The organism is Telluribacter humicola (assembly GCF_017355935.1).
Taxonomy (GTDB): domain Bacteria; phylum Bacteroidota; class Bacteroidia; order Cytophagales; family Spirosomataceae; genus Telluribacter; species Telluribacter humicola.
This window is the reverse complement of the sequence record NZ_JAFIQT010000007.1, coordinates 56,652-287,337: the sequence shown is the minus strand read 5'-3', so window position 1 is coordinate 287,337 and position 230,686 is coordinate 56,652. Positions and strand designations below refer to the sequence as shown.

The following is a 230,686-nucleotide window of genomic DNA, read 5'->3' as shown; positions in this document are numbered from 1 at the left end:
ATTGAAGGCTTCTACTTCAAGCCGCACCTGGGCAGTAGCGGTGACTACGAAAACGGACTGCTCACAACCAACGACGAACCCATCTTTATCTATTAGTAGTAACAGCCACAGTGCCTTTTTCCTTTCCATCATTTATTAGCCATGAAAAATTTCAAATTTCTACATCTACTGCTGCTGTTTCTCCTGATAGCCGCAAGCGCCTGCAACGAGAATAACACACCCGAACCCATAGAAGACTCTACGGAAGTTACGCCTATCAAAACTGAGCACGGCGCTCTCATAGGGGCACCCGTTACAAAAACCATCGGGACCAATGGAGGCGAGCTACAGATGCCGGATGCGAGCATCCGCCTGTCGGTACCGGCTGGAGCCGTAAGTGCTCCTACAACTTTTAGCATTCAGCAGGTGGAAAACACCTTCCCGGGCAGCAAGGCTAAATCGTACCGGCTGTTACCCGAGGGCGTTAAATTCAGCAAGCCCGTTACTCTGACGCTGTCCTATGATGGAGTCGCCCTGGTAAACGGAAGTCCGGAGTTCCTGTACCTGACTTACCAGGATGCCGATGGCTTCTACCGGGTAGCAACGAATACCTTTCTGCATAAAGAAAACAAGACGCTGACCGTTGAAACCACGCATTTCAGCGACTGGACCTACTTTGAAACCATTATGCTGGTGGCCGATGACAGCTTCCTGAACAAGGGCGAGTCAACAAAGCTCAGGGTCATGGAATATATGAACTACTCCCTGACCGGAGACGGTGATCCCAAACTGGGCGTACTGGAAGAATACATCAACACCCGCGCTAAGTTTGAGTGGACGGTGAACTATGGGGGAGGCAAGGTAACTCCCGACAAGCCAGGCGTTGCTACCTTTCAGGCACCTGCCACCGTACCCGCGGTGAACCCGGTAGGGGTAGGGGTGCGGCTGAGCAACTTCAATGTAATTGTGAATAAAAACGACCCGGCCCGAAGCTATGCGGGCAAGGATGTTCTCCTGCTGCAGAAAGAGATCCAGATAGGCCATGAGCAGTTTCTGGAATATACCCTTAAAGGTACGAGGCTCTACAACACCGGCGATTTTGAGACCGGTAGCATTAGGGTAGATACCCGGGGTAAATTTAGTATCAGCTCCTATATTAACGGCAACCAGACCTTCGACCTTATGATTACCGGTCCGGAGGGGAAGGCGATCGGCGTGGGTACCTATGCCTTCGGTGATCAGGAAAAGGGACAGTTCGCCGCGATCAAGGTGAATACCGGCCATGCCAAAGGAAGTGAAAGATACAGCAGCAGCTATCAGATCTGTACCGACCGGGGCTGCGGACTCAACACCCAATACACCGGCGGTACCGTCACCATTACCAAGTGGGCTCCCATCGGTGGCTACATCGAAGGGGAGATTTCAGCCAACCTGTTTATTGTGGGTGAGTTCGACCCACCTGCCACGGAGTTCAAAGCCAAATTCAGGGTGAAGCGAGTGAATTAAGCTTCTACTGGTAAACCAGACTACCAAATGCAGCAGCCCGATCAGAAATGATTGGGCTGCTGCATAGTTAACCTTCTTTTGTCGGCCAGTGCTTGTACCAGTAGACTTCTTCTCTCTTACTACAGGCTAATTATTTCAGTTCAAGGTCAGCGGTATTGGCTTTATATTTTCCGCCTGCGATTTTTTGCATACCACGTTTCATTTCTTCGAGTTTGTCAGGGTGCTGTTGGGCCAGATTCTGCTTTTGACCCGGATCACGGGCTACATCAAATAGCTGGTACTGCGGGGATACGCCGGTTTCAATGTTTACTTCCTTAGACAGGGCATTCCCCTTGTAGGGCGGGATCAGAATATAGTTCTGGTTCCGGAAAGCCAACCGGCCGCTTGCTTCCAGTACCAAATGGTCCCTTCCTTTCTTTGACTCTCCCAGAAAGGCTGACAGTAGGTTCTGACTGTCCTGGGAAGAGTCCTTAACACCCACTAATTGGGCATGTGAGGCCATCAGATCAAGCTGGCACACCAGAGCATCCGATACTTGGGGCTTGATGCGCCCCTTCCAGTAGGTGATGAAGGGTACCTTGGTGCCCGCTTCGTAGAGACTGTACTTTCCACCCCGCAGCCTACCGGCAGGCTGGTGCCTGCCAATTTTTTCTACGGCGTCATCATAGTAGCCATCATTAAGAACAGGTCCGTTATCACTTGAAAATAGTACTAAGGTATTTTCAGTCAGTCCTTCGCTTTCCAGCTTTTTCATGATCTCGCCCACGCACCAGTCTGCCTCCATGATAGCGTCACCCCGAGGCCCCATACCGGATTTGCCCACAAACCGGGGGTGTGGCACGCGCGGTACATGTGGCTGCTGTAAAGCATAGTACAGAAAGAAGGGCCGGGCCGCGTTCGGTTGGGCCGCGTTCGGCCGGGCCGCGGTCAGCTTGCCGGTCTCTTTTGAATCCACATTATCAATAAAGGCTTTGGCTTTATCAAGAAATACATCCGCCATATCTTCGTCATGCCACAGAGCCGACTTGCCGCCTTTCTGGAAGCCGATGCGGGGGATGCCGTTATGCACCGACTGGTTATGCCCGTGGTGCCACTTCTGCTTCGTCATCAGTTCAGGATTAGAGATAGCGGTAGGCTCTCCCTCAAAGTTTTTCTCGTAGTTGACGTAGAGCGGGTCGCTGGCACTCAGGCCTACCACCCGGCGGTTTTCGATGTAGACAGTTGGCGTGCGATCGGTGGTGGCTGCCATGATGTAGGAGTAGTCAAACCCCACATCGTTTGGGTTTAGCTGGAGGTCCTGGTTCCAGTCTACACTGCCGTTACCGATACCCAGATGCCACTTGCCCACGATGCCGGTATGGTATCCTGCCTGACGGAGCATCTTAGGTAAGGTCATCAGCGTTGTGTCAATCAGCAGGGGAGCATCACCGGGCAGAATCCGCGCCTGATCATTGCGCCAAGGGTATATTCCGGTCAGCATTCCGTAGCGGCTGGGGGTACAGGTAGCAGAGGTAGCGTAGCCGTTGGTAAATCGTACACCACCCTTAGCAAGTTTGTCTATGTTAGGGGTTTTGAGGGTATTCTGACCGTAGGCGCTCACATCTCCATACCCCAGGTCATCCAGGTAGATGATCAGGATATTGGGTTTAGCTTGCTTTTGTATGGCGGGTACTTCGGCAGTGGGCTGGGGTTTGATAAAACTGCCAGCCAACCAGCTTACCAGACCAACCATGAAAGTCAGGAGTGCGTACTTCATGAATCCATTTGTGTTTATATAGCTGTAAAAGCGGAAGCAGGGACAAATCTATTTGGCTGAACCGCTGCTCGTCAGTGTAGAGAGAGGGCAAGGGAAAATAATTGATGCCAGTAATACGCTACAGCAGGCTTGCCTTTTCCGGTATTTCAAATCTGTACAAGCTACTGGTTTATGTTTTGATTATACCAACGGAAGCTAGCACTCCCATACAACTCATAAGTACGATCAAAGCTACTACTATGATAGATATTGCATTGAATATCTTTTTTGGAGTCCTATACCAGCCCCACATTAGCACAGTAAATAGAGTTAAGTATATAATGGTTTCGGGAAGCCCTAGCAGGTGATACTTAAGCGGGATGTTGATATATATGACTCCTTCGAATGAACCGGGGGCAGCAGAGAGTGTCAGCAAGTAACTAAGGCCAAATAATAGTAGCCAAAATTTGCCCCATCCATATTCAGTATCAAGAAAGATATTGCTAAACGGGAACAGAAAGAAGGATAGCAGTACTCCCCTTACCACCTGTAATCCCGGACCGGCTGCAACCCAGGAGGAATCAGTGGGGCGCATAAAGGACAGGGCACCAACCCCAAAGAATGCATCATAATCCAGTACTAGCAGGGCAAAAATTCCTGCTACGAAATAAGCAATGGTATGAGTTGCTGTAATTCTCCATACAAACCTAGCAAAAGTATTTTTCTCTCTGTTCATAGATAGGATGGAATAGCCAGGCCGGAAGGAAGATGATAGATACAAAAGCAGGAACAGGCATAAATCTATCCGCTATGGTAGTTGAAGATTGGACGGTACCTGGTATACGTTTAGTACAATTCCGGAGGGGAACTGCTTTTCTTGAAAATGCTGGAATAATCTTTTTAATGGAAGGAAGCTACTATCAGTACTTCTATTCAGGATATATCTAAAATACAAAGTCATATGAATAGCATAGATCGTCAGCAACCGGAAAAGAACCACGAAGACCTGCACGGTGCCGAAGCAGGTAAACGAATGAAAGAGTTGGCCGAAAAAAACAATACCTGCTTTTTCTGCACCTGTATCGGGACGGGCAATGCCCTGCAGGTACGACCTATGTCAATACAGAAAGTAGATGAATCGGGTACCTTTTGGTTTTTGAGTGCCAGTGACAGCCATAAAAATCAGGAAATCCAGAAGGATCAGGTAGTTCAGCTGCTGTTTCAGGGGTCAGCACATTCTGATTTTTTAAGTGTTAATGGGGTGGCTACCATTTCGACCGATAAAGCATTGATCAAAGAATTGTGGGATCCAATTCTGAAAACATGGTTTACGGAGGGAATAGATGATCCTCGAATTACGGTTATAAAAGTAGAAGCCAGAGAAGGGTACTACTGGGATAATAAACACGGAAATGCCATAGCCTTCATGAAGATGACCGTAGGAGCGATGCTGGGCAAAACCCTGGATGACTCCATAGAAGGCGAACTGAAGGTATAGGTATTAGAGAATCCAGAGCAACAGCGTAAGTACTTAGCCTTCTAAACAATAGGTCCGACCAGTACTGGTCGGACCTACTTACTACAACCTAATATAGCGCGGCGGACCGCCTAACACCTACCTACTGCTGAAACTCTATACTCGACAGCGTAATAATGTTGTCGTTGGGTTTATCGCGCTTTACTACCACAAAATACACATCATGCCGGCCGGAGGTAGGTTTCGTAATTTCGCCGGTAACAGTACCTGACTTGCCATTAGTCGGGGTGTAGGGCGTGCGGCTGATAACCGGTCCGGCCTGGGAGTCAATACGTACTTCGATTTCCCCCTGCTTGCCCGAGCTGTACTCGTACATGAACTTGCGGATGCCCGTCAGGTCAATGTTTTTCATTAGGATGTACGACTTGTGATTACCCCCACTCAGGCGGTTGCCCCAACGTGGGAAGCCCACGTGGGCGTCGGCGTATACCGTCTGTACCTTGGCGGAGCGCAGGCTAACTACCTCGGTGTTGGTCAGCGGACCTATGGTTTTACCTCCTTTGTCGGTGTAGGTAGCCATAAGGGTGTACTCGCCCCGGGGCTCGTCCTTTTTATGCTCAGTCAGTTTGATAGTACCCTGGGTAGGTAGGGTAGTCAGTTGCTTCTGGGGCTCGTTCAGGGACATGATGTACTTCACCATTTCGTTGGCGTCCTGCGGGGAGATTTGCGGGTGCGCGCTCATCACGTGCTCCTTGCCCCAGTTACCGCCGCCACCGTTGATAATCTTAGCCGAAAGTGAAGCCAGCGCGTTTGCCTGTCCTTTATACCGCTGCGCTACGGCCGTAAAGGATGGTCCTACCGACACCTTGTCTACCGTATGGCAGGCCCGGCAGTCGCTGTTGGCGATGAGGCTGCTACCCAGCGAGGCCGACACCAGCGGGGCCTCCGGCTGGTGCCCGATGGGCGCGGTACCCGGCGTAGTACTTGGCTGCGGATTATAACTGAAATAAACTTTTACTTTCTTAGGGTCAACTTTGCCATCTTCCTTATCTGATACTTTCACATCGTAGGTAAAAGGTTTGTTTTCCCAGAAGAACGATTTGTTATTAGGCGTTGTAATTGCTACCTCAGGACGGGCATTTCCTACTTTTACCACGATGGTATCGGTACCTACCTGACCGGCCTTGTCGGTTACCTTCAGGATGGCGTTGTAGGTACCTGGTTGGGTATAGGTGTAGGAGGCAGTAGGACGGGTGGAGCCCACGGTCTTGCCATCAAACAACCACTGGTAGGTGATCTCGTCATCATCGTCCAGATCGGCGGTACCGCGGCTGCCGAACATCACACGCAGCGGAGCCTCACCAACGGCCTCCTTCTGGGTAGAGACGTAGCGGTTTTCTGAGGTCAGGAATACACGCTTGGGCAGGCGGGCTGCTTCCACCGAATCCATCACAAAAGCTTTGGCGATTGGTGCCCGGTTGCCGGTGTTGTACTCAATCTTGACCAAACGGGCATCTTCGTTATCGGCACCGTATACCGAGCCGTATTCCAGCATGTACATCACGCCATCCTTACCAAATGCCTGGTCGATGGGTCGACGGAAATCACCGTTGACGGACATGAAAGGCTCGGCGCGCAGGAAGTTTTCGTTCTCATCAAAGCGGAAAGCCATCACCCAGTTGCGCATCCAGTCGAAGGCAAAGAGGGTACCGTCGTAGTAGGCTGGGAATTTGGTTTTGGAAGTGGAGTTTTTGTCGAAGGTATAAAACTCACCCACCATCGCGCTACGACCACCTAGCCCCAGTTCCGGAAATTCCTTCGAGGCGGCGTAGGGGTACCAGATCATGGGCGGTGTAGCCGGGGGCAGGTTCGTCAGACCGGTATTGTTCGGTGAATTGTTGACCGGCGCCCTGGGGTCAAAGAGCGGACCGGGCTTTTCGGTAGAAAAGTCCCATTTAGCATACGGATAGCTGTTGCCAATGAAGTAAGGCCAGCCAAAGTTACCCGCCTTTCTGGCCTGGTTAAACTCATCATAGCCACGTGGTCCCTGAATACTGTCCTTGCCGGCATCCGGGCCGATTTCGCCCCAATACAGAACCGAGGTCTTGGGGTTAACCGCAATACGGTACGGGTTCCGCAGGCCCATGGTATAAATCTCGGGGCGTGTCTTGGCCATTCCTTTCGGGAACAGATTGCCCTCGGGAATAGTATAAGTTCCATCAGACTGAGGTTTGATCCGCAGGATCTTTCCTTTCAGGTCGTTGGTATTGGCCGAGGAGCGCTGGGCATCCAGACTGACGTACTCCTTGCCGGGGCGCTCATCAACGGGCGCGTAGCCGTTGGATGGGAACGGACTGGAGCTATCACCGGTCGATAAGTACAGATTGCCCTCTTTGTCCCAGGCCAGGGAGCCGCCGTGGTGGGCACCACTATTCTCCTGTACCGGTACCTGCAGCAGTACTTTCTCCGACGCCAGGTCCAGTGTATTATCATCTTTTACTGTAAAACGCGACAGGTTGAATAGGATAGGCTCCTTATCGGTAGGAGGCGAGTAATAGAGGTAAATCCACTTGTTCCTGTTAAAGTTCGGATCCAGCGTTACGCCTATTAGTCCGGTCCCTCCTTTAGTAGCCACGTCAAAGCGGTGTACCAGGGAGTTTTTGTTGGTACGGGTATCGTATAGGTACAGGTTGGCCGTGCGCAGCTCGGTATAGAATACCCGGCCATCGTCGGATACCGCCAGCTCCATGGGTGTATCCAGGTCATTAACCAGGATCGTCTTCACAAAGCGGTTCTCTTCGGGTACCGTTACGGCGTACGACTTGCTATAGTCAAGCGGCTTGCCGTCGCCCATGGCGTACCGAATACCACCCAGAATATGCTGCAGGAACAGCGGTTCGTCGTAGCTGCTGTCCATGTGGCCACCGCCGGTATAGAAAGCACGACCACCGTCAAACTCGTGGTACCAGGCTATAGGGTGGTTGGCCCCGTTGGTACCGTTGTCATAGGTGTTTTCGTCGAGGTAGGCCAGTACGTTCAGGCCGGGGTAGAACGAGCGGTAGCTGTACCATTCGTCCTTACGCTCCCAGCGATCGGGCAGGTGCGCCGTGGAGGGATGTTTTTTGTCGGTCACATCAATGGCCGCCATGCGCTCACCGGGGTTGAGCGGGTGGTTGGCGAAGTGTGCGCCCATGAGCTTGCCGTACCAGGGCCACTCGTACTCGGTATCGGAGGCAGAGTGAATACCCATGTAGCCACCGCCCGCCTGAATATAGCGCTCAAACGCGGCCTGCTGTTCGGCATTCAGTACGTTGCCGGTGGTGCAGTTGAAGATAACCGCCGCGTAGTTGCGTAGGCTGTCGTCGGTGAAGTAGGCGGCGTTTTTGGTGGTATCAACTACAAATTTGTGCTCTTTACCTAATTTCTGAATGGCCGCTATGCCAAAAGGAATGGAAGAGTGTTTCCAGCCTTTAGTCTTGGAAAACACCAGCACCCGCTGAGGTGCGGCAGGCGTTCCTGCCGCAGGCGCTACGGCTGCTTGCACTTGGCTGACAGGCAGATTGCTACTACTGGTGCTAGCGCGCTGTTTGCTGTTTGTGCAGGAGTAAATTCCTGCGGATACTCCCAGTGCGCAGAAGGTATAAAGCCACCATCGGTGGGGAGAGGCGGACCGGGATTCGGATGAAAACAGGTTCAAATGCATTGTTCTGAAGGAATCTTTTCTGATGTATGGTATTAGAATACTATTTTTTCTAAAAACTACTATACTGCTCTCCAAAAAAGTGGAAGAAATCTTATTTGGAAAATAGGGCTTACATCCTGAAATTTGCGGAGCTTATTGTAAGAATCATACAAACTGAAAAGATCAGATCTATCTATGCAATTCCCCGAAGAACTAAAATATACCAAAGACCACGAGTGGATACGCCTGGACGGTGATATGGCTGTTGTGGGTATTACCGATCACGCCCAGAATGAGTTGGGAGATATTGTATATGTAGATGTTACTACCGTGGGTGAAAGCCTTTCGATGAACGATGTATTCGGTTCGGTAGAGGCGGTGAAGACGGTGTCCGATCTTTTCCTACCCGTGACAGGCGAAATCCTGGAACTTAATCCGGTACTGGACGGCGCTCCCGAAACGGTAAATAATGATCCTTATGGAGCCGGTTGGATGATCCGTATGCAGCTGTCTGACCCCAGTGAACTGGATGGTCTGATGTCGGCTGAGGAGTACAAACAATTTATAGGCGCCTGATCAGCTTCCCTTTAAGCTCCGCGAGGAGCTTTTTTTTTGAATATAACTTACAGGAGGTGGTGAAAAACCATATCGTTGTTTCTGATAAATGAAAGTACTACTACGTTCGGTTCGTATTATTGACAAGGCCTCTCCGCTGCACGGACAGGTAAAGGATCTGCTACTTGAGAATGGTATCCTGACTCAGATCGGGGATGGTCTCGCGGCCGACGGCGCCGAGGTAAGAGAAGGCAACGGCCTGTGCGTGTCGGCCGGCTGGATCGACATGCGCGTAGCCTCGCGTGACCCCGGCTATGAGCACAAGGAGAGTATAGAGTCGGTACAGGAAGCAGCCGCCCGCGGTGGCTTTACCGAAATCGTACTGTTACCTAACTCACGTCCGGTAGTAGACTCCAAGGATACCCTCAACTACGTCAGGAAGGGCAGTAACGGCGGACCCGTAGTACTGCACGCCGCCGCCGCCGTGACCAAAGGGACGGACGGTGTCGACTTCACCGATATGATAGACCTGCATACTTCGGGAGCGGTGGCCTTTACCGACGGAGAGCATCCCATCCAGAACGCGGATATCCTGCTGAAAGCACTCCTGTACCTGAGCCCCCTGAATGCCCTGTTGATGAACCGCGCCGAAGACAAGCAGTTGACCTTGTTTGGGCAGATGCACGAAGGTGTATCCAGTACCTTGCTGGGACTAAAAGGGATGCCGGCTCTGGCCGAAGAAATGATGCTGAGCCGCGACCTGAAGCTGCTTGAATATGCATTAGAAAAGAGTACTACCCCCGATACCGGCCTGCCGTTGCTCCACGTTTCGCTGGTGTCTACGGCCCGGGCTGTGGAGCTGATCCGCGAAGCCAAGGCTAAAGGGCTGCCGGTATCGTGCGACATGGCGGCTCACCAGCTGGCATTCGAGGACAAAGACTTGATGGACTTTGATACAAATCTAAAAGTTAATCCTCCTTTCCGTAGTGAGGCCGATGCCCAGGCGGTGCGACAGGCATTAGCTGACGGTACCATTGATGCTGTGGTGTCGGATCATAGTCCGCACGATGAGGAGAGTAAAAACCTGGAATTTGATCACGCTGACTTTGGTATTACCGGCTTAGAAACCGCCTTTGCGCTGACTCAGATGCACAGCGGCTTAGGACTGGAGGCGTTGATCGAAAAGCTGACCAGCCGTCCGCGGCAAATCCTGCGCCTGCCCCAGGTAACCCTTGAAGAGGGCAAACCGGCCAATCTGACTTTCTTCAGACCTGATGCGGAGTGGACCTTTGTGCGGACCTACTCGAAGTCAAAGAACACCCCTTTCCTGGGTAAGGTGCTGCGGGGACGGGTCTGTGGAGTAGTGAACCAGGGAGGTTTCCGCTGGTTTGAGTAGTTGGTCTTGTTGATTGTATTATGAATAGTATACTGAATTTTTTTAGGAAACCTTTGCTCAAGGTACCTCTTGCCTTTGGTGGCCTTACCGGAGTCCTGGCATTTGTGTTTTTTCTGGCACTGTATTTAATTGGCGTAGCGCCGCTGGGCAATAAGAAAGCCCTTGATTTTGGGATTCATGCGATCATGATGGTTGCGGCCTGCTGGTACTACCGCAAGAATGTTGGTAACGGGATGCTGCACCTGTGGGAGGCCCTATCTATCTGCTATATCGTCAATACCTTTGCCGCTCTGATCAACGGCTGGCTGATCTACTTCTTTATTACCTATGTAGATCCGGCGGTATTCACCAACTACCTGGCCGACATGCAGCAACTGCTGATCCAGGGCAAAGCCGAAATGGTCAAAAACATCGGTGAAGCTGAGTTTCAGAACATGCTCCGTAGCGTACAGGCTACCGAGCGGTCAGAGGTAATCGCGGATGAGCTGAGCAAGAAAACCATTATGGGTATACTGCCGATTATCCTTATATCTATGATCATGCGCCGTCAGAATTACAGCATCATGCGGGATCCCCGACAGCAGTAGTCTATATCCTGATACAGGCCGTTCATCCTGATCTGGTAGTGTGATAATGCAGGTTTTGCTATATTGGCATTATTATTCATAACCCCTTTAATCCTACCTGTATGCAAGAAAATGTATCTACTGCGCGTGTAGCCCTTAAGTATGGCGTCATTACAGCGGTTGTTGTCATTGTATATTCGACGATTATTAATGTAAGTGGTTTAGCCCAGAACCGGGCTCTGGCTTCGCTTGCCTTCTTTATCCTGATTGGGGGAATTGTATGGGCTATGAAAGACTTTCGGGATCAGAATGGCGGGTTTATGACCTACGGTGAAGGACTGGGGACGGGGTCACTGGTGGCGGCCATAGTGGGTATACTGGCGGCTACCTTTACCATGTTCTATATGGAGTTTATTGATACGACCATCATGCAGCAGTCGCTGGATCGGGCACGTGAAGAAATGGAAGGCCGTGGGCTGGACGATGCTCAGATTGATCAGGCCATGGCTATTTCGCAGAAGTTTATGTCGCCCGGTATCATGTTTTTTACCGGAGTGATAACCTACCTGATCATTGGTTTTATCATTTCATTGATTGTAGCGGCCGTAATGCGTAAAACCCGCCCGGTATTTGAATAAGAAGAAGGTTGCTGCGTACGTTACTGCTTGTGTTCATGTTATCCTAATAACCAAAAGGACCGTTTGTGTTTGCTATATTTCGTAAGGAAGTAAATAGTTTTTTTAACTCGCTGATCGCCTACATTGTCATGGCGGCTTTTCTGGTAGCAGTAGGGCTTATCGTGTGGGTTTTTCCGGATACCAGTGTACTTGACTACGGCTATGCCGACCTGAATACCTTCTTTACCCTTACCCCTTACGTACTGTTGTTCCTGATCCCGGCCATTACCATGCGTTCGGTGGCGGAGGAGATCCGCAACGGTACCATTGAACTACTGCTTACCAAGCCCCTGACCGACTGGTCGCTGGTAGTGGGCAAGTTCCTGGCCAACTGGCTGCTCGTAGCGCTTACCTTACTGCCTACCTTACTGTACTACCTCAGTGTTTACTGGCTGGGTAATCCGCCCGGTAATATTGATTCGGCGGCGGTGGTGGGGTCTTATATAGGTCTCCTGTTGCTGAGCGGGGTACTGGTGGCCATGGGGCTGTGGGCCTCCTCACTCAATGACAATCAGATCGTGGCCTTTGTACTGGGCGTCTTTCTGGGCTTTGTGTGGTATGTCGGTTTTGGCGCGCTGACACAGCTGCTGGGAAGTAGTGGGCTGGCCTCCGTATTTTCGTGGATAGCCCTGGACGAGCAGTACCAGGCCCTCGGACGGGGCCTGGTCGACTCGCGCAATGTCATATATCTGCTTAGCCTGACGGCCTTCTTTCTCTATCTGACGTACTGGCGGATAGGCCAGCTCAGAAGGTAAGGGATTACACCTTACCAATCATAATCTTCTTGCCGCCCTGACGGACCGACTCGTAGATCGCGTCAATTACCAGCATATCTTTTAGTCCTTCAACCCCGGTCATATTCGGGTCGGGCTTGTTGTTCAGGATACAGTCGGCCAGGCCATCCATCTGAGCGGTCTGGTGCGTTACTATGGGCTGGTTCATAGGCCCTTTATGGGTCACTCCCTTGATGGGACCATAGCCAAATGCCGGATCTAATTCGGCAAATCCGCTACTTCCAATCAGTCTCAGGCCTCCCAGACCATTGAAGTTGTAGGTAGTAGAGCAGTTGGCAATGGCTCCGCTCGGGAAGCCCAGCTGAAAGGTCATCGTTTCATCTACTTCTTTAAATTTGACCGGATCTGTCTTTACTTCCTGCGCTGTTACCCAGGTAGGTTCTTCACCCGTTCCATAGCGTGCTCCATTGATGCAGTAGATACCAACGTCCATCAGGGCGCCACCTCCCGCCAATTCCTGCTTGAGGCGCCACTGAGTAGGGTCACCGATTTTGAAACCTGAACCATTTTCCATAAACATCACTTTACCAAACTCACCGGCTTCGCGCATGCGAATCAGTTCACGGGTGTGGGGCTCAAAGTGGAGTCGGTACCCAACGTAGAACTTTACACCAGCTTTGTTGCAGGCAGCAATCATTTCGCGGGCCTGTTTGGCATTGTCGGCTACGGGCTTTTCGCAGATTACGTGTTTGCCGGCATTGGCTACCTGTATCACGTGCTTGTGGTGCAGCGAGTTAGGCGTGATCACGTACACTACGTCAATGTCTGAATTGTTTTTGATCTGGCTGACGGTATTGTAGTTGTAGATATTTTTGTCGGGGATGTTGTACTTCTTCTTCCAGGCTTCGGCCTTGGCCGGTGTGCCGGTGATAATACCTGTCAGCTCGGCTAGTTCACATTTTTCCATGGCCTCGGCCACACGGGTACCATAACTGCCCAAACCCATAATGGCTACGCGAAGCTTTTGGGCAGGCTTTGTATTAGAAAGGACAGGAGAGGCAGCAGCAGGTGAAATAAGACTTTGGGCTACGGCTGTGAAGCCTACACCCATAGTAAGGTTCTGTAAAAAGTCGCGACGGGTAAACATATAAAAGTATGTGTTGATTGGTTCAGAGATAATAAAGAATAGGCGATAGTAAAATTACTTTCTAACATAAGAAACTTTGCGGGAAGGTTGAGTGGCCGAATGTCCTCTGCTTATAAGAACAGATACAGGAGCAGGACCATTGTGATGCTAACCAGGCCCTGCAGGAAGGTCTGTACCGTAAAGCTACGGTAGGCATCGCGGCTGTTGAGGCCACTAAACTGCGATACGACCCAGAAGTACGAGTCATTGGCATGGGAAGCTACCATACCTCCGCTACCCACAGCGGCTACCAGCAAGGCCAGCTCTATACCGGTATCAAAGCCTGCCTGTACGGCAAACGGAGCCAGAAGGGAGGAGGTAATAACCAGCGATGAGGTGGTAGAGCCTTGGGCGGTTTTGAGAAAGGCCGCGGTACAGAACGCAAAGAGGAGTAGGCCCACTCCACTGAGAGCTTCACCACCCAACCAGCCGCTCACTACCTCTGCCAGTGAGGTAGCTTTCAGTACCGCGCCAAAGGCGCCACCGGCTCCCGTAAGTACCAGAATGGGACCCGCCTGAATAATTCCTTCCGAGATTGCTTGGAATAAAGTACTTTTTGTAGAATGGCGAAGGAGCGGAATGCAGAAAAATACTGCCAGCAGGAGAGCTACGAGCGGATTACCCAGAAAGTAAACTACCCTGGTTAATGACCCGGCCAGCCCTAACAGACTACCAAATGAAGCCACCGTAATGAGTAGCAGAGGAACCAGAATAGGAGTCATGGAGGTCGAAAGAGAGGGCAGATGGGGAGTGGTTTCGGCCGTATCTTTCTTCGGTAATGATGGAATCAGCGAGCTACCGGCGCGCCGGGCCCACCAGGTAATCAGCAGGATGTTGGGAATCGTAATGATAAGACCTAAACCAATTACTAAGCCCAGATAAGGCTCCGCGCCCAGATTGCCCGCGGCCGCAATAGGTCCGGGTGTAGGAGGTACCAGGGTATGCGTCGTGTACAGGCCGCCGGCTAGTCCCAGTGACGTGACCGCCGGACTTACTCCCGTACGCCGGGCCACGTGCTGGCTCAGCTTGGAGAGGATGATAAATCCCGAGTCACAGAATACGGGTATGCCCACTACGGCACCTATGGAGGCCATGGCCAGGGCCGGACGTTTCTCGCTGAACAGCCGGAGTACCGCGTCGGCAATGCGTTGCGCCGCGCCCGACTGCTCCAGTACTACCCCTACTACACTCCCAAGTACTACTACCAACCCAATGGCTCCCAGTAAGTCACCAAAGCCCCTGCCGATCGTTTTAATCAGTTCGGGAGCGGGGTGGCCGGTAGCCAGTCCCACACCCAGGGCCGCCAGTAGCAGCAGCAGTAGGGGATGCTGCTTGAACCGGGCGGTGCCCACTACAATAAACAGGATACTCAGTAGGACAACGATGATCAGGTACATGTAGGAAAATTGGATGGAAAGAGTTTATAGGTTTAATCAAAAGCGATACCTCAGTCCGGCCATTACACTGGTACCGTTGGCTCCTGCCTGTGTTTTGACCTGGTAAGTAGTGCCTTGCGCATCATCTACTAATTTACTATCTAAACGAAGCAAATTATCAGGGCCAAATAGACGCTTCACGGAGGCCGTCAAACCTAGTTTTCGGATAAAGTACCAGTTGAACTCCAAACCGGTTTCGCCCGAGAAAAAGCTTGATGAATGGGTGTGATTGTCGGTTGTAGTATAGTAGAGCATTGTACCGTTAGGCAGCCCTCTGCCGTTTCGGGACATGTTGGGGCCTATCATTTTAATTCCATTGTCTCCCTCCCAGCTGTAACCTGCCCCCAGCGTAGCCATAGCAGTCATGTTTTTCCTGAGTTGCCACAGAACTACTTTTAGGACCACCGGAATGTGCCAGTAAGTAACACGCAGCCTATACGACGTTCCGTCGCCCGGAGATGCACCCAATGATTTGTGTAAATCAAAGCTGTAGGTAGTATAGATACCCATTCGTTTGATACCTGATTCTATCTCCCACTTATTCCGGTAGTTAAAGCCGGAGATAAGCCCGCCTTTGAAGTTAAAGCCAAAAGGATAGGGAGAGTAAAACTCATCGCCGGAAAGGTGTGACCGGATCTGAGTAGTTGAGCCTTCTAACCGGACGTAATAGTGACTATGTACCCGCCCCAGTATCGAACTATGATTGGGCTTTGATTTGCCAGGCTGTGTACTGAAGTATTCATCCTGGGCCCATATGAGATGAGTCCAGCTCTGCATGAGGAGCAGGACTGTAAGGCTGGTCAAAATCCGAGCCATAGTAGAGGGTGTGGTTAATTAATAGTATGGGTACAAAAACCTAACTCAATGCTCACTACTCACAATGCTCATTAGTCACTCCTTATTGGTCACTGGTCACTGCTTATTGGTCATTGAAAGTCTCTTACACATCCTCTACATTAGCAGGCTGCATCTGCGGTACGATAAAATGAATAATCGCCAGCGCCACGATGTAGGTACCACTCGCAATGATGAACAGGGGCTGGTACCCGACGCGCCCGATAATGATACCCGTCACGGCCGCAAACAGGGCGCCACCAATGGCTCCGCACATACCGCCGATACCCGTCACAGAAGCTACCGCCTGCCGGGGGAACAGGTCTGAAGCGAAGGTGTACATATTGGCCGACCATCCCTGATGCGCCGACGTAGCCAATGAGATCAGGGCCACGGCTATGTATATGTTGTTAGTAGTAGAGGCGATAAATATCGGGAATACACAGATGGCGCAGATAAGCATGGTGGTCTTGCGGGCCCGGTTGATGGACCAGCCCATCTGGATAAACTTCGTCGACAGCCATCCAAAGAAGATACTACCCGCATCCGATACCAGATAGATGATCAGGAAGGGGATACCGATGCTTTTCAGGTCCAGCTTCTGATCCAGGGCTTCGTTGCTGTTAAAGAAGTCGGGCAGCCAGGTCAGGTAGAACCACCACACCGGGTCAGTCATGAACTTGCCCAGGGCGAAGGCCCAGGTCTGGCGGTAGGTCAGTAGCTTAGCCCAGGGAATACGCTTGAAGGGTACTGTTTCCTGATCGCTGTTGATGTAGTCAAGTTCGGCCTGGGTAACGTGGGGGTGCTTGGCGGGGCGACGGTAGGTAGTCCACCAGATGGCCAGCATCACAAAGCCCAGCAAACCAGTCACGATAAAGGACGTACGCCAGCCGTAGTTGAGCGTCATCCAGGGGACGGTGAGGGCCGTAACTATAATACCTACGTTGGTACCGGCATTGAATATCCCGTTGGCAAAGGAGCGTTCGCGCTTGGGAAACCATTCGGCTACGGTCTTGATGGCGGAGGGAAAGTTGCCCGATTCACCCAGTCCCAGCATAAAGCGGGTCATGCTCATCGTACGTACCGAACCAACAAAGGCATTGAGTATACCGGCGATACTCCAGATAAACATGGATATGGCATACCCACGGCGGGTACCTATACGGTCGATCAGCCAGCCGGCCAGTACGTAGCCGATGGCGTAAGCCCACTTAAAAGCCGAATCAACATACCCCATCCACTCCTTATAAAGTATGTTATCAGCGACCGTAATGGGTTGACCCGGTGCCAGTCCGATCATCTCCCGCTTGAAGTCGTCGTCTATCATGGTAAAGGATAGTACGTTACGATCAATGTAGTTGATGGTAGTGGCCGCAAAAAGAAGCATAACAATCCGCCAGCGGTAGTTGCCGATGCGTTCGGAAGTCATAAAGGGAGAGGGTTTAGAGAAATAGCCTTTGATGTGGCTAATTTAAGGAGTCTGGATGGCAGTATTGCAAGCTTTTCCTGCTATTGTATAAAAATACCCTGAGACGCCGGCGTCTCAGGGTAGTATTCAAAATGATAAATAGTAGTTACTGCTGCTTGTATACGGTACCGTCTTTCATGACGAAGGTGACGTTCTGCAGCGTTTTGATATCCTGTAACGGATTACCCTCAACGGCTATGATATCCGCCAGTTTGCCGGCCTCTATACTTCCTAGCGACTCGCTCATATCCAGCAGCATGGCATTGGTAACGGTAGCCGCTCTTATCGCCTCCATGGCCGTCATACCCCCTTCGAGCATGTACTCAAACTCCTTGGCGTTGTACCCGTGTGGATATACACCGGCATCAGTACCGAAGGCTATCTTCACCCCGGCTTTAACCGCCCTGGCAAAGGTAGCCTGTAGCTTGGGACCAATAGCCAGCGCTTTGGGAGTAACCAGCGGTGGGTAGTAGCCCATAATGCGGGCGGAGTCGGCCGTTGTACGTCCGGCTATGATGGTAGGTACATAGTAGGTACCGTGTTTCTTGAAAAGCTCAATGGCTTCATCGTCCATAAGAGTACCGTGCTCGATGGTCTGTACGCCGCCCCGGATGGCCCGTTTCATGCCCTCGGCGCCGTGGGCGTGAGCCGCTACATGAAAGCCGTAGTCGTGGGCGGTTTCTACAATTACCTTTACTTCTTCTTCCGTAAACTGCGGCCCCTGTCCGTCTTTGGCGTTGGAAAGTACTCCGCCCGTAGCAGTGATCTTAATCACATCCGCTCCGTCCTTGTAGCGCTGGCGTACGGCCTTACGGGCGTCGTCGGCACTATTTACTACGCCCTCGTTGGGTCCGGGATCACCCATCAGGTCTTTGCGGTAGCCGTTGGTCGGGTCGGCGTGGCCGCCGGTGGAGGCAATGGATTTGCCCGAGGTAAAGATTCGGGGACCTTCTACCAGGCCTTTATTGATGGCGTTGCGCAAGGCTATATTCACCCCACTACCACCCAGGTCACGCACCGTTGTAAAGCCGGCCAGTAAGGTAGTCTTGGCGTAGCGGGCCGCCTGAAAGGCTACATCGGGCGGATTCTGTACGAAGCGGTCGTAGGAGCCGCCCCGGCGGGTTTCGTTTTCGAGGTGTACGTGCATGTCTATCAGCCCAGGCAGTACGTACTTGTTTTTGAGGTCAATAACGTTATCATTGGCAGCAGCCCGGCTGTACCCGCGCTCGACGGCACTGATTTTGTTCTTGTCCAGTACGATGGTCATCTGGCGCTGTACTTCCCCCTTATTTACATCCAGCAGATTGCCGCAATGAATAAGGGTACGTTGAGCGTAGGCTGTAGAGGATAGTGCACCCAGAAGGGTAGCTGCAAAGAGGAAAAGTTTTTTCATCTGATGAGAAGACCTATAAAGAGGCAAATTACAAATAAAGCATTTTTAGCCACATGAGCGCTCCTCCCGGCTCCTGAAAAGTTGAGGCACAAAAAATATTCCGTAAAATCGGGTTGTGACTTAATCTGTAGTGACACAATGAGCGTAAGTATCATTACAAAGTAAACCAGATAAAAATTAGTATTAAAAAGTTAAAACGCTTGATTGTGCGCTGGCAGGATTAGTAATACAGGCACACGCTTAGTCTGGTACCTTCAAGGCCCGGATGGACGGAGATCGTAATGTGATCGTGGTAGATAAGAAAGAAAATAATGCTACTAGTGTAAACATCTGCGATGTGTATTAGTCCAACGGAGTCATCCACTCCATTGATACGGTACTGCTTTCCAGTTGAGTCTGGATATATCGGTAGGTAACTTCTTCACTAGACATAGAACGTAATTTTTTGACTGTTGGTTACATGGGTAAAGTCCAGAAGGAATGGGTGTTTGCTCGTACTATTTTATATTAATTTGGTAAGTAATTATAAAGCCTTGAACAAATTTTGTTTAGCTTGCCGAAAGGTAAAATTATAACAAAAAGCAACCTTGGCGACCCCAAAACAAAAATACAACGAAGACGAGCTGGTTGCTTCGCTGAAAAGAAATGAGCAGGCAGCTTTCGAGTATCTCTATGATCATTATTCTGGAGCCCTGTATAATGTAATCAGCAAAATTGTACGTGATGATGAAAAAGCCGAAGATGTTATGCAGGAGGCTTTTTTGAAAATATGGAGAAGTATCTCTTCGTACAATCCCGATAAGGGCAGGCTATTTACGTGGATGCTGAATATAGCTCGTAATACCAGTATAGATGCGGTAAGAGCAGAAGGCAGAAAGCCTGGATTTGATGATATACAGGATAATCTTGATCGAGCGGAGCAACATGCTAGTTATCAACCTTCTCCATCTACGATGGATCTGAAGTCCCTGGTAGAAAAACTGAAGCCGGAACGAAAGATACTGGTGGATCTGGTATACTTCCAGGGATACACCCAGGAAGAAGTATCTGAACAGCTACGTATACCATTAGGTACGGTAAAGTCACGAATCCGGACAGCGTTACAAGATCTTAAAAATTATTTTTCAGTATGAATATTCAGGCCTACATAGAGTCAGGCATTTTGGAAGAATACGTGCTCGGTACCGTTTCATCGCAGGAAAAGCAGGAAGTGGAGTGCTTGTCTAAAATATATCCCGAAGTAAAGAGCGAACTGTTGAAGCTGGAGCAGGCGATGGAAAGTTATGCGCTTGAACACCAGACTCCTCCACCAGCTCATCTGAAGGGAAAGATATTCGATCAAATGAAATTTGGTCCTGTACCTGAGCAGGTGGAACCAGTGGAGGATAACGGGAGTACCGTAGTACCTATCGGTACCGGCACCGCCACGACCCGCCCACTCTGGGGCACACTAGCCGTAGCGGCATCCGTGCTACTGGCGGTCTTGTTTGGCTGGGCCTTCTACCAGATGTCGGCGTACCGGGAGCAAAACGAGACGCTTGCCGCTGAGATAGAAGCCGTCAGAAACGAGTCGGCCTACCAACAAAATCTGGCCAGTCTGTACCGCAACCCTGACTACAAGGTGGTGAGGATGGCGGGCGTAGAGAAGTCGCCGGAGAGCAGTGTAGTAGCCTTCTGGAACCAGAGTACTAATGAAGTATTACTGGATGTACAGAATCTGCCCGCTCCACCCGCTAACCGGCAGTACCAACTGTGGAGTATTGTAAATGGTACCCCAGTGGATATGGGGGTGCTGGATCCGGAGTTTGGTGGTAAAATATTAAAAATGAAAGCTACACAGCCCGGTGCGGCAGCCTTTGCCATTACTCTCGAGAAGGAGGGAGGCAGTCCTAATCCTACTCTTGAGCAGATGTATGTGATGGGCAACGTGTAGGATAGCTTATATAAACGTATACAACAGAAAAGCGGAAGGGCGAACCCCTTCCGCTTTTCTGTTATCGGAGGTATCAGTGACAGGAATAATTGTAGCCAACTTTGGTTATTGAGTATACTTGCAGGTGCTTAATCTGTCAAAATAACACAATAAGCTGGGTATAGATGTATGAATCATGTACTACTTTCAACGTATATACCCCTGGGTTCATGAATGTAACCGGTTCAATAATGGATAAGCCAATGACCCCACTGGAGCGTGTCCGGACCGGGAAAGAGTGGCCCTGCTGACTGATCAACTCAGCTGCGAATTGCTCGGCCTCGTCGGTTCGCAGATAAACGGGGCCAACTGGAGCCGGATTCGGGAAAACGGTAAACAGGCGCGGAGCGTCACCCCGGAATATAGCCACCGCCGGAGAGTAGTAGACCTGTCCCGATTGGCTCTCGGTCTTGATCCGGTAGTACGCCGTCTGCTCGTCAGGATCAGGATCTACGAATGAATACAGCCTGGGGTTTTGATTATCCGGCTCCGTGTTCACCGGCCCTATATCGACGTAGGTTTCCCGGTCCAGGCTTTTCTGTACAGTCATGCTGCGGCGCTGAGTGTCAATGGCCACCAGCCAGTACAGTGTTACCTCCGTAGCGGTAGGGTAGGCCGTGAGGCGGCGGATATACTGCGGAGAGGCTAGTGTTCGGTCTACCAGCAGGGCCTCTGACAGGCTTCCCACCAGCCGGGGCTGCTGCACTACCACTCTGAGGTAGTACTTCCGGCTGGTAAGCGTATCAGGCAGGCTTATAGTGAGCGGACTGTTGCTGCCGTATCCAACCGTGGCTACGTACCTGCCATCTTCGGCTATAAGCTCGGCCTGTACCCGGCTATCAGTCGGTAGATTTCTCTCGATCCGGTAAGAGATCAAAAAGTTACTGCCGGGCGGGGCAGCCGCCGGCACTACTCCTGTGTGCACAAAGCCCCGTGGTAGTATAGGGGTAGTTTGCTGGAAATACTGATCCGTCAGGTTGTTGCTCCAGGCCTGTGCTACTTCGGTGAGTCCCTGTGTACCTCTATGGACATTTTCATAATGGCCGTGCTGGGGACGAGGTACCTGGATGAGGTCTGTATCCGGTCCGAGCCGTACGTTCAGACCGGGAGTCGCGGCCAACTGTTTCTGTGCGTTGACTACGGGCTCGTAGGGAGTGTTCAGGTTGTTGCTGATGGTAGCCTGGGCTATTACCCAGTTTACGTTAGCCCCAAAGTCCTCGCGTGATCTCCGGATCAGGTATCGCATGTTGTTATAGTACCTGTCCTGCGCTATTTTCAGGTGGGCGGCGTCATTTTCACCGTGCGACCACAGCACCGACCTGATTCCCAGCCAGGAGTGAAAGTAGTTGAGGGTATTGCGCAGGTTGGTGTAGGGTTGTTGGTTGGGCCAGTTTTTGCCTACATAGATATTCAGTGTATTCTTTCCTTCGGCGGCTTCGCGCCAGTTTTCCGAATTGGCAGCGGGCCAGGCTGCATTTGTGAATAAGACCGGTACCTGCAGCCGCTCCGACAACAGGCTACCCAGTTCGCCCCAGTACCAGGCCGACTCACCACCGGGATATATGCTGTCAGTAGCAGTCAGGGGAGTGAATACCGGATGCCGCATAGGCTGGTCCGGCGCTTTCAGTATAAAATCGGAGTAGTCGAGGTACTTATTGAGGGCGTTGAAGCTGAGCACCTGGTCAGAAGCACTCTTTGCTCCCAGGTTGGGCAGCCCCATCGCGTTGGAGTTGCCCGAAATCATAAACACTTCACCTACTCCTACCTGATTGACCCGCACGGTGTCTACCGGCTGGTCGTTCATAATTCCTCTTACTTCAAGACGATACCATCCGCCCTGAGCCGACAGGGAGCCGGTGAAGCTTCCCTGCTGGGGACGGGTAGCCAGTAAGGTCCAGCCTTCGCTTACCGGCAGGCTGCCCTCTATGGTAACCAGTCGTGCCTCTACGCGGTCGAAGGGCAGAAAAGCGAATCCTGACACTGGAATCTGAATATTCCGGTTAGGATCGCGCTGGAGTACAATACGCTCAGTGGGAAAGGTAATAACGAGCTGAGCCAGCAGATTGTGGCTTATAAGAATGCATAGTAAGAAAGAGCGTATAGGATAGGCCATAGAAGCAGGGAGGTGCTGTGGGTATTAACTACTATAACCTGCTGACTGTTATGTCGCTCGCTAAATGGCAGGCATAATGGCCTGTTTATTTTATTTTTCAAACAGTAATGTAAATTGTTTGAAAAATAGATTTATATTTGTGAACCTAAAAGTAAAGCCCGGTAATGCCAAGAAAAGCAGAAGATAAAGAGGAAAAGCGGAACGTCATCTTGAACGGAGCGCTGGAAGTATTTACCCGCTATGGGTATGATAAGACTACCCTGGATGATATTGGAAAAGTAGTAGGTCTTAATAAGGCATCGCTCTACTATTACTATAAAAATAAGGAGGAGATATTTCTGGCGACGGTGCTGCGCGAAAGCCAGCGGGAGATAGCCCTGCTTCAGGAAAAAGTAAAAGATATTGAGGATGTGTCGGAGAAGATCATCACGTACTTCATTGAGCGGCTTCAGTACTACCGCCAGGTGCTGGGTCTGATGAGTCTTTCGACCGAGAGTCTCCGAAGCTTACAGCCGGTATTTGATAACCTGTACCGCGAGATGCAGCAGAAGGAGGTGTCTTATATTGCCGGATGTCTGGCTACGCTGGTACAAGGAGATTCACACAAAGCCGCCGGGATGTTGTTTGCCATGGCCGATGCTCTTAAGCACAAAGCTGTACTTGAGTCGGGGGCGGTGTTGTCGGCAGGGGCGGATTTCTCGGAGGTAGAACAGCACCTGCGTTACCTGATCGGTCTGCACCTGAAAGGATTACAAGCCAACTAACCAATTAATCTATACTACCACTATGAAAACTGTATTGATCACAGGTACCTCGTCCGGGATTGGAAAGGCTGCCGTTAAGTACTTCTCTGACAAAGGCTGGAACGTAGCCGCGACTCTCCGCCGGCCCGAGCAGGAAAAGGAAATGCACATCTGGCCCCACGTGAAGCTATTCCGGCTGGATGTAACGGATCCGGTCAGTATCAAAGCAGCCATCGCCGATGCCATCGCCGCCTTTGGTGATATTGACGTTATTGTCAATAACGCTGGCTACGGGGGCGTGGGCGTATTCGAGGCCGCTACCGAGGAGCAGATCCGGCGGCAGTTCGATACCAATGTATTCGGCGTTATGAATGTCATTCGTGAAATCCTGCCGCACTTCCGGGCCCGGCGCGACGGTACTATTATCAACGTCACCTCCATGGGTGGACTTCTCACCTTCCCCATCTACTCGGTGTACCACGGTACCAAGTGGGCCGTAGAGGGCTTTGCCGAGGCACTGTCTTTTGAGCTGCGCCCGTTCAATATCCGGGTCAAGAACATTGAGCCGGGTGCTATTAAGACGGACTTCTACGACCGCTCCCAGGACTTGTTCCGGAAAGAAGGCCTCACCGACTACGACCATTACCAGGAGGTAACCCTTCGTAATACCCAGAAAGCCGGGGAGGATGCCCCGGGCCCGGAGGTAGTAGCCCGTAAGATCTACCAGGCAGCTACGGATGGTAGTTTTAAGCTACGTTACCCGGTAGGGTCCGAGTCGCCCGTGCTCCTGTTTGTCCGCCGCCTGATCCCCCTAAGCTGGTTTCATGGCGTAGTACGTTCGGTCGTAGAGAAAGGCTACTACAAAGAATCTACCCGTGTGCCTTCGGCTACTCCCCTGCAGACAAGTCGCTAAGGATGCCAGCCTTTCAAAACTAGTATAGCCAGAAAACCTACCACGTAAGCCACGGCCACAAACCAGCCTTTAGTAAACCACCGGCTGACCGACCGGGCCTCCGGGAATATGTTGGAAATAGCTACGCCCGCCGACGAGCCAAACCAGATCATGGACCCGCCAAAGCCCACCGCATAAGCCAGTATGGCCCAGTCGTAGCCGCCCTGGTCCAGCGCGAGTTTGGTGAGGGGAATATTGTCAAATACCGACGATACAAAGCCCAGTACAAAGGCTGACTGCCAGGAGGCAGGCGGTAGCTCGTTGATGGGCATCAGGGAAGCACAGGTTACCAGGGCCAGCAGGAATAGGGTACCCGGCAGGGCCTCCCGTATTTCGTGCCAGGGCGTCTGGCGGATCAGCGAACCAAGCAGAATCGCTACCCACACCCCCAGGGCCGGGAAGTCAAACAGCACATTGGTAGCGATCGTGAGCAGTAGGATGAGACCCACAATGCCCAGGCGTACGTAGTCAATGGTCAGCCCCTCCACCGGATCTTTCTGGATACGCTGGTACCGGTCCTGTACCCGGGAGGCTACGAAAGCAAACGTCAGAAAAGCCGTAACGGCCGCTATATAGGCCGGGAAAACATCCGTGGCCGGTACGCCCGCAATCCACATCATAGTCGTAGTGGTATCACCTACTACGCTACCCGAGCCTCCGGCGTTACTGGCGGCTACGATGGCTGCCAGGTAGCCTATATGTACTTTATTCTTGAACACAACCAGTGCCACGGTACCCCCGATCATGGCGGCGGCGATATTGTCCAGAAACGACGACATCACGAAGATCAGCGCCAGCAGGACGAAGCCGCCCTTCCAGTCGTCGGGCAGGTACCTGGGCAGGTAGTCGGGTACGCCTGATGTCTCAAAGTGCTTGGCCAGAATGGCGAAGCCCAGCAACAGGCCAAACAGGTTTAGCAGTATAGCCCACTCACCGCCCCGTAGGTGCTTGTCGAAGAGTTGCTCCACGAGCGGGCGGGTACCCAGGAAGTGCTCCTCCCAGTGGTAGGTCGGGTCAAATACCAGCTTGAAGATGATGATGCTAAGCAGGCCCAGCAGGGCTACCCTAAGAGTATGGTGGTGAAAGAGTGCAACGCATAGCAGCGTTAGTCCGAACAGAATAAATTCTATCCGAATGTGCAGGAAAGAAGGAGGGACCATGTGGTGTATGTGCGGTTGAAAAATGGCACTAAAAGTACAAAGCTTTTTATCTCATTTTCAATAGCTTTTCCACCTGTAAAAAAATAAAAATCGACAGGCTTTCCTGAGTACTCTATTCGTGCTCGGGAAAGCCTGTCGCAGTCGGTATATAAGTAGGTATTACCAGCGGTCCAAACCCAGCAGTTTCCGGCCCAGCGGGCTCAGTTCAGCGGTTGGGTACTTTGTTTTTTCCCAGCCGCGCGGATCACCGGGGAAGGCGTAGCCCTCGGGCGCTACGCGATCACGCCAGGAGGCTATACGCCACTGCCTTAGGGTCTCGTTGTCCTCCTGCGCCGGCATCATGGATATGTACTGGGCTATGCGTACCTTGTCCTTGCTGCGGTTGGGGCGAATGCCATGCGGCTCGGTGCTGTTGAAGATAAGCAGATCACCTGCTTCCAGGGGTACTTTCACAATCTCAAAGCCTGTTACATCCGGCTGGAAGTGGTTGCGGTCCTCGGGCTGGGTCAGCTTCCAGGTATCGTAGGTACGATACAACTCCGGCACGCACTGAAAGCCTCCCATGTCGGGGTCAGTCTGGTCAGCCAGGGCCAGTACGCCCTGTACGTTCTGTGGCTTGGTTTCAGGATCGTAGTCCCAGTGGATAAAGCCTTTGAACTCGTGGCCGGGGCGCATGGGCATATTCAGGTTGGCTCGGTCAATGGTCACCCACAGTTTCTCGGTACCCCATATATCCACAAAGGCGTCGTACACCCGCTGCATCTGCCGGTTGTCCCATAGGTACTGGTGGTTGTAGACCTCCACCATACCGCTGCCGGTCAGTTCCTTCATCTTCATTTCGGCGCGGGGCGGCGCGTACCAGGTTTCCGGGTCGTTCGGATCTTTCTCCTCAAACTCCCACAGGAAGCCAGCCAGCCGCTCGGCTTGTTCGCGGGGTACTGCATTCTTAATTACAATGTAGCCGTTATGTACCCAGAACTGCCAGTCTTCTTCCGAAAGTACTCTAAGGGGCTTACCGTTGGAGCGGTCGTTGAGTTTGATAGGGCTGCTGATCGCCGTGGAGGGATTGCCTGGTATATCCTTGTGGGCATTGTCAGGAACCATGGTGGGAGCCATACCGGTAGCCATGGTTGGAGTTTCTTCTGCTTTCATATTCGTCGCGTTAAGGATTGTTAGTAGTTAAGTCAAAGGTACCTGGTTACCCCGCCCGTCTCTACTCCAATACTTACCCGTTTTTGTTCTATATTGATATTTTTTATAATATAGCAGAGGTGATAGGTGCAGAATAGTGAAATTCTCGATTTTCGAATGCGGAATATCGATTTGCTATCCGCTGACTCCGATTTGCAATCGGGGCGGACTCAATTAGCGTTTAAAACGCTGTCAGATTTAACCCCGATTACAAATCGGGGTTAGCGAGGTGGGAAGGTCTCTATAATATCATTAGAACACTTATGAAAGTCCAGCTTGAAGAAGTACTGCCCGATCAGGACCGGTCGTTCCGACTCTTGCTGACGCCCCGGCTTAATGACCAGTTTTACTGGCACTTCCACCCGGAGTACGAGATCGTGTACGTCGAGGGGGCCAGCGGGACACGCCACATCGGTAGCCATATCTCGCGCTACGAGGGCAGCGATCTGGTATTTATGGGCCCCAATATCCCGCACCTCAACTTCGACTACGGCGTTCGTACCGACTGTGAGCAGGTGATCGTGCAGATGAAGGATAGTTTTCTGGGGAAGGATTTTCTGGCGGCTCCCGAATTAGCAGCGGTTCACCGGCTTTTTGAGCAGGCCCGGCACGGACTTTCATTTCATGGTACCACCAAGCAGCAGGCAGGAGAGCGTCTGAAAAGGCTCGTGACCCTGCCTCCCTTTGAGCAACTCATCGAACTGCTGCGGGTATTTCAACTGCTAGCCACGACCGAAGAAGTCACCTTGCTGAACACACAGCCCGTCGAATACAACTACAACCTCAAGGAACAGCAGCGGATGAAGCAGCTGTATGCTTTTATAGAAGAGAATTTTAAGCGTAAAATTGAAATCAGTGAAGTGGCCGGGCTGACCAACCTGAGCGAAGCAGCCTTTTGCCGGTACTTCAAAAAACTGACCCGCATGACCTTTACGGAGTTCCTGAACCAGTACCGTATCCACCAGGCCAAGCAGCTCCTGCTCCTTGACCACAACGTGACCGAGGCCTGCTATGAAAGCGGTTTCGAAAGCCTGTCGTACTTCAATAAGACCTTCAAGAAGATAGCCGGTGAAAATCCGCTGCAGTTCAAGAAGCGGCATCTGGTATAGGTACCTCTCTTACGCCAGTAGACTATGCACGATGCGCCCATGTACATCGGTGAGACGATAGCGGCGTCCCTGGCTCTTGTAGGTGAATTTTTCGTGGTCAATTCCCATCAGGTGCAGCAGCGTAGCCTGAAAGTCATGTACATGCACCGGATCTCTGACCACGTTATGCGCAAAATCATCGGTTTCCCCATAGACAAGTCCCGGTTTAGTACCTCCGCCTGCCATCCACATGGTAAAGGCTCCGGGATGGTGGTCGCGGCCGAAGGCTTCGGGCGTGAGCTTCCCCTGGCAAAAGCTCGTCCGGCCAAATTCTCCGCCCCATACGACCAGGGTATCGTCCAGCAGGCCCCGCTGCTTGAGGTCCTGCACCAGCGCCGCCGAGGGTTGGTCGGTCTGTTGGGTAGCGCGGCGGATGCCACTGGACAGGCTGCCATGATGGTCCCAGCCCAGGTGGTACAACTGAACGAACCGTACATCATTTTCGGCCAGCCGCCGCGCCAGCAGGCAGTTGTAGGCAAAGGTGCCGGGAGTTGTAACATCCGGCCCGTACATATCCAGGATGTGCTGTGGCTCGTTAGAAATATCCGTAACGCCCGGTATGGCTGTCTGCATCCGAAATGCCATTTCGTACTGGTTGAGGCGCGAGTCTACTTCCGGGTCGTGCCAGGTTTCATTCTGCAGTAGGTTCAGCTCCTTAATATAATCCAGAGCCCGGCGACGGTCTACCCGATCGACACCGGCCGAGGAGGACAGGTACAGCACCGGATCTTTGCCTGACATAAACTGTACTCCCTGGTGGTGCGAGGGCAGAAAGCCGTTGCTCCAGGCGGCAGAACTGATAGGCTGGTCGCCGCCACCTTTGGACAGCATCACGATAAATGAAGGCAGGTTTTCGTTGAGGCTACCCAGGCCGTAGCTCAGCCACGAGCCTATGCACGGACGCCCGCTCAACTGGTTTCCCGTCTGCATGAATACCATGGCCGGCTCGTGATTGATCTGCTCCGTGTACATGGATTTCACCAAACAAAGGTCGTCCACTACCTTGCCAGTGTAGGGAAGCAGGTCGCTGATGTAGGTACCATTAGAGCCTCGCCGGGTGAAGGTAGCAGCGGGCTGGGCCAGCGGAAAGCTGTACTGGTTGGTAACCATACCCGAAATACGATTGGTACCCATGACCGATGGAGGTATCTCCTGCCCGTGCATCTGGGTGAGTTTGGGCTTGTACTCAAATAGCTCCATCTGCGAGGGACCGCCACTCTGAAACAGGTAAATGACCCGCTTCGCCTTAGGCGCAAAGTGCGGATTCCCGAGGGGCTGGTTTTCTTCCGGAGTCTGGACAGCACCGGGGGGATCAACAGCTCCGGCTTTGTCATTCCTGCAGCCCATCAGGGAGCCAAGGGCGATACTACCGAGGCCTAGTACACTGCCCCGCAGGAAGTCGCGCCGTTGCTGGTTAAGCAGGTGTTGCTGTATCTCGTCCATAGCTATTTTCGGGTCATGTACTCGTCCGTATTCATAAGGGCAGCCGCTACTCGCGCCAGAGTAGCGGTTGTGGGCGTTGCGTATTCTTTGGGTATCCTTTCGTAGCCTACTTCTAGGTACTCACGTACTTTCTGTGGTTTTTTGTTCAATACCTGGTATTCCTCCTGATACATCCGCTTCAGCACATTCAACTCTTTGGTACTGGGCTTTCGGCCGGTCAGCAGGCGGTACCCATGTACCAGACGTTCATCCACATCCGGCCCTGCCTCCTGTTGCATCCGGAGCGCCACGAACCGGGCTGCCTCCACAAACTGTGGGTCATTCAGTAGTACCAGGGCCTGCAGGGGCGAGCTGGAACGCACGCGCTTGACGGTACAGAAGTTGCGGTCGGGGGCGTCAAAAATGAGCATGGAGGGTGGAGCTGACGTACGCTTCCGAATAGTATAGATACTGCGTCGGTACAAGCCTTCACCGGGCGCTTCAAAGTACTGATATCGCCAGGCTTTGTCACTTAGCTCGTCCCAAAGGCCGGCGGGCTGATAGGGATAAACGCTTTTGCCCCCAATCTTCGCTACCAGCAGTCCACTCGCGGCCAGCGCCTGGTCCCGGATCATCTCGGCGGGCATCCTGAATCGCGAAGCTCTGGACAGCCACTTGTTCTGCGGATCTTTAGTCAGGTGTTCGGGCGTAATGCGGGAGCTCTGCCGGTACGTGGCTGACATAAGGATCAGTTTCTGAAGAGCCTTTATGTCCCAGGCAGGGGAGGTACCTGACCCTTTCTGAAAACGGAGGGCCAGGTAATCCAGCAATTCAGGATGGGACGGAAGTTCACCCTGATTGCCGAAATCATCGGTCGTATTGACCAAGCCCCGGCCAAAGTAAAACTCCCAGAACCGGTTCACCGCTACGCGGGCCGTGAGCGGGTGCTCCGGCAGGAAGAGCCACTGCGCCAGCCCGAGTCGGTTTTGTGGGAGCCCTTTCGGGAAAGGCAGGAGGGGAACCGGGGTAGTAGGCTGCACGGGCTCACCATAGCTGTCGTACACGCCACGCTTGAGTACATGGGTAGGTTGTGGCTGAGGTAAGTCGCCCATGACCATTACCTCAGGAATAGAATCTAATTCGGTAGCCAGCTCTCTTCGTAGTACCAGCAGGGTAGTTTCGCGATTGGCCGCTAACTTCTTTCTATGCGCCGGTGGGAGTGGTTTTATCTTATTCTTAGCAAACAGGTACTTTACCTCCGGTGCCGACAGCTCCCCGTCAAAGAGCGTGAACTCATCCAATTCGCCACCCGGTAGGGAGCGGTCCAGCTCGCGGTAGCCCATGCGCAGGCCGTTGAACCGGCTCGATTTCTGGACGTGGGGCGTCTGACGGATATTCTTGATCAGGTGATCGTATTCGGTAGTTGTTTTTATTTTCTGTCCATTCAGGTACAGGCTCATACCCGCGGCCCGGCTCGATCCGTCGTAGCTGGCGGCTACGTGGTACCACTGGTCCGGTTGCAGGGCGGTCGTACTCACTACACTGATGGCATCGTGCGGGAAAGCGTGCATGAGCCGGAAGTTCAGTCGATTGTCTTTCAGGATCATGTCGTACCCCTGATTGCCATAGCGCCAGGTATCACAGTGGTAGAAGAGTGTGGCCTTGTCGTACTGCTGAGGTACCTTCACCCAGAATGAAACCGCGAAGGGTTCGTACCGCTCAAAGTACCCCACCTGGTAGGGGGGCAGGTTCAGGCGGGTTTCTGCGTTCAGCTTAAAGGATTTTCCTACTACTCCAGTTCCAGTTTCGATGGAGCTCGCTTCGGCCGGAGTGGTCGGATCGGCCCCATTGACAAACTGCTGTACTTCTCGGGACTTGCCATCTTTAGTGACCGTTTTCTTTACCAACTGGTCAAATGGGAGGTATGCCACCAGCTTCTGTGCCAGGCTTACGTCTGTCTTTTCGGCTACTGGGTTAAGAGTTGTGGGTAGTCTCTTTTCCTCCTTAGCGATCAGTGCTTTTAGCTGCGCTATTTTGCGGTCATTTTCCGGTTGGGTAAGCAGCAGGGTAGGGCCTGGTACTATATCCGGGCCACCGTAGTTGTGACTACCGCTCTCGAAAGTACTGTTAAAAAACGCAAACAGGGAGTAGTAGTCCTTCTGGCTGATGGGGTCATACTTATGGTCGTGGCAGCGGGCACATTCTACCGTCATACCCAGAAAGGCTTTGCCAAGGGTGTTGGTGCGGTCGGTTACGTACTCTACGCGGTACTCTTCCTCAATGATTCCCGCCTCCGCATTTTGTTTGTGATTGCGGTTAAAGCCCGTCGCGAGTACCTGTTCCTGCGTCGCATTGGGCAGCAGGTCGCCGGCTAGTTGCCAGGTGACGAATTTTTCAAAAGAGAGGTTGCGGTTGAAGGCCGAGATGACCCAGTCGCGCCAGGGCGACATATCCCGGTGCTTATCGTCGAGGTAGCCGTGGCTATCGGCAAAGCGGGCTACATCCAGCCAGTAAGCGGCCATGCGCTCGCCGTAGTGGGGGGAATGGAGGTAGCGGTCTACCATGTGCTCATAAGCATTGGAGGAGCGGTCCTGGATAAAAGCATCAATGTCTTTGATAGTAGGGGGTAGTCCGGTCAGGTCAAAGCTTACGCGGCGGATGAGCGTTTCGCGATCAGCTTCGGGCGAAGTGGCTAGTCCCTCTTTCTCCAATCGATCCAGTACAAAAAGATCAATATCATTCCTGGCCCAATCTGGATTTTTGACCTTCGGGAGCCTGGGTTGTTGCGGAGCTACAAACGCCCAGTGGGGCTTATACTCAGCGCCCTGTTCGATCCACCTGATCAGGGTAGCCTTTTCGGTGGGGGTAAGGGAGAGGTGTGACTCGGGCGAGGGCATCACCAGCTCCGGGTCGGTACTCAGGATGCGGTGTACCAGCTCACTGCGGTGGACTTTGCCCGGACTGATGGCCTTCCGACCTGTTTCAGACCTTTTCTCATAAGCAAAACCGGCTTCATCCAGGCGCAGGTCGCCTTTCTGCTTTTTCTGATCGGGCCCGTGGCAGGCAAAGCACTTGTCCGACAGGATCGGCTTGACGTGCAGATTGTAATCTACCTCTTCGGGTACACGGGTCATAGCTAGCTCTACCTCTTCCGGAAGTTCCAGGGTGGAGCAGGAAGCCATCCATACGGCTATACTAATACTAAATAAGGTACGTAACAGCATACGTTAGATATTAGTCATCCGGTACTACCTCTGAGGTCGCTCAGCCTGAGCCTTCTATAGTTGACTAGTAGCGTAGTATATCAAAGAAAAACATCTGGAGGGGTATATCTACTCGTATATGGTCTTGAACGCTAGGAGAAGTATTGGTGGCCCTTAGTTATGAGCATTAAATCTTTTTGTACGATTTAATAACCTTTTAATGCTCTTCTAAGGTTCCTCTAATACACAATGTTGAACTTTACAGTTACACTACCGTGTAGTAGTACCGGTGGCAATAAAATACCTTATTTAGTTAGCGTGAAGATGAAAAGTAGAATGGGAATAAGTAAGGTATATGGACTAGGTCTGTTGCTGTTTATTGTAGGGCTTATTGTACCGGTCAATGATGCCGGAGCGGTCTCTGATAATCTGGTGGGTGTGTGGTATTTTCCGTATAAGAAAGCTTACATTGAAATCAGTAAAAGCCCTTCGTCGCACTATACCGGTCGTATTATTGGTGTAACCGACAAGAGCTATATACCCTACCTCAATCAGGTAGTGATGGATGGCGTACAGTACCAGAAGGGGAATTGGGAGGGTACTTTTGTGCATCCTATCCAGCGGACCCGTTTTGATCTATCCATGAATATATCAAAGAGTGGTCAGATCGAGGCCCTGATCTACAAAGGACACCGCCTGATTGGCAGGACCTTCGACATGCAGCGCAGGGAGCTTCCCGGCGATGTCTATGTGATAAATCGCTAATACCCGTTTGCCAGACAGTTTTTAATACTTAGTATACCCTCCTCATATCTATATGCACCCCTGAACAGACTTGTTTTGGGGTGTTTTTTATAAAGCAGCTATGGCTGAATGAATAAACGTATAATCTGTCTGTTGCCGTTTCTGCTCTGGTTCATCGGTGAATTAGCGGCAGAAGTACCTGATTCAACCCTACGCTGGGTATCTTACCTGGATACCCGCAGTTCCTTTATTGATAAACGCCGCGTCAATGTACGGGGAGCCAACGCCGGTATGGCCTGGGGGAAGCAGCGGCACGAGCTGACCGTCGGCTACTACTGGGTGGGGTACCAGGCAACCCGACGGCTCATCGAACTGGACAAGGATCGCTCCATCCGCATCCATCCCGACTACTATACCAAGACTGACCTGCATTACTTAAGCCTGATGCTCTGGCACAACTTTGTCAATACCCGGCGCTGGCAGCTAAGCCTGCCCGTTGAGGTTGGACTGGGCCGGGCCCGGTCATTCCGGCAGTCGCTGACAGTAGTACCGGTAGAGGAGGCCAGTCGTCGCCACTTGTTTGTACCGGTGCAGGTGGGAGGCTACGCCGAATGGAAGGCCACCCGCTGGATAGGCCTGGGTCTGCAGGCGGGCTACCGGTGGGCCGTGTATGATAGCCATCTCAGAGAAAACTTCAACGGATCGTACTACTCCGTAGGTGCCGTATTTTACTCTACCTTTTTCTACGAAATGCGGGATTTTATTTTCAGAAAAAAGCCACTGCGCTCTCCTTTTCATACCAGAAGAGCTACTACTCCCTCAGAACCATCCCAGTACTAATAAATCAGCAGACGCAGTACCAGGCAAACATTTCCTGTTCCCTTCGGGTTAGATACGTCTACTAACCCGGAAAATGGCTCCCCTTACGTCTATACTTGTAAGCTTCCTGATAGTTGGTATCACTCAGGTACCGACTGACTCCCTCATAAAGGATTCTTCCGGTAGATGGGCCGCACACATAGATACCCGGTACTCACTGGTAGACAGGTACCTGCTTTCTTCGTGGGGGGGGAGCGTAGGCCGGATATGGGGGCCAAAGGAGAATGAAGTAACGCTGGGATACTACTTTTTCAGCCCCTGGGGAATCCGTCAGTTCAACTACGGGATCAGGGAGCAGGCCCTCCTGGCTGGCCAGGCCACCTATTCCTATACCTATCCCCGTTACATCATAGCCGGGTACTGGCATAGTCTTATCAACGTGCGGCAGTGGAAAGTGGGCATACCCATTGAGCTGGGAGTAGGGCAGGCCGTCACGCGGCAGTTTGCAATGGATGGCAAAACCTCCGTAACCCTAAAAGAGAAGCACACACTGATGCCGATGCAGCTGGGAGGCTATGTCGAATGGAAGACCACCCGCTGGGTAGGCTTTGGTTTGCAGACGGGCTACCATTGGGAGCTGAGGAAGCACCCGTCCGTACGCAATCTGAATGGCGTTTACTACCGTATCCGACTGATGACCTACCCGGCTCTGTACTACGAAGCCCGTGATTTTATCTTCAAGGGCAAGCGGCTACGCTCTCCATTCTGGCCTATGAAGTAGCCTCTCACCACTTGTTGTTGCACTTCGGAAAGACTTTCTGGTACAGGCTAAAGAACTTTAATCTTTTTGAAATTTTATTAGTCTATAAGTTTGGTAGAGTTTATAGAGTGTATACCTTTGTTGCACCAATAACAATTCACTTTTGATCACCTACCAAACCAGTACCTATATGACTCCGGATAGCCTGTTCATTCGACCTTACTGTTGCTGCTACTCTTCGATGCCATTCATGCAGCTCAGTATTACCGAAAAAGCTCTGATGTAAACAGAGGCTCTATCCAGTAATAAAAAGTCATATAACCTAATGCGAACACCGCTGACAATCACTCGTATGAAACTCGCCACAGCACTATCAATATTTTTTGGAACCCTCCTCTTTTCCATTTTTGTATCCGCGCAGGATGCCCCTACCATCAATGCCACAGTATCCGGAGTCGTAGTTGACTCCCGTACTCAGGAAGCACTCATCGGAGCTACCGTAGCCATCAAGGGTACTACCAACGGAGCCCTGACTGACGCGAACGGAGAGTTCTCGCTGGTAACTGGTCAAAAACTTCCCTTTACAGTAGTGGTATCTTACGTTGGCTATCAGAAGAAAGAGCTGGTGGTGAAAGATAGCAAGGTGGAGATCAAACTGGACGAAAATGCCAACGATCTGTCGGATGTAGTAATTACATCGCGTCGCCGTCAGGAGTCGTCGCAGGATGTACCCATACCTATCTCGGTGATACGCGGCTACGCTGCCGAAGATGCCGGGGCTTTCAATGTCAACCGTCTGAAAGAACTGGTACCTACGGTGCAGCTGTACTCTTCCAACCCACGCAATACGACCCTCAACATCCGCGGCTTAGGTTCCACCTTTGGTCTGACAAACGACGGTATCGATCCGGGAGTAGGTTTCTATGTAGATGGAGTGTACTACGCCCGTCCGGCCGCTACTACGCTTGACTTTGTGGATGTGGATCAGATCGAAGTCTTACGCGGCCCTCAGGGTACCCTCTTCGGAAAAAATACCACCGCGGGCGCCTTTAACATTACCACCCGTGCCCCAAGCTTTGAGCCGGGAGCTAATTTTGAACTAAGCTACGGCAACTATGGCTTTATCCAGGCGAAGGCTTCGGTAACCGGTCCCATCGTGAAGGACAAACTGGCTGCCCGGGTTTCCTTCTCCGGTACCCAGCGTGACGGATTACTTTACAACGTACGTACCCAAAGCTACGTAAACGACCTCAACAACTTGGGATTCCGGGGCCAGCTGTTATATACTCCAACCGAAAACATCAAAATTACCCTGGCCGGTGACGCCGCCAACCAGCGCCCCAACGGATACGCTCAGGTTGTGGCGGGAGTAGTAACGACCAAGCGGGCTCCTTACCGTCAGTTCAATAACATCATTGCTGACCTTGGGTACTCGCTGCCCAGCACCAACCCCTTTGACCGTGTAATTGACCACGATACGCCATGGCGCTCTAATAACGCTCTGGGTGGTATATCACTCAACGCTGAGTTTAAGTTGGGAGCAGGTACCCTGACCTCTACTTCGGCCTGGCGGTACTGGAACTGGGATCCTTCTAACGACCGTGACTTTACGGGCCTTCCGGTACTTGCCCTGTCACAGGCTACCTCACGGCACGAGCAGTGGACGCAGGAAATCCGCTACGCTGGTAACTTTACCTCACGCCTGAGCGGATTAGTAGGTGTGTTTGCGATTGGTCAGGACTTGAAAACCGATCCATATCACGTCGAGGAGTCAGGAGCGGCTCAGTGGAGATTCTCCCAAAGCTCAACCAGCCCACTCTGGAAAACTCCCGGCCTGCTGGATGGCTACGGTATCCGGACTACCTCACGACTGCAGTCATTCGGAGGCGCGGTATTTGGTCAGCTGGACTGGGCTATTACAGAGAAGCTGCACGTACTGCCCGGTATCCGGTTTAACTATGACAAGAAAGACGTAGACTATCGTCGCGAAACTTACGGAGGTCTACAGACTACCGATCCGGCCCTGCTGGCTATCAAGAATGCCGTGTATAGCAATCAGGCTTTTAATGTCAATGTAGACGAAAATAATTTCTCTGGACAGGTGACTCTGGCCTACAAGCCTACGAAGCAGATCAACGCCTTTACAACCTACTCCAACAGCTACAAGCCGGTAGGCGTAAACCTGGGTGGATTGCCAACGGCTAACGGACAGGTACTGACTGACCTGGCCCGTGTCAAGCCTGAGTACGTAACGCACTTTGAAGCAGGTATCAAGACTCGCCCCACGCCTCAGTCGACCCTGAACTTCGTAGTACACAACACCGACATTAAAGACTACCAGACGCAGGTGCAGACTGCCGAGGTAGGTGTTAACCGCGGGTACCTGGCCAATGCAGAGCGGGTACGGGTAATCGGAGCCGAGCTGGATGGAAACATCAGAGTTACTAACCAGCTTTCATTTACCGGAGCCCTGGCCTATACCGATGGCAAGTACGTTACCTTCACCAACGCTCCGGTACCTCTGGAAGAAGTAGGTGGTGAGCTAGCCTACAAAGATATCTCGGGTAGCGTACTGCCGGGTATCTCTAAGTGGTCGGGTTCACTGGGTGGGGAGATCAGCGAAAACGGCAAGCTGTTTGGTCTGAAAGGCAAGTACTTCCTGGCGCTGGATACCTACTACCGCTCTTCGTTCTCATCAAGCCCTTCGCCCTCCAAGTACCTGAATGTTGATGGCTATACCCTGCTCAATGGTCGCGTAGGTTTCCGGGCTTCCAATGGTATCTCAATACTGGTATGGGCTCGTAACCTCACCAACAAAGACTACTTTGAGCAGCTTCTGCCAGCGGCTGGTAGTGCCGGTCACTACGCCGCGGTACTGGGCGACCCCAAAACCTACGGGGTAACGCTACGCTACGGCTTCTAAGCGCCTTGTAGATAAAGATATGCAAACCGGGTGGCTGAGTGGCAAGGCGTAGGTTCGCAATACCTACCACGAGGGTTCGAATCCCTCCCCGGTATCCAATTTAGTAGATTTGTAAAGTAGAGAATAAGGACTGACAGAGTAACTAGTAAGGAGGATTAGAAAAGTAGGGCTGGTAGTAGTCAGGACTGTTTTCAAAGCTTTTGATATTGCCCTCTTTCACCCATGGGGCGGAAGAGGGCAACAACGATAAAGCCTACGTATGTTGAAAATCTTTAATCAGAACTAAGAGATACTATATCAAAATACTTCTCCGTACTATGACCAAACCTGTACTATCCACTCTCTTACTCCTACTTACACTCACCGCTGCTTTACAGGCGCAACCCGCCAAACAAGTCAAAGAGAGTACCCAACTCTGGACCGGGTACTTTGCGCAGACCCGCCTGTCGGATCAGTGGGGGCTATGGACCGACGTACACCTGCGTACCAAAGAAAACCTGCTGAGTGACTTGTCGCAGGGCATCGTGCGGGTTGGCCTCATGTACTACCTCAACGACCACACCAAGCTCACCGCGGGCTACGCCTACGTCAACCACTTTCCGGCCGAAGGCCATGCCGACATCTCCCAGCCCGAGCACCGCCCCTGGCAGCAGATCCAGTGGCATAACAATGGGCCCAAGAGCCGCCTGATGCAGTGGATACGGCTGGAAGAGCGCTACCGCCGCCGCATCCTCAACGACAGCGAACTAGCTGAGGGCTACAACTACGGCACCCGCATCCGCTACAACCTGATGGCGGCCTTTCCGCTTACTAAAAAGGGCTTTGCTCCCGGTGGGCTTTCGCTGATACTCAACGACGAGGTACACCTCAATCTGGGCCGCAAGGTCGTTTACAACCACTTCGATCAGAACCGCTTCTTCGTCGGGCTGGGGTACCAGCTGGGGCGGCACACGACGCTGCAGGGCGGCTACATGAACCTGTTCCAGCAGCTGGCCGCTGGCAACCAGTACCGCAACCTGCACACCGCACGCGTTTTCCTTTTCCAGACCTTCGACCTCCGCAAACCAAAAAGCTAATGCCGCTATGCCTCCCGTCTACACCCTTCAACAACTAATCGGGTACTTCCTCAGGCTGGGTACCCTGGGCTTTGGCGGACCGGCCGCGCTGGTCGGCTATATGCACCGCGACCTGGTGGAGCAGCGCCAGTGGATTTCGGAAGAGGACTACAAGGAGGGGCTGGCCCTGGCACAGCTGGCTCCGGGTCCGCTGGCTGCGCAGCTGGCTATCTACCTGGGCTACGTACACTTCCGCATTCTGGGTGCTACGCTGGTGGGGCTGGCCTTTGTACTACCTTCGTTTCTGATGGTACTGGCCCTGGGCTGGACCTACGTGCGCTATGGCGGTCTGCCATGGATACAGGGCGTGTTCTACGGGGTAGGGGCCGCCGTGATCGGTATTATAGCCGTCAGCGTCGTCAAGCTGACCCGCAAGTCGGTCGGGAAGGAGCGGCTGCTGCAGGGAATATTTATAGTTTCGGCCGTGGTAACGGTCGTGACTGAGTCGGAGCATATCCTGCTGTTCCTGGGGGCGGGCGTACTGGTATGGTGGGTGCGGGTACCACCCCGTTTCCTCCAGAAGCCCGCTACCGCGCTGCTGCCGCTGGGTACGATCCTGGCGCAGATTACTACTACTACCGGCCCCGGCAGCCGCCTGTGGGATATAGGTCTGTTCTTTGCCAAGGCGGGAGCCTTCGTATTCGGAAGTGGTCTCGCCATTGTACCTTTCCTGTATAGCGGCGTAGTCAAGGAGTACGGATGGCTCAACGAAAAACAGTTTGTCGATGCCGTAGCCGTAGCCATGATCACCCCCGGTCCGGTAGTGATCACCACGGGCTTCATCGGGTACCTGGTGGAGGGTACTTCGGGGGCCTCCGTGGCCGCCCTGGCTACCTTTCTGCCCTGCTACCTGCTCACGATCCTGCCCGCTCCCTACTTCAAAAAGTACGGCAAGCTCCCGGCCATCAAAGCCTTCGTGGATGGCGTTACCGCCGCGGCCATTGGGGCCATTGCGGGCGCGGTAGTGGTACTGGGTACCCGCTCCCTCACCGACGGCTTCACCGTAGCCCTGGCCGTACTGACGGGGCTGGTACTATGGAAGTACCAGAAGCTCCCCGAGCCGTACGTGATCCTGGTAGCCGCGCTGGTAGGGCTGGTGGTAAGGGAGGTTTTTGTGGGGTAGGTAACGGATTGCGACTCGGTGTAGTGGCAGAATTCCAGCACAAATGTTGATACAAACCACGTCCACCCGCCATTAAGCCAAACACCTGTGTATAACAGGCGTATACGTCTTACTGAAGTTATCTGCCATGGAGAGGTTGCGTGCCTGCAAAAAATAAAAAAGGAATGATGAGAAGAATTCAATTAAACGATTGACGAAACTCCAACGGACTTTTTTTTGTCTTTGCTTTGAACATTTTACTGAATGATTGCATATGCTCAAACCCCAGATTGTACGCAATCTCGCTAACGGTCAAATTTGTGGTAGATAATTTTTCTTTGGCTTTATCTATCAGTTTGTCGTGAATATGTTGTTGGGTGGATTGCCCCGTTAGTGTTTTAAGTAAATTACGTAAGTAGCCCGGAGAAACGTGGAGGCTATCTGAAATGTATTGGACCGAAGGTAGTCCTTTTGTTATTAAATCATCATCGTTGAAGTAGTCTGAAAGCAATTTTTCCAGCCGATCTAGAACTTGATGATTGGTTATTTTTCTGGTAATGAATTGTCGTTGATAAAACCGATCTGCATAGTTGAGCAATGTTTCGAGATGCGAAATGATAATATTCTGACTGAACTTATCAATATTGGTGTGATACTCGTTTTTGATGTTTGTTACGATTTCGTTGATGAGCTTTTCTTCTTTGTCGGAAAGAAACAGTGCTTCACTTACAGAATAGTCAAAGTATTCATAATTCTTAATTTTATTGGCTAATGATGTACCCCATAAAAAGTCAGGGTGAATGAATAGCATCCAGCCTTCAAGACGTGCAGGTACACTACTTTCTTCCCCACGCAAAATTTGTCCCGGAGCAAAAAAAGCCATCAAACCTTCGTCAAAGTCATACTTCTGTTGCCCATAATACAGTTTATCACAACCTCGTTTCAGCGAGATTACATAAAAATCAAATAGTACAGAAGTGATGTCTGTGTTATTAGCAAGTCCTTCGAGGTTTAAAATACTAATAAGCGGATGCTGAGGCTTGTCATATCCCGCAATACGGTGCAGCTCTGTGATCGTTTTAATTCTATGTGGTTCTGTTCCCATTTCGTAAACTCACTAATATTTTTCTGATGTATTTCGGCAGCCTCAGCTTGTGGCCTCAATCTAAAAGAAAGCTGTCCAACTATTGCATGTCTGGATGTACTCTTAGTTGCTTACTCTTAGCATATTCCTACTATGACCGAGACGAAATCCAGTTAATCTAAAATAACAGCCTCTCCTGGTTTTACTATTCTTATTTGGTGTTTTACCTTATTCCCCTCAGCCGCCTTACTTAAAATATCCTCTGGTTCTGATAGAGGTTCGTCTGCCATATCAAAAGTGCCGTAGTGAAAAGGAATCATCATAGTTGCCCGGATATCATTGAATGCCTGAACAGCCTGCTGGGGATCCTGATGATTGGGCAACATAAACCAACGAGGCGAATAGGCACCAACTCCTATCAGAGCTACATCTATACCGGGAAACAACTCGCCTGCCTCCCTGTAGTGACTTCCATAGCCGGAGTCACCTCCGTAATAAATTGTTTTCTTTTTACTTTTTAGTACAAAAGCCCCCCACAAGCGTTTGTTAGTATCGTTGATGAAGCGTCTTGAACTGTGCCTGGCGGGCAAAAAGTATATCTCCAGGCCATCATCCAGCTTATATTGCTGATACCAGCCTGCCTGCTGAACCTCGTTAGTCCCGACCCACTGACTTAGCAGATCCTTCATTCCTAATCCGGCAAGAAACACCGCATCAGGGTTCTGACTTTGAATAATCTTCAAACTTGCTTTGTCGCAATGATCGTAATGCGAATGCGAAATCAAAACATAGTCGATATTCACCAGTTTAGCCGTTTCGATCGGGAAATCTGTATAGCGGGTATGCATTGAGAGGTCTCCAAAAACAGGATCGATTACTAGTTGCTTTCCATCCAAACGAATAAAAAACGTTGAATGCCCCAACAACACTACCACATCCTCTTCTGTATGTAAGAAGTTGTCATCTTTTACCACTTGCATATGCCAGGTGTCGTTCTTCTTGGTTTGCTTCTGCGGATTTTTTTCAAACGTCCATTTCAAAGCGTTGCCAAAGGTTTGCGTTCCTGGAAATTCGTGATTCATGAAACGCCCGTGTTTATCCACAGGAGTACCTTGCCAGGACGACAGAATAGTTTTTAAGTCGGGGTTGTTCATCCGGGTTGCCACCTCCGGAACTTTCGCTGAAGACATCCCGGATATCTTACAGCATAGTATACACGTGGCCACTGCAGTAACTGCTAAAAATAACATTCTACGTCTCATGTGCTTAATTCTTGAACGGATATTTCAGCCAGATCAATAGAAGCGGAATTAATAAAAAAGGAATTTCTAGTAAGGCTATTCTACTATTTCCGGCGCGTAATGCCATAGCCATAATAAACACAACCGATAACGCATTGAGCAGGTTGCCGAAGAAGAATGTTCTGGGTATCAGCAATAGTATGCCCATTAGTACTGTTAAAACCCCCAATACAGGCATTGCCCATTCTACCAGGTTTAACTCGGACATCATTTTAATTGATTCGGGATTCTTCCTGTAATTAAAGGAGTCCCAGCCGTGTTTGAAACTTAGTCCTGCTGACGCCAGCAGCAAGAGTAATGAAATGAGGTTCTTTATCATAGTATTAAGTTTTTTATGTCTGAGTTTTACTGACTACTTCTTTGTTAAGTACTGCTTTCAGTATACTAACTTATGTCAGTTAAAGACACAGGTAGTAGTATATAGCCGCCTCGAAAATGATCTTTTACCATAAAACGGAGCTTTAAAACGCGCGAATTAAAATTCAACCCTGGCCAATTTTTTTGATATGTTCCATAGTTCTAATGAAACATGTACATCCTCTGCCTGTGCAGGTATCTTTGCTATTGCCGGAAATCCCCGTGTCTCACCTAATTTGTCTGGCCCATAATAGAAACCTCCTTTTGCTTCCGGAGAAGTGGCTGCATATAATGTTGGCAAAGCTCCCTGCGAAGGTGGCTGGAACAGAAACGGAAGAAAAGTTCTCATTATTCCCGGGCCGCTCCATCGCCCTGCCCCAGTAATAAGCAGATTGGTACGGGACACACCCGGATGGGCAGCCATACTCGTTATGCCCCATCCGTGTTTTTCGCTTTGCCGCTGCAGTTCAAGCGCAAACATAAGGTTCGCAAGTTTTGCCTGACTGTATGCTTTCATGGGCGAATAGGAAGTTTCTGACTGAAGGTCATTAAAATAGATTTTGCCTGCCCGGTTGGCGACACTTGAAACGGTAACTACACGCGCATCAGGCGCTTTGCGTAATAAGGGTAGTAGTTGGGCAGTCAGGGCAAAGTGCCCAATATGATTTGTGCCGAATTGTAACTCAAAGCGATCTGCTGTTTCGAGCTTTTTTGGAGGAGTCATTACGCCAGCGTTATTTATCAGAAGATCGATGGCTTGTCCTTTTGAAGTCATTCTTGAAGCAAAGGCTTTGATTGAAGACAGATCCGCAAGGTCTATTTTTTCAAAACTGACTTTTGCGTTTGGATTAATCTCACGAATCTTGGCAATTGCGTCCGACCCCTTTTGAGCGTTGCGCCCCATTATGATTACTGCCCATCCTGCCGATGATAACGCAAGTGCATCTTCGTATCCTATACCTTCTGTACTCCCTGTAATCACAGCTAAACCATCATTTCTTTGTGGGATATTTGCTGCTGTCCACTGGTTGGTTTTGTTTTTCATCGTATCTGTTTTTGTTTATGCAAAGTTGTAACGCTTTCAAAAAACAGATTTAGCCAAAACGCCTTTTGTTGTAGTCAAAAGTGAATCGTCAAAAAATCAATCAGATTATGTAGGGTGTTGAGTGGACTATTGTTGGTTTTCTTTCCTGTGCGGATGTCTGGCGGCAGTACTTTATGTATCTATGTAGTTGTACTATGCCTATAAATAGTTACATAAATTTTGGCATATAATAAAGAATAATATCCTAAGATGACTTTATTTTCGAACCCTTTCAAAGCAATCATACAACGAGTTTGAAAACCTGTTTTTGACTATTTTTTTCTACCTATACAGGTACCTCAACCAACCCCAGAACCTACCAACTAAATCCGCCGTAATGGGCCATGGGCTTGCCATAGTACCTTCCAGTATAGCAGTGTCGTCAAAGAGCACGGCTGGGCCCAACGAATAGCAGTTCGTTGGCACCGTAGCCGTAGCCATGATTACGCCCGGCCCGGTAGTGATCACTACGGGATTCATCGGGTACCTGGTAGAAGGTACCTCGGGGGCCAGTGTGGCAGCTTTGGCTACCTTTCTGCCCTGCTACCTGCTCACGATCCTACCCGCTCCCTACTTCAAAAAGTACGGCAAGCTCCCGGCCATCAAAGCCTTTGAGGATGGCGTGACCGCCGCCGCCATTGGTGCCATTGCGGGTGCGGTGGTAGTACTGGGTCTGGGTACCCGCTCGCTGACCGATGCCTTTACCATAGCCCTGGCCACGGTCATGGGGCTGGTACTCTGGAAGTACCAGAAGCTCCCCGAACCGTACGTGATCCTGGTCGCCGCGCTGGTAGGGCTCCTGGCCAGAGAAATTATAACCGTATAATAAGGTACCTACTTCAACTCAAGTACCCGCTCTATCCGGACCTGCTCCAGAAAAGAACGATCGTGCGATACCACCAGAAGGGTACCCTGGTACTCATTAATGGCGGCGGTCAGAATCTCGATGTTCTGGATATCCAGGTTGTTGGTAGGTTCGTCCAGGATGATCAGGTCGGGGGCCTGGCTGCTGATGGTGAGGCAGCACAGCATGAGCCGCATCCGCTCACCACCGCTCAGGGCACTGCAGAGCTTGTCCCACTCGTCTTTGCTGAACAGGAACCGGTTGAGCCGGATTTTGACCTCGTGTTCCTGCAGGGACAGGTAGTTAAACTGCTGCGCCTGCTCATACACGCTCAGCCCGTTGTGGATCAGTGAATAATCCTGATCAATGTATACCGCCTTGCTCTCCGCCCGCAGAATGGTACCTAGTGTGGGCTCTAAGCCTCCTAGAATAATGCGAATCAGGGTAGTCTTGCCCGAGCCATTCAGGCCTTTAAGGGCGATGCGCTCGCCGCTCATGATCTGAAAGCTCAACTCCTGCTGCCAGAGCGGCTGTTCACTGTACCGGTGGTTGATCCCTTCGGCCGTTACCAGTACCTTGCCCCGGTGCAGGGTAGAGTGGTCAAAGCCAAACCGCATCTTATCCACGTCCGGTAGTTCCTTGCGCAGTTCGTGCAGCTCTTGGGCTATGGTACCTACCTTTTCGGCATGTACGTTCTTGAGTCTGGAGGTACTTTTCTCGGCATTGTTCCGGAGGGTATTCATCATGATGGTAGGTACCCCCGCTTTTTCCTGCTTCTTTCGGCCCCGGGCGTCCAGCTTTTGCTGCCGCTCTGCGGTTTCGCGCGCTACTTCCCGGGCTTTGCGTAGGGCCTTTTCCCGGCTGTGTACATCCTCGTTCAGCGCCTGGCTCTCGATCCGTTTCTGTTCCTGAAAGAAGTCGTAGTTGCCGCCGTAGACCGTAACGCCCTGTTTGCTCAGCTCGAGTACCGTGTCCAACTCATTGAGCAGGGTACGGTCGTGGCTCACGACCAGCAGGGTACTGGTACTGTTCCGAACAGAGTCATACAATAGTTGCCGCCCGGCCACATCCAGGTGGTTGCTGGGCTCATCCAGCAGGACCAGCTCAGGCTGGTGGATGGATATTCCCGCCAGAAACACTTTGGTCTTTTGTCCGCCGCTGAGGAGTGCCATGGGCTGCGTCAGGTCTAGCTCATCCAGTTGCCAGTACTGCAGGGCTTCCTGGCATCGCTCCTCGATGGTCCAGTCGTCGTTGAGCAGGGTCAGGTTTTCTTCTGTCACATTACCGGCCAGGATTTCTTTCAGGGCCTGTAACGGCTCTTCAACTCTTAGCGCCTGGGCCACGGTCAGCCCGTTGTACTGCCCGAATAGCTGGGGTACGTAGTAAGGCGTGGCTTCCACTCTGGCTACGCCGCCCGAAGGGGGCAGTACACCTGCTATGATGCGCAGCAGGGTCGATTTGCCGGTTCCGTTATTACCAATAAGGGCCGCTTTGTCGTGGCGGTTGAGGGTCAGGTGTATGTTGTCAAACAGTACATCCTGATTGGGGTGTATATAGGTGAGGTTCTGTATATGGATCATGATTTCTTTCTGTTGGAAGTAAAACAATAGTGGTAGACCTCTCTTGGCGGAGGTACCGGCTGTCTTTACCGAAAGAAATTTGATCTCACATGGGGGAGCTATCTTGATTGTGGGTACAAAGGTAGGGAAAAGCTTGTAGTAGTAAAATACTACCTATCTCAACTATTTCTTCATGGGTTCCCCGTCCTATGGCCAATGCAAGGTTGGTGGTCCGTTGTTTACAATCTCTGTTTATGTGGTGTGGTTTGTTTGAAGTCTTCTAATTTGGTAAGGTACTCTATTCCTAAAATTAATAATGTTGAACTGATGAAGGAAACTTTCTGCATGATTGCCAATAACCCCCAATTGCCTGACCCGTACAGGAAAAGGGTATAGTAAAAAATCAACAGGCAAAGTATACAGCAGCATTTGAGTAAGTGAAGCCTGGTCTTAAATATGAATACCGTAACGTAAAACAACCCCATCATGGATAAAGTACTCGAAATGGTTACCATTAGGTCATGCAGGGGCGTTGTGATCAGGAAAACAAAGAGCATGTTCGCCATTCCTATGTATCTGAGGACATGGGCAGAGTGGCTGTGAGGTATCTTTTTGGAAGTGTTGATGAAAAAGGTACCGTAACCAACCGAATGGAAAGCCATTCCAACGAGTGCCCAAATTCTGGAAGGGTTTTCTAAACCATTTATCGCCCTTGCTGCAAACAAATTGCTTATAAAATTTTTTGACCAGTTAAACCCTGCGGAGTTTCTGTCAAGGATGGAACCGCCGGGATAAAGAGAAGTGGCAATTAACAACAAAACCACAGAAATTACCACGCATATTAGAACTAAGTACTTCCTAATCATATGGGTATGTTCAGGGTTAAAATCAGTGGCGTGTAGTGTGCAGGCTCGTTTGGATTGACTGCTAACTCGTTATAATTTACTTCCTTATGTCCCACATAGGCAATACCCCAATTAAGCAGAAAGTGACTATTCCTTCTGCTATTGGATTATAAACTACCTTCTACGGGTACTACCATCGGAACGTTGACTACTTTCCAGTCAGGACGTGGTAGTCACGGGGAATTTCTACCCCCCGAAACTGATTGGTTAATCCATAGAAGATGACTACCATCACCACAAAACCCACCGTCAGGATCGCCCTGGATTGAGCGGTAGGTGTCCAGCCTAAAAGGGACTGCTTCATCTTCTGATTGTGAATAGCGGCTACGTGCCCAAAAAATGAGAGGATAGCCAGGCCGTAGTACGGTACAAAAAACAGGTTGAGCGGGAAGGTATTCAGCCCGGCTACGCCGTAATAAAAGTTGGTGTCCAGGTGTAGCACCGTACGTCCTGTCAGCACGGAGCCTACATGAATGACAAAGAAGACAGCCAGGTAAAGGCCCGTCCACAGATGTAGTTGCTCAAAGAAGGTGACTGATGTCTTGCGCTTTTTCAGGAAGATCTTGACCCCTGAATAGATCTGAACCAGTACCGCCAGTAGTATCAGAGTCTCAGCCAGGGGATGGCGGTAAAAAAGTCGCAGACTGGTCATGACCTGCAGGTACTTGTCCACTCCGGCTACCCCACAGAGGTGATTGAACAGATGCAGCCCGATGAAGAGAGTAAGTACGATTCCTGATGCATAGTGGAGTTTCCGGGTAATCATGGCATATAGAGGGTTAAAGTGAGCTGGACTAACGCGTAGCAGTCTGTCCACCTACCTTAGCAACACCCCGATCGCACCGGATAGAACCGCCTGGCCCGCAAGATAATACCAGTAGCCATTTTTGTAAGCCGGAACCTGTACCAATTTCGTAACCTTTCCGTCGTTTCCCATCTCGGTGGGTATCTCCACATCCAACCTTTCTTTGTACCACTTCGTACCCGAAACGTAGTGAATGTCATAGGTACCATCAGGTACATTATGTATGGTGATGGTCTTTACCTTCTTACTATTCACAATCAGATGATCGTTAAGGGTAACGGAGGTTTTTTCGGTGGGCTTACTTGGTTTCAGGACTATCGTTCCGGTATGGGCCGATTCCAGTTGATAATTCACCTGAATGTTTCTGGCGCATGAGCTGAAGGTAATGGCTAGTACGACCAGGATTAAAGTGCTGAGCTTTTTCATGGGAGTTGAGTCTTAAGGTTTGATTAAACTGTTTTATTGATAGGTACTTTGGGAGAAGGGACTGGCCCAGTTAGTATTCCAGTGAAGGCTGTCTCTTTTGAATGCTTTGTGGATTAGTCCGGCTGACAGACAGGGCCTCAGGGTTAAAGCCTTTGATAAGCAACCAGACGGCTAGGGTCATTTCGTAGGCAAATACCGGGAGGGCCAGCAGCATCCCCCAGACGGAGAGCTGAACTATGAGGCCAAACATTTCCAGCAGGGAAGCGATAAAAATGAAAACGGCTCCTGCCAATCCCATCAGGGCTATTTTTCGGGGGATCAACCTGGATTGATAGAAGACAAGACTGTACAGAAAGGTATTGATGCCCAGCATAAAGTTAGGTCCGAGCATAAAGGTCCAGTCGTGAATGGCTTTCAGGATGGAGCCACTGGTTTCGTAGGCGGCGGCGTCAGGGGCAGCTGACTGGCTATACAACTGGCTGAGCGTAAGAAGGGCCAGGACACTCACCACCCCCACCAGGATTAGGATCGCTTCCAGCAGCCGGAAGCACAGATAGCCCAGGCCCATGCTTTCGTTGAACTGGCGCAGGTAGGGGTACAGCATAATGCCTGTTCCTGCCACCGTGGCTACGGTCAGTAACTCGAGTAGAGCCGCTAAGGTGATCTGGTGCGCATGTGTCGCGCTCTGTAAAAGATACTGCGGACTAAACAGGATAGGCTCGTATAATTTCAGCGCGGCTATAGACGTGATGGCTGCGGATAGAAATAGGAATCCGGTAACGAGGGCGTTGGTTTTGTCTGCTTTTAGGTCGGAATGGATCGTGTTCATGTGGCTCATAGCTTGATTCATGAGCAAACATACTGACCCTTATTCCGGCAAAAATTAACAAAAGATAATTAATGAGCGGCTCAGATCACAGCTGTGATCTGGCGCTCATTAATTAGTGCTTTACCGTGATTCTTTTGCGCATCCGGCTCAGCGAAACGGGCGTGATACCGAGGTAGGTAGCAATATGCTGAAGCGGAACCCGGTTAAACAGATCAGGTCTGGTCTCAAGTAATTTCAGGTAGCGCATCTCGGGGTTCAGGTTCTTGAAACTGTCAAACGAGACCTGATTTTGCACCAGCAACTGGCTGCTCATCTGCATGATCAGGGCTTCCAGTTTGGGGACTTTCTCAATCAGTACCCGGCTCCTTTCCGCGGAGCTTAACGCTACCTCACAATCCTCCTCACAGGCTAAATAGTACTCAGATGGTTGCCTGGTCAGGTAGCTGACCGGGTTGATGCCCTGATTCTCCGTGTAGAATTCGGTGGTTCTTTCTTCCCCATCGATCAGATAGTAGCTCCTCACGCAGCCTTTCAGGATAAAGTAGCACTCTTTGGCATACGCTCCCTCCGACAACAGCACAGTACCTTTCTTAAAGGACTTAATCTGATTTTGTTCATTGACAATATTGATTTCCTCGGGACTAAGCTTTATGTACGAAGAGATAAACTGTATGATCGGATTTTCCATGGCTTTTATCGGTAGAGTAGGTAGGTAACTACGTTGCAAGCTACGGCAAAAGACCTATTCCTGAAACGTATTTCGGAGATAATATAAGGCGGTCACCCTATATTCTGGATGTTGTTCAGCAGGGGAGAGGGGACTTGATAGAGAAAGTAGCACCAGCTTTTAACCTACGTCTGGCTGCAAATAGTGAGGGCTAACGCTCCTTTCAGCACGTTAGCCCTTTTACGCATCATCGCTTTCAATGTTAATGCTCGGATAGCGTCGGGTAGTCAATATAGCCGACGGCATCGGGCGTGTACAGCGCGCCGAAGTTCACCGCATTCAGGGGGGCTCCTTTTTCAATACGCTCCACAAAATCAGGATTGGCCAGGAAACTTCGGCCAAAGGCTACCAGGTCAGCCGAGCCTTCCAGTAGTTTGGCTTCGGCGGTTTCGGGCGTTAAGCCGTTGCAGTAGATTAGGGTATTGGCAAAGGCCGAACGTATGGCCTCATACGTCTTTTCCGGAATGCTGGGACTGGCCGAGATGTGGATGTAGGCAATAGCCAACTTGTTCAGTTCACTGGCCAGATACGCGTACGTTTGATGTACCTCTTCCGTATCATAGGGTAGTAAGTCGCCCAGCGTAGAAAATGGCGATATACGCACACCTACCTTTCCCGGGCCAATAGCATCGGCCACTCGTTTGGCTATTTCAAGCGTCAGGCGGCTGCGGTTTTCGATGCTCCCACCGTAGGCGTCGGTACGGTTGTTCACGTTGGGGTTCAGGAATTGCTCCGGCAGGTATCCATTGGCTCCGTGTAGCTCCACCCCGTCAAAACCTGCCTCCATGGCATTTTGGGCTGATCTTACATAGCCGTCTATTACCGAGGCTATACCATCAGTAGTAAGGGCAACAGGTGTCGAATGTTCCTGCATTCCCTTGTTATCCGTAAAGATCTCACCCGCGGCTTTGATTTCCGATGGCCCCACTACCTGTACACCCTCCGGCAGGTTATCCCTATGCCCGATCCGGCCGGTGTGCATCAGCTGTACAAATATCTTAGACCCCTTCTGATGAACGGCACTGGTTACTTTTTTCCACCCGCTAACCTGTTCCTGGGAATAAATACCCGGAATACGCGGATACCCCAGCCCCTCCGGTGCCGGGGCGGTACCTTCGGTCACGATGAGGCCCGCCGCCGAGCGCTGCGCGTAGTAGGTTACCATCAGGTCGTTGGGCAGGTTGCCGATTGCCCGGCTCCGGGTCATGGGGGCCATTACCAGATGGTTTTTCAATTGGAGTTTGCCCTTGCTGAAGAGCTCGAATAACTTTTCCATAGTGCTGTTCTTTATTTTGGTACAGCAAAGATGGCGGGTAATATGCAGGTAAAATATCTGTATTTGGCCGTAAAATAGCTCTATCCGGCGGAGTACTTCTTGGGCGTGATACCGTAATGCTTCTCAAACAAACTACTGAAATGGCTGAGATTGGTAAAGCCCAGTTCGTACCCAACCTCCGACACGGACCTTTTACCCTGTTTCAACAGGAAAGCGGCTTCTTCCATCCTGACCCTCTGGTAGTAGTTGTAGATGGTATCGCCGAAGGTCTGCTTGAATAGCTGCTTTAGCTTGGTCTCGCTCATGGCCGCCCTTTGTGCCAACTCGCTCAGTACGGGTGGCGTGCTCAGGTCGCTCAGGATTGCATTGCGTATGAGCAGTAGTGTTTCGGCATCGGCACTGTTGATACTCCGGTAGCTGGTGTTTTCGCGCCGGGAGAGCTTGCTGAAAAGCAGGTACAAGAGCTCCTGTACTTTTATCTGTACATAGAAATGGCTCAGCGGATCGAGCATATTGACGGTAGCGATATTTTTCAGGAGCAGCTGCATCTCTGCATCCATACTCTCAAAAAACAGGAATGAAGCGTTCTGAGTCGTGATGGTTTTGATCGTAGAGTTGGGCTGATCGATGGATAGGAGGGCTTTCAGTTTAGCAACCGTGATACCTACTACCATGTACTGGGTGTGGCTGTGGGCCGGAAAACGAATGGTAGAGCTTAGATCGATGGTGGTAACTTGTATGGCAGACTCATTCTTTTGCGAGAAGGGGATGCTGTTGTCGTTGTTGTACCTCAGTTCGATCGGCTGCTCGTTGGTATAAAAGAAGATACTAAGCAGGTCACTCGCTTCCACCGCCGGGTTCCGCTTGATCACCAGGTCTTCGGTGAGGGTATAGCGGTGGATCATCAGCCTGAAATCGTCCCCAAAAGCTACCTTCCGGATGTAGCCTTCGCCCAGCGTCTGGGGTATTTCCAGAAAATTATCCCGTACCGGTACCTTGATCAGCTCCGCAAACTGCCTGACAAAATCAAAATGGTGTGATGCTGTAAACTCGAGTAGCATTGGTCAACTTGGTGTAGGACATGGTACTTTGTGAGCTTGTATTTGACTATTTCATGTCCATTAATTAATTACTGAAACATATATAGCCACCTTTTGCTTGGTCTATATTGACTATTTGAATTGTTGGTGCAGCATCTGGAAATCTAAAATTAGGTATTATTCTTTGTGTGAAGTCTTGTCTAACAGCTGATTCAAAGCCGCTAGATTGGTCTTTTCCTTCGAGAATATATAATTCAAATTTGCTACTGTTAAATATGACGAACATGAGGTCAATATCTGTAATAGGCTTAACGCTCTCTGGATTCTGTAGCTTATAAAGCCTGTCGGGGTTTAATTCATATTTATCCAATTCAATAGGAAATAGGCAGTAGAATACATTGAAGTTGCGATCAATAGTAGTTACAGTTTCTACTATATGTTTGGCTAATCTATAATTATTCTTTATGTCGCTAGGTATTTCATTGATTTGTAAATATCTATTAAGTAAGCCTACGAAGGATGACTTAGTTTTAAGAAATCCTGTGGGGTGGAACTCAGTTATTGATTTTGATAGATTTGATATTAATTGATGGTTGTCAAATTTTATATAAGCGCTAAGGTCATGATCGTAATAGAATAAGATCTTGCAGAGTTGTAGGAAAACTTTCCTTGAATAATGTTTTAGTAAGAAAGGTGTAGCAAAAGACTTGAAACTCTGTAAGCTATAATTATATTTAAAGCTACTAATAAAATTCAAATGTACGTTAAAGTAATTCAATAGGAATTGGCTCTGCTCTTGCTTCGTGATTGAGTTGAAGTCAATAATTAGGTTGTTGAAGAATAAAGACTTTCTTCCGTCATGTATCAAAGATACTCTATTCTTCTTGGATGATAATTTTCTATTTAATAATGAGTTGAAATCGCTCTGTCTTTGGTAGTTGTTTAAGATTGCCTCTTCATAATTGAATAGCTCTTGCTTAATTCCACAGATCTCTATATCTTCTTTAGATAGATAGAACTGGTAGCACTTCAACCCATTAGGAGTTATTATTTCAAATTCCTTTCTATTAGTTAGGTTGATAAAGAAGTCATCGAACGTTAATTTATTATTGCCTTTTCTTTTAGACTCGTTCGAAAGGTACTCTATGAAATTCACTTTATTATATTCATAAAGTAAAGAAGCGTATGGAGAGATATATAATTTTTTTGTAAGTGTAGTTTCTGATGAGTCGTAAAATCCCTCAAAGTCAGATGAATTTGGGTTGAAGACAGATTTGTAGTTAAATGTATTTAAAAGGATTTTAGTGATGTCAATTAAAAATGGGAAGTCACTATTGAAACTATCTAAGTACATAAAGCTTATTTGCCTTACTTTATTGAATATCCATTTTAGCTTCCTGAGCTTAGGTTCGTCATTTGTAAGAGAGCTTTTGAAGAATGATAATACTATTCTCTCAATGAGAGGGTTTGTGTTGTGGTTCTTTAAAAAAATTTAATGCTATGATATACTTAATTTTGTAATAGTCTTTATTGTTTATAATATTATTTGTAAAATCCATCCAATCTTGACTGTCCGAGATATTACTTAGGAAGTCAGACTTTGCATAGTTGTTCCTTTCTAAAAAGTCGAGAAAGCCAACCTCAGATGATAAAGTGCCTTTTAAATGGCCTATGTTTGAAAAGAAAACTGCAATTTGTAAAATAACTAAGCCGGATACTTCATGTCTACCATCTATTCTATGTCCACTACTTAAACCTGTTCTAAAAACCTCGTCTTTAAGCTTGTGTAAGATATATAGTTGGAGCATTACATAATCCCACCTTTTATGATTATTCCCAGGGTGTGACTTTGATATAAAACCTAGATGATCAAGATTTTTTAAATAGTTTATTATGCCTTTTTCTTCTAATAAATCGTAGAAAATGGCTGATTCTTTATGGAGGGCTATGTCAACTTTACCAAACTTAGATAGTTCATGTGATATTATTTTGTTCATTATAGCTTTACTTAAATTGTGAAATATGAATTTCATTATTTATAATTAATTATAAATAATGTAACCATGGAGTAGGGCTCGGACTCAATTGGTTACTGCGTGCCTTCTAAAATAGTACCTATACGAACTGTTTTCCAACCTATTGTTTGAAAACTTATGTAACGGTATGTAGGTACTAGTCTCTAAATAGTTTCTATCCAGAAAATTAATCTTCAGTATCTTTGCAGTTAAACTGGCAAGTACGGAGCTAAACCGGCTTCAGGCTCTTCGAAGTAAAACAACCTCCGGCAGTACCTGCTTGAGCTATTGCCATTAAAGGCGCATACGCAACCCATAGTATTCCATGAAAGTACTTTTAGTTGAAGACGAAGAGCGGATGGTATCATTTATCCGCAAAGGGATATCGGCCGAGGGGTACGAAGTCGACGTGGCGTTCGATGGGCGTACCGGTCTGTCGCTGTTTCGGAAAGATCCCTACGACATTATCATACTGGATGTGAACTTGCCGCAGATCAATGGTTTTGAGCTGTGTAAGCTGATCCGTCAGGAAAATGAGACGGTACCTGTGCTGATGCTCACCGCGCTTGACAGCCTGGCCGACAAGGCCGATGGCTTCAACGCGGGGGCAGACGACTACCTCGCCAAACCATTCGAGTTTCAGGAGTTGCTGCTGCGCATCCGGGCTCTGACGCGCCGCAACAGCCCCAAGCAGAAGCAGGTACTCCGGCTGGCCGATCTGGAACTGAACCTGGATACCAAAACCGTAACCCGGGCCGGCCAGCGCATCGACCTTACGACCCGGGAGTACTCCCTGATGGAGTACATGATGCTCAACAAGGGCAAGATCATCTCGCGGGTGGACATCAGCGAGCGCGTCTGGAACCTGAACTTTGACAGCAATACCAACGTGATCGACGTGTATATCAGCTACCTGCGCAAGAAGATCGATAAGGACTTTTCGCCCAAGCTGCTACACACCATCGTGGGCATGGGGTACGTCCTTCGTGAGAGCTAAGCTTCACTATGGATACCTAAAATAATATTTCCTCCCAACCCCGGGCCTAACCACCTCCATGCTGATACGAAACCGACTGACGCTTATTTTTACGCTGCTGACCATGGCCATTCAGGTCACGCTGTCGCTGCTGGTGTGGTACTTCTATTCGCTGTACCGTCAGGAGGAGTTTTATAACATACTAGAGGGCAAGGCCCGCCTGACCGGACGTATTCTGATATCGCAGCGGCATCTGCACGATAACTTTTTTGAGAACATGGTACGCACCGACCTGCTCACCATCGTGGAGGAGCAGATCAGCATTTACGATAGTCAGCACAACCTGGTATTTACCAACCGCAATCTCAAAGAATCCGACTATTTCAAAGAGAAGATCCCGCAGCTGACCAGCGAGTCGCTGTTCGAGTTCAGGAGCGGTCACCTGGAGTCGATCGTACTGCCTTACCGGGACCGGGGGCAGTTGTTCTATATATTTGCCTCCGGCTACGACCGCATTGGCTTTGCCAAGCAGGGTACCCTGCAACAAATCCTGCTGCTGGCCAACCTGCTGGGGTTTTCGCTGACGGTACTGGCGGGCTGGTACTTCTCGGGGCGGGTACTTAAGCCCATCTCACAGATCGTGGATGAAGTGGAGCAGATTACGGCCGTGGACCTGCACAAGCGGGTCAACGAAGGCAACCGGCGGGATGAAATCGCCCAGCTGGCCATGACCTTTAACCGGATGCTCTTTCGGCTGGAGGACGCGTTTGTATCCCAGCGCAGCTTTGTTTCCCACGCATCGCACGAGTTGCGTACCCCGCTCACCAACACCCTGGGTACCCTGGAAACCTCCCTGCGGTACGACAAAGACCCCGCTGACTGGCGCGAAAGCATGGAAGTGGCCGTGGAAGAGCTGAAAAAGGTCATAGCCCTGACCAATGGTCTGCTGGGCTTAGCCAAGGTCACCGACGGAACGGTTAACCTCACCACCGTACAGGTGGATGATTGTCTGCTGACGGCCATCGAGCAGGTGCAGGCCAAGTACCCCGGCCGGAGCCTGCCGCTGCAATTCATGATGACGGAGGAAGACCTAGTCACGGTAAAAGGCAGCTCCACGTTGCTGACCACCGCCCTGCTGAATGTACTGGATAATGCCTGTAAGTACTCCAGCGACCCGGTAGCGGTACAGCTGCAGGCCACGGACGAACAAGTCACGGTAACAGTAACTGACCGCGGGCGGGGTATTGCCGAAGCCGACGCCGCGCACATACTGGACCCACTCTACAGGGGTACTAATGTGGAGGGAGTATCGGGCTATGGCATTGGCCTGGCTGTGACGCAGAAGATCATAGACCTGCACCAGGGGACCCTCCAGATCAACTCCAGCCTTAACCAGGGTACTACGGTAACCATACATTTGCCCCGACAGGACTGAGCTTCTAATAACTTCTAATTTCCTTCTCATACCGTTTTAATGTTACGGTGGTTGCTTTGTGTCATAATTTCAGACACAAGCTATGCAACGTCGTCATTCTTCCGCTTCTATTCTGCTCTACGGCTTTGGGCTGGCACTGGCTCTTTCGCTGGTGTTCAACGGGTACCTGCTTTACAACCTGATCCGTCAGCGGAGCCTCTATGACGCCGGATTACGGATCTCACACCAGCAGGTGGATAATAAGGCTTTTCAACAGCAACTATCAGATTGCAAATGGGCTATCGACCAGAAAGATAGCCTGATTCGTCACCTGGAGCAGGTCTCTAACGCCCCTCCCGTGCCCAGAAGTACTGCTCAGCGCGCCTCGGGTACTTCTCCCCATCCGGCAATTCATTAATAGGGCCAGGCCCACACTTACTAATCCTTAAAAGAAAATTCGTGTGAAAAATAAAATCAGTATGAAGCAACTACTCGTGTTCATGGGCTTGTGCGCCATGATGGGCTGTTCCACCTACGCCCACAAAGAAGAGGAAGAACCCAAGGAAGAAAAAACCAGCTTCCTGGTGACCAGTCCCTTACAGAAGGATACCACGGTTATCAAAGAGTACGTAGCTCAGGTTCGCTCCATACAACATATTGAGCTCAGGGCATTAGAAAAAGGCTACCTGCAGAAGATCTACGTGGACGAAGGGCAGTATGTACAGAAAGGGCAGCTGATGTTTCAGATCATGCCCATGCTGTACCAGGCTGAGCAGCAGAAAGCAGAGGCGGAGGTTAACTACGTAGAGCTTGAATACCAGAATACCAAGAAGCTGGCGGATGACAACGTCGTATCCAAAAATGAACTGGCGCTGGCCAAGGCTAAACTGGACAAGGCCAAAGCAGAACTGTCACTGGCACAGACCCATCTGCAGTTCACGCAGATCAGAGCGCCCTTCTCCGGCATCATGGATCATTTTCAGGTCAGGTTGGGTAGTCTTGTGGATGAGGGAGACCTGTTGACTACGCTTTCGGACAACAGCAAAATGTGGGTGTACTACAACGTACCCGAGGCGGAGTACCTGGATTATAAAGCGCAGGTTAAAAATGAAAGACAGACCAAAGTAAACCTGCTCCTGGCTAACAACAAGCTGTTCAACCAGGGAGGTGTTGTAGAAACCATCGAAGCGGACTTCAATAACGAGACCGGAAACATTGCCTTCCGGGCTACTTTCCCCAACCCCGATAAGCTACTGAGACATGGTGAAACCGGTAACGTACAGATGAAGGTACCGCTGAGCAACGCTCTGATCATCCCGCAGAAAGCCACCTTCGAGGTACTGGACAAGAAGTATGTATACGTGGTGGATAAAGACAATGTGATCAGGTCCAGAGAGATCACCGTAGCCGCTGAGTTACCCCACATCTTCGTGGTTGAGAAAGGGCTGAATAAGAATGATAAGATCCTGCTGGAGGGCTTGCGCCTGGTGCGGGAGAATGAAAAGATACACTCAAAATTCGTGGAGCCTGGTACTGTCCTGTCTCAGCTGGATTTGTACGCGGAATAATCAGGTATCCTAACTATCGTAAGACATGTTTAATAAGTTCATACGCAGACCCGTATTTGCTATTGTAATATCGGTCATGATTGTTTTCGTGGGTGTTCTGGCCATCAAGAAGCTGCCTATTTCGCAGTTCCCCGAGATTGCCCCCACTACCGTCAATATCTTCATTGCTTATCCCGGAGCCAGTGCCGATGTACTGGTGAAGTCAACCCTGATTACCCTCGAAAACGCCATCAACGGGGTGCAGGATATGCGCTATATCGCTACGGATGCCACCAGTGCCGGTGAGGCTACGCTAAGGGTAATCTTTGAACCGGGTACTGACCCCAATGATGCGGTGATCCGGGTAAAAACAAGGGTAGACCAGGTAATGCCCCTGCTACCCGAGCTGGTACAGCGCGAGGGGGTGGTGATTACGCCTATCCAGCCCAGTATGTTGATGTACGTCAATCTCTATTCGAAGGAAAGGAGCATGGACGAAAAATTTCTGTTCAACTACGCCACCGTAAAGATGATCCCGGAAATCCAGCGGATCAAAGGGGTAGCGCGGGCGCAGATATTGGGTAGCCGGCGTTACGCCATGCGTGTGTGGCTGAACCCTGACCGCATGCGGGCCTACAACATCTCGACCGAGGAAGTGATGAAGGCCTTGGGTGAGCAGAGTATCATCGGACGTCCGGGCCGGTTAGGCCAAAGCTCCGGTATAGCCGCCCAATCGCTGGAATACGTACTTACCTACAAGGGCCGGTACAATAAGCCCGAAGAGTACGAGAGTATTATTATCCGGGCCAATTCCGAAGGGGAGAGCATTCACCTGAAGGATATCGCTACGGTAGAACTGGGAAGTGAATTCTTTGACATCTACTCCAACCTGGATGGTCGTCCTTCGGCGGCTATTGTATTGAAGCAGAACTACGGTAGTAATGCCAGTGATGTAATTGCCGATGTAAAAGCCCAGCTCGAGGAAATGAAGCCTTTCTTCCCTCCGGGCATGGATTACAAGATCAGCTACGACGTCTCCAAGTTCCTGGATGCCTCTATTGAGCAGGTGATCCATACCTTGCGCGACGCGTTCATACTGGTAGCCCTGGTGGTATTCATATTCCTGGGCGACTGGCGCTCGACCCTCATCCCGATCCTGGCGGTGCCGGTATCGTTGATCGGAGCGTTCTTTGTGATCCAGTTCTTCGGACTTTCGATCAACCTGGTTACGCTGTTTGCGCTGGTACTGGCGATTGGTATTGTGGTGGATGACGCGATTGTGGTAGTGGAGGCCGTCCATGCCAAGATGGAAGAAGAGCCTCATCTAACGCCCTATGCCGCGGTCAAGAAAGTACTCGGTGAAATCAGCGGCGCGATCATTGCCATCACGGCGGTTATGGTGTCGGTGTTCCTGCCCATCTCATTTATGTCGGGTCCGGTCGGTACTTTCTATCGTCAGTTCTCCATTACCATGGCTAGCTCCATCGTGATCTCAGCCATCATCGCCCTTACGCTTACTCCGGTATTGTGCGCCATGCTGTTGAAGAGCCACCATGGAAATGGCCACCATGGGCACGCCAAGAAATCAAACATCCTTACCCGGTCACTCGACAGCTTTAACCGTGGATTTGATAAACTGACCGGCCGGTACGTACGCCTGTTAACCTCCATCGTTAGCCGCAGATGGCTTACGTTTGGAGTCCTGCTGGCCTTTGGCGCGGGTATATTCTACGAAAACCTGATCGTGCCTTCCGGATTTATTCCAAACGAAGACCAGAGTACGATCTACGCCATTATCCAGACGCCTCCGGGTTCGACGCTGGAAAAAACCAACCAGGTTTCGCAACGGCTTCAGAAGATTTGTGAAGAGATCGATGGAGTAGAATCAGTATCGTCTCTGGCCGGTTACGAGATCATGACCGAAGGTCGGGGTTCCAACGCCGGTACCTGTCTGATCAACCTTAAAGACTGGTCGGATCGCCATCATACCGTGAAGGAAATCATGGAAGAGCTGGAAGAGAAGTCCAAAGATCTTGGGGCGGTCGTTGAATTCTTTGAGCCACCGGCTATTCCGGGCTTTGGTACCTCGGGTGGTTTCTCAATGCGCTTATTGGATAAGAACAGCGACACCGACTACCACGAGTTTGACAAGATCAATCAGGAGTTCATGGATAACCTGGCTAAGCGCAATGAGCTTACGGGCTTGTTCACCTTCTTCGCGGCCAATTATCCGCAGTACGAACTGGAGATAGACAATAATCTGGCGATGCAGAAGGGCGTATCGATCGGAAAAGCAATGGATAACCTCAACATCATGATTGGTAGTACCTACGAGCAGGGCTTTACGAAGTTCAACCAGTTCTTTAAGGTATACGTGCAGTCTGATCCGAAGTTCAGAAGACTACCCTCCGATCTGCTGAACCTGTATGTGAAGAATGAGGCGGGAGAAATGGTACCGTACTCGGCCTTCATGAGACTGAAAAAGTCGCAGGGACCCAATGAAATTACCCGCTTCAACATGTACAACTCGGCCGCTATCCAGGGACTTCCGGCCAAGGGGTATACCACGGCTGATGCCATCAAGGCCATTCAGGAAGTAGCCGCCACAACCCTGCCCAAAGGGTACGATATCGCCTGGGAAGGTCTATCATATGACGAGTCTACCCGCGGTAACGAGTCGCTGTACGTATTCGCCATAGTACTGGCCTTTGTGTACTTTGTGTTGGCCGCCCAGTATGAGAGCTTTATCATTCCGTTGGCGGTGGTGTTCTCGCTGCCGGTGGGGGTATTTGGTTCGTTCCTGGTGCTGCAACTCATGGGACTGGAAAACAACATTTACGCCCAGATCGGTCTCATCATGCTCGTGGGTCTGTTGGGTAAGAACGCGGTACTGATCGTAGAGTTTGCGGTTCTGAAGCGTCACGAGGGAGCCACTATATTTGAGGCGGCCATTGAAGGAGCCAAGGTTCGTTTCCGCCCGATCCTGATGACCTCATTCGCCTTTATTGCGGGTCTGATTCCTTTGATCATCGCGACGGGTGCCGGGGCTATCGGTAACCGTACCATTGGTGCTTCGGCGCTGGGAGGTATGCTATTCGGAACCATTTTTGGGGTTATCATCATCCCCGGGCTGTACTACATATTTGCCCACCTGGCCGATGGCCGTAAGATGATCAAAGATGAAGAGGATGAATCGCTGACCGAAGGTCTGGTTCACCAGTTAGATGCATTTCCAGTAACCGAAGAAAGTAGCAATAATCATGTATAGAAAAATAGTATATAGATGCCTGGTAGTAGCTGGTTTGTCGTTCGCTTTTGCGGCTTGTAAAACCCCGGCTATCATTACCAAAACAGAGCACAGGATAGTACCTGCGAGCTTCAACGGCTCGCAGGACACCACCAACTCGGCTCGGATGCAGTGGAGGGAGTTTTATACTGATCCCTACCTGGTCTCTCTGATCGATACGGCGCTGTCCAACAACCAGGAGCTGAACATCACGAGACAGGAGATTGAGATTGCCCGCAATGAAATCCGGGCCAGACAGGGTGAGTACCTGCCCTCGGTAGGACTGCGTGGCGGAGCTGGGGTTGATAAGGTAGGTCGTTACACACTGCTGGGCGCTACGGAGGCTTCGTCTGAAATGAAGCCGGGAAAGGAAATACCGGAACCGCTACCCAACTTTGTAGGAGGAGCCGTTGCTACCTGGGAGGTGGATATCTGGCATAAGCTGCGTAACGCCAAAAAAGCAGCGGTACACCGCTACCTGGCCAGTGTGGAAGGAAGAAACTTCACAACTACCAACCTGGTCGCTGAAATTGCTACTTCGTACTATGAGCTACTGGCGCTGGATAATGAGCTGGAAATAGTACGGCAGAATATCGAGATTCAGACTAATGCGCTGAAAGTGGTGCGGCTACAGAAAGAGGCTACCCGCGTGACCGAACTGGCCGTACAGCGGTTTGAAGCTCAGGTACTTAATACCCAGAATCTGCAGTACGGTATCCAGCAGCAGATCATCGAAACCGAAAACCGGATCAACTTCCTGGTAGGTCGCTACCCGCAGCCGGTGGCCAGAAACTCGCAGAATTTCAATAATCTGGTACCTGTCACCATTCAGACCGGAATTCCGGCGCAGCTACTGGCCAACCGTCCGGATATCCGGCAGGCCGAGCAGGAGCTGGCAGCCGCCAAGCTGGATGTACAGGTAGCCAAAGCCCGGTTCTATCCTACGTTGGGTATTTCGGCAGGCCTAGGGTATCAGGCTTTTAATCCGGCTTACCTGCTGAAGACGCCCCAGTCGCTGATCTTCTCTCTGGCGGGTGATGTAGCGGCACCCCTGATCAACAAGAACGCGATCACCGCCGCCTACTTCAATGCCAATGCCAGCCAGATTCAGGCCGTTTATAACTATGAACGTACCATTCTGAACGCTTATATGGAGGTGGCCAATCAGCTGGCAAAGATCAGTAACCTGCAACAAAGCTATCAGGTCAAATCAAAGGAGGTAGAGGCACTTACCCGGTCAATTACTATCTCCAATAGCCTGTTCAACTCAGCGCGAGCCGACTACATGGAGGTACTGCTGACCCAGCGCGATGCGCAGGAGTCCCGATTCCAACTGGTTGAAACCAAAATGCAGCAGCTGAATGCCGTGGTGAATGTATACCGGGCCCTGGGTGGGGGATGGAGTAATCAATAAGTACTTGTTTTTCTAATACAGAAGCTTCTCCTCTTCCCGGCTGGGAGGGGAGAAGCTTTTTTGCTTTTCTGCTGTCTCCTTTTCTGCCTTTCTGCCTTTGCCGGTGTTCTCACTGGCAAATGAGGTACTTGTAGATTAATGAAAACACTTCATTGAATATGATTCATTGTTTCAGGTGTTTCATGATAATCTGTTCAATTTCGCTTCCTGTTTTAGATAAATAGCCGGAAACTGTATAGACAATTACTCCCTGCTTATCGATGATAAACAAAGCAGGTGCACCATGAACATTATAAAGCGGTTGTATCAAATTGCCCTTGTAAACGCCGGGCATGCTGATGAGTCTGTTTTTCAAAAACATCTCCAGGCGGTCCTTTTTCGGATCATCTATCGTGTTGACGCCAACAAAAGCCACCTCACTTGAAGGGAACTTTTCATGGAACGCCTGCAGTGAAATCATTTGCTGCTGGCAGGGGGCACAGGCTTTGAACCAAAAGTCCATTATGACAATTTTGCCTCTAAGGTCAGCCAGGGCCAGTGTATCGCCGCTGATCAGGGGCAACTTCCAATTGGGGGCAGGCGAACCGATTGGTAACAACTCATCTCTGGCGTATTTTTCCGAAGGGTCGTAATTCTTCTCGATGCGGTAGTTGGATAGTTTTTCCCGGCTGAATTGGTTGGCTTCAAGTGGCTCTTTGCTCATACCCGTGATCGAGTAATCAAAAATCTGCGTTTCTTTCACTTTCCCAACAATTGATGTTAGGGTCAAGACCGTTCTTATGGGAAGAAACGAATTGGCTGATATATAATAGCTAATTTTAGAAGTTCTCAGTGAATCTCCCGGATATTCAATTGTCAACTTATAGCATTTTTCGCCCAGGTAATAGTCCGGGAGCAGATTGCGGATGTACTGAGCAGAAGACGGCTGGTTGAAGTCTTGAAGAGCTCGATTGGTATTGATCAGATAAGTTGACTCTGCGTTCTCAAGCTGTTCTTTTATCCTACCGGAGTGAGTCTGCTTACCGGTTACTTCGAGAGTTTCGCCAATGACGGTGAAAAGATTGTTGCCATCATATATCTGCTGATGATAGCCATCTTCTCTAAACGAAGCTAACTGATACCCCATTACTGAGTCGCCAGGAGTGCTTTTGAAGAAGCATTTTATTGTATACTCTGTATAAGATGAGTCATCATCTGCGACGTGTTTGGTAATCCTATCGTGAAATGTAAACTGACCTTGGTCCAGTTTTAGGACGGCTTGGTTTACTTTATTCAAAACATCGGTGAGGCTGATGTCCTGAGCCTGGGTTGTCGTTGGAAAGACCAACCAGCCTGCTATTACCAATCCTAACAAAGTCTTCATCATGCGTTTCTGCGCATTTAAGTAAATTATGGATAAATAAAAATTACTGACACTTATTAGATTATAAACCCCTTGTACAGTTAAGCAAAACTAACAGGTTATTGTAAGAATAGGAGGTTGTTATTTTATAGGCCAAGTAATGCCAGTAATGATCACTAAGGTTAGCAGTGATAAAACATCACAAACCAATCAATCTGTCTAACTGCTACTCTTCAGAAAAGAATACTGATACCAAACTGCATGATGTATGTATTCTACAGGTACGGCTACAAAGATTAGTAATATGACCTGATTTGATGTAAATAAATAGGTTAAATAATGTTAACGTACTCTTACAGCGTTTGGGAAAATTTGCTTTACACGTCCTGGAAAATGTTGACTATAAAATGGTTACCTTATTGAATTAAGCATGCAACAGCACGAACCCACCATGTGCCAAATGGTGTCTGAAATTCACCAGGGTAAGCTCAATATTGCTCAAGCAGCTGCCAAATTTAAAGCCAATCGAAAAACGGTTTATGCCTTTGCCGGTGTTATCGCCGGCGAATGAGGTGCTTGTGAATAAGTTGCAGGTGAGAAACACCAGCAACGGCAAATGATGCGGCAGCTCAATGCGGTGGTGAACGTCTACCGGACCCTGGGTGGTGGATGCAGTAATTGATAATTAATTCTATTTCTACAGAAGCTTCTTTCTTCCTTACCGGGAAGAAAGAAGCTTCTGTACTTTTTCCTATCTTCGTCCTTCATAACCAGTACCCCATTCACCAGAAAATGAACACACCTTCTGCTCTCAGTATACCCTCCAAACTCCCTAACGTAGGTACTACCATCTTTACGGTCATGTCCAAACTGGCGGCGGATGTGGGGGCGCTGAATCTTTCGCAGGGCTTTCCGAGCTTTGACTGCTCGCCGGAGCTGGTGGAACTGGTGAACTCTTACATGAAAAAGGGCTTCAACCAGTACGCACCCATGAGCGGGGTTCCGGCGCTGCGGGAGTCGCTGGCGCAGAAAACCTTCGACCACTACGGCGTAGCCTACCACCCCGAGCAGGAGGTGACCATTGTATCGGGGGCGACGGAGGCGATCTATGCGGCGGTGACGGCGGTGGTGCGGCCGGGCGACGAAGTACTGGTATTTGAGCCGGCCTACGACAGCTACGTGCCGGCCATTGAGTTGAGCGGAGGCGTACCGGTGTACATTACTCTCACGCCCGCCAACGCCTACCAGATCGACTGGGAGGAGGTACGGCAGAAAGTAACCGACCGGACCCGGCTGATCATGATCAATACGCCCCACAACCCCATTGGTAAAGTACTGACACGCGAGGATCTGGACCAGTTGGCGGCCCTGGTGCGGGGAACGGATATCCTGCTGGTGAGCGATGAGGTGTATGAGCACATTGTGTTTGACGGGCAGCGGCACCAGTCGCTCCTATCGCATCCGGTACTGCAGGAGCGGACATTTATCTGTGGCTCCTTCGGTAAGACCTACCACGTAACGGGCTGGAAGATCGGGTACTGTCTGGCTCCGGCGGCGCTGTCGGCGGAGTTCCGTAAAGTACACCAGTTCGTGACATTCAGTACTATGACGCCTATGCAGTACGCCCTGGCTGATTTCATCAAAATACCTGAACACTACCTGGAGCTGTCGGACTTTTACCAGCGCAAGCGTGATCTTTTTCTGGAAGCCATCAAGGATTCCCGCTTCCGGTTTACGCCTTCGCAGGGTACCTTCTTCCAGACAGTATACTATGGTGATATGACGCAGGAACATGACTACGATCTGGCGGTGAGGTGGACGAAGGAAATAGGGGTGGCGTCCATACCAGTGTCGGTATTCTATAACCAGAAGAACGACTACAAGATAATTCGTTTCTGTTTTGCCAAGGACGATGAAACGCTAAAGCGGGCAGGGGAGTTATTGAGTAGGTTGTAAAGAGCTCTTAGGTGTTAGTTTTCCTTTACCGTAGGTCTATGTTCCTTACCGTGCCTCGTGGGGACATGAGCCTTTGCTAGTAAAGGGCTTGATGCCTGTATATCAGGGCCATAGATGGGCTTAATTAAGAGTAAGAGCAAAAGGGGAGTACTCCGCTTATGTAATTCTATAAGCTTCTGTGGTTATAATTTATTAACCTTATCAATGCGTTTACTTATAAAAATAGTGGCAGGCCTTTTGGGCACTGCTCTTGTACTCACACTAGTTGTCCTCCTTTTCATGCAGCAGAAACAATTCGGCAAAGTGCCTTCCGGCGCCCGCCTCGAGCGTATCCAGAAATCTCCCAACTACCGCGACGGTGCCTTCCAGAACCAGAGCCCCACGCCCGATCTGGCCGAAGGTATTACCTACTGGGACATTCTGAAAAGCTATACAAAGAAAGTAGAGGAGAAGGAGCCACTAGACTCGCTGCCTTCTGTTAGGACAGATCTAAAAAACCTAGAATCAGAGCAACCCGTGGTGGTGTGGCTGGGACACTCGTCCTACTTCATCCGGCTGGCCGGTAAGAATATCCTGGTAGATCCGGTACTGAGTGGCTACGCTTCGCCGGTTTCCTTTTTCGGCAAAAACTACCCCGGCAGCAATGTGTACTCGGTGGAGGATTTTCCGGAGATAGACCTGTTGCTCATTTCCCACGACCACTACGACCACCTCGACTACTCGACCATTGAGAAGCTACAACCGAAGGTAAAGCAGGTAGTGACGGGGCTGGGGGTAGGAGCGCACCTGGAGCATTGGGGCTACCCGGCTGAGAAAGTAACTGAGCTGGACTGGTACGAGGACGTACGGCTGGATAGTACCTTACACATCAGATCGGCTCCGGCGCGTCACTTTTCGGGTCGGAAGTTCAAGCGTAATCAGACCCTCTGGTCTTCCTTTATGTTGGAAGCTCCGCAACATAAAATATACGTAGGCGGTGACTCGGGCTATGACAAACACTTTAAGGAGATTGGGCAGAAGTACGGCCCCTTTGATCTGGCGATACTGGAAAACGGTCAGTACAATGCGTACTGGAAGTACATTCATATGATGCCCGAGGAAACGGTGCAGGCCGCACAGGATCTGGGGGCGAAGGTACTACTGCCGGTACACTGGGGGAAATTTACGCTGGCCCTGCATCCCTGGACGGAGCCGATTGAGCGGGTAACGAAGCGGGCCCATGAAGTAGGTCTCCCCATCGCGACTCCGCAGATTGGAGAGCCGGTGGTACTTGAGCAGCCCCTGCCGCACAAGACCTGGTGGAGAAAATAATGGAGCGCCGCTGGTACCAGCGGCGCTTCTGATTACTTTACGATCACACCGTCGGCCACGAAGGCCAGCTCGTGTTTGGGTTCGGTGATCTTGGCAATTTCTTCCTTGCTCTTACCGGCATCTTCGGCATAGTGGCGCAGTTCTGATACAGGCGTTATGTTCTTCTTAGCTTCTCCTTCAAATACGACCGTTTTACCGGCTATGTCTTTCGGAACAAAGAATCCGTAATCCTTAAAGGTCACGCGCATGGTTTCGCCGTTATCCATTTTGACCTTCATCCAGCAGCCCTTGGCCTGACATACCGACTCAACGGTACCCGTTACTTTGGTTTTCAGGGCTTCTTTGTTTCCCATCTTTTCGGGTAAGGCCGTAGCGGTTACGGCTCCTTTGTCGCTGATCTTCTTGCCAAAGTTGTCCTGTGCCTGGGCGTAGTCCGCCAGCGAGAGGCAAATAAGTAGGGTGAGCAGGTGTTTCATAGTTGTTAGGTGTTAGCCGTTAGTTAGTAGCTAGTAGGTTTTGATTAATAACGTTTTGTTGGATCGAAATGCCCACGTAGAGGCGCAAAATTTTGTGTTCCTAAGTCAAGTTATTCCAGTACCTGTACCCATCCCTTGCAGCGGCTGCCCTGCGGAGTAGTGATCTCGTAGAGGTAGGTGCCGTTGGTGATGTTGGTACCCCAGTCGTTTTTGTAGTCATCGGTACGTAGCATGCGTTTGCCCCAGCGGTTGTAGATTTCGAGGGCTGAGTTGGCTACGGGGACTACAAAGGTGTCATTCTTGCCGTCACCGTTGGGTGTAATGACGTTGGGCAGAATGAGTGGAGGTTCAGCGATCAGGTTCTGGGATACGGTTAGTGAGCAGCCTGCGCGGTTGTAGGCGGTCAGAGTCACTACGTATGATCCCGGTGGGTCATATACCATACCCTCTACGTTCTGGCTGGTAAATCCGGTACCTCTTCCCATGTTCCATTCGTAGCGCTCGGCGTTAGAAGTTCGGTTCAGGAACTGGTACGTTACGGCTTCGTTACAGGCGGCTCCAGAGCGGGCTATTTCGAAAGCCGGTTCGTAGGTACGGTCTACCTGTACGGTTACCCTCTTTTGAGGATGGCATCCGTCGGCATATTCCCCTTCGACGAGGTAGGTAGTAGTCTTGGTAGGATTGACGGTAATGGACGTACCCGTGGTAGGGGCGGAGGCATCCTCAATGAACCAGTTGTATTTGACGGCTTTGCCGGAGGCATTCAGTACCACCGCCTGTCCGGCACATACCATTGTATCGGGCGTTACCGCAAAGTCAGGCTTATCGTCGCTGACGGTGACGGTGATTTGTTTCTGGGGACGGCAGCCATCGGCATACGCGCCTTCTACGGTATAGGTCACGGTTTGGCCCGGTTTGGCGGTAACCTGATTGCCATTGGTACCACTGAGTGTAGTCGGCGGCGACCAGGTATAGCTTTGGGCGGACCCTTTTACATTTAGTACCACCGCCTGTCCGGCGCAGATAGTTGTATCCTGACTGGCCACGAAATCCGCCTTGCTGTCGTCTATGGTGACAGTCACGCTTTTGGTCACTACGCAGCCTGATTCATCCTTCACCTCCACGTCAAATTGAGTGGTTTCCGCTACGGTAGCGATTGGGGTGGTGCTGGTTGGATTGCTGAGGCCAATTATAGGGGTCCATTTGTATTGGGTACCGCCGGATACGCTGAGTTGTACGGGTTTATTTTTACAAACCGTCGTATCGCCGTCGATCAGTACATTTAGGCTGGTAACCTTTATCTTGCGCGTAGCAATATCCACCCGCTTGCAGGTAAGACGGTTGAAGGCCTGCAGGGTGACGGTATATTCACCCGCTCTTTCAAAGGTATAAGCCGCCTCCTTCGCTTCACGTGAGAAACCGTTGCCGTTGACCTGCCAGGTGTACTCTACCCCACCAACGCTGGTATTGACGAAGTTGAGCGCCAGCGGCGCGCAACCCTGTACCACGTCTTTCTTAGTACCTTCATATACGTCAAAGTCAGCTTTGAGCAGGTCAATGTCGATCTTGAAGGCGGCGTTGTTACAGTTGGCACTCTTGTTGGTCTGTGACCAGGCCTGGGGAGTAGTTGGGAAGCGCGTACCGCCGCAGGCACAGGTAGCATGATAGATCACACCATTTTTGTTAAAGCGGCTGGTGCCACCATCTACGTGGTCGCCCCGGTCCAGCTCAGGATTAGGATGGCTTACGCTCCCGAAGTAGGTACCATACAGCAGAGCCTTAGCGCCAGCTTCCAGAATAGCCACGTAGAAGTTACTGCCATTGGTAGTCTTCTGTAGGGCATCCTGCGTGACAGGCATGCCGTTGGTACTACTGGCGGTGTTATGGTTAGTAGTTACGTTGACCGCGCCACCCCATCCGGCTATGTAGATATTGCCACATTCGTTGACCAGGAAAGCGGTCGGTGAAATGTCAGGTATACCCCGGCCCGAACCAATCACCGTCGAGAATATGGTGTGCGACAGCGTAGGGTCCAGCGCATGGATAAACTGGCCACTGTTGGCCGTGCTATACACACCGGACGTAACAGGGTACTTGCCGCGGGTAAGGCCCAGTACGTGCACATTGCCACTGGGGTCCAGGTCCAGCAGGTAGGCTCCGTCGGCTTCGTCGGTACCCAGGTAGCTGACCTGTGCCAGTTTGCGGTCTTTGAAGTGAGCCACGAAGGCATCCTCAGTACCCCCCAGAGTACCTTTGTAGGTACCCGTGGCTACGGGCAGGTCCGGGCTTTTGGTAATACCGGTAATGTACAAGTCGCCGTTAGGGGTGGGCTTCAGCGAAAAAGCCGCATCAAAATTACTGCCTCCGAAGTAGGTACTCCATTGCAGCGCGCTCAGGTCGGGCGATAGCTGCATGACCACCGCATCCTGCTGCCCTTTGAGCTGGTCCTGTACGGGGTTCTGGAGGGGGAAGTTATCAGAGTTGGTAGAAGATACTACCAGTATATTGTCATCTTTATCCACTACAATTTCACCCCGGAAGCTATCACCGTAGTTACGGATCACGACGCTATTGACACTGCTGAGTCCGTCGTTGCCCCGGCCGCCTACGTAGGTAGAGGCCAGCATCTGCCGCCCGTCGCTACTCAGTTTCGTAACAAAAATATCGCTACCAGCGGTGAGCTCCAACCCACTGATGGGAACGATGCCCGCTCCGCCGCCAAACGACTTTTGAAAGGCGGAGGCCGAGGTAGGGAAGTTAAGCGAAGCCGTAGTACCGTAGATCAGTAGCTCGCCCTTGCTGTTCACGATCAGGCTATTGGGGATGTCGGTGCCACCGCCACCCAGGAAGGTGGCGTAAAGAAGTTGAGTACCATCCGGACTGAATTTCATAAGAGCTACATCCACCATGCCCTTGAACTGTACCTGATAGGCGCCCGTAGTCACGGGGAAGCTGCTTCCAAATACAGTACCGCCCGAGTACAGATGGCCGTCTTCGTCGTAGGTAGCGGTGTGTCCCCAGTTGTCGGATAGGGAACCTGAGTAGGAGGAGAAAATCAACTCAGGATCAATGGTCAGCGGCTGCGTGTGGTCGTAGTCTTTGGGCAGGGCAAAATGGAGCTTCTTTCCTTCCAGCACAAACTGGCTTTCTACCTCCTTCGTCCGTTGATTTACTTCCTGAAAGGAGTAAGGTTTGGCTTCTTTGAATTGCCCTACGGTGGTTTCTACCACTACCTGCCCGTGTTCATTGGTAGAGAGGTTGGTAGCCCCTTCGTACTGCATCCGGATACGTGACGCGTCCGCGCCGGGCTGTACAATGAATTCGTATTTGAGCGTAGACTGGTAGGCGAATACCCGCAGGTCAATGCCGGGGTACAGGTTTTTGTAGATGACCTCGCCGAAGGCAGATACGTCGCTGGCCCAGTGGGAGGGATCAGTACCCAGAAAATAGCTGTAACGGGAGGAGTGAGGATGGAGGTTGGTAAGGGTAACGGCAGGATTACTGCCTTCAAACCGGACCTCTACGCCGTGGGCCTGTATGGTAGCTGGTGTGGTACGGTCATTACCTTCCGGCATAGGGGTATTGGCGTGCCGGGCTGATACCTGACGGGCATCGTAGAGTACATATACGAGCGACTGCTTTTTCAGATATAAAAAGCCTCCGGGTAGCTCGGCCCGGTATTGTACATCAAGATCCCACTGTCCCCGATTCTGGATAAAACGCAGGCCTTCGGCTATCACTCCCCCTATTGTACACCAGATTATTAAGCCTATCAGACCAAAACGTAGTAAAGTTTTTTTCATAGAAAGTTGTTTGACTCAACCGTTTTGCCAATATACACATGTCAGACCTAAAAGGAGGGCGGAAGGTTGGAACTACTTCTGTTTGAACCCCGAAACCGAAATGATATTTTTACAGAACTCGTACTCCTGCGGCTGATTAGAGCCGATTATGACCATTTGCTGGTCAGTCAGGTTGGTAACGTTATCAAGGTACCATTGTATCCCCTGCGCATCGAGGTTAGAGGTAGGCTCATCCAGAAACACTACCGGAACATCCGACTGAAACGCCAGTCCCAGCCGTACCCGCTGCTTCATACCCGACGAGAAGTGGCGTATCACTTTGTGGCGGGTGTGCGAGAGCTGCACAAAATCTTCAAAGTCTGCTGCCGAAAGTCCGTTCTTAAAAGGTTTGAACTTCCGGTGAAACTCGACCAGCTCGCGCAGGGTAAATTCCTCAATGACTTCCAGGTAGGGCGCTGCCAGTACGATATGCTTGTACCAGTTGTCTACGTCCAGTTCTTTGCCATCTTCCATCCGGTAGGTAACGGTACCTTCCGTAACCGGTACACTACCCGTCAGGAGCTGAATCAGCGTGGACTTACCACTACCGTTGGGACCGACAAAGGTGTAGCTCTGGCCGGTATGCAGGTCGAGGTCTACTCGCCTGACGATCCACTCCGTTACGAATTTCTTGCCTGCTTCTTTTGCTATAATCTGCACTATGCTGAATGGAATAGAGACATTGTTGTGAAAATCCAGCCGTGAAGTTACGGAGATTCCTTATTTTAGACCGTTAAACCTGTATGAAGAAGCAGCTTAATCTACTTTATAGTACGTTTGACGAGTTGCTCCTGTGGCAAACTGAACGATAAATTTATTCGCAGCTATCATCGGGTAGTAGTTACTGCTTCTTTTTAAACACCTAAACTTACTATATACTACTTGTATGAAGATGAAGAGTACATGGCTCCTTGGAGCCGCCCTGGTAACCTCGCTATCGGTGTCAGCACAAGCCCCTACTGAATCAGTACTGAAAGAGCTGCGTCAGAAAGAAAAGCAGTACGGAGATGCGGCGCAGCAGATCTGGAAATTTGCCGAGGTAGGCTATATGGAGGAAAAAAGCTCCGCCCTGCTGCAGGATATGCTGCGGAAGGAAGGCTTTACGGTAGAGGCCGGTGTGGCCGGTATCCCTACGGCCTTTGTGGCTACCTACGGAAAGGGGCAGCCTGTCATTGGAATCCTGGCCGAGTACGATGCCCTGCCGGGGCTTTCGCAGGAAGCACAGCCTACCCGCAAGCCCATCAAAGAGGGAGAAGCCGGACATGCCTGCGGGCACCACCTGTTCGGGGTAGGTTCGGTGGCGTCGGCTATAGCTACCAAAAACTGGCTCGTTACCAGTAAGCGTCCCGGTACCGTGCGGGTATATGGTACACCGGCGGAAGAAGGCGGATCGGGTAAGGTGTATATGGTACGGGCTGGTTTGTTTGACGGAGTGGATGCTGTACTTCACTGGCACCCGAGTGCCGACAACAGCGCCAGTGCCAGTTCGTCATTGGCCAATATATCAGCCAAGTTTCGGTTTAGAGGGGTGTCAGCCCACGCGGCCGGTGCTCCCGAGCGGGGACGGTCGGCGCTGGATGGGGTAGAAGCCATGAACTTCATGGTGAATATGATGCGGGAGCACATACCGTCGGATACCCGTATCCACTACGTCATTACGAACGGAGGTAAGGCGCCCAACGTAGTACCAGACTTTGCCGAAGTGTACTACTACGTACGTCACCAAAACCGGGATGTAGTAAAGGATATCTGGGCGCGGATGGTAAAAGCCTCCGAAGGGGCGGCTATGGGTACGGGTACCAGCGTAGAACACGAGATTATCGGCGGGGTACATGAGCTATTACCGCTGGATGCCCTGGCCAAAGTCATGGATGCTAACCTTAGAAAGGTAGGTGGTGTGAAGTACGATGAATCCGAGCTGGCTTTTGCCCGGCAAATCCAGCAATCATTTGGAGCCAGTGCACCCGATATTAATTCGGCGGCTACCGTTCAGCCTTATGCCACGGAGCGTACGGGCATGGGCTCTACTGACGTAGGGGATGTAAGCTGGACGGTACCTACCGTAGGACTTCGTACCGCCACCTGGGTACCGGGTACAGCCGCGCACAGCTGGCAGGCCGTAGCAGCCGGAGGTACCAGCATAGGACGTAAAGGAATGATGGTAGCTGCACAAACCATGGCACTCACAGCCATTGAGCTGTTCCAGAGCCCGAAGGTACTCAACGAAGCCAAAGCCGAATTTGAGCAGAAGCGGGGCAAGAGTTTTAAGTACGAAGCCTTACTAGGCAATCGTCCCCCTGCCCTGGACTACCGGAAATAGTTATCAGTGACCAATGAGCAGTGTCCAGTGACCAATAAACGCAGCGGCGTACAGTCAGTAACCAATGTTGAATGGTAGCTGTTTGCTTGGGAAAATCTGGTGTATAAAAGAAGAATCCGCTAAGACTACCAATGTAGTACCTGGCGGATTCTTTTTCTTATATGTGCTAATCAGCAACTATTCAATGATTACTAATCTCCATTGGTAACTGATCACTGGCCACTGGTCACTCAGTTGCTTCGCTGGTGCTTACCTGGTGGGGGCCTTTCATGATGCCACGCTCAGAGGTACGGATGAAGTTGACGATTTCGTCGCGCTCATCGGAGGCTGGTAGTTCCAGTTCGATGAGGTTAAGCGCTTCGGCGTTGTTTAACCCCTTCATGTAGATGTAGCGATATACATTCTGAATATCGGTAATCCTCTCGTTGGTGTAGCCGCGGCGACGTAGCCCTACGGAGTTGATACCGGCGTAGGAGATAGGCTCACGGGCAGCCTTGGTAAACGGAGGAATATCCTTACGTACCAGTGAACCTCCCGAGATAAAGGCGTGCGTACCGATCTTGACAAACTGGTGGATGGCGCTGATCGCACTCACAATGGCCCAGTCGCCTACGTGGACGTGACCTGCCATCTGTACGTTATTACCGATGATACAATTGCTACCCACTACGCAGTCGTGGGCGATATGGGCATAAGCCATGATCAGGCAGTTGCTGCCGACTTCGGTTTTCCAGTGCTGCTCGGTACCCCGGCTGATGGTAGCGTACTCACGAATGGTAGTATTATCCCCTACAAATGTGAGCGTGTATTCGTCATTGTACTTAAGATCCTGAGGAATGGCCGAGACCACCGCACCCGGGAATATCCGGCAGTTTTTGCCGATTCGGGCACCCTCATTGATTACCGCGTGCGATCCTACCCAGGTACCTTCGTCTATTTCAACATCTTTGTGGATCATAGCGAAAGGCTCAACCACTACGTTGCGGGCGATTTTCGCTTCGGGATGAATGTATGCTAGGGGTTGTATCATTTTTTCTTTACAAGGCTTGCAATCATGTCTGCTTCACATACCAGCTGACCACTTACGTAGCCGCGTCCACTCATTTTGACAATGCCGCGCTTCATGGGGGAGGTAAACATGCACTTAAAAATAACTGTGTCACCGGGTACTACATTGCGACGGAAGCGACAATTTTCGATACCGATCAGGTAGGGCCAGTAGTTTTCGGGATCGGGTACGGTACTCAGCACCAGGATACCTCCAGTCTGGGCCATGGCTTCCAGCTGCAGTACACCTGGCATTACCGGATTGCCAGGGAAGTGACCAACGAAGAACTGTTCGTTCATGGTTACATTCTTGATACCTACTACGCTTGATTCGTCAAGGGCAATGATCTTGTCGATCAGCTGGAAGGGGTACCGATGAGCCAGGATCTGTGATATCTGGTTGATATCGAGTACAGGAGCCTTGTTCGGATTGTATTGAGGAATATCTTCTTTGCTAGCCTTGATGAGCTTCTTTATCTTTTTGGCGAGTTCCACATTGGCGGCGTGGCCGGAGCGGGCCGCCAGGATCTGCGCTTTCAGCGGACGCCCTACCAGCGCCAGGTCCCCGATCAGGTCCAGCAGCTTGTGACGGGCCATCTCGTTGGGGTAGTGCAGGTCTACGTTATTCAGGATACCCTTGCTTTCGTTGACGCTTACCTTGGGCTTATTTAGTAGCTTAGCCAGGTGGTCCAACTCGTCATCCTTTACCTCACGGTCCACGATGACAATGGCATTGTTCAGGTCTCCCCCTTTAATAAGGTTCTGGCTATGCAGCATTTCCAGCTCGTGCAGGAAACAGAAGGTGCGACAGCGGGCTATTTCCTGTTTGAATAAAGTAATATCATTCAGAGAAGCATGCTGGCTGCTGATCACCTTGGAGTTGTAGTCGACCATAACGGTCAGGCGGTAGTCGGATAGGGGCAGCGCCGCCATCTCGATACCTTTCTCCTCTTTCTTATAATGTACATACTCAGGTACTTCGAAGTAGTTGCGGTAGGCATTCTGCTCTTCAATACCGGCTTCTTCCAGTGCCTCTATAAACTGGTAAGAGCTACCATCCATGATTGGAGGCTCGGGACCATCCAACTGGATCAGTACGTTGTCAATCTGCAGACCTACCAGCGCCGCCAGCGTGTGCTCTACGGTATGGATGCGCGCTCCGTTTTGTTCAATGGTAGTACCACGCGAGGTATCTACTACATTATCAACGTCAGCATCTACGATGGGCTGACCGGGTAGGTCTACGCGCTGAAATTTATAACCGTGATTGGCTGCGGCGGGTACGAAAGTCATCGTGGCCGTAACTCCCGTATGCAGGCCTACGCCCGACACTGACACGGCTTTCTTGATGGTCTGTTGTTTTTCGTTCATTCGTGTTGTATAAAACTACAATCAATAACTACTATAGTAGAGGGGCTGGGCCCTATTTTTCTGAGTGCTGGTGTGAACGCTCTAGTTCCAGCAGGCGCTTCTCCATCTCAGGGAGGCGCTTGAGTGAAGCCAGTGATCGCAGGTGCAGGTTAAGGTCATAAGCAGGAGAGCCGCTCAGTGACAGGCCTTCGGCTTTGATCGATTTTCCCAGACCCGACTGAGCACCTATCTTGGTACGGTTGGCCAGGGTAAGGTGTCCGGCTATGCCTACCTGTCCGGCTATGACACACTGATCACCTATCTTGGTAGAACCCGATACACCCGTCTGCGCCGCAATTACGGTATTTTTTCCTACTTCTACGTTATGAGCTATCTGTACCAGGTTGTCGAGCTTAGCACCCTGTCGGATAATTGTAGACCCCATGGTAGCGCAGTCAATGGTAGCATTGGCTCCTATGCTTACGTCGTCCTCCAAAACGACATTACCCAGCTGAGGGATAGTCTTATAGGAGCCATCGGGCTGGGGAGCAAATCCAAAGCCATCACTCCCAATCACGGTATTGGCAAATATGGTGCAGTTACGACCGATTACGGTACGGGCGTAAATACGTACTCCCGGATGAATCACCGAATTATCACCTATGCTGACCTGGTCACCGATGTAGGTATTGGGGTAGATCTTAACGTTGTTGCCAATGGTACAGTGGCTGCCTATATAGGAGAATGCACCGCGGTACCCGTTATTGCCCATGGTGCTGCCCTCGCCAATATGGCTGGGTTGTTCAATGCCCCGCTTGCCCTGAGCGGTTAGTTTCTGGTACTCTTCAAGCAATACAGTAAATGACAGATAGGCATTATCTACATAAATAAGGGCAGAAGCTACTTCCTGTCGGGGTTCAAAGCTTTTGTCTACGATGACGGCTGTGGAGCGGGTGCTGTAGATATAAGGCTCGTACTTGGGATTGGCTAAAAAAGAGATACAACCGGGCTGCCCTTCTTCTATTTTGGCTGCTGAACGGATCAGGGCGGTATCATCACCTACGACCTTTCCATTAAGCATCTGGGCTATTTGCCTGACAGTAAATTCCATACTAAATCTTGCTGATTGTGGTGTTGCCGTTAAGATAAGACTGGTTCAAAGCGGAAGTGTCAACTTCAGTTGATCATCAAAAATCAGACGGCTAGCTATGGGCGCAAAGATACATTTTTAGCCCAACATACGTAATACTTACGCACAATCTTACTTAACGCTTTTATGGTAGGCAGGTCCGAAGCCTCCGTGATATTCACTACGTTACCCTTTTTTAACTTTATCTTTATTTGTTCCCCTTCTTCCACGTAAGCCGCATTGGTAGTCTGGCCTTCTACCAGAAAATACGATAACAGGCCTTCGGGTACGCCCTTCCTTAGGAGTTCATCGCGCAGAGGGGCTACAATGGCTTCTTCCGATGGATGCTCCAGAAACTGTACCTTAAACAACTGACGGTTGAGCAGCATTGTACTCAGGGAAGAAAGTACCAGATCGTCGTGCTGAGCCCACACCTTTATGGACGTCCAGATATCGTAGTCGTCGAGCCGCGTAAAGGCCGCCATGTACTCCGGCTGACTGACAAAGTCGTCAAAGGTTATTTTATTCTTGAGGAAGAGAGCCAGACTGGGCGTAGCGAACAGGTCCTGCCCCTGCTCCGTCAGCTCACGGGCCCGGCGGATAATCTGGAAGAGCATGGCCTCAGCACAGAGGGACGTTTTGTGCAGGTACACCTGCCAGTACATCAAGCGGCGCGAGTTCAGGAAGTTTTCGATACTGAGTAGTCCCTTTTCCTCCACCACCAGCCGGTCTTTGCTCAGGTCAAGCATCTTAATGAGTCGGTCAGCTCCGATGGCTCCCTCGGTCACGCCCGTGTAGAAGCAGTCGCGGTTAAGGTAGTCCATGCGGTCCATGTCCAGCTGGCTGGATATCATCTGGTGAAAAAAGGGGCGTGGATACGTTCCCTCAAACATCTGGATGGCCAGGTCGAGCCGGCCGTGGAGCTGGCGGTTGAGGTCGTGCATGAGCAGCAGCGAGACCTGTTCGTGCGCCATGCCCGATAGCAGGGTACTTTCCAGTACATGGGAGAAAGGCCCGTGACCAATGTCATGCAGCAGGATAGCCGCCTGCGCGGCCTCGCACTCCGGTTCCCATATCATGTGGCCTTTGTCCTGCAGGCTGCGCATCGCCAGTCCCATCAGGTGCATCGCTCCCAGTGCGTGGTGGAAGCGCGTATGCAGCGCGCCCGGGTATACATACTCGGCCAAACCGAGCTGCCTGATCCGCCGCAATCGCTGAAAGTAGGGGTGCTCTACCAGATCGTAGAGCAGGTCGGAAGGTATATTGATAAATCCGTAGACCGGATCGTTAATTATCTTTCTCTTATTCAAGGCCGTTTTTTTGCAAAAGTAACAATCCGGGAGCGGACACAAATATTATTGTCAACAGATGCTTTGGAGAATTGTTATGAATAACTAATTTTGCACACGAAAACTCGATAAGAGTCCGGGCCTATAGCTCAGTCGGTTAGAGCACCTGACTCATAATCAGGTGGTCCCAGGTTCGAGCCCTGGTGGGCCCACGTTGAAAATCAAGCGCTTACGTCTGTTTTAGATGTAAGCGCTTTTTTGTTTGCACGTAGATTTGCACGCACCCCCAGTAATTAATGCCTTGTGCTACTTCCCTCAGCTACTATTGGCCGCTACATCTAAATAACTTGTTCAGCAGTATCGGCGGTCAGTTCATATTTTGCCTTGTCCTGCAAAAATGGATCTTACTTTGCATAAATGAGGCATTAATCGAGAGCTGGACATGTAAAGTGAAGTCGGCTCAACAAGCTCCTAAACTGTAACTAAACAGTTTAATGAATTTACCCTTAAAGGAAAATCCATTGCGGAATTCGGCTTTTGGAATTAGAAATAAGGCGTTTTTCAAAGGCAATTGCCTAAAACGTCTTAATAGGCCTGAGTACAAGCAATAAAATATGTTAACGACCTAAATTTTAGCTGATTATAACCTTCACATGGCGGATTTACCCTGAATGTGTTAACTACCCCAACGATGATGTTGCAGCCTACATTTTTAGCTGCCTTGGAGCTACCTACCAGGTAATTCGGGCGGAAAACGGGCAAATAGGTGTCGATACCGCACTAACCGAAACACCGGACCTGATCCTGAGCGATGTCATGATGCCTCTGAAAGACGGATTTGCCCTATGAGATACGCTGAAGCAGGATGAGCGCACCAGCCATATCCCCATCGTGTTACTGACGGCCCGGGCCACCTTTGATGACCGCCTTGCCGATCTACGGTACGGAGCGGATGCCTATCTGGTAAAACCCTTCGAGCGAAAGGAACTGCTGGTGGTGCTGGCCAACCTGCTCAAGACACGTCAAGCAATGCAACGCTACTACACCCAATTAGCCCTTGGCACTGAAATAACCGTACCGGCGGCCGAATCACAGGGCTGTCCCCTTGAAAACCAGTTTCTGAAAAAACTACGGGAGGGCATCGAAACACAACTTGACAATTCGGCTCTGTCCGTGGAAGACATTTGTCAAATGATGAGTATGAGCCGGACGACTCTCCACCTGAAACTGACCGCTCTGACAGGAATGCCAATTCCCACGTATCTCCGTCTGCTTCGGCTCCACAAATCACAAGTACTATTGGCCGACAGCGGACAAACCATTGCCGAGGTCGCTTACGGTGTTGGCTTCAGCGATCCCAAGTACTTCAGTCGTGCTTTCCGGGAAGAATTCGGTCAGTCTCCCACCGAATTTCGTAATTCGGCAAAATCCGAACGGTAGTCCACCTATTTTGTGTAATAGTCCACCTCGTTTGATTGCGACTTCTCTTAACTTGCAGAGCCGTTTTATACAAAAAATAACTTTAACAACTTAAATTTTCTCACACACATGATTCACCCTGATACCTACGTTAAACCTACTTCCAAAGGACTGGGATTATTTGCCAGCCGCCGGTTTGAAACCGGAACGATACTTTGGATTCTGGATGACATAGATGTCAAGATTGACCTGGCCCATTACCAGGCCCTTGATTCTTTCCAGCAACAGAAGCTCAAAGTGTATGGCTATCTGGACTACCAAAATCGCGTAATTATTGCCTGGGATGAAGGAAAATACGTCAACCACTCCTGCGATCCCAATTCAATAGGTGTTATTGGCTTTGACAACATCAGCATTGCTTTGCGCCCTATCGAACCCGATGAAGAGATAGTAGAGGACTATTACTCCTACTATGGTCATTTCGAGTCATTCAAATGCGGCTGTGGAGCTCCAAACTGCCGCGGATACATTACCCAGCAAAACTCTTACCAAGCTGGTTTACGGCTGCACGTAAACGACATACGCGCTATGGTACTTGGTCAACCGCAGGAGCTTCTGCAGGTCCAGTCTTCGGAGAATGATACCTTCTTTGCGATACTTCATCAAACCGACACGATCCTGCATGAATGAACCCCTGAAATGGCTTTTTCTTTTACTGATCCTTGAGGCCGCTTCGATCCTGGCTGACTACCTGATCAAAAAAGCGTCCCTGTTGGCTGGTTTTTCAGGGTGGGGGTGGCTGTTGCTGGGAGGTATCCTGTATGGGTCGACCGCGCTTGGCTGGTTCATTATGATGCGGTCCTTTAAAATTTTTACGTTGGGTGTACTTCATTCGTTTGGAGTTATTGCTTTGAGCCTGGCGTTGAGTGTGTTTGTCTTCGACGAAAAAATCACTTGGCGAGAGGTAGCAGGTATTGGGTTGGGCTGCGTATCTATTGGGCTCTTGATACGGTTTCGTTAGCATCCGCGCTTTATGGTACTGCCCGGAAGGAACTGACGAAAGTTTGTCAATTCTTCCGGGCGGGAAGTGACCTGTCCTGCTTTTAGTTTACACCTGATCTAGCTATGTCAAGCTGCTCTTTGTATTTCTTGATACCGTTCTTTTTAATCCACAGGGCCGCCTGAGCGGTTCGATAAAGTGGCCTCTGTAATGCAGTAACGGCCGGCAATGTACTTTTGACTCGAACCATTCAGCAGCAAGGCTTCTATCTCTGGCCTGAACTGATCCAGTTTACTTTTCCCTGGGCCAGTGGGTTTACCTAGTTTTACTCCGGATAATTTCTTTGCTGCCAGTGACTCCCTAGTGCGCTTACTGATCAGGTCCCTTTCTATTTCGGAGGCCATTGAGAAAACCATGGCCATCACTTTGCTTTGGATGGAGTCGTCGAGCTGCCAGGCACCTTTTACAGTATAGATACTGATGCCCTTTTGCATGGCATTGGAAATGATCTCCATGCATTCCAGCATTGATCGTCCCAGTCTTGAGAATTCACTAAGCAGAATCACATCTCTCTTTTTCAGCTCATCGAGAAGCTGACCTATTTTGCGGCTGCGCCAGGGGACCTTACCCGACACCTTTTCCTGCGGTCCGCCGCTGCCGTGGAGATACGTAGATAGGCAATAGTCCGAGGCATTTTTAAGCGATTAGATGAAAACCTAAGTTATGTGTTTAAATTATAATAATAGTGCTGTAAATATTGATACCTTTTTATCAAATATATTATCACTTATACGACCGTTTATTCTATAATATTTTGACTGCTCCAGTACCCCTCACTAGATCCTGATGACCCTTCTTTCTGCCATTGTTTATGTTGCCATGTAATTTAACTAAGTGTATTATATCCGCACTTGTTGAGTTTCATAAACAATTTGATCAAGGTAGTATACGCTCACGTCTCTACGGCCGACCGATGGCGAACCGACGTGACATCATCTTGTAGCCTACCACAGCTGGGCGTGCAACTGCTAGGACCGGAGATACACCTGCGGCTGGAAGTAGGGGCTTAGCAAGAGGTACTAGAATAGGGCTCAGGAAGTACGGACGATCTATGAGCGTAACATACGTAGCATAGTTTTGACAGTGATTTTGGTTTGTTGTGCAAAAGCTACACCCTGATCCATTATTTTGCAGAACTATAATAAGTAGCCCTTTTTCTATCCTTAGATGTTCAAAAATCTCTTTTCTGCCTTCTTACTATTCTGCCTGTTATCCAATTCTTCTAAGGCTCAAACCACACCATTCACTGTTAAGGCCTGGAAAGCCGGAGGGGCTGATGCTGATGCTGGACATACTATTGCAGTAGATGGACAGGGAAACATCTTTGTAGCAGGCCATCAATTTAAAGCTACCTTTTCCGCTAACTACTCCTTTGATGAATCAGCAGGCTTTCTTGCGAAGTACAGCAGTGATGGAGTGGTGCAGTGGGTGCAACTTATAGATGGACAGATTAGTAGCATTGCAGTAGGCAAACAGGGAGCCATATATATGATTGGAACTAGACAAGGTCAATTACCTAAGCGCCCTACCACGTTATATGATTACTATAACTTCCAGATCTTTCTGGCTAAGTACAATAGTGATGGAGTTAAGCAGTGGGAGCAACAATTTGGCGGACCTGGATTACATGAAGGCGCTGACCTTGCTGTTGATGAAAGTGATAACCTCTATGTTACTGGATTATTTTCAGGTAAAGTTTCGTTGGGATCAAAGACCTTACAATCAGCTGGTGGCACCGATACATTCATTGCCAAATACAACAAGGGGGGCCTTATTCAATGGGCTACAAGTGCAGGAGGCTCCGAGCGGGACGCTGGTATAAGTATAGGGTTAGATAATAAGAACAGGATATATATAGGAGGGTCTTTTGAGGGAACAATCACAATCGGAGCCACCACACTTACTTCTCGTGGGGATGTCGATCTTTTCGTTACCAGGTATACGGCGAATGGTGAAGCAGAATGGGTACAGCAGATCGGAGGAGTAATGAATGATTATATATATGATCTGGCCCTAGATAAGAAAGGAAATGTTTTTGTGACTGGCGCCTATAATGAGACCGCGACTTTTGGACAGACTGCGATGACTGCAAAAGCGCCACTTGGGGATGCCTTTGTAGTAAAATATAGTACAAGTGGGCAAATGCAGTGGGTAAGAAGTTCGTATTGTACAGATAGTGGTATTGGAAGAGGACTTACTGTTGATGAAAAGGGAGCCGTCTATATAACTGGATATTTTAAGGGGGAATCTACGTTTGGAGCCACCACATTAATCCCACGAGGACAAAACGACATATTCCTGACTAAATATAGCCAGAATGGAAAATTACATTGGGTGCAGCATATAGGTGGAGCTGGCTACGATAGTGGAACTGGAATTACTATGAACAAGAGGGGTGAAATTTTTATAACAGGGTTCTTTCAGGAGCAGGTGACTTTCGGCTCTACTACTTTAACTTCAAGTGGATATCATGATATTTTTATAGCGAAATATTTGAAAAGGTAGTAGCTCTGTATGGTAGCTAATGAGGTAGTTGGTACAAAGTTGTATAGACCATCCCCTATGTATTTAAGCGGTCGTTTAGTTTAGGACAAGGCAAAATTTTGCATTCCTACTCAATTATCAGTAATTGTTTGATGAAATAACTTTTGTAACCTCTATTGGATAGTTTGGTATATAAGGGAGTGTATTAGGAGGTAGACACTGGCGCTTATATTTGCCTGATATAATGTAGTCATAAACATCCTTCTCTGAATTCTTCCAAGCCGGATCAGGATTACAGGCATAAAATAGGCCAATTATCTGATTTCTTTTGTCATCATAAATAGCAAATAGGCTCTTATCAATCAAACTTGCTTTACCGTCGATGATAGTTCCTATTATCTCCTTGCTTTCGCAACCACAATCAGGCTTTGGTTCTTTTATATCACAGGATAATACCAACCCCGCTGCGAATATGGTGGTATAGAGAAGCAATCTGTGGTAGTTCATATAACTTTTGAAATTTTTAGATTTAGAGGAGTTTTGAATCATTAGTAGGCGAAGTTCGATCAAGTTTATCGGCATATATAGCTCTCACATGAATAAGAGGGATCAGTAATCCTTACTTATTGTGCAGACAAGATAGGCGCTAGGGCCAGCTTTTCTTTACATGCTAGTAGAATTTTATCCAACGGTCAGGTTACTGATCACCGATGAGACTGAGGCAAAGACCATACCGATATGGTTAGCTCCTACCAGTTATCACTAGCCCATCTGCTGACTTATAATCTGAAATGCTAGCATGGTTTATGCTCAGAGAGGAAGGTACAGTGCGGTTTTCCTTAGCTATAAGTTTGACTGTATAGTAAAAGGGTCCTTTTTCAGGTCAAGTCACTATTTCAGTACCAAACCGTTCAAGTACAGATTCTTTTACTCCAGCTCATAAATGATAGATCTGTACATAACATCATATGTATGCGGCGATCGAAGCTTCCTATTGTGTGTGATTAGTCAAAGTAGCTTCGATACAATATTCTCTAGTAATGAATAAGTCCTAACTCTCTAAGCCTCTTCTGAAACTGTGGGTCTTGTGTATCTACTAATGGGTTCTTTATTCCGTTCCCTATTCCATAAATAAAAGGTCCAGGCCGGTTACTCCAACCAATAGTGAAGGGTCTAGGAGCATATCCTGCTCTCTTGCCTATTATCTTCAATAGGCTTACTCCTGAATCAGGTTTTTCGATCACCAGGTCTACACAAGGATAAATCTCTTGTTCATTAACAAAAACCTTATCTGTGATTTCATATACTATATTTTCTCTTCCATAGATAAAGGTAGGATCATGGGACATCCATTCAAATATTAACTCGTGGTTGCTGAAGCTTTTATTTGCATGTACTTCTGCATAAAGTAATAGCTCACCGATGGATTTGTCTACAAATTCTATGAAGTCTTCAAATGACATATTTATTTTTTAATAAAGCTGACCAATATATTTTGCTCATATACGCCGACTTTTGAGCATAATGTAAGGTAATGGCTATTTTTTTGTCAAAACGCACGGCTACACTTTGGTAGAAAGCTTGGTCCCGATGAGCTGATGGCAATAGCCATTAGCGGCTCCAAGGTACCCTATTCAGCGACTGTCTGTCAATACTGTAAATCCGGTATATTAGCGTCTCGTTTTGACAAAAGTCCACAGAATTAGGTACCTGTGTTCGAAAAGGGTATTTTGATTGAATAAAATTAGCCACTCATGGCATAAATGTTTCTATGTTAAAAAAATATTAATATTATTAATCTTGGTAGTTTCAATAGCGCTCAGTAAGCTAATTCTGTCACGGCCGACTATTCGATTATGTGCCGCTCATTGCTAGTTACCTTTACTTTTCAACTCTGCTAGAAGCTTTTTAAAAATCTTCTCCTCAAATGACTTTTTTAATCTTCGGTTTCTAGAACAGAGGAATATCATAGGCTGGAAGCTTGTTATTTGAAAGTACATGCTAGAAGTTAAAAGTTTCTCTTAACACAAGCAAGAAGATAGCTTTACCTGCCCGTTGTATAAGCTGCTTCCCTGCAAGGGCTACGAAAGTACGCAGGAGGGGCAACTACGTAGGGGCTACCTGGCGCGACTACTACTGACTTTTATGGCTGCGCCTAAAGCTTGGTTGTACTTCAATAACTGGATGCATTAAGATTGTTCAAACCAATTACAATGAACAGTACCGGGATGCTTATGCCCGACAAAATAGTAGGTCTGAAAAGCAGATGAGACTTCTGCTTCAGAGCAAGGTGGAACCAGTACGATCAGGTAAGCCGGATTATAGACATCTATAAAAGGCTGCTAATCTACAGTACTTTCAACCTACGTTAATTCCTGATCAGGGACTTGGGGTTGTTGGCTTATATCCTGTATCTTAGGAGCCGGTGCTCTGGCTAATTTGTCTGGGGAGCTTTCTAATATAACTTTCCTGTATTTTCCTGTTTTGATGCGTCCGTAGTATAGTTATGCCTGCCAGTTCTCTACAACTTTACGAAAAACGGTTGATGCTTATTGGGCTGCCACTGTTTATGCTGGCACATTTTGTGGGTAATCAATTCCATCAGGGACCATTCAACGGGGAGCTTCTCCTTAAGGTAGGGCTGAACTTCCTGCTAGCGTTGCTGCTCTGGTTGACAATCCGGGGCCTTATGGATGCCTTTCGGTGGAAATTCCCAGGCTATGAGGATACTATTAAGCGGGTGGCCTGGACTATAGTAGTCAGTGCTATTATTGGTATTTTTCTTAATACCCTTCTGTTCGATTTCTATGGGATTATAGTTGGAAAGGTACCCATAACTCCTGCTGTGTTTATGCGTCATTTAGGACCAATGCTGTTTTTTAGTGCGCTGGTAGTAGGAGGCCATGAGGTCATTTACAGTTTTTATGAATTGCGTCGGATTGATAAAGAAAAGGAAGAGCTGAAAAAAGCCCACCTTCAAAGCCAGCTCGACTCCCTTAAAAGTCAGGTTAACCCTCACTTCCTATTCAATAGCCTGAGTTCACTGCAGTCACTCATTGCTACCTCACCCGAAAGAGCCGAGCAATTTGTTGAGGAGTTGTCTACGGTCTACCGGTACCTGTTACAATCAAATCAGGACGAGCTGGTTACCCTTCGGCAGGAGCTTACTTTTATTAATTCCTATTTCCATTTGCTTAAAACCAGGTATGGCACCGGCATTCAGCTTAATATAAGGGTGGAGGAGATGGCTCTGGATTATCTCCTGCCTTCACTTACCCTACAGCTATTACTCGAGAATGCCGTAAAACATAATGTGATTTCTCCCAGGCGCCCCCTAATTATAGAATTTACTACTCACCACGTAGTAGGAGAGATGATGCAAATGCAGGTGAGTAATAACCTACAACGTAAAGTGCAGACGGTAGCTTCAAGCCAGATGGGCCTGAACAACATCATGACCAAGTTCAGGTTGCTAAACCAGCCGGACATAGCTGTTACTGATTCCGACGGATTTTTTACAATTATATTTCCCCTTATCAAAGCAAATAAATCATGAAGGTACTACTGGTCGAAGACGAAGAACTGGCGGCAGACTGGCTCCGGAAGATTTTAGACGAAGTGGAGCCCACGGCCGTACTGGCAGGAATTACCGATAGTATTGAATCTACGGTGGAGTGGCTACAGGCTAATCCGCCCCCCGATCTGATCCTGATGGATATCGAATTGGCCGACGGACAGAGCTTTGAAATATTTAATCGGGTACAGGTCCGCAGTCCGGTTGTTTTTACTACTTCTTATGATGAATATGCCATCCGGGCTTTCAAGGTCAACAGTATAGATTACCTACTGAAACCCGTAAAGCGGGATGAGCTGCGTGCCAGTCTCGAAAAGCTACGCCACCTGGCCCAGACTCTGCAGTCAGTTGTGGAGCCGCCTACTGTGCCTATTGAACAGTTAATCCGGCAACTAAGCCAGCCGGTACCCAAAGAGTATCGGGAACGTTTCCTGCTAAAAAGCGGGAATAGGTACATATCACTGGAAACCGGCGAGATAGCCTATTTTTATTTTGAAAACAGACTCACCTTCCTTCGTACCTGGAAGGATGAACGATATATGGTTGACTATAACCTGGACGAGCTGGAGGAGATGCTTCATCCCAAAACTTTCTTTCGGGCCAACCGGCAGTATATTCTCCATATCAAGTCGGTAAAAAATATACATAGCTATTTCAACCATAAACTAAAACTGATCCTGCAGCCCGATACAGAGGACGAAGTACTGGTAAGCCGCGAAAGGGCGACAGCTTTTAAGAACTGGATGGGCCGGTAGGGCCACTTACCTTCATAGTTACCTGTGCTGTTTTATACAAAATGCTGCCTGCCTTAGTCAGTTATTGTGCTGGTTGGTACTTCTACCACTTTTCTACCCTGCCATTTGGGAAGAAATTTGTACTCAACCAAACAAAAACAACAATAGCTATGAAAACTTATAACATGTATTTGAAGATTGCTTCAGTAAGTATGTTCCTTGCCCCGGTATGTCTGCTACTTGGTGATCTTATCTGGCTACAGGGTGGGCTGGTAGCAGAAGGTACCTTTGTACGCTGGCTGAGTTATGTATTTTTAGTTCCGGCTGTAATTGGTCTGACGCACCTTTTGCAGGGTAGATCAGGTACCCTGGCACTCTGGGCGGGTGGGATAAGCCTTACGGGTATCATCGGAGGTACTTCTATTCTGACCCTTTACCGGTTAGGGGCAGTGATGGAAACTGGTCCGGACGGAGTGCCACTTTTACTACAGCAGGTCCTATTCAAGAATCCACTACTGCCCGCTACTATCTTTCTACCGGGCTCTCTTTTCCCTCTCAGTCTGATCATTTTTGGTATTGCTGTGTTGCGTTCACAAAAATATAGTTTCCTGCCCGGCCTCGCCCTTATCTTGACCGGACCCTTATTTTGGGTGGGAAATGCTCTGGATGTAGAACCTGTTCTTTTTCTAAATGATCTGATTCTGTTGGGAGTGTTTGCCTGGGCTGCCAGACAGGTGTGGCCTACTCCTCAGCCCGAGGCAGACACAGTTCAAAATCCGCCAGTTATAGCTTCCTGAGAAAAGCTTTTAATAAATTGAGTACAGAACTGCTGGATAGTAGCCCGTTGATTACTCTTCATGTGGTCTCAGCAGTAGCTTGTTTACCTAATGAGTTATGCTGTGAAGAAGCGGGGTTGGCTATAACCATCATCTCCAGCTGTAGACCGACTGAGCCGAGTAACCTAACTATCCAGTCTATTACAGAAAACGTGGTGTTATTATTCATCTATCCTGATGGAAAGGAAACGCAGAAAATAGCATTGTACCTGATATAGAACATAGACCGACCGTTCAAGGAGTGAGGGACGGACGTGATGAATTAATTAAAAGAGCTATTGAAATAATTAATGAGCAGTAAATACTTCTTACAATCGAAGGATGAGAAAGTTAGAAGACGTTATTTTCCAGCGAGCGCTGGGTAGTAAAAGAGAGGATATATACTATATATCAAGTTTCTTTATTTGGGGCTTTGCTTGGTGTGTGGTGAGCCTTGTATCACACAGTGGGTATATAAGTATTTAGTTCATTATCACCGATCCGTTATAGCCTTTCTTGCACAGAGCGGCGGTCAAACCATTGAGGAATTCCCAATTTTCATTAAATCCAAAAGTCACTCCATATCAAGTGGAGTGACTTTTTTACTTTAATAGTCAGTAGGGAAAATCAATATGAATGCTCGGTTTTTTAAAAAAATGGACGTGGTACAATATTGTTTTTAAATAGGGTTAACATCCAAGCCACAACTTCGTCATTTTTAAATGGCTCTAACCGAACGCGGAAACAATACAGGCATAATTTTTTTGCAATTCTGGAAGATTTGTAGGCCGAGCTGAACATCCATAATACTAATTATGAAAGGGTCAAAAACCCTTCAGTCACAATTAGGTTATGAAGCTGATACATCTGCAACAAGATGATAGCACCAAGTGCATGGCATAGTAAAAACGTATAGTTGATTCCAAGCTGTTAACAATTTATCTAAAAAAATAATGAGAAGACTACCCGTGTACCTACTACTAGACACATCCGGTTCTATGACAGGAGAACCCATAGAAGCTCTAAAAAACGGAGTTCAGGTAATGATTAGCTCCTTACGTCAAAATCCCCAGGCGATCGAAACTGCTTTCATCAGCATTATTACCTTCGATAGTAGTGCCCGCCAGGTAGTGCCACTTACGGATCTGGCTTCTTTCCAAATGGTAGATATCAAAGCGAGTGGCACAACCAGTTTGGGCGAAGCTTTAAAGCTGGTTTCTAACTGCATTGACAATGAAGTAGCGAAAACCACGCAGGAGCAAAAAGGAGATTGGAAACCGCTGGTGTTTATTATGACAGATGGTATTCCGACGGATGATTGGCAATCCGGGCTGGAGGAGTTTAAGAAGCGGAAAACGGCTTATACCGTTGCCTGTGCCGCAGGTAGTGGCGCCGACTCTAACTTACTGAAACAAATTACTGAGAACGTAGTAAGTCTGGACACAGCCGATAGTCAGAGTATTGCCAAGTTTTTCTCCTGGGTATCTGCCTCCATTGGCGTTACCTCAACCAAGGTAGAAGATGCCGGTCAGGAAGTAACCGGGCTAAGCGAATTGCCTCCGCCACCATCAGAACTCAATATTGTAACCTAGTACTCTGACCCTATGCCAGAGATAGGAAATGTGAAAGAGCAGGTAACCGAGTTATTCCGGAAGCACCATGTAGAGGTTCCTCAGGACAGGAAGGACCTGTTTAATGCCTTTATCAGGGATAACAACACGGTCGCTGCAATACAGGCTATCAGTGAACTCGAAAACCTGCTTATGGCTAACTGGAAACAACAGGATAGAATTGCAACCATCAAAGGACAATCCGTCCGTATAACCAATGCCAGCGTTGGGAAACAGTATGAAGCAAAGCTGGACTTCGAACAACTCGGCTGGACAGACCTGGCCCAATGGAAGTTCGAAGGGCTGGAAGAAACAGGACTGACTTTCGAGGAGGAACAGAAACTGATTAGTGGGAAGCCCGCCCTGAGCGGAGAGGTACCACTCAGATTTTTGTTTAAACTGGAAGGGCAGGCAGAGGACGAGCCGTTTAATGAGAAGGTCATCACACTAACCATCAATCCTGATCCTAAAAGTCTGTGGAAAAACCTGGTAAGCGATAAGGACGATCCCTACTGGAAAGAAGATGATATCACGGTGTTTGAACCCCTGGGCGACAAGTACATTCTTGCTTCTTCCAAGCGTGGCCGTTCCCATGCCAATGAAGGTTCGTTCCGGGAAGATGATTTCGCGTTCAAGAGTCTGGAAAATGGCTGGAGCATTGTAGCCGTAAGCGACGGTGCAGGAAGTGCCCGATTTTCGCGCAAGGGCTCGGATATAGCCTGTCGTTCCATAGTTCAGTACTTCACGGAAGAGGATGCCGTCAAAAGCCTGCAGGAATTTGATCAGATCCTGGCGCAGCTTAAAGCGAAAGCAGCCCCCGATAGTCCTGGTAAACTGAATCACTTTGTATACAACACGCTGGGTAAAGCTGCTTTAACCGTCCACAAAAAGCTGGAAGACTTTGCATCAAAAGCCCGTCATTCGCTCAAAGAATTAAGTTGTACCCTGATTTTTACCTTATTCAAAAAGTACGAGTCGGGATATGCTTTTCTTTCTTTTGGCGTTGGGGACTGTCCCATTGCGGTACTTAACAAAGACCTCAGCGAGGTGAAGCTCCTGAACTGGATTGACGTGGGTGAATTTGGTGGAGGTACGCGCTTTATTACCATGCCCGAAATCTTCCGTAACGAAAAGTTTGCTACCCGGTTTAGCTTTAAGGAAATAGAGGATTTTTCCTGCCTCATGCTCATGTCAGACGGAATCTATGATCCAAAATTCGTGGTAGAAGCAAACCTGGAAGATGTGACGAAATGGAAAGAGTTTCTGGAAGACCTGAACGGCAGGAATGATAGTGGAGTGAAGGTGGAACTTGATCCGGGTAATAAAGATATCGTACAGCAGTTCTCTGCCTGGATGGATTTCTGGAGTACCGGAAACCACGATGACCGCACACTGGCCATTGTATTCTGAAAATAAACAGGGAATAATAAACTAGATGATTGATGACGAGCATAAAATCAGTTTCTTCCATTATTCACCCTGGTAAAACCTATCAGTATGCCGATAACGGAGAGCCTATGCGGGGGGGGATGAAGGATGTGTATTTCGCTCCTGATAGATCATACGTAATTGCTTTTTACCGCGACAAGCAGGATTTTAATTCCAAAGAACGCCTGACCAAAATTGTTACCCAGTATTACGATAGCTTTTTTAACCGCGAAGGTGGCGAGTACTATAAGGAGATCTATTGCTGGCCGACTGATGTAGTGCAACTGGGCGCTCAGATCGGACTGGTAGTACCTACTTACCGGAAGAACTTCTTTTTTGCTAAGGGTTATGCAACCAACGAAGGCATCAAAGGCAAGGAGAAACAGGGGCTGTGGTTTGCCTCGGCTAAGTTCAGGAACAAGCAGTTTCCCTTACGGCTGGATGATAGCGAACTGGGCAACTGGTTAAGCTATTTTCAGATTTCTGTTAAGATAGCCAGAGGGGTGAAGCGGCTGCACGCGGCGGGCCTGGCCCATTCGGACCTTTCCTATAAAAATGTACTTGTAGATCCGGTCAACCGGGATGCTACCATTATTGATATTGATGGACTGGTAGTACCCGGTTTGTATCCACCCGATGTGATCGGAACGGCGGATTTTATTGCTCCAGAAGTACTTAGCACCAAACACCTGCCACTACGGGACCCCAACCGGAAGCACGCCAACCGGCTTACTGATTTACACGCGCTGGCCGTCATGATCTACATGTACCTTTTGTATCGTCATCCCCTGAAAGGAGGAAAGATCAATTCTATGGATACAGAAGAGGACGACCTCTTATCGATGGGAAAGAAGGCGCTGTTTATTGAACACCCTACGGACACATCAAACAGACCCAAGCTGAATCAACTTCCAAAGTCGGCCCTGCCGTGGGCAGATGTAAGCAAACTGCCTTACACGCTGACAGGGCCCTACCTGAAAGCGCTTTTTGACCAGGCATTTATTACGGGACTGCATCATCCCGAGCAACGTCCCAACGCGGATATGTGGGAGCAGGCTTTGTTAAAAACGACCGACCTGATGCAGCCCTGCGGCAATACGCTCTGCGATCAGGAGTGGTTTGTATTTGATAACTCATCCGCACCCAAATGTCCGTTTTGCGGCACGCCTATCAAGGGACCTCTGCCTGTCCTTGATCTGTACTATCAGTTTAAAGGTACTGTATGGAAGCCCGAAAATCATCGGCTTATGGTCTACCATAATCAGTACCTGTTTCAGTGGCACGCAAATCGTAATGTAGTCCGTAACGAGCGGTTAACCGCAGAGCAGAAGGTACCGGTAGGGTACTTTACCTGGTTTAACAACAAGTGGGTATTTGTAAACCAGAAGCTGGACTCAATGAAAGATCTTACCGAGGATAAACAAGTACCCATAGGAACCATGGTAGATATTACCGACGGAAAAAAACTGCTACTCTCAAACGAAGAAGGTGGCAGGGTAGTAATGGTAACAATGGCCAATAAACACACATAAAAACGTTCAACCATGAAACTTAGACCAGCAGGAATATTTCTAATACTGGCAATCATAGCTACACTGGCTTATTTTGCCTTCCGAAACTCAGGGAGCACCGTTGCGTCTGATACTTCCGATACATCCTATACCGCTCCGGAACCTCCGGCCTCCCAAACCCGGAGTCCTGAACCGGCTGCCAGTACCGCCGCTTCTGACGAATCCAGGGAGTTTAATTACACCCCCGAGAAACCGCAAAATGGTACCCTGAATGGGGTGGTTGAGCTGGGTGCTACCGGCTTCAACTCTTTTGTAATCAATATGGACAGAGAAAAGCGATGGGAGATTGTTTCCAAGGACTTTGGTGAATCCCTGGCCTACGAGGGATTGGCCACAACGGAGGATATACGGTCCGGTCTGAAGAAGTACATTGGCAGCATGTTTGACAAAGGAGTGGCTAAAAACAATATTCATTTTGTCATCTCATCCGGAGCTCAGAAGGAGCCCAAAACCAAGCTGATCAGTAACGAATTAAAGAAGATGGGGTATGTGGTGAATAACGTAACGGCTGAACAGGAGGCTAATCTGGCCCTACGGGCTACTGTTCCACCCTCTTTTACGGATAACTCATTTATGATCGATATCGGATCGGGTAACACTAAGGTCTCCTGGGAAGAAAATGGTTCTCTACGGAGTCTTGAGCTGCCCGGGGCAAAGTATTACCAGAATAATCAGACAGATCAGGATGTTTATAACCAGGTGAAGGCAGGGTTGAATAAGGTACCGGAAGATAAACGAAACGTAGGGTTTATTATAGGCGGCGTTCCATTCACACTGGCCAACCAGCACCGGAAAGGCAAAGAAAGATACACGGTTCTAAAAGATCCGCAATCCTATAAACCGGAAGACAAGAAAATGGAAGCAGGTTTGAACATCTATAAAGCGATTGCCGATGCTACCAAAACGGATACGTTTGTATTTGACTGGGACGCTAATTTCACGATCGGTTTTCTTTTGAATTTAAAAAAGTAAATAGCCTATGAGTTTCCTGAAGCAGTTATTAACTCCTTTTGTAGAGTTTGAGGAGGATAAAAACAAACAGGCCCCAAAGAAGGGTACTCCCCAGAAGAGTACCCCTCCTCCGGCTGCTCCTGCGCAGGAAGACGTTAATGCCACCCATCCTTTGATTGAAGCGGGGAAGGCCGCTGCTTTACCTACTCCACCCACTTCTGCTCAGCAGCAGGTTCCTCAGCCGGCCCATACTATGCCATTTGCGGAACACGTAGCCTATTTCAATCAATTGATCGACAAAGCGAATAGGGAGAATCCTGCCTTTCACGGTCCCGATTTCAAGGAGTTCGTCGATACAAAGGTAGATATTGATGATATTGTAGACGAAAAGTTAAAATATACAACTGCTTTCAATATCCTCAAGAACGCGGGTTTAACCAGAGACCATCTCATATCCACCGCTCAGGAATATCTGAATGTTATCGGTCGTGATCTGAATGCTTTTCAGACGGCTCATGCGCGTCAGTACAAAGCAGACTTGCAGCAAAAGGAACTTGATCTGCAGAAAAAAGCGGAGGAATTACAGGTACTTACTCAGCGATTGGCCGCTCTAAAAACAGAAATTAATCAGCTAAGTCAGGAGATAGGCACGAAGAAAGATAACCTTAACCTGGTGAGGAGTTCTTTCCTACTTGCAGGAGAACACAAACAAAAGGAGATTCAGCAGGAGATTGAGAAGATATCCAGGTATTTTGGCGCTTAAGCCTTGTTAGAAGTGTCCACTACTAGTACCATTCTTGCACTACTATTAGATACAAAGGTGCTTACCACGGCCATAACTATTTCAGGTCGATTTGTTATCGAAACTTAGATTGGAAGTGACTTTACCATTATCTCGTCCTGTTTGTTCTATAAACCCGTAGTTTTGCCGCATCTGGTTTCGTAGTCTTATCTAAGAAGATCTGTACAACACTCCCAACTGGGTACAGCTTCTAGCCGTAGCGGCAAGTCCAGTTTAGGCTATGCACAGAAACGGATGTATTCTAAAACACTTGCACTAGAACTCATGTACTGGTGCAGGATTTGCCTTTTAGTCAGGGCCTAACTAATGAAATTAAGTAGCGTTTAACTCCCGAACATGAAGAATTTCCCTATTCGTCGCCGAGCGCACTTGCCTGCTCTCTAACGTCTCCACAGCTACGGTATCGCCATTCAAAGCAAAGAACTCTACTTCGTAGCCTTCCCCCTCATTATATATCTCAACCACTACGCCAACATCCCCCTTTCTTAACTCGGTACCGGGTATGTCCTCTGTCAGAATAACTCTTTCGAACTCTTTTATCATAACGGTAATGGATAAGCGGTTATCAATTTCGGTTCTGTCGAAGTAGGGGTCAATATCCATACAGGCAGATAACCGCTAATTTTGGTATCATCTACAAGGGCGTTTTCTCGATTTGGCATATGAATAGACGAAATGTAGGCCAGTCGCAGGTAAAAAACAAATGAGCTTGCTGTATTGGTGTCCTTGCATCTTGCATAAAGTAAAGGTCTCTTGTCCTTATTTTAGTTAATACTACTATTCCACAATCCCTCTTATGGATCCTACCTCCGATAATAGTTATTTATTTCAAACAGTTCAGCCTGGCATGTTGTCCCTAAGTCAGTGGCACTGAATCTACGATATAGTCCTTACTATATCGTATGAGGGTCGTTTTAACAGGACTAAGGTCGGAAGTAGCAGAAAGCCGGATTTAGCCAAAACGTCTTTTGTTCTAGGCAAAACAGAATACCTTACTAATTGTATACCTGGATAATGAATCAACTACCCTCACCCAGGTAGTTGATTCGCCCTTTCCCACACATCATCATACAGCTCGGGATGCCGCTTGAACTGGGCATGTACGTACGGACACATAGGGATGACTTTCAGCGAGTGCTCACGGGCGTACGCTACCATAGTGGTCAGTAGTTGGTGGGCTAGTCCTTTGCCTTCTGCTTTGGGGGAGATTTCGGTATGGTATACCGTCAGGTACCTTGATGATATACCTAGTACCATTTCGCCTAGTAGTTCTTCGCCATCCTGGATGACAAATGAGCCGCGACGCTTTCCCGTTAGGATGAGTTGTACTTCTTCCATGTTAGTTCTTTTTTATAAGATTTAGAGTGGCGAGTGGTCCACCGGGAAAAGTTTGCATTTTTCCTCCGGAGGCCAGATTACCCAGATCAATGCCGGCGAAGCCTGTTTTGGTAAGTAGCTCTTGTAAGGTATGCTTAGCTTCGCTGTCATTACCTGAATAAAAAATAACCCGACTACCGCCAACTTCACGCGGATCGGCCTGTAAAATGGCTACGGGCAGGGTATTAAATGCCTTGACCAGTTTGGCACCCGGCAGTAGTTCCGCGACTACCTCACTGGAGGTTTTGCCGCCAAGGTCGGCGGGCTTGAAGCCGGGCAGGATAGCGTTGGTTGGGTCGATGACAACACGACCTGCCAGGGAGGGCAAAGTACCTGCGACCTCGGCTAACTTGTTCCAGGGGACCGACAAAAACAGGACGTCGGCTCCGGCGGCTTCCGCCGTCGTAACGGCACGGGTGTTGCCACCTAGTTGTTGGGCCACAGCCTGCAATGATTCGGGGCCACGGCTGTTGCTGATGAGTACTTCGTAACCTGCCCTGGCTACGTGACTGGCGAAGGCCTGGCCAATGCCGCCAGTACCAATGATACCTATTTTCATGATAATTATGTGGTAATGGGAGTTGATTATTTGTTAAGATTCACCTTGCTATTCATGATCCAGAACTAGCCTTACAAACCATCAGTAAGGCTAGTTCTGGCTGCCATCAGCGTGCAGCTACACTACTCGATGATGGTAGTTCTTTGTACTCGATCCGACCGTACTTGCCGTTGAAAAAGTCCTGGTAGGCCTGGGCTATTTCCTGTAAGTTGTTCATCACAAATGGTCCTTGCGCTACGATAGGCTCGGTATAAGGCTCCCCGCCAAAGACGATTACATCAGTGGGTGAAATGGTCGTATTGCTCAGCGTAATGGTACCTTCCTCTTCCCCAAAGACAACTAGTTCGCTCTTGCCGTGCTTACTACCATTGACTACTACCTCCTCATTAGGAATAAAAATAGCGTATTCCAGTCCTGCTTTGGTATCCAGCGTGTAGGTAGACTTGGCATTGAGCCGTACATGGTAGATAAACTGCCGGCTGTACGTTATGACGGGTGAAGTCACGTCGCCATAGGTACCAATGACCACCCTGAGTACACCCGCCTCGTCGGGCAGCAGGAGTTCAGGTATATCGGTAGGCTGCAGGGCCAGGTAATCAGGCGCTTCGGCTTTGTTTTTGGCTGGCAAGTTGATCCAGAATTGCAGAGCATGTAGGACGCCCCCCTGTTTCTGAAATTCAGGACTAGGGTTTTCATCGTGTATTACTCCGTTTCCGGCTTTCATCCATTGCGCTCCACCCCCTTCTACGATGCCGTGATGACCACTGCTGTCATAGTGCTCCATAGAGCCGCTAAACAGGTAAGTAAAGGTGGTAATACCGCGGTGCGGATGGGCAAATTCGCCCGATGGCGCCTGCGGTGTCTGAGGTTTCTGTTCGGAAGGGTACAGGTGATCCAGAAATACAAAGGGACCTACGGCATCTACGTACCGATTGGGAAGTAAGCGGTTGACCAGCAGTTCGCCTACTCTTGAATTTTTGCCGCTATAACTGGCTGCGATTGACTTTTCCATGGTTGTATTGCGTTTAGGATGAATAGTTCTACATCGTTTTGACAATACAAAGTTCGCATGGATGAGGGCTGTTTTCCGTTGACCTGTGACGGAAAAACTTCTTGACAAATGTCAATAGAAAAGGTACATGAACAGCTATTGTCGGAGGGACTTATGGCGCACCCGGCTCAGGGTCTCGGGCGAAATACCTAAGTACGAAGCGAGCATATGTTGCGGAAAACGCTGCAGAAACTCAGGATGTACCTGCTTTAACTCGGCGTAGCGCTCCTCGGCGGTATAACCAATGGAGGCGTGCAGGCGTTTTTGGGTAGCGATGAAGTTACGCTGATCCAGTTCACGAACCATTTGGGCAATAGCCGGAACTGTGCTGATCAACTCCTGCAGCTGGGCATTGGTAATGAGCAACATTTCAGCTTCTTCCAGTACATCGATATTGTACCTGGATGGAGTAAGCATGACGAAGCTCTCCCGGTCGCCAATCCACCAGTTTTCTACCGCGAAGTGTACAATATGCTCAACCCCCTTATCATCAACGCTATATTGCCGCAGGGCTCCTTTCAGCACAAACGCAAAGTACTTACACACCTCACCTTCCTGTAGCAGGTACTGTTTTCTGCGCAGCTTCTTTGGTGTAAAAGCACGGGAAATCAGTTCAAAGTCCGCGTCGGAAAGGGGAGAGGAGGTGTAGTGTTCGATATAGGTACGTAATGCTTGCATAGCCGGGCTATTTATCATTGTGTTGGGCAAAGGTGCATATGCTACCAGCTTACTATACAAGTATAGCATTGCTTAATGCCCCGAATATACATCAAAGGCAAAATAATTATACAGAGAATTATATAGGGGGTAGTGGGGTGGTGGCACGACCTTTTGGGCTTTCAGGACTCAAAAAAACAAGAGGACTATGGCAAGAGAAATGAGAGCGGCGAGTTATAGTGAATTCGGCGGACGCGATAAGGTAACAGTAGGTACTATGGAACTCCCCGAGCTGAAAGAGGGAGAGGTACTGGTCAAAATAAAAGCCGCCGGGGTGAATCCGGTAGATACCGTAATCCGGGAAGGGTACTATAAAGATATGATGCCGCATCTGATGCCGGTGATACCGGGATGGGATATGGCCGGTGTCGTGGAGGAGCGGGGGCACGCCGCCAGACGCTTTGAGGTAGGGGATGAGGTATATGGTTACGCCCGCCGCCCCGAAGTAAAGTGGGGTACTTTTGCGGAGTATATCGTAATACCCGAAAGCTACCTTGCTCTAAGGCCCCGGACTCTCAGTTGGGAAGAAACGGCCGGTATACCTCTGGCGGGACTGACAGCTTACCAGTCGCTGTACGTGGCCGGTAACCTGCAGGCGGGGCAAAGCGTACTGATTATCGGTGCCTCCGGTGGTGTAGGTAGTTTTGGTATCCAACTGGCCAAAGCCAGGGGAGCCGAGGTACTAGGAGTAGCCAGCGAAAGGAACCACGCCTACATGCGGGAGATCGGTGCCGACCATACTATTGACTATAAAGATCAGCACATCGGAGAGGCCGCTAAGAAGATCTATCCGGAGGGTGTGGACCTGATTTTTGACTGTACCAGCGGCGAAAGCCTGCAGCAAAGCCTGGTGGCCCTAAAACCCGGAGGTACATTGGTGTCTATTCTGAACCAGGGGCAGGACCTGGACCCAAGTATAAATTTCAGATTTGTATTTGTAGAGCCCCATGCCACTCAACTCTATGCCCTGCGCGAACTGGCCGAGGCCGGAAAGCTAAAAGTACACGTAAGTAAGACGTACTCCCTGGATGAGGCGCCCGAAGCCTTAGAGCAGGTGTATACCCTGCACACGACCGGTAAGATGGTAGTGGTACCTTAAATAGAGTTTGCGAACTATACACTTAGATGTATGAATCCAGGTATCGGATATAGAGTAGTTTGATTCGCAAAGAGGCGCTCCCGGGAGCGCCTCTTTGCGGTAGGTTAGGTTAAGAATAGTAGGGATATATAGCTTTATTAGCTCAAAGTCTTGACGTAGTAGTACTTCCTGGTAAGCGCTTCAAAAGGCTCGGCAGTATTGATCTTCTCCTTCTTACCGTACTTGCTCTTTTGTACGCTGTACTGGCGGATGGTGGCTATCGTGTTCATGGCTAGCAGGAGTTTAAGTGTACATAGGTTAGATACTATTTCCGGACTAAGGTTTAATCCGCTGGATATATTTTTGATAGATTTATTGGAGCTGGCTTCCGTAATAGTACTCTCTATGCGTTAGTCGTCAGTATCCTGCGATCCACTAACTAGTAAATGAAATATTTTCTTCCTTATACTTGTATGTGCAAGTATAAGGGCATTCCTTTGTGCTATGCAAGCACCAAACAAAATAGAGACACCCTACTTTGACCGGATCAACCCGCAGTATTGTATCAACGCTAAACTACGCAGGCTGCACCGTATGCTGAATGCCGCCTACGAAAGTAAGTTCAAGCCGTTTGGATTGCAGGGAAGTATGGTATCTATTCTTTTTATCATCGGGAAGAGACGGAATGTCAATCAGAAGGCCATAGCGAATATGCTGGTACTGGACCAGTCGACCATGAGCCGGGACCTGAAAAAGCTGGTAGAAAAGGGGTGGGTGCAGGTGACAAAGGCAAAGGACCCGCGGCACTCGGAGCTGTCATTAACCCGGGAAGGCTATGAACTCCTGGAAACCATAGCACCCATCTGGGAGAAGCTGCATACAACGGTGGAGGGGATATTGGGTAAGTACAACATTCAGCAACTGGACCTGATTACGGAGGCGATCAAGTCTAACCTGGATGATATAAAAGAGTAGTCTATTTTTTTAGCTATATACTTGCATATACATGTTTAACTTTATCTATTAGCCCTATGTTACAGAACCTGCCCCTGTTTATTCCGGTCGTGTTTGCGTTGACTACGCTAGTCACCCTGGTCTTCTTTCTGTCAGCTGTACGGAAGAGTGGAGTATCGGCGTCTGCCTTTAGTTATATTACTGCCGGTCTGCTGGTCTGGCTGGCGATCAAGGCGGCTCTGGCTTTCACGGATTTCTTTAAAGATACTACCGCGGTACCTCCTAGACTTATTTTTGCGGTAGGTCCTCCCTTGTTGACTATCCTACTGCTTTTTGTGACCAGGAGGGGTAGGTCATTTGTAGACCAGTTGCCGCTATCTGCCCTGACGTATACTAACTTCGTACGGGTACCCGTCGAGCTGGTACTGTACTGGTTGTTCCTGCACAAGACCATTCCGGAGCTGATGACTTTTACCGGACGCAATTTTGACATACTGGTAGGTATTACGGCGCCCCTAGTTGCCTACCTGGGACTAACCAATCAATACCTATCCAAACGGATAGTAATGGTATGGAATGTGCTGTCGCTGGGGCTGCTCCTGAACATCGTCTTTCATGGTATTCTGTCGGCGACTACTCCCTTCCAGCAGTTTGCTTTTGATCAACCCAATATAGCTTTGCTCCATTTTCCTTTCATATGGCTCCCGACGTTCATCGTGCCGGTAGCGCTGCTTACGCATCTGGTATCGATCCGGCAATTGATTAAAGCCACTGCTAGCCCTACCGTATCTAACAAAACAGCTATAAAAGCAGGATTGATTAGTTAAGCTTCTTTAACCAGGCCTAGTTATCGATATCTATAAAAGATTCCTTCAAAGAGCCATGTTCGTCAGAGCGTGGCTCTTTTTAATTATTGACTGATAGATTTTAACTAATCTAACTTTTTTCTAATCTGCTTTTAAGCCCCTTTTAATCCCGGTGTCTGATCATTGTATTCTGGATACAATACCTGCTTTAGTGCACGATGCTTCTGTCAGGTACTAGATTCACTATGTCCTCAATATTCCTCTACCTACACTCAGACATTATATGACACCGATCAGTGTTGTGATCATTACCTGTAACGAGGCGCAGGCACTGCCTCAGACTTTACGCTCGGTAGCCTGGGCTAATGAGATAATCGTGGTAGATTCGGGTAGTACCGATGCTACCGTTCAACTAGCCGCTGAGATGGGTGCTCGCGTCTACAACCGTCCGTTTGATGGGTATGGCAATCAGAAAAGATACGCCGTAGGACTGGCTTCGCATGATTGGGTCCTGTCGATTGATGCGGATGAAGTAGTATCGCCGGAACTGGCGGAGGAGATTCAGCACACCATGCAGCAGGGACCGTGCTGCCAGGGGTATAAGTTCCCGATCTCGCTGGTGTATCAGGGGCGGCTACTCCGGTACTCGGGTGAATACAACAAGCGTTTTCTAAGGCTGTTTGACCGCCGGGCTGGTAACTATACGATGGATGACGTACACGAAAAGGTAGTGGTAGCGGGTAAGGTAGGTACACTCGATAATCGAATATACCATTATAGCTTTGAGAATATTGCGGATCATTTTCTGAAGATAGACCGCTACACGACGATCTCCGCCCATGCCATGCAGCATAGAGGAAAGCAGTCTTCCCGGATGAAGGCTATTTTCCGCTTTCCCCTCACTTTCCTGCGAATCTATATTTTGCGATTAGGGATACTGGATGGCTACGCGGGTTTCCTCTGGGCCTTTTATACCTCCGTATATACCCTCACCAAGTACACCAAGCTGGTGGAGCTTCAGGAAAAGAAATCAGTCACTACCACCCAGCCCAGCTATGTTCTGGAAACGCTCGTCGCCCAGTAGGGTACGGGTACTTATGTACCACAAGTTTAGTGAGGGGCGATCCGACTACCTGACGGTCACTACCAGCCAGTTCAGGAGGCACCTGGGCGTACTGGCAGAGGCGGGCTATCACTTCATTACGCTGCAGGACTGGCTGTACCACATCTACCAGGGACTGGCGTTACCACCCCGGCCGGTACTACTGACCTTTGATGATGCCTACGTCAGTAACCTCACACTGGCTTATCCGCTCCTGAAAGAGTTTGGAGCCAGAGCAACCTTATTTGTGCCTACGGCCTACGTAGGAAGCTCATCAGGCTGGGATGAGCAAGCGGAGGAGCTGCTCTCGGTGGAACAACTAGGGCGGTTGAATCCGGAGGTATTTGAGCTGGCGCTGCATACGCACCGGCACCTGAACTACCGTAATACATCGCCCGATGACATGGCCACTGACCTTAGAGCCTGTGTTGATTTCTTTGTTGAGCACAGACTCACTTTTGTAAAGGCATTGGCCTATCCGTATGGAGGCCGACCTGCCGATCCGGGTCATTATGAGCAGATGCTTCGGGTATTTCGGGAGAACAATATTCAGGCGGCCTTCCGGATTGGCAACCGGATTAATGCATCTACTCCCAGGAATATCTACGACATCAATCGAATAGATATACGAGGTACTGATTCCCTGTTCACATTCAGGAGAAAAGTAGCCTTTGGGCGCCTGTTTTAGCCCGTCTTATAACAGTATATTCTGATAGACCTTTTAACTATTAATGCTTTTATATGAGCACTATTTTTGACACCGCAGAAGACCTTTTCAAACGTAAAGTACTCCGTAAGGACCGCGACCGTTGGAACCACCAGTACGCCAAAGGGCAATGGACTACCCTGGGCGATATCAAAGAGCTGGCGCGCTTCAGCGTCATAGCCGGATATGCACAGTACTTAAAGCCCAACGGCCGTATCCTGGAGATAGGGGCGGGTGAAGGCTACCTGCAGCAACGGTTCGATAAGACCAGATATAGCCTGTACTACTCGACGGATGTGTCGGATGTAGCCATAGAAATGGGTAAGAAAAACGAAGACGAGAAGACCAGGTACCTGGTAGCTGATATGAATACCTATGAGCCTGATACTACCTTCGACTGTATCATCATTAACGAAGCCATCTACTACGCCCGTTCGGTGGAGGCCGTACTGGACCGGTTTAACCCCTACCTGGCAGAAGGGGGGATCTTCATCGTCAGTATTAATGGTGACGAGCGCAACGCCAACTGGCACCGCATGATGGACGAATGTACCTATCCGAAAATAGACGGTACGACGGTCATAGCTACCCGCAATACCTTTAATATCACTGTGCTGGGTAAGAAGTAGTAAAGATATATGTATGTAAAATAAATTGTTGAATATAAGGTAGTTATAGTTTTAAATCGTACTGATATAATGGCAAAATCTGCAATTATATCAGTACGATTTTTGTTATATATACAGACAGATAAAAGAGAAAGATAGCTATGAAAAAGACGATAGAATTAGATAGATCACAATTATTTACAACGGCATGGGCAGTACGACCTGACTGTTCCAGCTTCTCAGAAGCTCTTAGTAAAGCCTGGGCTTCGTACAAGTTGCGCACAGCCATGAATGAGGGTATTGTAGCCTTCCTGTACAAGAAGAAAGACGGATCGTTTCGTCCGGCGGCGGGTACCTTACAGCTTGAACTGTTGTCGGCCCAGTATACACCCAAGACCGAGCGCGAAACCCAGCCTACCGTATTGACCTACTTTGACGCGCAGCGGATGGACTGGCGCTCATGCAAAGTAGCCAACTTGTTGCTGGCTGCTTAATTAAGAAGATATACCTACTAAAAAGCCTCCCTTCTAGCAGAGGGGAGGCTTTTTTTACTACTAAATCCCAAAATCCGGCATGCCACCGGAAATTAAAGCGTTTGGTTAGCGTACAGCCAGCGATTGCAGCAAAGTCTTCTGATTGAGCTTGGCTAGTTGCTGAGCTGAGGCTACGTAGGTTTGCAGGGCCTTGTCCAGTTTGCGTCTCGTAACACGCTTACGGATATCCAGGCTCTTATCTTTTATAGTTTCTTCGTATACGAGCTGGTCCTGATTTTGGTAAATACGGAAGGTTGACGATACCGCATCGGTTTTGCTTACTTCCACCACCCAGTGGTAGTTACCGGTAGCAGGTTGAGACTGGGCCTGGCTCTTGGTGGTGCCGAACCCAACGATCAGGCTCAGGCAAATCAGTGTTCTGAATAAATTTTTCATGGCTAAGATGTTTTGTTTGAATTGATGGCAAAGCTACTATACATCTATACGTCCTGCTTGAGAAATAGACGATACAACTCTATGAGTAGCTATTCGTCTACGTATAGGCTACGAAAGCTGTTGGTCGCCCAAAAAAGTCTATTTGTCGATAAAGTAACTACAGGAGTACAGGGAGCGTCAGATAGTTGTATTTTTGAATAAAAAAAGGCGCATCATGATCGAGACGCTCATCTTTTCGAACCAGCGGAAGTATGTCCTGACCCGGCACGGACTGTTCTGGCTTTGCTGGCTGCTTTTCTTCACGTACATCTACGCCCAGAAGTTTGTCATCATTGATCCGGTACTAGCCTACGTCAGTTCCTTCTGGGAGGCGTTCATCTATATGCCTATCCATATCGGCATGGGCTATACGCTAATCTATATTATTATCCCTAAGTACCTCTTACAGTCCCGCTACCTGCAGGCCGTGTTGCTGATTGTCGTAAGTATTTTGGTAGCCGCGATAGTATCACACTTCTTTACGTTATGGTTTGTGGCTCCCCTTCGTGCAAGCATGGGATTGCCCAGCCCGATATCAAGCATGTTTTACGGACTGATGGCGGGGCTACGGGGTACCAACACTACTACCGGATTTACGGGTACCATCAAGCTGTTGAAGTTCTGGTACCAGAAGAAAGTCGAAAACGAAACGCTGAAGCGTGAGAAACTGGCAGCTGAGCTAAATATCCTGAAAGGGCAGCTGCATCCCCACTTTCTGTTCAATACGCTCAATAACCTGTACGGCCACATCGTAAGCGGATCAGAGCACAGTGGCGATATAGTACTAAGACTATCCGGACTACTACGCTACATGCTGTACGAGTGCAGCGCCGAGAAGGTATCATTACAAAAAGAAGTACAAATGCTGGAAACCTACGTAGAGCTGGAGAAGCTCCGCTACGGGGATCGGCTGGACGTATCAATCCGGATGCAGGGAGTACAGGATACCCACCAGATCGCGCCCCTGATCCTGCTGCCCTTCGTCGAAAATGCCTTCAAGCACGGTACCAGTCAGATGCTGGACCAGGCGTGGATCTCAATTTCGCTGGATGTTTCGGATCACTTCCTTACCTTTAAAGTAATCAATCCGGTAAGTACCGAAAGTACCAACAAGATAGAGTCGGGGATAGGGCTGGCCAATGTGCGCAAACGGCTAGAAATGCTGTATCCTAACCGGCATCAGATCAAGGTAAGCGACCAGGAAGAGACGTTTGTAGCCTACCTGAAGCTTACCCTGGACGAAGTACCTGTAGTACCTACCCACCTACCCAAATCTGATAGTAGTTATGAGCTTGCCTGAGCCGATCCGATGCCTGATTGTGGATGATGAACCACCCGCCCTGGAGGTACTTAAGACCTACCTGCGGGCCGTGCCTTCACTAAGGCTGGTAGGGGAGTGTTCCAATGCGCTGGATGCCTACCACCAGTTACAGCAGCAGAGCGTCGACCTCCTGTTTCTGGATATACAGATGCCCCAACTCCGGGGTACTGACCTGATGCGTTCGCTCAAGAATCCGCCGAAGGTGATATTTACCACGGCTTTTAGTGAGTACGCTATCGAAGGCTTTGAGCTTAGCGCGGTAGACTACCTGCTTAAGCCTTTCTCGTTTGACCGGTTTCTGAAAGCCGTTGATAAGCTCCACGTCAGCCATGAGGTACCGGTAACGGTGCACCCGGCTACCAAAGCACCGGAGACCAGTAGCCGCTCCGAATTCCTGTACTTCCGGGTAGATCGTAAGATGGTCAAGGTGTACCTGGACGATATCTGCTACGTCGAAAGCCTCAAAGACTACGTACGTATCGTCGCCACCGACGGACAACTTGTTACCAAGCAGCCCATCTCAGCCGTGGAAGAAATGCTCCCTGAGCGCTCATTCCGGCGTATCCACCGTAGTTTTTTGGTGTCGCTGGATAAGGTTACCAGCTTTACCTCCACCCACGTAGAGCTGGGTAAAAAAGAATTACCCATCGGAAAGCTGTACAAGCACGAAGTCGAAAAGGCGCTGATGAGGTAGGGGGTATTTGATTGGGCCGGTATATTGCAGACACGGTGTTATGAGGAGCATTTAGTTATCCAATAACCTCCTATGATAATTTACCTGACCTAGGTGATAGGTTAGGTGCGTAGCCAGATGCACCAAGAAATATTCAGTAGAAGTCTTTTTATCAAATACCAGGATAGGGTACTCATTCGCCAAATTGCTTTCATCCAGGCTATCCAGTGATTTGTTAACTACCTCAATGGTGTTATCAATTTGGCTGAGCAATTCTTCCCGGGAAATATCTTTTAAGGAAAACTCCAGCTCTCTGTGTCTTACATAGCCCGTTTTCCCGATTTCCTTTCCTATATACGTATTGAGGTTGCCTACTAAATGCAGGCAAAGGTTGCCAGCTGAGTTAGCAATAGCTCCTTCCACCTTCCATAGGTTTTCTTCCTCCTTATACAGTTCTACTTCGGTTCGTAACCTGTTTAAGTCTCTCGTAAACAGCATTTTTAAAGTCTCTATCAACATCTATATTATTCCTTAATTAGATACTCAGTTTCAGTTATAGTTCTCTTGTAGAATGATGTACTATGTGCGAACTAAGGAAAAGCAAGAAATGCTACTTGTAGTTCACCCAGCTTTTTGTAGCCGGCCGCATTCATATGGATAGGGTCATTGTAATACAGATGCTTGTTATAGATATTATAGCCGCCTAAGGTGAACTGATCAAGAACTGGTATTCCATGAAGCTCACAGATTTTCTTTTGCATGTCAACGTACCGGTTCATCCCTTGTGCAAAGAATGGATCATATCCGCCTCTGTCATTAAAGGCTTTGCTGGATGTAAAAAAGTAGATAACAGCACGAGGGTTAATCTCGTAAATCTTTTTTAAACAGTAGTTTATTCCTCCTGCCTGGGTAGTTAGTTTTCCCTTGTCATACCCGTCGAACTCTGTATAATCGGTATAGTTTCCAACTTCTCTATGATTGGTGTAGTCGTTCGTTGAAGCCCAAAGGATATAAATGTCGAACACACCGGCTCCATCCACTTGTTGCTGAAGAGACTTTCCCTGCAATGAAGAAAAACCGGCACCACCCACTCCATAATTAGTGATAGTCATTCCTAAGCGTTCCTTCCACATACGTTTGGCGGTATCGCTTGCCGGGATTACAGAAACAGAGCCACCAAAAACAGCTACTGACTTTCCATAATTTAGAGATCCTTTAAGAGGTAGGGACTCAACACCACTTTGTGAGTAGACGCTAGTTGCAAGTAATAGAAGAAAAAGGAGCAAATAGCTTATTCTGCCTTTTGTAACGATATCTGAGTTTTGCTGCTTCTGCATGTATTTACTTATGAGGAGTTGGGAAAAATAGCTACCCATCGGCAAGTTCTATAAGAACGAGGTTGAAAAGGTGCTAATGTGAAAGGGCAGGTGCTTAGAAGTTAGATTTTACAAACAAGCGGTGACTTTCAAGGGTGTTATTTAATTCGCCCAACATCCGACAGCTTGCTGCAGTAGCGGCATTCTGTGTTCGTTAGCTTAAATTTAGTGCTTAGTTCAATATAGTTCAAGGTGCTGAACCTATATTCGTCAAGCCGCTATTGCAGCAAGCTGCTGTTAGCCGAATTTAGTTCCACTTACTTCGTAAATTTTGCCATTCTTTCCAGAATGTTTCATAACCTTTTCGGTCAAATTCGTCTGAGGGCAAAGTCTTCGATCTACTGTCGTTATAGAACTTTTGCACCTGGTCTGCAAAGGACAACACCGTTCTTTGATATTCTGCCGCATCAACTAATGCCAACTCTCCAGTGTCTGCAATATGTCGTACCTGATTGCTCTCATGTTGGACTGTCCAATCAAAACCACTGGGGCATCCGCAAATGTCCACAGAATTACCATCATCATCTGCAATCAAGAAAAAGCCACAACATGGAACAAGTTGGCTGGCAAAATCTCCAGGCTTGTAATCTCTCTCAAGGGTACGTAAAAGATTGAGGGCTGCTGCACTCAAAGTCCAGCCGTCTCCATCCTTGTCGCTAACAACGATTTTGTCGGCAATTCTCACATAAATGCTGCCATGAGCGCATAAGTCTGTAGGGTCGTCTACATGCTGTATCCAATTGAGGTGAAGGATTCTTATGTCAAATTCCTTTTCGTGCATCCGGCAATTCAGTTTCAGCTAACTCGTAAATAGACGAAAGTTTTATGCGTCAATTCAAATTTTATACTTAATGAAAAGAATTCCAAATGGCTTAACTACCAAAATTTAAATATCTGTATATCAGTAAGGTAAGTAGAGAAATGTACCAAGGCGGGCTTTAGAAATACAAAAAATGTATTGCGCATTTTGTATTGATGCTTAATCTAAACAATACAAAATGCGCACATCAGGTAGCCCCACTCCCGGTTCAATCTTGGCATTCCTGGTCGATGTTCCTTCTGTATGTGGTTACTCTCTTTTGAGAGTTGATTGCAGTACCTTGCCCCCAACCACATAAAGCTAAACCACAACTACCTACCCGACAAAGACGGCGGGGCATCCTCAGGCTTAGCGCCCCACTGGGTATTAGGCTGCTTACCCATGCGTAGTACCAGGGTACCTCCCTGTTGGATTTCCTGATGCGTCAGGTAGGTGCGGGTGAATGGCTTGCCATTCAACGTAGCCGACTGGATGTACGGAGCCTGCTCAGATACCCCCTGCGCCCGGATCGTAAACTTCTTTCCATTATCCAGATTGAATTGGACCTCTTCCAGCAACGGACTGCCCAGTACATAGTTGGGGCTACCCGGACAAACCGGATACAGGCCCGCCATACTGAAAGCCAGCCAGGCTGACATTTGCCCGCCATCTTCGTTGCCGCTGAGGCCACCGGGCGTAGTAGAGTACTCTTCCCGGGCAATCTTGCTCACCCACCGCTGCGTTTTCCAGGGCTGCCCGGCGTAGGCGTACAGGTAGGCGATCTGGTGGTTGGGCTCATTGCCGTGCCAGTAGTGGCCCTGCTCAAACAGGGTATCCAGCTTGCTCAGGAAACGCTCCTTCCCACCCATGATCCGGCTGAGACCGGCTACATCGTGCGGTACAAACCAGGTATACTGAGCCGGGGAGCCTTCGGTGATAAAGGAGGCTCGCTTGGCAAACGGATCAAAAGAGGCGATCCAGCGGCCGTCGGCGTGGCGGCCCCGGGCATAGCCGGTCGCGGGGTCTATTACGTGTTGGTAGTTGAGAGCGCGCCTCTGTAGCTGTGCAGCATCGTCTTTGTGCCCCAGGCCCTGTGCCAGTACCGACAGACAGTAGTCGTCGTAGGCGTACTCCAGCGTGCGCGATACCTGCTCCTGCTTGTGAAAGGCCTCCTTCACCGGATCTTCCAGCGGTACGTACCCATACTGCAGATACGAGGCTAAGGCGCGGCGGCCCTGCCCTGCTATGTAGCTTTTGGGGTCAGCATTAGCCACAAAGGCATTTTTGCGCAGGTATGTATAGGCTTTCTCTACGTCGAAGTCACGAACGCCTTTTACGTAGGCATCAGCCATTACCGACAGTACATGGTCGCCGATCATGGCGGCGGTATACTGGTTCCAGCAGGGGAATATCGGCATCCAGCCGCCCTGCTCAGCCTTCATCGTGAGTGACTGCATCATGTGTGCGGTCTTACCAGGATCGAGTAGGGTATGCAGGGGAAGCGAGGCCCGGAAGGTATCCCACAGGCTGAAATCACAGTAGTAGTCAAAGCCATTGGCTGTCATGATGGATGTGCCTCCCGCAAACGAAGGGTAGTTGCCATTCACATCCGAGAACAGCCGCGGGGACATCTTAGTCCGGTATAAGGTACTGTAGAAAAGCGTCTTATCTTCCTCCGAGCCTTTCACCGCCATTTTACCCAATGACTGATTCCAGGTATTTTCATTCGTCTTGCGTATGGCCTCAAGGCTCTGGTTGCCGATCTCGGCTTCCAGGTTACGACGCGCTCCTTCTATGCTGGTGAATGAGGTACCAATACGAGCCGTAACGACCTGCTTCTTCGATCCGAAACCTACGTAAGCACCTACGCCTTCACGCTGGCCACGTCCCTGCGCGGTGGCGGTATTGGCCTGAATAGCATCTTTGGTCCAGGTACCGTACTGTGTGATAGGCCGGTCAAACCGGATCACGAAGTACCCGCTGAACCCGGCTGGCTGTCCCGATCCCTGATAGATACGGTGAACGGGATTGTAGCCTACTATCTCACCTTTCTCGGGGAACACCTGTATAAAACCTTCTCCCTCGTCACTGTTTGGCTCCACCAGTACGTAAGCTTCTCCGTCCCTCTCAAAGGTAAACCGCATCAGGCCCGAGCGGGAGGTACCGGTAAGTTCAGCCGTGATGGCGTAGTCGTCGAGACGGGCTTTGTAGTAAGACGGACTGGCTACTTCGGTCTCGTGCCGGTAGGCCGAGGCACGCTCATCGGGCTTCACTTTGAGGCTACCCGACAGGGGCATCAGCGTCACACTGCCATAGTCCTGCACGCAGGAGCCGTTGAGCCAGTGGGTACCCCGAAAGCCATGCATGCGGGTATCGGTATAGTAGTAGGGGGCTATGCACTTGGTCTCGCTGGCGCGGGTCTGCGGAGTCCACTGCGTCATCGCGTAGGGCACACCCACCGAGGGCAGCGTCTGGCCTTTCAACTCACTGCTGGCTTCGCTGTGCTGACGGGCACTCTCGGTGTTAGCCGGGGCGGTACCAATCAGGGTATTGACGTACGAAACGGGAGTTCTTTGAGCTATAGAAACGAGGCTATGGGAAACCAGGAGCAGACTGGTTATGGCTACGGAAAGCTTCATCAGGAGTTATTCATTGATTAAGTACTAACCCAAAGACTCTGTCGCAAGGCTTTTACCCTTATGGAGGGATGTGGCCAACCTAAGTAAGGTTGATTGCGCCGGAACGTGGATTTTAAATCCTTTTTGTCTTACTTGGGTCTTTGATCATAAAGCTGAAAATTAACTATCAAGGTATGAATTTATATAGTATCGACACAGGCTTTTTCAAACTGGATGGCGGCGCCATGTTTGGCGTAGTACCCAAGGTGCTCTGGAATAAGCAAGTCCCTGCCGATGAAAACAACCTGTGTAGCTGGGCCATGCGCTGCCTGCTGGTCGAGGATGGCAATCAATTAATTCTTATAGATACCGGCTTGGGCGATAAGCAGGACGATAAGTTTTTTGGACACTACTACCTGCACGGCAACGACACGCTGCTGGGTTCCATTAAAAAAGCCGGATTCGCACCCGAAGATGTGACGGATGTACTGCTGACCCACCTGCACTTTGACCACGTGGGCGGAGCGGTAAAGTACGACTCCACCCGATCAAAGCTGGAACTTACTTTCCCTAATGCAACCTACTGGTCCAACGAAGAGCACTGGGAGTGGGCGACTGAGCCGAACCCGCGCGAAAAGGCATCCTTCCTCAAAGAAAACATCCTGCCCATCATGGACTTAGGACAGCTGGGCTTCGTGGATAAGGCCATGTCGCCTTTCGAGAATATAGACTTCATACACGTGGATGGCCATACCGAGCAGATGATGCTGCCCGTGATCCGGTACCAGGAGAAAACCATCATCTACATGGCTGACCTTGTTCCCTCTTCGGCGCACGTGCCGCTCCCGTGGGTGATGGGCTATGACGTAAGGCCGCTGCTGACGATGCAGGAGAAGGAGAGGGTACTGCAACGGGCGGTGGATGAGCAGTACATCCTGCTGTTTGAGCATGATGCTACTTATGAAGCGGCCCTGGTCGAGCAGACCGAAAAAGGCATACGGATCAGTGAGCGTGGAGCCCTGCGTGACTTTATCAGCCGGTAAACTTTCGTTCGCATTGCCTCGTTACTATGTACAACAACTAAGGTACGAATAGGCTAGTATGAAGATTGGATTAGTATTATCGGGGGGAGGCGCCAGAGGTATTTCGCATCTGGGAGTCGTAAAGGCGTTGATGGAGCACGGTATTACGCCACATATAATCAGCGGTACCAGCTCGGGCGCAGTTTTCGGCGCGTTATTAGCCTATGGATATACCCCGGACGAAATCCTTGACATCGTTACCAAAGTAAGCATCGTACGGCAACTGCGTCCTGCCATTGGGAGCGGGGGGCTGCTCCGGATCAACCGGCTCGAAGATACCATCCGTACCTATATACCCGAAGACTCCTTTGAATCCCTGAAAATACCGCTGGTCGTCAATGCCACGGATGTATGCGCCGGGGAGCTGGTGTACTACCGGGAGGGCGAACTGATACGTCCGGTACTGGCCTCCTGCTGCTTGCCGGGCCTCTTTGCTCCCTATGAGTACCAGGGGCGGCAGCTCGTGGATGGGGGCGTACTCAACAACCTGCCGGTGGAGGTCATTGAGGAGGAGGCTGACTTTATTATAGGTGTACATTGCAATCCTTTTCCTGTTAAAGATACCGTATGCAGTACCCGCGAAGTCCTGTTTCGTAGCCTCCTGCTGGCGGTCCATAATCGTAACAAGGAGCGGTTCGTCCGGTGCCACCTACTCATCGAGCCACCGCTGCTACGTGACTACCAGGTATTTGATATGCGTAATAGTAAGGCTATGTTCGATGTCGGCTACGATTATACCCGTCAACTCCTTCAGGAGTCACCCGTTCTGGCTTTGAATCATGCATCCAGCGATACTTCGGAGTAATCCATAGTACCTACTTTCTGCCGCTTGTAAGACGGCCATAAAGAAAAGGCGTCGACTACTGTCGACGCCTTTTCTTTATAGCTAACGAGGTAAAAGAGAATCAGACTTCTTCTTTCCTGCGGGCATTAACGAACAGAGCTCCACCAATCAGGGCCAGCAGTAGTATAGAACTAATAAGCTCCACCGTAAAGCCCGCACTAACTGATATTGGCTCGAAGCGGAACGTGATGGTATGCTTACCGGCTGGTACCCGCAGGGCGCGGAGTACGTAGTTGGCGCGTAGCATTTCGGCAGGCTGTCCGTCGATAGTTACCTTCCATTCATCCCGTACGTTGTAGTAGATCTCCGAGAACACAGCCAGTTGGTCGCTGCTGGCATTGCTTTCGTACACGAGCTCATTGGGCTTGTAGCTGGTGAGGCGGATGCTGTTGGCGGAGTCGGACCGGATGGTCAGGCCCTGCAATTCATCCGCAAAACGATTATCCAGCACGGCCGTCTGCCGGGGCTGGATGCTATCCAGCGCTTTCATTTCGGCGTTGGCGTTAGGTACCAGTATATACCGATCTACAAACCAGGCGTGTCCCAGCGCCTCGGGGTTTGGCTGGGCTACGGGACTACCGTCTTGACCCTGTGTAATGATGTACTTGGTATTGAGCATGCTCAGTATACCCGGATTGGCATTTTGCTTGGCAATCTGGTTCTCGATCAGCTCCTGGTAGCGACGGAGCTTGGCTCCGTGGTAGCCGCCAATGGATTTATGGTAGTAAGAGGCCTCGGCATTATTGAAAGTATTACGCATCACATCCAGTACCCGGAAGTTCGGGTCAGGGTCCTGCATGATCTGCTGGTCAGCCGGATTAGGCGAAAATATAGACTGAGCCGCCTGCTTGCTGACGAAGTCGTCATTGTTGAGATACCTTTTGCTGACACCGAACATATCAATAGTTACCAGGATCAATAGCGAGGGGTATACCAGAGCCGCTTTAATCTTCTCCTTAGCCCACAGCCAGATAATACAGGCAGCCAGCAGGATAAATATCGCAGACCGGAAAGCGTCACCACGCAGCATGCTGATACGGTCCTGTACAATGGATCGCATGATGTCTTCGGCGAAGGCCCGGTTCTGGGTACTTTGTGTGAGGCTGTCAATAAACTGCGCGTCATTATTGCCCCGGAAGCTCAGGAATACCGTAGGCACCAGGGCCAGCAGCAAACAGAATCCGGCAGTAATACCGACACTGATAGCCAGTGGGCGCGTCAGTTCGGTGGCGGTGAGCTTCTTCTGAGCAAGATCCCGTAGCGTAAGACCGGCCATCATTACCAGCAGGAGCTGCACCAGATTCAGGATCATGGTAACGGCCCTGAACTTATTGAACATCGGGAAGTAGTCGAAGAAGAAGTAATTCAGTCCGGCGAAGTTCTTACCCCAGGCCCAGATTACGTACAGGAAAGCCACTCCCAGTATCCACCATTTGAGATGGCTTCTGACAATAAACAGACCCAGTACAAACAGGAAGAAGATAATAGCACCCGCATAGGCAGGGCCACCAGTCATGTACTGACCACCCCAGTAGAGTGGTAGCGCCTGTACAAAGCTACCCGCATTGGCCGCGTCAACACCGCGGTTTACGAGGGTCTTATAAGTATCTGAACTAATATCCAGCGAACCCTGTGAGGGGCCACCGTACAAGTTAGGGATGAGCAGCGTAAAGGTTTCGAATATACCATAGCTGTACTGGAAGGCATACTCCTTATCAAGGCCATCCTGCCCGGGTTCCGGTTTGGTAGCGGAGGGGGTACTTAGCTCCGATTTACCCCGGATGGTTTCTTTAGTATAATCATAGGCATTCCAGAGGCGGGTGGTGTGCGTACCAATGGCCACAACACCGGCCAGGGCCAGTCCGACCAGCGTCAGCACGAGCTGTCGGCTTTGTCCGCGTTTGATCAGTGCTACGCTTTCTATTATTACGAGTACCACTATACCTACTCCCAGGTAGTAGGTGATCTGTAAGTGATTGGCGTATAGCTCCAGTGCGAAGAACAGGGCCGTAAGAGCTGCGCCGCTTAGCCAGTGCTTACGGAAAGCAAGCAGTACACCGGCCACTACACCCGGAGCATAACCTAAGGCCAGGATCTTGGACACGTGCCCGGCTTCGAGGCTGGTCGTAAAGTAGGAGGCAAAGGCATAGGCCACCGCTCCCATCGCCGATATCCAGCCATTGGCCCCCAGGACCAGCAGCAGGATGTACGCGCTGATCATCGTGAGCAGGAAGTAGTTGGCGGGGGCAGGAAGTATACTATTGACCGCCCGTCCCAGCTTGGTCGATAAGCTGCCGGGATAGTCGCCCGCAATCATGTAAGCGGGCATCCCGCCGAACATGCTATTGGTCCAGGCTGACCATTCACCCGTTTCTTCATGAAACTTAGTGACCTCCTGAGCCGCTCCCCGCGCCTGAATGTCGTCGTACTGATTCAGCCGTTTCCCGTTGAGTACCGGAGAAGCATACATGAGAGAAAGTAGTGCAAAGCCCAGAACAGCTACCAGATGTGGCCATAGACGTTGCCACGAAATAATATTTTTCATGCAGATACAGAGTCGAATACGTCTTTTTTCTCAATTTTGTGAGTGACGGATTTTCGGGAAGACCAGGTTAAATTTTGATTAACTGTCACAAATATAGAAGTATTGCCGTATGTTTGGGATATTAAATAGTTAGCTTCTTTTGAGGTATTTCAACTAAAAAACCATAGTCTTTCACATTTTTTAAGAAAATACCCAATAAATTTGCGGCCGTTGTGTCAAAACAGAGAATATTCTGACGCAGGTCTTAATTTTGGCGTAGTAGTAACCTGACCATTCTAAATGAAAAGAATTGCTGTATTTACCTCCGGTGGTGATGCTCCTGGTATGAACGCTTGTATCAGAGCGGTAGTACGGGGTGCAGTGTATCACGGAATTGAAGTTTATGGAATAAGAAGAGGATATAGCGGCATGATTGCCGGGGATATATTTCAGATGTCTTCCCACTCAGTAAGTAATATTGTACAACGTGGGGGTACTATCCTAAAGTCGGCCCGAAGCAAGGAATTTATGACTCCCGAAGGGCGTCGCAAAGCATATGATAAGCTGCAGGAGCACGGCATTGATGGGTTGATAGCTATTGGTGGTAACGGTACATTTACCGGAGCCATGACTTTTCATAACGAGTACGGCATTCCTACTGTAGGAGCGCCGGGTACTATTGATAACGACCTGTACGGAACGGACTATACCATTGGATTTGATACGGCAGTCAATACAGCTCTGGACGCTATCGACCGTATCCGCGATACGGCCAGCTCGCACGACCGGGTATTCTTTATTGAAGTAATGGGACGTGACTCCGGCTATATCGCGATCCAGTCGGGTATTGGCGGAGGGGCAGAGCTCGTCATGGTACCTGAGGTACTGACACCTATCTCGGAGGTAGTAGAGACGCTCCGTCAGGGCTGGTTGCGCTCCAAGGCTTCTTCGATCGTGGTAGTGGCCGAAGGGGAAGAGGAAGGAAGCGCCGCTGAGATAGCTGATAAGATCAAGAGTCAGATCGAGGAAGATATAGACATGCGGGTAACTACGCTGGGCCATACCCAGCGGGGAGGTTCCCCATCGGCCTATGACCGTATTCTGGCGAGCCGTCTGGGACTTGGCGCGCTGGAAGGACTACTGGCCGGACAGAAAAACGTAATGGCTGGTATCATTAACAATGAGCTGGTATATACTCCATTTGAAGATACCATTCGCCTGCCCAAGCCGATCAATGAGGATCTGCTTCGTATGGTGAAGATCCTGAGCATATAAGCAGCTACTGCTAAGCAATAAAGCCACCCAATGGGGTGGCTTTATTGCTTAGCAGTAGCCTACCAGCTTGTATACAATATACCCGACCCACTCGTGCCAGAGCAGGTGCGAATAACCCACTACCTCCGGGTCAGGCACCAGTATCTGCTTTATGGTAGGATTAAAGTTGCCTCCGTATATATCAGCCGGGAAGGAAGTAGTCTCTATGCCGGCTTTTTCAAAACATCCCTCAGCCCGGCGCAGGTGAAAGGCTGAGGTAATGAGCAGGTACTTGCCTTCAGGAAATCTGTTTTTAAGAATAGCTGCCGAATTAAGTGCATTTTCCCGGGTATTGCGGGAAGCACCTTCCAGGATAATATCCCCCGGTGGCACGCCCCACTGTACCAGCAGGGCCGCCGCCGCCTGCCCATCTCCCAGTTTCTTGGCCATTTTATCTGGGTGATCCCTCCCGCTGATCAGGATCTTACGGATCTTGCCGGCCTTGTACAGCAGGTACGCCTGCAGAAAGCGATCGGCATGGTTACCTAGTCCAGGATGGTCAATATCCAGGCTGGGCACCGATATCATTCCCCCCGTCAGTACTACACCCACATCGTACGTCTGCTGCAAGGAATTAATATTCTTTGGCTCGTGTTCCCACCAGTTGTAGGCTCTATTCACAAGGTAGCCGTTGGAGATCATGTATAGGGTCACCAAAGCTACCAGTACTGCCCTACGGGAGTACTCTTTCTTCCTGATAATGAGTGAAAATAGAAGTAGTAAGAGGACGATGCTGAAAGGCATCAGCAGGAAGTCGAGAGTTTTGGATAGAAAATAGAACATTATGGGTACGATCCTGTAGGTTGTGTCGTTTTGAGGTTAAATTTGCGTATAGAAATTAACACATGTAAAAGTATGAAAAAAGGGTTTATTGGCAGGTGGTTTATGACGGCGCTCCTGCTGGGTGTCTGCTTGTCAGCCTCGGCACAAGGGTACCGCATAGAAGCCACCCTCAAAGGCCTGAAAGATACCTCCTGTATCCTGGGACATTATAGTTATAGTAACAAGCAATTCTTCTCCAAAGATACGGCTAGGGTTGATGCCAGCGGGCGAATGGTATTTGAAGGCAATACGCCTCTACCGGGTGGCCTGTACCTGGTACTATTGCCGGGGCAGCGCCGTTGGGTAGAGCTGGTGTACTCTGGTAAAGAAACACACTTCTCCTTCGAAGCAGATACCGCTGAGATCGTAAAAAGCATGGTCATAAAGGGTTCTAAGGAAAATGAGGTTTTCTATACCTACCAGAACGAGCTACGCCGTATCATGGAAGGGGGAGGAGCTGATGCGCAGAAGCAGTTTATGGATTATCAGAAAGGGTTTCTGAAGGAGCAGGCAGGTACATTTACCTCCAAGCTGTTAAAGGCTTCTCTGGAACCCGAAATACCCACTGCTCCCAAGCTTCCGAATGGTAAGTCGGACTCAACCTGGGTATTCAACTACTACAAGGCCCACTACTGGGATGGCTTTGACTTCACCGATGACCGCCTGCTGCGGACACCCTTCATCCAGCCTAAGCTGGAGCGGTACTTCAAGGATCTGGTTGTACAGGTACCTGACTCCATTATCAAAGACGTAGATGCTCTGATCAAAAAGGCAGCGCCTAATAAAGACATGAAGTCGTACCTGATCTACTACATCACGAGCGAGTACGAGAATGCCAAAGTAGTAGGTACCGAAGGCGTGTTTGTGCACATGGCCGAGAAGTACTACCTCACCGGTGAGATGGAGGTATCGGCCGACGCCCGCCGACGGATTGGTGAGCGGGTAGCGAGCATGAAGCCCCTGCTGGTGGATAAGATCATCCCTAACCTGACCCTGTCTGATCCCGAGAAGAAGCCGGTAAGTATCCATGGCATCAAGGCAGATTATACGGTGCTGTTCTTCTATTCACCGACGTGCGGGCATTGTAAAGAGGCGGCTCCGAAGCTGAAAGAGTTTTATGAAAAGAATAAAGCTACCGGCGTGAAGGTACTGGCTATCGCTACGGACCAGAGCCCCGAGGACTGGAAGCAGTACGTCAGCACCTATAAGCTGGGCGACCTGCTGCACGGCTACGACTATAACTTCCGTACCGACTACCGCACCCAGTTTGATGTGTTTTCAACGCCTACGATCTACGTACTGGATAAGAACAAGAAGATCATTGCCCGCCGGATGCCCATCGAGCAGCTGGACGATTTCTACAACTTCTACCGGAAGAGCCATGCAGCCAGCTCTACTGCTGCTCCTAAAAAAACGGCCTCAGCAGGTTCGAAGAGTAGTAAGTAAAGGATTGTATAGATAACAGAAAAGGGAGCCTGGTGCTCCCTTTTCTGTTATCAGGTCAATCATGTCAAATTCCTTTTGAAAGTACACATATCTTCACTTTCCTCCTTTCTTCCCTTCGGTACTTTCCTCCTTCACTAAATCACTCCATCACAATTCACTTATTCATTAATATCGTGCATAGTAGTTGCGCAGCTTGTTGGTAAGGCGGTCGTAGATGGGTTTGCTGAACTCCACGAACAGCTGCTGGGGTGGGGGAGGCAGTAGCTCGCGGGTATTGCTTATGCGTTTTTGCTCGGCAGTAAGGGCACGCTCATCGCCGTTGTAGTTGGCCCACTCACAGAACCAGTTAAATTCGCCCGGAAACTTCTCCTGATATACCATACGACGGCTGCCAAACTCCTGGATCTGCATATCCAGTACTCCGCTTGAATGGACTGTCTTACGGTTACGGTTGAGCTTAGCCGTTACTTTGTTATACACGGGTACCTTTTTGCCATCCACCGTAGCTTCACCTACCTTAACGCTATCCTTGCTGGTTACGATTTCAGACTTAGTTTCCACGAGTGTTTGTCCTACTACAAAGTCATCAAACTGTAGCCGGACCACGTGGTCGGGTCGTAGCTTAATGTCGGAGGCTTCTTCAGGTGTATAGAAGCGGACAAATTTGTTGAGGCGACGGTTGGTCTGAAGAAACTCGTTGACGCGGTCCTGGAAGTACTCGTTGCTGAGCTGGTAGGCCCGTGAGCTAACCAGTACCTGCTCTACCACAACCTTAAATGAAGCCTGCTCGTAAGCTTCGTCGAGTTTGCGCGTAACGTCCTGGTAGTTGGGCACAATGCCATCCACCCGCTCCAAATGCGTATAGGCCTGGCGGGCATTTTCACGGCCTCCCTGGTTCAGCAGGCGCTCCGCCTCGGCGTATCGGTCAGCAGCGGCCTTGTGACGGGCTTCTCTTTCCTCGTCATAGTAGCTACGGGCTGTTACCAACTGGCCGCAACTACGGCAGTCTCGCACTGCGTTGTACAGGCGATTGAGGCTGGTATAGGCTTCGGCTACCGGTTCCCAGCGAAAGGGCTCCACGGACTTTTCGTAGCGGGTGATATCGTCCAGGTGCTGCTGGAGGGCCATTGGGTAGGCCTCTTTCAGTATATCTGCCGAGGATGTATGGCGGGGATTGTCTTTGAGCTTTTCGACGGCCCGGTATACCGACTCATCATAGTCACCACGGCGTAAAGATTTTTTGGCAGATCGACAGGCATTGAGCGACAGCAGCAGAGCCATCGCCGACAGGCAATAGAAGATTATTTTTTTCATGACTAAGGCTTGTTGAGTAATAGGGTCAACGCTAAGCCAAAGTTCAGGAAAATTATTTCAATTTGGAACGCTTTACTAGATAGGCGGTCAAAATGGGATCAAAACTCTGCGCAATATCTGCTTCAATGAAATCAACCTTGTACTGACCGCACTTGAGTTTCAGGTCCCGATAGAATTGTTTGACGTACTGCTGGTAGTGGTCACGTACCTGGTGAGGCTGCACCTTTACACGTTCTCCGGTTTCCAGGTCAATAAACTCGTACGGACGGTCTTCAAAGGCAAACTCCTCTTCGGTCCGCCGGTCCGTAACATGGAAGAGCAGTACCTCGTGGAGGTTGTGACGCAGGTGCTGCAGTGCCGTAAACAGCTGTTCGCTATGCTCAATATTATCAAACATATCGCTGAATATAACTACCAGCGAACGCTTCTGTATCTTCTGGGCGATCAGGTGAATCACCTCCGCCACTGAGGTCTTCTTCTGCGGGCGGGGTTTCTGCAGGAGGTTATCCAGCTCGATCATGATCTTATGTACGTGCGAGGGCGTAGACTTTACCTGGGTCTGTACCTCAATCTGATCCGAGAATGTGCACAGGCTTACGGCATCTTTCTGCCGCTGCAGTAGGTGAGCGAGGCTAGCTGCCGCCATAATACTGAAGGTCATCTTGCCGTAACCCGGCTCCGGGTAGTACATAGACGACGACGTGTCCAGCAGGATGTGACAGCGCAGGTTGGTTTCTTCCTCGTAGCGCTTTACAAACAGGCGGTCGGTCTTACCGTATACCTTCCAGTCGATATGCCGGGTACTTTCGCCGGTATTGTACAGGCGATGTTCGGCAAACTCTACTGAGAATCCATGAAAGGGAGACTTATGAAGGCCCGTAATGAAGCCTTCTACCAGCTGCTTGGCCAGAAACTCAAGATTACCAAATTCGCGGATTCGGGCCAGATCCAAAGGACGACTACTCATACTCGGGTAGGGGGTCAGGTAAAAACGTCTTCTTTATAAGTCTATACAACGCAGTATTTACCCCCGTAGTGTAAGCTAAGGAGCCTACTTAGGGCCCCTGTTACTGCCGGTAGTCGTGGTTACTGCCTTCTTGATAAGAGTCGAGATAATCTCTCCGGTACTTTGCAGTACGGTTTCGTGAGGGGCCAGAAGTACCATGCCCTCCATACCTATTACCCGAATGACTACATCCGCTACACCATGACTTACCAGGCCTAGTTTACTGGCGGCTGCTTTACTAACGTCAATCAGGCGATTCTTGTTTTGGGTGAATGGTCCCCGGTCATTAATACGGACTACGACGGTGCGCTTGTTGGCCAGATTAGTGACCTCAACCATCGTGTTATGGGGAAGGGAGCGATGAGCTGCGGTGAGTTCGTCGCTGTTGAATATTTCTCCGAAATAAGTTTGACGGCCATCAAAATTTGGGGAGTAGAAAGAGGCTCGTCCTTTTTGGGTATCACCGAGGTCTGCCTGTGCTTTCAAAGACCTGGGAATGGCAAATAATAGAGTTAAAAAAAGTAGGAACACATACGATTTCATGCCTTGAGGGTTTGGTGAAACATAATCCCGAACAAGTTCTGTATGATACAGATAATCAACTTATTCGGCCTGGCAAACACTAATGCAATACCCCAAATATAAAGCAGATAAAAATTAATAACCTAAAACTAATTAGTTATTTCATATACTTTATACGAAAGTTTATAAATACTTATTTGGATGTTCGTATTATTCTTTCTAAACTTTTGGTGAAAAACAATATAGTTTCTATTTTAGCGTTTGATTAACCATAAATCCTAGACATAGTGGAAGACAGAGAGAAAATCTACTCCAAACGGGTCAGAGCGGGAAAACGTACTTACTTCTTCGATGTTCGCTCGACGCGATCCAACGATTACTACCTTACCATTACCGAAAGCCGCCGCCATCCACAGGGAGATGGCTTCACGTACGAAAAGCACAAAATGTTTTTGTACAAAGAAGATTTTGACAAGTTCATTGATGCTCTCCAAGAGGCTGTTGACCACGTCAAGACAGAGCTTATGCCCGATTTCGATTTTACTCAGTACGAAGCCAAAGCCGATGAACTAGACGGCATAGGTACCACCGAACTGAAGTGGGAGTAGGGAAATAAGTCGTTTTTGTAAGAAAAGGCAGCCTTCGGAGATGGAATCCGAAGGCTTTTTAGTTTTTCGGGCTTTAATTGGTAATTTTGCACTATATTTTTCAAACTGTTGATTACCAACTAAGCAATGAGTCTTCAATGTGGGATTGTAGGATTACCAAACGTAGGGAAATCCACCTTATTTAACGCCATATCGAGTGGCAAGGCCGAAGCGGCCAACTATCCATTCTGTACCATCGAACCCAACGTGGGCGTAGTAACTGTACCCGACGATCGTCTGGATGTACTGACTGAGCTGGTAAAGCCCCAGAAAGTAATACCTACTATCATGGAGTTTGTGGACATCGCCGGACTGGTAAAAGGCGCCAGCCAGGGAGCCGGATTGGGTAATAAGTTTCTGGCCAATATTCGCGAAGTAGATGCTATTGCCCATGTAATCCGCTGCTTCCAGGACGAAAACGTTGTTCACGTAGAGGGCCGTGTGGACCCTGTATTTGATAAAGAAATCATAGATGCCGAGCTGCAGCTCAAAGATCTCGAGTCGGTAGATAAGAAGATACAGCGTATTGATAAAGCGGCCCGGGTGGGTGATGCCAAAGCCAAAACCGAGCTAGAAGTACTTAAAATGTACAAGGCAGCCCTCGAAGCGGGCCGTAACGCACGTAGTGTAGAGGTATCCGAAGAGGATAAAAGAGCGGCCATTGGTGACCTGCAGTTGCTAACGGCTAAGCCGGTTATCTACGTAGCTAACGTGGATGAAAACTCTATGCTGACCGGCAATGAGTACTCCGAAAAGCTACGGGAAGCAGTAGCTCAGGAAGGAGCCGAAGTAATTGTACTCTGCGCGGCCATTGAATCGCAGATTGCTGAAATTGAAGACCCCGAAGAGCGCCAGCTGTTCCTGGAGGAGTTTGGTCTGGCGGAGTCTGGATTGAGCAAGCTCATCAGAGCTGCATACAGCCTGCTGAACCTGATTACGTATTTTACGGCCGGCGTGAAAGAAGTACGCGCCTGGACTATCGTGCGGGGCTGGAAAGCTCCCCAGGCTGCCGGCGTTATTCATACTGACTTCGAGAGAGGCTTTATCCGGGCGGAGGTGATCAAGCTGGCTGACTATCAGCAGTACAAATCCGAGGCGGCTATCAAAGATGCCGGTAAAATGGCCGTGGAAGGCAAAGAATACGTAGTAAAGGATGGTGATGTTATGCACTTCCGGTTTAACGTATAGTGCTGATAGTTAAACTATTATATAGTTATATAAAGTAAAAAAGGCGCGAAGTATCGCGCCTTTTTTACGTATTACCTACTTTTCAACGATCTATTCATTAGCGCCAGGCAAATGGAATAAGTAGCATTAGTAGTTAAATGAATCCGGACGGATATCATCTTCCATATGGGCCAGTTCCTTGTGCATCATAGCCCGGAAAGTACGGGCCATGTGGATAAGGTTATCGACCCGGTATTGTGCTTTTTTCATCAGCCTTACGTTCTGACCAGCTTCGATCAGTTGACCAAACATCTCCCGCAGAGCAAAAAGCTCTTCAACGTGGACAGAGAAATCCTGTACGACGTACATCTGGAATCCGCGGTCTTCAAGCTGGGGAAAAAACAGGACCAGGTGGAAATCCTTGCCCGAGAAGAAACTTACAACCTTATTATCATCAAAGCTTTTTGGCATTTCATGGTGATCTACCAGACAGTCGATAATATCAGCTTCATTTCTTGTTATATACAAATTGGGAGTAAGGTACTGGCTGGTTTCGATGTATTTATTCATAGCGTCTCCTAGTATTATTTGTGTTGAACCACACGATTAGCTTTTTCTTCTAGTTACAAATCTATTAGTATAACAGAAAAAACATAACTATTCTTATTAGTTCTTTAATTATTGCAAGATATAGTTAATTTGTATTATGAGCCTGTTTTTAGAAAATTCCAAAAAAATATCTCCGGGGGCTATTGCTGGAAAGCAGTAGTCATGAAAAATCCATATTCCTGCCGGAAAGGATGGTTTTATTGAAGGAGGTTGGCCCTGGAAAAAAAATTAAAAAAATTGGGCCTTCTTGTAAAGATGCAATGATTAATCAGCGTCGGCGGTTCCATTCGACGGTCCGGTAGCCTACCAACTGGTCAGAGCGGCCGGCCGGGGGCCTGAAATAAACCAGGATATCGTAATCATTTTCGGCATTGACATAGCTTCCTTCTACCTCCGTTTCGTCGGCTGGTTTTGAGCCTTTACCTACTACTGCATAGTTATAATTAACTACTCCCTGCTTGAGTAGTATGACCGCGTTATAAGCCTGTAGATCCTGGTTATAGGTCATGCGGTTGAGATCGTTGAGCAGCCACAGGTTAAAGGCTCCGTTGACGTACAGTGTGCCATCCGGGATCTCGGGCATGCGCAGCGTAAATACTACCGGAGTGTAGTCTGCTTCCACACTGCCGTTGCCTGATTCCCGTTGGTCCACGATGTACAGGCCGTTGAAGTCGTCCATGCCGAAGTACCCTCCATTGGCCCGGGGTTCATCCGGCGTAAGAATAAGGCGTGTAAACTCACCTAGTCGTTCTATCTCATAGATACCGAAGCCGCGGGCCGCCAATGTACGGCTGTCAAAGTAACGGTACTCGTTGCCGCCCTGGAAGGTATTCTCCAGATTGAAAAACTGGTATTCGAGTACCTGATCAAATGGACGAACATTAGTAGGTTTAAAGCCGGTTTTGGCGTTGTCCCAGCGGAAGTTTTTACGGATGACTACCTTCAGATCCGTTTGGGGGGATATGAGCCGGTAGCTTTTATAGTCAATGCTGAAATCGATCTGCTGGTGCGAAAACTGCTCCTGAATTCCCTGCGAGAAGCGGGCCTGAGCCGCGATACTTACTTTACTCTCATAGAACATAAACCGCCTCGATAGTACCGGCTTCCGCTCCCGTTCAGAATACACCACCAGCACGTAGTTGCCGGATAGCTTTACCTTGGGTACCTCAAAACGATAGTGGTAGTAGGGTACCTTAGTGCTGAACGACTGTGAAAAGGTAGTAATAGGGTAGTCGTTGTACTCGAAGGTATACTCGATATCATTCAGTACAGAGCGGCTCCAGTCGGCGTTGCAGTGGATGATCTTGGCGCGGAAGCCCCGGTAGTCAGCCGTCAGGTCATCAAACTCCAGGATAAACGGCCGGTTAGCGCCAAGCGGCAGGATGGCCGGTGCCAGAAATCTGCGTGGATCTTCGGGATTGTCCGCCGCCGGATACAGCAGTACCGTCTTGATGGTCTCGCTATAAATATAGTCATCCAGTCTTACCTCAGCCGTTGGCTGGGCGAGGCTCGCCTGTGTACTAGCTATTAGATATATGAATAGGGCAAAAAGACGCTTCATGAGTATCAGATTTGACGGAGTAGCAGGTTGTTAGCCGTAAGGCATGTTGTGATACCATACATATAGGCTGGCCTGTTGTACTTTAAATTGAATGTTCAAATTACTGTGCCTGCTATGAAAGTAAAACAAGCTAAGACTTCTTTTACGTCCTTTTTGATAAAAGAGTATATTAAAGCTGATTTTTATTGAAGAGCACCTAAACTACCCCTAATCTAAAACTACATGGAAAAGATACTACTACTGCTACTGATGGGAATAGCGTTAGAGGCCACAAGCCAGTCGCTGAGCCCCGTTGAGAAGAAAATAGTTGAACACGTCACAAATAACATGCTCCAGACCGAAAAGCTGCTGGAGGAGGTAGTGAATATCAATAGCGGTACGCTGAATAAAGAGGGCGTGCGGCAGGTAGGGGAGCGGCTGGGGAAAGAATTCAAAGCGCTGGGCTTTACCACCGAATGGGTATCGCTGCCGGATTCGCTCAACCGGGCAGGACATCTCGTAGCCTACCGCAAGGGGAACAAGGGAAAGAAACTATTCCTGATTGGTCACCTGGATACGGTATTCGAAAAGTCGATGCCTTTTACCCCCTACACCCGCCTCAACGACTCCACCGCTACCGGCCAGGGTGTCAATGATATGAAAGGTGGGGATGTCATGGTAGTAGCGGCACTGAAAGCCTTGCATGCGCAGGGACTGCTGGATGGTACTTCCATTACCGTCTACTTCACGGGTGATGAGGAAAGCAGCGGCAAGCCGACCAGCATCAGCCGGAAAGACTTTATTGATCGGGCCAAACAGCATGACATAGCCCTGGCTTACGAAAACGCTCAGGGATTTAGTATCGCTACTACCGCCCGGCGGGGTATCAACGACTGGCGGCTTACTACCTACGGCAATTCCGGCCATTCATCAGGTATATTCTCTAACAGCGCCGGGTACGGAGCTATCTATGAAGCGGCCCGTATCCTGGATCAGTTCCGGGTACAGCTGAGCCAGGAGAAGTACCTGACTTTTAATCCGGGTGTTATTGTGGGCGGTACGGAAGTAAATTATGATCCCATGCTGGATAGGGGCGAAGCCGTAAGTAAGACCAACATTATCTCACAAAAGGCGATGGTGACGGGTGATCTACGATTTCTATCCGAAAAACAGAAGGAGGAGGCCCGGGCCAGAATGCGGGAGATCGTAGCACAGAATCTACCCGGAACCCGGGCCGAGATTAACTTTACAGATGGTATTCCTTCGATGGAGCCTACGCCCGGTAACGCGGCGGTGCTCCAGGTACTGGATCAGGTTAGCCGTGACATGGGGCTTGGTAGTGTGCGGGCAGGTGATCCGGGTTCGCGCGGGGCGGGTGACATATCTTACGTTGCGAAGTACCTGGATAGTCTGGACGGGCTAGGTGCCTCGGGCAAAGGAGCGCACGCACCGGGCGAGACCATCAACCTGAAAGAGTACCCCGCCCTGATCCAGCGCTCAGCCCTGCTGATCTACCGTCTGACGAGGTAGGTACTTATGGGGATAGGCAAAGAATTTTAACCTTGTTTGTGTATTTTTGGTAAATCAGCCTGAGACTTATGACCGCACAACCACACAAATACTATAGCCCGGAGGAGTACCTTGAACTGGAACGGGAAGCTGACTACAAGAGTGAGTACTACCGGGGCGAGATTTTTGCCATGGCCGGATCCGGTCATAATCACAACCGGATCGTGGAGAACTTGTCGATCGAGATAGGCTCCTTTTTTAGAGGTAAATCCTGCCGTACCTATTCCAGTGACCAGCGTATACACATTCCAGCCAACGGCCTGTACACCTACCCAGATCTGATCGTGGTATGTGGGAAGAATGAGTACCTGGATGACAAGAAGGATACTATCCTCAATCCTACTGTACTGGTAGAAGTACTGTCAGAAAGTACTGAGGCGTATGACCGGGGCGAGAAATTTCACTTCTACCGTAGCATCCCAACCCTAAGGGAATACGTGCTGATCAATGCACGTGCGGTAGCCGCGGAAGTGTTCAGGAAGAATGATGATGGTATATGGATGCTGGCCTCCGAGGCCTATGCCGTTGACAAGAGCATTGAGTTGGCTAGCGTAGGGCTCACCCTGGCCATGCAGGATATGTACGCCCAGACGGAGGATCTGGTGTAAGGTTAAGCCGCCTGTAGTTTGACGATTTCCAATTCGGCACCTTTCTGGATGGCCTCTTCTCCTTTTTGTAACACTTGACGGGCAATGTCAGCATCCAGGTAGTAGTGGCCGCAGTTTATGCAGACTTGAGCAGGTACCTCCTTAATGATAATCAGAGAAGTACCTCTTTCTAATGTTACAGTTACGTGACCTGCTTCAGTGGTCCCCTCTTTGCAAAGTTGGCAATTCATAGTAGCTATTTTATTTTGTTCCTGAAACCCATTTCCCAAATAGTCAAGTCAGGAATATAGGTGGTGATAACTACACAGTTCCCTGTTTCATCCTGCGCAAGCATAACATGAATGGGCTGTTGATTTTTAAAATCTAACAACAACACACTCGGATATGGTTTGTCATCAGGATATGAGCGATTAACCTCTCCAGCTTTGATGATAGTTTCTACGTCATCAACACCAATGCCTCTTTGAAACATTTTCATAATAGCATGGTCACTAAATTTCGTTGATTGACAAACCATCTTTACAAAGATAATACAAGAAAGCAGTTTAGATAAACTATATTAATAGCTAGTTCAAAAGCAGTAAAGGGAGCCACTACGACTCCCTTTACTGCTTTTATCCTTTCTTCCCTTCCTCCTTCCCAAAGAAACTACCCCGCCAGTTCCTCTACTTCCAGCATGGCTACTTCCCAGGCTTCGGTCGTAGCGGCCAGCTTTTTCTTAGTATGGGCGTAGTCGTCGTTGAGCTTATTCAGAGTCTCTTTTTCGTGGTACGAGCTGGGATCGGCCAGCTTGGCTTCCAATTCTTTTTTCCGCTTCTCCAGCTCAGTGATCTTTGCCTCCAGTTCCTCTACTTGCTTCTGAGCTTGTTTCAGAGCTTTCTGACTTTCGCCATTTGAACTAGTCTTCTTAGGTTCGACTGGCTGCGAAGGTTTTACCTGCGGTGGTGCACTGCTCACAACCGACTTATCGCTTATAGCCGACTGCATGCCACGCTCTTCCAGCCAGATATTATATTCTTCGAATGTACCCGGGTACTCTTTGATCTGATGATCTTCGATGTACCAGATTTTATTCGCAATACTCTCTACAAAATAACGGTCGTGCGAAACCACGATATAACTACCCTCGTACTGCTGCAGCGCCTGGATCAGGATATTCACCGACTGCATGTCGAGGTGGTTGGTAGGCTCATCAAGCAGCAGGAAGTTAGCCTGCGACAGCAGTACTTTCGCCAGCGCCACACGCGACTTTTCTCCTCCCGATAAGACCTTGATCTTCTTGAATACATCGTCACCCGAGAACAGAAAGCAACCCAGTACTGTTCTGAGTTCAGTTTCGGTCTTGGTCGGGTTGGCGTACTTCAGCTCTTCGATGAGGTTGTGCTCTACGTTCAGCGACTCTAGCTGGTGCTGCGCGTAGAACGTAAACGATACGTTGTGACCCAAACGGCGCACGCCATCAATAGGCTCAGTACCGGCTACCACGCGTAACGCGGTAGACTTACCTCGTCCGTTGGCTCCGATCAGTGCTATCTTATCACCACGCTCCATACTGATGTTAGTGTGGTCTAGAATTACCTTCTCGCCGTACGCTTTGGAGGCATTTTCCAGCTGGAGTACGTGACGTCCCGGTTGCGTCGTAAACTGGAATCGGAAGTGTACACGGGCATTTTCGTCCAGTACTTCATCTACATAGTCCATCCGTTCCAGCGACTTCACCCGGCTCTGTACCTGGCGTGACTTACTGGCCTTGGCCTTAAAGCGCTCAATGAAGCGCTCCGTCTGGCGAATCTTAGCCTGCTGGTTTTCGTAGGCACCACGCTGTATTTCATTACGAAGAGCTTTTTCTTCCAGATAGAAGGAATAATTACCCGAATACAGATTCAATTTAGCACCTGATACTTCTACGATGGTATCCACCACATTATCCAGAAACTCCCTATCGTGTGAAACTACTATAACGGCACCTTCATAACTCTGTACGTATTTTTCAACCCACTGGATAGAGGGAAGGTCCAGGTGGTTGGTAGGCTCATCAAGCATGAGTAGTGAGGGCTTCTGCAGAAGTAGCTTGGCCAGCATTACCCGCATACGCCAACCTCCCGAGAACAGACGAAGGGGCCGGTGCAGATCGTCGGTCGAAAAGCCCAGACCTTCCAGAATGGCCTCAGCCTTAGACTGGATGGTGTAGCCATCCAGTGCTTCGAATTCATCCTGTACACGGGCCAGTTTGTCCACGAGTTCGTCGCGGTAGTTGTGCTCCATGTCGTGCAGGATCTTATCCATCTGTACCTGTAGATGGTTCTGCCGCTCGAAGGCCTGCATCGCCACTGACAGGATAGAGTCGTCGCTCTGGTAGGAGAGCAGATCCTGATTTAGAAATCCAATGCTACAGTCACCGGATTTGGAGATACTGCCCCCGTCGGGCTGGTATTCACCAATGATCAGTCGCAGCAGGGTTGATTTGCCCGTTCCGTTCAGACCGATGAGTCCAATTTTCTGCTTGGGCTTAATATGCAGCGAAGCACCTTCATAAAGAGCACGGTCGCCTAGGTAGTAATCGAGGTTGGTTATCGCAATCATAGGACAAAGGTACGGCGAAAGTATGAAAATCAGTGACTCCCACCGGAGGAATAGTATATAGTTAATCCATGAAAATAACGGATAAAAAGGTGCAGTTGGTTCAGTACTAGTATACTGGTTTCAACTAATAGTTCAATTTTGACGGTTGATACGCTAAAAGCTACAACTCAGTCCGGTGTGACTTTGGTGAGCAGAGCCTATCCTGCACTTTTGTCAAAAGTTTTTATCTATATCTAATAGCCATGAAAAAAGTATTTCTCCTTTCGCAGTTAGCCCTGGTTCTGGGGGTGTTCAGTTTCTTCATTATGAGTTGCCAGGAAAGCGGTGGTGAAGGTTCACCATTAGAGCCCGGTGGGTTTGGAAACAATCCACGTTCTAAAGTACCCACCGAGCTGGTAGGAGCTTACTGGCATGTAGGGACGTTCTCGATGACCAATTTTACCAAGTACGATGGCAGCTACGGTGGCAATGCCAATGAGGTAGCAACCGGGTACCGGTTTGTCAACGACAAGGGTGATGCCGAGCAGTACTTCTACTGGACCAAGAACAGCACCTACTGCCGCGATCAGATCCTGGGCTACCGCAAAGGTACCGTCGTATTCGATATCCAGAAAAAAACCTTTACTTTCTACGCTGCCAGTGGGTACTATCGTCGGTACAGTTCATGCGGAACCAGTCAGTCACCCGGCTACGGGGAGAAAAAGATCTACGGATCAGAGGATCTGTATCCCAACTACAAAGCTGAGTACAACAACTACGAAATTGTCAATGAGAACGGTAAGACCATCTGGAGAATCCGGTTCGAGGATAATTCAAAGCTGGACTACATGCGCACGGAGGAGCCTAAGTAGCCATTATAATGAGTTTGTTATAGTACCTATAAGAATTGGTGTTGAAGGTTGCAGAAAAAGGGAGGCAGGAATCTTTTCATTAAAACAATGTTGTAGTTTTATCCTGATAAAACCGACAGAAGGCAATGAATAACCTGTTTCCCATTTTTCTAAAGCTCAACAATGAGGACTTGCACACGCTCATCGTAGGAGGTGGCTACGTAGGGCTGGAAAAAATCACTGCGGTACTGGACAATGCTCCCGAGGCTACCATCACGCTGGTAGCACCCGAAATTCGGGACGAGATTCGTACAATAGCCAGTGAGAAGCCTCGTGTTACGCTGATTGAGAGAAGGTTCGAAGACTACGATCTGGACGAGAAGGACCTGGTGATAGTGGCTACCAATGATAAGGAGGAGAACAAGCGAATCAAGGCAGTGGCCCGCAGCCGTCATATCCTTGCCAACGTGGCTGATACTCCCGACTACTGCGACTTCTATTTATCATCGGTGGTAAAGAAGGGAAATCTTAAGGTAGCGATCTCTACCAATGGCATGTCGCCTACGCTGGCCAAGCGCCTGCGCGAAGTACTAACCGAGGCCCTTCCTGACGACCTGGAAACTGCCATGCAGCAACTCCGCGAAGTACGCGAACTGCTTAGGGGCGACTTTGCCTATAAGGTAGAAGAGCTAAACCGTATCACGGAAGTACTGGTTAGTAAAGGAGAAAAGGCGGCCGGAGGAGCCACCGTGGCAGCGGCGCCTCCCGCTGCTGCGGAGGAAAGCAGGAAAGGAGAAGAGTAATAATTTTCGATTGTAGAATGCAAAGTTTCGAATTTGGAAATACTCAGTGTACCTCTGTGAAATACTCTCTTTACCTCTGCGTTTACATACAATCGAAAATTCGCACTCAAAAATCGACAATTCAAACACATGCTACACGGACTGGTACTTAGTGGGGGAGAGAGCCGCCGGATGGGGCAGGACAAAGGACTTTTGATTACGGATCAGAAGCCTTGGGTAGTTCGGGCAGCTCGACTGCTGGAAAGCCTGTACCTGCCTGTAACCGTAGTGGTGCGTGAGGCTCAGTTAGAGTCTTATTCAGAGTTGATCCAACCCCCGTTCGAGCTGATCACAGACGCGGATCTTCCCGTGGGGGGGCCTCTGAAGGGAATGCTTTCGGCCCACCAGCACCACCCGGATCGGGACTGGCTGGTACTGCCCTGCGACATGCCGGATATGACGGCTGGTATCTTGTCTAATCTTATCGACTTCTATAAAGCTAATCCAGACTGTACCGCCTGGGCTTTCAGGGATGAGGCACGATGGCAGCCGCTACCGGGTATATATTCGGCACAACTCCTGGCGCATTTATTAGAGAAGCTTCAGGAGGGTGAGCTCAAACACTCTGGTCTTAAGCAGATATTAGAAGAGGGATATACCGGAGAAATGCCAGTAATGGAAGACTTTCAGTCAGCCTTTCAAAATTATAACTCACCATCTGATCTGGAAGGTAGATCAGATTGAAGGTCTTCAAAGTGTAGCTATATAATCTTCAACTAGCCTTATAAATTGCTCGGCTCTTCGTAAAATCTCCTGAGCCTTCTCTTCCTCAATTTCAATATCGAAGTCGTAATCGCCAGCTTGTCGCAAGGCAAATGCGTCGCTAATCCATTGACTTGTGTAGGTGGGGAAACGACTGTTTTTTACAAAAAGCTGATTGTACTGTATGATAGCACCTTTGTGGGTTTTGGTGTAGACACCCTCCGTAAAAAGCAATGCACAGATGGCATAGTAGAAGGTGTAGTAGCCTCGGTTTACAGCGGCTATCGTTAGACTATTTTAAGAATGATTGTGGTGTCCGATAAGCTATCTCTAGCCTTCGCCAAAGCTTGATAGGCTTCCTGCATCATAGTTATATAGAAACCCCCTCCCGGCGGACTTCCTGATAGATGGGAAGTTGAGAGTGTAGGTACTTCGCCTTGGTAACAGGCATGACCGAGAAGAAAACTCCTTCCTGTATAGCCATAGGTGTAAGTACTTCATTGATTTGGCTTATTTCCCCGGCAACAGATATCGTCTCCTCGTCAAGTACAATCAGCAAATCAACATCTGATTCGGCATGCTGGGTACCCCTTGCGTAAGAGCCAAAGAGGAGTACGTCATACAGCCGGGGACCATATACTTTTGTTAACTCCTTTCTAACTACTCCTAATATTTCAGAGGTACTCATAGCTGCCTATGTTTTTCTACGGAAGGTACAAATTCTGTACCTTATCACTCAGCATTTCGTAGTCTAAGTATAAACCACAGATATCTACACTATCCCAAACTCCTTCAACGCCCGCGGGAAGTTTTTGCCTTCGTGTCCTGAGCGGCTCAGCTTCACCAACGCGAAGCGTTGTAGCGTATTGAGCTGCAGCCATTGGTCCAGGGTCAGGGACGCGCATTCCCACTCCAGCGCTTTCTGCTGTATCTCATCGGGTACTTCACTAATTATATCCCAGGCAGCATCTACCGGAGGGAGTTGACTGGCCTCGTACCCCGTACGTTGTCTGACCAGTTCCTGAAGGTACTCCCGATAATCAGCAACTTCGACTTCGGTGTGGCAGGGGAGGTAGGCAAGCTGCTCCTTTTCTTCTACGCTCAGCTTCACCCACTCGGGTAGTTTCAGCTTGATACCACAGGTATCAAGCTTGTACCGCACGATCATGGGGATACACCGGAAGGTATCTACAAAATCGCTTTCAAACTTAAAGAAATGAGTCTCGATGGCTATTACGTTCATTGGTTCTCTTCGCTAAAATATAAAAACTATTTCTTTGTTACTCCTCCCACTTATACCTGTTACCCTATTTCCTCCACCTCGCTGCCAAGTTCTACCAGCTGCATATGCGTCTTAGGAGCATCACAAGTGGGGCAGGTGTAGCTATCCGGCAACTGCCCGAAGGAAACTCCGGCGGGTATATCATTAAGTACATCACCATAGCGCTCATCGTAGATAGTCAGGCAGTGGGAGCACTGGTGGCCGTACACGGCAGGACTGGCAGCGGGTACGACTGTATCCTCTTCATTGAATCGAACTACTTCCCGGTTCTCCATATACCGGCGGGCACTGAACTTGTGACACAGACGCTCCAGCTGGGCAGGAACATGTATTTTCAGAAGCCCTTTTTCGAAAAGGTAATAGGTACGGCTGTTAGGATTGAAATTTTCGGTGTAATAGATATCGTACACACTGAAAAGCGACAACTGGCCGATCTGGAGAAGAGGGCGCTTACGTACCAGCACCGAGCCGAAAACCTCTGACTTAGAGCGGGTCTGCACCCCAAAACACAGTCCGAAAGTGCGGGTATCGTCTTTGTCAAAATGGCGTACTACATAGTTTTTGAGCTCTGTACCTTCGCTGTTGTGGTCTTCGGTTTGCCAGGCCAGTTCATTGGCGGCGTGGCGTACATTGATGTTGTGCCGACCCAGTACCTTGCTCCATTGCGTCCGGTCCTTTTCCTCAATCCCTTTAATGATCAGTGATTTCCAGGGAGTGATGCAGATTTCACCAATGCGGGTTTTCAGACAAAGCGCGCATACATCCAGCAGGAAGGAGATGGAAAACTGTTCATTGCGTCGGTACAGGCCCAGCCAGGTGCGCTGTCCATAGCGGTTGAAACCCTCGTAGTAGGGGAGGGTAAAGTCAGGTAGCTCTACCTCACCGGTGGCAGGCTGCGTAATAAATTTGCGTTGGCTGCTTACTGCCCAGTGCAACGACTCCTCGCCCCGATGTCCCTCCGAAAGCATGGCCTCCTCAACGGAGCGGGCAAGGCGGCTAATATCATTGGTGTAGATGAGTTCGCGCCAGCGAAATACTGTATTGCTCTGCTTGGGCCGCACGTACAGGTACCAGAAGTGAGGCACGGGCGAAGCGATGAAGTTCAGGTTCCCGGTAAAGAACGGCGTGAAGCTCTGATTCGAATCGGATAGATTGATTTTCAGCTGGGGCTGGTAGTCGAAGCCATCCAGAACCGTATGGTACTCGCTTTCGCTCAGCCACTGACCCGTCCGGAATACTTCTTCGGCGCAGTAGGAGCTGATGATATTGGGGTACCGTTCGGTATTCAACTCGTAGCTGATTCCTTTCTTTTTTAGGTCCTGCTCCAGAAAACGCATGTCTTCGTAGTGCACAGTCATCAGCAGCTGCTGACGGGCACCAAAGCGAACCTTCCGGACTTTGGCTTCGTAGGCCATCGACAGGATATCGTGCAGGGTGCCCGGTGATACAATGCCGCCGGGTATATTGATCTTTACGTTATAGTAGTCGCGCATGGGTTTTCGTGCTTTAGGCAATAGGCTGTATGCTTTAGGCTTTTTTCTCCTCGGCCTGTGTCCCCACAGGCCTTAGTACCTGGCTATCAAAATAGCCCCCGGGAAGGTACTTGTCCCCAATGGTTTAAGTACCTGCTACTAATACTGGTTCGTTTAATCTTTCCAGAATACTGCGTACTTCGGGGCGGCAGGAGCCGCAGCCGGTACCGGCACCGGTTTGCTGGCATAGCTGCTTGAAATCTGTACATCCGGCCTGAATGGCCCGCTCAAGATTCCCCTGTCCAACGTTGTTGCAGGAGCAGACCAACTTCCCTTCTACCGGATCGGCTTGCTTGCCGGAGCGTAGCAGCTGGAGGCGCTTCTCCGAAAGCTCCACGCCGTTGGCAATCAGGTCGCGGAACTCCAGGAACTCGTTTTTGTCGCCTACCATGATGGCTCCTACCAGCTTGTCGCGGTAGACGATGCATTTCTTGTAGTAGCGCTGCGATTTGTCTATAAATACAATCTCCTCGTAATCAGGATCATTAGGCGGTGCTTCGGGGAGGCCGATGCTGCACAGATGCAGGCCCTCCATCTTGAGGATATTCATGGATACACTCCCCTTGTAAGGCGTAGTGATATCGCCGAGTATGTATTTGGCGGCTACTTCGGCCTGTTGTTCGGCGGCCAGCGTAATACCCCACATTTGTCCGCGCCACTGCGCTATCTCACCGGCGGCAAATATATCCGGGTCGGACGTCTGCAGGTAGTCATTTACCACCACGCCACGGTTGCATTCGAGGCCGGATTCACGCGCCAGTTCTATACTGGGTACCGTACCAATGGCTACTACCACTACCTGGCAGTCGAGGCGACGGCCAGATTTGAGCTGGATACCTTCCAGTTTGTCAGTACCGTGGAATGTCTGAACTTCATCGTTAAAGAATACCTCAATGCCCCGGTCCACCAGCTCCTGGTACAGCAGCTCACCGGCAAGAGGGTCCAACTGACGCTCCATAAAGCGACTAATCCGCTGGATAACTGTTACCTGCACATTGATCTCACGTAGCGAAGCGGCTAGCTCCAGTCCCAATAGTCCACCTCCCACAATTACCGCGTGTGGGTTGGGTTGCTGAAGGAAGGGGAGGAGTGAGTCGGCATCCAGGCGGGAACGCATGTTGAAGATACCCTCCATACGAGGTACACCCGGTGGCATGAAAGCCCGGCTGCCCGTTCCGAGCAGGAGTTTGTCGTAGTTATGTTCACGTCCCTCGGTATCGGTCACTACCTTATTTTTTCGATCGATATGGACGATGCCTACGCCTTTGTGTACCGTAATATTCGATTCGGCAAACTGCTCCTCCCGTAGCTTTACCAGTTGCTCCCACTGCTGGGCACCACTGATGTAGTCGGGGAGGAGCACCCGGTTGTAGAAGGGATAGATTTCCTTAGAGAATACATGAATCTCGTCCTCCTGATTCACCGAACGATACGCGTTGATAAATCCAAGGCCTGCCGATCCGGCTCCGATCACAATTATTTTCTCAACCGGCTTGCAATAAGGGGTTACCTGTACGGCTGAGAACTTGAAGTCTGGTTCCTTAGAACGCGGATCAACCAGCGAACTGGTCAGGTTATTAGCACGGCCCAAATTACTGTTCAGGATTTTACCCCAGTGCATCGGCAGAAAGCAGACACCCGGTCTAACGTCCTCCGTAACCTGAGCCTTTACGCGTACTTCTCCTCGGCGGCCTTTGATTTCAACCAATTGTCCATCCCTGATACTACGAGCCTGTGCATCATCAGGGTGAATTTGTAGGAAGGGCTGAGGGGTATGCTGGTTTAGCTTAGCTATGCGACCTGTTTTGGTCATGGTATGCCACTGGTCACGGATGCGGCCGGTGGTCAGTACCAGCGGGAAGTCTGCATCGGTACCTTCGGACGCATTCTCATCCGGTACAGCATGGATCTGCGCCCGTCCGTTGGGAGTATAAAATACTTTATCAGTAAACAGGCGCTTCGTTCCTACAGAAGTCTGCCCATTAATAGCGATTGGATGACTAAAGTTTCTTTTCTCCTCTCCTCCTTTCCTCCCTTCCTCCTCCTGAAAAGGCCACTGTATACTGCGGCGCTCTTTGAGTACCTCGTAGTTTACACCCGTTACGTTTATGTTAGTACCTGCGGTGAGTTGGGTATATTCTTCATATACTTCCGAGGGACTAGTGTAATTGAATGATTCGCCGAAGCCCATTTTCTGGGCGAAGCGCCAGATGATCTCTACGTCGGGAAGGGCTTCGCCGGGAGCATCCAGTACTTTGGATAGATGCGTGACACGGCGCTCGGCGTTGGTCATAGTACCTTCCTTTTCGAGCCAGGCGGCGGCCGGAAGTACCACATCGGCAAATTGTACAGTATCAGCCCGGTTGGATACGTCCTGTACCACCACAAAGCGAGCCCCTTTCAGAGCTTTCTCTACGGCGTTGGCATCGGGCATACTCACCATCGGGTTAGTATTGATGATCCAGATAGCTTTGAGTTTATCATTAGCCAGTGCTTCGAACATCTCGGTTGCGGTCAGGCCGGGCTTCGCAGCGATGTGAACGGGGGCATTCCAGTATCGCTCTACTTCGTCCCGGTGGGCGGCGTTGGTTACCTCCCGGTGGCCGGGGAGTATATTAGCCAGACCACCTACCTCACGTCCACCCATGGCATTGGGCTGTCCCGTCAGGGAGAAGGGGCCGTTGCCGGGCGTACCGATACGCCCCGTGATGAGGTGCAGGTCAATGAGCGACAGGTTTTTATTAACCCCTACGACCGACTGATTCATACCCATAGTCCAGAGGGACAGGAAGCCTTTTGAGCGTCCAATCAGGCCGGCTGCCTTTTCAATATCTTCAGCGGGAACACCACACAGGTCAGCGGCTTCGTCCACCGTACGCTTCATTACCTGCTCACGGTAGGCCGTGAAGCCATCGGTATGGTTTACTATGAATTCTTCGTTGATATAGTCCTTCTCGATCAGCAGGCGACCGATGGCATTGTTAAGCACTATGTCGGTACCGGGGCGAATGGGCAGATGCAGGTCAGAAGAGCGGGCTGTGTCGGTCCGGCGGGGATCTACGCAGATAATCTTTACGGCCGGATTGGCCGCTTTGTGCGCCTCTATACGCCGCCAGATAATGGGGTGGCACCAGGCGGGATTGGCTCCCTGCACATAGAATACATCCGCCTCCTCAATATCATCGTAGCATACCGGTACCGAGTCTTCACCCAGCGTCAGCTTATATCCTACCACCGCCGAGCTCATACAGAGCCGGGAGTTGGTGTCAATGTTATTGGAGCCTATGAATCCTTTGATGAGCTTGTTGACCAGGTAGTACTCTTCGGTAAGGCACTGGCCCGATACATAGAAAGCAACCGAATCAGGGCCATATTTCTGAATAAATGTCCGAAATACGGCGGCGGTACGCTCAAGGGCCGTATCCCAACCAACGCGCTGCAGAGGCATAGAGCGGTTGAGGCGCATCTGGGGGTACAGGAGCCGGTCTGACTGATCTGAAACAGTGTAATGCAGGTTCATACCCTTGGAGCACAACATCCCGCGGTTGGATGGATGTTCTTTATCGCCTTCTACGGTTAAGCGTCCATTTGGTTCCTGCTTTACCACCACTCCGCAGCCCACGCCACAGTAGCAACAAGTGGTTTTATGTCGAGTGGTTTTTGGATTCATAGGTAGTAAGCTTTTAGGTAGTAGCTAGTAGCTGTTAGCTAGTAGATGTATGTATTAGTCAAAAGTTAATTGGTGCTGTCCCGGTAGTACGTACTACCGGGACAGGTTTGAATGCTAAGCAGCTACGGCTACTTCTGCGTTTTCTGCTTTCTCTACTTCTACACTTTCCTTATCGAAGCGCGTCAGGGCTACGATGGCACCCACCACGGCTACGGCTACTCCGATGTACATAAAGGCCTGTGCGTAGGTAATAGCGCTCGACTTGAAGAGGAAGCCCGCCAGTACCGCGCCTACGTTACCACCGGCTCCTACAATACCACTCACCGAGCCCATAGCCTTGCGGTTGATAAAAGGCACGATGGCGTAGGTAACTCCGTTGGCCATTTTCAGGAACATGGCGAAGCCCAGCATGGCGATTACGGCATAGAGTATATTTCCTGATTGCGAGAACAGAGCGATACCTACGCCTTCCAGCGCGAGTAGCAGAGCCAGCAGGGTTCCTTTGCCCCGCATACCGTACTTGTTGCCTACTTTATCCGCCATGATACCGCCCATAGCCCGGGCAAACAGGTTCATAAAGCCGAAGGTACCTGCCAGTATACCGGCGGTAGTCAGGGTAGCTCCGAAGTTCTCAGCGAAGTATAGGGCGGCTACGTTGTCAAAGGTGATTTCGATACCAAAACAGGCGCCGTAGGCCAGGAACAGGATCCAGGTGCGGGGGTCTTTGGCGGCCATGGCCAGAGTACCTTTTGCTTTGGGAGAAGCAGCTGTATTAGTGGCCTCAATCTCGTCGAAGTTACCGGCCGGGGTATCTTTAGTATTGAAGTAGTACAGTACTGACAGCACCAGCAGGATTACCCCGGGTACTACCATGGCCAGGCGCCAGGCCGAAGAAGGTAAGTAACCCATCCCTATAAAAGCGGCAAAGATCAGCGGCATGACCATGTTCGTTACGCCACCACCCAGGTTACCCCAGCCACCGGCCACGGCATTGGCCGTACCTACAATCTTCTTGTCAAACATCACCGACGTATGGTACTGCGTAATTACGAAGGAAGCTCCGATCACTCCAATGGCCAGACGGAACAGCAGGAATGACTCGTAGCTATTAGCAAAGCCTACCATAATCACCGGAATGGACGAAACAGCCAGTAGAGCCGAGTAGGCCTTACGTGGTCCCCAGGTGTCACACAGGCGGCCAATCAGTACGCGGGCGATAACGGTAGCCGCTACCGAAGCGATGATGGTGTTACCGATCTGCTCTTTGGTAAGGCCCAGGTCATCCTTGATGATCTTCATCAGAGGGGCAATACCAAACCAGCCAAAGAAACAGAAAAAGAAGGCTACCCAGGTCAGGTGAAACGTGCGCATCTGGATACCCTTGATGCTGAATATATTGAGCTTTTCGAGCGGTTTGTTATTTATGGTAGACATGATTTTGGATCAGTTTAAGAGATTAAAAATGAAACAGGTTATGCAGTGGAGCTGCGACGGGGGGAGGCCGTCGGAAGGCTACTGCTTTGCCAAAAAATCAGGTTTAATGTTGATCATCAGATAGGCCCAGTTGGCGTTGCTGCGGGCATTGCTTACTCCTTTGACGGCCGCCAGGGTAGGCGTAGTAAAGAAGGTACAGTACCCTCCCTGCAGACCGATGGTCTTCGTGATCGTATAGTTCATGATCATATCCAGCTCGGTACCGTAGCTGCGGCTCAGTCTGTTCTGGTCGCTGCTCATGACGGCGGTTGCGCTGGCAAACTCGTGCAGATCTGTATGGATGGAAAAGCGGGGAGATACCTTGATGATGCTGCTCAGGTAGTAGTCTACCAGGCCGCCCTTGCCAAAGCCGTCAGCTACGTAGAAGTAGTCCATCTGCCCCCAGAACTTATGAGGAGTACCATACAAGGGGTCGAAGCGGCGGTTGCCGGTCGAGCCGACACCGTTGCCCGAGAGATAGTCAACTCCGGGGCCGATGGCAAAGCGCTTGTTGACGGCGTAGAGGGTACTCAGAGAGTAGGTATAAGCGCGCAGATTAGCCCCGTCCTTATCCTTTCCGCTCTGCAGATAGGCGCTTGCGGTCAGGCTGATGCTTTTGCCCAGCTTTGTATTCAAGTAAGGCCCTACCGTTACCCGGCTCCAGGTACCCTGTGCAGGTACTTTAGCACCGGTTTCATTAAGGCTATATTTATTAAAATCGTCTTTCAGTACCAGGAAGGAGGCGTTGCCGGCCTTGAACTGCTTACCGAGGTACATAAACTGCATCGACTTGTACATGGTACCGATGGCGTTGGTACCCGCCGGGTAGCCCGTAGGTACGCCATTGTAAAGGGTACCGCTTTTGAGTTCACTATTCTGGTTGAATGCTACCCCCAGGTGTGCTACAAAGCGGTTGTGATTGTATTTCAGTAGTGCGGCGTCGTGGCGGCGAGCCTGCTGGAGCCAATCGAGGTTACCGAGTAGTCGGCTGTCGTCGTATACGAGTTCCTGGCGTCCTATTTTGAGAGATAAGTCTTTGCCTGTTTTAGTAATATTAGTATCCAGCAGGCTGATTTCGGCCCAGGCTTCGTGGACCATCAGACCATTCTGGGCTGGATTAGTAATACGGTTGTTGGTAGAAGCATCCTGCCCCCACACCCGTACATCCTGAATAGCCGTGAAGAATTTGGTGCGGTAGCCCGCGTAACCAAAATTGAGGCGGGTGCGCTGCGAGGTAAAGAAGGCCGCATTCTGGCCTACCTGTAAGGGAGCCCCAAATCCATCCCGAAGCTCGGTGCGGGTACGTACCTGCCCGGTAAAGCTGAATTGAGCCGCTGATTCTCCGGCCGTCAGTAATCCGGCGAGCAGAAATCCTATGGAAAATATCTTGTAAACTCTTAGCATGAAAATGAAAAGGTAAAAGTGGTAGCAGGGACAGACGAGCGGCCACGTCTGAACGGTAATAAGGTGCTGTACATGTTCCGGTTACAGAAACCGGCCTGAGAGTTCGGAGCGTACTATGGAAGGAGAGCAGGTACCTGGTTCCGAGAGGCTGAAGTCAATCTGGGGCAGTAGGCAGAATAAGTACTACCTAAGCCGGAGCCTGAGATTTGTTTTACCTGAGTTTTTTCATTTTCTTTGAATCGTTTGTGTTTAACATAGACAACCCTGTAAGGCCGATCCATAAGGTGCCCCCACACCGGATCGGCTTTTTTTGTTAGTGACTAGGCTATAGACAGGCTCTGCAGATACTCCGTTACATACGACGGATGCAGGGCTACTACTTCGCCAATCACGATTATGCCTGGTCCGGGCGCCCCCACGCCCTTGTCCATAACCAGGCGCGGCATTTCCCAGGCCTGTCCTACTATACACCGCTCATCGAGGCGGGTACCGTTCTGTATGACAGCCATCGGCATGTGTCCCCGGCCAAACTGCGTGTACATAGCGCATATCTCATTCAGCTTATTCATACCCATCAGTACTACTACGGTAGCTCTTGACTGAGCCGCCAGCTGCAAGTCTTCCGACATTTCTCCGCTCCGGGTAGTGCCCGTAATTACCCAGAAGCTCTCGCTCACGCCCCGGCGCGTTACGGCTATACCCTGCGAGGCCGGTACCGCTATACAGCTGGATATACCGGGTACTACTTTACACTCTATACCATAGCGTTTGGCGTAGTCAATTTCCTCGTGCCCTCTGCCAAACACAAAAGGATCGCCCCCTTTCAGACGTACAACGTGTCCCCGTTTTGTGGCCAGGCGTACTATAAGAGTATTGATCTCATCCTGGGTGAACGAAGCATTTCCAACGCTCTTGCCTACATATATTTTCATCGACTGCTCGGGTGCATACTCCAGTAGTGCCGCATTAGCTAATTCATCATATAAGACTACATCGGCCTGCTCTAGCGCTTTGATGCCTTTCAGGGTGATCAGTTCGGCGTCGCCTGGTCCCGCACCCACTAGTGTTAGCATTGGCTTCATCTCTTCTTTATATTATATAGTGAATATTAGAATTGTACTACGGTTAGTATTTTGTTGCTATCCCGAATAGTTGGTTCAAAATTAGGGATGTAATTTTAAAAAACAATAGAATTTCCAAAAAATAGGTTTAAAAAATGATCATTTTAGAAATAAAATATTAGGAATTGTAAAAAACACCATTTAGTTTTGATTGATGATTACGGGGAGGGTAATCATAGTTGTATTGAAAAAGTGCAACAAAAGAACAGGGTTATTCAACTTTAATAGTTATTAGTAACTATGAGCGCAAACACAAACAAACGGATTGTCGTAGTAGGCAACGGGATGGTAGGCTACAAATTCTGTGAAAAGCTACTAGCCAAGGCTAAAAATGATCAGGGATTTGAGCTGACGGTTTTTGGTGAGGAGCCTCGTGCTGCCTATGATCGTGTACATCTGAGCGAATACATAGCAGGGAAGACTGCTGATGAGCTGCAGATGGCGCCAACAGGCTGGTATACCGAAAACGGTATCAGGCTGTACCTTTCAGACCCGGTAGTTGAGATCGACCGCCAGCGTAAGGAGGTCCGCTCGCATCATGGACTTATAGTACCTTATGACTATTTGGTACTGGCTACCGGCTCGGGGGCCTTTGTACCCGCCATCAACGGGGTGGAGAAAGAAGGCGTATTTGTGTACCGTACTATAGAAGACCTGGATCTGATTCAGTCACATGCCCGGAAAGCACGCCGTGGTGCTGTGCTGGGTGGTGGACTACTAGGTCTGGAGGCCGCTAAGGCCCTGCTGGATCTGGGTCTGGAAGAGGCTCATGTCGTAGAGTTTGCCCCCAGGCTGATGCCCCGGCAGATCGATGAAGCCGGTTCGGGTATCCTGCAGCGCCAGCTCGAATCACTGGGCCTCAACATACATCTTTCCAAAATTACTCAACAGATCGTGGGTGGCGATGCCATCGAAGGTATGCAGTTTGCCGATGGTACTGTACTGGATGTCGATATGCTGGTAATATCGGCGGGTATCCGTCCACGTGATGAAGTGGCTAAGGCGGCCGGCCTGGAAACCCACCCGCGCGGAGGTATAGTGGTCGATAACTTCATGCAAACCTCCGATCCGGCCATTTTTGCCATTGGAGAGTGTGCTCTGGCGCATCAGATGATTTACGGCCTGATAGCGCCGGGCTACGAAATGGCCGATGTAGTAGCGGCTCGCCTGACGGGCGAAGAGAAGGAGTTTAAGCCCTACGATATGTCAACGAAGCTGAAACTGATCGGTGTAGATGTAGCCAGCTTTGGTGATCCGTTTGTGGAAGAGCCTGCCTGCCGTACTATTACCTATGAGAACAAAGCCAAAGGTATATATAAGCGTATCAATGTAACACCCGATGGCAAGGAGCTACTGGGAGGTGTACTGGTAGGGGATGCGGAGCAGTATAACATGCTGCTGCAAACCTGTAAGAACAAAACTGTACTCCCGCCCGATCCCGAAGACCTGATCCTGGGTTCACGCGGAGGAGAAGAGGCCGGTGCCGGTGTAATGTCACTGCCCGACGATGCCCTGATCTGCTCGTGCGAGGCGTTGACCAAGGGCATGATCTGCCACGAAATCACCGAGAACAATCATACGACCATAGATAGCCTGAAAAAAGCTACAAAGGCTTGTACCGGCTGTGGTGGGTGTGCTCCGCTGGTCAAGGACTTGATACAGGGTACCATGAAGCAGCAGGGGCTGTACATACGCAACATCATCTGTGAGCACTTTGATTACACCCGTCAGGAGCTGCTGGATATGGTGAAGATGAACGGCTACCGGACCTTCAATGAAGTCGTGGAAGGCCTGGGTAAAGATGATGGTTGCGAAACCTGTAAACCACTGGTGGCCTCTATCCTGGCCAGCCTCTGGAACGAAAACGTACTGGAAAAGGGCCGTGCAACCATCCAGGACTCCAACGACCGCTACCTGGCCAATATCCAGAAGGGAGGTACCTACTCGGTAGTACCCCGTATACCCGGTGGAGAAATTACCCCTGACAAACTGATCGTAATAGGTGAAGTAGCCAAAAGATACGGTCTCTATACCAAGATCACCGGCGGACAGCGGATAGACCTGTTCGGTGCACACGTGAGCGACCTGCCCAGGATCTGGGAAGAGCTTATCGCGGCTGGATTCGAGAGTGGGCACGCCTATGGTAAGGCGCTGCGTACCGTCAAGAGTTGCGTAGGCTCTACCTGGTGCCGCTTTGGTGTGCAGGATTCAGTCTCGTTCGCCATTGAGGTAGAAGAGCGTTACAAGGGTCTTCGTGCTCCCCATAAATTGAAATCGGCGGTCTCAGGATGTATTCGCGAGTGTGCCGAAGCGCAGAGCAAGGACTTTGGTATCATCGCTACCGAGAAAGGCTGGAACCTGTACGTGTGCGGTAACGGTGGCTCCAAGCCCCAGCACGCCCAACTGCTGGCAACCGATGTGGATAAGGAAACCTGTATCCGCTACATAGACCGCTTCCTGATGTTCTACATCAAAACCGCCGATCCGCTGACCCGTACCGCTACCTGGCTCAATAAGATAGAAGGTGGGATGAGCTACCTCAAAGCGGTAGTCGTAGACGATGTACTCGGAATAGGCGAGGAGCTCGAGCAGGAAATGCAGACTCTGGTTAACAACTTCAAGTGCGAGTGGAAAGAGGTAGTAGATAACCCGGAACTGCGGAAGCGTTTCAACCACTTTGTCAATGCCCCCGAAGCGAAGGACCCAACTGTCGAGTTCGACTCACTGCGCGATCAGAAGCGTGCCAAGGAGTGGGTGTAACTTAATGAAGAATGTAGAATGAATAATGAAAAGTGGAGAGGGAACACTAAGTAGAGCTACTACCTAACTGCTAAAACCTAACAAGTTTATTCATATGGAACTGATAGCTGATAAAAAAGATAGAATTACCTGGCACTTGGCCTGCCACCAAAGCGATGTACCCGAAGAGGGAGGAGCCTGTGCCCTTATAGAAGGCAAGCAGATTGCCATCTTCCACTTTACCCGCCGGGGCGAGTGGTACGCCACTGATAACGAATGCCCGCACCGCCAGCAGATGGCGCTGTCGCGGGGCATGATCGGGAGCCAGCAGGGGGAGCCCAAGGTAGCCTGTCCTTTTCATAAAAAAACATTCTCCCTGAAAGATGGCTCATGCCTGAGCGGGGAAGAGTATAAGATCAAGACCTATCCCATACTGGTAAAGGACGGGCTGGTGTACATAGGAATATAGGACTAATGGATCAACTGGATCGTCAGGTTGCCCGCCGGCTTACCCGCTTTTACGTAGTAGCGCTACTGATGGTAGCGCTACTGACCGTAGGCGGACTGCTACTGGTGAGGCGCACGCTGGAAGATCTTAATGACGACGGTAGAGTTGTCAACGTAGCGGGGCGGCAGCGCATGCTGAGTCAGCAACTGACCAAGCTGTCACTGCTACATACGCAACAAATGACCCATGCCGACAGGGCTGATTTTGATTCGGTACTCCATACGTGGCATCAGAATCATGAGCAGTTGCGGAATGGGCTGCTGCGGATGGAAAAGACGTACATCGTGCGTAAAAGCGACCGGCTGGATAGCATGTTCGTTCAGCTCGAGCCTGTGTTTCAGTCCATTTATAATGGATTCAGACGTATAAATAATCCACAGGTACCTGCTCAGGACCGGGCAGAGGCGTTACGGGTGGTGCTGGCGCAGGAGCCAGCCTTCTTGCACCAGATGGATCAGATCGTATTTCAGTTCGATGCTGAAAGTCTTGCCCGGGTCATATACCTCGAGCGCATGGAGTGGCTACTGGGGCTGGGGACACTGCTGATTCTGCTGGTAGAAGGGATTTTCATATTCAGGCCGGTGGTAAAGTACACCCAGAAGGTGATCCAGATGCTTACCCGCTCAGAGGAGGATCTGCGGCAGACCAATGAACGGCTGGCGGCTACCAATCGTGAGCTGGTAGCCACTCAGGAGGAACTCCTGCGAATGACCGAAGAGAAGTACCAGCTGCAGGCAGCCAGGGAAAAGATCAGGTCGGCAGCCTTACTGGAAGGCCAGGAAGAGGAGCGAAGGCGCTTTGCGCGTGAGCTGCACGACGGCATAGGGCAGATGCTAACCGGAGTAAAATTACACGCTGAGAAGCTGAAACAGGTGCCTTTTCCGGAAGAAAAACAGCGCAAGCGATTCGAAGACCTGCGCGAGCTGATTCAGGAGACCATCCAGACCACCCGGCAGGTGTCGTTTAACCTGATGCCATCGGTACTGAGTGACTTCGGGCTGGAGGCCGGGTTGCAACTGCTCTCCGATCAGGTGGCGCGCTCGTCGGGCCTTGAGATCTATTTTGAAGGTTCAGGGGAAGATAAACGACTCCCCCCTGCTGCCGAAATCGGTTTGTACCGGATCGTACAGGAAGCTCTGCATAATGCGGTAAAGCATGCCAGAGCCAAGGTGATAGAAGTAAAGCTCAAACGATACAAGGGAAAAATTACGCTTAGCATTGAAGACGATGGAAAAGGCTTCAATCCGAGAGAAATAGGAAAGAATGGAAAGGAAGGTCAGATAGGAAGTGGCATTGAAAATATGCGCACAAGGGCCAGTTTATTAGGAGGTGAGATGAAGCTCAGCTCCAGACCAGGGAAAGGAACAAAGATCTTAGTTATAATATAGTAGTACACTCCATCTCAACAGGTATGCCAATTAAAGTATTAATCGCTGACGACCACTCCGTAGTGAGGAAAGGAATCTTGAATTTGCTGGAAGATGAGTCCGACATTGAAATAGTTGGAGAAGCTTCGGATGGTGACGAAGCCATTGACCTGATTCCGGTTACACATCCTGATGTGCTTTTGCTGGATATAACGATGCCCCGTATGTCGGGTATCGAAGTAGCCCGCGAAGCGTCACGGCTGTATCCGGAGGTAAGGATACTGGTGTTTAGTATGCACAACAATCCAGATTACATACTCAATGCCGTACAGAGCGGAGCCGCCGGGTACCTGCTCAAAGATACTGATCAGGAGGAGATACTGAAGGCGGTACGTGCCGTGGCGGCTGGTGAACTGTACTACCCACCGAATGCATCTTCGGTCATTATCCGGAATCTGGTAGTACCCAAAAATGCTTACCGGCAGACCGAAACGGGTATAGGTACCAGCACCGCATCCATCTGGAACAAGATTACGCCCCGTGAGTACCAGATCCTGCAGTGCCTGACCGAAGGGATGAGTAGCAAGGAAATAGCCGAGCGTTTTGATGTAAGTCCGCATACTGTAGCCAACCAGCGTGCCAGTATTATCCGGAAAGCCCGCGTCAAGAACACCGCTGAGCTGGTAAGTATCGCTTTACGGGAGCAGGCGTAGGCAGATACAAGATTCCTATAAAGCAAAACCCCATGCGGATGATACGAACAGATCATCCGCATGGGGTTTTACCGCAGGTAGCTGTACCTGCTCCTGATGGTGAAGTGGCCTAGAACTTCACTATTCTTTTTCGGGTCGTTACCTCGCCCAGTATTACTTCTACTATATAGGTACCCGAAGGGAGCAACCGGATATCCATCGGATATTCCGCAGACTCGGCATCCTTCCGGAACTTTCGCTGGATCATAGCTACACCAGCCAGGTTGTAGAGGGTTACCTGTACATCGCCCCGTAGCCCGTTCTTCATTGTCAGGGACATCAATCCATCGCTGGGGTTAGGGCTTACTTCAACCGTTTTGCCAAACAGGTTATCAGGCGTAGGTTCGTTACCCAGTACCGGCTGATTGGTCCGTACGTACAGCGTTACCGCCGCACTATCCACGCAGACATCCGCTCCGCCTCCTTTTACGTAGTAGGTGGTGGTCTGGGTTGGCCGGACCGTTACCTGAGGTCCAATGGTTGTATTTAGGTTGTTGGCTGGTGCCCAGTTATAGATACTGGCTCCGCGAGCCTGCAAAGTGACGGTTTCTCCGGGATTTACAAACTGCGCAGATGCTGCTACCTGCACCGAAGGTTTCATACCTACCCGGGCTGTAATATCATGCGCTATGTTTAGACCCGTACGGCGCAGGAACAAGTCCCACTCACCCTCTGCCGACTGCTCCCATGATGTACCGCGTATCGACTCTCCGTTGCGCGTAGTAATGACTGCCACAGAGTCACCATCGTAGTCAAATTGTACCCCTACATGATAGCCAAGCCCGAACAAAGGTACCGGACGGTCAAAGCCTATTTCAGTAGGACGATTATTGGCTACATCTTCTAAAATCTGACGTAGTGGTACCTCTTTCTCTTCCAGTACAGCTCCCGGACCTCCCTGGAAGCCCCGGGCATTCCATACAACTACTGTGACGGTCTCTTCGGTATCGGCTCCATCTTTAGCGAAGGCTCGTCCAAATCGTATCGAGGCACTGGTCATGGTGGTATAGCCAAGCTGGTTATCAAACTTTTCGGAAATAGCTCTGACCAGGCGTCCGTTATGTCCCGATACGTATCCTATGTTGGTAGTATCACGTATGAGGGTAGGAGTACCGGAGAAGTTCGTCAGTTCAGCACAGAGACCTACATTCAGTACCTCTATATAGTTTTCTCTGATCAGACTGTCGACACCCAGGGAGTTACGTACTACCAGTTTCACCCGGAAACGCCCCGGCTGGTTGTAGGTAACGATAGGGTTCTGGACATTGGTAGTAACGGGAGTACCTCCCTCAAATGTCCACTCCCAACTGGTAGGGAAGTTGATTGAAAGGTCATAGAACTGCACCTGTCCGCCCAGTAGGATTTGCTGGGTCTCGGCCCGGAAGTTGGCACGTGGCGGACCGGCTACCAGGTCACCACAAAGATTTGAGCGGGTCAGGGTATTACGCCGGGGGCTCATCTCCATGACGGCCCGCATCCTCCGTTTCTGATCCTGTGTAAATATATTCATACAGGCATCGTCAGAATAATCCATGTAGTTCTGGACCATATTGACGTTACCGCAACTTACCCGGCCTACGGGACATCCCCGGCTTTCGCTGGCCTGGGGAGGGGTATCATCTACAAAGTCGTTGCCGCAGTTAGCATCTCCCCAGATATGGCGAAGGCCCAGCCAGTGGCCGGTTTCGTGGGTGAGTGTGCGTCCCTGATTATAGGGGGCAGGCATATTACCAAAGTTGCCTTTCAATGTATTTCCAAATGACTGGTAGCGTACTACAACCCCGTCGGTATTGCGTGGGCTGGAATTGGGAATACCCGATAGCCCCGACTGACTGGGGAATTGAGCGTAACCCACCAGTGACTCCGAGGGAGCAAAATCAACTACCCAGATATTAAAGTATCGGTCCGGGTCCCAGATGGATGTTGGCTTCAGGATATTCTCAATATCATCACGGGTCCAGTTGGCCCGCGCACCGTTGATCCGGTTGATACCCCGTTCGGTCATGACCCGGCCCTGCTGATCAAGGCGGGACAGACAGAAATCAATTTCGATATCCGCTCCGCGGGGATCAGTATTGAAGCCGGGGGTACCGGGTATGCGCCGGAAGTCTTCGTTGAGTGTCTCAATCTGCGCCTGTACCCGGGCCGTGCTCAGGTTACGACCCTGTCCTACGGCTTCGCCATTATGAACAATATGTACGATGATAGGAATAGTAAGTACTTCGTCAGTCACTCGCCCTAGTTTTTCAAGCTCTTTACGCTCAGCGATCTTATGCTGCAGGACGCGCTCAAAGTCTTGCATAGAGCCCATTTGAGGATATTTAGTCCTGAGCAGACTATCCATCTGCATGGTAGCACAGTGATCATCATGCTGGTGATTACCCTGTTGGGCTACGGCCGCCTGAACTGATACAAGTAAAGTAAAAAAGTAGGTAAGGTATGCGTAAAAACGATTCATGGACCTTCGGATAGAGTATAGTACTTACATATTCGGATTGGCTGGCTGTTCTATTTGGTTGCGGAAGTAAACATGAAGCGATAGCTCGCATCCAGTTCACCCAGATAGATTTCCAGGGTCATATTGGTATTAGTCAACGTTTTGACAATAAAGGGTAGCCGGGCATTTCCAACAAGGACCGGAAATACAAACTCCAGGGTAGCGTTGGCATTGGTAAACGTCCACTGGTCAGTAAGTAGTACATCCGGCTCATTGGACGAGCATTTGGTCGGGCCATTGACATACTCATATCTGCGTTCGCTGTTCGCATAGAAAATGTACTGGTCATCAGCTTCACAGGTATTGTTAAACAGGTTTCGGGCCGGAATGACATTAGACTCTTCTCCTTCGTCGATGATCTGGAAAGAAGTAAGCGTCCAGGCCTTTTTATCCGTACCAGTTAGCAACTGTGTATAAGTTAGAGGCTTCGGTTCTATACTTTCCGAACAGCCGGCCAGCCATAGCACCAGGAAGAGAGCAGCTACTGATTTTAATTTATATATATTCATGGTAGCAATAGAGTTTTTACATTCAGATATTAGCCTAAGTTAGCCTGCTTCTTATCGGGGCGTAAAGGTGAATGGTACCGTAATAACAGTATCCTTGGTCTGGCTGTAAGGGAGCTTTAGCCGCAGATTCAGCAAGATAGCTTTGGTCTGAGGGTTCCAGACACCATTACCGCTCAAGGTATCGTATGGGCTAGGTAGTTCGGCGTTAACCTGAATAGGTATCGTCAGAGTGTTGTCGCCATTGTCAACAATGGTCAGCGTTGGCTTCACGGCATTCAGGCCAAAAAGTGCATCCGCCAGGTCTATATTCCAGTTGGTAATCAGGTACTCGCGGCAGTTCTGGCCCAGCCCCATAATTTCGATATTGGGAACAGTTAGGCTGGTGCCCCCGCGCGATCCGGTATAAAACCCACTGAATAAGCAGTCGTCCTGGATGGTCAGGCGTAGCTGCCGCCCGATGTTGTTATTCTGACCGAACCCTACCTGTAGCTGGTCGTTACTTACGCCCGTCAGAGTGAATAGGATGTCCTGTGAGCCTAATATATTGTTAGCGTTATTGATCAACCTGACGGTTATCGTTCCAAAGGACTCATTGGCTGGTATAGTAACCGTTCCTTTGGTGCCCTCGATGACATAGTCGCGCCCCTCGCGGGCGTCGCCACTTATGGTGTAGTTGACGGTAGTGGCCTGATTAACGGGCTTTCCTACTATATGTACCTTTAGCTGAATAGGCTGCCCGACGCTTTCCTTATAGGTGAGTGTTGTATCGGTAAATCGTACGTGAGCAGGACCCTCAAAAAGGATGCGCTGCTCTTCACAGGAGGCCAGGGCAATCATTCCTCCGAGGAAACACAGTATGAGTATTTGCTTGATATTCTTCATTATCAATCTATATCAGAATGTTAATTTAATAGCCCGGGTTCTGGGAACCTGTCAGGGCCTTATTACGCTGTATTTCGCTCTGTGGAATAGGCCATAGCTGAAACTTGGTGTTCCAGTTAGGCGAAAATGCCGACATTACTGCATCCAGACGTCCTGTACGCTTCAGGTCATACCAGCGGTGCCCCTCAAAAGCCAGCTCGTATATCCGCTCATTCTCGATAACAGTCAGAGCCTGATTCTGGGAAGTAAGTGTAACAGTAGGAGCTTTGGCGCGGGTACGAAGTACATTAATGTCAGCCTGTGCCCCGTTACTACCGGTCAATCGACCCAGACGAGCGCGGGCCTCGGCCCGGATCAGGTACATCTCGGCCAGTCTGAATATGTGAATATTGTTATTGGCATCGTCTGGCGATCCGTATTTCATAACCGTCCAGCCGTTATCTCTGCCACGCTGCTGGGTAGAGTTGAAGCTGATGGTCTGCTGGCGCTCCCCGGCGGCATTGGAGATAAAGTCCAGAATAACTTTATTGGAAGGGATCACCTCGCGGCGACCAACCAGAATGTTATTCAGGCCATAGGTAGAAGTTCCGGGATCATCGCTGGAGTTATTGGCATACGCTACTTCCAGGATGGTTTCATCATCATACTCCGCAAAGATAACGTCTGCAAAGGCAGCCGGAAGGCTCTGAAGATTGCTGCTGATTACTTCAGTGGCAAACTGCTCCGCTTTGGTCCAGTCCTGCTGGTAGAGGTAGTACCGGGCCAGAGCGGCACGTACGGCATTCTTAGTAGCAAATGTTTTGTTGGTAACCCGATCGCCGTAGGCCACAGGTATGTCCGTAAGAGCGGCCTGGTAGTCGGTTAGTATCGCCTGTAGTATTTCTTCCCGGCTGGCGCGGGGGATGTTACGATTAGTAGCAATATCGGTAGTGGTTACCTGAGGGATTCCTCCAAAGGTATAGACTCCCAAAAAGTAAGCAAAGCCCCGCAGGAACCGCGCTTCGGCCAATATCTGCTTACGGGTAGCTTCGGAAACACCCGGCACAGAGCCAATACGCTCCTCGATGAAGTTGGCCATATATACTGTATTGTATATAGCCCCCCAGAAAGCCTCTGCGGCCGCGTTGGCTGCGGTGATCTGCTTATTGCCTAGTTCGTTATAAACAGTAAATGTACCATTATGCTGGATAAAGTCAGCCGTAAAGGCGCCGGCTATGACCATGGGAGCACCCAGGCCCCGGAAGGCATTGTACATGCCCAGGCGTACGGGCTGGACATCTGAGGCCTCATTGAGCACCAGTTCATCTACCAGCAGATCTACGGGCTCTGGTTGCAGCACCTCCCGGCACGAAGTAGCCAATAGCAGAAGGGCCGCTACTAAAGGTAGCCCCTTTCTGGCTCGGGTAGCTATACTATATATGGTATGCTTTGAAAGGATAGTCATGTATATGATGATTAACTGTTTGTCAGAACGTAATAGTAGCACCCAGTAGCATAGTCTTGACCTGTGGCAGCGTAAAGTAATCTATACCCTGAGCGGAAGTGGACCCATCCAGTGTACTTACCTCCGGATCGGCGCCTGAATACCGGGTGACCGTTAGCAGGTTGGTACCAGATACAAACACCCGTACGGTATTCAGTTTTGCCCGACTTACCCATCGCTGAGGAACAGTGTAGCCAAACGACAGATTCTTGAGGCGCAGGTACGAACCATCTTCCAGGAAGCGACTGCTGTGGAAGTTGTTATAGGTATTTCCGAGCTCATAGCGGGGTACATCCGTAACATCGCCTTCCTGCCGCCAGCGCCGCAGAGCTGTTACGCTTTGATTATTTTCGATGTCAGCCCCGGTATTGACCAGCGTCACGTTGGTAAAGTTCAGCGTCTTGTTGCCGTACATAAACTGGAAGAAAATGCTCAGGTCAAAGCCTTTCCAGCTCACGCGGTTGGTCAGACCACCAAAAAGCTTCGGTTGAGCGGTACCGATCACCTGACCATCCTCGGGCGTGATACGCCCATCACCATTTACATCTTCATAAATAGCATCGCCAGTGGCAGGATCAACTCCCAAAAACTCAAGCCCCCAGAAGGTACCCAGAGGTTGCCCCTGTAGAATGGCGTTGGTAGCTCCCACTCCGTTAGCCTCATAGCCACGGAACAGGGTGTCCTGGTTGGCCAGCGACACTACTTCATTAATATTCTTAGTGATGTTCAGATCAGTAGTCCAGCGTACATCCCGATCTACATTGACGGTCGAAGCCGTAAATTCAAACCCTTTGTTAGAGATTTTGCCAATATTACCCTGTATACTTCCGAATCCGGTAGTTAGAGGAATAGGCTCCGCAAAGAGCAGGTTATCGGTCAGGTTGCTGTATACATCGGCGATCAGTGACAGGCGTCCGTTAAAAAACGATGCATCAAAGCCTATGTTAGCTTCGCGCGTGCGCTCCCACTGCAGGTTAGGATTACTTAGGTTAGAAGGGGCTACCCCGGTGGCACCGTTGTACGCTACACTAGCCCAGGTGCCCAGAAAAGCAAAGCTACCGATGCGCTCGTTACCGGTAAAGCCAAAGCTACCGCGTAATTTCATGTCAGTGATAAAGTCCAGTGACTGCATGAATGGCTCCTGCGAAATGCGCCATCCGGCTGATAAGGAAGGGAAGAATCCAAAGCGACGGTTCTGACCAAATCTCGATGAACCATCGTAGCGGGCGGTAAAACCTAGCAGGTACCTGTCATCAAAGTCATACTTTACTTCACCAAAGAAAGAAACCAGGCCATTCTGTCCGAAACCAGAGCTACCGGCATCCACAATACCCGCCGAGCTTATATACGTGAAGTCATCGCTGGGAAATATGCGGCCCTGTACGGATGAAGATCTTCCCTGAGTATGGATTATTTCATTACCAAGAAGAGTGTTAAAATGGTGCTTATTATTCAGGGTGAGGTAGTAGGTAAAGACATTGGAGTTGATAAGGGTGTACGAGGTACCGGTAGCGTATACACCATAGCCCTGACCACCAACACCTTCCAGAAAACCTCCAATGGCAGTACTCGATGGCTCGTACTGGTCTTCCTCGCTGTTATTATAGTCCATGCTGAACTTGGTACGGAAGCGCAGGTTACGGATAATCTCATAGTCGGCATTGACACCGGCCAATAGCTTAAGACCATAGGTACGGAAGCGGGGCAACAGAGCCTGGCCTACCGGGTTGAAGTTAGGGAAGCCCGGATAGTTGGCGCTACCGGGACCATATAGTTCGCCCTGCTCATTATAAGGTGAGTAGTAGGGGAGGCTTTTGACCGCACCTGAGTATACTCCATCCAGGAAGTTGTCACCCTTTACCCGGTCGTTCTGAGCCATAGTGATATTCACGTTAGCCCCCACACTTAGCTTATTACTGGCTTTGTGGTCCAGGTTTAGTACGCCGCTGTAGCGGGTAAATCGGTTATTGAGTTGTACTCCCTCTTCGTCGCGTACATTACCACTCAGGTAAAAGCGGGTACGGTCGTTACCTCCGGATGCTGATAGCTGGTATTGCTGAAGTACCCCCTGACGCAGAATGGCGTCAATCCAGTCGGTATTGACAGCATCGGTTACGCCAGGTATGAGCCCTAACTTGTCAGGGTCCTGGTCGGCGTTAGTGATAGCATCACGCTGAAGTTCGAGTAGTTGTGTGGCGTTGAGTACCTGGGGGCGACGTACTATGTCCGTAATACCACGCTGTACATCGGCCGTGATGGTAGTACGGTTGTTGCGGCCACGCTTGGTGGTAATAATCACTACCCCGTTGGCACCACGTGAGCCATAGATGGCCTTAGCGGAAGCGTCCTTTAGTACTTCAATGGATTCGATGTCATTGGGGTTGAAAGCAGCCAGTGCGTTATCATTCTGTCCCCCGAAATCACGTCCGGATATGGCACCATCATATACCGGTACGCCATCTACTATAAACAGAGGGCGGTTAGAAGCCGATATGGATGTATTACCCCGAATGCGCACAGAGATACCACCACCGGGGGTACCCGACGACTGAGAGATCTGGACGCCGGCAGCCTGCCCCTGTAGGGCCTGATCTATACCGGTTACGGGTATATCTCTGAACTTTTCACTCTTAACCGAAACAATGGAACCTATTACATCCTTACGTTGCGTCTGGCTGTAACCGGTTACGACTACCTGGTTGAGCTCGGTAGCACTCTCGGTCATGGCTACGTTGACAACGGAGCGGTTGGAACCAACAGTTATTTCCTGTGGAGCAAGTCCAATGAATGAGTAGATGAGTGTAACAGTACCTGAGGGAACGCTAATGCTATAGTTCCCCTCCGCATCGGTACTTACACCCGTAGTACTTCCCTGCAGTACTACGTTCACTCCCGGTAAGGCTGAATTGTCGCTTGCTGAGGTTACTGTTCCTGTTATGACCCGTTGTTGAGCCAGCGCACTGTGCCATATTGCCAATAGGAATATACACAGTCCAATTAAACGACTGAATTTCTTCATTGGAGATAGATTGTAGAAGTATTTTCTAGTATTGGTTGGTTATGTAGGTGAATAGTAATAAAAGTAAATAGTAACAGACCTTTAATCATCAGGTACGCAATGGCCCCCTGCTCCTGTTGCGGTATGATCACAGGTTTATCAAGAATAAAACGAAATAAACTTTTGATAATTGAGAACCCGGCTGTGAAATATAAGTAAAACCTGCGATTTTGGTTTATGTTTGGCTAATAAATAAAAACACCCCGGTGAAGCCGGGGTGTTTTTGTATCAAAATAGTAAGTTATTTCAGCGTAACCACTAGATGTATCCTTCGTTCTGAATCAGGTTAGGGTTAGCGTCAATCTCACGACGAGGAATCGGGAAGATCAGCTTAGGCGAAGTGTAAGGCAGTGAACCCACGGTGCCTTTAGTACGCTTGATGTCGTGGATCAGTTGTCCTTCAAAAGCAAGCTCCAGACGGCGCTCCTTCAGGATAGCTGCCAGGGTCACATTGGCGGGAGCTAAAGGCTCCAGACCAGCCCGGACACGGATACGATTGATATCTTCGGCCGGAGTAGCACCAATCGCCGAGTTATTGCGCAGGTTAGCCTCAGCACGGGTCAGGTACATCTCAGCCAGACGCAGTACCTTAATGTTGCCGTACTGGTTTCTGAACTTTATAGTATAGATACCACCGTTGTCTTCATAGAACAGTTCCGCACGATTGTCGCCGGGCTCGTACATGGCCAGGTGAGCATCTTCAATCAGGATATCACCACGGCCGCCAAAGCTTGATCCACCAAAGAAGGTGTTCAGTTCGTTGATACCATCCTGATCCGTAATATAGATAGAGAAGATATCCTCGGCAGTAGCGAGACCAGTCTGGTTGATGCGCTGATCAAAAACCTCTTCGGTAGGTACCAGCGAGAAGCGGCCTGAGTCGATGACGCGGGTAGCGGCATTAGCGGCATCAGCATATTTCTCCTGCATCATGTACACGCGTGACAACATACCGGCGGCAGCCCATTTGGTGGCAAAGATACCATTGGTAGCAGGCAGCTTGGATTCGGCATCAGTAAGGTCGCTAAGTACCTGAGCATATACCGCAGCTACAGTAGCACGCGATAAGTTCGAATCATCGTTGATTTCGGAAGTAGGTGTAAGGACGAGAGGTACACCCGCGTTACTGGCTGGGGTTCCGTCGGTCCAGGCTTTGGCATAGTTACGAACCAGCTCAAAGTACATCACACCGCGGACAAACTTGGCCTCCCCTTCAACACGGGCACGGTTGGCTTCGGTTACTACCTCAAGGTTGGCAAGTACCGTGTTGGCAATGTTGATGGTACGATACGCATCCAGCCATATATTCGCAACATTTGTATTACCAACAAGTATAGCTTTCCGGTAGATCTCATCAGGCTCAACGAAGGTACCATCCCAGAAAACCTCTCCGTTGTCACCTATTAGTTCCGAGTTGCGCAGGAGGTTACCACCGTACAGGTCTATATCGCTCATAGAGTCATAAGCACCTACCAGTAGAGCCTCTACATCGGCGGAGGTAGACACTGCTGCCGAAGCATCAATGGTATTGACGGGTTTGAGATCAAGCTGACTATCGCAGGCCGTAAGCAACATCAGCGTTGCAAGCGATAGCGGAAGTATTCTTTTGAATCTATAATTCATATTAGTGAATAGTTTTAATCTTTTGATTTACGCTTTTGACGTGTGACATCTACGATTAGAAGCCCAGGTTAACACCTACAATAATAGTACGGGCCTGAGGAGCTGAATAGAAGTCATTACCCAGACCAATGTTACCAGCCAGGTGGTCAGCATTCACTTCTGGATCCCAGCCAGTGTAGTTGGTGAATGTGAGTAAGTTCTGACCGGTTACGTACAGACGAACCCGCTCCAGCTTGGCACGGCTTGTAAGGCTGTTAGGCAGGGTATAACCCAGAGTCAGTGTCTTTAGACGTACAAAGTCAGCCTTCTGCAGGTAACGTGACGATTCGGAGGTACCGTTAGCACCGAACAGGCGAGCCTGGGGTACGTTCGTGATATCGCCGGGCTTCTGCCAGCGGTTCAGCTGGTCGCGGGTCTGGTTATCAAAGAAGTCACCATTAGCGGACTGGAACTTACCACCACCGTTGTATACCATGTTTCCGAACTGGCCCTGGAACAGGATGTTCAGCTCAAAGCCTTTGTACGTAAAGTTGTTGGTAATACCACCGATCAGGGTAGGGCTGGGGTTGCCAAGTACTACGCGCTGAGCCAGGTTAGGATCATTGGTTGTGTTACGATTAAACGTTCCGTCCGGATTCTCATTGTTGAGGTAGTACAGGGCATCTCCGTTCTGAGGATCTACACCAGCGTACTCGATTTCGTAGAATACACCGATAGGATGTCCTTCAATAGCGCGGTTGTTAAAACCACCTGTGATAACCTGACCGTCCAGATCAAGGATTTTGTTACGGTTGCCCGACAGGTTCAGTGAGGTATTCCACTGGAATGCACCGGTGGTGTTCTGGCTGTTCAGGACAAATTCCCATCCTTTGTTTTCCAAGCGACCGATGTTACGGAGCTGCGTACGGTAACCGGTAGTACCTGGCACGTTTACGTTCAGGAGCAGGTCGCGGGTGTTCTTAACATAGTAGTCTATTTCACCAGTCAGGCGGCCGGCAAAGAAGCCAAAGTCGATACCTACGTCAGTCTGTGCTGTTTGTTCCCAGCGCAGGTCAGGGTTCTCGATTTGAGAAGGGCTTTGACCAGGGGTGCCAGCGTAGCCGGACCCTCCTGTGTATAAGCCTCTGGCAGCAAAGTTATTAAGGAAAGTAGATCCGGTAGAGCTTATACTAGTAATCTCAGCGTTACCTGTCAGACCATAGCTGGCACGTAGTTTCAGGAGGCTGATAGAAGGCACACTCTGCATGAATGACTCCTCGCTGATGATCCATCCTGCCGAGACTGCCGGGAAGAAACCATAGCGGTTGTTCTCTCCAAAACGTGACGATCCGTCAACACGACCACTAAACGTGAACAGGTACTTATCGGCGAGGCGATAGTTAGCACGGGCAAAGTAAGACAGGAAGCTGTAGTTGGTAGCAGTAGAGCTACCTGCTGTGATACGGGCAGCTGATGCAATACGGGTATATGAGTTAGAAGGGAACTCACGTCCTTCTACTGAATTGTAAGAAGCATCTGAACGCTGGAATGACATACCTACTACCCCATCAATATCGTGCTTCTCGGCAAAGGTATGACCCAGAGAGAAGAAGTTGTTGGTAGTATAGTTGGTTACCTGTGCAAAAGAGTTAAATCCAAGTCCGTTAGGAGCTCCGGTATTACGGCCTGTTTCTTTACCGTAGTATTCATCTTCATTGAGCGAAAGTAGGTCTGCGCCCCACTCAGTACGGAACTTCAGCCAGTCATTAAACCGGTACTCACCATACAGGTTACCCAGGGTACGGTACGAGGTAGTTATGTTGCTGGAGTGATCACGATTCAGCAGGGGGTTGTAGTATAGCGTATAGCTACCGCTAAGCTCATTGGTACGGGGATCGATAACCGGCGTAATAGGAGGTAACGCTACGATCTGCAAAGGAGTAGAGAAGGAGTTGTCATTAGCTAGACGACCATTCTGCGTACGGGCGATGTTCAGGTTTACGCCCAGAGTCAGGTTGTCATTAGCTTTGTGATCCAGATTAACACGACCACTCAGACGCTTAAACGAGTTCTTAATCAGGATACCTTTCTGATCCAGGTACTGTCCTGATACGAAGAAACGCGTTTTGTTATCTCCACCGCTGGCGCTCAGGTCAAGTTGGCCCATCGGCGCTTTCTGGAAGGCCTGGTCTTCCCAGTTGTTGTCAACAAGACTCTGCTCCCAGTTTGCTCTATCACCGGCAGCATAGCGGGTAAAACGGCTTTCCAGGCTGGTCATGTAGTTGGCAGGCAGGTCACCCGCGTTGATGCTGTTCTGAGCAGCCTCTCTATACAGTTCGATGTATTCTGCAGTATTCAGCCACTCACGACGACGGGTAGGTTCGCTGCTTCCCATCTGGTAGCCAAGGCTGAAGCGGGTTTTGCCACTTTTACCTTTCTTAGTAGTAAGCAGTACTACCCCGTTAGAAGCACGGGCACCGTAGATAGCGGCAGCCGAGGCATCTTTCAGGATTTCAATAGACTCAATATCGTTGAAGTTGATATCGGCCAGTGGGTTTTGGGGAGAGGTGCTGGTCCCTTGGTTATTAGATGTAATGGGTACACCATCAATCACGTACAGAGGCTCGTTGCTGGCAGTAACCGACGATGAACCACGGATACGCATCTGGATACCCTGACCCAGCTTACCGTTCAATGACGTGATCTGTACACCGGCAGCACGTCCCTGGAGAGCCTGCTCAAAAGTGGTAACGGGTACACCCTGGATAGAGCTACCTTCAATTTTAGCAATATTACCAGTCAGGTTGCGACGGGCCTGGGCACCAAATCCCGTAACTACTACCTCATTGAGAGCACGGGTATCTGCCGAAAGCTGTACATTAATAGTGGTCTGATTTCCTACGGTTAGTTCTCTTGACTCAAGCCCAACAAAGCTAAACACCAGTACGGAGTTAGAAGAAGGGACGCTGATCGAGTAGGAGCCGGAAGCGTCGGTTTGGGTACCCGTAGTGGTACCTTTTACTTGTATACTGACACCGGGAAGCGATGAACCGTCTTCTGCCGATGTTACTGTACCCGTAACTCTGATCCCCTGAGCGATAGAAACCGTCCAGGTTAAAAGCAGAGCTAGTAGAGTTAGTAGACTACTTTTTTTCATAAAATAGGTTTAATTGTGATGAAAAGTTTAGATAGAAATGGGTATTTGATTAAAAAATAGTTATATATTCAATAATTAAGATAACAAATATATTATTTAGAGGCTAGAATGGAAATACCACCTAGTCGTATGAATAAAAAATAGTGCAGAACAATGATTTATTTTAATATCCTATTGGTATTATTACATTTAATACCTTCGGTAGCGGGGAGTGGATACAATGCTGGAAAAGTAGCTGCTAATATATCAAAATACCTTTATATCAATCAAGACAGAGATGTAAATGTTGCCATAAACCAAGAGTATAATTTAACGGTCTGGTTTTTTATGGACCCGGAATGTCCAATTTCGCAGGCGTATACTTTACGGCTCCGTAGCCTGGTTGAGGAGTACAAAAATGAGCCGGTGCAGTTCCGGGCTATTTACCCCTCCTACACGATCAGGAAGAAGGATATACGTCGATTCCATACAAAGTACCAAATTCCCTTTACCGGTGAAAAGGATAAAGATTATCAGATCTCTGACCGGCTGGATGCTACCGTCACGCCCGAGGCTATTGTAACAGATGCTCAGGGACGGGTACTGTACCGGGGGGCTATCGACAACTGGTACTACGCCCTGGGGCGAAACCGGACCGCTCCCACAGAGCACTACCTCAAAGATGCTCTGGATGCGGCACTAAACGGACAGCCTGTCCTGATGGCGCGCACGCAAGCCGTTGGCTGTATGATCAATCGCTAGGGAGACCAGTACTTGCTGCGTCGGCGGGAGAATACAAACCCCCGCCAGGTGATGCGGGCGTGGTTCCAGAGGGTAGGCAGCAGACCAAAGTGCCGGCGAAGTACCGTGAAGCGGTCCAGCAGGGACTGGCGGTGACGCTGTACCGACAGGCCGCCCGTCAGGTACTTACAAAGTACAAAGGGGAGGTACTTAATGGCTTTCGCCCTTTTCAGACACACAATTTCCCACTCAACATCAGCGCTGAGGTTGGTAATATCGTAGGTTGGCGCTATTTCTTTCTTGGCAATAAATGCCTGATGAGATACCTTCATGCCCAAAGCCATGTGCTGCCAGCTGAGGTTGGTAGGAAGAGTATGGGGCGTTACCTCGCTACGAAGCCCGACGGGGCTGCCATCGTACCGTACAAATAGGGCGTCGCTATAGTAGATATCAGCACTGCTCTCCATTGCCATCAGCAACTTCTGGAGTACCTCCTCGTCGTGTACCTCATCCCCCGCATTCAGAAACCATAGGTACTGACCCGTTGCCAGGTGCAGGCCTTTGTTCATAGCGTCGTACAAGCCTTTGTCAGGCTCAGATATGATCTGGAGTGAGAGTTCCTGCTGATAGGTATGGGCTATAGATAGTGTAGCATCTTTGGAGGCTCCATCCACCAGCCAGTACTCCACCTGAGTTGGATCAGGTACCTGTTTCAGCGCTTTTTGGACACTCCGTAGCGTTCGCTCCAGAAACTTCTCCGCGTTGTAGGTAATGGTAATAATGGTGAGCAGCGGCATAGCTTACAGGAGTGACTGGTAAAGTTGGTAATACTGCGCTGCTATGACCTTCTCCGCGTAGGTACTTAGTACCTTCTGCCGGGCATTGGCTGATAGTACCCCTTCCTGATTATGATCAAGTACCCATTGGATACCCTCCGCAATAGATTTGGCAGAACGGTAAATGGCCAGGTAGCCATTGCGCTGATGGTCGATCATCTCTGGTATACCACCCACCTCAAAACCCACTACCGGGGTACCACAGGCAAATGACTCCATGATCGTATTGGGAAGGTTTTCTTCCAGCGAAGGTGTTACAAACATTGAGGCCGCGTTGTAGGCCAGGGCAATCTTCATCGGGTCCGACAGGTGCCCCAGTTGGTGCGCCCGCAGGGGGAGCTTATTGACCATCTCCTGGTCGGCCTGTCCAAATACCAGCAGCTCTACCTTGTCGTGTAATTCGGGGTGACGCTCGAGCAGGATTTGGAGGGCTTCTTCAAAGTAGGGAAAGCCCTTTCCGATAGCGTTGACCCGCATGGCGGCAAAGAGTACCAGTTCTTTATTAGTAGGCAAGCCTAGTTGTTGACGGGCTTGTTCTTTGGGTATGGGGGCAAATAGTTCGGTATCAATGGGATTGTTGATGGTTTGGGTCCGGAAGCCCTGCAGCAGGCTGCTCTTCCGGGCGCGGCCTTCCAGCCAGCGGCTGCAGGTGACAGCTACGAATGGAGTACCCGCGTAGGCATCTTTCTTGGCCAGCCAGCGGCGGTGAGAGATATCATTAGGGCTGGGATTTCTCAGAAACTTGCAGTACCCGCATTCCTGCTGGTAGCCCTCGTGGTCGCCGCTGTGGTGGCACCCGCCTGTAAACGCCCACATATCATGAAAGGTCCAGACGACGGGCTTCTTCAGGGCAAAAAGCTTCTTTAGGGTACTGGTTGATTGAAAACCAAAATTGACCCAGTGCAGGTGGATGAGGTCGGCCTGCTGTACCAGCGGATGCTCGCTGACATCAGTACCTACCTGTCCCAAGTTGAACAGAAAACGTACTTCTTTGGAGCGCTCATGGGGCAGAAACAACAGACGTTCCGCCACGAAGCGCCCCCAGGCCAGCCGCTTCTGCCATGAGGTCTGGGCGATGGAGGTGATGTAGTCTTCGTTGGAATTCTTCTCCTGCACCAGCATATGGCCCTCCACGCCGTGGTACTGCTCGAGGGCTTTCAGGATACGGCGCCCTGCTATGGCCGCGCCTCCTCCGGTGTCGCTGGTATTCAGGTACACTACTTTCATACGCGGGCCGTCAGGATGATATAGGGCGAAAACAGCCGGGTTTCGATGGGTACTAGCTTGAAAAGTACCTTCAGGGGAAACCAGAGTGCCTTCATGAATAGCTTTACCCAGGCCGGCTGACTGGCTTCATTTTCCAGCCAAATCATAAAGCGACCATTGTACTGCACATCAATATCATGTAGCCCCAGCGAGAGACATACATTCCGCAGAAAATCCAGATCCATGCAGTCAATGTTGTGCTTGGCGTAGTTCTCCGGATCAAAGGTGCGCTGGAACCAGCCGTTCAACCCTCTAAAATTGGGTAAGGTTATAAACAGGGTACCGTTGGCGGGCAGAAACTGCACGTGCTTCTGGATGATATCAGCCGTATCGTTGAAATGCTCAATGAGCCCGTTAGAAACGACCAGATCAAACTTCTGCGTAGGTGTATAGGCAAAAAGATCCGCCTCAATGGTATCTACGGAGCCTAGGGGTAACCCATTTACCTGTTCGAGCTGATGCAGGATTCGTTCATGAATTACGAAGTCGAGCAGGGTACTCTGGATCTTATGGTTCTTTTTAACCCATACGGAATAGTAGCCCGGGAAGCCACCAATCTCCAGAAACGAACGGGTGTTGTATTTGAGTAGGAGTGAGTTGATGTGCGAAATAAAGGGGTAGCTCTGGCTAACCGGAAAAGCCAGGTTTTGCTTGCTTTCCCAGTAGTTGAGCCAAAACTGTTTATCAGTTAGTTGATTGGAATCCATCGCATGAATTTTTTACGAAACTACAACTTTTCTGCGGGAGACGGTAGCGGTAAGGGAGTCAACTGCTATCAGAGGGGCCGAATTCCGTATTTCAGCCAGTTTTTGATCTTGAGGCGAAAAGGCTGCCGATAGTAGTTGCCAAAGGCCTGTATGACCTGTGTGTCAGGTTGCAGGTCGGGGGGCATAGTAAGTTGCCTTTCTTCCAGCTCGCTGCCGTACTCCTCGGTAGCAAAGGTAAAGTTCGTGCCACTACCGTCGGTCCCTATGTTTCGGATCTTAGATCGTATGGGATAGAGGCCATACGCACCCTGCCGGCTCTGGCTCCACGTCCAGCGTACCGCCCAGGAGCTGATTACACCGCGTTGCTGCTTCACCAGCATTGGCCATAGGTCTTCACCACCCGCCGTGAGGCGCTGGCGCAGGTCTTTATTCTTTAAGAGATTCTCAAAGTCACGTACCTGCCAGTCGGCCTGCTGCCAGCGGTCGCGCCAGGTACCCCAGCCCCAGGAGCTGGCGCGGGGGGCCAGGTACAATTCGTGCGGGTAATCAGCCGGAAGCGGCGCGGGTGGTGCGTAACCTGTAATAGAAAAGATATGGGGCCTGTTGCGGTAGGTACGGAGCGCCTCATTCATGTACTCCAGGAAATCGGAAGTACATACCATGTCATCTTCCAGTACAATCACCCGCTCGTACTGATCCAGCACCTGACTAACTCCTTCGATAACCGAAGTGGCCAAGCCACGATTAATTTCAGAAAGTACTATTTCCACCTCTTTGAAGCCATGGATAGTAGCCAGGTAGGATCGGACTTCCCGTACAGGTAGCTGGTCTTCCTCCTTACGTGCGCCGTCCGAGAATACAATCAGGCGGCTGTGCCGGGCCAGCGGATTCTGCTGCAAGGCCTGTATGGTCTGCTGCAGGTGCCATGGGCGGTTAAAGCAAAACACTACCACGGGGGCTATGTCAGTAATAGTGGTCATGACCGGCTCTTGTATAGGGTATTAAGGGCTATTTCTTTCACTTTTCTAAACGCCGCACTTATATCTTCTGACACATTCCAGAAGATGATACCCCCTCCGAACAGGACAGTAATAAGTACCGAGCGTAGGGCCATGTCCAGCAGGATAGGAATCAACTCACGGGTAGCCGGAGCCGGTATCAGCTGTAGTACCAGGTAGGTAACCAGTATTAGCACGACTACTTTTAGAGTACCTACGGTAAAAGGCTGAATGTGCATTTTCTGCCGGATAAACAGCAGCTTCAGGATATTATAAATCAGGACAGACAGAAAGGCTGCTGCCGCCGCTCCATTATAGCCGTAGCGGGGGATCAGGAACAGGTTGCTTACCAGGAGCAGCCCCGTAAACAGGATCATGAAAAAGATATCGTAGCGGTAGTACTTTGAGTTAACCAGGATCTCAGAGTTAAGGCCCGTCATCATATCCACCACGCGGCCGAGTCCGATCAGTAGTACCACCCACTTACCCTGCGCGTAGATTTCAGACTTAGGAATAAGGGTAAAGATAGAGTCAATATTCCCCCAGATGCCCAGCAACAGGAATGACCCGATGATGAACAGGTTCAGTGAGGATTTCTTATAAATAGTATCGATATGCTGGATGTCATTGCGCTGATAAGCCTCGGATATGATAGGTGCACTGATCATGACTATACTATTCCTCGGAATGGCAATAACCAGGGCAATGCGCGAAGCAATATCAAAGATGGCGGTGTTGCCCAATCCTCCCTCAAATCCCGGCAGGAGTACCTTTTCGATATGAGGCAACAGAGCGGCGCTGGCTCCACCCATAAGTACCCACAGACCATAGCGGTACATTTCCCTGAAGGCCGGATGACGCACAAAGCCGAAGTCAAGGCGGGTATACAGCCGTCCCTGCCGGTGGATGTAATACAGCATAAACAGGATGGCCAGCGCATAGCTCACTATGGTCATGGATACCATCTGATCAAAGGTGATAAAGTGGTATCCAAACAGGAGTACTATGACACTGTTAAAAAGCCTGAGACCTACCTCCCGTATAAGCGAGGGAACGGCTATACGCAGACTGATTCGGGAGTAAGCCTCCAGCACCGACAGGTACACCATGCCTACCGTCAGGGGAATAAAAACATAGTAGTAGCGGACCAGCAGAGGAGAGTGATCCATATAAAAATCCAGGTACAGGGGCTTAAAGAGCAGGTACAGCAGCACAAAAGCGGTTAGCCCCACCAGTGGGGTGACGAGCAGGAAGGTAAAAAGCTGTCGACGTGCTCCTTCGTCCTGAAACTGGCTGTGAAAGCGCACCGCTACCGAAGGTACCCCCAGTAACGACAATGACATGTATATAATAGGGAATGTGAGTAGGGTGGAGGCGTACAAGCCTAACTGTTCCTGACTCAGGAAGCGGTTGTACAGGATCAGCATGTTAAACATACCAATCAGCACGCCTATGTAGGTGACAATCGAACTCTTAAACCCCTGCCGGATGATAATCCCCATTGAAACTCGTGCTCATTATTAATATGAGAACGAAGTAAACTAAAAACTGCAAGCTAGCCTAATCGCGAAGAGGAATGTTGAGTAAGTACCATATACCAGCGGGTCAGGCTATGGATGTACATCATCTGGTAGGGGTGTTTGTTACTTCCCGGAGAGCCAGATGTGGAAGATGGGTATACTTCTACTTATAGCTGCCTGCCAATCAGGTCGAGTAGAAGTGCTTTCTGTAAGACCTTCAGAATGCAACCTGCCTTGATGGAGAAGTGAAAAGTGAATTTACTACTTTATCATACAGAGTAGGAGCAGGGATGGAAAGGACACATTCATTCGCCGGTATGAGGTTGGGTTTGAGATCTTCATAGAGAGAAGCGATCTTTTCCGGAAGAAGCCCTGTTTTTAGCTCCTCGATCTTCTGCAGCAAACGTTCAATATTCCTCCTGTTTTTTCCCCAATCTATCAGCTGTCCACCCGTGCATTCACTGGTCAATCGTATGGTTTGTCCCTCGGCTATGACTTTTATTTCCTCACTCCATGACTCCATTGACGTAGTTGTAAATGCCATAAAGCCGGTTTCACTTTTGTAACCAATAAGCCAGTCCAGCTTTTTTACTGCTTCCAGCGCCAGCGCCAGAAAGTACTCACCTGGCATAGTACTAAGTTGTATTTTTTCGGTATATCGGGGTGGGACGCCAATGGCCATAGAGTCAGTACTTTTGGAATGGTATAGTAAGTTAATGAGTATGTTAGCATACAGTAATAACTTCAAAAGTAGGGGTTTGATGGAATTAACAACTTTTATATAAAAAATTTTATTTAACGGTTGTATGGTAGCTTCTTTCAGATAAATTCTATCGATTTAATACAATTTTTAGTGGAATATTGGTTACTTAATGCAACGTATATATATCAAAAAAATAACAGACTAGCAGTCTACTCTTCCACTTCTATGGATAGTACTTTGGGGTAAGGTGCGGTACATACAGGTATTACCTATTTATAATATTAACCATAATGGGTTCGGTAATATCAGTCTGTATTTGCTTGATGATTTTTGGATCTGGCGATCCATTATGTACATAGTATCGGTAGCGGTTTTGGTAGCTGGCACCGGGAGCTATATCGAATGCTCCGTCGACCATAGGAGAGTAACACCAGTAGGGCATGTCGGGGTGTACCCGGATTGCCTGCGGGTACCGGTGGTTGGAGGGGAATCCGAAAACAGTTAGCCCGGTCATTTTGCCGTCTACCTGACCTGAGGCATCTACCCAGCGGGCGTGGGTATGATTGGCATCAGCAAGGGTCTTGTTCTGGTCGGTCAGGATGTGCCAGCGGTTGGAGTAATGAGCAGAGTCAGTACGGTTCCACTCCCGGCTCCCCCGAAAAGCCATACCTCCGTACGTATATTTATTGATGTGCAGGGTATCTGCAGAGGTATTGGTTTGCAGTTGTTCAATATCAAAAAGGAAGTAATCCGTAAAGGGGTATACAGTGACCGTCCATACTTCCCGGAGTACCTCGCCAAACTCCAGACTCTTATAACGAAGTTCGGTTTTTAGTTGAGCTGCCACCGGTCCCTGCTGCGTATCAAGTACCTGTACGTGTTCTATAGTTCCTTTCTTTAGGTGCTGGTTCCAGAAGTCTACAAAGCTGTTTTTAAAGGTAGTATTGACCCAGGCGGCAAAGAGGGCGTGCTGGTGTGTGTGCCCTACCGGGAAATCATCCGTCAACACCTGTCCCGCCGGACTGTACAGAGGGTGAATAAATCCGCTGCGGCTATAATGGCTGGGCGTGTTGGGGGGAAGTACCTCCTGAGCCTGGTAGAAGAAAACAGGTTTGTTACCAACTCGTACCTGCACTCCCTCGGGCTTCTTTTCGATTTGGGGCGAATTTTTGGATGGAGTTGCCTGTCCGGCTACCAGATGGTACGTCACCCTGGTGCCCGCTGGTAAAGAGTCCAAAATAAAAAAAAGCGTATGGGCATCTACGGCCTGTGCGGGTAGCTTTTTCTTCGAGCCGGGCTTCTGCAGGTAGTAGGCCCTGGTTGTAGCAAGAGGCTTATTAACTTGCAGATGGACCGGCGTTTGATACCGATCATGGTTGCCCGCATTAATCTCCAGTACAGCGACCTGGGCAAAAAGAGGAGTTACAGTGGCAAACAGCAGGAAAAAGATCAGGTTTTTCATTGAGTTAGTAGTGCAGTAGCAATAGAATCGTATATATAAGTAAGAGTGGCAGTAGTTCTATTCTTTATTATCTGGCGAAGTAGAAACAAATCAGTACTACTATACTCCTGGTACGGGCTGAAATGCCAGGTGAGGAGCGAGATACTATGATTTTTATAAAGCATCAGGAACAATAGCCGGATATATAGTTATGAAGATAGTTATAGATAAGACGATATTTTTTCAAGACTACCTGATGTATTAGTACAGGTAGCCTTACTAAACCCGTCTATATTTGTATCACCACTCAACTATCCCATACCCTTGAAAATACTGAATATAGTAGGAGCCCGTCCCAACTTCATGAAGGTGGCTCCCCTGCACCGCGCTTTTTCCAGGTACCCTGACATTGAATCTAAAATCATCCATACCGGGCAACATTATGACGCCCGCATGTCGGATGTATTTTTCAATCAGCTCGAACTTCCTCAGCCGCACTACTTCCTGGGAATAGGTGGAGGGACCCATACCCAACAGACTGCCAAGATCATGCTCGAGTTTGAGCCCATACTAGCCTCCGAAAAGCCCGATGTTGTGCTGGTAGTAGGTGATGTAAACTCCACCATCGCCTGCGCGCTGGTGGCCGTAAAGGAAGGGATACCCGTGCTGCACGTAGAGGCAGGGCTCAGAAGCGGCGACCGCCGGATGCCCGAAGAAATTAACCGTATCCTGACCGACAGTATATCAGATTACCTGTTCGTAACGGAGCAGGCGGGGCTGGATAACCTGAAGCGCGAAAGTGTACCTGATGAGAAGGTCCACTTCGTGGGAAATGTAATGATAGACTCGCTGGTCTATTACCGGCAGAAATCACAGCAACTGGACCTGCTAAGCAGTATAGGAGTAGAGCCCGATTCCTATATACTCATGACCATGCACCGCCCGGCCAATGTAGATAATGAGCAGGGCCTGCGGAGCATTGTACAGATAGCCAGGAATACGGCCCGCCATAAGACGGTGCTGTTTCCCATTCACCCGCGTACGCTGAGCAATATGGAGAAGTACAGCCTGAAGGAAGAGTTGGAAGCTATCTCCCAGGTACAGCTCATGGAGCCGCAGGGCTACCTCGAGTTCCTGCACCTGATGGAGAGCGCCGCTCTCATTATTACCGATTCGGGCGGTATACAGGAAGAGACGACTTACCTGCAGGTACCTTGCCTGACATTCCGTGACACCACCGAACGCCCCGTTACGGTAGAGATAGGGACCAACTACCTCCTGCGTGACCTCAATCCTGATACAGTAGAAGAGCACGTGCAGGCCATCCTGGACGGGAAAGCAAAGCAGGGACAGGTACCGCCTTTTTGGGACGGTCAGGCCGCCGAGCGGATCACAACTATTATTCGGGAAAAGCTGATGTAATCTGAGGCAGATACCTATTTTTGTCTTTTTATAAATACTATTTGTGAAAAAGATAAAACTACAGGTGTGGGCTTTGCTCAATTCGCTCGGATTGGGGGGTATTGTACAGCTTTTTCTGGAAGGTGCCCTTAAGAATTATGGCTGGTTCAGAAGTTATCACACCAAGCAGTCGGTGGATGCTCAGGGGCAACCTATACCCTGGTACAACTACTCATTTATATTCTTTCTGGAGCCCCGTGTTAAGCCCCACTTCGAGGTATTTGAATATGGTTCCGGTTACTCTACCCGCTGGTATGCCCAACGTGCCAAAGCCATTACGGCGGTTGAGCACGATGCCGGTTGGGTAAAACAGGTGGCTCCCCAGCTTCCTGCCAACGCTCAGGTACTATACCGGTCACTGGAAGAAGGGGACGCCTATACCGGAGCCGTAGCTGAAGCCAGCCAGAAGTACCATATTGTTATTGTAGATGGTCGCCGCAGGGTCGAGTGTATACGTAGGGGTGTAGAGTACCTGACGCCGGACGGTGTACTGATCCTGGATAACTCCGAGCGGGACTTTTATCAGGAAGGCATTCAACTGCTAAAAGTCAGAGGCTTCCGCCAGCTCGAGATCAGGGGGATGGTACCTATTACCAGCCACGATTCCTGCACCAGTGTATTCTATCGGGAGGGTAACTGCCTTGGTATCTGATCACCGAAGCTCCTTGCTGTAGGTTATTTTGGGAGAACTGATACCTCCCAGTCGTTCCTTGAATCGGGCCAGGCTCGGCTTTGGCTGTCCGTGGTGGTCCAGTGATATGCCTAGGTCCACTATCTTTACTCCTTCTTGCTGGCAGTAGTGATAGAGCGCCTCATTGAGCATAACCGTAGGGCTATAAGTACGGTACTGGAGGTTGTCGGCCGGCAGGAAGTTATAAATAATGTCCCTGCTTACCTGTATGGCTACTGTCAGTGCGGCTATGATTTCTCCGTCATATACTCCAAAAACTAACACTTCAGCAGGAAATAGATTCAACAGATCCAGTAGCTTTTCACGGGGGAGCGTCAGCGGATAGCCTTGTTCCTGGCGGCTCTTGTTTATAAAGGTATATACCACCTCCGGATCTGGCTTATGCCAAAGCCGGGCTACAAAGCCTGCTCGCTGGCCTTTGCGGAGCCTTCTTCGCTCAGCACCCGATATCAGCTCTGTGAAAGAGCGGTCGCTTACGCTAATATGATGACTGGTATGCTGCTCAATAGGTACATATCCAGCTTTTTTATAAGCCTGGTGAAGTACCTGATGCTGTTGAGGCTGGTAGACTGCCGGGGCTGTTTTGAAGGTGATAGTATTTATACGTTGTGAAAGCGCCCATTTGTACAGGCAGTCCAGTAGGAATGTTAAAGTACTTTTTGGGATCAATTCGGCACACTGGATGCCTCCAAACGGAGCCATGGGAGGCGACCACATCAAATGAGATTTTTCATCAGTAACTGCGTGAAAAAGAGCCACAACCTCATTTGTTAGCCTATTAATGAGATGAAAAGTATATAGAGTACCGGTGGTCTGGGTTTGGAGGTGGTCCGTACGGTTATACAGATAAGGTACAAAAGAAGTAACTACCTGTGGCAACGAGAACTTCGCTTTGGTTGTAGCTGCCCATTTGTACAGCCACACTTCATAGTCTGCTTCTTTCCAGGTAGCTATTAACCGCGGCGGCTTTACATCTTTCAGCATAAAGCCAATGTACGCTTTAGAAGTATTCAGGTCAATGATCGCTTACCGCTCACAACAGATTTTTGTCACTTAGTACCGGCGATAGATTCTTTAATCGATCTACCAGGGATTGGTTGCTTAGTACGGGCGGTTATATCTTTGGCCAGTTGAGCTGCCACCAGTTGGTACGCCCTGGCATTGGGATGCGTGTTATCAAAAGGTAGTAAGTACTTATCCAAATCAAAAAGTTTGGAATAATCTAGTACTACAAGACCTGCTTTTTGTAGCATTTGCTTCATCTCAGACTTTATGGGGTTTCCCGGAAAGATTATGACATAGAAGTCATTTTTACCAAACTGTTTCTGATACTCCTGCTTTGACTGCCTGATTACATCTACTATAAGCTGAAAGTGTTCAGAAGTGTGCTTCTTGGGAAAATCTACTCTGAATATATGATGTATATACGTAGTTCTAAACCACCGTATAAAAGTGCTATACAAGCGGCTGTTTTCAGAAAACACACCATTGGTAGTAACTGACTCCTCATCCAGATCCGGGAACTTGCCCTTGGTCATATCGATCCAGCGTGTAGCCGGGATCGTTCGGTCAATGTGGTCATTAATATAAATATAAGCCGCAAAACCTTTTTTATATGAAGTGAGCAAAGTCAGATCTTCATGCTTTAATCGAGCCAGCATATGGAGTGGTGAATAGGCCAGAAAACCAAAGTTATAGGTTTGATATATAGGCATTTGTTTATGAAACTGAGAAGGAAGCGTCTCGTAGTCGGATACACCATCTCCATAAGTAAAGGACCCGCCAAAGAATAGGGCGTGCTTTTCATATATAGCTGGCGCTACTGTGGAAGTTGTATGTCTGAGTGAATACTGATTTGTACTAATCATAATGGAATCATACAAAACGCCATCTTTAAGAGGTGCCCATTTGAGGGACCAGTCTTTTTTAGCTCGAATTCCCAGAATATTATCCTCTACAAAGGAGTCTGTCCAATCGGGTCTAACAAGTGGTTGAGAAGTGGCTTTGGCAGGTGAAGGGGAAGTACTAACCGCGGCAAATATCAGAAAGCATACTCCCTCTAGTAACAGCAGCAGGATACCAAATATTAAGGTACTGACTAAAAAGTTACGAAGAAGATTTGGACCTCGTAATAAGCAATAAAAAATTAATGTCAATAGTACTAGGGTGGCAGCTACCTTATAAGTTGCCTCAACAATGTTGATGTTGTTCCATGCTCCATCGGCATTGCCAGTGCAATATTCAAAAGTAAGTGTACTTATTGAAAACAATATAACGCCTGCAAGAAGAAAACCTAATACTGAGAATGGCCTGTAAGCCAAGTTGTTATAGAGAGTCGAAATTTTCATTACCTTGCCTGCAAAGCTTATTTTAAAGGAATATCGTTTATTCCATTTTCAAATTGTCTCTACCTATACTTCTGTATTCCTTACATAGATCTACGCCAGGACACTCTCAAAGATCTGTACTAATGTGTAGAACAATGTCTACATGATGTCCACACTTTAATAAAGTTTTTCCTCACTTAGCAGCTACTAAAAGATTTTATCCAGACGAAATTTTTTACATTGATCTTCCTTGAAAAATCAACGGGTATAGTTAGCTAATAATAGCTTTACTACTTGATTTATTGATACTTAATCTATATCTAATTATGTTTGTGTGCTGAAATTAACAAAAAATTACATAGACACTTGAGCTTAAACTTTCATTCCTGTTATTATTGCAAATGCGACCATTGTCGGACAGCATCCTTAGCTTAATTAAAGATGAAGAAGCTTATACTCACCGGAGTTGACTATGTAGTTAATTACTTATACGATCTTTGATTAATACCTTAGTTAATTATAGTAACATAAATAGGCTGTTTGTTCATGGCACATTTTTATACTAAATCCACAATTGTTTGATTTTGCCACCATACTTCATAGTTTTGTTAAGCATAGAATCAGACTCTTTCTAAACCAATCCTCATTATAGGTGAAAATTTTAGGTATCTCAGCTTTCTACCACGACTCCGCAGCAGCTCTTATCGATAATGGTGAAATAGTGGCAGCAGCCCAGGAAGAACGATTTACTCGTAAAAAACACGATCCGGGCTTTCCTTCCAATGCCGTAAAGTTCTGTTTGGAATACGGTGGTTTAGATCTTAACCAACTGGACGCCATTGTATTTTATGACAAGCCATTGCTCAAATTTGAGCGCTTGCTCGAAACATACTATGCCTTTGCTCCTAAAGGAATACGCTCGTTTATAACGGCTATGCCTGTATGGATCAAGGAGAAAATGTTTTTGAAGCGGTTGATCAACGAGGAGCTTGTAAAGTTGGGATATGATAAGAAAAAGCCGGTTAAGATTCTCTTCCCGGAACACCACCTTTCCCATGCCGCCAGTGCATACTATCCTTCTTCCTATGATAAGGCTGCGATCCTTACTGTAGATGGGGTAGGTGAGTGGGCTACGGCTTCAATATGTCTGGGCGAAGGTAAGGACCTGAGCATACTAAAAGAGCTTCGTTTCCCTCATTCGCTAGGGCTTCTATATTCTGCATTTACCTATTTCCTGGGCTTCCGGGTTAATTCGGGCGAATACAAACTGATGGGGCTGGCTCCTTATGGGAACCCTACCTCACCGGAAGTAGATCGCTTCGTAAATATTATTTTGAAAGACCTTGTTGATCTGAAAGAAGATGGCTCGGTGTGGCTTGATCAGGAGTATTTTGATTACGCCACGGGCCTGACAATGGTCAATGAGCACAAATGGGAAGCCCTGTTTGGCTTTAAGAAGCGGAACCCCGAAGACAGTCTGGACCAGGTTCACTGTAATCTGGGACTCGCGATCCAGCGTGTAACCGAAGAGGCCGTCGTACGCATGGCCCGCGAAGCTAAGCGTCTTACCGGTGCCGACTACCTGTGTATGGCCGGAGGAGTAGCCCTTAACTGCGTGGCCAACGGGAAGCTACAGAAAGAAAACATCTTCAAGGAGGTATTTATACAACCAGCCGCCGGTGATGCGGGTGGTGCTCTCGGAGCTGCCCTAGCAGCTTACCATATCTATTTCGGGCAGGAGCGAAAGGTGTCATGGGCACCTGATGCTATGCGTGGTTCATATCTGGGACCTACTTTCTCAGACCTGGATGTAGAGCTTACTGCCAAGAAGTACAAGGCCGTATATACTTACTACGAGAATTTCAAGGATCTGAGCAACGACGTTGCCCGTATTCTTAACGAAGGCAATGTAGTAGGCTGGGTACAGGGTCGGATGGAATTTGGACCCCGCGCTTTGGGTGGACGTAGTATCCTGGGTGACCCCCGTAACGCCGAGATGCAGAAAAAGCTCAACCTCAAGATCAAGTACCGCGAGTCATTCCGTCCGTTTGCCCCATCAGTACTGGCTGAGAACTGTTCAGAATACTTCGACTACAAAGGTATATCACCTTATATGCTCCTGGTACATCCGGTAGCCGAGAATCGTAGAAAGCCACTCCCTGCCAACTATGACTCTTTGGACTTGCGCGATAAGTTATACTTCCTGCGCTCCGATCTGCCTTCAATTACCCATATTGATTATTCAGCACGTATCCAGACAGTACATAAAGAGACTAATCCGCGTTACTACGAGCTTATTGACTCATTCAAAGAACTGACGGGTTATGGAGTAATAGTTAATACCAGCTTCAACGTACGGGGAGAACCTATTGTGTGTACTCCTAATGATGCCTATCGTTGCTTTATGCGTACCGAGATGGACTACCTGGTAGTAGGTAACTACGTATTCGATAAGAAGAAACAACCTGAATGGCAGGAAAAAGATAACTGGAAAGAAGAGTTTGTGCTGGATTAATGTGATCTTGTCTTATTTTCAGGCCCTGCCATGGCCGATAGCTAAGAATTACGAGCCCCATACCATACAATGACCTCCAAAATCGTTACAAGCCTGGTACGACTATGCCTGCTAGGTGTACTATTTGTATTTCTATTTTATCCTGACCGCTTTCAGATCGAATTTGAGTATCCCGGAGCACCACTGGTCGACAGTTTTACACTTCGACTGGTAAAGACCATGTTCTGGCTTCTACTCATCATCGAAATCCTGCGTATATTTTACTACGGAGTCGTTAAGAGCAAATCCAAAGGTATACTAGCCAACATCGTAACATTTGTAGTTCCGCTGGCGGTGCTACTGATATTTCTTGAAATAGTATTCATGTACGTACCTCAGAGTCATGAAGGGGTGCTTTCTAAGGCTTCCCGTATCTGGTGGGCCAAGTACTGGAATCCCATCAACTCTCAGGGGTATCGGGATAAGGAGATTTCATCAGACACTACCAAGACCAATGTACTGGTCATTGGCGATTCTTTTGCGGCCGGTCATGGTCTTGAGAATCTGGATGATCGCTTTTCTAACCAGCTGGAGCAAAAGCTGGGACCGGATAAATATACGGTATATAACCTGGGAGTATCAGGATCGGATACGCGCGACGAAGCAGCCCGCCTGATGAAGTACCCGGTTAAGCCGGACGTTATTGTGCTGCAGTACTTCCCTAACGACGTTGAAAAAGTAGGTCGTGAAAAAGGGCTGTCTCTTTCTGGAGCCGAGCCATACGGTGACCTTAAAGGTCCTCTGTCTACTATCGTAAAGCGCTTCTATTTACCCAACTTTATATACTGGCAACTACCTCATACAGCGTTTAGTACTTTTGAGCAGTTTGTAAAACAGGCCTATACGGATACGACGGTACTGAACGCTCACCTGCAGGATCTGTCGCAGATGCTGGCTTACCGTGATAGCACCGGAGCTGATATGTATGCGGTATTCGTTCCTTTCCTGTTTCAGTTGGACAAAAGTGCCCAGTATACCAAGCCCGTAGAAGATTTTTTACGCTCAAAGGGCGTAAAAGTAGTAACTTTGACCGATGGAGTTAAGAATATCCCTGCTAAGGAAAGAGTTGTAGGCAAAAATGATGGACATGCCGGACCTCCTGTCAATGTACTCATGGCGGACAGGGTGTACGAGGCAATGAGAAAACAATAAGAGTTGGCTTTATTGATAATTGTTCCCACACAGATTTAAAACTAAACCGTATTAATAATTATGGATTTCCTGAACGACTTATTTTCCTTCATGCGAGAGCGCAAAAAGTGGTGGCTTGCACCAGTGATTGTGGTGTTGTTATTGATTGGTATTCTGATCGTGATTGGTGGCGGTTCGGCAGTAGCTCCGTTCATTTATACACTGTTCTAATTGATTAAAAGCTAGGTAATCAGCCCGGAGCTATTGCTCCGGGCCTATATTCCACTATTAAATCCTTGAGCTAAAAGAATGACAGAAGCAGATAAAGCGAAAGCCCAGTTAGTGATTGTAACAGGGCTCGTAGTACTCTATTTTATTTTTGACGCATCGTTCCTGCTGTACGCGGCGGGGATCATTGGGGTACTTTGTATAGCTATCCCCGTGGTAGGTGACCTGATCGTTAAAGGCTGGTACAAAATAGCCGAGGTGCTTGGTGCTATCAATGGACGTATCCTCCTATCCATCGTCTTTTTTATCATCCTGTTCCCTGTTGCTTTACTGTCGAGAATTGGGAAGAAGAAGAACCCGCTGGCTTTAAAGCGTGAAAATGAAAGTTCGGTATTTGCAAATCGTAACCATCGCTACACCGCCAAAGATATGGAGAACGTGTGGTAATAAATTAATACATGTACTTATCAAAAAGGCTTTGATCCTAGATCAAAGCCTTTTTGATAAGTACCTTTATTTCTTCTTTCGGCGGCAGGCTCGTTCATAAAGTACCTGAAGTATTCCGTCCTTGAGGCCCACGTCAGGTACGTGTATGGTCTCTACACCGGCCCACCGCATCGCCGACAGGTAGATATCTCCGGCCGGAAGTATCACATCCGCCCGGTCGGGATTGAGTTGTAGCTTGTGGATGCGTTCTTCCAGCGTGAAGTCGGCAATGTACTGATGAGTTCGTGCGATCTCTTCCAGGCTGGTGGAGCTTTCGGTAAGCTTGGATGAAAGGTCAAAAAGTTTATTAATGTTTCCGCCGGTACCTACGGCCTGTATGGGACGGCTCCGATCAACATTGTCCAGGATCCACTCCTGCATCTTCTTCCAGGCTCCTTTGGATTCCTTCCCTTCCAGTAGCCGCACTGACCCCAGTTTAAATGACTTGGCATTCATCTTCTTTTTGTCCAGGTACAGGTTGAGCTCGGTACTGCCTCCCCCTACATCAATGTGCAGGTACTGTCCGTCATCCAGCGATTTAACGACCACATTATTAACCAGTTCGGCCTCCTTCTGCCCGTCAATGATCTGAATATGTATACCGGTACGGCCTTCAATCCGGTCACGTACTTCATGACCATTATCCGCTTCACGCATAGCGGAGGTCGCGCAGGCCATGTGATCGTCTATCTCGTGCAACTCCATCAGGAGTTGGTAGGTGAGCATGAGCTTCATCATACGGTCCTCACTGTAAGAAGAGATACGGCCTTCCGTAAATACATCGTGACCCAGGCGGAGGGGAAAACGCACGTACTCTACTTTCTTGAAACGGATAGTGTCCTCATCATGGAGTACCGACGAGATCTGCATCCTTGCGCCGTTGGAACCGATATCAATCGCTGCGAATTTCAAAGCTCTATGTTTAATGTGAAACCTATTTACACCTCAAAAATAGATTTTTTTAATAAATAATAACGGCTTTGAGATGCTGGGGTAGGACTCATAATCCAAATCGCAAAAGCAGGAGCTCCTGGCTACCTTCTTTTGACCCTCTTTTAGCGGGCTTTGCCAAACTGGTAAAGCAGCTTGATTCGTATACCTACACTTTCATGATCAGGTAGGTAAGGCCTGACACAGGTACCCCTTTTTATCCTGGCTGCTAGACGTTCAGCTCGGTAGAGGTTTTGATTTCGCCCATTACAAATAGACTGTGGGTACTGCCAATGTTTTCGAGGGAGCCCAGCTTCTGCATCAGGAACTGCTGGTACTCGGGCATGTCGTTGACCACAATTTTCAGCAGAAAGTCATAGTCCCCCGATATATTAAAGCACTCCAGTACTTCGGGAATAGCCATGACGGCCTCTACAAACCGATCGCCCATGGCCCGCGAGTGTTCTTTAAGGGCTATATTACAGAATACCATCAGCTTCTTGCCTACCTTATCGCGGTCGATCAACGCCACGTATTTCTTAATAACTCCTTCTTTTTCCAGCCTGCGTACCCGCTCATAGATAGGCGTATATGATAAGTTTAGCATAGCGGCCAGCTCACGGGTTTTGAGGGTGGCGTCCTGCTGAAGATGTCGTAGTATAGCCCTATCGGTATCGTCTAAAATATGCATAGATAGAATATCTGAATGTGTCGGAGTAGTTGGTACTAAATTAGATAATAGTTAGATAAGCTTATACCAGTTGTAGATAATATACCTAAATTAATTACATAAATGGAATAAAACGTCTTTCTGGTTAAATTTGTAGTCTTATAGTACCTTCTTCGGATTATATAAACTGAGCAGGTACTTAACTAATATTATTACATAGATTGAATGAGTATTATGGAGACTGCTCTGAAAGTAGATATACGAGAAATTCTGAAAGACCGGATTCTGGTGCTGGATGGTGCAATGGGTACCATGATCCAGCGCTATAAGCTGGAGGACGAAGATTACCGGGGGGAGCGTTTTAAAGACTGGCCACGGGATATCAAAGGGAACAATGACCTTCTGTCTATTACCCGGCCCGATGTTATCCGCGAGATCCATGCGGCTTACTTCGCGGCAGGAGCTGATATAGCCGAGACCAATACGTTCTCAGGTACATGGATTGCCATGGCCGACTACGGCATGGAAGAACTGGTCTACGAGCTGAATTACGAATCAGCGAAGCTGGCCCGTGAAGTAGCTGATGAGTTTACAGAGCGTGAGCCGCACAAGCCACGTTTTGTGTCCGGTTCCATGGGACCTACCAACCGCCTCGCCTCTATATCGCCCGACCTGAACAATCCCGGCTACCGTGCCATTACCTTCGACCAACTGGTGGAGGCGTTCTATGAGCAGGTACACGGACTGGTAGACGGTGGAGTAGACCTGCTGCTCATCGAGACCATTACTGATACACTCAATGCCAAGGCAGCGCTGTTTGCCATTGATAAATTTTTTGAAGATGCCCGCAAAGGTATCGTTACGCCGCTGCCGTCGTGGAAGTGGGTGGACGGACAGCCGCTACCCATCATGGTGTCGGGTACCATCACCGATGCGTCGGGACGTACCCTGTCCGGCCAGACCACAGAGGCCTTCCTGACCTCTGTGTCGCACCTGCCATTGCTGTCAGTAGGTCTTAACTGTGCACTCGGCGCTGACCTGATGCGTCCGTACGTACAGACGCTGGCTAATGAGGCACCTTTCTATACTTCTGCTCACCCCAACGCAGGTCTGCCCAATGAAATGGGTGAATACGATCAGACCCCCGAGCAAATGGGAGAGATTGTGGACGGATTTCTGAAAGATAATCTGGTGAATATCATTGGGGGGTGCTGCGGTACTACTCCCGATCACATCAGGATTATCGCCAATCTGGCAGCCAGCCACCCTCCCCGTCAGCTTCCGGCTACTGACAACAACATGAAGCTGTCGGGACTGGAGCCGGTGAAGATTACCTCGCTGACCAACTTTGTGAATATAGGTGAGCGTTGTAACGTAACGGGATCTAAGAAATTTGCCCGTCTGGTCCGGGAAAACAAATACGATGAAGCGCTGAGCGTAGCTCGGGAGCAGGTCGAAAACGGGGCTCAGGTACTGGACGTAAACCTGGACGAAGGAATGATCGATGGCGTAGAGGCCATGAAGACCTTCCTGAACCTCATTGCCGCCGAGCCCGATATTGCTCGAGTACCCATCATGATCGACTCCTCGAAGTGGGAGGTGATCGAGGCCGGATTGAAGTGTGTACAGGGGAAAGCCATTGTGAACTCCATCTCGCTGAAAGAAGGAGAAGAGAAATTTAAAGAATACGCCCGTACTGTACTTCGTTATGGTGCCGCTACGGTAGTGATGGCGTTTGACGAAGACGGTCAAGCTGATAACTTCGAACGCCGTATCCAGATCTGTGAGCGCGCTTATCGTATCCTGGTGGATGAGGTAGGTTTCCCCCCGCAGGATATCATCTTTGACCCCAACATCCTGACGGTTGCTACGGGTATCGAAGAACATAACAACTACGCCGTTGACTTTATCAACGCGGTACGCTGGATCAAGCAAAACCTACCGTATGCCAAAGTATCGGGTGGGGTATCCAACGTATCATTCAGTTTCCGGGGTAACGAACCTATTCGCGAAGCTATTCATACTGCTTTCCTTTACCACGCTATCAAGGCTGGTCTTGATATGGGTATTGTCAACGCCGGACAGATTGGGATCTATGATGAGATACCAAAGGAAACTCTTGAGCTGGTAGAAGATGTACTGCTCAACCGTCGTCCGGATGGCACGGAACGTCTGGTGACTTTTGCCGAGACCATCAAGGATAAAGGCAAGACCCAGTCGGGCCCTGACCTGAGCTGGCGCGAGGCGGCCGTGAAGGAGCGCATTACGCACTCACTGGTGAAAGGAATTGCTGATTACATCGAAGAGGACGTAGAAGAGTGCCGCCACCTGTTCAGCCGCCCGCTGGAAGTAATTGAAGGCCCTCTAATGGACGGGATGAGTGTAGTAGGTGACCTGTTTGGCGAAGGAAAGATGTTCCTGCCTCAGGTGGTGAAGTCGGCCCGGGTAATGAAAAGAGCCGTAGCATACCTGCAGCCTTACATTGAAGCCGACAAACAGGCCGATGCCAAACCGGTAGGAAAGATCCTGCTGGCTACCGTAAAAGGGGATGTACACGATATCGGTAAGAACATAGTAGGTGTAGTACTGAGCTGTAACAGCTACGAGATCATTGACATGGGGGTAATGGTACCTACAGATAAGATACTCGCGACTGCCAAAGAGCAAAATGTAGATATAATAGGTCTGTCGGGGCTGATTACGCCTTCGCTGGACGAGATGGTGGGCGTAGCCAAGGAAATGGAGCGTCAGGGCTTTAAGATACCGCTGCTGATCGGAGGAGCTACTACCTCACGTATTCATACCGCCGTCAAGATCGACCCGCACTACTCGGGGCCGGTGGTACACGTACTGGATGCGTCACGCTCGGTACCTGTGGCTGGTAAACTCACCCAGAGCGACAAGAGCCAGGCCGAAGTACTGAAAGATATCAAAGCTGAGTACGCTCAGCTTCGCGAAGATCACGCCCGCCGCAAGACGGATAAGGAGCATCTTCCGATAGTGGCAGCACGTCAGAACAAGGTGAACATCGACTGGAAAGAGTACATAGCTCCCAAGCCTTCCTTCCTGGGTACCCGCGTGCTGGAAGACTATGACCTGGCTGAAATAGCGAAGTACATCGACTGGACGCCTTTTTTCCAGACCTGGCAGCTACATGGCAAGTACCCCAAGATATTTGAAGACCCTATAGTAGGCTCCGAGGCGCAGAAGCTGTACGAAGATGCCGCTGTACTTTTGGGTCAAATCATCCGTGATAAGTCGCTGCGGGCGAAGGCGGTGATAGGCTTCTGGCCGGCCAATGCCATTGAGGATGATATCCTGCTGCACGAGTTTGAAGAGCAGACCCGCGAAGTACCCTGTGAGCGCCACGGATCACATACCCACATGGAATATAAGATCAGCCGGCGCAATGCCGAGTCTGTACTGAGTGGACAGAGCCAACCGGTATTAGCAGGCAGTGAAACGGTAGTTGATACCCTCACCGTGCTGCACAACCTGCGCCAGCAGAGCCAGAAAGCAGCGGGATTGCCTAACTACTGTCTCTCTGATTTCATTGCCCCGCTCGAAAGCGGCCATACCGACTACATTGGTGGTTTTGCGGTAACAGCCGGTATCGGTATTGAGGCCCTGCTGGAAAAGTACGAGCGCGAGCACGATGACTACAACAGCATCATGGTCAAATCGCTGGCGGATCGTCTGGCGGAGGCCTTTGCCGAACTGATGCACGAGCGCGTACGGAAGGAGATCTGGGGATATGCTACGGATGAGAAACTGGAAAATGAGGACTTGATCAAAGAGAAATACCGTGGTATACGTCCGGCACCGGGTTATCCGGCCTGTCCTGACCATACCGAAAAGCAGACCTTGTTCAACCTGCTGGATGCGGGAAGAGCTGATATTGTTCTCACGGAGAGCTTTGCCATGTATCCGGCCAGCTCGGTGAGTGGCTGGTACTTTGCAAATCCGGAAAGCCGCTACTTCCCCGTAGGTAAGATCCATAAGGATCAGGTAGAAGACTACGCCCGCCGCAAGAACATGTCCGTGGAGGATGTAGAGCGTTGGCTGGCACCGATATTGGCGTATTGATTGGAATGTCGAAGATCTACGCTCGCCCTGATTTGAAATCAGGGCGGACTTGAATAGCGACTACGCGTCCCGGTTTAAAACGCTATCAGATACCACCCCCGCTGGGGTGAGCTAACTGAGCAAAAAGAGCAAAGAAATACCTAAAGTAAAAGCATGGTACTGTACTTGGTACCATGCTTTTTTATGATATTAGATAATGAAACAAAAAGTACTAGCCCACCTCAAAGCCCTGCTCGACGAGCGGATGGCGGTATCCTGGCAGGCAATGGAAGCCGCCCAAGCCTCAGCCAATGAACAAAGCAAAAGCTCAGTAGGAGATAAATACGAAACTGCGCGGGCTATGGGACAGCTCGACCGTGACATGTTTGCCCGGCAGTACGAGCAGGCCCGGCAGGAGCGCCTCGTGCTGGAACGAATCAATGAAGCCGAGGTACTTACGCGCGTAGCCCTGGGTAGTCTGGTCAATACTACGGCTGGTCAGTTCTTTATGGCGGTAAGCGTAGGGATGGTGACGCTGGATGGTGCCACGGTCATGGCAGTATCACTGGCTTCGCCCATTGGTAAGCTACTGATGGGGAAGGGAGTAGGGGAAAGCTTCCAATTTCAGGGAAAGACGCACAAGATAGAAGCAATCGAATAAAAAGAGGCGACTCCGAAAGGAGCCGCCTTAGGAAATGACTAATGGCATATAGCTTAAAGCCTACAGCTTATAGCCCAATTACGCCATGTTATGGAACACACGCTGCACGTCGTCGTCTTCTTCGATGCGCTCAATGAGCTTTTCTACTTCGGCCACTTCCTCTTCGGATAGCTTCTTGGTATCGTTAGGGACACGCTCGAAATCAGATTCTACAATTTCAAACTTGTTCTCTTCCAGATAGCTCTGGAGTGAGCCGTAAGCAGCAAATTCACCGTAGATCACAATCTGGTTATTCTCCTCGTCCAGGAATACCTCGTCGGCGCCGAAGTCAATCAGTTCCAGCTCTAGCTCCTCAATATCCTTCTTGCCGTCGTTGGCTAGCTTAAATACACACTTGCGGTCAAAGATAAAGTCCAGCATACCCATAGTACCCAGGCTACCTCCCAGCTTGTTGAAGTAGCTGCGTACGTTGGCTACGGTACGGGTAGGGTTATCAGTAGTACTTTCTACCAGGATGGCAACACCATGAGGACCGTATCCTTCGTATACCATTTCCTTATAGTCTTCCTGGTCTTTTGATGAAGCCCGCTTGATAGCGCGCTCGATTGTATCTTTTGGCATATTCGCCGCTCTGGCATTCTGAAGCAGCGCCCGCAGACGGGCATTGGTATTAGGGTCGGGGCCACCGCTTTTAACAGCCAGTACTATGTCTTTACCGATACGGGTAAAGGTTTTGGCCATGTGGTCCCAACGTTTAAACATTCGTGCTTTCCGGTATTCAAATGCTCTTCCCATGTTGTATGAGTTGATAAAGCTTGGTTTAGATCAAATTTATTTCGCAAAACTACAAAACCATTATTAACTGAACCAACAATTAGGGGATAAGCCGGTACAAGTGAGGTTTATTTTTTGGGTATGATTCTGAATTTATGCCTCCAATTGATTTCCCTACCAAAAATTTAGTTTCAATGCATTTATTTTGAAGGGCTACTCCCAGGAGTAGCCCTTCAATCTTTTACAGACTAACATTATCTCCATGCAGCTTACCTGGTCGCTAAAACCTTTTTATAGTCTTACCCTTGACGAGTTATACCAGCTCCTGCGCCTTCGCAGCGAGGTGTTTGTAGTAGAGCAGACCTGCCCTTTCCTGGATATGGACAACAAAGACCAGCTGTGCCACCACCTGATGGGCTGGACACCGGAGGGAACTCTGGCTGCTTATACACGCATAGTACCTCCGGGATTGTCTTACGAAGAGGCATCTATCGGACGAGTCGTGTCGTCGCCGCAGTACCGTCGGTACGGTATCGGCCGCCACTTGATGCAGCAATCTATCCAATCAGTTGAACAGCTATATGGTACTGTACCCATCCGGATCGGAGCTCAGCTCTACCTGAAGAAGTTCTATAAGTCTTTCGGATTTGAGCAGGTAGGGGACATGTACCTGGAGGATGATATCGAACACATCGAAATGCTCCGAAAAGTGGGGTGACGTATACAATTTGGGGAACAATGGGTACGAGTGGGGAAACAAAATTGTGGAAACTTTTCCCTCAAAATTGTGGGTTAAAAAAGTCAAAAAAAATAAAACGTTGATTTTGAGCTATTTGATAATTATTGGTAGGCTTCTTCTGACGGTGGCACAGAGATTTAATAAATCTTATTGTCAAACTTATTGACATGCCGAGTAAATGAACATTTACATCGCATGAAATAAAAACGACAATCACAGATAGAGGAGGGTTTACGTGGAATAGCCAACTGTCATGCGGTTGGCTATTTTTATTATATACCACGTGTGGATATTTCAGAACACCCTCTTCTCCCATCAGAGTACATTACTTCCCAGATTCTTCCTGCTTCTCAGGCTAACCCCACTGGAATGCGAATTGTTTGCAATCGTTCACCGGCCGTAGGTACCTATAAGCCGGCACTTACTAACAAGTCCCGAATCAATACTTATATGGAGTCAAAAGACAACAAAAAAAATGTAGAGGGGGGGAGCCCTTCGCCTGCCGGTACAGCTGATATCCAAAAACACCTGGATGATACCTATAAGTCATCGGAGAGGCTGGATGAAGATGCGGTGGATGAGTTTGAAGAGAACAATATGAATAAGCACAAAGGGTACAATGAAACACCTCCTGATGTGCCGGTAGAGAAAAAGGAAACCAGACGTTAAGTGATATCAGGTAGTCCAGAGTAATTAAGAAGTAAAAGTTATGGAAAGGCAGGTAAAAATGTGTGAGCTAGCCTGGCGCCTGGTTTGGCTAAGCACGATGATAGGAGGGGTCATGTACATGGCCACAGCCTGATGAGACGTAGTTTTCAATATTTTTAAATTTTTTATTGTGCCTGTTCCAACTTTTTGGGCCACAGCTATCTCTTTGTCTAAAAACCAATCAATAGATGAAGAACTACCTTGTATTAGCCATGTTTGCATTGGGAGCCGTGGCTTGTGAGCCCGGTGAACCCAAGAATGAGTTAGCCACATTGGCCGAGAGCCAATGCAGCTATGCAGATCGTAAAACAGTAAATACTCTCAGCAACCGTGAGGGAGCCGTGCGGGTCACTACCACGGAGTCCGAAAAGTGGGTGGATATTTACCTGAATGACGATCCTAATACCCCCTATTGCCCCTGTAATATACCGGAATCACTATCAGTGGAGGGAACTCGGGTAGAATTTACGGCTGAGGTAAAGGAAATATATGACAATGAGCGCTGGCGCTGTCAGCCGATCGTACTGAAGTCGATCAAAAAACTTTCGTCAGAAGGAAAATAAGTAGTACAAAAGCCCGGAAGATGCTTCCGGGCTTTTGTGTTTTTTGTAGCAATCTTTTGTAGTCTTGATGGCTAATTATTAGCTCCAAAGTAGGAAACTCAGTACCTTTGTGGCTGTTTTAAGCCATATAAAAGTACTACATGACCAAAGTAACGGAGTACATTAGCCAGGCCAACGGCAAGACGCTTTTCTCCATCGAAATTATCCCACCGATCAAGGGGCAAAATATCAATCAGTTACTGGATTCGGTAGAGCCTCTCATGGAGTTCAATCCCCCATTTGTTGATGTGACTTACCACCGTGAGGAAGTCATCGAAAAGCAGCTACCGGACGGAACAGTTCGTCGTATTCCGGTACGTAAGCGTCCGGGTACGGTAGGTATCTGTGCGCGGTTGATGGAGCGGTTCAAGGTAGATGCGGTACCACATATCATTTGTGGAGGATTTACAAGGGAAGAAACCGAAGATATGCTGATCGACCTCAATTACCTGGGCATTGATAATGTACTGGTACTGCGGGGAGATCCTGAAAAATCAGTTGGTGTATTCAAGCCTAAAGATGGTGGTCACTGCTTTGCTTCACAACTGATAGAGCAGGTCGTTAATATGAACAAGGGACTACTGCTGCACGAAGAGACGCAGGGCTTTCCTACTGACTTTTGTATAGGCACGGCCGGGTATCCGGAGAAACACCTTGAAGCACCTGATTTCGATACTGACTTCAGGTACTTTAAAGAGAAAATAGACGCGGGTGCTGAGTACATCGTGACTCAGATGTTCTTCGACAACCAGAAGTACTTCCAGTTTGTGGAGCGGTGCCGGGCGGAAGGTATTACAGTGCCAATCATTCCGGGTCTGAAACCACTTTCTACTAAAAAACAACTGACGGTACTACCTAAAATATTCCATCTGGATATGCCACAGGAATTGGTTAGTGCGGCCGAAAAGTGTGAAACCGATAAGGAGGTGCGTCAGGTAGGTATCGAGTGGGGAATTCAGCAGTGTAAGGAGCTGATGGCGTACGGCGTACCGGTGCTGCATTTCTATACTATGGGTAAGTCAGATAATGTAATGAAGATCGCGCAGGAAGTATTCTAATATTTACCAGATAAATCAACACAAACGCCCCGGGTACAGTAGTACCCGGGGCGTTTGTATATCTATTCTATATGAATGATTTTCCACCTGCCATCCTCCTGCCGGAGTGTATAGGTAAGGGTATAGCTGGGTTCTGTGAATGTTACGGCTACGGTAGCTTCCTTACCACTAATCTTTGTCTGCGCAGCGGTACCCAGTTGACTGATGGCATCATCGTAGGCCGGTGAATCCTGCGAGTTGAAGTATCGGTCATAATCTTTGGATGCCGCATAGCCCTCTTTCCTGATCGCTGCCTGCATCTGAGCAAATTCTTTTTCCAATTCACCAATATAGGTTGTAGCAAAAAGGCCGGTACTGCGTAAGCCCTGTATATGGTGCCGGACACATACCGTATCTACTTCGGTTACGTCCACTCCATCCATTGTAAAGCAGCCCCGCTCGTCGGACTGATCCGGATTATTTTTCAACCATACGATCAAATCATTTACCGTACTTACGGGAGCCTCCTCTTCCTGGGCAGGCGGCTGTGCTTCTGATAAGGTCGAACTGGTAGTCTGGCAGCTACTAATAACAGCCGCCAGGATCAGCAGCCAGGCAGTATATTGGGTGGAAGAATAGGAGTGTATGTGCATAGTGGTAGACAGTAGTACTTATTCAGTAATCACAGCGGTACCGTTGGCACTTACCATCAGGATGGTGTTGGTGTTGCCGATGGTCTGGTAGTCAAGGTCTACCCCCACGATGGCTGTAGCACCCAGACGCTGGGCCTGATCCATCATCTCCCTCACAGCGATGCTCTTAGCTTCCCGCAGGCCCTGCTCGTAGGCTCCCGCACGGCCACCCACGATGTCGCGGATGCCGGCAAAAAAGTCTTTGACAAAATTAGCTCCGATGACAGCTTCGCCGTTGACAAGGCCAATGTACTTAACGATTTTTTTACCTTCAATGGTAGGGGTGGTAGTAACGAGCATAGGTCGGTGATGTTAAGCGTGGTAATTGGGTGTTTTTGATTGATACAAACCTACTTATAATATTCAATTGGCAAATGGTAGATGGGATGACTTAGCCGACTTTTAGGATAAAAGGTACCACCGTAAAGATGAAAGGAATATACAGTATTACCGGAGGTTTACTACTATTGATTCTAATGCTGGGAAGCCGGTTGACCGAGCCTAAGCCAGAGCAGGCTGCCCTCCCTAATATTCTGTTCTGCATCGCCGATGATCAGTCCTATCCGCACGCGGGTGCCTATGGTACCCGCTGGGTCAGAACGCCGAATTTTGACCGGGTAGCCGCCGAAGGGTTACTCTTCATGAATGCCTATACCCCCAATGCCAAGTGTGCCCCCTCACGCTCCTGTATTCTGACGGGCCGCAACTCCTGGCAACTCGAAGAAGCAGCCAATCATGTACCTTATTTTCCGGCTAAGTTCAAATCAATAATGGAGGTACTCCGGGAAAACGGGTACCATGTAGGGCACACAGCCAAGGGGTGGGCACCCGGAAATCCGGGCACTGTAAACGGAAAGCCCAGGCAGCTGACGGGCCCAGCCTATAATTCTAAAAAAACGAAGGGACCTACCTCCCAAATCAGCAAAATTGATTACGCGGCTAATTTCGAGGAATTCCTGAACAACCGCCGGGGCGACCAGCCCTTTTGCTTCTGGTACGGCTCCACCGAGCCCCACCGGGCATATGCTTATGGGTCAGGAAAGAAGCACGGCAAAAAAACAACGGATATAGACCGGGTACCCGCCTACTGGCCTGACATTGATTCTGTCCGGACGGATATGCTGGATTATGCTTTTGAAATAGAATATTTTGACCAGCACCTGGGCCGGATGCTGCGGCTGCTGGAGGAGCGGGGCGAACTTGAAAATACTGTTGTAATTGTTACGTCAGACAATGGTATGCCATTTCCCAGAGTAAAAGGGCAGGAGTTTGAAGCCTCTAACCACTTGCCTCTGGCCATTAGGTGGAAACAGGGCATAGTACAGCCCGGCCGAAAGGTGGAAGACCTGGTGAGCTTTATTGATTTTGTACCCACAGTACTGGAAGTAACCCGACTAACCGCTGGCCAAACGGGTATGCCGCCGGTGCAGGGAAGGAGTCTGGTTGATATTTTTTCTAATACGCCAACACACAGACGTGACTATGTCCTGATTGGGAAAGAGCGACACGACATTGGCCGGCCCAACGACACAGGGTACCCCATTAGGGGAATCGTAAAAAATGGTTACCTGTACCTGCACAACTACGAGCCTGAGCGCTGGCCGTCGGGTGACCCGATTACCGGCTACCTCAACACCGATGGCAGCCCTACCAAGACGGTACTGATTCAGCGCAGACATCATCCGACGGAGCGGCGTTACTGGGAGCAGGGACTAGGCAAACGTCCCGCTGAGGAGTTATACCAAATCAGCAAAGATCCTGATTGTATGGTTAATCTGGCTACCGAAAAAAAACATCAGACAACTAAACGACAACTGGCCAGCCTCATGGAGCAACAACTACGGGCTCAGGGGGACCCGCGTATGTTCAGCAGGGGTGCTGTTTTTGACAATTATCTCTATGCCGAAGAGAAAACCCGTAATTTTTATGAACGCTATCTAAAAGGGGAGCACATAGAAGCTAACTGGGTTAATAAAACCGATTTCGATAGTTCCGGGGAGAAGCAGTAGTAGTAAAAATGCCGGCTAAAGTACTTTGGTTGAAAAACAACTTACTCATGCTGGTTGAAAAAAGGCTGCTTGTTATTGGCGGGATTCTGTTGGCGGTAGGCCTGAGCGCCTTTACCCTGAAGTGGAAAGCAGGCTTTACGGAGCCAACTACTACCCGCCCTCCGCAGCCCAAAAATATCATTTACATTCTGGCCGATGACCATCGCTACGATGCCATGGGCTTCACCGGTAAGTTCTCGGGCCTGAAGACACCGGCCCTGGACCGGATGGCGCGCGAAGGAGCTCACATGCAGAATGCTTTTGTCAACACAGCCCTGTGCTCTCCCAGCCGGGCTACTATCCTGACCGGGCAGTACCCGCATACCCATACCATCGTAGATAATCAGGCACCTGTACCCAAAGGACTGACCTTCTTTCCGCAGTACCTGCAGAAGTCCGGCTATAAAACAGCCTTTCTGGGCAAATGGCACATGGGCAATGAAGATGATAAGCCCCAGCCGGGTTTTGACTACTGGCTGAGCTTTCGGGGGCAGGGCGTGTACTACAACCCTACCTTTAACATCAACGGCAAGCAGGTAGCCCACGGTGACAGCGCTTATATTACTGACCTGCTGACCGACTATGCCATCAAGTGGCTGGACCAGCAGGACAAAAAGAAGCCTTTTTTCCTGTACCTATCGCACAAAGCCGTTCATGCCGAGTTTATGCCCGCCCGGCGGCACCGCGGCGTCTACCGCAATACGCCCATCCAGTACCCGCCCAGCATGTACCTGACTAAGACGGACACCAGCAAGATCTTTGGTCCCGCGTCCAGTCAAAATCCAGAGAATAAGGACATGAAGGTGAATATGAAAGATATGCCCAATTGGGTAAAGCAGCAGCGGTACAGCTGGCACGGTGTCGACTATATGTACCATGGCGATATTGAGTTTAATGATTTCTACCGCCGCTACATGGAAACGCTGCTGGGCGTGGATGAAAGCGTGGGCCGGGTGATGAAGTGGCTGGAGGATAACGGACTGGCCGAAAATACGCTGGTGGTATACATGGGGGACAATGGTTTTTCGTTTGGTGAACACGGTCTGATCGACAAGCGCCACATGTACGAAGAGTCCATGCGGGTACCGTTGCTGGCCTGGTGCCCCTCACTTATCAAACCGGGTACTAAGGTAGAGCAGGTGGTCCAGAATCTGGACATAGCTCCGACGCTCTTGGCCTATGCCGGATTACCCAAGCCAAAGCAGATGCAGGGAGTATCCTTTATACCCTTGCTGAAAGGGGAGCAGGTAGCTAACTGGCGTGACCGGGCCTTTTATGAATACTACTGGGAAGTAGCTTTTCCTCAGACGCCTACCATGTTTGGTGTGCGTACCGATCGTTATAAGTTTATATTTAACTATGGAGTGTGGGATGCCAATGAACTATACGACCTGAAAGAAGATCCTAACGAAGTCAATAACCTAATTCGTAGCCCTGAGCACCAGCAGATTGCCGAGCAGCTACGTAAGGAAATGTGGGCCTGGCTGGAAGAAACGGGTGGTCTGCAGATTCCGCTCAAACCGATTCGTCACAAGCGTGGGGACCATATCTATAAAGGTACCTACTGATGTAATAGGGATTAGTTGCCTAAAATGTAAGTGTTGTAGTAGTGGAAGGTCGTCTCAATGGCACATCCTGTTTATCCTCTTATTCATGTTTCGTCATTCTTTATATAGTACCCTCGTTGTAGTTGGCTGTCTGGGATTATCCGGCCACTACGCCTTAGCTCAGACAACTGCCAGCTCCTCCACTGATGCGGCTCAAGTCGCCCGGGGGGAGACGCTTTTTTCTACCTACTGTTCGTCCTGCCACAACATGCAGGATGATGGTATGGGACCCCGACTGGGTGGAGTAACCCATGTACGTTCGGATCAGGAGCTGACGGCTTTTATTCGCAATCCCGAAAAGGTGATCAAGTCCGGTAATAAGCGGGCGGTAGGCCTGCATGAGCGCTACAAGACCATTATGCCCCCATTTGACTTTCTGAAAGCGGAAGAGGTAGATGCGATCCTGGCTTACATAAAAAACGAGACCCAGATCCATAAAATACAACCCCTTCAGCTGACCGCGGAAGCCAATGCCGTATCGTCGGAGAAGCTGATTGCTCCGGTCAAAAAATCACCCCTGCGGATCGAGCTGGAGCCATTTGTAAAGTTTCCTCATTCCAGCGATAAGCCTCCGCATACCCGTATTGCTAACATGCGGGCGCATCCGTCCGGTGATGGTACCTTGTACGTCAATGACCAGAACGGCCTGATCTATCGCATCCATAATGGACAACCAGCGGTTTTTCTGGATATCCGGAATCAAATTGAAGGGTTTATCAACACACCCGGCCTGGCCACCGGACTGGGAAGCTTTGCCTTTCATCCTGACTACCTCAAAAACGGTCTCATCTATATCACCCACACCGAAGCCTACACCGGTAAACCTGCCGACTACGAGTATGATAAATCCATTAAAGTAGCTATGCAGTGGGTGCTGTCGGAATGGAAGATGAAGGATGTAAAAAGCCCCGTATTCGAAGGCGATAGGAGGGAGATGCTCCGCATTAATGTACCGTCACAGGTACATGGTGTACAGGATATCAAATTTGCTCCCGGCTTGAAAAAGGGAGACGCTGACTACGGCAAACTATACATAGGAATCGGTGATGGCGGTACTACCATCGGGCGTCACCCTGAGCTGGCTCACACGATTAAGTCGCCCTTAGGTACCATCATTCGGATAGACCCGCTGGGCCGTAACAGCCGGAACGGCAAGTACGGCATCCCGGCCGACAATCCTTTTGTGAAGGAAGCAGATGCGGGAGTCTGGAAAGAAATATGGGCCTACGGGTTCCGTAACCCACACCGCTTTGCCTGGGCTACTGACCATGGGCACAAGTTGATTGCTACCGAAGTGGGGGAGGGCAATGTGGAAGAGGTAAACATCATCGAAAAAGGCGCCGATTACGGTTGGAATATACGTGAGGGGAATTTCAGGATCTCGGCCAGCGACCTTAAGAATGTATACGAAGTCAGTGAGGCGGAGGTAGGTCCTTATCGAGCTCCCTTTGCCCAATACAGCCACGCCGACGGATCGGCCATCAGTGGTGGGTACGTGTATAAGGGAGACCTAAAAGTACTAAATGATAAATTCCTGTTCGGTGATATCTACAATGGAAGGCTTTTCTACCTCAAATTCGACAAGAAGCTATCCACCCCCACCATCTACGAGTTGGAAATTGTGGAGAATGGAGCCAAAACTGACCTGCGTAAGCTTACTAATACCCAGCGTGTGGATATGCGCATCGAGTACGACTATAATACCCGGCAGCTCTACATCCTAACCAAAAACGACGGCATGATGCGGCGGGTAACTAAAGCCTACCTCGAGAAGGAGCAGTAGGGGGTAGCACTTTCATGCTATTTCTACGGTGGATATTGAATATAACCGGGTTGTATTTACACTTTTCCAACTTAACCTTATTAACACTATGAAAAAAGTGGTACTCTTGGTGGTAGGCCTGGCGCTGGTGGCGGGGGCGTGCAACAATGAGAAAGCCAACAAAAAATGTAGATGACACCGAAGTGTTAGTTGTAAAGGAACGTCCTGTTTCGGCTCAGCTCGCAGGAAGTTCGGAAGTACCGGCCAACCAGCCGGCGGCGAAATTCGCGGGCAGCTGCAGTAGTGATACATATAGTCGTTTCAGAGAGGAGGCCCGCCTGGGCCTTCTCTTTTGCGAAAGGAGAGAAAAGAGAATTAAAAACTCCGAGTAGGCTTTTGTGAGCAGGTACTGGCAGGGCGCGACCTGTCGCTTTTGTACTGGCCCATGATTAGGTGACAATACCCGATTCCCCTCTGTCAACGGCGCCGTTCCACCACCAGATAAGGCACGAATTCAGAAAAAGTCTCCTAAAAGCTTTCTGCGTTGAGCAGCTCGTGGGCTAGTTCATCGCGCAGGGCAAGTAGCCGCTGATAATCAGCACCATAAAATTGCTGCTTTAAAGTAGCATCCAAATCGTTATGGCCGTACAGATAGGGGCGTCCTCCAAATTCGGCACACCTGCGGAGGGTCTGTTTGAGAGCTATCAGAGTTTGAGCAATGAGCGCCGGCGACCAACGGTTGACCATGGAATACAATCCCACCCCATATAGTTGTTCACCAGCGGGTGCCGGTAAAAACGCGAAGTGCGTCCGGGGAGTGGGACGCTTACAAATCAGTACGTACATTCCTTTCAGAACCTGAGAAAATGGCGCGCGCGATAGCTGCGGCTCCAGCCACTGCATAAATTGGACCAGGCCTTCGTACCCGAATTTGTAGTCAGTCCAGATGCGCAGATGATTGGGAAAAGCCCCCAGCCAGAGGTCGCGCCGCTCCTGGACCCAGAACGGAAAGTTATCCTGACTGAACACCTCATCCGATGCGCCGTGTAGCCAGGGGGCCAGTTGGGTTAGGTCGGCTTGTGCTTCGTTGCTAAAATAACCATATTCCGAAACGATTTGATGCGGCCGGATGTACCCATTGTAGTGCGTTACTCCGTTGCCGTCAGCTGCTGCCTGGGGCAAAAAGGCCATCATATCCCCTATGCTGTTATGCTGCCGCTTGATGACGTGCGCATACCGGCGAAAGGGCTCGGTCTGCATGACAACCTTTTCGATCAGCCCCATCTGGCCCAGGCCGGCCAGGGCAAAACGAAACAGTTCCGGGTTCTCCTCAGGCGAACACCAAAGGGCGGTACCGTCGAACTGTATCAAACGCAAACGCCGAATGGTATCCACCTGAAATCCATTCCGGACGGAGTTCAGGCCAATTCCTCCCACCGACAACGTACCTCCGACTGACATATCCAGGTAATCGGTTAAGACGGGTGTTTGCCGACCCGCTGCGTTGAGTTCCTGCTCCACCGCTCTCCATCGGCTTCGGCCGGTAAGCGTTACCAGATCGGGCGCAACGAACTCCACCTCAGCTCCTGAGCTAAAATTCTCTAGCAAAATCCCACCTTCGTTCAGGCTTTGCCCGTTACAGGAGTGGGCGGCCCCCCGGATGGTAACCGGGAGGGAAGCCTCGCGGGCTACCCGGAACGTGTGAAGTACATCCTGTTCACTACGAGCTGACACCCGAATCAGGGGTTGTTTGCGTCTCAGCCCGCCAAAATCGGTCTGATGCGAGTCCGGGATCAGGTCGCAGACCGTGCCGTTAATGCCCGCCTCCAGGGCCGCCTTTACAGTTTTTAACGTCATGGATGAAAGGCTACTTGTTAAAACAAACCAGAGGGAGGCGTCGAGAAGCCACCTCCATTATCGACAATTTTCAGACCGGCGGCCATCCGCTCCAGCTGCGCCCGGAAGGCCGGGTAATCCGAAAGGGTGTTCACTGTCTGGCCTGACTTCTTCTCAAAGCTTACACCGTTGTAGTAGCCAATGATAAGGTAATCGCCCTCATACCATAGGTGTACTTCGTAGGTAGCCAACATTTCCTGATAGCTAAAAACTTGCGATTCCCAGGCAGTGGCGGCACTCGCCGGTACGCTTAAAATAGGCATTAACCCCTGCTGAGGATTTTGATAGCCCAAATCTGCATGGATTCGACAGGTCATGGTGCAGGTCCATCGGATAGACGCATCCGCTGAATCGGTTTCCTGGCATTGTAAATTAACGGGGCCCTCGGCCTGCGAAAAGGGAGAGGGATCGCCCATGAACTTACCCCAGGCCAGATTATCGCGGTCGCCCAACTGAACGAATACCTCCGGAGAAACGCGCCTGCCCTGGTGGGGGGCAACCACGTAAAGTCCAAAAAATGCCTGGAAGTAAGGACTTCCCGGATCAAAGTGCGCGGAATAGGTACCTCCGGGTGCCGCCGCACCGGGTGCCGCCGCTGGCAAAAGCAGGTACCCGGTTCCCCGCAGGTTGCAGAGGTGACCGTCCACCTGGATGTTGTGCCAGTGGTGCGACATGGGAATGGAAAAAATATGCGGAAACCACTCCGGTTCGGCCAGAAAGACCGGGCGGGGATTCCAGCCCCGTAAATTAAAGAGCAATCGGGCGGGGGGGACTGGTTCCGTTGGGTTGGTAGTAGCGAAGGGCATCAAAGCGAAGCAAAAGCTAAATAGATAAACGCATCAATGGTTAGTAGTTGACCTGCTCGCTGGCATCCAGGAGTGAGTTCTGCTGGTCGTACAGCATTTGCAGGTCATGATCCCCAATCTGGTAGCCTTTGTCTATAAACCACCTTTGCAGCGCTGACTGGTCTGGAAAGGGGAGAATGGATTCAAGTTCCTGGAGGAGCGCTGGCTGCGTAGTGATGGCTGTAATGAAGTCGGCGTATGTTTTCATCTGTTAGGGATAGTTGGATTGGTCTGCTGATGAATTATTTGCTTTGGGGTAGTAAGCAACGGTTGGGCCAGCTGACGAAACTCGGCAGCATATCCCACTAAACCAGCTGCTTCGGCGGCCTTCTGAGCATCGCCAAGTGCCCGGACAAGGTGCTGAACAGACTCCGTTAAGGTACCCGTTGCGTCTAAGTAGTCTATGAGACTTTGCCATTCGGGGGCATCGTCGGGTTTGCCCCGGCAGGCCTCCCAGTGTGCCCGCCCCTCGGGCGTAAGCTGGTAGTACACCCCCGAAGGCTCACCGTCATACACATCAGATTGGCAATCGCGCAAATCGTCCAGGAGTCGCCAGGCAATGCCAAACGACTCAAACGCCAGCCGTACCTCGGCGGTTGAGCAACCGGTACGGGTCGCGATTAGCATCGGCACAACGAGCCCGGTGCTTAGCTGGCTACGAAACCGATGGCAGTAGGCCTCCAGGCTATCTACCTGGGGTGGATGATGCACCCCGCCGAAGTACGTGTCAATCAGGGCCTGTCCAATGGCCGGGCCGTCTGGCACCATGCGTGCCAGGAGGTCTGTGTGCTGGCTGAACCGCATCCAGGCCTTTGTTCGCAGCTGTAGTAGCAAGTGAGTAGGAGTCAGCTGGCCATCAACCAGATGGTCGTCAAGCATATGTAGAAACATAGCCATGGCCTGAGCAATATAAGCACTTTCCAGCTCGGCCGGCGTTAGCAGGGGGTTCCGTTCCTGCAACCAATAAATAACCGACCACGTGGGGGGGTAAAACTTGGTGTAAAAGTTGAGCAGATTGACCAGCCGGGAGCCGGCATAGTGACTTTGTAGCGTAAGGATAGCCGAGTCAACCAGGGGTTCGGGCAGTGTCCGGCACAGGGCGATTAACTGCTGATTCATTAAGCCCAGCGCCTGGGCCTGGGTAGGGTTCAATGATATGCTTCCGAAGTTAAGAAGCTTGGCCTGGGCCAGCGAAAGGGGCCTGCGGCGGTCCGCTGCCAGGCTAGGGGGTAACTGCATTGATTGACTACTCGATCTTTTGGTTCAGGATGACTTGTTAATCCTACAAATCAAAATTATCCGACCTACAATTCCAAATAGATTCCAACATAAAGAAACGAGTAGTAATTTGACCATATTAAGAACTAGTCTAGTATTACTTTAATTCAGGAAGGCCCCTAAAGTTCGATAGCCATAGCGCGATCCAGCCCGGTGCGGACAGCTGGTTAAGCAATATATTGCGAACCGCATTTCTTTCAACTATGCATAGCTACTGGAGTCATTTACCTATACCTACTCCTCCAAAAACCCTGACCAAAGTCATATTCTGCTCCTACTCAGGTCATGCCGGGGTGCGGGAAAGAGTTGCAATTTTGAGCCGTAAAATATAGGTGGGCCGCTCCTGTACTCTAACAGCAACAAGCGACCTGCTTTTACCGGCTAAAACAACCCATGAAAGAAAGTATTCTTGCTCCTGAATCACCGGTTCAGGAAACTCATACCTGCTACCACTGCGGCGAACCCTGCCGTGACGAAATACTCCCCCACGATAGTCACGAGTTTTGCTGCGAAGGGTGTAAGCTGGTGTATGATGTACTGAAAGAGAACGACCTCTGCCAGTACTATGCCTTTGACGATGCCAAAGGCAACTCCCCCGAGGTCACGTACTACCAGGGCAAGTTTGACTACCTGGACCTGCCCGACGTACAGCCGAAGCTACTGGAGTTTACGGACGGTCGGCAGTCGCGGATCAACTGGCTGGTGCCCAAAATGCACTGTAGCTCGTGTATCTGGTTGCTCGAAAAACTGGACCGTCTGCACCCGGGAGTATCGGGTTCGGTGGTAAACTTTCCTGAAAAGAAAGTACGGGTCTCCTTTTATCCCGATAAAATAAAGCTGAGTGAACTGGCCGAACTGTTGACCAGGATCGGTTACGAACCCTACATCAGCCTTAATGATGTGGAGGGGAAAGCAGGAAATAAGTGGAATCGCACCCGTCTGTACAAGATGGGAATCGCAGGTTTCTCATTTGCGAACATCATGATGCTGAGCCTGCCCGAGTACTTTCACCTGGGGCAGAGTACCGAAGACCAGAGCCTGAGGGTACTTTTCAGTGCCCTCAATGTGGTACTGGCACTGCCGGTGTTTTTCTATAGTGCTTCTGACTTTTTTGTATCGGCCTGGAAAGCCCTGCGTGGTCGTTATCTGAATATTGATGCCCCCATTACACTAGCTTTGTGGTCAGTGTTCCTGACGAGCCTATACCAGATCCTATCCCAGACCGGTCCCGGCTATCTGGATTCGCTGACAGGTTCCATCTTTTTCCTGCTCATCGGGCGGTACTTTCAGGACCGGACCTACGCCAGTATTTCTTTCGACCGCGACTATAAGTCGTATTTTCCCGTAGCGGTAGCAGTATTGAAGGATAGGGTGGAAACCCGTTTAGCCATCACGGACCTGCGCCCTGGTGACCACATGATCGTACGGAACCGGGAGCTGATACCTGCCGATGCGGTACTGGTAAGTCCGCAGGCCATGATTGATTACAGCTTTGTTTCGGGTGAGGCCGAGCCGGTCGAGCGCCGCAAAGGCGATACCATCTACGCCGGAGGACGACAGAGCGGAACGGCAGTAGAGATGGAGGTACTCCGCCGGGTATCGCAAAGCTACCTGACCCAGCTATGGAACAACGACGCCTTTACTCGTAAAAAAGAGGACGAGAACCAGACGCTGGCGGCCCGCTTTAACCGGTACTTCTCGTCAATCGTGCTGGTCATCGCCACGCTGACTTTTAGCTACTGGATGTATACAGAAGCAAGTTTTGCTACGGCATTCACTTCTTTTACGGCAGTACTTATTGTGGCTTGCCCCTGTGCCCTGACGCTATCGGCCACATTTACCAATGGCAATATGCTGAGTATTTTTGGTAAGTACCGATTCTATTTAAAGAATGCGTTTGCCATTGAGCGTCTGGCTAAGATAGATACCGTAGTATTCGATAAGACGGGTACCATTACCCTGGCCAGCGAAGCAGAAGTAACCTTCGAAGGGGAACCCCTATCGGCTGATGAGCAGGTAATGATCAAAACCCTGGCCGCGCAGTCGTCCCATCCGCTGAGCCGGCTGCTTGTACAATGCCTGCCCGAGGTGACGCTGAGCCGGAGGGTACTGTCCGACTATGAGGAGACCGAAGGAGCCGGTACCCGGGCGCTGTGGGGCCGATACACCGTACAACTCGGTTCGGCACGCTGGGTTGGAATAGATACATTCGATGGTGACAGCCACAATGCGTCACGGGTATATGTATCGATAGACGGGCGGGTACGTGGCTATTTCTCTATCCGTAGCAAGTACCGTCCCGAACTGGCCCAGTCGGTCGTCAGTCTGCGTGAGGATAGGTATGATCTGTACCTGCTCTCGGGTGATAAACCTACTGACCAAAGTTATCTGAGTACTTTATTTGGGAGTACATCCCGGTTATTTTTCAGACAGCAGCCCGATGAGAAGCTGGCCTTTGTACAGAAGATGCAAAAAGATGGCAAGCGGGTACTGATGGTAGGTGACGGCCTGAACGATGCCGGTGCCCTGCGTCAGAGCGAGGTAGGACTGGCTGTATCCGACGATGTGAATAACTTCTCACCCGCCTGCGACGCCATTATAGAAGGAGAGCGGCTGGCTGACCTGCCGCGTTACATCAAATTAGCACGCGCCGGACAGATGGTAATAAAGCTGAGTTTTGTCTTGTCGCTGGTGTACAATGTCATCGGACTCACTTTTGCGGTAACCGGTCAGTTGACCCCAGTCATGGCAGCTATTCTTATGCCGGTCAGCTCTATCATCATTGTACTATTTACTACGGGGGCTACTAGTCTGGCGGCGCGCAGGTGTATGAAAAAGTAAGTGTGAATAATGGGTATGAAAAGCGGCGGAGTAGTACTCTGTCGCTTTTTTCTTTTTAGACATATAGTTATCAGAGTAGGCAGTATGAAAAGTCCTATACTTTTTATTTATTTTGCTAAAAATCAGCAGCTTCTAAGGGTGTGTTAAAATTGTGTACAGGAGCAGGCGCTTACAGTACACTACACGTTCGGTGATTCATTCAGCTTCTTTCCCCATGACACAAACCCTTACACTTCCGCCTCCCCAAACCCTGACCCGCGTGGGTAGTATTGATGTCCTTCGGGGAATAGTAATGGTGATCATGGCTCTGGATCATACCCGGGATTTTCTGCATGTCAACGGCTTCTACTACGATGCCACCGATATGGCTACTACTACGCCTACTTTGTTTTTTACACGCTGGATTACACACTACTGTGCGCCCATATTCGTATTTCTGGCGGGTACGTCGGCCTACTTGTCCGGACGAAAGAAGTCGCCGGGGCAGTTGAGTAGCTTTCTGTTCACGAGGGGACTGTGGCTCATCTTTTTAGAGTTAACCATAATCAACTTTACCTTCTGGTTTGATATTACGTTCTCATTCCTGATGCTGCAGGTTATCTGGGCCATTGGCTTCAGTATGATCGTACTCAGCGTTCTGAAATTCCTGCCCTGGGGCATCCTGCTGGCAGTAGGGTTGGGAATCATAGCGGGGCATAACGCGCTGGATGGGGTGTCGTTTCCGGAAGGTACTACGGCCAACTTGGTCTGGTCCCTGTTACATAAGCAAAACTTCATACGCCTCGACTCGGGTCTGACAATTGGAATTCTGTACCCGGTACTGCCCTGGATAGGTGTGTTGATTACAGGCTACTGCTTTGGGAGGCTGTACGGGAGTGGCTATACGATGGAGCAGCGGAAGAGAGTCCTGCTACTTATTGGATTGGTCGCGGTGGCAGGCTTTATCCTGCTTCGATACCTCAATGTATACGGCGATCTGCGTCCCTGGGAGATACAGCGCAATGGTCTTTACACGTTCATGTCGTTTCTTAATACGACCAAGTACCCGCCATCACTACTGTACCTGCTCATGACACTAGGGCCCGGCATGCTACTCCTGTATGCCCTGGAAGGACGGCGATTCGGGTGGATTAACTTTTTCAGCGTATACGGCAGGGTACCTCTGTTCTACTACGTGCTCCATTTCCTGGTGATCCATATCCTGGCGGTGGTAGGTATGCTACTATCGGGTGTGACGTGGACTGAGCTGGAAATGCAGGAAGGCATCCCTCCTGAACAGGGATTCAGCCTGGGCGTGGTATATCTTTTCTGGATTGGAGTAGTCTTATTTTTCTACCCCCTTTGCCTGTGGTATGCCGGATTCAAAGCCCGGCAAAGCAGCCGGGTATGGAGTTATTTGTAAACAGACCACCCGTGACTGGTGTGACTACCTGTTTATGGCAAAAATGCCCGGCTCTGTTCGTCAGAAATGATGTAAATAGTCTTCTGTACATTCCTGCTATCCAACGTTTTCTATTTAACTATTAATAACTTGAACAATGCTCAAGAGGCATCTTTATAGGAGTCTATTCACCCACTGTACTTGCAAAGCAGCCGTCTGGGTACTTATTGGTATTGGTACCATAGGAGCCTGTTTTGCTCAAAAGAATGAAAAGTATCGGGTTGTCATCATGACTGACATGACCCATGATGACGGCAACTCACTGATCCGGTACCTCTACTATGCTCCCTACTTTGATACTGAGGCTATCATCATTACGCAGCAGTTGCCTGACTTTACGCATAAGCAGGATGGTCCCTGGCAAAAGGGGCAGGCTATTCTGGAAGCTTACCAGCAGGAACGGCCTCAGCTCCTGAAGCATGACGCGGGCTTTCCTGCTTATGAGGCTTTACAGAAAATAACTAAAAAGGGACGTGGGGCATTGCCTATCATTTGGCTGACCAACGAGAAGAAATTTGCAGCGAATATAGCAGGACGCTACGTAGAGAGTAGCTGGGGAGATATTCGATTTGCCGACTGGATAGGAGAAGGTACTAACCCCAACGGCGAGTCCAAAGATTCGGAAGGAAGTGAGTACCTGCAGCAGGTATTCAACAAGCCGGACGATCGGCCCATATTTGTTCAGATGTGGGGTGGGCCTATTACGTTCGTGCAGGCGCTGTACCGTTACCGCCAGCGGCAGGGCGAGGAAAAATTCAACAAGCTGCTGGGCAAGCTGCACGTTTTTGGTATCCTGCTTCAGGATATCACCTTCGACTATCTGGTGGATCTGGATAAGGTTAAAGCCTCAAAATGTATAGATATTCGGACTACCCGGTCTACCTACGACGGGGAGCGGGTAAAAGCAGGTTGGCTGCTGCACGATACGGGTCATTTCTGGCAGTACATTAGTGTTATGAAAGACAGCGAAGTAAAGGGGCATGGACCTATGTCGGCTCTCTATGATCACGGAGGAGAAGGAGATACACCTGCCTTTCTGTACCTGCTAAGCGCGGTACGCGGACTCAACGACCCTCTGGACCCGACCCAGGGGAGCTGGGGGAGTCGGTTCAGCCCGATGGGAAGTGAATTTCCGGAAGGGTACTATCATACCTGTGGGGTAGATAAAACCGAGCTGGCCCGTTGGATTCCGGAAGTCAAGAACAGCTTTATGAACCGCCTGCAGTATTCGACCAAAGGCCCCAAAGAAGTTAACCACGAGCCGGTAGTGGTGGTAAATGGTGATAAGTCCCGGCAGGTACTTCACCTCAAGGTGCGACCGGGTCAGCAGATCCGCCTAAATACAAAAGGGACTTCTGATCCCGACAACGACCAACTCACCCATCGGTGGTTTTACTACAAGGAGGCAGGTACTTATCCCAATGATTTTTCTATTCAGGATCCGGCAGCAGAGACACAGCAGTGGCAGGTACCCGCTGACCTGGGCGATAAGCAAATTCACCTGGTACTAGAGGTAAAAGATAGTGGTACACCTTCGCTGGTGTCGTACCGGCGGGTTATTCTTTCGGCAAAGTAAAGCGGCGCAAGCAGGAGGAATTACAAAACGATAGTAATCATGAATAGGTGGTATGGTTGGGGTGCGGTCAAAAAAGAGGCTGACCTGCGATCTGGATACGTGCAGTCACTTCCCAATGTTTACCTAGCCAGAGTTTTGTTGTTTCTGGCAAGGGTCTTCCAACCATTTATCTGAAAGTCTACTACTACTATCCCATATCCGGCAGTAGTTTTCCGGGATTCATTCTGTTGTCCGGATCAATGGCTTTCTTGATAGCCAGCATGACTTTTAATGCCTCTTTATGTTCGAGGGGCATATAGGGAAGCTTGCCGATGCCAATCCCGTGCTCGCCCGAACAGGTACCTTCCATAGCCAGGGCCCGCAGTACCAGCCGTTCGTTAAGGGCCTTGGCTTTTTCAAACCCTTCGGGATCGTCCGGGTGGATGAGCATGGTCAGGTGAAAGTTACCGTCGCCTACATGACCGACTATGGGAGCCAGTACGCCGGTAGCCTCCGCGTCAGCCTGTGTATCCACGATGCATTCAGCCAGGCGCGAGATAGGTACGCAAACATCGGTACCCATAAGCTCGGAGCCCGGCACCAGGGCCATAGCAGCCGGAGCCGCGTCGGTGCGGGCGCGCCAGAGTCGGGTGCGGGTAGGTTCGTCTTCGGCCCATACAAATCCGGTTACACCGTGCTGCTCAGCGTACTGCTGTACTTTCTGGACCTGCTCACTTACTTCCCCCTCCGTTCCATGAAATTCCAGGAAAAGAGTAGGCTTTTCTTCGTAGCTCAGCGAAGAATACAGATTCACCGCCCGCATCATTACGGCATCCAGTAGCTCTACCTTGGCAATGGGTACTCCTTTCTGGATGGTGGTAATGGCCGTTTTGACGGCGGCCTCAACCGTAGGGAAAGAGCATACCGCCGCCCGGATGGCTGCGGGGTAAGGGTGCAGCCGGAGTGTCAGTTCGGTAATGATGCCCAGGGTACCTTCTGCTCCTACAAGGAGTCTCGTCAGGTCGTACCCGGCGGAGGATTTCCGCGCCTTGCTTCCGGTCCGTATAGTCTGTCCGTCGGGCAGTACTACCGTTAGCGCGAGTACATTGTCCTTCATGGTGCCGTAGCGTACAGCATTGGTACCGGAGGCGCGGGTACTGGCCATCCCACCCAACGTGGCGTTGACACCGGGTCCTATCGGGAAGAAGAAACCACTGCCCTCCAGGAGCTGGTCGAGCTGGTTACGGCTTACGCCCGCCTGTACGGTTATGTACATATCTTCGTAGCTCAATGCCACTACCTGGTGCATCTGCCGGAGATCAATACATACGCCTCCTTTTAGGGCCAATACATGGCCTTCTACCGACGTGCCTGCTCCGAACGGAACTATGGGTACCTGATGCCGGGCACAAATGGCGACCACTGCCGATACCTCTTCGGTACAGCTGGGGTAGAGGACCAGGTCGGGGGGCATGCAGGCGTGGTAGCTGTAGCCGGCACCGTGTTCCCGGCAGAGGGTTTCATCCTGCGTGACGCGGTCACCCAGTAGGTCTTTCAATTCATCAAATACATTTATAATCAGGGTCTTATTCATAGCGGGGAGGAGAGTATATCTCGTAGATAGGTTCCTATCCGCTAAGATAACAGGACTAGTACATACAGTTGGTAATCACCACTTTAATTTTCAAAGATGATCCACGTTTAGCCAAACCTGACAAAAGTCATCTTTCGGGGCTGATAGCGCTCATCCTTTGCCGGTTACGGACCGAGTAGTTTTGAACCTGAAAATAAACAGTAATTCAACCTATTCACCAGCAACTATGAGCGCGCTATTTATCCTGATTGGTTTTAGCCTTCTGGCCGCCCTGGGCTTTCTGATTGCCTTCGTGTGGTCGGTGCGTGCCGGACAGTACGACGACGACTACACGCCTTCGGTGCGAATCCTCTTCGACGATACCACGCCGGATAAACAGGCGGCTCCCAAAGCCTGAAACCCTCCTCTAACTTATACCAACCATTCACAAAACAAACAACAACACTACAAGTAATATGAGAAATGTCTTGAATACAGGTGCTGCACCGGTCGAGCTGGACGAATTTCAGTACGACAACAAGATCGTGCGGGACTTCGCGATTGCCTCCGTAGTGTTCGGTCTGATCGGGATGCTCGTCGGACTGCTGGCTGCTTTCCAGTTGGCGTTTCCGCAGCTCAACTTCGACCTGCCGTTCACTACTTTTGGACGTATTCGTCCGCTGCATACCAATGCAGTGATCTTTGCTTTCGTGGGTAACGGCTTTTTTGCCGCCATGTACTATTCGGCTCCACGGGTACTCAAAGCCCCGATGTGGAGCCCGCTGCTGAGTAAGTTTCACTTCTGGGGCTGGCAGCTGATCATCCTGGGAGCCGCTATTACACTTCCCATGGGTTTCACTACCTCTAAGGAGTACGCCGAGCTCGAGTGGCCTTTTGACATCGCCATCGCGGTAGTATGGGTAGCAGCCCTTGTGAACCTGGTGATGACCATGCTGAACCGTCGGGTAGAGCATATCTATGCTGCTGTGTGGTTCTACATAGCGTCGTTTGTGGCGGTAGCCATGTTGCACGTGGTGAATAGCATCGCCCTGCCCGTTTCATTCCTGAAAAGCTACTCGGCCTATGCCGGGGTGCAGGATGCGCTGGTACAATGGTGGTATGGTCACAACGCGGTAGCGTTCTTCCTGACTACCCCTTACCTGGGTATGATGTACTACTTCCTGCCTAAGGCGGCTAACCGTCCTATCTATTCGTACCGCCTGTCTATCGTACACTTCTGGGCCTTGATCTTCCTGTATATCTGGGCGGGTCCTCACCACTTGCTGTACAATGCTCTGCCTGACTGGGCTCAAACGCTGGGTACTGTATTCTCTATCATGCTACTGGCTCCATCATGGGGTGGTATGATCAACGGGTTGTTTACCCTGCGTGGCGCCTGGGATAAAGTACGGGAAGACGTAGTACTTAAATTTATGGTAGTGGCTATTACGGCTTACGGTATGGCTACTTTCGAAGGACCGATGCTGTCGCTGAAAAACGTAAACGCCATCAGCCACTTCACCGACTGGACCGTAGCTCACGTACACGTAGGTGCCCTGGGCTGGAACGGCTTCCTGCTGTTCGGTATCCTGTACTGGTTGCTGCCCCGAATTTACGGACGCTCGCTGTATTCTGTTAAAATGGCCAACTTCCACTTCTGGATTGGTACCCTTGGTATCTTGTTTTATGCGGTACCTATGTACTGGGCCGGCTGGATTCAGAGTGCCATGTGGAAAGAATTTACGCAGGAAGGTCTGTTGAAATACCCTAACTTCCTCGAAACTGTAACCCAACTGGCACCGCTGTACTTCCTGCGGGGCGTGGGTGGTACCCTGTACATCATCGGTTTTATCGTCATGATCTATAACCTGCTGATGACCGCTCTGAATGGTAAGCTGATTGCTACTGAGACCGCTAAGGCTCCCGCTCTGACTGCGATAGTACACAACGACCCACAGGAGCACTGGCACCGCCGGATATTTGAACGCCGTCCGGTATTCCTGACCATCATGGCCCTGGTAGCCGTGGGTATTGGTGGACTAATAGAACTGGTACCTACCTTCATGGTCGACTCCAACGTGCCTACCATCGCCAGTGTACAACCTTACACACCGCTTGAACTACAAGGTCGTGATATCTACGTACGGGAAGGCTGCTACGTATGTCACTCTCAGATGGTGCGCCCCTTCCGCGACGAGATTGAGCGCTACGGTGAGTACTCCAAAGCCGGTGAGTTCGTGTACGACCGTCCGTTCCAGTGGGGATCTAAGCGTACCGGTCCGGATTTGCACCGCATAGGTGGTAAGTACCCTGACTCATGGCACTACAACCACATGGATGACCCAACCAGTATGTCGCCGGGCTCAATTATGCCGAAGTACTCCTGGTTGCTGGAAGACCAGCTCGATACCACCACTACGGCTGCTAAGATCAGAGCCATGCAGACCCTGGGAGTACCTTACGATGAAGGCTATGACCAGCTGGCTAACCAAGACCTGCAGAAGCAGGCTGACAAAATCACCGAGAGCCTGAAGCAGAGCGGTATCAAGACGAAGTCCGACAAGGAGATCATCGCGCTTATCGCTTACCTGCAGCGCATGGGTACCGACATCAAAGCTCAGCAAGGCGTAGCTGTTAAATAAGGAAAAAAGAAGAAAAGCAGGAAAGGAGGAAAGAAGTGTATCAGCTTTCCTCCTCCCAAAGCCTAAAACATACAAACCGATGAAATTCCGTAATTATCTCGAAACTATATCCGGTGTCAGCATCTTCCCGCTGATTTCGCTGGTGATCTTCTTTCTCTTCTTTGTGATATTGCTCTGGTATGTGATCCAGATGGATCGTAAAAAGGTGGAGGCTGTGAGTAAGATACCGCTTGACGACGGTGTCCTGCGTAAGGGAGCTTTGGCGCTGCTAGCCTTCTTCGTGATTCCGGCGGCCAATGCGCAAAGTACTACCCCGTCGCCCAACGAAAGTTTAAATATTGGTCTGCTGACGGGTTTGTTGGGACTGCTTATTCTGACGCTGGTGATTGTACTGATACAGGCAGTCATAGTTCTCCAGAGAGTTTCGGCTAATAAGAAAGCGGCGGAAGCTCTGGATACTGCTCCTGAGTCAAATGTCAGCTGGTGGAGCCGTTTCAGTGGATTCAGCGTATCTCTGACCGAAGAGAAGAAAATCCTGATTGCGGACCACGACTATGACGGCATTCACGAGCTGGACAACCGTATGCCTCCCTGGCTGCAGTTCCTGTTTGTAGGTACCATATTCATTGCTTTTGCTTACGTCATCTACTATCACTCTGGATTTGGTGACCTGCAGCAGGCTGAGCTGGACAAAGAGATAGCACAAGCCGAAGTAGCGAAGAAGGCCTATCTCGAAAAAGTAGGAGCCAGCATCGACGAGAACTCTGTAACCCTGCTGGAAGAGGAGGGAGTACTGAAGGAGGGGTCAGTAATATATATGGAGAAATGCGCCGCTTGCCACGGTCCCGAAGGGGGTGGAGTCGTGGGGCCTAACCTGACTGATGAGTACTGGCTGCACGGTGGTGGTGTCAAGGATGTATTCAAAACCATCAAGTATGGTATCCCCGAGAAAGGGATGATCTCCTGGGAGAAGCAGTTGAGCCCGACCGATATTCAGAAGGTGTCCAGCTATGTGATCTCTCTCAAAGGTACTAAGCCCGCTAATCCTAAGGAACCTCAGGGTGAGCAGTATACCGAAGACGGCGCCGCTCCTACCAAGGACAAGGCCGTAGCTTTGAATCAATAAGAAATGCCCCGGAGGGAGGTACTGGCCGCCCTTCGGGAAACAACCCATACCACGTAAAGAACATTTAAAATGCAATCTTCATCAACCGCCTGGTCCGTTGCCGACGAGTCATTCCGCGACCACTTCAATGAAGTGCGGGAGGATGGCAAGCGCAACTGGTTTTATCCGCAGAAGCCAACCGGGCCCTGGCACAACCGCCGGGTATGGTTTACGGTGGCGTTACTGACGGTCCTGTTTGTGACACCTTTCATTAAGGTCAACGACCAGCCGTTATTTCTCTTCAATATTATCGAACGCAAGATCATCGTGTTCGGCCTCTTCATCGGTCCGCAGGACTACTGGCTTTTTGGGCTTACGATGCTGTCGTTCATGGTATTTATTGTGCTGTTTACGACCATCTTTGGCCGGTTGTGGTGCGGCTGGGCCTGCCCTCAGACGGTGTTCATGGAAATGGTATTCCGCAAGATTGAGTATGCCATCGAAGGTGACCGTCCCAAGCAGATAGCCCTCGACAAAGCTCCCTGGACCTCGGATAAAATCATGAAGAAGGGCGCCAAATGGACTATCTTTCTATTTATCTCATTCCTGATCGCCAACCTGCTGCTGGCTTACGGAGTAGGCGTGGATGAGCTGCAAAAGATAGTAACCGAGCCTGTTTCTGAAAATCCGGGACTTTTTTCCGGTGTGGTAGTTTTTACGGCTATCTTCTTCTTCAACTTTACCTGGCTGCGCGATCAGGCCTGTACGGTAGTATGTCCTTACGGCCGCCTGCAGGGAGTACTGATGGATCGCAACTCGGTAGTGGTAGCTTACGACTACAAGCGGGGTGAGCCCCGGGAGAAGCTACGCAAGCACCAGGATCGCAATGCCGGTGACTGTATCAGTTGCCTGCAGTGCGTAAATGTATGTCCTACGGGTATTGATATTCGGAATGGTATCCAGATGGAATGTGTCAGCTGTACAGCCTGTATCGACGCCTGCGATAACATCATGGAAAAGGTAGGATTCGAGAAAGGACTGATCCGCTATACCTCCGAAAATGCCATTACCAAGGGTAGCAATAAATTATTTACCACCCGTACCTATGGCTACATAGCCGTACTGGTCCTGTTGTGGAGTGTACTGGGGTACATGGTTGTAACCCGTACCCACACCGAAACTACCCTGCTGCGGGTACCCGGTACACAGTACATCGAAAACCCCGATGGCAGCATCAGCAACCTATATACCTTTAAGATATTCAACAAGACCAACCGCACGATCAATCCTACGCTACGGGTCGATACCCCCGGCGGTACCCTCCGCTTTGCGGGTAAGCCCGACCTGACTCTGGAAGGAGCGGGTATGTCAGAGGGGACAGTATTCATCACAGTACCTAAGTCATCCCTGGCCGGCCGCAAAAATGAGGTAAAACTATCGGTACTGGAGGAGAGCCAAAAGCTGGAAGAATTCAGCACCACCTTCATCGCTCCGGAGGAATAGTAATTAGCTTTTAGCTATTAGCATTTTATAAAAAAGAATAACCACAGAGTAAAAGGAGGTAGACACAGAGGTAAAAGAGTACTCTGTGAGACTCAGTATAAAAACTCCATGAAACGCTGTGATAAAGATAAAAATTTTAAAACTGCCTACTGCATAAAGCATACGGCCTAAAGCACTAAAACCATGAAATTCAATTGGGGAACTGGCATTGCGATGCTTTATGCCGGCTTTGTAATCGGCATGTTGACTCTGGTCACCATGAGCATGCGCCAAAAGATAGATCTGGTAGCCGACAACTACTATGAGCAGGAACTAGGCTTCCAGAAGAAGCTGGACAAAATGAACAGGACCAATGCCCTGGCTGAGCCGCTCCGCTGGGAGGTAGCCGAGGAGGGAGTTGTAATTCGTTTCCCGCAGGGGCTGGCACCAGAGCAACTGAAAGGTACCATTAACCTGTACTGCCCGGCGGATAACCGCAAGGATACCCATTTTGAGGTGAAAGCCGGTGCAGAAGGAGTACAGCTGATCCCCGCCAACAAGCTGCAGGCCGGACGTTACCAGCTGCAGATTGACTGGCAGGCCGGTGCAGCTACCTACTGGAATGAAGGTACTATTGTTATCAGTGAGTAAATCCGACTAGCCATGGAAACCCTGCTTCCTTACCTGGCCCTGAGTATGGGGCTTATGAGCAGCTTCCACTGCGTAGGTATGTGTGGCCCCATCGCGCTGGCGTTGCCGGTACATAAGGGCAGCCGCTGGCAGCAGTTGGTGGGCCTGCTGGCCTACAACGGTGGCCGGGCTACTACCTACGCCTTGTTAGGTGGACTCTTTGGTTTGCTGGGTAGTTCGTTCGCGTTGATGGGCTATCTGCGGTACCTCACTATTGGGGCGGGGCTCCTGATGCTGGCCTACGTGCTGTGGCCTGCGAAGCTGGAGAGTAGGTTGCACCCACCACCGGTATGGCAGCAGTTTGTTCAGACCATCAAGAGCCGCATGGCCCGACTGCTCAGCAGCCGTAGTGTAGCGGGTTGGGTAGGCTTAGGTATGCTCAACGGGCTACTACCCTGCGGGCTGGTGTACATGGCGGTGGTAAGTTCGGTAGCTACGGGTAGCGCTCTGCGCGGAGCAGCTTTTATGTTCTTGTTTGGCCTGGGTACCATGCCCGCCATGATGGCCGTAGGCTTCTTTAAGCAATGGTTTACCCCCACACTCCGCACCCGCATTCGCCGCCTTACCCCCGTACTGGTAGCTGTAGCCGGCATCTGGATCGTCGTGCGTGGAGTACTTATTCACCCTCCGGTAGGGGGAGGGGGCCACGGTACGCATACTGAAATTCCAATTTGCCATAAGGGTGTGGAGCAGTAGATAGATATAGTAGATGAGTGTGTTGTGTGGAGCCAAGTAGAACTTCTGTAATTTTCCCTGGCTCCTCTTTTTATTTCTGACAATAAATGTCAAGTACCCCCTGGCAGTAGTTTGGGTACTTCGTGTACTTTAAAGTAATAGATCCCAGCAACACCATTGATACTCATGAAGCACTTCAACTCACCGGATGACGTTCAGCCTTATTTCTCTGCTCTACCGTATGAGGCCCTGCTGGAAGCCCGTCATGAAAATCATGCACAGGTACCTGATCAGATGGGCATCTACTTCTGGTTTTTGTGTGAAGAAGGTTTTGAGAAGCTGAGTGGGAAGCTACCGGTCATAGTCAGGCCTCCCCAAAGTACCTTTAAAATTGGCGATGCATATCTGGTATACTATGGGCATGTAGGTACGGACACTAATCTCAAACATGTAGCATACTCAAATAACCTGCAGTATTACTTCCAGTCTACTATTCCGCACAAGCAGCTTGAGTGTGATCTTGAATGCTATTCTTTACTCTCCTGTTTTCGAAAGACGGTTAGTGGCCTGCTCTGTGATGACATCCTGGCCGGGCAGGAAGAGGTAAAAGCATTCTTCCATGACTACTTCCGGATATACTATCTGGCTTACGAGGCGGCCAGTCAGGAAGAGGCGGCGGCAGCCAGCAGAGCCGTAAAGAAAGACTTTCAGCATATAACTAGGGCGATATTCTCCCTGAACCATTCTTTTGGTGCGATAGGACATCCTACCACAGAGGAGTTTGTCTATGATGCAGATGGATTCGATGTACGATTTATTATTGAGAACCGTCGCTTTATGGCTGAGCTAAATACAATATCAAACCTCCAGCAAAAGTTTAAATTTGACTATGAGGCAGGTAGGGATCTGGTGGAACCAAGGCTGTTTTTTGAGGGTAAGTACAGAGCAGTTAGTTGACCTTTTAAGTCATCCTTAAACCTGACTTACGTCATGTTTTTAGGGGCGGCGCTTGTATAGTTTTGATGAAAAATAGAGAGCTATATCCGGCTCTGAAAAATCGAAACTAACAACCCAGCTCCCTATGGACCACAACCTGCTGCAGAAATACAACGTGCCGGGACCTCGGTATACCAGCTATCCCACCGTTCCTTACTGGCAAAAGACACCTCCTACCGCTGAGCGGTGGGGAGAACTCGTTTCGGATACCTTTGCCGTTACCAACAGTAAGCAAGGCATCAGCCTGTATATTCATATTCCTTTTTGCGAAAGCCTCTGTACCTACTGTGGTTGCAACACGCGCATCACAGTTAACCATAAAGTAGAGCGCCCCTACATGGAGGCCCTCCTGAAAGAGTGGGCCCTGTACCTGCAGGTATTTGGTGATACCCGCCCTCTGATCCGTGAGATACATATCGGTGGAGGTACTCCTACCTTCTTCAGCCCGGCTCACCTTAAGGAGCTTATCAACGGCATACTGGCCGGAGCCGATGTACACCCACAAGCTGAGTTCAGCTTTGAAGCGCATCCCGGCAATACAACTGATGAGCACCTGGAGGCCCTCTACGAAGTAGGCTTCCGCCGGGTGAGCATAGGTGTACAGGATTTCAATCCGCTGGTACTCGAAATCATCAACCGCCACCAGACCTACGATCAGGTGAAGCACCTGACCGAGAAGGCGCGTGAGCTGGGCTATACTTCTGTCAACTTTGACGTAGTATACGGTCTGCCCCAGCAGAAGGTATGCTCCATGACTACCACTATTTTCCAGGTCATCAACCTGCGTCCCGACCGCATCGCTTTCTACAGCTATGCGCATGTACCCTGGGTAAAGCCCGGTCAGCGACGCTTTACCGAGGAGGATCTACCGGACTCGATGAAGAAGCTGGCGATCTACGAAACCTGTCGCGGTGCCCTCGAAATGGCCGGTTATGTGGATATTGGTATGGATCACTTTTCGCTTAAGACAGACGGTCTTTACAAAGCTTTCGCCGAAGGTCGTCTACACCGCAACTTCATGGGCTATACGGATACTCAAACGGCCCTGCTCGTAGGGTTGGGTACTTCTGCCATCAGCGATGCCTGGTGGGGGTACGTTCAGAACGAGAAGGGAGTAGAGGCGTACTACAAGCGGCTGGAAGCAGGCGAACTGCCTTTCTTCAGAGGTCATGTGCAGTCACGTGAAGACCTGATCCTGCGCCGTCATATCCAGCGTATCATGTGTAACTTCGAAACCCGCTGGGATGGTACCGGCGATGTGTGCGGAGGCTTCTATGATGGATTGGAACGACTCGAAGAAATGGAAAAGGACGGGCTGATTGAAATTAACCCTTTCCATCTTCGGGTTACTGAAAAGGGAAAGAGCTTCGTCCGGAACGTCTGTATGGCCTTTGATGCTCGTCTTTGGGCTGATATACCTCAGACTACGCTGTTCAGCCAAACTATATAACTGTGTGCAACCTTGCCCAGCTATTGGGAATGAGAGTAGTTAGCCTGCTCTATTCCTGTTTATGAGGGGTAGGTGAAGAAGAAAATTCGTTTAAATCCAAGTAGAAGATAGTAGTTGTATTTATCTAATTCTGTGGTAAAAGTTGGTCGTTTGAAATTCACCTCCTAACTTGGTATGTTAGATTTATATATTAAACATACAGAAGCAATGAAGCGGCATATTGAAATGCTCGATGCACTTTTCAAGCATGCTACAGAAGGGATCGTAGTGGTTGACGGCGGTGGGAATATCTTTATGGTTAATCCTAAGGCTCGTCTTATGTTTGGGTATGATGAGGGTGAACTTATTGGTGAAAAAATAGAAGTACTGGTTCCCAGGCGTCATGCCAAGGCTCATGTACAGAATCGGGTAGGGTACTCACAGGGGCCACATGCCCGTGGTATGGGTAGTTCTCTGGACCTGTTTGCCCGTCGCAGTGATGGCAGCGAATTTCCGGTAGAGGTGAGCCTGAGTCCATTTTCGACCAGTGAGGGGGATTTTGTAGTAAGCTTTATCGTAGATATAACCGAACGCAAAAAGCAGGAAGATGCCATCCGGGTAGCCAATCAGGAAATTCAGAAACTGAATGCTGAACTGGAAGAGCGGGTGGAGCAGCGAACCCGGGAACTGGGCGAAGCCATGCGTAAGCTGGAAGAATCACAGCATGAAGTAATGCGGGCGCTCGAAAAGGAGCGTGAGCTTAACGACATGAAGAGCAAGTTTGTGACCATAGCCTCGCACGAGTTCCGCACGCCCCTGGCTACTATTCTGTCGTCGGCCTCACTGATTGGCCGGTATTCCCGTACCGAAGACGAAGATAAACGACAGAAGCACGTACTGCGTATAAAGTCAGCCGTCAATAACCTGACCGAAATCCTGAATGACTTCCTGTCTATTGGTAAGCTCGAAGAGGGGAAAGTACATACGGTACCGGTAGAAGTAAACCTGCCGGACTTTTGTAAAGATCTGATCGAAGAGATACGCGGCGTATGCAAAGACCAGCAGCGGATCTACTTCGAACACCAGGGGCCCGAGGATGCCTGGCTGGATAAGCAACTGCTTAAGAACGTGACTATAAATCTGTTGTCCAATGCCATCAAGTATTCCGAGGCTGGTACCAGCATTTATCTGCGTACCCGTACTGATGAGGAGACCGTTTATTTTGAAATCGAAGATCAGGGAATAGGAATTCCGGAAAAAGATCAACCCTATGTATTTGACCGGTTCTTTCGGGCCCAGAATGCCGGCAATGCGCAGGGAACAGGCCTGGGGCTTAACATTGTGAAAAAATACATAGATCTGCTCAATGGAGAGATTACGTTCAAGAGTGAGTTCGGTAAAGGAACTACCTTCTACGTCAAGCTGCCTAACCACAAGCAGGTATTAGTTTAATAGTCCGAAACGGAATATCCGTAATGAATAATAAGAAGATACTACTTATTGAAGATAATCCCGAAATGCGGGATAACACAGCCGAAATTCTTGAGCTGGCCAACTTTGATGTGACGACGGCCGAGAATGGGAAGGAAGGCGTAAAAATGGCGCACCAGTTACAACCGGACCTGATCATCTGTGACATCATGATGCCCGAGCTGGACGGATACGGGGTACTGCACATGCTGAGCAAAGACGACCGTACGGCCGGTATTCCGTTTATCTTTCTGACGGCTAAGGCCGAGAAGAACGACTACCGGAAGGGCATGACTATGGGTGCCGATGACTACCTGACCAAGCCCTACGATGACATAGAGCTACTGAGCGCGGTAGAAATGCGTATCAAGAAGAGCGAACGCATCAAAGCCGAATTCAGCCGTACCGCCGAAGGTCTGGACAAATTCATCCAGGAGGCACGTTCGTTTGATTCGCTGAGCAAGCTGGCCGAGGATAAAAAGATCAAGTACATTCGTAAAAAGGAAACGATCTATACCGAAGGGAGCTATCCTACCGGCATTTTTTTTCTACAGAAGGGTAAGGTAAAGGCCTACAAGGCTAATGAGTTTGGTAAGGAGTACATCACTGACCTGTACAAGGAGGGGGATTTCTTCGGCTACGTGGACCTGCTGCAGGGCGTACCTTATCAGGATAGCGTAGTAGCGCTGGAAGATGCTGAGGTTGCGATCATTCCCAAAGATGATTTCTTTAACCTCCTGCAGGGAAGCCGTGACGTATCTTCCAAATTCATCAGGATGCTCTCCAACGAGATCAAGGAGCGGGAAGATCGCCTTCTACAGTTAGCTTATAACTCCGTCCGGAAGCGGGTAGCGGAGGCCCTGGTAATGCTGGTAAACCGCTACCAGAACGACCACTCCAAGCCTTTCTCTATGGCTATTACCCGTGAAGATATAGCCTCTATCGTTGGTACCGCTACCGAGACCGTCATCCGTACGCTTTCAGACTTCAAAGAAGAGCAACTGGTTGATATGAAGGGTAGCCTCATCACAGTACTCAACTACGACAGACTGGCTAAGATGCGGAATTAACCCACTCCCGGATCTGCCGTACCAGTACTTCATTAATACGTACATAACTTTCGTGCGACCACCCCGCTATGTGCGGGGTCAGTACCACCCGGTCGGAGGTACTTAGGTAGTCAAAAGCCTTTTGCTGATCGGGGCTTAACTTATCCAGCTTTTCGTTCTCCAGTACATCCAGGCAGGCTCCCCGTACTTTGCCGCTTTCCAGTCCGCGTACTACCGCATCCAGGCTCACGACTTCGCCCCGGGCCACATTCATCAGGAAAAAGGGCTTTGCCATGTTAGCGATAAACGCATCATTCACCCACTGACGGGTTTCGGAGGTGAGAGGTACGTGGAAACTCAGTACATCGGCCTCCGAGCAGATCTGCTCCAGCGTAGCTTCCTGAGCGTATGGATCGCCATAGCTATCACGGTACTTATCATAGGCCAGTACCTTACAGCCGAAGCCACTCAGGCGACGGGCGGTGGCACTGCCGTTGTTACCGTATCCGATTATGCCTACCGTTTTTCCCATTACCTCAATCCCCCGGTTGCCTTCACGGTCCCAGATACCCTGCCTTACCTCGCGGTCGGCCCGCAGGATATTGTTGAACAGGCAAAGCAGCATACCCAGCGCGTGCTCGGCTACGGCATCACGATTGCCTTCACCCGCATGGAACAGCCGGATGTTTTTGCCCTGTACGGCTTCCAGATCAATGAGGTCCAGGCCGGCTCCGGCGCGGGCTATAAACCGCAGATTTTGGGCTTGAGCTAACAGTTCTTCATCAACTCGTGTTTTACTTCGTATAAAAAGTCCATCGTAGGACGAAATATGACTGAGAATGGCATCGCGGCGAAACTGGGGCTGGTAGTCGTAGCTCCAGCCTTGCTCGTTGAGCATGTCCAAAAGAGAGGGATGCATCTCATCAGCAATCAGGATTTTCATGCGGGAGGTGGAATTTTCGTAACTTGCCGTTAAATTAAAGTGCAAAAGTATAAGGAAGAAATCTGTAAACCCGCATATATCTGTAAACGACGTTTTTTAGCCTATCACTATGAGTGAACAAGATAACGATAAGCCCCTCATCGGGATTAGCCTGGGTGATTACAACGGAATAGGTCCGGAAGTAATACTGAAAGCTCTGGAAAGCAACCAATTGTCGAGTATGTGTACGCCGGTTATCTACGGTTCGCTGCGTGTGCTGAACCGGTACCGTCACCTGTTGCAAATGAAAGACTGGAACCTGCACGGCATACAGCGTCCTGAGCAGGCCAACCCCAAGCATACCAATGTCATTACCTGCTGGAACGATCAGCAGACCGAGGTAGAGCCGGGCAAAGTAACTCCCGAGGCCGGTCAGGCAGCCTTTGCTTCACTCAAAAGGGCGGTGGAAGATCTGAAAGCGGGTAAGATTCAGGCTCTCGTAACGGCTCCCATCAATAAGGATAATATTCAAAGCGAAGAATTTAAGTTTCCAGGTCATACTGAGTACCTCGCTAGTGCATTCGGAGCTCGTGAAGCGCTGATGTTTATGGTAGCCGGTGACTTGCGGGTGGGGGTACTGACGGGGCATATTCCGTTGGGAGACGTTCGGCAACATATAACACGGAACAAGCTAGCCGCAAAGATCAAGCAGATGCTTACTTCGCTCAAAGAAGACTTTGGTGCCACCAAACCACGAATAGCGGTACTGGGTCTTAATCCGCACGCGGGTGAAAATGGACTGCTGGGTAAGGAAGAGCAGGATGTCATTACACCGCTGCTTAACGAGTTCCGTGAGAAAGGTGATCTGGTATTTGGTCCTTTCCCGGCCGATGGTTTCTTTGCCGCCAAGACCTACCGCAACTACGACGCAGTACTGGCCATGTACCACGACCAGGGCCTGATTCCGTTCAAAACAATTGCCTTCAACGAAGGGGTCAACTTTACGGCTGGTCTACCGGCGGTACGTACCTCACCTGACCACGGCACCGCCTACGACATAGCCGGTAAAAATCAGGCCGAGCCGGGCTCGATGCTACAGGCTATCTACCTGGCGTGCGATGTATCGCGCTACCGGAGTGAACTGACAGAGCTTCAGAAAAACGCCCTTCAGGAAAAGCCGCAGCCTTCCGAGAGTCAGCATCCATCCAATAAACAGTACCAACGCAATAAATCTTAAGAATACACATGCTAAAATCCATGACCGGCTACGGAGTAGCCACCGTAGAATCGGATACGCTTAATGTAACAGTAGAAATAAAGACCCTGAATTCGAAGTTTCTGGATATATACTGCCGGATCCCAAAAAATTACTCAGAGCGGGAAATTGAAATCCGGAACATGCTCACCCAGTCCCTGGAGCGTGGAAAGGTGGAATGTACCCTTACATTCCAGCAAACGGGTGAAGCGGCAGGTACTTCCGTAGTGAACAGGCCTCTCGTAAAAGCCTACTTCAATGACCTCCGGCAAACGGCCAGTGAGCTGGCTTTCGAACCCGATCCGACCGAACTACTACGCATAGCCCTGCAACTGCCCAATGTATACAACTCAGATGTAGCTAACGAAGAGCGTCGTGAGCAGGAGTGGGGAATTATCAGACAGGCTGTAACCGAAGCCCTACAGAAGTGTAACAACTTCCGCCAGCAGGAAGGAGCCCTGACGGCGGCCAAGTTCAAAGAGTACATAGATACGATACGTACACTGCTGGATCAAGTACAGGAGCAGGATGTACTTCGTATCCCGGCTGTTCGTGAGCGCCTGGAAAAAAATGTCCGGGATCTGCTTTCGGACGAAAACTTTGACCCCAATCGCTTTGAGCAGGAGCTGATCTACTACATTGAGAAGTACGATATATCGGAGGAGAAGATGCGTCTTGGAAATCACCTGAACTACTTCATCGAAACACTCAATGCCTCTGACAGCAATGGAAAGAAGCTCAACTTCATAGCACAGGAGATTGGCCGTGAGATTAATACCATCGGCTCCAAGGCCAACGATGCGGGTATCCAGCGACTGGTGGTACAGATGAAAGACGAACTGGAAAAGATCAAGGAGCAGACACTGAACGTAATCTAGTATATACATAAAAAAGCCCGCTCTTCTGTATGCAAGAAGAGCGGGCTTTTTTGTGTACCTATTCGTTATTAGTCCTTTTTGTACTGCTTCTGGATCTGTTTGATGACCTGTTCGGTCGTATCCTTAAGAAGCTGTAGCCAGTCACTTCCCTTTTCTGCCGCAAATGGGTCCCGTCCGGGAATCCCTACCTTAAGATGTACTGACTTATCGTTGGTAGACTGACTAGACTCTCTTCTCAGGAAAAAAGTCGCGTATATCACATCCACCCCAGCCATCCGTTTGATTCGGGTAACGGCTGTTTCAATGCGGGTCAAAAAGCTTTCATCCAGTTCAAAATCAATGGCATGTATCTCTAGTTGAACGCCATCTATGTTAGTGTTATAGTTCATAGTTGTAGTATTTTAGGTCTTTCATAAGTGAGTATCCATATTCACCCAAACATGTTTTTGAAAGTCTGCAAAAGAAATATACCTTGAATTAGCCTAATGGTTACTAGTAGCGTATATTAACCTAATAAAAATATCATTGATGATAGCTTCTTAATATTAACTAATTGATAATCAAGTAATTTTGATAAGAGACTTTGCTTGTTGAAAGAAAAGGATATAGAAAACAGTGCTACGGCCAGACAGGTAGTATAGGGAAGATTCACCCCAGACTGAAACAAATTCATTGATGTTGCCCAATAAAAACAGACTTAACGCAGATTTTTACCAGAGCCACGATACCCTCACGCTTTCCCGGATGCTACTTGGGTGTGAGCTGGTACATGATAGTCCGGATGGCCGAACGGCGGGCATCATAGTGGAAACCGAGGCTTATCTGTGGGGAGATCCAGCTTGTCATGCCTATCGCCGTAAAACAGCCCGAAACGCTGCCATGTTTGGTCCGGCCGGGGCCCTGTATGTGTACCTGATCTATGGTATGTACTACTGTGTCAATGTTGTAAGTGGCGAAGAAGGAATAGGGGAGGCTGTATTGATCCGGGCGCTCCAGCCTACCGAGGGTATAGAGCTGATGCAGTGGAGGCGACAGTTGCATCCAAAGACACAACTTCCCCTGGATCGAAGGAAAGCTTTACTGGAAAAAGACTTGTGCAGTGGTCCCGGCAAATTGGTACAAGCCATGGGTATTGATCTGAAGGAGCATAACGAGATTTCTCTAAGTACAGGGCCTATTTATATAACAACTCCCGTGGTCAGAAACTTTGAAACCGTTGTCACTACCCGTATCGGTATTACGCAGGGAGCAGAGCTTCCGTACCGGTTCTACATAAAAAATAACAACTTTATAAGTAGAACATAAATGGCAGTTACTTTTGATTCTGTTAAAAATACAGTTATTTGTTTTGTATCTTACAGCAAATCAATATCGTATATAGGTAAGAGACTTATTAAAATATAAGTATGCTTTCGGGAGGTGCCTGAGGTAGAGTGTAGCTTATTTATATTTTTTAATTTAATAGTTATGCTATTGGGGCTAAATAGTTGGGTTATATGGCTACCAAACCATACAAAAAATATGTATCTTTCGAACTCATTACCTATTCGAATGAGAATATTTTTATCTTTTCTATTCTTCTTTTTCCTATCTGGTATGCTAACAAGCTACGCTACCAGCAGGGAGGATTCTACTCAATTATTTAAGCGTATACAACTTCTGGAACGTAGGTCGCCCTCTTTCCGACGCGATACTACACTGGTTCATGCCTATTTAGAAGCCACTCATTATTACCTGAGGCAGGACTTTAGTTATGTTGAAACGTATGCACAAAAAGCTTGGGATCTGGCACAGGAATCCAACTGGGACAAAGGGAAGATATTAGCCTATAATGTTCTCGGATATGCGTATGTTGAGAGCAATGACTACGATATTCTGATGGAATTGGCCACCGAGTCATACTTGCTGTCTGAGAAGCTGAAATTGCCTGTTTATAAAGCACACGCGGCTCGATTTATCGGCAATAGCTATGCAGAGCACAAGCGTTGGGACTCGTCCCGGGTATACTATCAGGAAGCCATTACCATCTATAAATCCCTTGATAACGATAGCCTGGTGGCAATGGGGTATACAGATCTGGGTAATCTGTTTCGGGAGAATGACCAGCTTGCGCCGGCTTTAAAGTACTATCGGGAGGCATACAGTTTATTTGAAAAGATAGGCTCGGAGTACGGAATAGCTTCGGTGTTGATGAATGAAGGTTTTTTGCTTGTAAAGGCAAAGAAGATTCCTAAAGCTTTATCTAACTTCTATCGTGCACTTGCTATCTATCAGAAGCTGGATGATCGCTGTGGCAAAATGAGCGCCTACAATGATATTTCCAATGCATATAATTATATAAATGAGTCTGAAAAGGCCATTATAGCAGGCAAAGAAGCTCTGGCCAATGCCAGACAGTATCATTCTGTAAAACAGACTAACTGGGCTCTGTTGTCAATGTATAGTGCCTATAAGGCTATGGGGAGAACAGCGGATGCCCTGGCGGTCCTGGAAAAAGTGGACCGCAGCAAGCGTGTTCTGAGGGAGAAAAGTATCGAACGACGTGCTACAATCCACCAGCTTCTGTTTGACAACCATCTGAAAGATATAGAAATCCAGAAAGCCATCATTGAGCAGCAGGAAGCTACGCAAAAGTTTCTCATTGGATTCTCGATACTAATATTGCTGGTAGTGGGATTGCTATGGTGGAATAACAACAAGCTTAGAGAAAAAAATGCTGAGATCAGGGAGGCCTTGGTAAAGGGACAGACCCTGGAGCGCAAGCGCGTGGCGGCTGAACTACATGACAACCTTGGATCTTCTATCTCTACTATTAACTGGTACCTGCATGGTCTGGATAGCAAGTCGCTCTCGGTAGCTGAGAAGGATACTTATGAGCGTATAAAAGAAATGGTAGGAAATGCGTATGATGAAGTACGTAGCCTGTCCCACAACCTGTTGCCCAAGGAGCTGGAAAAGGATGGGCTAAGGGTGGCCTTGCACAAGTTGAAGCAAAAGCTGAATTCCAATGGCAGAATCGTCTTTTTCCTGGAGATGGATGGTTTTGATGAGCGGTTGGATAGCAAGACAGAGTTTGAGTTATATAGTATGATACTCGAGCTGGCTAACAACATCATCAAGCATTCGGATGCTACACAGGCTACTATCTCGCTGCATAATAACGAAGAGCAGATTGCCCTTTGTGTGGAGGACAATGGTAAAGGAATGGGTTCTATTGGCACAGAAGGTGCCGGACTGCGTAATGTACGGAGTAGGGTAGATAGTCTGCGTGGTAAGATTCGGATTGTTGACGAAAGAGTACCAGGTACCTGTGTACAGGTGCAGATACCCAAAGGAATAGCTGCCTAGACCAGATGTTAGTCCAGGCAGCTTGTAAAGTTATAGTGATCAGAAGTCTATACGGTAGTAAAACACCGGCAGGAAGCCCAGCTGATACTCCTGCTTGATAAACGAGCCATCCGGCTGAGGAGCATAGCTCAGCGACAGCAGGTTCTGAATCCCCAGTACATTCACCAGGTCTACGGCAATGGTATGGGTCAGTCCGGCCCGGTTGATCTTGTATTCAGTCTTGATGTCAAAGCGACGGTAGGGGGCAAACTGCAGCGTATTGCGTCCGGCATCTTCATATACAATCTCCTGCTGAGCCCGTGAAGCCGCTTCATCTACCGGGCCGTACCAGCGCCCGCCAATAGCGGTGAACTTAGCTCCTATATTGAGCCGGGACCGCTCTCTGATCACAAACTCCTTTGAGAACAACGCATTAAAAGCATAGCGGCCGTTGAAGTCGGTGTTGCGCCATACGCCATCATTGGCTCTGTACTTGGAGTCAAATACCGAAGATGTGATAAGGAAGTAGTACCCCTGGCTGAAAAACTTCTCCAGCGTCAGCTCTACTCCATAGTTGCGGCCAATGCCCTGGTTGACCAGTTGGTTAGGGAATATGCGGGTAAAGGCCGAGCCGGTATTGAGGATAGAAAAAGAGCTTGTTGGTAAAGCCTCCACAGGTACATCAAACAAATGCTGGTAGTAGGCTTCGGCGAGCAGGCGCATGTTCTGCCCCAGCAGTCGACTGTAGCCGGTTACCCAGTGCCAGCTCTTGGTAAGCCCTACGTCCCGATTAGGTAATTTAGCTTTGCTGGTACTGGACCGGAGGTCATCTCCGTAGAAGTAGGTATAGGTCGGCATCATCTGGCTGTGCAGTCCTGTGGCAAAGCTCAGCTTCTGGCGGTCAGGCAGGTCCCACGAGAGCCCGGCCCGGGGCTCAAAGGGCGAAAAGCTGTTGGTATTGATTGAGTTGTACAGGCTGCTGGCCCCTAAGCTCAATGTCAGCTTATCCGACAGGAAGTACTTCCACTGGATATAAGGCTGTAGCATCACAAAAGCCTCATTAGTATTCCAGCGGCTGCGCCAGTCGCCGAGTTGTGTATTGGTGACGTCGGTGAATGTACGGGTACTATCCATCGCTTTGAAGTTAATTACATCCGCATTGATACCGATCTTCAGAGTAGAGCGGGCGCTGAACTTACGGTTGAGTGAGGTAACGGCTGATACCTTCGTCTCACTAAACAGATAGTCAAGGATAGGAGCCTTCCGTTCCACCACAAACCGCTCGTTCTCTACCACAGGACGCCCCTGGCTATCTGTCCGGAAGAAAAGGTAGTCGTGGTTGGCATCTTGTGTATTGTTAGATACCGCGAGTGTAGCCCGGAAGAAGGTAGACCGGCTCAATGGCTGGTTATAGGTCAGTCCCATGACACCCATTTTGGAGGTGTAGTACTGATCGCGGTCGTTCTGCCCGAATATATTGCGGTCATCGGCCTTCTGATCGCTGATCAGGATATTCACGGTACTGGTACCTCCCAAGCCCCAGAGGGCTACGTTGCCGCCGTTACGGGTAGGGAAGTTAAGACGGAAAAAACCATCCTGGTAGGTAGGTACGGCCTGGGTACCTATGTCAATACCTGCCTTGCTGAATAGCCACAGGTTGGCATAGCGGTAGCTGGCCAGGTACGATGAACCTGATTTCTTGGAAATAGGACCCTCAGCCATCCCCTCTGTACCCAGGAAGCCAAATTGAGCCATAAACTCGTGCTTCTGGTTATTACCGTTGCGCAGCTTCAGGTCGAAGGCACCGGCGATAGAGTTTCCAAACTCAGCCGGGAAAGCGCCGGTAAAAAAGTCGGAGTTAGCCAGGTAGCGGTTATTGACAATACTTACCGGGCCGCCCGAAGTACCCGCTATGGCGAAGTGGTTGGGGTTGGGGATGCTTACACCTTCCAGACGCCACAGTACCCCAGATGGCGAATTTCCCCGGATCACAATGTCGTTACGTGAATCATCAGCTCCTTGTACCCCCGCAAAGTTAGAGGCCATACGGGCGGGTTCACCCCGGCTTCCGGCGTAGCGCTCGGTTTCTTCCACTGAAAACTGCCTCGCTGATACAATGGCCATTTCGTTGCTAGCTTCGCCATTGCGACGTGCCCGGACGGTGACTGCAGTCAGCTCCGTAATACTTTCTTCCATCTCAACGTTCAGGATGGTTTCGCGCCCGGCATCCAGCACTATATTATTCAGCAGTACATCTTTATAGCCTACCAGCGTAAAGCGTACACTGTGGCGCCCGACAGGTACATTCACGATCCTAAACACCCCGGCCGTATCCGTAATGGTACCTAGTGTCGAGCTACCATCGACCAGTACCGTGGCTCCGGTCAGAGGAAAGCGCGATTCTTTATCGACGACTCGTCCACGCAGAGTCTGAGTAATTTGAGCCGTACTGGTGAAGGCATAGCCAAGTATAAAAAGGGAAGTAAGTAAAAAGTTTTTCATGCGGTATAAAGAAGGGTACAGTGCTGGAAATTAGATACAAAATTATATTTATTGTTAAGAAAACATATATTTGCCCAAACCGCTGTAAAAGATTTGAATCCAGTCATTAACATACAGCTCGCCCGCATGGCCTTTCTTCGCAGCATGAGTTCTCATGTACCTGGTACCGCTATATAGTATCTCCTTTTGGCCCTTCTGGTCATTCCATTATTCATTTTCCCTTAAAGTGGCTATCAAAACATCCTCTTTCGGGGGTAGTTATTTCTATACCATACCTCATACATTCATTTAAATAAAGTACTTCATCATGAAAAAAATCCTTGTCATTGGCATGGGTAAGGTCGGCTCATTGGTAGGCACCTTACTGGCCAAGCATTTTGATGTTACCGGATTTGATAGAGCGCAGCCCGCTACCGAATTAAGTTTCCCCGTTATCAAAGGTGATGTTACTAATGTGACTACCCTAGAGCAGACTATTCCTGAGTATGACGCCGTAGTGTCGTGCATGCCTTACAACCTTAACCTTCCGATTGCTCTGGTAGCTTACAAAGCAGGGATTCACTACTTCGACCTAACCGAAGACGTACCTACTACAACGGCCGTGCGCGAAATGGCCAAAGATAGTAAAGGCGTGATGGCCCCTCAGTGTGGCCTGGCACCGGGTCTGATCGGTATAGTAGGTTCTGATCTGGCAAAGCGATTCAGCAAGCTGCGTGATATTGAACTACGGGTAGGCGCCCTTCCGCGCTTTCCCAACGGATTGATGGGGTACTCCTTTACCTGGTCGCCGGCGGGAGTAATCAATGAGTATATTAACGATGCCGAAGTGATCCATAACGGGGTACGCAAGATGGTACCTTCGCTGGAAGGCATCGAGATGATTAATATCGAAGGACAGGAGTTCGAGGCATTTAGTACTTCCGGTGGGCTGGGTACCATGTGCGAAACCTACGAGGGCAGGCTCGACACCCTCAACTACAAGACCATCCGCTACCCCGGTCACTGCCGCCTGATGCGCTTCATGCTGTACGAACTGATCCTGAAAGACCAGCGCGAACTGGTAGAAAAGATACTGACCGAAGCCAAGCCGCCCGTGCAGGATGATGTAGTGTACGTGTATGCCGTAGTAGAAGGCTGGAAGGGCGATCGCCTGGAGCGTGAAGAATTCTACCGGGCCTACCACCCCATCGAGATCGACGGGCAACGCTGGCGAGCTATCTCCTGGACCACGGCGGGCTCCATAGCGGCGGTAGTAGAGATGGTCGCGGCGGGTACTCTGCCCCGTCAGGGCTTTTTGAAGCAGGAGGATATACCGCTGGAGGCCTTCCTGGCCACTCAGAACGGCAGCTTGTTTGTAGATCATGAGTAAGCAATAGATTGCTACTTTGAATAATTAAGATTTAGCTATCAACAGACTACAATGAAAGATATACTGGATAAATTAGGTATAAAGTCCGAGAATGCGGGCGTAAGTACCGGGCAGGAAAGCTGGGAAGGAGGCGGAGCTGTGATAAAATCTTATTCCCCCGTGGATGGCCAGCTCATTGCCAGCGTCAGAGAGGCCAGCCGTGAAGACTACGACCGCGTAATCGAGCAAGCCCTGGCGGCCTTTAAAGAGTGGCGGTTACTACCGGCTCCCAAGCGGGGTGAAGTAGTGCGGCAGATAGGAGACCAGTTGCGTGCCTATAAGCGCGAGCTGGGTACTCTGGTGAGCTACGAAATGGGCAAGAGCCTGCAGGAGGGCATGGGCGAAGTACAGGAGATGATTGACATCTGTGACTTTGCCGTGGGGCTATCGCGGCAGCTCTATGGCCTGACCATGCACAGCGAGCGGCCCCTGCACCGCATGTACGAGCAGTGGCATCCGCTGGGGGTAGTAGGTATCATATCCGCCTTTAACTTTCCGGTAGCCGTCTGGTCCTGGAACTCAATGCTGGCCTGGGTGTGTGGCGATGTGTGCGTTTGGAAAGCCTCCGAAAAAGCTCCTCTGTCGTCACTGGCCTGTCAGCATATCATCCGGGAGGTACTGGTCCGGAATGGGGTACCCGAAGGGGTATCCTGCCTGGTGACGGGTGGTCGTGACGTAGGCGTGTGGCTGTCGGAGGATACGCGAGTACCGCTGGTATCTGCCACAGGGAGTACCCGCATGGGCAAAGCCGTGGGCGAAGCCGTAGGGCGCCGCCTGGGACGGAGCCTGCTGGAGCTGGGTGGCAACAACGCCATCATCGTAGCTCCCTCGGCCGATCTGAACATAGCTATTCCGGGTATCGTCTTTGGCGCGGTGGGTACGGCCGGTCAGCGTTGTACCTCTACCCGGCGCCTCATTGTCCACGAGAGTATCTATGACGAGGTGAAGCAGCG

Annotated in this window: 197 protein-coding genes, 2 tRNA genes and 1 pseudogene (2 of these 200 only partly in view); 104 read left to right on the top strand and 96 right to left on the bottom strand. The window is 49.6% G+C overall.

Annotated features, from left to right (window positions below; translation table 11 throughout):
• Both JUB14_RS23820 and JUB14_RS23815 read left to right on the top strand, forming a co-directional pair.
• A protein-coding gene (locus tag JUB14_RS23820) for a carboxypeptidase-like regulatory domain-containing protein (protein ID WP_207509357.1) crosses the window boundary here: on the top strand, positions 1-96 show its final stretch. Its footprint begins 756 nt before the window's first position; 96 of the gene's 852 nt are visible here — the last part of the coding sequence; its start codon lies off the left edge, out of view; its stop codon occupies positions 94-96.
• A 45-nt stretch (positions 97-141) separates the two neighbouring features.
• The gene (locus JUB14_RS23815) at positions 142-1,485 is read left to right on the top strand and encodes a hypothetical protein (protein WP_207509356.1); all 1,344 of its coding nucleotides are present in this window, start codon (positions 142-144) and stop codon (positions 1,483-1,485) included.
• Positions 1,486-1,615: 130 nt separating this feature from the next.
• Here the strand turns inward: JUB14_RS23815 and JUB14_RS23810 are convergent, their stop codons facing one another.
• A complete protein-coding gene (locus tag JUB14_RS23810) occupies positions 1,616-3,241 on the bottom strand; it encodes a sulfatase family protein (protein ID WP_229368195.1) in 1,626 nt (541 codons plus the stop codon).
• A 169-nt stretch (positions 3,242-3,410) separates the two neighbouring features.
• Positions 3,411-3,956 (bottom strand): hypothetical protein, encoded by a 546-nt coding sequence (locus JUB14_RS23805; protein WP_207509355.1) that lies wholly within the window; start codon positions 3,954-3,956, stop codon positions 3,411-3,413.
• A gap of 225 nt (positions 3,957-4,181) precedes the next feature.
• Between JUB14_RS23805 and JUB14_RS23800 the strand changes: the two genes are divergently transcribed.
• Positions 4,182-4,718 (top strand): pyridoxamine 5'-phosphate oxidase family protein, encoded by a 537-nt coding sequence (locus JUB14_RS23800; RefSeq protein WP_207509354.1) that lies wholly within the window; start codon positions 4,182-4,184, stop codon positions 4,716-4,718.
• 121 nt (positions 4,719-4,839) lie between these two features.
• Here JUB14_RS23800 and JUB14_RS23795 read toward each other — a convergent pair whose 3' ends face one another.
• Complete coding sequence (locus tag JUB14_RS23795; protein ID WP_310586191.1) at positions 4,840-8,241, bottom strand: ThuA domain-containing protein; 3,402 nt, start codon at positions 8,239-8,241, stop codon at positions 4,840-4,842.
• Between the two features lie 333 nt (positions 8,242-8,574).
• On the opposite strand from JUB14_RS23795, the gene gcvH reads away from it, so the two are divergent.
• The 5 genes from gcvH (at position 8,575) to gldF (ending at position 12,328) form a co-directional block, all read left to right on the top strand.
• Positions 8,575-8,955, top strand: coding sequence for a glycine cleavage system protein GcvH (gene gcvH / locus JUB14_RS23790; RefSeq protein ID WP_207509352.1), 381 nt, complete (start codon positions 8,575-8,577; stop codon positions 8,953-8,955).
• A gap of 88 nt (positions 8,956-9,043) precedes the next feature.
• Positions 9,044-10,330: a dihydroorotase gene (locus JUB14_RS23785; RefSeq protein ID WP_207509351.1), complete on the top strand. Its 1,287-nt coding sequence runs from the start codon at positions 9,044-9,046 to the stop codon at positions 10,328-10,330.
• 53 nt (positions 10,331-10,383) lie between these two features.
• On the top strand, positions 10,384-10,917 hold the full coding sequence (locus JUB14_RS23780; protein ID WP_310586190.1) for a DUF4199 domain-containing protein: 534 nt from the start codon (positions 10,384-10,386) through the stop codon (positions 10,915-10,917).
• A 101-nt stretch (positions 10,918-11,018) separates the two neighbouring features.
• Positions 11,019-11,534 (top strand): DUF4199 domain-containing protein, encoded by a 516-nt coding sequence (locus JUB14_RS23775; RefSeq protein ID WP_207509349.1) that lies wholly within the window; start codon positions 11,019-11,021, stop codon positions 11,532-11,534.
• Between the two features lie 65 nt (positions 11,535-11,599).
• A complete protein-coding gene (gene gldF / locus JUB14_RS23770; RefSeq protein ID WP_207509348.1) occupies positions 11,600-12,328 on the top strand; it encodes a gliding motility-associated ABC transporter permease subunit GldF in 729 nt (242 codons plus the stop codon).
• A 4-nt stretch (positions 12,329-12,332) separates the two neighbouring features.
• Here gldF and JUB14_RS23765 read toward each other — a convergent pair whose 3' ends face one another.
• The 5 genes from JUB14_RS23765 to JUB14_RS23745 form a co-directional block, all read right to left on the bottom strand.
• Positions 12,333-13,454, bottom strand: a complete 1,122-nt coding sequence (locus JUB14_RS23765; RefSeq protein ID WP_207509347.1) for a Gfo/Idh/MocA family protein — start codon at positions 13,452-13,454, stop codon at positions 12,333-12,335.
• Between the two features lie 110 nt (positions 13,455-13,564).
• Entirely contained in the window at positions 13,565-14,890 is a 1,326-nt protein-coding gene (locus JUB14_RS23760; RefSeq protein ID WP_207509346.1) for a GntP family permease, read from the bottom strand.
• Between the two features lie 36 nt (positions 14,891-14,926).
• A complete protein-coding gene (locus JUB14_RS23755; protein ID WP_207509345.1) occupies positions 14,927-15,745 on the bottom strand; it encodes a hypothetical protein in 819 nt (272 codons plus the stop codon).
• Positions 15,746-15,869: 124 nt separating this feature from the next.
• The gene (locus tag JUB14_RS23750) at positions 15,870-17,192 is read right to left on the bottom strand and encodes an MFS transporter (protein WP_207509344.1); all 1,323 of its coding nucleotides are present in this window, start codon (positions 17,190-17,192) and stop codon (positions 15,870-15,872) included.
• A 145-nt stretch (positions 17,193-17,337) separates the two neighbouring features.
• Positions 17,338-18,624 (bottom strand): metal-dependent hydrolase family protein, encoded by a 1,287-nt coding sequence (locus JUB14_RS23745; protein WP_207509343.1) that lies wholly within the window; start codon positions 18,622-18,624, stop codon positions 17,338-17,340.
• 587 nt (positions 18,625-19,211) lie between these two features.
• Here JUB14_RS23745 and JUB14_RS23740 point away from each other — a divergent pair.
• Both JUB14_RS23740 and JUB14_RS23735 read left to right on the top strand, forming a co-directional pair.
• Positions 19,212-19,757, top strand: a complete 546-nt coding sequence (locus tag JUB14_RS23740) for an RNA polymerase sigma factor (protein ID WP_207509342.1) — start codon at positions 19,212-19,214, stop codon at positions 19,755-19,757.
• A complete protein-coding gene (locus JUB14_RS23735; RefSeq protein WP_207509341.1) occupies positions 19,754-20,557 on the top strand; it encodes an anti-sigma factor in 804 nt (267 codons plus the stop codon). The genes JUB14_RS23740 and JUB14_RS23735 overlap by 4 nt, the downstream gene beginning before the upstream one ends.
• Positions 20,558-20,693: 136 nt before the next feature.
• On the opposite strand, the gene JUB14_RS23730 is transcribed toward JUB14_RS23735, so the two are convergent.
• Positions 20,694-22,709: a sialate O-acetylesterase gene (locus JUB14_RS23730; RefSeq protein ID WP_207509340.1), complete on the bottom strand. Its 2,016-nt coding sequence runs from the start codon at positions 22,707-22,709 to the stop codon at positions 20,694-20,696.
• 164 nt (positions 22,710-22,873) lie between these two features.
• Between JUB14_RS23730 and JUB14_RS23725 the strand changes: the two genes are divergently transcribed.
• Together JUB14_RS23725 and JUB14_RS23720 are read left to right on the top strand one after the other, a co-directional pair.
• Positions 22,874-23,473, top strand: a complete 600-nt coding sequence (locus tag JUB14_RS23725; protein WP_207509339.1) for a TetR/AcrR family transcriptional regulator — start codon at positions 22,874-22,876, stop codon at positions 23,471-23,473.
• Positions 23,474-23,495: 22 nt separating this feature from the next.
• On the top strand, positions 23,496-24,365 hold the full coding sequence (locus tag JUB14_RS23720; RefSeq protein WP_207509338.1) for an SDR family oxidoreductase: 870 nt from the start codon (positions 23,496-23,498) through the stop codon (positions 24,363-24,365).
• On the opposite strand, the gene JUB14_RS23715 is transcribed toward JUB14_RS23720, so the two are convergent.
• Positions 24,362-25,564 carry an SLC13 family permease gene (locus JUB14_RS23715; RefSeq protein ID WP_207509337.1) on the bottom strand — a complete coding sequence of 401 codons (1,203 nt, stop codon included), beginning with the start codon at positions 25,562-25,564 and terminating at the stop codon, positions 24,362-24,364. The two genes, JUB14_RS23720 and JUB14_RS23715, sit on opposite strands and share 4 nt — an antisense overlap.
• A 159-nt stretch (positions 25,565-25,723) precedes the next feature.
• Positions 25,724-26,716 (bottom strand): phytanoyl-CoA dioxygenase family protein, encoded by a 993-nt coding sequence (locus tag JUB14_RS23710; RefSeq protein WP_207509336.1) that lies wholly within the window; start codon positions 26,714-26,716, stop codon positions 25,724-25,726.
• A 302-nt stretch (positions 26,717-27,018) separates the two neighbouring features.
• On the opposite strand from JUB14_RS23710, the gene JUB14_RS23705 reads away from it, so the two are divergent.
• Entirely contained in the window at positions 27,019-27,864 is an 846-nt protein-coding gene (locus JUB14_RS23705) for a helix-turn-helix domain-containing protein (RefSeq protein ID WP_207509335.1), read from the top strand.
• 9 nt (positions 27,865-27,873) lie between these two features.
• Here JUB14_RS23705 and JUB14_RS23700 read toward each other — a convergent pair whose 3' ends face one another.
• Both JUB14_RS23700 and JUB14_RS23695 read right to left on the bottom strand, forming a co-directional pair.
• The gene (locus tag JUB14_RS23700) at positions 27,874-29,346 is read right to left on the bottom strand and encodes a DUF1501 domain-containing protein (protein ID WP_207509334.1); all 1,473 of its coding nucleotides are present in this window, start codon (positions 29,344-29,346) and stop codon (positions 27,874-27,876) included.
• Between the two features lie 2 nt (positions 29,347-29,348).
• Complete coding sequence (locus tag JUB14_RS23695; protein WP_207509333.1) at positions 29,349-32,549, bottom strand: DUF1553 domain-containing protein; 3,201 nt, start codon at positions 32,547-32,549, stop codon at positions 29,349-29,351.
• Positions 32,550-32,852: 303 nt separating this feature from the next.
• Here JUB14_RS23695 and JUB14_RS23690 point away from each other — a divergent pair, with 303 nt between their 5' ends.
• The 7 genes from JUB14_RS23690 (at position 32,853) to JUB14_RS23660 (ending at position 40,012) form a co-directional block, all read left to right on the top strand.
• The gene (locus tag JUB14_RS23690; RefSeq protein WP_207509332.1) at positions 32,853-33,293 is read left to right on the top strand and encodes a hypothetical protein; all 441 of its coding nucleotides are present in this window, start codon (positions 32,853-32,855) and stop codon (positions 33,291-33,293) included.
• Positions 33,294-33,401: 108 nt separating this feature from the next.
• Positions 33,402-34,112 (top strand): hypothetical protein, encoded by a 711-nt coding sequence (locus JUB14_RS23685; protein ID WP_207509331.1) that lies wholly within the window; start codon positions 33,402-33,404, stop codon positions 34,110-34,112.
• Positions 34,113-34,185: 73 nt separating this feature from the next.
• Positions 34,186-34,872 carry a hypothetical protein gene (locus tag JUB14_RS23680; RefSeq protein WP_207509330.1) on the top strand — a complete coding sequence of 229 codons (687 nt, stop codon included), beginning with the start codon at positions 34,186-34,188 and terminating at the stop codon, positions 34,870-34,872.
• Between the two features lie 331 nt (positions 34,873-35,203).
• Positions 35,204-37,774 carry a TonB-dependent receptor gene (locus tag JUB14_RS23675; RefSeq protein ID WP_207509329.1) on the top strand — a complete coding sequence of 857 codons (2,571 nt, stop codon included), beginning with the start codon at positions 35,204-35,206 and terminating at the stop codon, positions 37,772-37,774.
• Between the two features lie 24 nt (positions 37,775-37,798).
• A tRNA-Cys gene (locus JUB14_RS23670) sits at positions 37,799-37,872 on the top strand.
• 219 nt (positions 37,873-38,091) lie between these two features.
• Complete coding sequence (locus JUB14_RS23665) at positions 38,092-38,850, top strand: DUF2490 domain-containing protein (RefSeq protein WP_207509328.1); 759 nt, start codon at positions 38,092-38,094, stop codon at positions 38,848-38,850.
• A gap of 7 nt (positions 38,851-38,857) precedes the next feature.
• A complete protein-coding gene (locus JUB14_RS23660) occupies positions 38,858-40,012 on the top strand; it encodes a chromate transporter (protein ID WP_207509327.1) in 1,155 nt (384 codons plus the stop codon).
• 178 nt (positions 40,013-40,190) lie between these two features.
• On the opposite strand, the gene JUB14_RS23655 is transcribed toward JUB14_RS23660, so the two are convergent.
• The 4 genes from JUB14_RS23655 to JUB14_RS23640 all read right to left on the bottom strand — a co-directional run bounded on the left by JUB14_RS23655 (position 40,191) and on the right by JUB14_RS23640 (position 43,778).
• On the bottom strand, positions 40,191-41,096 hold the full coding sequence (locus tag JUB14_RS23655) for a helix-turn-helix domain-containing protein (RefSeq protein ID WP_207509326.1): 906 nt from the start codon (positions 41,094-41,096) through the stop codon (positions 40,191-40,193).
• A 152-nt stretch (positions 41,097-41,248) separates the two neighbouring features.
• Positions 41,249-42,229 (bottom strand): MBL fold metallo-hydrolase, encoded by a 981-nt coding sequence (locus JUB14_RS23650; protein ID WP_229368194.1) that lies wholly within the window; start codon positions 42,227-42,229, stop codon positions 41,249-41,251.
• A 112-nt stretch (positions 42,230-42,341) separates the two neighbouring features.
• Positions 42,342-42,695, bottom strand: a complete 354-nt coding sequence (locus JUB14_RS23645; protein ID WP_207509324.1) for a hypothetical protein — start codon at positions 42,693-42,695, stop codon at positions 42,342-42,344.
• 156 nt (positions 42,696-42,851) lie between these two features.
• Positions 42,852-43,778: an SDR family oxidoreductase gene (locus JUB14_RS23640; RefSeq protein WP_207509323.1), complete on the bottom strand. Its 927-nt coding sequence runs from the start codon at positions 43,776-43,778 to the stop codon at positions 42,852-42,854.
• Between the two features lie 463 nt (positions 43,779-44,241).
• On the opposite strand from JUB14_RS23640, the pseudogene JUB14_RS23635 reads away from it, so the two are divergent.
• A pseudogene (locus tag JUB14_RS23635) lies at positions 44,242-44,643 on the top strand (chromate transporter); the annotation flags it as partial.
• Between the two features lie 8 nt (positions 44,644-44,651).
• Here the strand turns inward: JUB14_RS23635 and abc-f are convergent.
• From abc-f to JUB14_RS23585, 10 genes are all read right to left on the bottom strand, one after another.
• Positions 44,652-46,241: a ribosomal protection-like ABC-F family protein gene (abc-f, locus tag JUB14_RS23630; RefSeq protein WP_207509322.1), complete on the bottom strand. Its 1,590-nt coding sequence runs from the start codon at positions 46,239-46,241 to the stop codon at positions 44,652-44,654.
• Between the two features lie 218 nt (positions 46,242-46,459).
• On the bottom strand, positions 46,460-47,086 hold the full coding sequence (locus tag JUB14_RS23625; RefSeq protein ID WP_229368192.1) for a hypothetical protein: 627 nt from the start codon (positions 47,084-47,086) through the stop codon (positions 46,460-46,462).
• Between the two features lie 187 nt (positions 47,087-47,273).
• Positions 47,274-47,891: a hypothetical protein gene (locus tag JUB14_RS23620; protein WP_207509321.1), complete on the bottom strand. Its 618-nt coding sequence runs from the start codon at positions 47,889-47,891 to the stop codon at positions 47,274-47,276.
• A 51-nt stretch (positions 47,892-47,942) separates the two neighbouring features.
• Positions 47,943-48,356: a hypothetical protein gene (locus JUB14_RS23615; protein ID WP_207509320.1), complete on the bottom strand. Its 414-nt coding sequence runs from the start codon at positions 48,354-48,356 to the stop codon at positions 47,943-47,945.
• A 70-nt stretch (positions 48,357-48,426) separates the two neighbouring features.
• Positions 48,427-49,185, bottom strand: coding sequence for a DUF4386 domain-containing protein (locus JUB14_RS23610; protein ID WP_229368191.1), 759 nt, complete (start codon positions 49,183-49,185; stop codon positions 48,427-48,429).
• 112 nt (positions 49,186-49,297) lie between these two features.
• Positions 49,298-49,873 carry a Crp/Fnr family transcriptional regulator gene (locus JUB14_RS23605; RefSeq protein ID WP_207509318.1) on the bottom strand — a complete coding sequence of 192 codons (576 nt, stop codon included), beginning with the start codon at positions 49,871-49,873 and terminating at the stop codon, positions 49,298-49,300.
• A 241-nt stretch (positions 49,874-50,114) separates the two neighbouring features.
• The gene (locus tag JUB14_RS23600) at positions 50,115-51,188 is read right to left on the bottom strand and encodes an alkene reductase (protein WP_207509317.1); all 1,074 of its coding nucleotides are present in this window, start codon (positions 51,186-51,188) and stop codon (positions 50,115-50,117) included.
• An 80-nt stretch (positions 51,189-51,268) separates the two neighbouring features.
• A complete protein-coding gene (locus tag JUB14_RS23595; RefSeq protein ID WP_207509316.1) occupies positions 51,269-52,249 on the bottom strand; it encodes a helix-turn-helix transcriptional regulator in 981 nt (326 codons plus the stop codon).
• A 64-nt stretch (positions 52,250-52,313) separates the two neighbouring features.
• Positions 52,314-53,582, bottom strand: coding sequence for a hypothetical protein (locus JUB14_RS23590; protein WP_207509315.1), 1,269 nt, complete (start codon positions 53,580-53,582; stop codon positions 52,314-52,316).
• 100 nt (positions 53,583-53,682) lie between these two features.
• Positions 53,683-54,261, bottom strand: coding sequence for a hypothetical protein (locus JUB14_RS23585; RefSeq protein ID WP_207509314.1), 579 nt, complete (start codon positions 54,259-54,261; stop codon positions 53,683-53,685).
• 307 nt (positions 54,262-54,568) lie between these two features.
• Here JUB14_RS23585 and JUB14_RS23580 point away from each other — a divergent pair, with 307 nt between their 5' ends.
• The 6 genes from JUB14_RS23580 to JUB14_RS23555 all read left to right on the top strand — a co-directional run bounded on the left by JUB14_RS23580 (position 54,569) and on the right by JUB14_RS23555 (position 62,880).
• Positions 54,569-55,240: a response regulator gene (locus JUB14_RS23580; protein WP_207509313.1), complete on the top strand. Its 672-nt coding sequence runs from the start codon at positions 54,569-54,571 to the stop codon at positions 55,238-55,240.
• Positions 55,241-55,298: 58 nt separating this feature from the next.
• On the top strand, positions 55,299-56,654 hold the full coding sequence (locus JUB14_RS23575) for a sensor histidine kinase (RefSeq protein WP_207509312.1): 1,356 nt from the start codon (positions 55,299-55,301) through the stop codon (positions 56,652-56,654).
• An 82-nt stretch (positions 56,655-56,736) separates the two neighbouring features.
• The gene (locus JUB14_RS23570; protein ID WP_207509311.1) at positions 56,737-57,051 is read left to right on the top strand and encodes a hypothetical protein; all 315 of its coding nucleotides are present in this window, start codon (positions 56,737-56,739) and stop codon (positions 57,049-57,051) included.
• Positions 57,052-57,112: 61 nt separating this feature from the next.
• Positions 57,113-58,201 (top strand): efflux RND transporter periplasmic adaptor subunit, encoded by a 1,089-nt coding sequence (locus JUB14_RS23565; protein WP_207509310.1) that lies wholly within the window; start codon positions 57,113-57,115, stop codon positions 58,199-58,201.
• Positions 58,202-58,226: 25 nt separating this feature from the next.
• Positions 58,227-61,448, top strand: coding sequence for an efflux RND transporter permease subunit (locus tag JUB14_RS23560; RefSeq protein ID WP_207509309.1), 3,222 nt, complete (start codon positions 58,227-58,229; stop codon positions 61,446-61,448).
• Complete coding sequence (locus JUB14_RS23555) at positions 61,441-62,880, top strand: TolC family protein (RefSeq protein WP_207509308.1); 1,440 nt, start codon at positions 61,441-61,443, stop codon at positions 62,878-62,880. The genes JUB14_RS23560 and JUB14_RS23555 overlap by 8 nt, the downstream gene beginning before the upstream one ends.
• A 163-nt stretch (positions 62,881-63,043) precedes the next feature.
• Here the strand turns inward: JUB14_RS23555 and JUB14_RS23550 are convergent, their stop codons facing one another.
• The gene (locus tag JUB14_RS23550; RefSeq protein WP_207509307.1) at positions 63,044-64,246 is read right to left on the bottom strand and encodes a TlpA family protein disulfide reductase; all 1,203 of its coding nucleotides are present in this window, start codon (positions 64,244-64,246) and stop codon (positions 63,044-63,046) included.
• Between the two features lie 406 nt (positions 64,247-64,652).
• Between JUB14_RS23550 and JUB14_RS23545 the strand changes: the two genes are divergently transcribed.
• The 3 genes from JUB14_RS23545 (at position 64,653) to JUB14_RS23535 (ending at position 67,489) form a co-directional block, all read left to right on the top strand.
• Positions 64,653-64,793: a hypothetical protein gene (locus JUB14_RS23545; protein WP_207509306.1), complete on the top strand. Its 141-nt coding sequence runs from the start codon at positions 64,653-64,655 to the stop codon at positions 64,791-64,793.
• Positions 64,794-65,014: 221 nt separating this feature from the next.
• A complete protein-coding gene (locus JUB14_RS23540; protein WP_207509305.1) occupies positions 65,015-66,178 on the top strand; it encodes a methionine aminotransferase in 1,164 nt (387 codons plus the stop codon).
• 279 nt (positions 66,179-66,457) lie between these two features.
• Positions 66,458-67,489: an MBL fold metallo-hydrolase gene (locus JUB14_RS23535; RefSeq protein WP_229368190.1), complete on the top strand. Its 1,032-nt coding sequence runs from the start codon at positions 66,458-66,460 to the stop codon at positions 67,487-67,489.
• 32 nt (positions 67,490-67,521) lie between these two features.
• Here JUB14_RS23535 and JUB14_RS23530 read toward each other — a convergent pair whose 3' ends face one another.
• From JUB14_RS23530 to JUB14_RS23520, 3 genes are all read right to left on the bottom strand, one after another.
• Entirely contained in the window at positions 67,522-67,965 is a 444-nt protein-coding gene (locus JUB14_RS23530) for a DUF4920 domain-containing protein (protein WP_207509303.1), read from the bottom strand.
• Between the two features lie 110 nt (positions 67,966-68,075).
• Entirely contained in the window at positions 68,076-71,768 is a 3,693-nt protein-coding gene (locus JUB14_RS23525) for a DUF7948 domain-containing protein (protein WP_207509302.1), read from the bottom strand.
• A 72-nt stretch (positions 71,769-71,840) separates the two neighbouring features.
• Positions 71,841-72,467, bottom strand: coding sequence for an ABC transporter ATP-binding protein (locus JUB14_RS23520; RefSeq protein WP_207509301.1), 627 nt, complete (start codon positions 72,465-72,467; stop codon positions 71,841-71,843).
• A gap of 232 nt (positions 72,468-72,699) precedes the next feature.
• Between JUB14_RS23520 and JUB14_RS23515 the strand changes: the two genes are divergently transcribed.
• Positions 72,700-74,127: an amidohydrolase gene (locus JUB14_RS23515; protein WP_229368188.1), complete on the top strand. Its 1,428-nt coding sequence runs from the start codon at positions 72,700-72,702 to the stop codon at positions 74,125-74,127.
• Between the two features lie 226 nt (positions 74,128-74,353).
• Here JUB14_RS23515 and lpxA read toward each other — a convergent pair whose 3' ends face one another.
• The 4 genes from lpxA to JUB14_RS23495 form a co-directional block, all read right to left on the bottom strand.
• Positions 74,354-75,157 (bottom strand): acyl-ACP--UDP-N-acetylglucosamine O-acyltransferase, encoded by an 804-nt coding sequence (gene lpxA, locus JUB14_RS23510; RefSeq protein WP_207509299.1) that lies wholly within the window; start codon positions 75,155-75,157, stop codon positions 74,354-74,356.
• Complete coding sequence (locus tag JUB14_RS23505) at positions 75,154-76,545, bottom strand: bifunctional UDP-3-O-[3-hydroxymyristoyl] N-acetylglucosamine deacetylase/3-hydroxyacyl-ACP dehydratase (protein WP_207509298.1); 1,392 nt, start codon at positions 76,543-76,545, stop codon at positions 75,154-75,156. The genes lpxA and JUB14_RS23505 overlap by 4 nt, the downstream gene beginning before the upstream one ends.
• 52 nt (positions 76,546-76,597) lie before the next feature.
• Positions 76,598-77,635 carry a UDP-3-O-(3-hydroxymyristoyl)glucosamine N-acyltransferase gene (gene lpxD / locus JUB14_RS23500; protein ID WP_207509297.1) on the bottom strand — a complete coding sequence of 346 codons (1,038 nt, stop codon included), beginning with the start codon at positions 77,633-77,635 and terminating at the stop codon, positions 76,598-76,600.
• Positions 77,636-77,730: 95 nt separating this feature from the next.
• Entirely contained in the window at positions 77,731-78,963 is a 1,233-nt protein-coding gene (locus JUB14_RS23495) for an HD domain-containing protein (protein WP_207509296.1), read from the bottom strand.
• Between the two features lie 117 nt (positions 78,964-79,080).
• On the opposite strand from JUB14_RS23495, the gene JUB14_RS23490 reads away from it, so the two are divergent.
• The 4 genes from JUB14_RS23490 (at position 79,081) to JUB14_RS23475 (ending at position 81,382) form a co-directional block, all read left to right on the top strand.
• Positions 79,081-79,154, top strand: a tRNA-Ile gene (locus tag JUB14_RS23490).
• 679 nt (positions 79,155-79,833) lie between these two features.
• On the top strand, positions 79,834-80,382 hold the full coding sequence (locus tag JUB14_RS23485; protein ID WP_310586189.1) for a helix-turn-helix domain-containing protein: 549 nt from the start codon (positions 79,834-79,836) through the stop codon (positions 80,380-80,382).
• Between the two features lie 108 nt (positions 80,383-80,490).
• On the top strand, positions 80,491-81,051 hold the full coding sequence (locus JUB14_RS23480; protein ID WP_207509295.1) for an SET domain-containing protein: 561 nt from the start codon (positions 80,491-80,493) through the stop codon (positions 81,049-81,051).
• Positions 81,044-81,382: a hypothetical protein gene (locus JUB14_RS23475; protein WP_207509294.1), complete on the top strand. Its 339-nt coding sequence runs from the start codon at positions 81,044-81,046 to the stop codon at positions 81,380-81,382. Before JUB14_RS23480 ends, JUB14_RS23475 begins: the two co-directional genes overlap by 8 nt.
• A gap of 143 nt (positions 81,383-81,525) precedes the next feature.
• Here the strand turns inward: JUB14_RS23475 and JUB14_RS23470 are convergent, their stop codons facing one another.
• Positions 81,526-81,996 (bottom strand): recombinase family protein, encoded by a 471-nt coding sequence (locus tag JUB14_RS23470; protein WP_310586188.1) that lies wholly within the window; start codon positions 81,994-81,996, stop codon positions 81,526-81,528.
• A gap of 592 nt (positions 81,997-82,588) precedes the next feature.
• Here JUB14_RS23470 and JUB14_RS23465 point away from each other — a divergent pair.
• The gene (locus JUB14_RS23465) at positions 82,589-83,926 is read left to right on the top strand and encodes an SBBP repeat-containing protein (RefSeq protein WP_207509293.1); all 1,338 of its coding nucleotides are present in this window, start codon (positions 82,589-82,591) and stop codon (positions 83,924-83,926) included.
• A gap of 117 nt (positions 83,927-84,043) precedes the next feature.
• On the opposite strand, the gene JUB14_RS23460 is transcribed toward JUB14_RS23465, so the two are convergent.
• Together JUB14_RS23460 and JUB14_RS23455 are read right to left on the bottom strand one after the other, a co-directional pair.
• Positions 84,044-84,454: a hypothetical protein gene (locus tag JUB14_RS23460; RefSeq protein ID WP_207509292.1), complete on the bottom strand. Its 411-nt coding sequence runs from the start codon at positions 84,452-84,454 to the stop codon at positions 84,044-84,046.
• Between the two features lie 485 nt (positions 84,455-84,939).
• On the bottom strand, positions 84,940-85,368 hold the full coding sequence (locus JUB14_RS23455) for a hypothetical protein (protein WP_207509291.1): 429 nt from the start codon (positions 85,366-85,368) through the stop codon (positions 84,940-84,942).
• Between the two features lie 1,043 nt (positions 85,369-86,411).
• Here JUB14_RS23455 and JUB14_RS23450 point away from each other — a divergent pair.
• From JUB14_RS23450 to JUB14_RS23415, 8 genes are all read left to right on the top strand, one after another.
• Positions 86,412-87,461 (top strand): sensor histidine kinase, encoded by a 1,050-nt coding sequence (locus tag JUB14_RS23450; RefSeq protein WP_207509290.1) that lies wholly within the window; start codon positions 86,412-86,414, stop codon positions 87,459-87,461.
• The gene (locus tag JUB14_RS23445) at positions 87,458-88,234 is read left to right on the top strand and encodes a LytR/AlgR family response regulator transcription factor (RefSeq protein WP_207509289.1); all 777 of its coding nucleotides are present in this window, start codon (positions 87,458-87,460) and stop codon (positions 88,232-88,234) included. Before JUB14_RS23450 ends, JUB14_RS23445 begins: the two co-directional genes overlap by 4 nt.
• Positions 88,235-88,383: 149 nt before the next feature.
• Positions 88,384-89,010 carry a hypothetical protein gene (locus JUB14_RS23440; protein WP_207509288.1) on the top strand — a complete coding sequence of 209 codons (627 nt, stop codon included), beginning with the start codon at positions 88,384-88,386 and terminating at the stop codon, positions 89,008-89,010.
• A 971-nt stretch (positions 89,011-89,981) separates the two neighbouring features.
• Positions 89,982-90,620: a vWA domain-containing protein gene (locus JUB14_RS23435; protein WP_207509287.1), complete on the top strand. Its 639-nt coding sequence runs from the start codon at positions 89,982-89,984 to the stop codon at positions 90,618-90,620.
• Between the two features lie 12 nt (positions 90,621-90,632).
• Entirely contained in the window at positions 90,633-92,048 is a 1,416-nt protein-coding gene (locus tag JUB14_RS23430) for a PP2C family serine/threonine-protein phosphatase (protein WP_207509286.1), read from the top strand.
• Positions 92,049-92,080: 32 nt separating this feature from the next.
• Positions 92,081-93,598 carry a helix-hairpin-helix domain-containing protein gene (locus JUB14_RS23425; protein ID WP_207509285.1) on the top strand — a complete coding sequence of 506 codons (1,518 nt, stop codon included), beginning with the start codon at positions 92,081-92,083 and terminating at the stop codon, positions 93,596-93,598.
• A gap of 12 nt (positions 93,599-93,610) precedes the next feature.
• On the top strand, positions 93,611-94,609 hold the full coding sequence (locus JUB14_RS23420) for a hypothetical protein (protein ID WP_207509284.1): 999 nt from the start codon (positions 93,611-93,613) through the stop codon (positions 94,607-94,609).
• Between the two features lie 7 nt (positions 94,610-94,616).
• A complete protein-coding gene (locus tag JUB14_RS23415) occupies positions 94,617-95,351 on the top strand; it encodes a hypothetical protein (protein WP_207509283.1) in 735 nt (244 codons plus the stop codon).
• Between the two features lie 351 nt (positions 95,352-95,702).
• On the opposite strand, the gene JUB14_RS23410 is transcribed toward JUB14_RS23415, so the two are convergent.
• The 5 genes from JUB14_RS23410 to JUB14_RS23390 form a co-directional block, all read right to left on the bottom strand.
• Positions 95,703-95,993, bottom strand: a complete 291-nt coding sequence (locus JUB14_RS23410; protein ID WP_229368185.1) for a DUF4926 domain-containing protein — start codon at positions 95,991-95,993, stop codon at positions 95,703-95,705.
• 426 nt (positions 95,994-96,419) lie between these two features.
• A complete protein-coding gene (locus JUB14_RS23405) occupies positions 96,420-96,728 on the bottom strand; it encodes a GNAT family N-acetyltransferase (protein WP_207509282.1) in 309 nt (102 codons plus the stop codon).
• Position 96,729: 1 nt separating this feature from the next.
• Positions 96,730-97,326, bottom strand: a complete 597-nt coding sequence (locus tag JUB14_RS23400) for an NADPH-dependent F420 reductase (RefSeq protein WP_207509281.1) — start codon at positions 97,324-97,326, stop codon at positions 96,730-96,732.
• 106 nt (positions 97,327-97,432) lie between these two features.
• Positions 97,433-98,338 (bottom strand): pirin family protein, encoded by a 906-nt coding sequence (locus JUB14_RS23395; protein WP_207509280.1) that lies wholly within the window; start codon positions 98,336-98,338, stop codon positions 97,433-97,435.
• 135 nt (positions 98,339-98,473) lie between these two features.
• A complete protein-coding gene (locus JUB14_RS23390) occupies positions 98,474-99,055 on the bottom strand; it encodes a Crp/Fnr family transcriptional regulator (RefSeq protein ID WP_207509279.1) in 582 nt (193 codons plus the stop codon).
• A gap of 187 nt (positions 99,056-99,242) precedes the next feature.
• Here JUB14_RS23390 and JUB14_RS23385 point away from each other — a divergent pair, with 187 nt between their 5' ends.
• Positions 99,243-100,193, top strand: coding sequence for an NADP-dependent oxidoreductase (locus JUB14_RS23385; protein ID WP_207509278.1), 951 nt, complete (start codon positions 99,243-99,245; stop codon positions 100,191-100,193).
• Between the two features lie 137 nt (positions 100,194-100,330).
• Here the strand turns inward: JUB14_RS23385 and JUB14_RS27940 are convergent, their stop codons facing one another.
• Complete coding sequence (locus JUB14_RS27940; RefSeq protein WP_262897632.1) at positions 100,331-100,462, bottom strand: hypothetical protein; 132 nt, start codon at positions 100,460-100,462, stop codon at positions 100,331-100,333.
• Positions 100,463-100,676: 214 nt separating this feature from the next.
• Between JUB14_RS27940 and JUB14_RS23380 the strand changes: the two genes are divergently transcribed.
• From JUB14_RS23380 to JUB14_RS23355, 6 genes are all read left to right on the top strand, one after another.
• Entirely contained in the window at positions 100,677-101,147 is a 471-nt protein-coding gene (locus tag JUB14_RS23380; protein ID WP_207509277.1) for a MarR family winged helix-turn-helix transcriptional regulator, read from the top strand.
• Positions 101,148-101,203: 56 nt separating this feature from the next.
• A complete protein-coding gene (locus JUB14_RS23375; protein ID WP_207509276.1) occupies positions 101,204-101,953 on the top strand; it encodes a DUF8737 domain-containing protein in 750 nt (249 codons plus the stop codon).
• A 262-nt stretch (positions 101,954-102,215) separates the two neighbouring features.
• Positions 102,216-103,016 (top strand): glycosyltransferase family 2 protein, encoded by an 801-nt coding sequence (locus JUB14_RS23370; protein WP_207509275.1) that lies wholly within the window; start codon positions 102,216-102,218, stop codon positions 103,014-103,016.
• Positions 102,988-103,722: a polysaccharide deacetylase family protein gene (locus tag JUB14_RS23365; protein WP_207509274.1), complete on the top strand. Its 735-nt coding sequence runs from the start codon at positions 102,988-102,990 to the stop codon at positions 103,720-103,722. Before JUB14_RS23370 ends, JUB14_RS23365 begins: the two co-directional genes overlap by 29 nt.
• 53 nt (positions 103,723-103,775) lie before the next feature.
• Positions 103,776-104,369, top strand: coding sequence for a class I SAM-dependent methyltransferase (locus tag JUB14_RS23360; protein ID WP_207509273.1), 594 nt, complete (start codon positions 103,776-103,778; stop codon positions 104,367-104,369).
• A gap of 140 nt (positions 104,370-104,509) precedes the next feature.
• On the top strand, positions 104,510-104,842 hold the full coding sequence (locus JUB14_RS23355) for an SH3 beta-barrel fold-containing protein (RefSeq protein ID WP_207509272.1): 333 nt from the start codon (positions 104,510-104,512) through the stop codon (positions 104,840-104,842).
• Between the two features lie 105 nt (positions 104,843-104,947).
• Here the strand turns inward: JUB14_RS23355 and JUB14_RS23350 are convergent, their stop codons facing one another.
• The gene (locus tag JUB14_RS23350) at positions 104,948-105,277 is read right to left on the bottom strand and encodes a hypothetical protein (RefSeq protein WP_207509271.1); all 330 of its coding nucleotides are present in this window, start codon (positions 105,275-105,277) and stop codon (positions 104,948-104,950) included.
• 193 nt (positions 105,278-105,470) lie between these two features.
• On the opposite strand from JUB14_RS23350, the gene JUB14_RS23345 reads away from it, so the two are divergent.
• The gene (locus JUB14_RS23345) at positions 105,471-106,616 is read left to right on the top strand and encodes a sensor histidine kinase (RefSeq protein ID WP_207509270.1); all 1,146 of its coding nucleotides are present in this window, start codon (positions 105,471-105,473) and stop codon (positions 106,614-106,616) included.
• Entirely contained in the window at positions 106,603-107,331 is a 729-nt protein-coding gene (locus JUB14_RS23340) for a LytR/AlgR family response regulator transcription factor (RefSeq protein ID WP_207509269.1), read from the top strand. Before JUB14_RS23345 ends, JUB14_RS23340 begins: the two co-directional genes overlap by 14 nt.
• A gap of 51 nt (positions 107,332-107,382) precedes the next feature.
• On the opposite strand, the gene JUB14_RS23335 is transcribed toward JUB14_RS23340, so the two are convergent.
• The 4 genes from JUB14_RS23335 to JUB14_RS23320 all read right to left on the bottom strand — a co-directional run bounded on the left by JUB14_RS23335 (position 107,383) and on the right by JUB14_RS23320 (position 112,124).
• Positions 107,383-107,808, bottom strand: coding sequence for a DinB family protein (locus tag JUB14_RS23335; protein WP_310586192.1), 426 nt, complete (start codon positions 107,806-107,808; stop codon positions 107,383-107,385).
• Positions 107,809-107,900: 92 nt separating this feature from the next.
• A complete protein-coding gene (locus JUB14_RS23330) occupies positions 107,901-108,647 on the bottom strand; it encodes an SGNH/GDSL hydrolase family protein (RefSeq protein WP_207509267.1) in 747 nt (248 codons plus the stop codon).
• A gap of 286 nt (positions 108,648-108,933) precedes the next feature.
• Positions 108,934-109,467, bottom strand: a complete 534-nt coding sequence (locus tag JUB14_RS23325) for a hypothetical protein (RefSeq protein ID WP_207509266.1) — start codon at positions 109,465-109,467, stop codon at positions 108,934-108,936.
• A 350-nt stretch (positions 109,468-109,817) separates the two neighbouring features.
• A complete protein-coding gene (locus tag JUB14_RS23320; RefSeq protein ID WP_207509265.1) occupies positions 109,818-112,124 on the bottom strand; it encodes a GH92 family glycosyl hydrolase in 2,307 nt (768 codons plus the stop codon).
• Between the two features lie 173 nt (positions 112,125-112,297).
• Here JUB14_RS23320 and JUB14_RS23315 point away from each other — a divergent pair, with 173 nt between their 5' ends.
• Positions 112,298-113,146 carry an MBL fold metallo-hydrolase gene (locus tag JUB14_RS23315; protein WP_207509264.1) on the top strand — a complete coding sequence of 283 codons (849 nt, stop codon included), beginning with the start codon at positions 112,298-112,300 and terminating at the stop codon, positions 113,144-113,146.
• A gap of 58 nt (positions 113,147-113,204) precedes the next feature.
• Positions 113,205-113,990 (top strand): patatin-like phospholipase family protein, encoded by a 786-nt coding sequence (locus JUB14_RS23310; RefSeq protein ID WP_207509263.1) that lies wholly within the window; start codon positions 113,205-113,207, stop codon positions 113,988-113,990.
• Between the two features lie 100 nt (positions 113,991-114,090).
• Here JUB14_RS23310 and JUB14_RS23305 read toward each other — a convergent pair whose 3' ends face one another.
• Positions 114,091-116,574 (bottom strand): glycosyltransferase family protein, encoded by a 2,484-nt coding sequence (locus JUB14_RS23305; RefSeq protein WP_207509262.1) that lies wholly within the window; start codon positions 116,572-116,574, stop codon positions 114,091-114,093.
• Between the two features lie 279 nt (positions 116,575-116,853).
• Here JUB14_RS23305 and pfkA point away from each other — a divergent pair, with 279 nt between their 5' ends.
• Positions 116,854-117,828: a 6-phosphofructokinase gene (gene pfkA / locus JUB14_RS23300; protein WP_207509261.1), complete on the top strand. Its 975-nt coding sequence runs from the start codon at positions 116,854-116,856 to the stop codon at positions 117,826-117,828.
• Positions 117,829-117,876: 48 nt separating this feature from the next.
• Here pfkA and JUB14_RS23295 read toward each other — a convergent pair whose 3' ends face one another.
• Complete coding sequence (locus tag JUB14_RS23295; RefSeq protein ID WP_207509260.1) at positions 117,877-118,650, bottom strand: YdcF family protein; 774 nt, start codon at positions 118,648-118,650, stop codon at positions 117,877-117,879.
• Between the two features lie 72 nt (positions 118,651-118,722).
• Between JUB14_RS23295 and JUB14_RS23290 the strand changes: the two genes are divergently transcribed.
• A complete protein-coding gene (locus tag JUB14_RS23290; protein ID WP_229368183.1) occupies positions 118,723-120,135 on the top strand; it encodes a TlpA family protein disulfide reductase in 1,413 nt (470 codons plus the stop codon).
• A 165-nt stretch (positions 120,136-120,300) separates the two neighbouring features.
• Here the strand turns inward: JUB14_RS23290 and JUB14_RS23285 are convergent, their stop codons facing one another.
• The 3 genes from JUB14_RS23285 to JUB14_RS23275 form a co-directional block, all read right to left on the bottom strand.
• Positions 120,301-121,449: a hypothetical protein gene (locus JUB14_RS23285; protein ID WP_207509259.1), complete on the bottom strand. Its 1,149-nt coding sequence runs from the start codon at positions 121,447-121,449 to the stop codon at positions 120,301-120,303.
• Between the two features lie 52 nt (positions 121,450-121,501).
• Positions 121,502-122,416 (bottom strand): DUF58 domain-containing protein, encoded by a 915-nt coding sequence (locus tag JUB14_RS23280; RefSeq protein ID WP_207509258.1) that lies wholly within the window; start codon positions 122,414-122,416, stop codon positions 121,502-121,504.
• Positions 122,417-122,500: 84 nt separating this feature from the next.
• A complete protein-coding gene (locus JUB14_RS23275) occupies positions 122,501-122,941 on the bottom strand; it encodes a septal ring lytic transglycosylase RlpA family protein (protein ID WP_229368181.1) in 441 nt (146 codons plus the stop codon).
• A gap of 323 nt (positions 122,942-123,264) precedes the next feature.
• Here JUB14_RS23275 and JUB14_RS23270 point away from each other — a divergent pair, with 323 nt between their 5' ends.
• Positions 123,265-123,585 carry a DUF3276 family protein gene (locus JUB14_RS23270; protein WP_207509256.1) on the top strand — a complete coding sequence of 107 codons (321 nt, stop codon included), beginning with the start codon at positions 123,265-123,267 and terminating at the stop codon, positions 123,583-123,585.
• A gap of 126 nt (positions 123,586-123,711) precedes the next feature.
• Complete coding sequence (gene ychF / locus JUB14_RS23265) at positions 123,712-124,812, top strand: redox-regulated ATPase YchF (protein WP_207509255.1); 1,101 nt, start codon at positions 123,712-123,714, stop codon at positions 124,810-124,812.
• Between the two features lie 126 nt (positions 124,813-124,938).
• Here the strand turns inward: ychF and JUB14_RS23260 are convergent, their stop codons facing one another.
• Together JUB14_RS23260 and JUB14_RS23255 are read right to left on the bottom strand one after the other, a co-directional pair.
• Positions 124,939-125,361 (bottom strand): hypothetical protein, encoded by a 423-nt coding sequence (locus JUB14_RS23260; RefSeq protein ID WP_207509254.1) that lies wholly within the window; start codon positions 125,359-125,361, stop codon positions 124,939-124,941.
• A gap of 307 nt (positions 125,362-125,668) precedes the next feature.
• On the bottom strand, positions 125,669-126,961 hold the full coding sequence (locus JUB14_RS23255) for a type IX secretion system plug protein (protein ID WP_207509253.1): 1,293 nt from the start codon (positions 126,959-126,961) through the stop codon (positions 125,669-125,671).
• Between the two features lie 222 nt (positions 126,962-127,183).
• Between JUB14_RS23255 and JUB14_RS23250 the strand changes: the two genes are divergently transcribed.
• Together JUB14_RS23250 and JUB14_RS23245 are read left to right on the top strand one after the other, a co-directional pair.
• Positions 127,184-128,470, top strand: coding sequence for a M20/M25/M40 family metallo-hydrolase (locus tag JUB14_RS23250; RefSeq protein ID WP_207509252.1), 1,287 nt, complete (start codon positions 127,184-127,186; stop codon positions 128,468-128,470).
• Between the two features lie 68 nt (positions 128,471-128,538).
• The gene (locus JUB14_RS23245) at positions 128,539-129,117 is read left to right on the top strand and encodes a Uma2 family endonuclease (protein ID WP_207509251.1); all 579 of its coding nucleotides are present in this window, start codon (positions 128,539-128,541) and stop codon (positions 129,115-129,117) included.
• Between the two features lie 2 nt (positions 129,118-129,119).
• On the opposite strand, the gene JUB14_RS23240 is transcribed toward JUB14_RS23245, so the two are convergent.
• From JUB14_RS23240 to JUB14_RS23230, 3 genes are all read right to left on the bottom strand, one after another.
• Positions 129,120-129,347, bottom strand: coding sequence for a type II toxin-antitoxin system MqsA family antitoxin (locus JUB14_RS23240; RefSeq protein ID WP_207509250.1), 228 nt, complete (start codon positions 129,345-129,347; stop codon positions 129,120-129,122).
• Positions 129,348-129,352: 5 nt separating this feature from the next.
• Positions 129,353-129,634 (bottom strand): DUF4258 domain-containing protein, encoded by a 282-nt coding sequence (locus tag JUB14_RS23235; protein ID WP_262897631.1) that lies wholly within the window; start codon positions 129,632-129,634, stop codon positions 129,353-129,355.
• 131 nt (positions 129,635-129,765) lie between these two features.
• The gene (locus JUB14_RS23230) at positions 129,766-131,700 is read right to left on the bottom strand and encodes an ABC-F family ATP-binding cassette domain-containing protein (protein ID WP_207509248.1); all 1,935 of its coding nucleotides are present in this window, start codon (positions 131,698-131,700) and stop codon (positions 129,766-129,768) included.
• Positions 131,701-131,942: 242 nt separating this feature from the next.
• Between JUB14_RS23230 and JUB14_RS23225 the strand changes: the two genes are divergently transcribed.
• The 3 genes from JUB14_RS23225 to mobA all read left to right on the top strand — a co-directional run bounded on the left by JUB14_RS23225 (position 131,943) and on the right by mobA (position 134,056).
• The gene (locus tag JUB14_RS23225; protein ID WP_207509247.1) at positions 131,943-132,551 is read left to right on the top strand and encodes a hypothetical protein; all 609 of its coding nucleotides are present in this window, start codon (positions 131,943-131,945) and stop codon (positions 132,549-132,551) included.
• 125 nt (positions 132,552-132,676) lie between these two features.
• On the top strand, positions 132,677-133,333 hold the full coding sequence (locus JUB14_RS23220; RefSeq protein WP_207509246.1) for a precorrin-2 dehydrogenase/sirohydrochlorin ferrochelatase family protein: 657 nt from the start codon (positions 132,677-132,679) through the stop codon (positions 133,331-133,333).
• 129 nt (positions 133,334-133,462) lie between these two features.
• Positions 133,463-134,056 (top strand): molybdenum cofactor guanylyltransferase, encoded by a 594-nt coding sequence (mobA, locus tag JUB14_RS23215; protein WP_207509245.1) that lies wholly within the window; start codon positions 133,463-133,465, stop codon positions 134,054-134,056.
• Positions 134,057-134,062: 6 nt separating this feature from the next.
• On the opposite strand, the gene JUB14_RS28190 is transcribed toward mobA, so the two are convergent.
• From JUB14_RS28190 to cobA, 8 genes are all read right to left on the bottom strand, one after another.
• Positions 134,063-134,359: a HEPN domain-containing protein gene (locus JUB14_RS28190; RefSeq protein WP_207509394.1), complete on the bottom strand. Its 297-nt coding sequence runs from the start codon at positions 134,357-134,359 to the stop codon at positions 134,063-134,065.
• Between the two features lie 85 nt (positions 134,360-134,444).
• Positions 134,445-134,762: a nucleotidyltransferase family protein gene (locus tag JUB14_RS23205; protein WP_207509244.1), complete on the bottom strand. Its 318-nt coding sequence runs from the start codon at positions 134,760-134,762 to the stop codon at positions 134,445-134,447.
• Between the two features lie 84 nt (positions 134,763-134,846).
• Entirely contained in the window at positions 134,847-135,317 is a 471-nt protein-coding gene (locus JUB14_RS23200; protein ID WP_207509243.1) for a nitrate reductase associated protein, read from the bottom strand.
• A gap of 59 nt (positions 135,318-135,376) precedes the next feature.
• Positions 135,377-136,849 carry a rubredoxin gene (locus JUB14_RS23195; RefSeq protein WP_207509242.1) on the bottom strand — a complete coding sequence of 491 codons (1,473 nt, stop codon included), beginning with the start codon at positions 136,847-136,849 and terminating at the stop codon, positions 135,377-135,379.
• A gap of 124 nt (positions 136,850-136,973) precedes the next feature.
• A complete protein-coding gene (locus JUB14_RS23190; RefSeq protein WP_207509241.1) occupies positions 136,974-140,558 on the bottom strand; it encodes a nitrate reductase in 3,585 nt (1,194 codons plus the stop codon).
• A gap of 114 nt (positions 140,559-140,672) precedes the next feature.
• The gene (locus JUB14_RS23185) at positions 140,673-141,992 is read right to left on the bottom strand and encodes a NarK family nitrate/nitrite MFS transporter (RefSeq protein ID WP_207509240.1); all 1,320 of its coding nucleotides are present in this window, start codon (positions 141,990-141,992) and stop codon (positions 140,673-140,675) included.
• Positions 141,993-142,070: 78 nt separating this feature from the next.
• Entirely contained in the window at positions 142,071-143,435 is a 1,365-nt protein-coding gene (locus tag JUB14_RS23180) for an alginate export family protein (RefSeq protein ID WP_207509239.1), read from the bottom strand.
• A gap of 320 nt (positions 143,436-143,755) precedes the next feature.
• A complete protein-coding gene (cobA, locus tag JUB14_RS23175; RefSeq protein ID WP_207509238.1) occupies positions 143,756-144,517 on the bottom strand; it encodes a uroporphyrinogen-III C-methyltransferase in 762 nt (253 codons plus the stop codon).
• Positions 144,518-144,796: 279 nt separating this feature from the next.
• On the opposite strand from cobA, the gene nirB reads away from it, so the two are divergent.
• The 4 genes from nirB (at position 144,797) to JUB14_RS23155 (ending at position 149,883) form a co-directional block, all read left to right on the top strand.
• Entirely contained in the window at positions 144,797-147,316 is a 2,520-nt protein-coding gene (gene nirB / locus JUB14_RS23170; RefSeq protein ID WP_207509237.1) for a nitrite reductase large subunit NirB, read from the top strand.
• 94 nt (positions 147,317-147,410) lie between these two features.
• Positions 147,411-147,764: a nitrite reductase small subunit NirD gene (nirD, locus tag JUB14_RS23165; protein WP_207509236.1), complete on the top strand. Its 354-nt coding sequence runs from the start codon at positions 147,411-147,413 to the stop codon at positions 147,762-147,764.
• A 5-nt stretch (positions 147,765-147,769) separates the two neighbouring features.
• On the top strand, positions 147,770-149,191 hold the full coding sequence (locus JUB14_RS23160; RefSeq protein ID WP_207509235.1) for an ATP-binding protein: 1,422 nt from the start codon (positions 147,770-147,772) through the stop codon (positions 149,189-149,191).
• Positions 149,192-149,214: 23 nt separating this feature from the next.
• Positions 149,215-149,883 carry a response regulator transcription factor gene (locus JUB14_RS23155; protein ID WP_207509234.1) on the top strand — a complete coding sequence of 223 codons (669 nt, stop codon included), beginning with the start codon at positions 149,215-149,217 and terminating at the stop codon, positions 149,881-149,883.
• Between the two features lie 109 nt (positions 149,884-149,992).
• Here JUB14_RS23155 and JUB14_RS23150 read toward each other — a convergent pair whose 3' ends face one another.
• The 7 genes from JUB14_RS23150 to JUB14_RS23120 form a co-directional block, all read right to left on the bottom strand.
• The gene (locus JUB14_RS23150; protein WP_207509233.1) at positions 149,993-152,380 is read right to left on the bottom strand and encodes a M43 family zinc metalloprotease; all 2,388 of its coding nucleotides are present in this window, start codon (positions 152,378-152,380) and stop codon (positions 149,993-149,995) included.
• Positions 152,381-152,430: 50 nt separating this feature from the next.
• A complete protein-coding gene (locus JUB14_RS23145) occupies positions 152,431-152,928 on the bottom strand; it encodes a hypothetical protein (RefSeq protein ID WP_207509232.1) in 498 nt (165 codons plus the stop codon).
• Between the two features lie 51 nt (positions 152,929-152,979).
• Entirely contained in the window at positions 152,980-153,810 is an 831-nt protein-coding gene (locus JUB14_RS23140) for a Calx-beta domain-containing protein (RefSeq protein ID WP_207509231.1), read from the bottom strand.
• Between the two features lie 25 nt (positions 153,811-153,835).
• Entirely contained in the window at positions 153,836-155,254 is a 1,419-nt protein-coding gene (locus JUB14_RS23135; protein ID WP_207509230.1) for a RagB/SusD family nutrient uptake outer membrane protein, read from the bottom strand.
• Between the two features lie 22 nt (positions 155,255-155,276).
• Positions 155,277-158,312, bottom strand: coding sequence for a SusC/RagA family TonB-linked outer membrane protein (locus JUB14_RS23130; RefSeq protein WP_207509229.1), 3,036 nt, complete (start codon positions 158,310-158,312; stop codon positions 155,277-155,279).
• A gap of 297 nt (positions 158,313-158,609) precedes the next feature.
• A complete protein-coding gene (locus JUB14_RS23125; RefSeq protein WP_207509228.1) occupies positions 158,610-159,974 on the bottom strand; it encodes a RagB/SusD family nutrient uptake outer membrane protein in 1,365 nt (454 codons plus the stop codon).
• Between the two features lie 55 nt (positions 159,975-160,029).
• On the bottom strand, positions 160,030-163,110 hold the full coding sequence (locus JUB14_RS23120) for a SusC/RagA family TonB-linked outer membrane protein (protein ID WP_207509227.1): 3,081 nt from the start codon (positions 163,108-163,110) through the stop codon (positions 160,030-160,032).
• A gap of 327 nt (positions 163,111-163,437) precedes the next feature.
• Here JUB14_RS23120 and JUB14_RS23115 point away from each other — a divergent pair, with 327 nt between their 5' ends.
• Positions 163,438-163,851: a thioredoxin domain-containing protein gene (locus tag JUB14_RS23115; RefSeq protein WP_207509226.1), complete on the top strand. Its 414-nt coding sequence runs from the start codon at positions 163,438-163,440 to the stop codon at positions 163,849-163,851.
• On the opposite strand, the gene JUB14_RS23110 is transcribed toward JUB14_RS23115, so the two are convergent.
• From JUB14_RS23110 to JUB14_RS23080, 7 genes are all read right to left on the bottom strand, one after another.
• On the bottom strand, positions 163,848-164,627 hold the full coding sequence (locus tag JUB14_RS23110; RefSeq protein WP_207509225.1) for a glycosyltransferase family 2 protein: 780 nt from the start codon (positions 164,625-164,627) through the stop codon (positions 163,848-163,850). The genes JUB14_RS23115 and JUB14_RS23110 overlap by 4 nt on opposite strands.
• 3 nt (positions 164,628-164,630) lie before the next feature.
• Positions 164,631-165,893: a glycosyltransferase family 4 protein gene (locus JUB14_RS23105; RefSeq protein ID WP_207509224.1), complete on the bottom strand. Its 1,263-nt coding sequence runs from the start codon at positions 165,891-165,893 to the stop codon at positions 164,631-164,633.
• Positions 165,890-166,639 carry a class I SAM-dependent methyltransferase gene (locus JUB14_RS23100; RefSeq protein ID WP_207509223.1) on the bottom strand — a complete coding sequence of 250 codons (750 nt, stop codon included), beginning with the start codon at positions 166,637-166,639 and terminating at the stop codon, positions 165,890-165,892. The genes JUB14_RS23105 and JUB14_RS23100 overlap by 4 nt, the downstream gene beginning before the upstream one ends.
• 68 nt (positions 166,640-166,707) lie before the next feature.
• On the bottom strand, positions 166,708-167,619 hold the full coding sequence (locus JUB14_RS23095) for a glycosyltransferase (RefSeq protein WP_229368178.1): 912 nt from the start codon (positions 167,617-167,619) through the stop codon (positions 166,708-166,710).
• The gene (locus tag JUB14_RS23090) at positions 167,616-169,139 is read right to left on the bottom strand and encodes a lipopolysaccharide biosynthesis protein (RefSeq protein WP_207509222.1); all 1,524 of its coding nucleotides are present in this window, start codon (positions 169,137-169,139) and stop codon (positions 167,616-167,618) included. Before JUB14_RS23090 ends, JUB14_RS23095 begins: the two co-directional genes overlap by 4 nt.
• Before the next feature lie 235 nt (positions 169,140-169,374).
• Positions 169,375-169,839: a hypothetical protein gene (locus tag JUB14_RS23085; protein WP_207509221.1), complete on the bottom strand. Its 465-nt coding sequence runs from the start codon at positions 169,837-169,839 to the stop codon at positions 169,375-169,377.
• A gap of 286 nt (positions 169,840-170,125) precedes the next feature.
• On the bottom strand, positions 170,126-171,322 hold the full coding sequence (locus tag JUB14_RS23080; RefSeq protein WP_207509220.1) for a DUF6807 domain-containing protein: 1,197 nt from the start codon (positions 171,320-171,322) through the stop codon (positions 170,126-170,128).
• 303 nt (positions 171,323-171,625) lie between these two features.
• On the opposite strand from JUB14_RS23080, the gene wecB reads away from it, so the two are divergent.
• Positions 171,626-172,723 carry a non-hydrolyzing UDP-N-acetylglucosamine 2-epimerase gene (wecB, locus tag JUB14_RS23075; protein WP_207509219.1) on the top strand — a complete coding sequence of 366 codons (1,098 nt, stop codon included), beginning with the start codon at positions 171,626-171,628 and terminating at the stop codon, positions 172,721-172,723.
• A gap of 43 nt (positions 172,724-172,766) precedes the next feature.
• Positions 172,767-173,414: a class I SAM-dependent methyltransferase gene (locus tag JUB14_RS23070; RefSeq protein WP_207509218.1), complete on the top strand. Its 648-nt coding sequence runs from the start codon at positions 172,767-172,769 to the stop codon at positions 173,412-173,414.
• Here JUB14_RS23070 and JUB14_RS23065 read toward each other — a convergent pair whose 3' ends face one another.
• Together JUB14_RS23065 and JUB14_RS23060 are read right to left on the bottom strand one after the other, a co-directional pair.
• Positions 173,415-174,437, bottom strand: a complete 1,023-nt coding sequence (locus JUB14_RS23065) for a GNAT family N-acetyltransferase (protein WP_207509217.1) — start codon at positions 174,435-174,437, stop codon at positions 173,415-173,417.
• 65 nt (positions 174,438-174,502) lie between these two features.
• Positions 174,503-175,801: an SGNH/GDSL hydrolase family protein gene (locus JUB14_RS23060; RefSeq protein WP_207509216.1), complete on the bottom strand. Its 1,299-nt coding sequence runs from the start codon at positions 175,799-175,801 to the stop codon at positions 174,503-174,505.
• Between the two features lie 631 nt (positions 175,802-176,432).
• Between JUB14_RS23060 and JUB14_RS23055 the strand changes: the two genes are divergently transcribed.
• The 4 genes from JUB14_RS23055 to JUB14_RS23040 all read left to right on the top strand — a co-directional run bounded on the left by JUB14_RS23055 (position 176,433) and on the right by JUB14_RS23040 (position 180,140).
• Positions 176,433-178,295 (top strand): carbamoyltransferase family protein, encoded by a 1,863-nt coding sequence (locus tag JUB14_RS23055; RefSeq protein ID WP_207509215.1) that lies wholly within the window; start codon positions 176,433-176,435, stop codon positions 178,293-178,295.
• A gap of 69 nt (positions 178,296-178,364) precedes the next feature.
• Complete coding sequence (locus JUB14_RS23050) at positions 178,365-179,486, top strand: SGNH/GDSL hydrolase family protein (protein WP_207509214.1); 1,122 nt, start codon at positions 178,365-178,367, stop codon at positions 179,484-179,486.
• A 60-nt stretch (positions 179,487-179,546) separates the two neighbouring features.
• Positions 179,547-179,696: a DUF5989 family protein gene (locus JUB14_RS23045; RefSeq protein WP_207509213.1), complete on the top strand. Its 150-nt coding sequence runs from the start codon at positions 179,547-179,549 to the stop codon at positions 179,694-179,696.
• 78 nt (positions 179,697-179,774) lie between these two features.
• Entirely contained in the window at positions 179,775-180,140 is a 366-nt protein-coding gene (locus JUB14_RS23040) for a hypothetical protein (RefSeq protein WP_207509212.1), read from the top strand.
• 66 nt (positions 180,141-180,206) lie between these two features.
• On the opposite strand, the gene JUB14_RS23035 is transcribed toward JUB14_RS23040, so the two are convergent.
• Positions 180,207-181,091, bottom strand: a complete 885-nt coding sequence (locus tag JUB14_RS23035) for a Ppx/GppA phosphatase family protein (protein ID WP_207509211.1) — start codon at positions 181,089-181,091, stop codon at positions 180,207-180,209.
• A 247-nt stretch (positions 181,092-181,338) separates the two neighbouring features.
• On the bottom strand, positions 181,339-181,800 hold the full coding sequence (locus JUB14_RS23030) for an Lrp/AsnC family transcriptional regulator (protein ID WP_207509210.1): 462 nt from the start codon (positions 181,798-181,800) through the stop codon (positions 181,339-181,341).
• Positions 181,801-182,004: 204 nt separating this feature from the next.
• Here JUB14_RS23030 and metH point away from each other — a divergent pair, with 204 nt between their 5' ends.
• Together metH and JUB14_RS23020 are read left to right on the top strand one after the other, a co-directional pair.
• Positions 182,005-185,865: a methionine synthase gene (gene metH, locus JUB14_RS23025; RefSeq protein WP_229368176.1), complete on the top strand. Its 3,861-nt coding sequence runs from the start codon at positions 182,005-182,007 to the stop codon at positions 185,863-185,865.
• A gap of 196 nt (positions 185,866-186,061) precedes the next feature.
• Complete coding sequence (locus tag JUB14_RS23020) at positions 186,062-186,505, top strand: transcription elongation factor (RefSeq protein ID WP_229368174.1); 444 nt, start codon at positions 186,062-186,064, stop codon at positions 186,503-186,505.
• Positions 186,506-186,583: 78 nt separating this feature from the next.
• On the opposite strand, the gene JUB14_RS23015 is transcribed toward JUB14_RS23020, so the two are convergent.
• Positions 186,584-187,300, bottom strand: a complete 717-nt coding sequence (locus JUB14_RS23015; RefSeq protein WP_207509209.1) for a YebC/PmpR family DNA-binding transcriptional regulator — start codon at positions 187,298-187,300, stop codon at positions 186,584-186,586.
• A gap of 241 nt (positions 187,301-187,541) precedes the next feature.
• Between JUB14_RS23015 and JUB14_RS23010 the strand changes: the two genes are divergently transcribed.
• The 4 genes from JUB14_RS23010 to metF all read left to right on the top strand — a co-directional run bounded on the left by JUB14_RS23010 (position 187,542) and on the right by metF (position 190,386).
• Positions 187,542-187,997, top strand: coding sequence for a GNAT family N-acetyltransferase (locus tag JUB14_RS23010; protein WP_207509208.1), 456 nt, complete (start codon positions 187,542-187,544; stop codon positions 187,995-187,997).
• A gap of 390 nt (positions 187,998-188,387) precedes the next feature.
• Positions 188,388-188,687, top strand: a complete 300-nt coding sequence (locus tag JUB14_RS23005; RefSeq protein ID WP_229368173.1) for a hypothetical protein — start codon at positions 188,388-188,390, stop codon at positions 188,685-188,687.
• Positions 188,688-188,914: 227 nt separating this feature from the next.
• Positions 188,915-189,289: a hypothetical protein gene (locus JUB14_RS23000; RefSeq protein WP_207509207.1), complete on the top strand. Its 375-nt coding sequence runs from the start codon at positions 188,915-188,917 to the stop codon at positions 189,287-189,289.
• 140 nt (positions 189,290-189,429) lie between these two features.
• On the top strand, positions 189,430-190,386 hold the full coding sequence (gene metF / locus JUB14_RS22995; protein ID WP_207509206.1) for a methylenetetrahydrofolate reductase [NAD(P)H]: 957 nt from the start codon (positions 189,430-189,432) through the stop codon (positions 190,384-190,386).
• A gap of 62 nt (positions 190,387-190,448) precedes the next feature.
• Here metF and JUB14_RS22990 read toward each other — a convergent pair whose 3' ends face one another.
• Together JUB14_RS22990 and JUB14_RS22985 are read right to left on the bottom strand one after the other, a co-directional pair.
• A complete protein-coding gene (locus JUB14_RS22990; RefSeq protein WP_207509205.1) occupies positions 190,449-191,018 on the bottom strand; it encodes a YqhG/Tai3 family protein in 570 nt (189 codons plus the stop codon).
• An 18-nt stretch (positions 191,019-191,036) separates the two neighbouring features.
• Positions 191,037-191,357 carry a heavy metal-binding domain-containing protein gene (locus JUB14_RS22985; RefSeq protein WP_207509204.1) on the bottom strand — a complete coding sequence of 107 codons (321 nt, stop codon included), beginning with the start codon at positions 191,355-191,357 and terminating at the stop codon, positions 191,037-191,039.
• 128 nt (positions 191,358-191,485) lie between these two features.
• Between JUB14_RS22985 and JUB14_RS22980 the strand changes: the two genes are divergently transcribed.
• The 4 genes from JUB14_RS22980 (at position 191,486) to JUB14_RS22965 (ending at position 196,866) form a co-directional block, all read left to right on the top strand.
• Positions 191,486-193,066: a sulfatase family protein gene (locus JUB14_RS22980; RefSeq protein WP_207509203.1), complete on the top strand. Its 1,581-nt coding sequence runs from the start codon at positions 191,486-191,488 to the stop codon at positions 193,064-193,066.
• A 29-nt stretch (positions 193,067-193,095) separates the two neighbouring features.
• Entirely contained in the window at positions 193,096-194,673 is a 1,578-nt protein-coding gene (locus JUB14_RS22975; protein WP_310586187.1) for a sulfatase family protein, read from the top strand.
• Between the two features lie 85 nt (positions 194,674-194,758).
• Positions 194,759-196,495 carry a PQQ-dependent sugar dehydrogenase gene (locus JUB14_RS22970; RefSeq protein WP_207509202.1) on the top strand — a complete coding sequence of 579 codons (1,737 nt, stop codon included), beginning with the start codon at positions 194,759-194,761 and terminating at the stop codon, positions 196,493-196,495.
• A 146-nt stretch (positions 196,496-196,641) separates the two neighbouring features.
• Positions 196,642-196,866, top strand: a complete 225-nt coding sequence (locus JUB14_RS22965; RefSeq protein WP_207509201.1) for a hypothetical protein — start codon at positions 196,642-196,644, stop codon at positions 196,864-196,866.
• 136 nt (positions 196,867-197,002) lie between these two features.
• Here the strand turns inward: JUB14_RS22965 and JUB14_RS22960 are convergent, their stop codons facing one another.
• The 4 genes from JUB14_RS22960 to JUB14_RS22945 are packed head-to-tail and all read right to left on the bottom strand — an operon-like array spanning position 197,003 to position 200,454.
• Complete coding sequence (locus tag JUB14_RS22960; protein WP_207509200.1) at positions 197,003-198,331, bottom strand: FAD-binding protein; 1,329 nt, start codon at positions 198,329-198,331, stop codon at positions 197,003-197,005.
• 17 nt (positions 198,332-198,348) lie between these two features.
• Positions 198,349-199,176: a hypothetical protein gene (locus JUB14_RS22955; RefSeq protein WP_207509199.1), complete on the bottom strand. Its 828-nt coding sequence runs from the start codon at positions 199,174-199,176 to the stop codon at positions 198,349-198,351.
• A gap of 40 nt (positions 199,177-199,216) precedes the next feature.
• On the bottom strand, positions 199,217-199,423 hold the full coding sequence (locus JUB14_RS22950; protein WP_207509198.1) for a hypothetical protein: 207 nt from the start codon (positions 199,421-199,423) through the stop codon (positions 199,217-199,219).
• On the bottom strand, positions 199,420-200,454 hold the full coding sequence (locus JUB14_RS22945) for a class 1 isoprenoid biosynthesis enzyme (RefSeq protein ID WP_207509197.1): 1,035 nt from the start codon (positions 200,452-200,454) through the stop codon (positions 199,420-199,422). Before JUB14_RS22945 ends, JUB14_RS22950 begins: the two co-directional genes overlap by 4 nt.
• 432 nt (positions 200,455-200,886) lie before the next feature.
• On the opposite strand from JUB14_RS22945, the gene JUB14_RS22940 reads away from it, so the two are divergent.
• The 3 genes from JUB14_RS22940 (at position 200,887) to JUB14_RS22930 (ending at position 206,351) form a co-directional block, all read left to right on the top strand.
• On the top strand, positions 200,887-203,334 hold the full coding sequence (locus JUB14_RS22940; protein ID WP_207509196.1) for a heavy metal translocating P-type ATPase: 2,448 nt from the start codon (positions 200,887-200,889) through the stop codon (positions 203,332-203,334).
• Between the two features lie 214 nt (positions 203,335-203,548).
• A complete protein-coding gene (locus JUB14_RS22935) occupies positions 203,549-204,736 on the top strand; it encodes an acetyltransferase domain-containing protein (RefSeq protein WP_229368172.1) in 1,188 nt (395 codons plus the stop codon).
• Positions 204,737-204,872: 136 nt separating this feature from the next.
• Positions 204,873-206,351: a nucleoside hydrolase-like domain-containing protein gene (locus tag JUB14_RS22930; RefSeq protein ID WP_229368171.1), complete on the top strand. Its 1,479-nt coding sequence runs from the start codon at positions 204,873-204,875 to the stop codon at positions 206,349-206,351.
• Positions 206,352-206,538: 187 nt separating this feature from the next.
• On the opposite strand, the gene JUB14_RS22925 is transcribed toward JUB14_RS22930, so the two are convergent.
• Positions 206,539-207,924 carry an FAD-binding oxidoreductase gene (locus JUB14_RS22925; RefSeq protein ID WP_207509195.1) on the bottom strand — a complete coding sequence of 462 codons (1,386 nt, stop codon included), beginning with the start codon at positions 207,922-207,924 and terminating at the stop codon, positions 206,539-206,541.
• 226 nt (positions 207,925-208,150) lie between these two features.
• Between JUB14_RS22925 and ccoS the strand changes: the two genes are divergently transcribed.
• The 10 genes from ccoS (at position 208,151) to JUB14_RS22875 (ending at position 219,462) form a co-directional block, all read left to right on the top strand.
• Positions 208,151-208,321, top strand: a complete 171-nt coding sequence (ccoS, locus tag JUB14_RS22920) for a cbb3-type cytochrome oxidase assembly protein CcoS (protein ID WP_207509194.1) — start codon at positions 208,151-208,153, stop codon at positions 208,319-208,321.
• Positions 208,322-208,379: 58 nt separating this feature from the next.
• Positions 208,380-210,545: a cytochrome-c oxidase, cbb3-type subunit I gene (ccoN, locus tag JUB14_RS22915; protein ID WP_207509193.1), complete on the top strand. Its 2,166-nt coding sequence runs from the start codon at positions 208,380-208,382 to the stop codon at positions 210,543-210,545.
• Between the two features lie 79 nt (positions 210,546-210,624).
• Positions 210,625-211,671 (top strand): cbb3-type cytochrome c oxidase N-terminal domain-containing protein, encoded by a 1,047-nt coding sequence (locus tag JUB14_RS22910; protein ID WP_207509192.1) that lies wholly within the window; start codon positions 210,625-210,627, stop codon positions 211,669-211,671.
• 69 nt (positions 211,672-211,740) lie between these two features.
• A complete protein-coding gene (ccoG, locus tag JUB14_RS22905) occupies positions 211,741-213,153 on the top strand; it encodes a cytochrome c oxidase accessory protein CcoG (protein WP_207509191.1) in 1,413 nt (470 codons plus the stop codon).
• Positions 213,154-213,336: 183 nt separating this feature from the next.
• Positions 213,337-213,783, top strand: coding sequence for a FixH family protein (locus JUB14_RS22900; RefSeq protein ID WP_207509190.1), 447 nt, complete (start codon positions 213,337-213,339; stop codon positions 213,781-213,783).
• A gap of 12 nt (positions 213,784-213,795) precedes the next feature.
• A complete protein-coding gene (locus JUB14_RS22895; protein ID WP_229368170.1) occupies positions 213,796-214,518 on the top strand; it encodes a sulfite exporter TauE/SafE family protein in 723 nt (240 codons plus the stop codon).
• Positions 214,519-214,683: 165 nt separating this feature from the next.
• Positions 214,684-215,454: a hypothetical protein gene (locus tag JUB14_RS22890; RefSeq protein WP_207509189.1), complete on the top strand. Its 771-nt coding sequence runs from the start codon at positions 214,684-214,686 to the stop codon at positions 215,452-215,454.
• Between the two features lie 124 nt (positions 215,455-215,578).
• Positions 215,579-216,943, top strand: coding sequence for an oxygen-independent coproporphyrinogen III oxidase (gene hemN, locus JUB14_RS22885; RefSeq protein ID WP_207509188.1), 1,365 nt, complete (start codon positions 215,579-215,581; stop codon positions 216,941-216,943).
• Positions 216,944-217,150: 207 nt separating this feature from the next.
• A complete protein-coding gene (locus JUB14_RS22880; protein WP_229368169.1) occupies positions 217,151-218,374 on the top strand; it encodes a PAS domain-containing sensor histidine kinase in 1,224 nt (407 codons plus the stop codon).
• A 23-nt stretch (positions 218,375-218,397) separates the two neighbouring features.
• Entirely contained in the window at positions 218,398-219,462 is a 1,065-nt protein-coding gene (locus JUB14_RS22875) for a response regulator (protein WP_207509186.1), read from the top strand.
• Here JUB14_RS22875 and JUB14_RS22870 read toward each other — a convergent pair.
• Positions 219,446-220,384 carry a 2-hydroxyacid dehydrogenase gene (locus JUB14_RS22870; protein ID WP_207509185.1) on the bottom strand — a complete coding sequence of 313 codons (939 nt, stop codon included), beginning with the start codon at positions 220,382-220,384 and terminating at the stop codon, positions 219,446-219,448. The genes JUB14_RS22875 and JUB14_RS22870 overlap by 17 nt on opposite strands.
• A gap of 109 nt (positions 220,385-220,493) precedes the next feature.
• Between JUB14_RS22870 and pdxA the strand changes: the two genes are divergently transcribed.
• The gene (pdxA, locus tag JUB14_RS22865) at positions 220,494-221,600 is read left to right on the top strand and encodes a 4-hydroxythreonine-4-phosphate dehydrogenase PdxA (RefSeq protein WP_207509184.1); all 1,107 of its coding nucleotides are present in this window, start codon (positions 220,494-220,496) and stop codon (positions 221,598-221,600) included.
• An 8-nt stretch (positions 221,601-221,608) separates the two neighbouring features.
• A complete protein-coding gene (locus tag JUB14_RS22860) occupies positions 221,609-222,496 on the top strand; it encodes a YicC/YloC family endoribonuclease (protein WP_207509183.1) in 888 nt (295 codons plus the stop codon).
• Positions 222,497-222,564: 68 nt separating this feature from the next.
• Here JUB14_RS22860 and JUB14_RS22855 read toward each other — a convergent pair whose 3' ends face one another.
• Positions 222,565-222,885, bottom strand: a complete 321-nt coding sequence (locus tag JUB14_RS22855; protein ID WP_207509182.1) for an HPF/RaiA family ribosome-associated protein — start codon at positions 222,883-222,885, stop codon at positions 222,565-222,567.
• Between the two features lie 286 nt (positions 222,886-223,171).
• Between JUB14_RS22855 and JUB14_RS22850 the strand changes: the two genes are divergently transcribed.
• The gene (locus JUB14_RS22850) at positions 223,172-223,801 is read left to right on the top strand and encodes a DNA-3-methyladenine glycosylase (protein ID WP_207509181.1); all 630 of its coding nucleotides are present in this window, start codon (positions 223,172-223,174) and stop codon (positions 223,799-223,801) included.
• A gap of 291 nt (positions 223,802-224,092) precedes the next feature.
• Entirely contained in the window at positions 224,093-225,844 is a 1,752-nt protein-coding gene (locus JUB14_RS22845) for a tetratricopeptide repeat-containing sensor histidine kinase (protein WP_207509180.1), read from the top strand.
• Between the two features lie 39 nt (positions 225,845-225,883).
• Here JUB14_RS22845 and JUB14_RS22840 read toward each other — a convergent pair whose 3' ends face one another.
• On the bottom strand, positions 225,884-228,325 hold the full coding sequence (locus JUB14_RS22840; RefSeq protein ID WP_207509179.1) for a TonB-dependent receptor: 2,442 nt from the start codon (positions 228,323-228,325) through the stop codon (positions 225,884-225,886).
• A gap of 307 nt (positions 228,326-228,632) precedes the next feature.
• On the opposite strand from JUB14_RS22840, the gene JUB14_RS22835 reads away from it, so the two are divergent.
• Positions 228,633-229,694, top strand: a complete 1,062-nt coding sequence (locus JUB14_RS22835) for a saccharopine dehydrogenase family protein (RefSeq protein WP_207509178.1) — start codon at positions 228,633-228,635, stop codon at positions 229,692-229,694.
• 51 nt (positions 229,695-229,745) lie between these two features.
• On the top strand, positions 229,746-230,686 hold the 5' portion of the coding sequence (amaB, locus tag JUB14_RS22830; protein ID WP_207509177.1) for an L-piperidine-6-carboxylate dehydrogenase. 586 nt of this gene lie beyond the right edge of the window; 941 of the gene's 1,527 nt are visible here — the first part of the coding sequence; it begins with the start codon at positions 229,746-229,748; its stop codon lies beyond the right edge, outside the window.

Bases quoted from the DNA above. Each gene is read 5' to 3' on its own strand.
- JUB14_RS23815 (WP_207509356.1), top strand. From the start codon at position 142: ATGAAAAATTTCAAATTTCTACATCTACTGCTGCTGTTTCTCCTGATA.
- JUB14_RS23810 (WP_229368195.1), bottom strand. From the start codon at position 3,241: ATGAAGTACGCACTCCTGACTTTCATGGTTGGTCTGGTAAGCTGGTTG.
- JUB14_RS23805 (WP_207509355.1), bottom strand. From the start codon at position 3,956: ATGAACAGAGAGAAAAATACTTTTGCTAGGTTTGTATGGAGAATTACA.
- JUB14_RS23800 (WP_207509354.1), top strand. From the start codon at position 4,182: ATGAATAGCATAGATCGTCAGCAACCGGAAAAGAACCACGAAGACCTG.
- gcvH (WP_207509352.1), top strand. From the start codon at position 8,575: ATGCAATTCCCCGAAGAACTAAAATATACCAAAGACCACGAGTGGATA.
- JUB14_RS23785 (WP_207509351.1), top strand. From the start codon at position 9,044: ATGAAAGTACTACTACGTTCGGTTCGTATTATTGACAAGGCCTCTCCG.
- JUB14_RS23775 (WP_207509349.1), top strand. From the start codon at position 11,019: ATGCAAGAAAATGTATCTACTGCGCGTGTAGCCCTTAAGTATGGCGTC.
- JUB14_RS23765 (WP_207509347.1), bottom strand. From the start codon at position 13,454: ATGTTTACCCGTCGCGACTTTTTACAGAACCTTACTATGGGTGTAGGC.
- JUB14_RS23760 (WP_207509346.1), bottom strand. From the start codon at position 14,890: ATGTACCTGATCATCGTTGTCCTACTGAGTATCCTGTTTATTGTAGTG.
- JUB14_RS23755 (WP_207509345.1), bottom strand. From the start codon at position 15,745: ATGGCTCGGATTTTGACCAGCCTTACAGTCCTGCTCCTCATGCAGAGC.
- JUB14_RS23750 (WP_207509344.1), bottom strand. From the start codon at position 17,192: ATGACTTCCGAACGCATCGGCAACTACCGCTGGCGGATTGTTATGCTT.
- JUB14_RS23745 (WP_207509343.1), bottom strand. From the start codon at position 18,624: ATGAAAAAACTTTTCCTCTTTGCAGCTACCCTTCTGGGTGCACTATCC.
- JUB14_RS23735 (WP_207509341.1), top strand. From the start codon at position 19,754: ATGAATATTCAGGCCTACATAGAGTCAGGCATTTTGGAAGAATACGTG.
- JUB14_RS23730 (WP_207509340.1), bottom strand. From the start codon at position 22,709: ATGGCCTATCCTATACGCTCTTTCTTACTATGCATTCTTATAAGCCAC.
- JUB14_RS23725 (WP_207509339.1), top strand. From the start codon at position 22,874: ATGCCAAGAAAAGCAGAAGATAAAGAGGAAAAGCGGAACGTCATCTTG.
- JUB14_RS23720 (WP_207509338.1), top strand. From the start codon at position 23,496: ATGAAAACTGTATTGATCACAGGTACCTCGTCCGGGATTGGAAAGGCT.
- JUB14_RS23715 (WP_207509337.1), bottom strand. From the start codon at position 25,564: ATGGTCCCTCCTTCTTTCCTGCACATTCGGATAGAATTTATTCTGTTC.
- JUB14_RS23710 (WP_207509336.1), bottom strand. From the start codon at position 26,716: ATGAAAGCAGAAGAAACTCCAACCATGGCTACCGGTATGGCTCCCACC.
- JUB14_RS23705 (WP_207509335.1), top strand. From the start codon at position 27,019: ATGAAAGTCCAGCTTGAAGAAGTACTGCCCGATCAGGACCGGTCGTTC.
- JUB14_RS23700 (WP_207509334.1), bottom strand. From the start codon at position 29,346: ATGGACGAGATACAGCAACACCTGCTTAACCAGCAACGGCGCGACTTC.
- JUB14_RS23695 (WP_207509333.1), bottom strand. From the start codon at position 32,549: ATGCTGTTACGTACCTTATTTAGTATTAGTATAGCCGTATGGATGGCT.
- JUB14_RS23690 (WP_207509332.1), top strand. From the start codon at position 32,853: ATGAAAAGTAGAATGGGAATAAGTAAGGTATATGGACTAGGTCTGTTG.
- JUB14_RS23685 (WP_207509331.1), top strand. From the start codon at position 33,402: ATGAATAAACGTATAATCTGTCTGTTGCCGTTTCTGCTCTGGTTCATC.
- JUB14_RS23680 (WP_207509330.1), top strand. From the start codon at position 34,186: ATGGCTCCCCTTACGTCTATACTTGTAAGCTTCCTGATAGTTGGTATC.
- JUB14_RS23675 (WP_207509329.1), top strand. From the start codon at position 35,204: ATGAAACTCGCCACAGCACTATCAATATTTTTTGGAACCCTCCTCTTT.
- JUB14_RS23665 (WP_207509328.1), top strand. From the start codon at position 38,092: ATGACCAAACCTGTACTATCCACTCTCTTACTCCTACTTACACTCACC.
- JUB14_RS23660 (WP_207509327.1), top strand. From the start codon at position 38,858: ATGCCTCCCGTCTACACCCTTCAACAACTAATCGGGTACTTCCTCAGG.
- JUB14_RS23655 (WP_207509326.1), bottom strand. From the start codon at position 41,096: ATGGGAACAGAACCACATAGAATTAAAACGATCACAGAGCTGCACCGT.
- JUB14_RS23650 (WP_229368194.1), bottom strand. From the start codon at position 42,229: ATGAACAACCCCGACTTAAAAACTATTCTGTCGTCCTGGCAAGGTACT.
- JUB14_RS23645 (WP_207509324.1), bottom strand. From the start codon at position 42,695: ATGATAAAGAACCTCATTTCATTACTCTTGCTGCTGGCGTCAGCAGGA.
- JUB14_RS23640 (WP_207509323.1), bottom strand. From the start codon at position 43,778: ATGAAAAACAAAACCAACCAGTGGACAGCAGCAAATATCCCACAAAGA.
- abc-f (WP_207509322.1), bottom strand. From the start codon at position 46,241: ATGATCCATATACAGAACCTCACCTATATACACCCCAATCAGGATGTA.
- JUB14_RS23625 (WP_229368192.1), bottom strand. From the start codon at position 47,086: ATGATTAGGAAGTACTTAGTTCTAATATGCGTGGTAATTTCTGTGGTT.
- JUB14_RS23620 (WP_207509321.1), bottom strand. From the start codon at position 47,891: ATGATTACCCGGAAACTCCACTATGCATCAGGAATCGTACTTACTCTC.
- JUB14_RS23615 (WP_207509320.1), bottom strand. From the start codon at position 48,356: ATGAAAAAGCTCAGCACTTTAATCCTGGTCGTACTAGCCATTACCTTC.
- JUB14_RS23610 (WP_229368191.1), bottom strand. From the start codon at position 49,185: ATGAACACGATCCATTCCGACCTAAAAGCAGACAAAACCAACGCCCTC.
- JUB14_RS23605 (WP_207509318.1), bottom strand. From the start codon at position 49,873: ATGGAAAATCCGATCATACAGTTTATCTCTTCGTACATAAAGCTTAGT.
- JUB14_RS23600 (WP_207509317.1), bottom strand. From the start codon at position 51,188: ATGGAAAAGTTATTCGAGCTCTTCAGCAAGGGCAAACTCCAATTGAAA.
- JUB14_RS23595 (WP_207509316.1), bottom strand. From the start codon at position 52,249: ATGCTACTCGAGTTTACAGCATCACACCATTTTGATTTTGTCAGGCAG.
- JUB14_RS23590 (WP_207509315.1), bottom strand. From the start codon at position 53,582: ATGTACTTAGATAGTTTCAATAGTGACTTCCCATTTTTAATTGACATC.
- JUB14_RS23585 (WP_207509314.1), bottom strand. From the start codon at position 54,261: ATGAAATTCATATTTCACAATTTAAGTAAAGCTATAATGAACAAAATA.
- JUB14_RS23580 (WP_207509313.1), top strand. From the start codon at position 54,569: ATGAAAGTACTTTTAGTTGAAGACGAAGAGCGGATGGTATCATTTATC.
- JUB14_RS23575 (WP_207509312.1), top strand. From the start codon at position 55,299: ATGCTGATACGAAACCGACTGACGCTTATTTTTACGCTGCTGACCATG.
- JUB14_RS23570 (WP_207509311.1), top strand. From the start codon at position 56,737: ATGCAACGTCGTCATTCTTCCGCTTCTATTCTGCTCTACGGCTTTGGG.
- JUB14_RS23565 (WP_207509310.1), top strand. From the start codon at position 57,113: ATGAAGCAACTACTCGTGTTCATGGGCTTGTGCGCCATGATGGGCTGT.
- JUB14_RS23560 (WP_207509309.1), top strand. From the start codon at position 58,227: ATGTTTAATAAGTTCATACGCAGACCCGTATTTGCTATTGTAATATCG.
- JUB14_RS23555 (WP_207509308.1), top strand. From the start codon at position 61,441: ATGTATAGAAAAATAGTATATAGATGCCTGGTAGTAGCTGGTTTGTCG.
- JUB14_RS23550 (WP_207509307.1), bottom strand. From the start codon at position 64,246: ATGATGAAGACTTTGTTAGGATTGGTAATAGCAGGCTGGTTGGTCTTT.
- JUB14_RS23545 (WP_207509306.1), top strand. From the start codon at position 64,653: ATGCAACAGCACGAACCCACCATGTGCCAAATGGTGTCTGAAATTCAC.
- JUB14_RS23540 (WP_207509305.1), top strand. From the start codon at position 65,015: ATGAACACACCTTCTGCTCTCAGTATACCCTCCAAACTCCCTAACGTA.
- JUB14_RS23535 (WP_229368190.1), top strand. From the start codon at position 66,458: ATGCAGCAGAAACAATTCGGCAAAGTGCCTTCCGGCGCCCGCCTCGAG.
- JUB14_RS23530 (WP_207509303.1), bottom strand. From the start codon at position 67,965: ATGAAACACCTGCTCACCCTACTTATTTGCCTCTCGCTGGCGGACTAC.
- JUB14_RS23525 (WP_207509302.1), bottom strand. From the start codon at position 71,768: ATGAAAAAAACTTTACTACGTTTTGGTCTGATAGGCTTAATAATCTGG.
- JUB14_RS23515 (WP_229368188.1), top strand. From the start codon at position 72,700: ATGAAGAGTACATGGCTCCTTGGAGCCGCCCTGGTAACCTCGCTATCG.
- lpxA (WP_207509299.1), bottom strand. From the start codon at position 75,157: ATGATACAACCCCTAGCATACATTCATCCCGAAGCGAAAATCGCCCGC.
- JUB14_RS23505 (WP_207509298.1), bottom strand. From the start codon at position 76,545: ATGAACGAAAAACAACAGACCATCAAGAAAGCCGTGTCAGTGTCGGGC.
- lpxD (WP_207509297.1), bottom strand. From the start codon at position 77,635: ATGGAATTTACTGTCAGGCAAATAGCCCAGATGCTTAATGGAAAGGTC.
- JUB14_RS23480 (WP_207509295.1), top strand. From the start codon at position 80,491: ATGATTCACCCTGATACCTACGTTAAACCTACTTCCAAAGGACTGGGA.
- JUB14_RS23475 (WP_207509294.1), top strand. From the start codon at position 81,044: ATGAATGAACCCCTGAAATGGCTTTTTCTTTTACTGATCCTTGAGGCC.
- JUB14_RS23465 (WP_207509293.1), top strand. From the start codon at position 82,589: ATGTTCAAAAATCTCTTTTCTGCCTTCTTACTATTCTGCCTGTTATCC.
- JUB14_RS23460 (WP_207509292.1), bottom strand. From the start codon at position 84,454: ATGATTCAAAACTCCTCTAAATCTAAAAATTTCAAAAGTTATATGAAC.
- JUB14_RS23455 (WP_207509291.1), bottom strand. From the start codon at position 85,368: ATGTCATTTGAAGACTTCATAGAATTTGTAGACAAATCCATCGGTGAG.
- JUB14_RS23450 (WP_207509290.1), top strand. From the start codon at position 86,412: ATGCCTGCCAGTTCTCTACAACTTTACGAAAAACGGTTGATGCTTATT.
- JUB14_RS23445 (WP_207509289.1), top strand. From the start codon at position 87,458: ATGAAGGTACTACTGGTCGAAGACGAAGAACTGGCGGCAGACTGGCTC.
- JUB14_RS23440 (WP_207509288.1), top strand. From the start codon at position 88,384: ATGAAAACTTATAACATGTATTTGAAGATTGCTTCAGTAAGTATGTTC.
- JUB14_RS23435 (WP_207509287.1), top strand. From the start codon at position 89,982: ATGAGAAGACTACCCGTGTACCTACTACTAGACACATCCGGTTCTATG.
- JUB14_RS23430 (WP_207509286.1), top strand. From the start codon at position 90,633: ATGCCAGAGATAGGAAATGTGAAAGAGCAGGTAACCGAGTTATTCCGG.
- JUB14_RS23425 (WP_207509285.1), top strand. From the start codon at position 92,081: ATGACGAGCATAAAATCAGTTTCTTCCATTATTCACCCTGGTAAAACC.
- JUB14_RS23420 (WP_207509284.1), top strand. From the start codon at position 93,611: ATGAAACTTAGACCAGCAGGAATATTTCTAATACTGGCAATCATAGCT.
- JUB14_RS23415 (WP_207509283.1), top strand. From the start codon at position 94,617: ATGAGTTTCCTGAAGCAGTTATTAACTCCTTTTGTAGAGTTTGAGGAG.
- JUB14_RS23410 (WP_229368185.1), bottom strand. From the start codon at position 95,993: ATGGATATTGACCCCTACTTCGACAGAACCGAAATTGATAACCGCTTA.
- JUB14_RS23405 (WP_207509282.1), bottom strand. From the start codon at position 96,728: ATGGAAGAAGTACAACTCATCCTAACGGGAAAGCGTCGCGGCTCATTT.
- JUB14_RS23400 (WP_207509281.1), bottom strand. From the start codon at position 97,326: ATGAAAATAGGTATCATTGGTACTGGCGGCATTGGCCAGGCCTTCGCC.
- JUB14_RS23395 (WP_207509280.1), bottom strand. From the start codon at position 98,338: ATGGAAAAGTCAATCGCAGCCAGTTATAGCGGCAAAAATTCAAGAGTA.
- JUB14_RS23390 (WP_207509279.1), bottom strand. From the start codon at position 99,055: ATGCAAGCATTACGTACCTATATCGAACACTACACCTCCTCTCCCCTT.
- JUB14_RS23385 (WP_207509278.1), top strand. From the start codon at position 99,243: ATGGCAAGAGAAATGAGAGCGGCGAGTTATAGTGAATTCGGCGGACGC.
- JUB14_RS27940 (WP_262897632.1), bottom strand. From the start codon at position 100,462: ATGAACACGATAGCCACCATCCGCCAGTACAGCGTACAAAAGAGCAAG.
- JUB14_RS23380 (WP_207509277.1), top strand. From the start codon at position 100,677: ATGCAAGCACCAAACAAAATAGAGACACCCTACTTTGACCGGATCAAC.
- JUB14_RS23375 (WP_207509276.1), top strand. From the start codon at position 101,204: ATGTTACAGAACCTGCCCCTGTTTATTCCGGTCGTGTTTGCGTTGACT.
- JUB14_RS23370 (WP_207509275.1), top strand. From the start codon at position 102,216: ATGACACCGATCAGTGTTGTGATCATTACCTGTAACGAGGCGCAGGCA.
- JUB14_RS23365 (WP_207509274.1), top strand. From the start codon at position 102,988: ATGTTCTGGAAACGCTCGTCGCCCAGTAGGGTACGGGTACTTATGTAC.
- JUB14_RS23360 (WP_207509273.1), top strand. From the start codon at position 103,776: ATGAGCACTATTTTTGACACCGCAGAAGACCTTTTCAAACGTAAAGTA.
- JUB14_RS23355 (WP_207509272.1), top strand. From the start codon at position 104,510: ATGAAAAAGACGATAGAATTAGATAGATCACAATTATTTACAACGGCA.
- JUB14_RS23350 (WP_207509271.1), bottom strand. From the start codon at position 105,277: ATGAAAAATTTATTCAGAACACTGATTTGCCTGAGCCTGATCGTTGGG.
- JUB14_RS23340 (WP_207509269.1), top strand. From the start codon at position 106,603: ATGAGCTTGCCTGAGCCGATCCGATGCCTGATTGTGGATGATGAACCA.
- JUB14_RS23335 (WP_310586192.1), bottom strand. From the start codon at position 107,808: ATGCTGTTTACGAGAGACTTAAACAGGTTACGAACCGAAGTAGAACTG.
- JUB14_RS23330 (WP_207509267.1), bottom strand. From the start codon at position 108,647: ATGCAGAAGCAGCAAAACTCAGATATCGTTACAAAAGGCAGAATAAGC.
- JUB14_RS23325 (WP_207509266.1), bottom strand. From the start codon at position 109,467: ATGCACGAAAAGGAATTTGACATAAGAATCCTTCACCTCAATTGGATA.
- JUB14_RS23320 (WP_207509265.1), bottom strand. From the start codon at position 112,124: ATGAAGCTTTCCGTAGCCATAACCAGTCTGCTCCTGGTTTCCCATAGC.
- JUB14_RS23315 (WP_207509264.1), top strand. From the start codon at position 112,298: ATGAATTTATATAGTATCGACACAGGCTTTTTCAAACTGGATGGCGGC.
- JUB14_RS23310 (WP_207509263.1), top strand. From the start codon at position 113,205: ATGAAGATTGGATTAGTATTATCGGGGGGAGGCGCCAGAGGTATTTCG.
- JUB14_RS23305 (WP_207509262.1), bottom strand. From the start codon at position 116,574: ATGAAAAATATTATTTCGTGGCAACGTCTATGGCCACATCTGGTAGCT.
- pfkA (WP_207509261.1), top strand. From the start codon at position 116,854: ATGAAAAGAATTGCTGTATTTACCTCCGGTGGTGATGCTCCTGGTATG.
- JUB14_RS23295 (WP_207509260.1), bottom strand. From the start codon at position 118,650: ATGTTCTATTTTCTATCCAAAACTCTCGACTTCCTGCTGATGCCTTTC.
- JUB14_RS23290 (WP_229368183.1), top strand. From the start codon at position 118,723: ATGAAAAAAGGGTTTATTGGCAGGTGGTTTATGACGGCGCTCCTGCTG.
- JUB14_RS23285 (WP_207509259.1), bottom strand. From the start codon at position 121,449: ATGAAAAAAATAATCTTCTATTGCCTGTCGGCGATGGCTCTGCTGCTG.
- JUB14_RS23280 (WP_207509258.1), bottom strand. From the start codon at position 122,416: ATGAGTAGTCGTCCTTTGGATCTGGCCCGAATCCGCGAATTTGGTAAT.
- ychF (WP_207509255.1), top strand. From the start codon at position 123,712: ATGAGTCTTCAATGTGGGATTGTAGGATTACCAAACGTAGGGAAATCC.
- JUB14_RS23260 (WP_207509254.1), bottom strand. From the start codon at position 125,361: ATGAATAAATACATCGAAACCAGCCAGTACCTTACTCCCAATTTGTAT.
- JUB14_RS23255 (WP_207509253.1), bottom strand. From the start codon at position 126,961: ATGAAGCGTCTTTTTGCCCTATTCATATATCTAATAGCTAGTACACAG.
- JUB14_RS23250 (WP_207509252.1), top strand. From the start codon at position 127,184: ATGGAAAAGATACTACTACTGCTACTGATGGGAATAGCGTTAGAGGCC.
- JUB14_RS23245 (WP_207509251.1), top strand. From the start codon at position 128,539: ATGACCGCACAACCACACAAATACTATAGCCCGGAGGAGTACCTTGAA.
- JUB14_RS23240 (WP_207509250.1), bottom strand. From the start codon at position 129,347: ATGAATTGCCAACTTTGCAAAGAGGGGACCACTGAAGCAGGTCACGTA.
- JUB14_RS23235 (WP_262897631.1), bottom strand. From the start codon at position 129,634: ATGGTTTGTCAATCAACGAAATTTAGTGACCATGCTATTATGAAAATG.
- JUB14_RS23230 (WP_207509248.1), bottom strand. From the start codon at position 131,700: ATGATTGCGATAACCAACCTCGATTACTACCTAGGCGACCGTGCTCTT.
- JUB14_RS23225 (WP_207509247.1), top strand. From the start codon at position 131,943: ATGAAAAAAGTATTTCTCCTTTCGCAGTTAGCCCTGGTTCTGGGGGTG.
- JUB14_RS23220 (WP_207509246.1), top strand. From the start codon at position 132,677: ATGAATAACCTGTTTCCCATTTTTCTAAAGCTCAACAATGAGGACTTG.
- mobA (WP_207509245.1), top strand. From the start codon at position 133,463: ATGCTACACGGACTGGTACTTAGTGGGGGAGAGAGCCGCCGGATGGGG.
- JUB14_RS23205 (WP_207509244.1), bottom strand. From the start codon at position 134,762: ATGAGTACCTCTGAAATATTAGGAGTAGTTAGAAAGGAGTTAACAAAA.
- JUB14_RS23200 (WP_207509243.1), bottom strand. From the start codon at position 135,317: ATGAACGTAATAGCCATCGAGACTCATTTCTTTAAGTTTGAAAGCGAT.
- JUB14_RS23195 (WP_207509242.1), bottom strand. From the start codon at position 136,849: ATGCGCGACTACTATAACGTAAAGATCAATATACCCGGCGGCATTGTA.
- JUB14_RS23190 (WP_207509241.1), bottom strand. From the start codon at position 140,558: ATGAATCCAAAAACCACTCGACATAAAACCACTTGTTGCTACTGTGGC.
- JUB14_RS23185 (WP_207509240.1), bottom strand. From the start codon at position 141,992: ATGTCTACCATAAATAACAAACCGCTCGAAAAGCTCAATATATTCAGC.
- JUB14_RS23180 (WP_207509239.1), bottom strand. From the start codon at position 143,435: ATGCTAAGAGTTTACAAGATATTTTCCATAGGATTTCTGCTCGCCGGA.
- cobA (WP_207509238.1), bottom strand. From the start codon at position 144,517: ATGAAGCCAATGCTAACACTAGTGGGTGCGGGACCAGGCGACGCCGAA.
- nirB (WP_207509237.1), top strand. From the start codon at position 144,797: ATGAGCGCAAACACAAACAAACGGATTGTCGTAGTAGGCAACGGGATG.
- nirD (WP_207509236.1), top strand. From the start codon at position 147,411: ATGGAACTGATAGCTGATAAAAAAGATAGAATTACCTGGCACTTGGCC.
- JUB14_RS23160 (WP_207509235.1), top strand. From the start codon at position 147,770: ATGGATCAACTGGATCGTCAGGTTGCCCGCCGGCTTACCCGCTTTTAC.
- JUB14_RS23155 (WP_207509234.1), top strand. From the start codon at position 149,215: ATGCCAATTAAAGTATTAATCGCTGACGACCACTCCGTAGTGAGGAAA.
- JUB14_RS23150 (WP_207509233.1), bottom strand. From the start codon at position 152,380: ATGAATCGTTTTTACGCATACCTTACCTACTTTTTTACTTTACTTGTA.
- JUB14_RS23145 (WP_207509232.1), bottom strand. From the start codon at position 152,928: ATGAATATATATAAATTAAAATCAGTAGCTGCTCTCTTCCTGGTGCTA.
- JUB14_RS23140 (WP_207509231.1), bottom strand. From the start codon at position 153,810: ATGAAGAATATCAAGCAAATACTCATACTGTGTTTCCTCGGAGGAATG.
- JUB14_RS23135 (WP_207509230.1), bottom strand. From the start codon at position 155,254: ATGACTATCCTTTCAAAGCATACCATATATAGTATAGCTACCCGAGCC.
- JUB14_RS23130 (WP_207509229.1), bottom strand. From the start codon at position 158,312: ATGAAGAAATTCAGTCGTTTAATTGGACTGTGTATATTCCTATTGGCA.
- JUB14_RS23125 (WP_207509228.1), bottom strand. From the start codon at position 159,974: ATGAATTATAGATTCAAAAGAATACTTCCGCTATCGCTTGCAACGCTG.
- JUB14_RS23120 (WP_207509227.1), bottom strand. From the start codon at position 163,110: ATGAAAAAAAGTAGTCTACTAACTCTACTAGCTCTGCTTTTAACCTGG.
- JUB14_RS23115 (WP_207509226.1), top strand. From the start codon at position 163,438: ATGGACCCGGAATGTCCAATTTCGCAGGCGTATACTTTACGGCTCCGT.
- JUB14_RS23110 (WP_207509225.1), bottom strand. From the start codon at position 164,627: ATGCCGCTGCTCACCATTATTACCATTACCTACAACGCGGAGAAGTTT.
- JUB14_RS23105 (WP_207509224.1), bottom strand. From the start codon at position 165,893: ATGAAAGTAGTGTACCTGAATACCAGCGACACCGGAGGAGGCGCGGCC.
- JUB14_RS23100 (WP_207509223.1), bottom strand. From the start codon at position 166,639: ATGGATTCCAATCAACTAACTGATAAACAGTTTTGGCTCAACTACTGG.
- JUB14_RS23095 (WP_229368178.1), bottom strand. From the start codon at position 167,619: ATGACCACTATTACTGACATAGCCCCCGTGGTAGTGTTTTGCTTTAAC.
- JUB14_RS23090 (WP_207509222.1), bottom strand. From the start codon at position 169,139: ATGGGGATTATCATCCGGCAGGGGTTTAAGAGTTCGATTGTCACCTAC.
- JUB14_RS23085 (WP_207509221.1), bottom strand. From the start codon at position 169,839: ATGGCCATTGGCGTCCCACCCCGATATACCGAAAAAATACAACTTAGT.
- JUB14_RS23080 (WP_207509220.1), bottom strand. From the start codon at position 171,322: ATGAAAAACCTGATCTTTTTCCTGCTGTTTGCCACTGTAACTCCTCTT.
- JUB14_RS23065 (WP_207509217.1), bottom strand. From the start codon at position 174,437: ATGCTGAAAGATGTAAAGCCGCCGCGGTTAATAGCTACCTGGAAAGAA.
- JUB14_RS23060 (WP_207509216.1), bottom strand. From the start codon at position 175,801: ATGAAAATTTCGACTCTCTATAACAACTTGGCTTACAGGCCATTCTCA.
- JUB14_RS23050 (WP_207509214.1), top strand. From the start codon at position 178,365: ATGACCTCCAAAATCGTTACAAGCCTGGTACGACTATGCCTGCTAGGT.
- JUB14_RS23045 (WP_207509213.1), top strand. From the start codon at position 179,547: ATGGATTTCCTGAACGACTTATTTTCCTTCATGCGAGAGCGCAAAAAG.
- JUB14_RS23040 (WP_207509212.1), top strand. From the start codon at position 179,775: ATGACAGAAGCAGATAAAGCGAAAGCCCAGTTAGTGATTGTAACAGGG.
- JUB14_RS23030 (WP_207509210.1), bottom strand. From the start codon at position 181,800: ATGCATATTTTAGACGATACCGATAGGGCTATACTACGACATCTTCAG.
- metH (WP_229368176.1), top strand. From the start codon at position 182,005: ATGAGTATTATGGAGACTGCTCTGAAAGTAGATATACGAGAAATTCTG.
- JUB14_RS23020 (WP_229368174.1), top strand. From the start codon at position 186,062: ATGAAACAAAAAGTACTAGCCCACCTCAAAGCCCTGCTCGACGAGCGG.
- JUB14_RS23015 (WP_207509209.1), bottom strand. From the start codon at position 187,300: ATGGGAAGAGCATTTGAATACCGGAAAGCACGAATGTTTAAACGTTGG.
- JUB14_RS23010 (WP_207509208.1), top strand. From the start codon at position 187,542: ATGCAGCTTACCTGGTCGCTAAAACCTTTTTATAGTCTTACCCTTGAC.
- JUB14_RS23005 (WP_229368173.1), top strand. From the start codon at position 188,388: ATGCGAATTGTTTGCAATCGTTCACCGGCCGTAGGTACCTATAAGCCG.
- JUB14_RS23000 (WP_207509207.1), top strand. From the start codon at position 188,915: ATGAAGAACTACCTTGTATTAGCCATGTTTGCATTGGGAGCCGTGGCT.
- metF (WP_207509206.1), top strand. From the start codon at position 189,430: ATGACCAAAGTAACGGAGTACATTAGCCAGGCCAACGGCAAGACGCTT.
- JUB14_RS22990 (WP_207509205.1), bottom strand. From the start codon at position 191,018: ATGCACATACACTCCTATTCTTCCACCCAATATACTGCCTGGCTGCTG.
- JUB14_RS22985 (WP_207509204.1), bottom strand. From the start codon at position 191,357: ATGCTCGTTACTACCACCCCTACCATTGAAGGTAAAAAAATCGTTAAG.
- JUB14_RS22980 (WP_207509203.1), top strand. From the start codon at position 191,486: ATGAAAGGAATATACAGTATTACCGGAGGTTTACTACTATTGATTCTA.
- JUB14_RS22970 (WP_207509202.1), top strand. From the start codon at position 194,759: ATGTTTCGTCATTCTTTATATAGTACCCTCGTTGTAGTTGGCTGTCTG.
- JUB14_RS22965 (WP_207509201.1), top strand. From the start codon at position 196,642: ATGAGAAAGCCAACAAAAAATGTAGATGACACCGAAGTGTTAGTTGTA.
- JUB14_RS22960 (WP_207509200.1), bottom strand. From the start codon at position 198,331: ATGACGTTAAAAACTGTAAAGGCGGCCCTGGAGGCGGGCATTAACGGC.
- JUB14_RS22955 (WP_207509199.1), bottom strand. From the start codon at position 199,176: ATGCCCTTCGCTACTACCAACCCAACGGAACCAGTCCCCCCCGCCCGA.
- JUB14_RS22950 (WP_207509198.1), bottom strand. From the start codon at position 199,423: ATGAAAACATACGCCGACTTCATTACAGCCATCACTACGCAGCCAGCG.
- JUB14_RS22945 (WP_207509197.1), bottom strand. From the start codon at position 200,454: ATGCAGTTACCCCCTAGCCTGGCAGCGGACCGCCGCAGGCCCCTTTCG.
- JUB14_RS22940 (WP_207509196.1), top strand. From the start codon at position 200,887: ATGAAAGAAAGTATTCTTGCTCCTGAATCACCGGTTCAGGAAACTCAT.
- JUB14_RS22935 (WP_229368172.1), top strand. From the start codon at position 203,549: ATGACACAAACCCTTACACTTCCGCCTCCCCAAACCCTGACCCGCGTG.
- JUB14_RS22930 (WP_229368171.1), top strand. From the start codon at position 204,873: ATGCTCAAGAGGCATCTTTATAGGAGTCTATTCACCCACTGTACTTGC.
- JUB14_RS22925 (WP_207509195.1), bottom strand. From the start codon at position 207,924: ATGAATAAGACCCTGATTATAAATGTATTTGATGAATTGAAAGACCTA.
- ccoS (WP_207509194.1), top strand. From the start codon at position 208,151: ATGAGCGCGCTATTTATCCTGATTGGTTTTAGCCTTCTGGCCGCCCTG.
- ccoN (WP_207509193.1), top strand. From the start codon at position 208,380: ATGAGAAATGTCTTGAATACAGGTGCTGCACCGGTCGAGCTGGACGAA.
- JUB14_RS22910 (WP_207509192.1), top strand. From the start codon at position 210,625: ATGAAATTCCGTAATTATCTCGAAACTATATCCGGTGTCAGCATCTTC.
- ccoG (WP_207509191.1), top strand. From the start codon at position 211,741: ATGCAATCTTCATCAACCGCCTGGTCCGTTGCCGACGAGTCATTCCGC.
- JUB14_RS22900 (WP_207509190.1), top strand. From the start codon at position 213,337: ATGAAATTCAATTGGGGAACTGGCATTGCGATGCTTTATGCCGGCTTT.
- JUB14_RS22895 (WP_229368170.1), top strand. From the start codon at position 213,796: ATGGAAACCCTGCTTCCTTACCTGGCCCTGAGTATGGGGCTTATGAGC.
- JUB14_RS22890 (WP_207509189.1), top strand. From the start codon at position 214,684: ATGAAGCACTTCAACTCACCGGATGACGTTCAGCCTTATTTCTCTGCT.
- hemN (WP_207509188.1), top strand. From the start codon at position 215,579: ATGGACCACAACCTGCTGCAGAAATACAACGTGCCGGGACCTCGGTAT.
- JUB14_RS22880 (WP_229368169.1), top strand. From the start codon at position 217,151: ATGAAGCGGCATATTGAAATGCTCGATGCACTTTTCAAGCATGCTACA.
- JUB14_RS22875 (WP_207509186.1), top strand. From the start codon at position 218,398: ATGAATAATAAGAAGATACTACTTATTGAAGATAATCCCGAAATGCGG.
- JUB14_RS22870 (WP_207509185.1), bottom strand. From the start codon at position 220,384: ATGAAAATCCTGATTGCTGATGAGATGCATCCCTCTCTTTTGGACATG.
- pdxA (WP_207509184.1), top strand. From the start codon at position 220,494: ATGAGTGAACAAGATAACGATAAGCCCCTCATCGGGATTAGCCTGGGT.
- JUB14_RS22860 (WP_207509183.1), top strand. From the start codon at position 221,609: ATGCTAAAATCCATGACCGGCTACGGAGTAGCCACCGTAGAATCGGAT.
- JUB14_RS22855 (WP_207509182.1), bottom strand. From the start codon at position 222,885: ATGAACTATAACACTAACATAGATGGCGTTCAACTAGAGATACATGCC.
- JUB14_RS22850 (WP_207509181.1), top strand. From the start codon at position 223,172: ATGTTGCCCAATAAAAACAGACTTAACGCAGATTTTTACCAGAGCCAC.
- JUB14_RS22845 (WP_207509180.1), top strand. From the start codon at position 224,093: ATGCTAACAAGCTACGCTACCAGCAGGGAGGATTCTACTCAATTATTT.
- JUB14_RS22840 (WP_207509179.1), bottom strand. From the start codon at position 228,325: ATGAAAAACTTTTTACTTACTTCCCTTTTTATACTTGGCTATGCCTTC.
- JUB14_RS22835 (WP_207509178.1), top strand. From the start codon at position 228,633: ATGAAAAAAATCCTTGTCATTGGCATGGGTAAGGTCGGCTCATTGGTA.